This is a genomic window from Stenotrophomonas sp. 116085_Sma (assembly GCF_056479585.1).
The window spans coordinates 1,855,572-2,075,051 of sequence record NZ_CM151057.1; the positions used below are offsets into that span (position 1 = coordinate 1,855,572).

At 63.7% G+C, this 219,480-nt stretch carries 221 protein-coding genes, 8 tRNA genes and 2 pseudogenes (2 of these 231 running past the window's edge); 140 read left to right on the top strand and 91 right to left on the bottom strand.

What is annotated here, in order from left to right; all coding sequences use genetic code 11:
• Window positions 1-403, top strand: partial view of an abortive infection family protein gene (locus ACZK0Z_RS08630; protein WP_006375711.1) — the final stretch only. Its footprint begins 410 nt before the window's first position; the window shows 403 of its 813 coding nt (coding positions 411-813); the start codon falls outside the window, past its left edge; its stop codon occupies window positions 401-403.
• A gap of 15 nt (window positions 404-418) precedes the next feature.
• On the opposite strand, the gene ACZK0Z_RS08635 is transcribed toward ACZK0Z_RS08630, so the two are convergent.
• From ACZK0Z_RS08635 to ACZK0Z_RS08645, 3 genes are read right to left on the bottom strand one after another with little or no spacing between them, the layout of a single operon-like run.
• The gene (locus ACZK0Z_RS08635) at window positions 419-1,681 is read right to left on the bottom strand and encodes a Y-family DNA polymerase (protein WP_049400618.1); all 1,263 of its coding nucleotides are present in this window, start codon (window positions 1,679-1,681) and stop codon (window positions 419-421) included.
• Between the two features lie 39 nt (window positions 1,682-1,720).
• The gene (locus ACZK0Z_RS08640) at window positions 1,721-2,122 is read right to left on the bottom strand and encodes a hypothetical protein (protein WP_006375707.1); all 402 of its coding nucleotides are present in this window, start codon (window positions 2,120-2,122) and stop codon (window positions 1,721-1,723) included.
• 1 nt (window position 2,123) lies between these two features.
• Window positions 2,124-2,585 carry a LexA family protein gene (locus ACZK0Z_RS08645; RefSeq protein WP_006375705.1) on the bottom strand — a complete coding sequence of 154 codons (462 nt, stop codon included), beginning with the start codon at window positions 2,583-2,585 and terminating at the stop codon, window positions 2,124-2,126.
• Window positions 2,586-2,814: 229 nt separating this feature from the next.
• Here ACZK0Z_RS08645 and ACZK0Z_RS08650 point away from each other — a divergent pair, with 229 nt between their 5' ends.
• The 4 genes from ACZK0Z_RS08650 to ACZK0Z_RS08665 all read left to right on the top strand — a co-directional run bounded on the left by ACZK0Z_RS08650 (window position 2,815) and on the right by ACZK0Z_RS08665 (window position 7,485).
• Window positions 2,815-3,534 (top strand): hypothetical protein, encoded by a 720-nt coding sequence (locus tag ACZK0Z_RS08650; protein ID WP_049400617.1) that lies wholly within the window; start codon window positions 2,815-2,817, stop codon window positions 3,532-3,534.
• Window positions 3,535-3,536: 2 nt separating this feature from the next.
• Window positions 3,537-3,914 (top strand): hypothetical protein, encoded by a 378-nt coding sequence (locus ACZK0Z_RS08655; protein ID WP_032971159.1) that lies wholly within the window; start codon window positions 3,537-3,539, stop codon window positions 3,912-3,914.
• Window positions 3,915-3,917: 3 nt separating this feature from the next.
• On the top strand, window positions 3,918-4,508 hold the full coding sequence (locus ACZK0Z_RS08660; protein ID WP_080103076.1) for a thermonuclease family protein: 591 nt from the start codon (window positions 3,918-3,920) through the stop codon (window positions 4,506-4,508).
• A 64-nt stretch (window positions 4,509-4,572) separates the two neighbouring features.
• Window positions 4,573-7,485, top strand: coding sequence for a UvrD-helicase domain-containing protein (locus ACZK0Z_RS08665; protein WP_049400616.1), 2,913 nt, complete (start codon window positions 4,573-4,575; stop codon window positions 7,483-7,485).
• 6 nt (window positions 7,486-7,491) lie between these two features.
• Here the strand turns inward: ACZK0Z_RS08665 and ACZK0Z_RS08670 are convergent, their stop codons facing one another.
• Together ACZK0Z_RS08670 and ACZK0Z_RS08675 are read right to left on the bottom strand one after the other, a co-directional pair.
• Entirely contained in the window at window positions 7,492-8,064 is a 573-nt protein-coding gene (locus ACZK0Z_RS08670; protein WP_006375657.1) for a hypothetical protein, read from the bottom strand.
• Between the two features lie 25 nt (window positions 8,065-8,089).
• Window positions 8,090-8,371: an ankyrin repeat domain-containing protein gene (locus ACZK0Z_RS08675; RefSeq protein WP_032971158.1), complete on the bottom strand. Its 282-nt coding sequence runs from the start codon at window positions 8,369-8,371 to the stop codon at window positions 8,090-8,092.
• 183 nt (window positions 8,372-8,554) lie between these two features.
• On the opposite strand from ACZK0Z_RS08675, the gene ACZK0Z_RS08680 reads away from it, so the two are divergent.
• The gene (locus ACZK0Z_RS08680; RefSeq protein ID WP_158229329.1) at window positions 8,555-9,253 is read left to right on the top strand and encodes an ankyrin repeat domain-containing protein; all 699 of its coding nucleotides are present in this window, start codon (window positions 8,555-8,557) and stop codon (window positions 9,251-9,253) included.
• A 10-nt stretch (window positions 9,254-9,263) separates the two neighbouring features.
• Window positions 9,264-9,878 carry a relaxase domain-containing protein gene (locus tag ACZK0Z_RS08685; RefSeq protein WP_006375655.1) on the top strand — a complete coding sequence of 205 codons (615 nt, stop codon included), beginning with the start codon at window positions 9,264-9,266 and terminating at the stop codon, window positions 9,876-9,878.
• A 276-nt stretch (window positions 9,879-10,154) separates the two neighbouring features.
• On the opposite strand, the gene ACZK0Z_RS08690 is transcribed toward ACZK0Z_RS08685, so the two are convergent.
• Window positions 10,155-10,529 (bottom strand): HNH endonuclease, encoded by a 375-nt coding sequence (locus ACZK0Z_RS08690; protein ID WP_076739360.1) that lies wholly within the window; start codon window positions 10,527-10,529, stop codon window positions 10,155-10,157.
• Window positions 10,530-10,751: 222 nt separating this feature from the next.
• Between ACZK0Z_RS08690 and ACZK0Z_RS08695 the strand changes: the two genes are divergently transcribed.
• From ACZK0Z_RS08695 to ACZK0Z_RS08720, 6 genes are all read left to right on the top strand, one after another.
• Window positions 10,752-11,270 (top strand): H-NS family nucleoid-associated regulatory protein, encoded by a 519-nt coding sequence (locus tag ACZK0Z_RS08695; protein ID WP_032971149.1) that lies wholly within the window; start codon window positions 10,752-10,754, stop codon window positions 11,268-11,270.
• A 2-nt stretch (window positions 11,271-11,272) separates the two neighbouring features.
• Window positions 11,273-11,650: a hypothetical protein gene (locus tag ACZK0Z_RS08700; RefSeq protein ID WP_006375651.1), complete on the top strand. Its 378-nt coding sequence runs from the start codon at window positions 11,273-11,275 to the stop codon at window positions 11,648-11,650.
• 1,185 nt (window positions 11,651-12,835) lie between these two features.
• Window positions 12,836-13,270 (top strand): BLUF domain-containing protein, encoded by a 435-nt coding sequence (locus tag ACZK0Z_RS08705; RefSeq protein ID WP_006375649.1) that lies wholly within the window; start codon window positions 12,836-12,838, stop codon window positions 13,268-13,270.
• Window positions 13,271-13,363: 93 nt separating this feature from the next.
• Window positions 13,364-13,639 carry a hypothetical protein gene (locus ACZK0Z_RS08710; protein WP_032971143.1) on the top strand — a complete coding sequence of 92 codons (276 nt, stop codon included), beginning with the start codon at window positions 13,364-13,366 and terminating at the stop codon, window positions 13,637-13,639.
• 61 nt (window positions 13,640-13,700) lie between these two features.
• Window positions 13,701-14,174 carry a BLUF domain-containing protein gene (locus tag ACZK0Z_RS08715; RefSeq protein ID WP_006375647.1) on the top strand — a complete coding sequence of 158 codons (474 nt, stop codon included), beginning with the start codon at window positions 13,701-13,703 and terminating at the stop codon, window positions 14,172-14,174.
• Between the two features lie 183 nt (window positions 14,175-14,357).
• On the top strand, window positions 14,358-14,741 hold the full coding sequence (locus ACZK0Z_RS08720; protein WP_032971140.1) for a response regulator: 384 nt from the start codon (window positions 14,358-14,360) through the stop codon (window positions 14,739-14,741).
• A gap of 96 nt (window positions 14,742-14,837) precedes the next feature.
• Here the strand turns inward: ACZK0Z_RS08720 and ACZK0Z_RS08725 are convergent, their stop codons facing one another.
• Window positions 14,838-15,047: a hypothetical protein gene (locus ACZK0Z_RS08725; protein WP_139338727.1), complete on the bottom strand. Its 210-nt coding sequence runs from the start codon at window positions 15,045-15,047 to the stop codon at window positions 14,838-14,840.
• 147 nt (window positions 15,048-15,194) lie between these two features.
• Between ACZK0Z_RS08725 and ACZK0Z_RS08730 the strand changes: the two are divergent.
• Window positions 15,195-17,424 (top strand): annotated as a pseudogene (locus tag ACZK0Z_RS08730) (methyl-accepting chemotaxis protein).
• Window positions 17,425-17,636: 212 nt separating this feature from the next.
• On the opposite strand, the gene ACZK0Z_RS08735 reads toward ACZK0Z_RS08730, so the two are convergent.
• The 4 genes from ACZK0Z_RS08735 to ACZK0Z_RS08750 form a co-directional block, all read right to left on the bottom strand.
• A complete protein-coding gene (locus ACZK0Z_RS08735; protein WP_125892001.1) occupies window positions 17,637-17,915 on the bottom strand; it encodes a hypothetical protein in 279 nt (92 codons plus the stop codon).
• A 39-nt stretch (window positions 17,916-17,954) separates the two neighbouring features.
• Window positions 17,955-18,188 (bottom strand): hypothetical protein, encoded by a 234-nt coding sequence (locus ACZK0Z_RS08740; RefSeq protein ID WP_032971135.1) that lies wholly within the window; start codon window positions 18,186-18,188, stop codon window positions 17,955-17,957.
• A 117-nt stretch (window positions 18,189-18,305) separates the two neighbouring features.
• Window positions 18,306-18,782: a chemotaxis protein CheW gene (locus ACZK0Z_RS08745; RefSeq protein ID WP_046272126.1), complete on the bottom strand. Its 477-nt coding sequence runs from the start codon at window positions 18,780-18,782 to the stop codon at window positions 18,306-18,308.
• Window positions 18,783-19,351: 569 nt separating this feature from the next.
• Window positions 19,352-19,876 carry an EAL domain-containing protein gene (locus ACZK0Z_RS08750; RefSeq protein WP_032971133.1) on the bottom strand — a complete coding sequence of 175 codons (525 nt, stop codon included), beginning with the start codon at window positions 19,874-19,876 and terminating at the stop codon, window positions 19,352-19,354.
• A 119-nt stretch (window positions 19,877-19,995) separates the two neighbouring features.
• Between ACZK0Z_RS08750 and ACZK0Z_RS08755 the strand changes: the two genes are divergently transcribed.
• A complete protein-coding gene (locus ACZK0Z_RS08755; protein WP_139338728.1) occupies window positions 19,996-20,931 on the top strand; it encodes a sensor histidine kinase in 936 nt (311 codons plus the stop codon).
• A gap of 15 nt (window positions 20,932-20,946) precedes the next feature.
• Complete coding sequence (locus ACZK0Z_RS08760) at window positions 20,947-21,375, top strand: response regulator (RefSeq protein WP_065427813.1); 429 nt, start codon at window positions 20,947-20,949, stop codon at window positions 21,373-21,375.
• On the opposite strand, the gene ACZK0Z_RS08765 is transcribed toward ACZK0Z_RS08760, so the two are convergent.
• Window positions 21,339-21,860 carry a response regulator gene (locus ACZK0Z_RS08765; RefSeq protein WP_050559897.1) on the bottom strand — a complete coding sequence of 174 codons (522 nt, stop codon included), beginning with the start codon at window positions 21,858-21,860 and terminating at the stop codon, window positions 21,339-21,341. The two genes, ACZK0Z_RS08760 and ACZK0Z_RS08765, sit on opposite strands and share 37 nt — an antisense overlap.
• Before the next feature lie 1,049 nt (window positions 21,861-22,909).
• On the opposite strand from ACZK0Z_RS08765, the gene ACZK0Z_RS08770 reads away from it, so the two are divergent.
• The 3 genes from ACZK0Z_RS08770 to ACZK0Z_RS08780 all read left to right on the top strand — a co-directional run bounded on the left by ACZK0Z_RS08770 (window position 22,910) and on the right by ACZK0Z_RS08780 (window position 24,577).
• Window positions 22,910-23,143 (top strand): hypothetical protein, encoded by a 234-nt coding sequence (locus ACZK0Z_RS08770; protein WP_106468504.1) that lies wholly within the window; start codon window positions 22,910-22,912, stop codon window positions 23,141-23,143.
• Window positions 23,144-23,191: 48 nt separating this feature from the next.
• A complete protein-coding gene (locus tag ACZK0Z_RS08775; RefSeq protein WP_032971128.1) occupies window positions 23,192-23,806 on the top strand; it encodes a hypothetical protein in 615 nt (204 codons plus the stop codon).
• Window positions 23,807-24,370: 564 nt separating this feature from the next.
• Window positions 24,371-24,577 carry a hypothetical protein gene (locus ACZK0Z_RS08780; protein WP_153643642.1) on the top strand — a complete coding sequence of 69 codons (207 nt, stop codon included), beginning with the start codon at window positions 24,371-24,373 and terminating at the stop codon, window positions 24,575-24,577.
• Window positions 24,578-25,055: 478 nt separating this feature from the next.
• Here ACZK0Z_RS08780 and ACZK0Z_RS08785 read toward each other — a convergent pair whose 3' ends face one another.
• Window positions 25,056-26,501, bottom strand: a complete 1,446-nt coding sequence (locus tag ACZK0Z_RS08785) for an EAL domain-containing protein (protein WP_478449658.1) — start codon at window positions 26,499-26,501, stop codon at window positions 25,056-25,058.
• 241 nt (window positions 26,502-26,742) lie between these two features.
• On the opposite strand from ACZK0Z_RS08785, the gene ACZK0Z_RS08790 reads away from it, so the two are divergent.
• From ACZK0Z_RS08790 to ACZK0Z_RS08805, 4 genes are all read left to right on the top strand, one after another.
• Window positions 26,743-26,910: a hypothetical protein gene (locus tag ACZK0Z_RS08790; RefSeq protein ID WP_153643641.1), complete on the top strand. Its 168-nt coding sequence runs from the start codon at window positions 26,743-26,745 to the stop codon at window positions 26,908-26,910.
• Window positions 26,911-27,132: 222 nt separating this feature from the next.
• Window positions 27,133-27,501, top strand: a complete 369-nt coding sequence (locus ACZK0Z_RS08795) for a hypothetical protein (RefSeq protein WP_046272124.1) — start codon at window positions 27,133-27,135, stop codon at window positions 27,499-27,501.
• The gene (locus ACZK0Z_RS08800; protein WP_046272123.1) at window positions 27,491-27,670 is read left to right on the top strand and encodes a hypothetical protein; all 180 of its coding nucleotides are present in this window, start codon (window positions 27,491-27,493) and stop codon (window positions 27,668-27,670) included. The genes ACZK0Z_RS08795 and ACZK0Z_RS08800 overlap by 11 nt, the downstream gene beginning before the upstream one ends.
• Window positions 27,667-27,864: a hypothetical protein gene (locus ACZK0Z_RS08805; protein WP_046272122.1), complete on the top strand. Its 198-nt coding sequence runs from the start codon at window positions 27,667-27,669 to the stop codon at window positions 27,862-27,864. The genes ACZK0Z_RS08800 and ACZK0Z_RS08805 overlap by 4 nt, the downstream gene beginning before the upstream one ends.
• Window positions 27,865-28,026: 162 nt before the next feature.
• On the opposite strand, the gene ACZK0Z_RS08810 is transcribed toward ACZK0Z_RS08805, so the two are convergent.
• Window positions 28,027-28,524 (bottom strand): hypothetical protein, encoded by a 498-nt coding sequence (locus ACZK0Z_RS08810; RefSeq protein WP_141098879.1) that lies wholly within the window; start codon window positions 28,522-28,524, stop codon window positions 28,027-28,029.
• A 264-nt stretch (window positions 28,525-28,788) separates the two neighbouring features.
• On the opposite strand from ACZK0Z_RS08810, the gene ACZK0Z_RS08815 reads away from it, so the two are divergent.
• A complete protein-coding gene (locus ACZK0Z_RS08815; RefSeq protein ID WP_046272120.1) occupies window positions 28,789-29,286 on the top strand; it encodes a hypothetical protein in 498 nt (165 codons plus the stop codon).
• A 46-nt stretch (window positions 29,287-29,332) separates the two neighbouring features.
• On the opposite strand, the gene ACZK0Z_RS08820 is transcribed toward ACZK0Z_RS08815, so the two are convergent.
• Window positions 29,333-29,782 (bottom strand): helix-turn-helix domain-containing protein, encoded by a 450-nt coding sequence (locus ACZK0Z_RS08820; RefSeq protein WP_306803804.1) that lies wholly within the window; start codon window positions 29,780-29,782, stop codon window positions 29,333-29,335.
• Between the two features lie 17 nt (window positions 29,783-29,799).
• On the opposite strand from ACZK0Z_RS08820, the gene ACZK0Z_RS08825 reads away from it, so the two are divergent.
• From ACZK0Z_RS08825 to ACZK0Z_RS08895, 15 genes are all read left to right on the top strand, one after another.
• Window positions 29,800-30,660, top strand: coding sequence for a hypothetical protein (locus ACZK0Z_RS08825; protein ID WP_046272118.1), 861 nt, complete (start codon window positions 29,800-29,802; stop codon window positions 30,658-30,660).
• On the top strand, window positions 30,657-31,019 hold the full coding sequence (locus ACZK0Z_RS08830; RefSeq protein WP_046272117.1) for a hypothetical protein: 363 nt from the start codon (window positions 30,657-30,659) through the stop codon (window positions 31,017-31,019). Before ACZK0Z_RS08825 ends, ACZK0Z_RS08830 begins: the two co-directional genes overlap by 4 nt.
• A 59-nt stretch (window positions 31,020-31,078) precedes the next feature.
• The gene (locus tag ACZK0Z_RS08835) at window positions 31,079-31,561 is read left to right on the top strand and encodes a hypothetical protein (protein WP_049400428.1); all 483 of its coding nucleotides are present in this window, start codon (window positions 31,079-31,081) and stop codon (window positions 31,559-31,561) included.
• Between the two features lie 293 nt (window positions 31,562-31,854).
• Window positions 31,855-32,259 carry a hypothetical protein gene (locus ACZK0Z_RS08840; RefSeq protein WP_088475618.1) on the top strand — a complete coding sequence of 135 codons (405 nt, stop codon included), beginning with the start codon at window positions 31,855-31,857 and terminating at the stop codon, window positions 32,257-32,259.
• A 37-nt stretch (window positions 32,260-32,296) separates the two neighbouring features.
• On the top strand, window positions 32,297-32,572 hold the full coding sequence (locus tag ACZK0Z_RS08845) for a hypothetical protein (RefSeq protein WP_141098915.1): 276 nt from the start codon (window positions 32,297-32,299) through the stop codon (window positions 32,570-32,572).
• Window positions 32,569-33,066: a hypothetical protein gene (locus tag ACZK0Z_RS08850; protein WP_049400425.1), complete on the top strand. Its 498-nt coding sequence runs from the start codon at window positions 32,569-32,571 to the stop codon at window positions 33,064-33,066. Before ACZK0Z_RS08845 ends, ACZK0Z_RS08850 begins: the two co-directional genes overlap by 4 nt.
• Before the next feature lie 38 nt (window positions 33,067-33,104).
• The gene (locus ACZK0Z_RS08855) at window positions 33,105-33,326 is read left to right on the top strand and encodes a hypothetical protein (RefSeq protein WP_024956690.1); all 222 of its coding nucleotides are present in this window, start codon (window positions 33,105-33,107) and stop codon (window positions 33,324-33,326) included.
• A gap of 13 nt (window positions 33,327-33,339) precedes the next feature.
• A complete protein-coding gene (locus ACZK0Z_RS08860) occupies window positions 33,340-33,699 on the top strand; it encodes a hypothetical protein (protein WP_152906877.1) in 360 nt (119 codons plus the stop codon).
• On the top strand, window positions 33,692-34,180 hold the full coding sequence (locus ACZK0Z_RS08865; RefSeq protein WP_049400423.1) for a hypothetical protein: 489 nt from the start codon (window positions 33,692-33,694) through the stop codon (window positions 34,178-34,180). The genes ACZK0Z_RS08860 and ACZK0Z_RS08865 overlap by 8 nt, the downstream gene beginning before the upstream one ends.
• A 359-nt stretch (window positions 34,181-34,539) precedes the next feature.
• Window positions 34,540-34,794, top strand: coding sequence for a hypothetical protein (locus tag ACZK0Z_RS08870; RefSeq protein ID WP_049400422.1), 255 nt, complete (start codon window positions 34,540-34,542; stop codon window positions 34,792-34,794).
• Window positions 34,763-35,293 (top strand): hypothetical protein, encoded by a 531-nt coding sequence (locus ACZK0Z_RS08875; RefSeq protein WP_224481865.1) that lies wholly within the window; start codon window positions 34,763-34,765, stop codon window positions 35,291-35,293. The genes ACZK0Z_RS08870 and ACZK0Z_RS08875 overlap by 32 nt, the downstream gene beginning before the upstream one ends.
• The gene (locus tag ACZK0Z_RS08880; protein ID WP_049400420.1) at window positions 35,290-35,853 is read left to right on the top strand and encodes a GNAT family N-acetyltransferase; all 564 of its coding nucleotides are present in this window, start codon (window positions 35,290-35,292) and stop codon (window positions 35,851-35,853) included. The genes ACZK0Z_RS08875 and ACZK0Z_RS08880 overlap by 4 nt, the downstream gene beginning before the upstream one ends.
• A gap of 243 nt (window positions 35,854-36,096) precedes the next feature.
• Window positions 36,097-36,537: a DUF6573 family protein gene (locus ACZK0Z_RS08885; RefSeq protein ID WP_049400419.1), complete on the top strand. Its 441-nt coding sequence runs from the start codon at window positions 36,097-36,099 to the stop codon at window positions 36,535-36,537.
• Between the two features lie 88 nt (window positions 36,538-36,625).
• Window positions 36,626-37,543 (top strand): hypothetical protein, encoded by a 918-nt coding sequence (locus ACZK0Z_RS08890; RefSeq protein WP_049400418.1) that lies wholly within the window; start codon window positions 36,626-36,628, stop codon window positions 37,541-37,543.
• Window positions 37,540-38,301 carry an AbiU2 domain-containing protein gene (locus ACZK0Z_RS08895; RefSeq protein ID WP_006375415.1) on the top strand — a complete coding sequence of 254 codons (762 nt, stop codon included), beginning with the start codon at window positions 37,540-37,542 and terminating at the stop codon, window positions 38,299-38,301. Before ACZK0Z_RS08890 ends, ACZK0Z_RS08895 begins: the two co-directional genes overlap by 4 nt.
• Window positions 38,302-38,462: 161 nt before the next feature.
• Here ACZK0Z_RS08895 and ACZK0Z_RS08900 read toward each other — a convergent pair whose 3' ends face one another.
• Window positions 38,463-40,250, bottom strand: a complete 1,788-nt coding sequence (locus tag ACZK0Z_RS08900) for a type II secretion system protein (RefSeq protein ID WP_080355149.1) — start codon at window positions 40,248-40,250, stop codon at window positions 38,463-38,465.
• Between the two features lie 165 nt (window positions 40,251-40,415).
• Between ACZK0Z_RS08900 and ACZK0Z_RS08905 the strand changes: the two genes are divergently transcribed.
• The 5 genes from ACZK0Z_RS08905 to ACZK0Z_RS08925 all read left to right on the top strand — a co-directional run bounded on the left by ACZK0Z_RS08905 (window position 40,416) and on the right by ACZK0Z_RS08925 (window position 43,469).
• A complete protein-coding gene (locus ACZK0Z_RS08905; protein ID WP_006375368.1) occupies window positions 40,416-40,589 on the top strand; it encodes a hypothetical protein in 174 nt (57 codons plus the stop codon).
• Window positions 40,580-41,044: a hypothetical protein gene (locus ACZK0Z_RS08910; RefSeq protein WP_006375367.1), complete on the top strand. Its 465-nt coding sequence runs from the start codon at window positions 40,580-40,582 to the stop codon at window positions 41,042-41,044. Before ACZK0Z_RS08905 ends, ACZK0Z_RS08910 begins: the two co-directional genes overlap by 10 nt.
• Before the next feature lie 114 nt (window positions 41,045-41,158).
• The gene (locus ACZK0Z_RS08915) at window positions 41,159-41,755 is read left to right on the top strand and encodes a ParA family protein (protein ID WP_006375366.1); all 597 of its coding nucleotides are present in this window, start codon (window positions 41,159-41,161) and stop codon (window positions 41,753-41,755) included.
• Between the two features lie 35 nt (window positions 41,756-41,790).
• Window positions 41,791-42,360, top strand: coding sequence for a hypothetical protein (locus tag ACZK0Z_RS08920; protein WP_224481864.1), 570 nt, complete (start codon window positions 41,791-41,793; stop codon window positions 42,358-42,360).
• Window positions 42,361-42,362: 2 nt separating this feature from the next.
• Window positions 42,363-43,469: a hypothetical protein gene (locus tag ACZK0Z_RS08925; protein ID WP_224481863.1), complete on the top strand. Its 1,107-nt coding sequence runs from the start codon at window positions 42,363-42,365 to the stop codon at window positions 43,467-43,469.
• A gap of 40 nt (window positions 43,470-43,509) precedes the next feature.
• Here the strand turns inward: ACZK0Z_RS08925 and ACZK0Z_RS08930 are convergent, their stop codons facing one another.
• The 3 genes from ACZK0Z_RS08930 to ACZK0Z_RS08940 all read right to left on the bottom strand — a co-directional run bounded on the left by ACZK0Z_RS08930 (window position 43,510) and on the right by ACZK0Z_RS08940 (window position 45,768).
• A complete protein-coding gene (locus tag ACZK0Z_RS08930) occupies window positions 43,510-43,656 on the bottom strand; it encodes a hypothetical protein (protein WP_154354769.1) in 147 nt (48 codons plus the stop codon).
• 118 nt (window positions 43,657-43,774) lie between these two features.
• Entirely contained in the window at window positions 43,775-44,671 is an 897-nt protein-coding gene (locus ACZK0Z_RS08935; RefSeq protein ID WP_032971086.1) for an HNH endonuclease, read from the bottom strand.
• A 5-nt stretch (window positions 44,672-44,676) separates the two neighbouring features.
• Window positions 44,677-45,768, bottom strand: a complete 1,092-nt coding sequence (locus tag ACZK0Z_RS08940) for an HNH endonuclease family protein (RefSeq protein ID WP_006375359.1) — start codon at window positions 45,766-45,768, stop codon at window positions 44,677-44,679.
• A 765-nt stretch (window positions 45,769-46,533) separates the two neighbouring features.
• On the opposite strand from ACZK0Z_RS08940, the gene ACZK0Z_RS08945 reads away from it, so the two are divergent.
• The 11 genes from ACZK0Z_RS08945 to mobF all read left to right on the top strand — a co-directional run bounded on the left by ACZK0Z_RS08945 (window position 46,534) and on the right by mobF (window position 58,942).
• Window positions 46,534-46,935, top strand: a complete 402-nt coding sequence (locus tag ACZK0Z_RS08945) for a hypothetical protein (protein ID WP_006375357.1) — start codon at window positions 46,534-46,536, stop codon at window positions 46,933-46,935.
• 28 nt (window positions 46,936-46,963) lie between these two features.
• Complete coding sequence (locus ACZK0Z_RS08950; RefSeq protein WP_006375355.1) at window positions 46,964-47,599, top strand: hypothetical protein; 636 nt, start codon at window positions 46,964-46,966, stop codon at window positions 47,597-47,599.
• 59 nt (window positions 47,600-47,658) lie between these two features.
• Entirely contained in the window at window positions 47,659-48,723 is a 1,065-nt protein-coding gene (locus tag ACZK0Z_RS08955) for a hypothetical protein (protein ID WP_224481862.1), read from the top strand.
• 65 nt (window positions 48,724-48,788) lie between these two features.
• The gene (locus tag ACZK0Z_RS08960; protein ID WP_006375352.1) at window positions 48,789-49,121 is read left to right on the top strand and encodes a hypothetical protein; all 333 of its coding nucleotides are present in this window, start codon (window positions 48,789-48,791) and stop codon (window positions 49,119-49,121) included.
• A gap of 23 nt (window positions 49,122-49,144) precedes the next feature.
• Window positions 49,145-52,123 (top strand): TraM recognition domain-containing protein, encoded by a 2,979-nt coding sequence (locus ACZK0Z_RS08965; protein ID WP_006375350.1) that lies wholly within the window; start codon window positions 49,145-49,147, stop codon window positions 52,121-52,123.
• Between the two features lie 86 nt (window positions 52,124-52,209).
• Window positions 52,210-52,734, top strand: a complete 525-nt coding sequence (locus ACZK0Z_RS08970; protein ID WP_006375347.1) for a hypothetical protein — start codon at window positions 52,210-52,212, stop codon at window positions 52,732-52,734.
• Between the two features lie 137 nt (window positions 52,735-52,871).
• Complete coding sequence (locus tag ACZK0Z_RS08975) at window positions 52,872-53,075, top strand: hypothetical protein (RefSeq protein WP_032971083.1); 204 nt, start codon at window positions 52,872-52,874, stop codon at window positions 53,073-53,075.
• A gap of 151 nt (window positions 53,076-53,226) precedes the next feature.
• Window positions 53,227-53,313, top strand: a tRNA-Tyr gene (locus ACZK0Z_RS08980).
• Between the two features lie 50 nt (window positions 53,314-53,363).
• Window positions 53,364-54,185: an ankyrin repeat domain-containing protein gene (locus tag ACZK0Z_RS08985; RefSeq protein WP_224481860.1), complete on the top strand. Its 822-nt coding sequence runs from the start codon at window positions 53,364-53,366 to the stop codon at window positions 54,183-54,185.
• A complete protein-coding gene (locus ACZK0Z_RS08990) occupies window positions 54,163-56,049 on the top strand; it encodes a helicase HerA-like domain-containing protein (RefSeq protein WP_006375344.1) in 1,887 nt (628 codons plus the stop codon). Before ACZK0Z_RS08985 ends, ACZK0Z_RS08990 begins: the two co-directional genes overlap by 23 nt.
• Before the next feature lie 64 nt (window positions 56,050-56,113).
• Entirely contained in the window at window positions 56,114-58,942 is a 2,829-nt protein-coding gene (gene mobF / locus ACZK0Z_RS08995; protein WP_006375342.1) for a MobF family relaxase, read from the top strand.
• Between the two features lie 4 nt (window positions 58,943-58,946).
• On the opposite strand, the gene ACZK0Z_RS09000 is transcribed toward mobF, so the two are convergent.
• The 3 genes from ACZK0Z_RS09000 to ACZK0Z_RS09010 form a co-directional block, all read right to left on the bottom strand.
• Window positions 58,947-59,537 carry a hypothetical protein gene (locus ACZK0Z_RS09000; RefSeq protein ID WP_032971082.1) on the bottom strand — a complete coding sequence of 197 codons (591 nt, stop codon included), beginning with the start codon at window positions 59,535-59,537 and terminating at the stop codon, window positions 58,947-58,949.
• A 78-nt stretch (window positions 59,538-59,615) separates the two neighbouring features.
• A complete protein-coding gene (locus tag ACZK0Z_RS09005) occupies window positions 59,616-60,071 on the bottom strand; it encodes a GIY-YIG nuclease family protein (protein WP_006375340.1) in 456 nt (151 codons plus the stop codon).
• 176 nt (window positions 60,072-60,247) lie between these two features.
• Window positions 60,248-62,008 carry an adhesin gene (locus tag ACZK0Z_RS09010; RefSeq protein WP_106468503.1) on the bottom strand — a complete coding sequence of 587 codons (1,761 nt, stop codon included), beginning with the start codon at window positions 62,006-62,008 and terminating at the stop codon, window positions 60,248-60,250.
• A gap of 256 nt (window positions 62,009-62,264) precedes the next feature.
• Between ACZK0Z_RS09010 and ACZK0Z_RS09015 the strand changes: the two genes are divergently transcribed.
• From ACZK0Z_RS09015 to ACZK0Z_RS09030, 4 genes are read left to right on the top strand one after another with little or no spacing between them, the layout of a single operon-like run.
• A complete protein-coding gene (locus ACZK0Z_RS09015; protein ID WP_006375262.1) occupies window positions 62,265-63,059 on the top strand; it encodes a M15 family metallopeptidase in 795 nt (264 codons plus the stop codon).
• A complete protein-coding gene (locus tag ACZK0Z_RS09020) occupies window positions 63,056-63,337 on the top strand; it encodes a hypothetical protein (protein WP_459004523.1) in 282 nt (93 codons plus the stop codon). Before ACZK0Z_RS09015 ends, ACZK0Z_RS09020 begins: the two co-directional genes overlap by 4 nt.
• A gap of 54 nt (window positions 63,338-63,391) precedes the next feature.
• Window positions 63,392-64,894 carry a site-specific integrase gene (locus ACZK0Z_RS09025; protein WP_235643259.1) on the top strand — a complete coding sequence of 501 codons (1,503 nt, stop codon included), beginning with the start codon at window positions 63,392-63,394 and terminating at the stop codon, window positions 64,892-64,894.
• A gap of 38 nt (window positions 64,895-64,932) precedes the next feature.
• Complete coding sequence (locus tag ACZK0Z_RS09030; protein WP_087786581.1) at window positions 64,933-65,397, top strand: hypothetical protein; 465 nt, start codon at window positions 64,933-64,935, stop codon at window positions 65,395-65,397.
• Between the two features lie 454 nt (window positions 65,398-65,851).
• Here ACZK0Z_RS09030 and ACZK0Z_RS09035 read toward each other — a convergent pair whose 3' ends face one another.
• From ACZK0Z_RS09035 to ACZK0Z_RS09045, 3 genes are all read right to left on the bottom strand, one after another.
• Complete coding sequence (locus tag ACZK0Z_RS09035; protein WP_235643257.1) at window positions 65,852-66,190, bottom strand: hypothetical protein; 339 nt, start codon at window positions 66,188-66,190, stop codon at window positions 65,852-65,854.
• A complete protein-coding gene (locus tag ACZK0Z_RS09040; RefSeq protein ID WP_049404480.1) occupies window positions 66,187-66,498 on the bottom strand; it encodes a hypothetical protein in 312 nt (103 codons plus the stop codon). The genes ACZK0Z_RS09035 and ACZK0Z_RS09040 overlap by 4 nt, the downstream gene beginning before the upstream one ends.
• A gap of 68 nt (window positions 66,499-66,566) precedes the next feature.
• On the bottom strand, window positions 66,567-67,343 hold the full coding sequence (locus ACZK0Z_RS09045; RefSeq protein ID WP_049404478.1) for a hypothetical protein: 777 nt from the start codon (window positions 67,341-67,343) through the stop codon (window positions 66,567-66,569).
• Window positions 67,344-67,454: 111 nt separating this feature from the next.
• Here ACZK0Z_RS09045 and ACZK0Z_RS09050 point away from each other — a divergent pair, with 111 nt between their 5' ends.
• Window positions 67,455-67,805 (top strand): helix-turn-helix domain-containing protein, encoded by a 351-nt coding sequence (locus ACZK0Z_RS09050; protein ID WP_065428242.1) that lies wholly within the window; start codon window positions 67,455-67,457, stop codon window positions 67,803-67,805.
• A gap of 50 nt (window positions 67,806-67,855) precedes the next feature.
• Here the strand turns inward: ACZK0Z_RS09050 and ACZK0Z_RS09055 are convergent, their stop codons facing one another.
• Together ACZK0Z_RS09055 and ACZK0Z_RS09060 are read right to left on the bottom strand one after the other, a co-directional pair.
• Complete coding sequence (locus tag ACZK0Z_RS09055) at window positions 67,856-69,196, bottom strand: ATP-dependent nuclease (protein ID WP_478449560.1); 1,341 nt, start codon at window positions 69,194-69,196, stop codon at window positions 67,856-67,858.
• Window positions 69,193-70,149 carry a reverse transcriptase domain-containing protein gene (locus ACZK0Z_RS09060; RefSeq protein WP_049404474.1) on the bottom strand — a complete coding sequence of 319 codons (957 nt, stop codon included), beginning with the start codon at window positions 70,147-70,149 and terminating at the stop codon, window positions 69,193-69,195. Before ACZK0Z_RS09060 ends, ACZK0Z_RS09055 begins: the two co-directional genes overlap by 4 nt.
• 447 nt (window positions 70,150-70,596) lie before the next feature.
• On the opposite strand from ACZK0Z_RS09060, the gene ACZK0Z_RS09065 reads away from it, so the two are divergent.
• Window positions 70,597-71,250 (top strand): mobilome CxxCx(11)CxxC protein, encoded by a 654-nt coding sequence (locus tag ACZK0Z_RS09065; protein ID WP_080354474.1) that lies wholly within the window; start codon window positions 70,597-70,599, stop codon window positions 71,248-71,250.
• 416 nt (window positions 71,251-71,666) lie between these two features.
• Here the strand turns inward: ACZK0Z_RS09065 and ACZK0Z_RS09070 are convergent, their stop codons facing one another.
• Entirely contained in the window at window positions 71,667-73,067 is a 1,401-nt protein-coding gene (locus tag ACZK0Z_RS09070; RefSeq protein ID WP_049404471.1) for a site-specific integrase, read from the bottom strand.
• Window positions 73,068-73,421: 354 nt separating this feature from the next.
• Here ACZK0Z_RS09070 and ACZK0Z_RS09075 point away from each other — a divergent pair, with 354 nt between their 5' ends.
• From ACZK0Z_RS09075 to ACZK0Z_RS09085, 3 genes are all read left to right on the top strand, one after another.
• Window positions 73,422-75,707: an AAA family ATPase gene (locus tag ACZK0Z_RS09075; protein WP_152905346.1), complete on the top strand. Its 2,286-nt coding sequence runs from the start codon at window positions 73,422-73,424 to the stop codon at window positions 75,705-75,707.
• A gap of 158 nt (window positions 75,708-75,865) precedes the next feature.
• The gene (locus ACZK0Z_RS09080) at window positions 75,866-76,990 is read left to right on the top strand and encodes a restriction endonuclease (RefSeq protein ID WP_049404467.1); all 1,125 of its coding nucleotides are present in this window, start codon (window positions 75,866-75,868) and stop codon (window positions 76,988-76,990) included.
• A gap of 63 nt (window positions 76,991-77,053) precedes the next feature.
• Window positions 77,054-77,236, top strand: coding sequence for a hypothetical protein (locus ACZK0Z_RS09085; protein WP_049404465.1), 183 nt, complete (start codon window positions 77,054-77,056; stop codon window positions 77,234-77,236).
• Between the two features lie 90 nt (window positions 77,237-77,326).
• Here the strand turns inward: ACZK0Z_RS09085 and ACZK0Z_RS09090 are convergent, their stop codons facing one another.
• Window positions 77,327-77,581 (bottom strand): hypothetical protein, encoded by a 255-nt coding sequence (locus ACZK0Z_RS09090; protein ID WP_049404464.1) that lies wholly within the window; start codon window positions 77,579-77,581, stop codon window positions 77,327-77,329.
• 261 nt (window positions 77,582-77,842) lie between these two features.
• Between ACZK0Z_RS09090 and mobQ the strand changes: the two genes are divergently transcribed.
• Window positions 77,843-79,429 (top strand): MobQ family relaxase, encoded by a 1,587-nt coding sequence (gene mobQ / locus ACZK0Z_RS09095; RefSeq protein WP_049404462.1) that lies wholly within the window; start codon window positions 77,843-77,845, stop codon window positions 79,427-79,429.
• A 707-nt stretch (window positions 79,430-80,136) separates the two neighbouring features.
• On the opposite strand, the gene ACZK0Z_RS09100 is transcribed toward mobQ, so the two are convergent.
• Together ACZK0Z_RS09100 and ACZK0Z_RS09105 are read right to left on the bottom strand one after the other, a co-directional pair.
• Window positions 80,137-80,394: a helix-turn-helix transcriptional regulator gene (locus ACZK0Z_RS09100; protein WP_238378684.1), complete on the bottom strand. Its 258-nt coding sequence runs from the start codon at window positions 80,392-80,394 to the stop codon at window positions 80,137-80,139.
• Between the two features lie 422 nt (window positions 80,395-80,816).
• Window positions 80,817-81,587 carry an abortive infection family protein gene (locus ACZK0Z_RS09105; protein WP_197632146.1) on the bottom strand — a complete coding sequence of 257 codons (771 nt, stop codon included), beginning with the start codon at window positions 81,585-81,587 and terminating at the stop codon, window positions 80,817-80,819.
• 87 nt (window positions 81,588-81,674) lie between these two features.
• Between ACZK0Z_RS09105 and ACZK0Z_RS09110 the strand changes: the two genes are divergently transcribed.
• Window positions 81,675-87,332 carry a DUF3320 domain-containing protein gene (locus ACZK0Z_RS09110; RefSeq protein ID WP_336339837.1) on the top strand — a complete coding sequence of 1,886 codons (5,658 nt, stop codon included), beginning with the start codon at window positions 81,675-81,677 and terminating at the stop codon, window positions 87,330-87,332.
• A 136-nt stretch (window positions 87,333-87,468) separates the two neighbouring features.
• Here ACZK0Z_RS09110 and ACZK0Z_RS09115 read toward each other — a convergent pair.
• Window positions 87,469-87,843 (bottom strand): annotated as a pseudogene (locus ACZK0Z_RS09115) (integrase); the annotation flags it as partial.
• Between the two features lie 424 nt (window positions 87,844-88,267).
• Window positions 88,268-91,021, bottom strand: coding sequence for a UvrD-helicase domain-containing protein (locus ACZK0Z_RS09120; RefSeq protein WP_197632153.1), 2,754 nt, complete (start codon window positions 91,019-91,021; stop codon window positions 88,268-88,270).
• 299 nt (window positions 91,022-91,320) lie between these two features.
• On the opposite strand from ACZK0Z_RS09120, the gene ACZK0Z_RS09125 reads away from it, so the two are divergent.
• Window positions 91,321-91,713 (top strand): ankyrin repeat domain-containing protein, encoded by a 393-nt coding sequence (locus tag ACZK0Z_RS09125; protein ID WP_197632145.1) that lies wholly within the window; start codon window positions 91,321-91,323, stop codon window positions 91,711-91,713.
• An 88-nt stretch (window positions 91,714-91,801) separates the two neighbouring features.
• Here ACZK0Z_RS09125 and ACZK0Z_RS09130 read toward each other — a convergent pair whose 3' ends face one another.
• Entirely contained in the window at window positions 91,802-92,122 is a 321-nt protein-coding gene (locus ACZK0Z_RS09130; RefSeq protein WP_197632144.1) for a hypothetical protein, read from the bottom strand.
• A gap of 146 nt (window positions 92,123-92,268) precedes the next feature.
• Window positions 92,269-93,258, bottom strand: coding sequence for an acrylyl-CoA reductase (NADPH) (gene acuI, locus ACZK0Z_RS09135; RefSeq protein WP_197632143.1), 990 nt, complete (start codon window positions 93,256-93,258; stop codon window positions 92,269-92,271).
• Window positions 93,259-93,360: 102 nt separating this feature from the next.
• Here acuI and ACZK0Z_RS09140 point away from each other — a divergent pair, with 102 nt between their 5' ends.
• From ACZK0Z_RS09140 to ACZK0Z_RS09150, 3 genes are all read left to right on the top strand, one after another.
• Window positions 93,361-93,708 (top strand): winged helix-turn-helix transcriptional regulator, encoded by a 348-nt coding sequence (locus ACZK0Z_RS09140; protein ID WP_049429707.1) that lies wholly within the window; start codon window positions 93,361-93,363, stop codon window positions 93,706-93,708.
• 198 nt (window positions 93,709-93,906) lie between these two features.
• Window positions 93,907-94,770, top strand: a complete 864-nt coding sequence (locus ACZK0Z_RS09145; RefSeq protein WP_197632142.1) for a Smlt3025 familytype IV secretion system inhibitor — start codon at window positions 93,907-93,909, stop codon at window positions 94,768-94,770.
• Window positions 94,771-94,825: 55 nt separating this feature from the next.
• Window positions 94,826-96,124 carry a Smlt3024 family type IV secretion system effector gene (locus tag ACZK0Z_RS09150; RefSeq protein WP_197632152.1) on the top strand — a complete coding sequence of 433 codons (1,299 nt, stop codon included), beginning with the start codon at window positions 94,826-94,828 and terminating at the stop codon, window positions 96,122-96,124.
• A gap of 69 nt (window positions 96,125-96,193) precedes the next feature.
• Here ACZK0Z_RS09150 and ACZK0Z_RS09155 read toward each other — a convergent pair whose 3' ends face one another.
• The 3 genes from ACZK0Z_RS09155 to ACZK0Z_RS09165 form a co-directional block, all read right to left on the bottom strand.
• The gene (locus tag ACZK0Z_RS09155; protein ID WP_080355030.1) at window positions 96,194-96,391 is read right to left on the bottom strand and encodes a hypothetical protein; all 198 of its coding nucleotides are present in this window, start codon (window positions 96,389-96,391) and stop codon (window positions 96,194-96,196) included.
• A gap of 162 nt (window positions 96,392-96,553) precedes the next feature.
• A complete protein-coding gene (locus ACZK0Z_RS09160; protein WP_049429696.1) occupies window positions 96,554-98,695 on the bottom strand; it encodes a TonB-dependent siderophore receptor in 2,142 nt (713 codons plus the stop codon).
• A 74-nt stretch (window positions 98,696-98,769) separates the two neighbouring features.
• Window positions 98,770-99,414 carry a TetR/AcrR family transcriptional regulator gene (locus ACZK0Z_RS09165; protein WP_049429695.1) on the bottom strand — a complete coding sequence of 215 codons (645 nt, stop codon included), beginning with the start codon at window positions 99,412-99,414 and terminating at the stop codon, window positions 98,770-98,772.
• Between the two features lie 82 nt (window positions 99,415-99,496).
• On the opposite strand from ACZK0Z_RS09165, the gene ACZK0Z_RS09170 reads away from it, so the two are divergent.
• Window positions 99,497-101,020, top strand: coding sequence for an FAD-dependent monooxygenase (locus tag ACZK0Z_RS09170; protein WP_197632141.1), 1,524 nt, complete (start codon window positions 99,497-99,499; stop codon window positions 101,018-101,020).
• A gap of 8 nt (window positions 101,021-101,028) precedes the next feature.
• Here the strand turns inward: ACZK0Z_RS09170 and ACZK0Z_RS09175 are convergent, their stop codons facing one another.
• The 7 genes from ACZK0Z_RS09175 to ACZK0Z_RS09205 all read right to left on the bottom strand — a co-directional run bounded on the left by ACZK0Z_RS09175 (window position 101,029) and on the right by ACZK0Z_RS09205 (window position 106,571).
• A complete protein-coding gene (locus tag ACZK0Z_RS09175) occupies window positions 101,029-102,732 on the bottom strand; it encodes an ATP-binding protein (protein WP_197632140.1) in 1,704 nt (567 codons plus the stop codon).
• A 182-nt stretch (window positions 102,733-102,914) separates the two neighbouring features.
• Window positions 102,915-103,163: a hypothetical protein gene (locus tag ACZK0Z_RS09180; RefSeq protein WP_197632139.1), complete on the bottom strand. Its 249-nt coding sequence runs from the start codon at window positions 103,161-103,163 to the stop codon at window positions 102,915-102,917.
• 97 nt (window positions 103,164-103,260) lie between these two features.
• On the bottom strand, window positions 103,261-103,506 hold the full coding sequence (locus tag ACZK0Z_RS09185; protein WP_049429692.1) for a hypothetical protein: 246 nt from the start codon (window positions 103,504-103,506) through the stop codon (window positions 103,261-103,263).
• A 123-nt stretch (window positions 103,507-103,629) separates the two neighbouring features.
• Window positions 103,630-103,899: a hypothetical protein gene (locus tag ACZK0Z_RS09190; protein WP_005410135.1), complete on the bottom strand. Its 270-nt coding sequence runs from the start codon at window positions 103,897-103,899 to the stop codon at window positions 103,630-103,632.
• Between the two features lie 86 nt (window positions 103,900-103,985).
• Window positions 103,986-104,630: a hypothetical protein gene (locus tag ACZK0Z_RS09195; protein ID WP_197632138.1), complete on the bottom strand. Its 645-nt coding sequence runs from the start codon at window positions 104,628-104,630 to the stop codon at window positions 103,986-103,988.
• A 133-nt stretch (window positions 104,631-104,763) separates the two neighbouring features.
• The gene (locus ACZK0Z_RS09200; protein WP_197632137.1) at window positions 104,764-105,240 is read right to left on the bottom strand and encodes a hypothetical protein; all 477 of its coding nucleotides are present in this window, start codon (window positions 105,238-105,240) and stop codon (window positions 104,764-104,766) included.
• Window positions 105,241-105,332: 92 nt separating this feature from the next.
• Complete coding sequence (locus tag ACZK0Z_RS09205; RefSeq protein ID WP_197632136.1) at window positions 105,333-106,571, bottom strand: oxidoreductase; 1,239 nt, start codon at window positions 106,569-106,571, stop codon at window positions 105,333-105,335.
• An 89-nt stretch (window positions 106,572-106,660) separates the two neighbouring features.
• On the opposite strand from ACZK0Z_RS09205, the gene ACZK0Z_RS09210 reads away from it, so the two are divergent.
• Window positions 106,661-107,140, top strand: coding sequence for a MerR family transcriptional regulator (locus tag ACZK0Z_RS09210; protein ID WP_049429687.1), 480 nt, complete (start codon window positions 106,661-106,663; stop codon window positions 107,138-107,140).
• 16 nt (window positions 107,141-107,156) lie between these two features.
• Here ACZK0Z_RS09210 and ACZK0Z_RS09215 read toward each other — a convergent pair whose 3' ends face one another.
• The gene (locus tag ACZK0Z_RS09215) at window positions 107,157-108,365 is read right to left on the bottom strand and encodes an MFS transporter (RefSeq protein WP_197632135.1); all 1,209 of its coding nucleotides are present in this window, start codon (window positions 108,363-108,365) and stop codon (window positions 107,157-107,159) included.
• Window positions 108,366-108,603: 238 nt separating this feature from the next.
• Between ACZK0Z_RS09215 and ACZK0Z_RS09220 the strand changes: the two genes are divergently transcribed.
• From ACZK0Z_RS09220 to ACZK0Z_RS09315, 20 genes are all read left to right on the top strand, one after another.
• The gene (locus ACZK0Z_RS09220; protein ID WP_005410128.1) at window positions 108,604-108,861 is read left to right on the top strand and encodes a hypothetical protein; all 258 of its coding nucleotides are present in this window, start codon (window positions 108,604-108,606) and stop codon (window positions 108,859-108,861) included.
• 36 nt (window positions 108,862-108,897) lie between these two features.
• Window positions 108,898-110,577 (top strand): type IV secretory system conjugative DNA transfer family protein, encoded by a 1,680-nt coding sequence (locus tag ACZK0Z_RS09225; protein WP_197632134.1) that lies wholly within the window; start codon window positions 108,898-108,900, stop codon window positions 110,575-110,577.
• A 430-nt stretch (window positions 110,578-111,007) separates the two neighbouring features.
• Complete coding sequence (locus tag ACZK0Z_RS09230; RefSeq protein WP_099550992.1) at window positions 111,008-111,454, top strand: hypothetical protein; 447 nt, start codon at window positions 111,008-111,010, stop codon at window positions 111,452-111,454.
• A gap of 89 nt (window positions 111,455-111,543) precedes the next feature.
• The gene (locus ACZK0Z_RS09235) at window positions 111,544-112,590 is read left to right on the top strand and encodes a VirB8 family type IV secretion system protein (protein ID WP_049429684.1); all 1,047 of its coding nucleotides are present in this window, start codon (window positions 111,544-111,546) and stop codon (window positions 112,588-112,590) included.
• Window positions 112,587-113,366, top strand: coding sequence for a TrbG/VirB9 family P-type conjugative transfer protein (locus ACZK0Z_RS09240; RefSeq protein ID WP_033833167.1), 780 nt, complete (start codon window positions 112,587-112,589; stop codon window positions 113,364-113,366). Before ACZK0Z_RS09235 ends, ACZK0Z_RS09240 begins: the two co-directional genes overlap by 4 nt.
• Window positions 113,363-114,616 (top strand): TrbI/VirB10 family protein, encoded by a 1,254-nt coding sequence (locus ACZK0Z_RS09245; protein WP_197632133.1) that lies wholly within the window; start codon window positions 113,363-113,365, stop codon window positions 114,614-114,616. The genes ACZK0Z_RS09240 and ACZK0Z_RS09245 overlap by 4 nt, the downstream gene beginning before the upstream one ends.
• Before the next feature lie 14 nt (window positions 114,617-114,630).
• Window positions 114,631-115,674, top strand: coding sequence for a P-type DNA transfer ATPase VirB11 (gene virB11 / locus ACZK0Z_RS09250; RefSeq protein WP_033833165.1), 1,044 nt, complete (start codon window positions 114,631-114,633; stop codon window positions 115,672-115,674).
• Window positions 115,675-115,677: 3 nt separating this feature from the next.
• Complete coding sequence (locus ACZK0Z_RS09255; RefSeq protein ID WP_197632132.1) at window positions 115,678-116,643, top strand: lytic transglycosylase domain-containing protein; 966 nt, start codon at window positions 115,678-115,680, stop codon at window positions 116,641-116,643.
• Between the two features lie 73 nt (window positions 116,644-116,716).
• Window positions 116,717-117,139 carry a TrbC/VirB2 family protein gene (locus tag ACZK0Z_RS09260; RefSeq protein WP_111113698.1) on the top strand — a complete coding sequence of 141 codons (423 nt, stop codon included), beginning with the start codon at window positions 116,717-116,719 and terminating at the stop codon, window positions 117,137-117,139.
• Window positions 117,132-117,440, top strand: coding sequence for a VirB3 family type IV secretion system protein (locus tag ACZK0Z_RS09265; RefSeq protein ID WP_099550998.1), 309 nt, complete (start codon window positions 117,132-117,134; stop codon window positions 117,438-117,440). The genes ACZK0Z_RS09260 and ACZK0Z_RS09265 overlap by 8 nt, the downstream gene beginning before the upstream one ends.
• An 84-nt stretch (window positions 117,441-117,524) precedes the next feature.
• A complete protein-coding gene (locus tag ACZK0Z_RS09270; protein WP_197619812.1) occupies window positions 117,525-119,972 on the top strand; it encodes a VirB4 family type IV secretion/conjugal transfer ATPase in 2,448 nt (815 codons plus the stop codon).
• A gap of 24 nt (window positions 119,973-119,996) precedes the next feature.
• Window positions 119,997-120,824, top strand: a complete 828-nt coding sequence (locus tag ACZK0Z_RS09275) for a hypothetical protein (protein ID WP_049429680.1) — start codon at window positions 119,997-119,999, stop codon at window positions 120,822-120,824.
• 74 nt (window positions 120,825-120,898) lie between these two features.
• Window positions 120,899-122,056 carry a TrbL/VirB6 family protein gene (locus tag ACZK0Z_RS09280; protein WP_049429679.1) on the top strand — a complete coding sequence of 386 codons (1,158 nt, stop codon included), beginning with the start codon at window positions 120,899-120,901 and terminating at the stop codon, window positions 122,054-122,056.
• 14 nt (window positions 122,057-122,070) lie between these two features.
• Complete coding sequence (locus tag ACZK0Z_RS09285; RefSeq protein WP_336339839.1) at window positions 122,071-122,589, top strand: DUF4189 domain-containing protein; 519 nt, start codon at window positions 122,071-122,073, stop codon at window positions 122,587-122,589.
• 110 nt (window positions 122,590-122,699) lie between these two features.
• A complete protein-coding gene (locus ACZK0Z_RS09290) occupies window positions 122,700-123,245 on the top strand; it encodes a DUF4189 domain-containing protein (RefSeq protein ID WP_080355029.1) in 546 nt (181 codons plus the stop codon).
• A 32-nt stretch (window positions 123,246-123,277) separates the two neighbouring features.
• Entirely contained in the window at window positions 123,278-123,820 is a 543-nt protein-coding gene (locus ACZK0Z_RS09295) for a DUF4189 domain-containing protein (RefSeq protein ID WP_080355028.1), read from the top strand.
• A 177-nt stretch (window positions 123,821-123,997) separates the two neighbouring features.
• Window positions 123,998-124,522, top strand: a complete 525-nt coding sequence (locus ACZK0Z_RS09300) for a DUF4189 domain-containing protein (RefSeq protein ID WP_049429678.1) — start codon at window positions 123,998-124,000, stop codon at window positions 124,520-124,522.
• A gap of 317 nt (window positions 124,523-124,839) precedes the next feature.
• Entirely contained in the window at window positions 124,840-125,376 is a 537-nt protein-coding gene (locus tag ACZK0Z_RS09305; protein WP_197632131.1) for a hypothetical protein, read from the top strand.
• Between the two features lie 57 nt (window positions 125,377-125,433).
• Window positions 125,434-126,438 (top strand): XVIPCD domain-containing protein, encoded by a 1,005-nt coding sequence (locus ACZK0Z_RS09310; protein WP_049459748.1) that lies wholly within the window; start codon window positions 125,434-125,436, stop codon window positions 126,436-126,438.
• 97 nt (window positions 126,439-126,535) lie between these two features.
• Window positions 126,536-127,804, top strand: coding sequence for a hypothetical protein (locus ACZK0Z_RS09315; protein WP_404830723.1), 1,269 nt, complete (start codon window positions 126,536-126,538; stop codon window positions 127,802-127,804).
• Between the two features lie 54 nt (window positions 127,805-127,858).
• Here the strand turns inward: ACZK0Z_RS09315 and ACZK0Z_RS09320 are convergent, their stop codons facing one another.
• From ACZK0Z_RS09320 to ACZK0Z_RS09330, 3 genes are read right to left on the bottom strand one after another with little or no spacing between them, the layout of a single operon-like run.
• The gene (locus ACZK0Z_RS09320) at window positions 127,859-129,187 is read right to left on the bottom strand and encodes an XVIPCD domain-containing protein (protein ID WP_049429675.1); all 1,329 of its coding nucleotides are present in this window, start codon (window positions 129,185-129,187) and stop codon (window positions 127,859-127,861) included.
• Window positions 129,184-129,837 (bottom strand): hypothetical protein, encoded by a 654-nt coding sequence (locus ACZK0Z_RS09325; RefSeq protein WP_049429674.1) that lies wholly within the window; start codon window positions 129,835-129,837, stop codon window positions 129,184-129,186. Before ACZK0Z_RS09325 ends, ACZK0Z_RS09320 begins: the two co-directional genes overlap by 4 nt.
• Before the next feature lie 40 nt (window positions 129,838-129,877).
• Window positions 129,878-130,549 carry a hypothetical protein gene (locus ACZK0Z_RS09330; protein ID WP_336339841.1) on the bottom strand — a complete coding sequence of 224 codons (672 nt, stop codon included), beginning with the start codon at window positions 130,547-130,549 and terminating at the stop codon, window positions 129,878-129,880.
• 303 nt (window positions 130,550-130,852) lie between these two features.
• Here ACZK0Z_RS09330 and ACZK0Z_RS09335 point away from each other — a divergent pair, with 303 nt between their 5' ends.
• On the top strand, window positions 130,853-131,314 hold the full coding sequence (locus ACZK0Z_RS09335; RefSeq protein ID WP_197632148.1) for a GNAT family N-acetyltransferase: 462 nt from the start codon (window positions 130,853-130,855) through the stop codon (window positions 131,312-131,314).
• 21 nt (window positions 131,315-131,335) lie between these two features.
• Here the strand turns inward: ACZK0Z_RS09335 and ACZK0Z_RS09340 are convergent, their stop codons facing one another.
• From ACZK0Z_RS09340 to ACZK0Z_RS09350, 3 genes are all read right to left on the bottom strand, one after another.
• On the bottom strand, window positions 131,336-131,542 hold the full coding sequence (locus ACZK0Z_RS09340) for a hypothetical protein (RefSeq protein WP_106549104.1): 207 nt from the start codon (window positions 131,540-131,542) through the stop codon (window positions 131,336-131,338).
• 58 nt (window positions 131,543-131,600) lie between these two features.
• Window positions 131,601-132,038 carry an acetyltransferase gene (locus ACZK0Z_RS09345; protein WP_197632129.1) on the bottom strand — a complete coding sequence of 146 codons (438 nt, stop codon included), beginning with the start codon at window positions 132,036-132,038 and terminating at the stop codon, window positions 131,601-131,603.
• 68 nt (window positions 132,039-132,106) lie between these two features.
• A complete protein-coding gene (locus ACZK0Z_RS09350; protein ID WP_197632128.1) occupies window positions 132,107-132,874 on the bottom strand; it encodes an NAD(P)H-dependent oxidoreductase in 768 nt (255 codons plus the stop codon).
• A 78-nt stretch (window positions 132,875-132,952) separates the two neighbouring features.
• Here ACZK0Z_RS09350 and ACZK0Z_RS09355 point away from each other — a divergent pair, with 78 nt between their 5' ends.
• From ACZK0Z_RS09355 to ACZK0Z_RS09375, 5 genes are all read left to right on the top strand, one after another.
• Window positions 132,953-133,312, top strand: coding sequence for a winged helix-turn-helix transcriptional regulator (locus ACZK0Z_RS09355; RefSeq protein WP_049429669.1), 360 nt, complete (start codon window positions 132,953-132,955; stop codon window positions 133,310-133,312).
• A 76-nt stretch (window positions 133,313-133,388) separates the two neighbouring features.
• Window positions 133,389-133,913: a tRNA adenosine(34) deaminase TadA gene (tadA, locus tag ACZK0Z_RS09360; protein WP_197632127.1), complete on the top strand. Its 525-nt coding sequence runs from the start codon at window positions 133,389-133,391 to the stop codon at window positions 133,911-133,913.
• A 75-nt stretch (window positions 133,914-133,988) separates the two neighbouring features.
• The gene (orn, locus tag ACZK0Z_RS09365; protein ID WP_197632126.1) at window positions 133,989-134,561 is read left to right on the top strand and encodes an oligoribonuclease; all 573 of its coding nucleotides are present in this window, start codon (window positions 133,989-133,991) and stop codon (window positions 134,559-134,561) included.
• A 106-nt stretch (window positions 134,562-134,667) separates the two neighbouring features.
• Window positions 134,668-135,540: an EcsC family protein gene (locus tag ACZK0Z_RS09370; protein ID WP_014647556.1), complete on the top strand. Its 873-nt coding sequence runs from the start codon at window positions 134,668-134,670 to the stop codon at window positions 135,538-135,540.
• 171 nt (window positions 135,541-135,711) lie between these two features.
• Window positions 135,712-136,827 carry an alkene reductase gene (locus tag ACZK0Z_RS09375; RefSeq protein WP_459018109.1) on the top strand — a complete coding sequence of 372 codons (1,116 nt, stop codon included), beginning with the start codon at window positions 135,712-135,714 and terminating at the stop codon, window positions 136,825-136,827.
• Window positions 136,828-136,916: 89 nt separating this feature from the next.
• On the opposite strand, the gene ACZK0Z_RS09380 is transcribed toward ACZK0Z_RS09375, so the two are convergent.
• Together ACZK0Z_RS09380 and ppsA are read right to left on the bottom strand one after the other, a co-directional pair.
• A complete protein-coding gene (locus ACZK0Z_RS09380; RefSeq protein WP_049429667.1) occupies window positions 136,917-137,813 on the bottom strand; it encodes a mechanosensitive ion channel family protein in 897 nt (298 codons plus the stop codon).
• A 137-nt stretch (window positions 137,814-137,950) separates the two neighbouring features.
• Window positions 137,951-140,329 (bottom strand): phosphoenolpyruvate synthase, encoded by a 2,379-nt coding sequence (ppsA, locus tag ACZK0Z_RS09385; protein WP_049429666.1) that lies wholly within the window; start codon window positions 140,327-140,329, stop codon window positions 137,951-137,953.
• 144 nt (window positions 140,330-140,473) lie between these two features.
• On the opposite strand from ppsA, the gene ppsR reads away from it, so the two are divergent.
• The 5 genes from ppsR (at window position 140,474) to ACZK0Z_RS09410 (ending at window position 144,775) form a co-directional block, all read left to right on the top strand.
• On the top strand, window positions 140,474-141,295 hold the full coding sequence (gene ppsR / locus ACZK0Z_RS09390) for a posphoenolpyruvate synthetase regulatory kinase/phosphorylase PpsR (protein ID WP_006452040.1): 822 nt from the start codon (window positions 140,474-140,476) through the stop codon (window positions 141,293-141,295).
• Window positions 141,296-141,474: 179 nt separating this feature from the next.
• Window positions 141,475-141,984, top strand: a complete 510-nt coding sequence (locus tag ACZK0Z_RS09395) for a DUF1249 domain-containing protein (protein WP_049429665.1) — start codon at window positions 141,475-141,477, stop codon at window positions 141,982-141,984.
• A 42-nt stretch (window positions 141,985-142,026) separates the two neighbouring features.
• Window positions 142,027-142,515 carry an NUDIX domain-containing protein gene (locus tag ACZK0Z_RS09400; protein WP_197632124.1) on the top strand — a complete coding sequence of 163 codons (489 nt, stop codon included), beginning with the start codon at window positions 142,027-142,029 and terminating at the stop codon, window positions 142,513-142,515.
• Between the two features lie 144 nt (window positions 142,516-142,659).
• Entirely contained in the window at window positions 142,660-143,277 is a 618-nt protein-coding gene (locus ACZK0Z_RS09405) for a DUF2239 family protein (RefSeq protein WP_197632123.1), read from the top strand.
• A gap of 133 nt (window positions 143,278-143,410) precedes the next feature.
• Complete coding sequence (locus ACZK0Z_RS09410; protein ID WP_197632122.1) at window positions 143,411-144,775, top strand: MATE family efflux transporter; 1,365 nt, start codon at window positions 143,411-143,413, stop codon at window positions 144,773-144,775.
• 82 nt (window positions 144,776-144,857) lie between these two features.
• On the opposite strand, the gene ACZK0Z_RS09415 is transcribed toward ACZK0Z_RS09410, so the two are convergent.
• Entirely contained in the window at window positions 144,858-145,502 is a 645-nt protein-coding gene (locus ACZK0Z_RS09415; RefSeq protein ID WP_049429662.1) for a class I SAM-dependent methyltransferase, read from the bottom strand.
• A 350-nt stretch (window positions 145,503-145,852) separates the two neighbouring features.
• Here ACZK0Z_RS09415 and ACZK0Z_RS09420 point away from each other — a divergent pair, with 350 nt between their 5' ends.
• From ACZK0Z_RS09420 to ACZK0Z_RS09465, 10 genes are all read left to right on the top strand, one after another.
• Window positions 145,853-146,467, top strand: a complete 615-nt coding sequence (locus ACZK0Z_RS09420; RefSeq protein WP_049429661.1) for a CDP-alcohol phosphatidyltransferase family protein — start codon at window positions 145,853-145,855, stop codon at window positions 146,465-146,467.
• A gap of 22 nt (window positions 146,468-146,489) precedes the next feature.
• The gene (gene phaE / locus ACZK0Z_RS09425) at window positions 146,490-147,569 is read left to right on the top strand and encodes a class III poly(R)-hydroxyalkanoic acid synthase subunit PhaE (RefSeq protein ID WP_197632121.1); all 1,080 of its coding nucleotides are present in this window, start codon (window positions 146,490-146,492) and stop codon (window positions 147,567-147,569) included.
• A complete protein-coding gene (gene phaC, locus ACZK0Z_RS09430; protein ID WP_197632120.1) occupies window positions 147,566-148,633 on the top strand; it encodes a class III poly(R)-hydroxyalkanoic acid synthase subunit PhaC in 1,068 nt (355 codons plus the stop codon). Before phaE ends, phaC begins: the two co-directional genes overlap by 4 nt.
• Window positions 148,634-148,666: 33 nt before the next feature.
• Window positions 148,667-149,035 (top strand): YfeK family protein, encoded by a 369-nt coding sequence (locus ACZK0Z_RS09435; protein ID WP_197619825.1) that lies wholly within the window; start codon window positions 148,667-148,669, stop codon window positions 149,033-149,035.
• 67 nt (window positions 149,036-149,102) lie between these two features.
• The gene (locus ACZK0Z_RS09440; RefSeq protein WP_014037612.1) at window positions 149,103-149,306 is read left to right on the top strand and encodes a PspC domain-containing protein; all 204 of its coding nucleotides are present in this window, start codon (window positions 149,103-149,105) and stop codon (window positions 149,304-149,306) included.
• On the top strand, window positions 149,303-149,755 hold the full coding sequence (locus ACZK0Z_RS09445; RefSeq protein WP_197632119.1) for a hypothetical protein: 453 nt from the start codon (window positions 149,303-149,305) through the stop codon (window positions 149,753-149,755). Before ACZK0Z_RS09440 ends, ACZK0Z_RS09445 begins: the two co-directional genes overlap by 4 nt.
• A gap of 719 nt (window positions 149,756-150,474) precedes the next feature.
• On the top strand, window positions 150,475-150,690 hold the full coding sequence (locus tag ACZK0Z_RS09450; RefSeq protein WP_005410085.1) for a hypothetical protein: 216 nt from the start codon (window positions 150,475-150,477) through the stop codon (window positions 150,688-150,690).
• A gap of 207 nt (window positions 150,691-150,897) precedes the next feature.
• Window positions 150,898-153,285, top strand: coding sequence for a Tex family protein (locus ACZK0Z_RS09455; RefSeq protein WP_049427237.1), 2,388 nt, complete (start codon window positions 150,898-150,900; stop codon window positions 153,283-153,285).
• 208 nt (window positions 153,286-153,493) lie between these two features.
• Window positions 153,494-155,683 (top strand): PAS domain S-box protein, encoded by a 2,190-nt coding sequence (locus tag ACZK0Z_RS09460; RefSeq protein ID WP_049427236.1) that lies wholly within the window; start codon window positions 153,494-153,496, stop codon window positions 155,681-155,683.
• Between the two features lie 62 nt (window positions 155,684-155,745).
• The gene (locus ACZK0Z_RS09465; protein ID WP_080354966.1) at window positions 155,746-156,048 is read left to right on the top strand and encodes a hypothetical protein; all 303 of its coding nucleotides are present in this window, start codon (window positions 155,746-155,748) and stop codon (window positions 156,046-156,048) included.
• Here ACZK0Z_RS09465 and ACZK0Z_RS09470 read toward each other — a convergent pair.
• Window positions 155,990-156,280, bottom strand: coding sequence for a putative quinol monooxygenase (locus ACZK0Z_RS09470; RefSeq protein WP_005410081.1), 291 nt, complete (start codon window positions 156,278-156,280; stop codon window positions 155,990-155,992). The two genes, ACZK0Z_RS09465 and ACZK0Z_RS09470, sit on opposite strands and share 59 nt — an antisense overlap.
• 61 nt (window positions 156,281-156,341) lie before the next feature.
• Window positions 156,342-157,442 carry a DUF5694 domain-containing protein gene (locus ACZK0Z_RS09475; RefSeq protein WP_197632118.1) on the bottom strand — a complete coding sequence of 367 codons (1,101 nt, stop codon included), beginning with the start codon at window positions 157,440-157,442 and terminating at the stop codon, window positions 156,342-156,344.
• Window positions 157,443-157,595: 153 nt separating this feature from the next.
• Between ACZK0Z_RS09475 and ACZK0Z_RS09480 the strand changes: the two genes are divergently transcribed.
• Window positions 157,596-158,141, top strand: a complete 546-nt coding sequence (locus ACZK0Z_RS09480) for a GNAT family N-acetyltransferase (protein WP_458998542.1) — start codon at window positions 157,596-157,598, stop codon at window positions 158,139-158,141.
• A 255-nt stretch (window positions 158,142-158,396) separates the two neighbouring features.
• On the top strand, window positions 158,397-160,223 hold the full coding sequence (locus ACZK0Z_RS09485; protein WP_197632116.1) for a methyl-accepting chemotaxis protein: 1,827 nt from the start codon (window positions 158,397-158,399) through the stop codon (window positions 160,221-160,223).
• Here the strand turns inward: ACZK0Z_RS09485 and ACZK0Z_RS09490 are convergent.
• Together ACZK0Z_RS09490 and ACZK0Z_RS09495 are read right to left on the bottom strand one after the other, a co-directional pair.
• On the bottom strand, window positions 160,220-161,659 hold the full coding sequence (locus ACZK0Z_RS09490; protein ID WP_197632115.1) for a GGDEF domain-containing protein: 1,440 nt from the start codon (window positions 161,657-161,659) through the stop codon (window positions 160,220-160,222). The two genes, ACZK0Z_RS09485 and ACZK0Z_RS09490, sit on opposite strands and share 4 nt — an antisense overlap.
• 201 nt (window positions 161,660-161,860) lie before the next feature.
• Window positions 161,861-161,946 (bottom strand) — tRNA-Leu (locus ACZK0Z_RS09495).
• Between the two features lie 132 nt (window positions 161,947-162,078).
• Here ACZK0Z_RS09495 and ACZK0Z_RS09500 point away from each other — a divergent pair.
• On the top strand, window positions 162,079-162,459 hold the full coding sequence (locus tag ACZK0Z_RS09500; RefSeq protein ID WP_049427448.1) for a response regulator: 381 nt from the start codon (window positions 162,079-162,081) through the stop codon (window positions 162,457-162,459).
• A gap of 10 nt (window positions 162,460-162,469) precedes the next feature.
• Here the strand turns inward: ACZK0Z_RS09500 and ACZK0Z_RS09505 are convergent, their stop codons facing one another.
• The gene (locus tag ACZK0Z_RS09505) at window positions 162,470-163,426 is read right to left on the bottom strand and encodes an SOS response-associated peptidase family protein (protein WP_049427450.1); all 957 of its coding nucleotides are present in this window, start codon (window positions 163,424-163,426) and stop codon (window positions 162,470-162,472) included.
• 77 nt (window positions 163,427-163,503) lie between these two features.
• On the opposite strand from ACZK0Z_RS09505, the gene ACZK0Z_RS09510 reads away from it, so the two are divergent.
• Window positions 163,504-163,920, top strand: coding sequence for a GNAT family N-acetyltransferase (locus ACZK0Z_RS09510; protein ID WP_049427453.1), 417 nt, complete (start codon window positions 163,504-163,506; stop codon window positions 163,918-163,920).
• Window positions 163,921-164,060: 140 nt separating this feature from the next.
• Here the strand turns inward: ACZK0Z_RS09510 and ACZK0Z_RS09515 are convergent.
• The 7 genes from ACZK0Z_RS09515 to ACZK0Z_RS09545 form a co-directional block, all read right to left on the bottom strand.
• A tRNA-Glu gene (locus ACZK0Z_RS09515) sits at window positions 164,061-164,136 on the bottom strand.
• A gap of 47 nt (window positions 164,137-164,183) precedes the next feature.
• Window positions 164,184-164,259 (bottom strand) — tRNA-Ala (locus ACZK0Z_RS09520).
• A 45-nt stretch (window positions 164,260-164,304) separates the two neighbouring features.
• Window positions 164,305-164,380, bottom strand: a tRNA-Glu gene (locus ACZK0Z_RS09525).
• Between the two features lie 49 nt (window positions 164,381-164,429).
• Window positions 164,430-164,505: transfer RNA gene (locus ACZK0Z_RS09530), tRNA-Ala, on the bottom strand.
• A gap of 184 nt (window positions 164,506-164,689) precedes the next feature.
• Window positions 164,690-164,765 (bottom strand) — tRNA-Glu (locus ACZK0Z_RS09535).
• A 54-nt stretch (window positions 164,766-164,819) separates the two neighbouring features.
• A tRNA-Ala gene (locus ACZK0Z_RS09540) sits at window positions 164,820-164,895 on the bottom strand.
• 103 nt (window positions 164,896-164,998) lie between these two features.
• The gene (locus ACZK0Z_RS09545) at window positions 164,999-165,397 is read right to left on the bottom strand and encodes a heavy metal-responsive transcriptional regulator (RefSeq protein ID WP_099553175.1); all 399 of its coding nucleotides are present in this window, start codon (window positions 165,395-165,397) and stop codon (window positions 164,999-165,001) included.
• Between the two features lie 187 nt (window positions 165,398-165,584).
• Here ACZK0Z_RS09545 and ACZK0Z_RS09550 point away from each other — a divergent pair, with 187 nt between their 5' ends.
• The 7 genes from ACZK0Z_RS09550 to ACZK0Z_RS09580 all read left to right on the top strand — a co-directional run bounded on the left by ACZK0Z_RS09550 (window position 165,585) and on the right by ACZK0Z_RS09580 (window position 175,026).
• Window positions 165,585-166,652: a GlxA family transcriptional regulator gene (locus ACZK0Z_RS09550; protein WP_100443815.1), complete on the top strand. Its 1,068-nt coding sequence runs from the start codon at window positions 165,585-165,587 to the stop codon at window positions 166,650-166,652.
• A gap of 81 nt (window positions 166,653-166,733) precedes the next feature.
• A complete protein-coding gene (locus tag ACZK0Z_RS09555) occupies window positions 166,734-167,537 on the top strand; it encodes a TlpA disulfide reductase family protein (RefSeq protein ID WP_197632114.1) in 804 nt (267 codons plus the stop codon).
• A 30-nt stretch (window positions 167,538-167,567) separates the two neighbouring features.
• The gene (gene dsbG, locus ACZK0Z_RS09560) at window positions 167,568-168,410 is read left to right on the top strand and encodes a thiol:disulfide interchange protein DsbG (protein WP_049430550.1); all 843 of its coding nucleotides are present in this window, start codon (window positions 167,568-167,570) and stop codon (window positions 168,408-168,410) included.
• Window positions 168,411-168,923: 513 nt separating this feature from the next.
• Window positions 168,924-170,357, top strand: a complete 1,434-nt coding sequence (locus ACZK0Z_RS09565) for a DcaP family trimeric outer membrane transporter (RefSeq protein ID WP_049430548.1) — start codon at window positions 168,924-168,926, stop codon at window positions 170,355-170,357.
• 76 nt (window positions 170,358-170,433) lie between these two features.
• On the top strand, window positions 170,434-171,786 hold the full coding sequence (gene adiC, locus ACZK0Z_RS09570; protein WP_049430545.1) for an arginine/agmatine antiporter: 1,353 nt from the start codon (window positions 170,434-170,436) through the stop codon (window positions 171,784-171,786).
• Between the two features lie 20 nt (window positions 171,787-171,806).
• The gene (locus tag ACZK0Z_RS09575) at window positions 171,807-174,095 is read left to right on the top strand and encodes an Orn/Lys/Arg family decarboxylase (RefSeq protein WP_197632113.1); all 2,289 of its coding nucleotides are present in this window, start codon (window positions 171,807-171,809) and stop codon (window positions 174,093-174,095) included.
• 28 nt (window positions 174,096-174,123) lie between these two features.
• Window positions 174,124-175,026, top strand: a complete 903-nt coding sequence (locus ACZK0Z_RS09580; protein ID WP_049430542.1) for a cation diffusion facilitator family transporter — start codon at window positions 174,124-174,126, stop codon at window positions 175,024-175,026.
• Window positions 175,027-175,286: 260 nt separating this feature from the next.
• Here ACZK0Z_RS09580 and ACZK0Z_RS09585 read toward each other — a convergent pair whose 3' ends face one another.
• The 10 genes from ACZK0Z_RS09585 to ACZK0Z_RS09630 form a co-directional block, all read right to left on the bottom strand.
• On the bottom strand, window positions 175,287-176,000 hold the full coding sequence (locus ACZK0Z_RS09585) for an energy transducer TonB family protein (RefSeq protein ID WP_100443816.1): 714 nt from the start codon (window positions 175,998-176,000) through the stop codon (window positions 175,287-175,289).
• Window positions 175,993-176,793: a ChaN family lipoprotein gene (locus ACZK0Z_RS09590; protein WP_049429231.1), complete on the bottom strand. Its 801-nt coding sequence runs from the start codon at window positions 176,791-176,793 to the stop codon at window positions 175,993-175,995. Before ACZK0Z_RS09590 ends, ACZK0Z_RS09585 begins: the two co-directional genes overlap by 8 nt.
• Window positions 176,780-179,251 carry a TonB-dependent receptor gene (locus ACZK0Z_RS09595; RefSeq protein ID WP_459004743.1) on the bottom strand — a complete coding sequence of 824 codons (2,472 nt, stop codon included), beginning with the start codon at window positions 179,249-179,251 and terminating at the stop codon, window positions 176,780-176,782. Before ACZK0Z_RS09595 ends, ACZK0Z_RS09590 begins: the two co-directional genes overlap by 14 nt.
• Window positions 179,252-179,315: 64 nt before the next feature.
• Entirely contained in the window at window positions 179,316-180,242 is a 927-nt protein-coding gene (locus ACZK0Z_RS09600; RefSeq protein ID WP_197632111.1) for a FecR family protein, read from the bottom strand.
• On the bottom strand, window positions 180,239-180,748 hold the full coding sequence (locus ACZK0Z_RS09605; RefSeq protein ID WP_049427146.1) for an RNA polymerase sigma factor: 510 nt from the start codon (window positions 180,746-180,748) through the stop codon (window positions 180,239-180,241). Before ACZK0Z_RS09605 ends, ACZK0Z_RS09600 begins: the two co-directional genes overlap by 4 nt.
• A gap of 118 nt (window positions 180,749-180,866) precedes the next feature.
• On the bottom strand, window positions 180,867-181,406 hold the full coding sequence (locus tag ACZK0Z_RS09610; RefSeq protein ID WP_197632110.1) for a hypothetical protein: 540 nt from the start codon (window positions 181,404-181,406) through the stop codon (window positions 180,867-180,869).
• 81 nt (window positions 181,407-181,487) lie between these two features.
• Complete coding sequence (locus ACZK0Z_RS09615; protein WP_197632109.1) at window positions 181,488-181,994, bottom strand: hypothetical protein; 507 nt, start codon at window positions 181,992-181,994, stop codon at window positions 181,488-181,490.
• Window positions 181,995-182,063: 69 nt separating this feature from the next.
• Window positions 182,064-182,288: a hypothetical protein gene (locus ACZK0Z_RS09620; RefSeq protein ID WP_197632202.1), complete on the bottom strand. Its 225-nt coding sequence runs from the start codon at window positions 182,286-182,288 to the stop codon at window positions 182,064-182,066.
• Entirely contained in the window at window positions 182,285-182,986 is a 702-nt protein-coding gene (locus ACZK0Z_RS09625) for a glutamine amidotransferase (RefSeq protein ID WP_197632203.1), read from the bottom strand. Before ACZK0Z_RS09625 ends, ACZK0Z_RS09620 begins: the two co-directional genes overlap by 4 nt.
• Entirely contained in the window at window positions 182,983-183,756 is a 774-nt protein-coding gene (locus ACZK0Z_RS09630) for a YggS family pyridoxal phosphate-dependent enzyme (RefSeq protein WP_049427141.1), read from the bottom strand. The genes ACZK0Z_RS09625 and ACZK0Z_RS09630 overlap by 4 nt, the downstream gene beginning before the upstream one ends.
• Window positions 183,757-183,832: 76 nt before the next feature.
• On the opposite strand from ACZK0Z_RS09630, the gene ptsJ reads away from it, so the two are divergent.
• Complete coding sequence (gene ptsJ / locus ACZK0Z_RS09635) at window positions 183,833-185,119, top strand: MocR-like B6 salvage transcription factor PtsJ (protein ID WP_049427140.1); 1,287 nt, start codon at window positions 183,833-183,835, stop codon at window positions 185,117-185,119.
• A 102-nt stretch (window positions 185,120-185,221) separates the two neighbouring features.
• On the opposite strand, the gene ACZK0Z_RS09640 is transcribed toward ptsJ, so the two are convergent.
• From ACZK0Z_RS09640 to ACZK0Z_RS09670, 7 genes are all read right to left on the bottom strand, one after another.
• On the bottom strand, window positions 185,222-185,728 hold the full coding sequence (locus ACZK0Z_RS09640) for a hypothetical protein (RefSeq protein ID WP_197632204.1): 507 nt from the start codon (window positions 185,726-185,728) through the stop codon (window positions 185,222-185,224).
• Window positions 185,729-185,809: 81 nt separating this feature from the next.
• A complete protein-coding gene (locus ACZK0Z_RS09645) occupies window positions 185,810-188,920 on the bottom strand; it encodes an error-prone DNA polymerase (protein ID WP_197632205.1) in 3,111 nt (1,036 codons plus the stop codon).
• Window positions 188,921-188,926: 6 nt separating this feature from the next.
• Window positions 188,927-190,336 carry a Y-family DNA polymerase gene (locus ACZK0Z_RS09650; RefSeq protein WP_049429046.1) on the bottom strand — a complete coding sequence of 470 codons (1,410 nt, stop codon included), beginning with the start codon at window positions 190,334-190,336 and terminating at the stop codon, window positions 188,927-188,929.
• Between the two features lie 9 nt (window positions 190,337-190,345).
• The gene (gene imuA, locus ACZK0Z_RS09655; RefSeq protein WP_049429045.1) at window positions 190,346-190,960 is read right to left on the bottom strand and encodes a translesion DNA synthesis-associated protein ImuA; all 615 of its coding nucleotides are present in this window, start codon (window positions 190,958-190,960) and stop codon (window positions 190,346-190,348) included.
• 220 nt (window positions 190,961-191,180) lie between these two features.
• On the bottom strand, window positions 191,181-192,188 hold the full coding sequence (locus tag ACZK0Z_RS09660; RefSeq protein ID WP_049429044.1) for a cyclase family protein: 1,008 nt from the start codon (window positions 192,186-192,188) through the stop codon (window positions 191,181-191,183).
• A 35-nt stretch (window positions 192,189-192,223) separates the two neighbouring features.
• Window positions 192,224-192,874, bottom strand: a complete 651-nt coding sequence (locus ACZK0Z_RS09665) for a DsbA family oxidoreductase (RefSeq protein WP_197632206.1) — start codon at window positions 192,872-192,874, stop codon at window positions 192,224-192,226.
• Window positions 192,875-192,966: 92 nt separating this feature from the next.
• A complete protein-coding gene (locus tag ACZK0Z_RS09670) occupies window positions 192,967-193,917 on the bottom strand; it encodes a LysR family transcriptional regulator (protein ID WP_197632207.1) in 951 nt (316 codons plus the stop codon).
• Window positions 193,918-194,058: 141 nt separating this feature from the next.
• On the opposite strand from ACZK0Z_RS09670, the gene ACZK0Z_RS09675 reads away from it, so the two are divergent.
• On the top strand, window positions 194,059-194,937 hold the full coding sequence (locus tag ACZK0Z_RS09675; RefSeq protein WP_238378689.1) for a sterol desaturase family protein: 879 nt from the start codon (window positions 194,059-194,061) through the stop codon (window positions 194,935-194,937).
• A 9-nt stretch (window positions 194,938-194,946) separates the two neighbouring features.
• On the opposite strand, the gene ACZK0Z_RS09680 is transcribed toward ACZK0Z_RS09675, so the two are convergent.
• Together ACZK0Z_RS09680 and ACZK0Z_RS09685 are read right to left on the bottom strand one after the other, a co-directional pair.
• Entirely contained in the window at window positions 194,947-195,651 is a 705-nt protein-coding gene (locus ACZK0Z_RS09680; RefSeq protein ID WP_100443820.1) for an AraC family transcriptional regulator, read from the bottom strand.
• Between the two features lie 195 nt (window positions 195,652-195,846).
• The gene (locus ACZK0Z_RS09685) at window positions 195,847-196,281 is read right to left on the bottom strand and encodes a VOC family protein (RefSeq protein WP_049429041.1); all 435 of its coding nucleotides are present in this window, start codon (window positions 196,279-196,281) and stop codon (window positions 195,847-195,849) included.
• A 337-nt stretch (window positions 196,282-196,618) separates the two neighbouring features.
• On the opposite strand from ACZK0Z_RS09685, the gene ACZK0Z_RS09690 reads away from it, so the two are divergent.
• Window positions 196,619-199,414, top strand: a complete 2,796-nt coding sequence (locus tag ACZK0Z_RS09690) for a beta-glucosidase family protein (RefSeq protein WP_197632208.1) — start codon at window positions 196,619-196,621, stop codon at window positions 199,412-199,414.
• 180 nt (window positions 199,415-199,594) lie between these two features.
• On the opposite strand, the gene ACZK0Z_RS09695 is transcribed toward ACZK0Z_RS09690, so the two are convergent.
• Window positions 199,595-200,500, bottom strand: coding sequence for a LysR family transcriptional regulator (locus ACZK0Z_RS09695; RefSeq protein ID WP_197632209.1), 906 nt, complete (start codon window positions 200,498-200,500; stop codon window positions 199,595-199,597).
• A 105-nt stretch (window positions 200,501-200,605) separates the two neighbouring features.
• Here ACZK0Z_RS09695 and ACZK0Z_RS09700 point away from each other — a divergent pair, with 105 nt between their 5' ends.
• The 3 genes from ACZK0Z_RS09700 (at window position 200,606) to ACZK0Z_RS09710 (ending at window position 204,483) form a co-directional block, all read left to right on the top strand.
• The gene (locus ACZK0Z_RS09700; protein WP_197632210.1) at window positions 200,606-201,964 is read left to right on the top strand and encodes an MFS transporter; all 1,359 of its coding nucleotides are present in this window, start codon (window positions 200,606-200,608) and stop codon (window positions 201,962-201,964) included.
• Window positions 201,964-202,350 (top strand): DUF4440 domain-containing protein, encoded by a 387-nt coding sequence (locus ACZK0Z_RS09705; protein WP_197632211.1) that lies wholly within the window; start codon window positions 201,964-201,966, stop codon window positions 202,348-202,350. The genes ACZK0Z_RS09700 and ACZK0Z_RS09705 overlap by 1 nt, the downstream gene beginning before the upstream one ends.
• Window positions 202,351-202,572: 222 nt before the next feature.
• Entirely contained in the window at window positions 202,573-204,483 is a 1,911-nt protein-coding gene (locus ACZK0Z_RS09710; protein ID WP_197632212.1) for a CocE/NonD family hydrolase, read from the top strand.
• Window positions 204,484-204,555: 72 nt separating this feature from the next.
• Here the strand turns inward: ACZK0Z_RS09710 and ACZK0Z_RS09715 are convergent, their stop codons facing one another.
• Both ACZK0Z_RS09715 and ACZK0Z_RS09720 read right to left on the bottom strand, forming a co-directional pair.
• Window positions 204,556-205,020: an SMI1/KNR4 family protein gene (locus ACZK0Z_RS09715; RefSeq protein ID WP_197632213.1), complete on the bottom strand. Its 465-nt coding sequence runs from the start codon at window positions 205,018-205,020 to the stop codon at window positions 204,556-204,558.
• Window positions 205,021-205,240: 220 nt separating this feature from the next.
• Window positions 205,241-206,194, bottom strand: coding sequence for a helix-turn-helix transcriptional regulator (locus tag ACZK0Z_RS09720; RefSeq protein ID WP_109813691.1), 954 nt, complete (start codon window positions 206,192-206,194; stop codon window positions 205,241-205,243).
• Between the two features lie 440 nt (window positions 206,195-206,634).
• On the opposite strand from ACZK0Z_RS09720, the gene ACZK0Z_RS09725 reads away from it, so the two are divergent.
• The 7 genes from ACZK0Z_RS09725 (at window position 206,635) to ACZK0Z_RS09755 (ending at window position 214,517) form a co-directional block, all read left to right on the top strand.
• Window positions 206,635-207,393: an SDR family NAD(P)-dependent oxidoreductase gene (locus ACZK0Z_RS09725; RefSeq protein ID WP_197632214.1), complete on the top strand. Its 759-nt coding sequence runs from the start codon at window positions 206,635-206,637 to the stop codon at window positions 207,391-207,393.
• A gap of 126 nt (window positions 207,394-207,519) precedes the next feature.
• Window positions 207,520-207,972, top strand: coding sequence for an MgtC/SapB family protein (locus ACZK0Z_RS09730; protein ID WP_049429034.1), 453 nt, complete (start codon window positions 207,520-207,522; stop codon window positions 207,970-207,972).
• Window positions 207,973-208,204: 232 nt separating this feature from the next.
• Window positions 208,205-209,863, top strand: a complete 1,659-nt coding sequence (lldP, locus tag ACZK0Z_RS09735) for an L-lactate permease (RefSeq protein WP_049429033.1) — start codon at window positions 208,205-208,207, stop codon at window positions 209,861-209,863.
• A gap of 53 nt (window positions 209,864-209,916) precedes the next feature.
• The gene (lldR, locus tag ACZK0Z_RS09740; protein ID WP_111111910.1) at window positions 209,917-210,681 is read left to right on the top strand and encodes a transcriptional regulator LldR; all 765 of its coding nucleotides are present in this window, start codon (window positions 209,917-209,919) and stop codon (window positions 210,679-210,681) included.
• 4 nt (window positions 210,682-210,685) lie between these two features.
• Entirely contained in the window at window positions 210,686-211,825 is a 1,140-nt protein-coding gene (gene lldD / locus ACZK0Z_RS09745) for an FMN-dependent L-lactate dehydrogenase LldD (protein ID WP_010485059.1), read from the top strand.
• Window positions 211,822-213,522 carry a D-lactate dehydrogenase gene (dld, locus tag ACZK0Z_RS09750; RefSeq protein WP_049429031.1) on the top strand — a complete coding sequence of 567 codons (1,701 nt, stop codon included), beginning with the start codon at window positions 211,822-211,824 and terminating at the stop codon, window positions 213,520-213,522. The genes lldD and dld overlap by 4 nt, the downstream gene beginning before the upstream one ends.
• 110 nt (window positions 213,523-213,632) lie before the next feature.
• The gene (locus ACZK0Z_RS09755; protein ID WP_197632215.1) at window positions 213,633-214,517 is read left to right on the top strand and encodes a hypothetical protein; all 885 of its coding nucleotides are present in this window, start codon (window positions 213,633-213,635) and stop codon (window positions 214,515-214,517) included.
• Between the two features lie 128 nt (window positions 214,518-214,645).
• Here the strand turns inward: ACZK0Z_RS09755 and ACZK0Z_RS09760 are convergent, their stop codons facing one another.
• Window positions 214,646-214,942, bottom strand: coding sequence for a hypothetical protein (locus tag ACZK0Z_RS09760; protein WP_197632216.1), 297 nt, complete (start codon window positions 214,940-214,942; stop codon window positions 214,646-214,648).
• 170 nt (window positions 214,943-215,112) lie between these two features.
• Here ACZK0Z_RS09760 and ACZK0Z_RS09765 point away from each other — a divergent pair, with 170 nt between their 5' ends.
• A complete protein-coding gene (locus tag ACZK0Z_RS09765) occupies window positions 215,113-215,769 on the top strand; it encodes a decarboxylase (RefSeq protein WP_414489310.1) in 657 nt (218 codons plus the stop codon).
• A 68-nt stretch (window positions 215,770-215,837) separates the two neighbouring features.
• Window positions 215,838-216,617, top strand: a complete 780-nt coding sequence (locus ACZK0Z_RS09770; RefSeq protein WP_049429028.1) for a CDP-diacylglycerol diphosphatase — start codon at window positions 215,838-215,840, stop codon at window positions 216,615-216,617.
• Here ACZK0Z_RS09770 and ACZK0Z_RS09775 read toward each other — a convergent pair.
• On the bottom strand, window positions 216,614-217,213 hold the full coding sequence (locus ACZK0Z_RS09775; RefSeq protein WP_049429027.1) for a GNAT family N-acetyltransferase: 600 nt from the start codon (window positions 217,211-217,213) through the stop codon (window positions 216,614-216,616). The genes ACZK0Z_RS09770 and ACZK0Z_RS09775 overlap by 4 nt on opposite strands.
• Before the next feature lie 217 nt (window positions 217,214-217,430).
• Between ACZK0Z_RS09775 and ACZK0Z_RS09780 the strand changes: the two genes are divergently transcribed.
• A protein-coding gene (locus tag ACZK0Z_RS09780; protein WP_197632219.1) for a TonB-dependent receptor plug domain-containing protein crosses the window boundary here: on the top strand, window positions 217,431-219,480 show its 5' portion. The gene runs 677 nt beyond the window's last position; the window shows 2,050 of its 2,727 coding nt (coding positions 1-2,050); it begins with the start codon at window positions 217,431-217,433; its stop codon lies off the right edge, out of view.

A 219,480-nucleotide genomic window follows, 5' to 3' on the forward strand; every position in this document is an offset into this window, starting at 1 on the left:
GCGTAACGAGCCAGAGCAAGGCTTGGATCGGCTACATACGTTCCTGGTCAAGTTCCTTCGCAAGCTTTGCGAGGAGCACGGCATCCCCAGGGACCGGTCGGTGCCATTGGGTGGCCTTATGGGCGCCTACGTGAAGCGCGTCAAGGAAGAAGGTCTTCTGACTTCCCAGATGGCAGAGCACATCCTGAAAGGCGCGACCACGATCTTCGGTCAATACGACTACGTGCGGAACAACCACACGATGGCCCATGACAATCCGGTGCTGGCATACGACGAGGCACTTCTGATCGCCAGCAACGTCGCCAGCACGGTGCGCTTCATCAAGGCCTGCGAGGAGAAGTGGAAGCTCGCACGGCAGCAAGAAGAAGCGGCTGCTGCCGAGGACTTGGAGATCCCGTTTTAGTCGTCTGGCGAGTTGCTACCGCACCCGCACAAGTTGATCCCAGCGAGTGGTGTAAGCCGGCGACAAGTTTTTCTGGTTCATCGCCCACACGGGCTTGGCCAGCGCTGGCCCCTTCGATCGCCAAGCCGAGGACGCCATGCCCATGGTGCCCCGGCCGAACTTCGCGTTGGCCTGGTCCATGACCTTCATGAGCGCTTGCGAGCGGGGGTCGATGCCGGCGAACAGGTCGCCCTGATGGACGTCGCCGTGCGTGAGGTCGAGCAATCCCACGCCGGCTTTCTTGTAGCGGTAGCCGTCCTTCCACATGGCGTTGGCTAACCCTTGCGCCACCAACAGCACTTCGCGGGTGTCACTCGTCGGCCCGATGAAGTTGAAGGCCTTGCTGGGGTGATACTGCGCCGCGCCGGGCTTGAAGGGGTTGGTGTTGAGCCACACCCACACCCCACTCGCCTGGAGCGAGCGCGACCGCAGCTTTTCACACGCCCGCTGGGCGAACGTGGACACGGCTTGCTGGAGGTCATCCAGCGAAGTGACCTCTTGGCCGAAAGAGCGCGACACAACGATCTGCTGCCGCTCCGGTTCCACTTCCTCCAGGTCGCTGCACACCACCCCCTGCAGCTCCCGCTGGGTTCGGGCCAGCGTGACCCCGTAACGGGCCCGCAGGGTGTCGGGATCGGCGCGGGCCAGGTCGGCCGCGGTGAGGATGCCTTCGGCGCCCAGCTTGGCCGTGAGCTTGCGCCCCACGCCCCACACGTCTTCCACCGGATAAGTTTCCAGCTCGGGCGAACCGGGGAGGGCGGTGACCACCCCGTGCGACGTCTTCTTGGCCAGCTTGTTGGCGAGCTTTGCCAACGTCTTCGTAGGACCGATGCCCACGCAACACGGAATGCCCACCCATTGGAGGATCTGGGCACGCGCTTGCCGGGCCATCGCCTCACGTTGTTCCGCCGGCACACCGTCGAACGTCACGAACGATTCGTCAATGGAGTAGACCTCCACGCGCGGGAACCACTCCCGCAGCACCGACACCACGCGACCTGACAGATCACCGTAGAGACCGAAGTTGGCCGAGAAGATTCGCAGCTGCCGCCGGATGTGGGGCGGCACCTCGTGGATGGGCTGGCCCATCTTCACGCCCAGATCCTTGCACTCTTGGCTGCGGGCGATCGCGCAGCCGTCGTTGTTAGACAAGATGCACACCGGCTGGCCGCGCAACGACGGGTTGAAAACCCGCTCGCAAGACGCGTAGAAGTTGTTCCCGTCCACCAAGCCGAACACGTCAACGTTCCCTCTGATCCATGGAGTGCCAATGGCGCATCACGCCTCTTGGACGATCGACACCCCAGCCAGTGCGTCGCCGTCGTTTTCGCGGCGCCGCACCTGGGAGAGCACCCCCTCGAACCGTTCCAGTTCGCCCTCATCGGTGGCGGCCCGCCGGTAGGTGTCCCCGTCGTCGAGCACGTCCACGACAACCGCCACGCCGGTGCCGTCCTCGGCCAGGGTCACCTGACTTTCGTAGATGCAGGTGCCGGTCCAGGAGCGCCAGCAGCGCAGCGTTTCCCCGTCCAGCCACACCGCCCACCGGTCGTCCATGTCGCGCGGCCAGAGGCCCTCGCGCAGGCGCGCCAGATCGTCGGCGGTGAAGGCATGGCCACACCGGATCGGCCAGCGGGGCCCTTCCATCGGTTTGAGCTGGCTCCAGCGGCTTGCATCGTCCATGTCAGCGCCTCCATTGCTTGCGGAAAGACCAGGTCACCACGCCCCACACGTCGAGCTCCACGTCCTCCGGGACGACGATGGGGGCGTTGGCAGGATTGCCCGAATGGAGCTCGTAGCGCCCGGCGCGCAGCCGCAATTGCTTGACCGTGAAGCCGCCTTCCCAACACACCATGACGATGTCCCCATGGCGGGCGGTCAGGGAGCGATCCACCACCAGGGTGTCGCCCGGGAAGATCCCGAACTCGACCATAGACGTGCCCGTGTCCGCTTCAACGTAGAACGTGGCCACCGGGTTTCGAACGACCCGCTGGTTGATGTCCAGCACGTCCTGCGAGCCGTAGAAGTCTTCAGCAGGCGAGGGGAAGCCACACGTGGCCCGCACCGGCAGCAGGAGCAGCGGCAGGGGAGTCGCGTGGAGGTTGGCGGGGCCCAGGTAACCGGGCGGAAGCGTGGTGTCGAGCATGGCGGAAGTCTCTACAAGTCAGAATCACCCGGTGAGACGCACCGGGGAGACAGGCTAGCTCCGCCTCCAGACCCTCGTCATTTAGTATTTCGCTGAACGGGCCCAACCCCTTGTCACTGCGAGGGTGGGGCAAGGCGTGAAACCGATGTGGCGCCGGTCGCGGGCGGTTCCACGCGCAGGACTGGACCGCCTCGGGTATGCTCCTTCGGCGGGGTAAATCGGGGAATCTATGGCAAGGCGTAAGGGCCGCGGGAGGCGGCACTACAGCAGCTACGGCAACTATGTCGTCTCCCAGCGCAGGGAGCTGACCACGGCGTTCGGTGGCATCGACCGGGATGTGGAGCGCCTGTTCCTGGCGCTGGATCCTTATTCGCTCGAATTGTTGTTCCAGGCATACGCCAGCCACTACGGCGGGTCGGCCGGTGCTTACGCCCGAAAGACCTACCCGAACTGGCAATCGGGAGCGGTCCGAATGAGCGGCGAGGTGGCCGAGCGGTTGCTCAACCTGCTTCCACCGCGGCTGCCGTATTCGGTGCGCTACGATCTGGTCAAGAAGCTTCGGAATGCGAACTTCCGGCCCATGACCCGTCATGTTCGCACCACCCAGGAGCGGTGGAGGGAGGATTTGCGACCCGCGATCGAAGAGGTGGTCGCGCACGGGGAAACCGCCAGCCTTTCCGATCGCTTGAAAGGCCGGGTTTCATGGTTGGCCAACGGGGACGTTGCCGCAGCCGAGGCGTTGATGTCCGAGGCCATTCGCGAAGAATCGTTGAGCCGGCTGGCCTATCTGAAAGTGGAGTTTCAGCGGCTGGACGCGATCATCGCCCAGCTCGGCGAATACCAGACGGCGGTGACCCACGCCATCGAATTGCCCCAGGGAAGCATCCAGGTGCACATCGCCATTCCGAAAGTGTCGATGTGGAAGAAGTTCACGAATTGGTTGGGATGACAATGAGCAACGATTTGACGAAAAAGCAGAGCGGCACGGGATTGAGCACCGAGAGTGGGCGATTCCGCCAGGACTTGATCAACCAGCTGACACCCGAGCAGCGCAAGGAGCTGGCCTTAAAGGCCGGGCAGGAGCAGTTGGATCTGGATAAGTCTGATGCCGATGCGGTGCGCCGATTCAACGCGTCGTCCGTGGAAATGCAACGAGATGTCCAAACTGCCAAGGATTTGAATGCTATCGGCTCGGATTTCACGATGGAAAATTCTTACAAGACCGCCAGCGGTGAAACGCGGATCAAGGTGACGAAGAACAACAACACCGTCTGGATCGTGGGATTGGTCGTCATTGCAGTCGTCTTTTTCGTGCTCTTCTCGCGCTGAACCATGACCCGCAAGGTCGTTGTTCACTCCAATGCCAAACGGTTCGTCCAAGTGATTGCCGTGGCGATTCTTGCTGCGGCCACCCTTACCGGCCTAAAGAAAGCATCGCAGTGGTGGCGGGCGCCTCCGGAGGTCGCGGAAATATCGGATACAGCGCCTCCCGCTTCTCTGCCGGCAGCAGCCAATATCCTGGTGGGCCGCAGCTCGGTTATTGACGCTGACACGTTGGAAATTCATGGCACGCGGATCCGCTTGGAAGGCGTTGATGCTCCCGAGGCCAACCAACGGTGTGGGTCGGAATCGCAAGATTGGGCCTGTGGCCAAGAAGCGGCCATGGCCCTTAGCGATTGGATTGCAGGTCGTCCAGTGACCTGTCATCCAAAGGGCGCGGATCGATACCAACGGGTCTTGGCCCGTTGTTTCGTCGGTAATGACGACTTGCAGGCATGGTTGGTGAGCAACGGGTGGGCGTTGGCCTACAGGCAATATTCCGCGGATTACGTGGCGGCCGAGCAACATGCAGAGGCCACGCGGGCAGGAATGTGGCGAGATGACTTTGTTCCGCCTTGGGAGTGGCGGAAGCAGCGCCGCTGAGTGCCCGCTTCATGGGTGAATTCAGCTAGTAAGGGTAAGCATGCCGACATGGAAGCCATCGCGATTGCGAAGTGCCCTGTTCAAGGGGGACGACTGGTTGTTCTCGTCGGATGGAGAAACATTTACCCTCTCTGCCCGCGGGCACGTCCCTTTCAAGGGGTCACTTGTTCTCTTACAGGCGTTCGCCTACCGCCGGAAGAATGCATTTCCCGCCACGGGGGAGTGTAAGTTCGTCATTTCAGGGGAGCGAAGAGATCAACTGCTCGGCGGCTTAAAGCCGGACCAAGCGGAGGAGCTAAAACGCTTTCTCGACCAGCATGTTCCAGAGAGCATCGCCGCGCACGCCCTAAGGGGACAGAAGGCACTCAACGAATGGCAGCGCGGACTTAATCGGCGCCTGGAGACGGATGGCTTTATTGAGCCGGCCACCGTAGAGAAGGTTAGGGACAGCATTCCTTCCCCCATCATTGCTGGACTCCCGACATGGGGGGCGCTGTTCAACCACCCCCAGTTGAGTCCAGCGAGGGAGCGATTCAACTCAAGCTTTCCCTTGCTGGGAATCACGCCATCGTCCTACGTGGACCAAACGGTAGAGCGGCACAATCGCCAAGTCTTCGATAGGGCGCTCCAGCGCTGGTCAAGCGCGTTGAGAAATCAGTTGGAGAGCCGAGGCTGGATCGGCCGTCGAACGGCGGCAGCGATGTTGAAGGGGAGCATGGTTCCCCAGTGGCCGGCTCGCGCATGGCGAGATGTTGCCCCGCCCGAATATCAGCCGTCCGCGGAAGCATGGCTTGAAGCCTCAGTAGCGGCGCACAACGCCGCTTTTGAGGCGCACCAGATGGAGGCCAAACGCTCGTTCTTCGAGCGGGTGGAGTCCAACCCCCTGACCGAGGAGCAGGCCAAGGCAGTGGTCTGCATGGACGACGAGCTGCTGGTCGTGGCCGCCGCGGGCTCGGGCAAGTCCTCCACCATCGTGGCCAAGGCTGGCTACGCGCTGGAACAGGGATTGTGCGCGCCGGAAGACATCCTGCTGTTGGCGTTCAACGCCGACGCGGCAGAGGAGTTGCGTCAGCGCATCGCCAAGCGGTTGGGCCACCTCGATGGGGCTGATCGCATCGCTGCCAAGACCTTCCATGCGTTCGGACTGGAAGTCATCGGCGCGGCGACGGGGAAAATGCCCACCCCGGCGCCTTGGTTGAGCAATGGCAAGGACGAGGCTTTCATCGGCCACTTGGTCGATGAACTTTGTGCCGAGAATCCGACGTTCGCGGCGCAGTGGGATCTCTTCCGATTGCTCTACTTCAAGGACGTGGGGCGGTGGGACGCGCGAGAAGAGCCGGAGGACTACGACCCGGAGAGCCAGCGAAAGCGTGGCTTTCGCACGCTGCGCGGGGAGATCGTCAAGAGCAAATCGGAGCGCCTGATCGCGGACTGGTTGTTCCTCCACGGCGTGAACTACCGCTACGAAGAACCGTATCCCCACGACACCCGCACGGCCACCAAGCGGCAATACCGCCCCGACTTCTACTACCCCGACATCGACGTCTTCCACGAACACTTCGCGCTCAACGCCAAGGGCGAGGCGCCTCCAGCCTTCAAGGATTACCTGGAGGGCGTGCATTGGAAGCGGCAACTCCACCGCGACCAGGGCACCCGGCTGTTCGAAACCACCGCCCATGGTCTGCGCACCGGGGCCGCCCTGGCCGCGCTCAAGGACCTGTTCAAGTCCAGGGGCATCGACCTGGTGTTCGATCCTGACCGCGTCCCTCCGGACAATGACCCGGTGTCGCCACAAGCCATCGCGAAAGTCATGCGCGTGTTCCAGCAGCACATGAAGGGCTCGCGGCAGACGGTCGAGCAGGCCCGTGAACGCATCGGCACATTGCCGGGCGCCTTCGTGCCGCGCATGGAGTTGTTCCTCGACCTCTACGAGGCCGTTGCCCTGCGCTGGGAAGACCGTTTGGCCGCGGAGGGGCTGGTGGACTTCGACGACATGCTCAACCAGTCCGCCGACCACATCGTTGCTGGCCGTTTTCCCTGCGGCGTCAAAATGGTCTTGGCCGACGAGTTCCAGGACACTTCCCGCGCACGAATGAGGCTGCTCCAGGCGATCGTTGACGCCAGCGGTGCGCAGTTCACGGCAGTAGGCGATGACTGGCAGAGCATCTATCGGTTCGCCGGCGCCGACTTGGCGATCATGTCGGGGTTCCAGATGTCCCACCCCCATGCCGCCATCCGACACCTTTCCCAGACGTTTCGGTGCCCGCAGTCGTTGTGCGATCTCACGTCGGAGTTCGTGTCCAGGAACCCGATGCAGTTGGTCAAGAAGGTCTTCACCAGAAACCCATTGAAGGGCCCCCGGGTGAGCGTGGTTGCGCTGCCAACTGTGGAAGACATCCCCGGACGTTTGAAGTCCAACATCCAGTCTCTCTACGACAAACTGCCGGAGCCTACCGACGGGAAGCCGCTGCGCTCCATGCTCGTTCTGGGGCGCTACAGAAACGACAAACCCAAGGAGCTGGAAGCGTGGCGTCAGCGGTTCGGGGACAAGATCGACCTCCGGTTCCTAACCATCCACCGGGCCAAGGGGCTGGAAGCCGATTTCGTGGCATTGCTCAACGTGGTGCAAGACACCCTGGGCTTCCCCAGCCAGGTCCAGGACGATCCCATTCTCCAACTGGCCATGCCCGAGCCGGAGATGTTCGAGTTCGGCGAAGAGCGACGACTGTTCTACGTGGCCCTCACCCGTGCGAAGCGTTCGGTAGTGGTTTACACCACCCAGCACCAACCTTCCCAGTTCCTGGTGGAGCTCCAGGCAGATCACGGCGTGGAAATCGTAAGGACGGAAGGGGAGCCTGCGGAAGCCTGCCCGGTGTGTGGTCAGGGCGTGCTGGTGGAGCGCGTCAATCGTGCGACCAAGGAGGTGTTCCACTCCTGTAGCAGGTTCCCACGTTGCCCACCGACCAAGGAAGACTGAAGTGGGTCAGGGCGCTTGAACGGGTCGGAGCAACTGGCGGTCGAGAAGATCCAACAGAGCATCCGCAACATCTGCGGCGGCCACCGCCCAATCGTTGTCTTCTCCGAAATACGTCTCCTCCAGCGGGTCTTCCTTGCCGCCATGGAAAAGGTTGTTTCTAACGCGTCGCATCGCAACGACCAAGGCTTCGGCGTCGTTATGGGGCAGGTTGACGGGCTGGTAGGTCGCCCGTGGTCGGCCCGTCTGGTCAAACTCAATGCGCTCCCTTTTCGGCCGATTGCGTGGTGGAGCAAGCAGCTTTCTCTGAGTGGGAAGGGGAACGAGTGCGACGAATGCTTGCCCCAAGCGCGCCACCGCTCGATCCACCTTGTTCCAGTCCACGTCTACCACGGGAACGGGGGCAGGTGCTGGCAAGGCGCTGAGACGCACATCGATCTCGAATGAGCCGATCTTGAACACCTTCCAGATGGGCGGTTTTGGGGTCTTGGTCTGAAAGAATTCGCTAGTCTGCTTAAGCTGGAACTCAAGCATTCCGAAGGCTTTCAATAGCCGATAGGCTTTGTCGGGTGATACGGGCATGGACTCATCTTAGTCCAGCTTCCTGCTACCACGCAGCCTCCCGCGGCCGCGCTTGCACGTGACGATACGCGACCAAGGTCTTGGCGCCCATGTTCCGGGCCTGGGCCAACTTCGTGCTCACCAACCGATCAGCTCCGCTGTCCAGCAACGCCCGAACCGTTGGTGCGTCAGCGGTCAGCAGGGCGACGTGGAACGGCGAGTAGCCACGGGCGTCGTGCGCGTTGGGTTGGGCCCCGCGCCCGATCGCCAGGTCCACCTGGGCGGGGTTGCGCTGTCGAATTGCAGCGAGTAAGTCGGTGTTGGCCATGCGTCCTCCTGACCCACTGATTTTCCGCTGTAGCGGAAACGCGCAAGGGGAGGGTGACAGTTTGGCAAACTGTCGTGCAACCCCAGCATTTTTTCGCTTTAGTCAGTAAAGCCCTCTGGACAGAATGTCCCTTTCTGCTTGCATGGATCTGAAGGGATACAAATGTATTCCATGGGGGCTGACATGAATTTCGTGGCAAGTATCAAAAAGGGTGTGCGGGGATGGTTAAAGAATTTGCGTGACCCACCAAATCTATTTCAAGAGCCGATCTGGAAGGTTCGCGTGGAGTTCCTTGTATTGACGCTGCTGTCTCCAATCCTGATCCCCCGCTATGTCATTGAGAAACGCATGGGTAAATGGAGGAGACATCGCCGGATGCCACCCATCTTTCAGCTATTCGAGCGCGAAGGAGGGTTCCAGCTGAGGGAGCTTGAGCAGTTGATTGCAGATGGCGCTGATGTGAACGCTCGGGAGCGAAAAGATGGAAAAACGCCACTTATTTTTGCTGTTATGCAGGACAGTCCATGGGAAGAAAATGGGCGAAGGTGGCTCGAGGTTTGTCGCGTGCTGCTCGAAGCTGGCGCAGATCCGGACGCGGATTACGACTGTGGCGAGATAAGGCGGTCACCAATCTATTTCGCCTATCTGGCGGGCAACGTGGAGCTGCTCGACCTGTTGTTGCAGGCAGGGGCCAATCCGCGTTCGAAGGCTTGGTTGCAGTTTGTCAATGCAGAGCCACGTCCCGATGCGTGGCTCGAACAGCAACGTCCGCAAATACGCGATCGCCTATGGAGATGGGAAACGGAACAAGAGGCCCTGCGTTTGGATGCGACTCTCCCTGGCGCAACGAAAGCCGTTCCGAATAGTAGGGCACGGTTATGAGGGTGATCCCATGAACCTGCAACTCACCTGCCTCTGCCGGGAGGACGTGTTCGCCGATGGGTTCGCCTTCGCAGAACTGCTGGAGGCGCCCTTGGCCGCGTTGCGCTGGGGTGGTGCGTGGTTGACCCAGTTGAAGCCCGGTGGGCCAGTGACCGAGGAGGCCATGCGGCGCTTCGCTATGGGCCAGGATTTCGATGGGCAGCCGCGGTTGTGGGAAGGCGAGGGCCACCACGCCCGGGCGGCGGGCTACCGCGTTTCGTTGCGCCTGCCAAAAGGGTTCGCCGCGCTGCTGGATACCGACGGCGAGGAGAGGGCACGGCTACAGGCTGCCCACCGCCATGCGGTTGACCAGGCGCTGTCGTCCCTGCCGTTCCAGCGTGATCACCGGGTGCTCTTCGTTGCATCCGATCGGTTGGAGGATGACTGGACGCACCACTGGTTGTTCGCCATCGCATGCGCACCGAACGGAAAGTGGGAACGGCTTGCGCTGAGCTTGCGGTTGGCGGCCAGCGAGGACGCTTATACCCACGCCATGGGGGCCTTCATGGAAGCGTTGCTGGAGACCAAACGATTGGAGCGCTTCTTCCGCCCAGCCCCCGTGGGCCGACTGAGGCAGAGGCTGTGACGCTGACGTCCAAGCCTCCCTTGACGGCCGTGCTGCCGAAAGTGTCCCTTTCTTCAACCTTGCGCCAGGCATTGGCCGCACGCGCTAGAGCAGCCGGGGTGAGCGAGAGCGAAGCCGTGCGCCAATGGCTCACCGCCTACCTTGCGCGCCCCCCGCTGCTGCGCTCTCCCGTTGCCGGCCGCAGGGACGACCGCTTGCCGCCTATCCGGGCTTCCCGAGACCTGGCCGACCGCGCCCGCCACGAGGCGCAGCGGCAGCATGTGAGCGTGGCGGAACTCATCCGTCGGGTGGTTGCGTTCCACACGTTCTGAGGCGCAACTTGGCCACGCTCGGCGGGTGCCACTTCCCCTTCGCCAGGCGATTCTGCACGAAGGCGCGGTAAGCCTCGGGGGAGGGCGGCGATTTGCGTTTGTGCCGGCGTGTGTTGCAGAGCCAGCAGGCGGCAGCAATGTTGCCGGCCACGTCCTTTCCGCCCTCTTGCTGGGCCACCAGGTGCTCGGCGGTGCAGCGAAGCGGCGTGGCCGTTTTGGCGCGCAGGCCGAACGGCTTTAGTTCATCGGGAGAGGCGTTCCACATCGGCACGCTGCAATAGCAGCACCGGCCCTTCTGGGCGAGGAAAGCCTCGGTTCTCAACCGTTGGAGGTTGGGCATGCTTAGATCTCAAAAGACAGGAAAAACCATCCCGTCGTCGCTTGTGCGATCGAATCGGGACCTGTTGCCTTGAGCTAAGCAGGCAATACGCCGGGGGCATTTCCCCTCGCGGCAAGGGAGTTATCGCGCCCCAGGCTGGTGGGTGTCAAGATGGGGCCCATTCGGGTGGCCATGCCCGGAGCGATGGGCTATAACCGTTGGATTCCCGACCGGAGTGCTCCTTTGGCCCTGACTACCCTGAAATCCCTTAACGCCGAAATCAAACAGCTCGAAGCCCAGAAGAAGCTGGTGGAGAAGCGCGACGGCGAGGTGCCCAAAGCCCTGGCGGTCCTGCAGAAGTATGCGAAGGTCCTCAGTCCGGCCCAGCGGCGGCAGGTGGCCAAGCTCATCGGGGAAACGATCGACGCCAAGCCGGCGCGTGCCGCCAAGGCTGCCCCGGGACCCCGAAAGGGCCGCAAGCTTGGCAAGGTGGCGCCGAAGTATCGCCTCCCAACCGGTGAGACGTGGGCCGGTCGGGGTTTGGCCCCCAAGGTCTTCACCGCGTGGGCCAAGTCCACCGAGGGCAAGGCGTGGGCTCAGGCCAACCCCGGAGCGAAGTTCCCGTCGGCTGATGGGACGGTGAAGAAAGCTCCCGCCAGGGTGGCCAAGAAGACGGGCAAGCCGGTGAAGAAGGCCGCCCAGAAGGCCGTCAAGAAACTTGCGAAGAATGCCGTCGCCAAGAAGGCCAGCAAGAAGGCCTGATCATGCGCGGCCTGTTCCCCAAGAAGAAGAGCCGGCTCTCGCCCCAAGGCAAAGCCATTGCGGCCGCCCACGTGCTGCTGGACAGTGCCGAGGGCCGATTGGACGAGAAGGCCGCCGGCAGGCGCTTGCGCGAGGAAGTGGGCCTTCAATGGTCCTACCTGACCTGCATCCAATGCCTGTCAGGGCAAGAAGCCTTGGCGGCCATTGAATCGCTGCCCAAAGGGTGGCAGGACAACGGGCGCACCCAGGTGCACCTGTTGGGGGCTGCCGTCATGGCGGCGCACACGGGAGCCAACCTGCGTTCGGACGGCAGCTCGCTATGCGCCAGCTACTTGCGATCGCCACACGACTTTCACGCCACTGTCACGCGGTTGTGGTGATCTCACCCCAAGCGAACAGGAGATTGCTGAGCGCCAATGGCCCGGGCGCCTTGACTTGCTGCCAACCCGCGGGCCTGTAGGATCCCATCATGGAGCTACTTTTGCCTCTTGCTATGGTTATCTTGGCCTGCGCAACTGGTCTGGCGCTGCTCCAACTTGTAATCGCGCTCTTCAAGGCGCTGTCCTGCCGGGAATGGTTGCGCCGCAGGAGAGCGAAATGATACGTTCGTTTCGCCACGCCTGCCAGAGGACTCGCGCTTGGCACAGCCCCACAGCGACATCGATTTGGGCCGGAGTCCGCTATTCGTTGACGGGCGACACCGGCTATTTCAGGTCGCACGTGGATGGCGTTTGTCTCGCGTGCACCGGGGGGGGGATGAATCGGCGGAGCAATGAGCGCTTCGGCTGAGCCTGGCGGGCCGCCAAAGGATTTAAGCCCTACACAGCCCGCTCGGTTTGTTTCGCTTACAGATCGGCCGTTTGTGGTGCGGTGAGCCCATCTACCCGGACGGCCGAAATGAAGGGCGGCGCGCAGGCGTTGCCCTCACCTCTGCCGCTGTCGGATACTGATCCTGTCCATCGTTCGTAGCTCGCAATTCGCGCCGCCCACGGAGCCACAAGAGGGGCGAATCGATCAATCAGGCCAACAACGAGCAGCCCGATGATACGTAGCAAGCTTGCTCACAGACGCGTTCTCGCCGAGGGCGGACCGATTCTGGTGTGGTTGACCTCGTTTAAAGATCATTACGTATTTACCGCCAGTGGCATCGGATTGTCTGGAAAATACGGTGTGGCGCTACGGCAGGACACGAAAGCAAGTCGGAGAGCCCTCGAAGCGCGCTTTGCGGGGTCGAAGTTTCACGAAGTGTTCGTGAGCGATGTGCCAGCTTCGGTGATCAGTGTCAACCGGTCTCTGACGTCGGCTGGGCCGCGAGACGGGATATTCTTCCTCTGCAACACAGAGGTCGTCCAAGCCGCGGTTCTCGCGCACCTCGGGGCCGTGATCCCTAGCGAGGTCATCGCTCTTGCAGCCAACTTGAGTCGGGGACGGGGCTAGCCATGGTGCACTCTTAAAGGTTCAGGAATAGCGCAACTGAAAACTGAAATTCAAGCTGGCCTGCGTTTTGTACACAGCTGATCCACGTTGGCCGGCTTGCACTGGTGCCGAGTGAAAGGTAGCCCGTAATGTCTAAGTGTGCGGTGGTGTTCGTAAGCGCGGCTGTGGAAGAGATCGGTGAGGAGCGCTTGCCCGAAGTCATGCGTGCAGGCCGAGAGTTCAATGCCAAGTGCGGCTCGCGTGCAGTTGTATGCTTCGACGGCAGCAGGTTTTTAACATATTTGGAAGGCACAGCGAGTGCGGTGGCTGCGAGCTCCGTTTACACCCAGTCCTTCACCCTGCATACCGAAATCGTTGAGCTGGCGCGGGGATCCATCCAGCAGTTGCGGTTCCCTGCGCATGCATTGCTCTTCCTGCGGATTTCAGAAGCCGAGCTCAAAGCACTGATGAGGTCGAACTGGGTGAATTTCTCCCAACGCTTCGGAGGGAAATTCATCCCAGAAACGGGGATGGAGCGGCTTGCCGCATTGGTCGGCAATCGTCTCGATGACGTTCCGCAGTGATGGGTAACGGATTTCCTCTGTAGGCCGCCCGATTCACGTTGCACAGTGGAAGCAGGGGAGTCATGAATTTGAGGCATTCGACAGGGGCATGCCATGCGGTTGGAATTTACTCACAGCCACATCTACCCAGGGGCCACCGCGTCCCTGACAGGCGAGCAGGCTGAACTGGGCGAGAGAGCCACCTGCTTGGTCGAGCTCAGTGACGGCGTGGTCCTCTCGACCAGCTGTCTGATTCAAGGGGGGGAGATCATGCTATTCATGCCGGACTACCTGACCGCCCGTGGGGCAAAGATTCCGGCGAAGGACTGGGTGCTGCGGAAGGATCTGGAAACAGGCGCCTGGAAGGCAAAATCAAAGGTTGCCGTGTAGCACTTGTTGCTCTTCCCGACCCGTCAGGTTGTTGGGTCTGAAGCAATCTTAGGAGCGTGTCATGCCAAACCGTGCGGTGGTTTTTGTGAGTGAGGCCAGCCCCTACCTTAGCCTTGGGCGGCTGGTTGAGTTGATAGCCGACGCGGAGCGGTTCAACAGACAGGCCGGCGTGACCGGGGTGACCTTGTACGACGGGGCCCGGTTCCTGTCCTACCTGGAGGGTCCACCGGATGGCCTTCGCGTTGCCTACGCCAGGGCATCCGAAGCGCGCAGCCACCTGAACTTCATCGAGTTGGCACGCGGGCGTGTCTCGCAACGTCGGCTGCCGCGGTGGCCTATGCGGCTGTTTTTGGCCAAGGAGGGCCAGCTGCAGAGCATCGCGATGGCAGACTGGGCCAGCTTCTCTCAGCGGGGCGATGCGGACGCAATGAATGCAACGGCGATGGATCTCCTTGTGCGCTTCACGGGAGGGCCGTCTGCCTCAGTCTACGTGGGGCCCCTCTCGAAACCACTCAGCGAAGGGGAGGCGAAATGAACATCGTGGCGACTGGTCTGTCACCCGGCGGAAGGATGCTGGGAGCTCCTCTCGCGCTCCCGATGAAGCGTTGGCAAAGCTGAGCAGATTCCGTCTGCCGAAAGCAGAAGTCGTCCCAACTAGCTTGAACCAGCTGCTGACCGTGTGGAAAATTTGACCCGACCTTGTGGAACGGCAATCCACATGAACGTTCTCTTCGTGGACATTGAAACCTCCATCTGTGAGGTGGTTGGAGTCGAACTAAGAGAGCTCGGCTATGACGTCGAATGCTTGGAATTCAGCTCAGGAGCCTTGCGCGCAGCGCAAGCGGGGCACGTCGACGTCGTCATTCTGGATGTGCCCGCCAGCCCTGACGCCCGGCGCAGTGCATACAAGTTGGCAGACGAACTTCGGCGCGATGGCATCGCTGTCTTCTTTACCTCCACGCTTCATCCGAACGATGTGATCAGCCGGCACCGGGATCGGGGTGTTTTGTCCAAGCCCTACGGCGTCAAACAGATCGCTTCCTGGATCGAGGCGCTTGGCAAAGATTGCAGAGGCGAACCGGCAGGCGCGCACGTGCGCTAGCTGACTGGCAACATGCATCCGCCCTTTGGAGTGCATTGGACCGCAAGCCTTCCTCTTTACAGTGGATACGCTGGAAGCGAACGTCGCTGCTGCCCATCAATGCGCGCTACTTGCATCATCAGAAGCACTGTCGTTCAGCACCGTCACTTTCAAGACGGCGACCAGATCGTTGTCCTGCAGACAGCGTTCAAGAACTGGCTCCTGAATACGTCGTTCGCCATTGGATTTCCCGACTCCAGCAATCGGCCGCTTTCTGATCGAGCGGAGCAGGCCAAGCGCGCTGTTGGCCACGGCGAGCGAGATCAAAGGCCACAGTTACCAGGAGGCCTTCGTCAGGTCTCCTTTCGCCGCGCTTATCTCCATTCATAGCGCGTTGAGTGCTTCAAGCCACGGCGACGCCGTGTTCTTCCTGTGCGCCGAAGAAGCCACGTCGGAAGCATCTCCAAAAAACTGATGCTGGCATTCGCCATAACGACCAGCATGACCTTGGCGTTGGGCATCTTCACTATTGTCCGCGCGTCACATTCGAAGCAGGAGTTGTCCAGGATTGAGTCCGTCTGGGCGCCTGGCAGCTATGCCATCGGAGAGATGCGTGCGCAGTTCGGCGATCTCCGCATCTACGAAACCTCCCAGGTCAGCGAAGCCACTTCCGCTGAGGCCGTCAAGCAATACGAACAGCGGATCGTGGCGGGCAAGGCCAAGATCAACGAGCTGGTGAAGCAATACCTGCGGTCCTTCGCCGATGGCGAAGATGCCGCGTTGTTCAAGCCGGTCAGCGCTGCGTTGAGCGATTACTTTGTCATCCACGATCAGCTTCACGCTGCGCTCCTCGCTGGCGATGCCGAGGCCGCGCAGACGATCTCGGTGACAGAATCCAGGGCAAAGCGCGTGGCGCTGTTCGACGCCATGGAGAAAGTCAGCGAATACAACCTTCGCGGCATGAAGGCTGAACTCGCAACCAACGCAGCAAGCCTCAACAACCTGATGTCGATCACAGGCTTGGTCTTGGCGGTGCTGTACTTGGTCGCAAGCGTGCTGGGGTGGGCGATCAGCCGTTCGGTCACCCGGCCCATTGGTGAGGCGTTGCCCGCTATCCGCAGCGTGGCCAATGGCGACCTCAACGTGCGAACCGACTACCAGAGCCGCGATGAGGCGCGCCAGATGCTGCTCTCCCTCCGTCAAATGGTTGCCACCTTGGAGCGTTTTTCGAACGACACCAAGGTCATGGTCAAGCTTCACGAGGCCGAAGACATCTCGCACCGGATTCCGGAGGACCTGCCCGGTGTCTACGGCGAGCTGGCCAAGGGCATGAACACAATGGTGTTCGAGCACCTTGAGGCCATCCTGGATGCCATCCAAGTGCTCAACGAGTATGCGGCCGGTGACCTGCGGCGTGACGCGCGACGCCTGCCCGGCTCCCGGGCGTGCTCCACGAATCGATGGACGCTGCCAAAGCAAGTCTGCTGGCGATCAACACGGAGATCAAGCGGTTGGCAGTGTCGGCTGCCGACGGCGACTTCTCCGCCCGCGGTAACACGTCTGCGTTCCAGCACGACTTTGAATTGATGGTTTCGGACCTCAACCGTCTGATGGAGACAGCTGACCACAGCCTCAGCGCCGTCTCCACCTTGCTTCAGGCCATTGCCTCTGGCGACTTGACCCACCGCATGGAAGGCGACTTCCGCGGCGTCTTTGCGACGATGAGCGAAGACGCTAACGCGACCGTGGCTCAGCTGACCGATATCGTCTCCCGCATCCAGCAGGCATCCACGGCAATCAATACCGCGTCGACGGAAATTGCCGCGGGCAATGGCGACTTGTCGCGACGCACCGAACAACAAGCGGCCAACTTGGAAGAGACGGCGGCGTCCATGGAGGAGCTTACCTCCACCGTGCGCCAAAACGCCGAGCATGCACGCCAGGCCAGCGAGTTGGCCAGAGTGGGGCCTCGCGCGTGGCCGGGCAGGGCGGTGGAGTGGTCGGGAAAGTAGTGGAGACGATGGGGGGTATCGAAGCCTCGTCGCGCCGCATCGGGGACATCATCTCCGTGATCGATGGCATTGCTTTCCAGACCAACATCCTCGCACTCAATGCGGCCGTGGAGGCGGCTCGAGCCGGGGACCAGGGTCGAGGGTTCGCCGTGGTGGCCTCCGAGGTGCGCACGTTGGCACAGTGCTCTGCCTCTGCAGCCAAGGAGATCAAGGGGCTAATCGAGGACTCTGTGGCCAAGGTCGCTCAAGGATCGGCGCTGGTTGACCAGGCTGGCCAGACGATGTCTGAGATTGTCAGCTCGGTTGAGCGCGTGTCCAACGTCATTGGTGAGATATCTGCCGCCTCTCAGGAGCAGGCGTCGGGCATCGAGCAAGTGAACCAGGCTGTTTCTCAGATGGACGAAACGACCCAGCAGAACGCCGCGTTGGTGGAAGAAGCGACCGCCGCTGCCCGATCCATGGAAGACCAGTCGGTACAGCTGGCAACCGCCGTCGCGGTCTTCAAGGTGAATGAACGCGCGCAGGGAAAGACGCCAGCCACGGCCAGTGCAAGCTTGACCAAGCCAGGTGCTGTGGACGGCTCCCGCCTTTCTCAAACCGCCTACGCGGGCAAGCCAACCCCGCCGAAGGCATTGCCAGCTCGTCCCGCACGGCAGGTATCTGCGGACGCAGCGCACTGGCAGGAGTTCTAACCGCCCTTCCAAGGCCAGTGCGAACGCATGGTCGCTCGCAGGGCATGGTTGACCGAAGTTGCCGCTGAAGTCACCGTGGGTGAGGCCGCCTGGATGGCGGCCTCAGACCCGCAAGCGCGCCGAAAGCTCGGCGCCTTGCGCCGTGAGGCGGCGAGGCGGCAATGGCATTGGCCGAGGTTACGGCCGCCCGATGGCCGCTCCGCTTTGGCAGTTCAGCGGCTCGGAGACGGGGGAATGCCAGCCAATGGTTCCCTCAGGATGCCCAGCCATGGCTCGACGATCTCCTCGAACGCGAAGACATGGTCCCGGTGCTGGTCCATCCCTTGGAGGTAGTGCCGAATGCTGCGCTCAAACTCGTCTGCGACGTTGGCGTTGCCGGCGTTCGTGCGAAGCAGGAGCACTGTGGCCGCTTCCAGCGCCGCAACACGTATATGCATGCGATTCATTGCTTCTTGAAGACGCAAAAATGCGTCCCTGACCTCGTCGTTCACCAAGCCCTCCGCGAGCAGGCACATCAACACAGAAGAGGATCAGTGGCTGCTGCTTGAGCCCGGGATCGTCAGGCGAGCACGGTTGGCGGCGATCAAAAGGGCATTGCCAGTTCGCTCCGCTTGCGTCGGAGTCATCGTCGAGCCGCACATGGTCGAGTCACCGGCCGCGTTGCGAACTTGGTAAAGCCCGAGTGCAACCACTGCTGTTTCGGCGTCAATGCCGACTTCAAACCTGTCCAGTGGGAACCACGTTGCTCCGTCGAATTTCTCCATCGAGCGCCTCATGCACGGAATCGCGGTGTCAGCCAGAGATTACCGCAAAGCGTGGAACTTGGAACGCGCGCGAATCGGTTGCAACTGAAAGCGGCAGCACCGTGCAGCATTGGGCAATCAACCTGAATCGATCTCCAGCCGTTGCTGAATGGATAGGGCACGACCAGGGTCAATGACGGCGACGCGTTTGCCGTTTCCCAGCTGCACGCCCTGCGGGCAGAGCTCAGCGAATCGGTCGCTGTGAGCGGCAGGCTCGGCACGCCAGGCAGACAGGCTCTCGATGACCAAGACTTCGTCCACTGCAAGGGCGAACAGCTGAACCGCGGATTGAACCAACAGCATTGCTGGACAACCCGTCCCGACTGCATCGCCTCCGGTGATCAAGCCCAGATCAACCACAGGGACGTCTTGCCCTCTGATCGAGACTACAAACTGGCGGTCCCGGGTTCGGGTCAGCGTCTCTGGTCCGCGTATTTCCACGGCCGACTCGACATCCACACCGAACAAATCGCAGCCCACACGCACAATCACCAGCTCCAGCAATGGCTCTGATGAGGCCTGCAGAAATGGATCATAAGGCAGGGGAACGGTCATGGTTTCTGTGGGCAAAGACCAAAGGGCGATCGCATCATGCCCTTAATGTGTCCACCGTGGCAATTCATGCCCTAAGAAATCCGAGGCGTTCAGATTGGCAGGCCAAGGGCCTCACTCTGACAAGACCTGCCCGTCGTCCGAAGACGATGGGTTAGCGGTGGCTGTAGCGTTCGTGCCGGCCATTCGCTTCATGAACTCTTCCAACCTCATCCGGCTCACCGCTTGGTGGTTCTGGCAGTGTGGGCACACCATCACACCGGCGCCTTCCAAGTCCGTCAGGCCCTCGCCCGGTGCTAGCAGCGAGGTGAGACCACAGCTGCTACAAGTGGCCTCAACAGCATGCAGACGCGCCAGAGCGCCGTCGGAGGTCAGTTCTCCATTGACAAAGCGAAGCAAAATAAAAGCCGGTATTAGCCACGGGTAGGGTCCTGAAATAGGCCAGAGGCAGTCAGCGGCCTCAGCGATCTCGCAGACTTCCTGAAAGCGATACGCACGCTGCAGGATCCTTCCGCGTGCTTCCATCCGGGACGGTTCGTCGGCTGGAAGACCGAGTATCAAACTCCCTCGGGTCAGGGCGCAAGGAGCTCGGCCAACTCAATGGCGCTGATGGGTCTGGAAAGCGCGAAACCTTGAATTTCGTCACACCCAAGGCCTTGGAGCTTGGCGACCTGACCGTTCGTCTCGGCTCCTTCAGCGACGGTCGAGTAGCCCAGATCATGGGCCAGACCGACGATCGCTTGGACCTTGAGCAATGCGCGTTGGTCTTCGGAAATATCGTCTATCAGCGACTTGTCGAGCTTGAGCGTGTGAATGGGCAACTCGGTCAGGTACCCGAAATTGCTGTAGCCGCTGCCGAAGTCATCCACCCCGAGCCGAATGCCTGACGAGGCCATCCGCTTGAGTTGCTCGCCCGGCAGCGAGTTGACCCGCAGCCATTCTCCCTCGGTGATCTCGACCTCCACGTCCTGGCAATCCAACCCCTGCGCGTGGATTTTGGCCACGAGTTCATCGGCCATTCCTTGCCGCGCGACATTCCGAGCGGAGAGGTTGATGGAAAGGCTCAACGCAAGGCCAGCACGCTTCCATTGCGCCAATTGTGCCAATCCTAGGCGCAAGCGAGCGGCCCCTGGGGGCATTTGTGGCCGCGGCCACCCAGTCGCGTTACTCAATCTCCCCCGATTGGCAGCAGGAGCAGATTTATCGCCAAGGGGACATGGCCGAGCTCAAGGCCACTGGGGGCAACTGGCGTCAACAGCTGATCCACCCCGAGGACAGGCCCGCGGTGGAATTGGCCATTGCTCATGCCGCGGAGTTGGCGTCGCCGTTGGAGGTAGAACACCGCGCCTTGTTGCCAGACGGCTCCGTCCGCTGGATACAGTTGCGGGCAGTCCCGTTGATGGACAGCGAAGGCAACGTGAGCGAGTGGTTCGGTGCAGCCTCCGGCATCACCGATCGCCGCGTGGCTCAAGAGCGTTTGCAGCAGTTGACCGCAACGCTTGAAGAGCGGGTGCAGGCCGGCACTGACGAACTGATGGCGATGGAGGAACGGCTGAGACAGGGCCAGAAGATGGAGTCCCCCGGCCAACTGGCCAGCGGCATTGCCCACGACTTCAACAACATGCTCACCGGGGTCTCCATGGGCTTGGAGCTGTTGGAGATGCGCGTTGGCCAAGGCCGTTTGGAGGACCTGGGTCGCTACGTGGAGATGGCTCGAACGGGGGCCGACCGAGCTGCAGCGTTAACCCAACGACTGTTGGCGTTCTTTCGCCGGCAGACGTTGGCACCGTCGGCCATCCACGTGTCGGCCATGGTGAACAGGACGCTCCACATCCTGGCCCGCTCCATCGGGCCCTCCATTGAGATCGAGACGCGGTCGGATCAAGTGGAGGACGTCGTGCGGGTGGATGCTCCGCAGCTGGAAAACGCCCTTCTCAACCTTTGCATCAACGAGCGCGATGCGACGCCGGATGGAGGGCGCATCTCGATTGAGGCCGAGCTCTCACACGTCGATGGCGGACTGGCGGAGCGTTTGGTGCTGACGCCTGGACCCTATGTTCGCTTGTCGGTCCGAGACACGGGAACCGGCATGGACGCGAGCGTTGTTGAAAAGGTGTTCGAGCCCTTCTTCACGACCAAGCCGATCGGGTAGGGCACGGGGTGGGGCTTGCCGATCTACGTATTCACGCGCCAATCCGGCGGTCAGGTGGCGGTTGACTCCATCCCTGGGGTGGGAACCACGATGCACCTTTATTTGCCGCAAAGCACGGCTGATACCGATGACCGAATCCAGGAAACGCCCGCGCTTCCCCCAGCCACGTCGCCTGGTCGCTCGGTCCTTCTGGTAGAAGACGAGACCGCCATGCGCACGCTGGTGAAAGAGGTGCTGAGCAGTTTGGGCCACCGCGTGAAGGCGGCTGCAAACGGCAGCGACGCCCTCACTGTGCATGCCAGCGAAAAGCACTTTGATTTGCTGATTACGGACGTGGGCCTGACGGGCTCGCTCAATGGGCGGCAGGTGGCGGACGCGGGCCGGCAGCGCCGTCCGACACGCCGGTGTTATTCATCACCGGCTATGCAGCAAGCGTCGCGGTAGGAGCCGGCCAGCTTGAGTCTGGCATGGAGATACTCACCAAGCCGTTCGCCGCGGGGGAGTTGGAAAGAAGAGTGACCGAGTTGTTGCTGGAAGCCGTCAAAGCGTCGAACGAACCGTTCCCAGCAACTCCAGCAGCGTGAAAGCTCCTTGAGCAGCATAACGTCGTTTTCGAGGAAGTGTGGGTCTGCGCCGGGAACGCCCCCGTGACCGGTGACCAGCAGGACCGTCACGGAAGGGTGGCGTGCCATGGCGTGCTTGGCGAGATCGTGCCCGTTCATCCCCGGCAGGCCCACGTCGGAGATGAGGAGATCGAAGGCGGGTTGCTGCGCCAAGCGCTCCACAGCCGCTTCAGCGTCTCCGACCGCAGTGATGTCATAGCCGCTGTCTTTGAGAACGTCCTGCATCGATTCGCGGATGGCGACGTCGTGCTCTACAAGAAGGATGCGAGGGTACGAGAGGCAGTCATAGCAAACCTGGTTGATCAAAAATTCGAGGAATCATGCAGGACTGGGAGTAAAGCGCTGGTGCATCCCTGTGATGACGGCAATCACGGGAAGGCGAGGGCGCCGTCGCGCCTTGACGCGGTTTTGCCGCGAGGGCTGGATACTCAATCCCCACCCCTCCCGCCTGGACACTCCCACTATGGCCCGATCCGCCCCCGATTTGCCGGCAGCGTCGCCCCACGCCCTTCGCGTCGAAATCATGCCGCTGGAGTGCGGTGATACCGCGGTGATCGTCGAATTTGAATCCGAACCGCCCGCGTCGTGGCGAGCTCTTCTGACGAAGAAGTTGGCAGACGTGGAGGGGCTTGAGCTGGTATCCGCCCAGTTTGAGGGGCGGGTTCTCTACGTGCTGGGTGCGGAGGGGGGTAGGGGAGGAAGCGTCCACAGGGTGAGTCAATTGTTGCGGTCTCTTCCCGGACGTCCTGGGGGCTCAAACCTGCTGGATGAGCCTGTGAGCCGGGGCGTCCCGGGGCCGGAGCAGGCTCTAGCGACGCACGCCTGAGCGCGTTGTTCAAAAGACGAGTTAAACGCCCGGCCGGAAGATAGGCCGAGCTCGGTTCGATCGCGCTAGCATCGCAGATTGATCACGCAAGGCAGCTATGTACGTTGAGGTATACCACCGGGTGGGATTTTGGGCCGGGATCACCGGGGCGGAAGGTTGGCGCTGGCGGCTGGTGGCGCCACGCGGGCATGTTTTGATGGCTCCCCGGGAGACGTTCGCCAGTCGGCAGGCGTGCTTGGCGGCCTTGGCTCTGCTGCAGATCGGGCCCATTTCAGCGGTGGAGTCGGCCGGAGATGCCCCGAACGCGGTGGGCGCGGCCCCCTCACTATGTCCCGCCCTTTCAACGCCATGACGGCCACCCCAGGTTGGGCAGGTCACGGTCACATCGCCGGCATCCAATGAGGACTGGGTCTGATCCATCGGGGGGCATTTCGCTTGAGTGTGACTCCCCGCGTCGCAGGAAGGCGATCAGTTGAGGCCAGCGGCGTTCGCGTGCACACTGCTTTTGAACAGTCAGGGTTCGAGGGCCATGGGTACTTCCAAGCCGGGCAAAGATTTAGAACGGGTCACCTTGTCGGTGGGAGAGCACGTTTACACCTCCGAGATCTGGCGGCTCAGTGAAAGCCGTTGGGTTCTTCTCGCTGTCGAGGTCCACGGCGTGGGAGGGCGCTCGGATTTGAGCATCAAAGCGTCGTCGTGCCTCCATGCGTTGGACGCGGGAGAGCGGATTGCGTCTGAGATTCTCAACAACCCCTATGGCTGAATTGGCGTTGGAAGGTTCAATCGACGGAATGGATCCCAAGGACGGCAGATGAGCATTTTGAACGTGTTGCTGAGTGCCGATCACTTGGCTGTGACCGTCGATACCCTTGCGCAAGATGCTCAAACCGGGGCGCACTCAGAGGGCGCCAAGTTGCTTCTGCTGCCTCAGCACAACGCCGTCTTGGCCACGCGTGGGTCGGCCCAGTTCTTCCTAAGAATCTACGAGCTCTGTCTCCAAGCCAGTTTTCGAGCAGACTTCACGATAGAGCGGCTGTCCGGCGAGCTTGGCGGCGTGATTGATCGCCTCTGGCCAAACTACGTGAGCGCGGCGGCAGCCGCTGGCATACCCATCAGCGCTATGCACACCGAGTTGGTTTTGGGCGGCTGGTCGGCGCACGCCCAGCGCATGGTTGCCACCGCTTATGCAAAGTCCGAAGATGGCCGTCCCGCCGTGGTCCAAGCGCTGGTGGGAGGCTTGGCGTCGCCAGGAGAGCCCTTGCGGAATCAGCCAGCAGGCATGGGACGGGCGGAGTTGATGGCAGCAGGACGCTTGCAAGCCGCTTACCTCAACGGCGACAGCGAGCGGCCATTAGCGGGCGGTCGTCTGTTGGCAGCAATTCTCTCAAAGGGCCAAGCAACCGTTCTCGATCTGGGAGGTCTCTAGGGGGCAGGGCAAAGCGTCGATTTGCTCGGCCACGGACCTCAGTCCATGACGCAAGCCAAGCAGAAAGTCCGCATTGGAGCGTTGGCTGGGGAGGCACATGGATGTCGACGATCATGGGCATCAGGTGGGCCCATGCAAGGCGCACCGCGGTGGGATTGGCAGAACTGGCCACCAAAGCCCTGACCGCATACTCCAAGGCATTGGTTTCGCCCTCAGCGTTGGGCAGGCGCCTCTCGCACTCGCTCAGGCGGAGCTCCAACTTGACCAACGCCTCCGTCTCAGCCTTGTGCATACCCCTCCTCCATTGGCTGGCCACCGAATCGCGGTCTGGCAGCAGGGTGGCCCCAAGCTCAAGCGTTGGAAACCGGTGAGCGTTCCGCTTGACTGCACCGTCAATCGGCCCTTTCGGGCCAGCACACAGCGGTCCACTCTTCAATCAAGACTCGCCATGCGCGGGTGGTTAGGTTGGGGGCAAAGCTTTTCCAACCTCGCGCGTGCCACCGCCTAGCGGTTGTCACAGAGCGGGCAAGTGAGCACGGCGGCGCCGTCCAAGTCCAGCAGGCCATGCCCTGGAACCAATCGCAGTTGGCGGCCGCATTCCAGACAAGCGCAACTGATCCGCGTGACCTGCAAGAGCGAGCCGTCGGCCCGCCGCACACCCTCAACCTGATCGATGAAGAAACGTCCAATGTTGGGCATGAAGATGAACAAAAAGCTGAACAGAGCGGAATGCATATGATGCACCGCGACAACCCCACCGGAACCAGATGAGACAATTGGATTCTGAAGAATTCATCTACGGGGTCGTCCGCGCAGTCCGCACGCCAGATACCGCTGTCCGATCCCTCTATTGCCGTCGCAGGAGCATGATAAAGAGGCGGGCTGCACGGCGACAGCCTTAGGCACAGGGAAGTAACCGAGCGGCGCTGTTGGAAAGCGCTGAGCCAGTTCGTTAACCAGCAAAAGGCCAGACCGGCGGCCAGTCGGTTGCGGACCACTGCTGAGGGTGTGTGTCGCGCGTTGCCCTAAAGAGGCCGCCTGCTAGGGGGGCCGATCACGACGATGCCCTGAACTGCCGGGGCGTCACCTAGGGGAGGGGGAGTCACCCCGTTGGGTTCGGCGGCGCCAACTGGGGTCAGCGCCATAGCGGAGATTTTCACGATTGTCGCGTCCATCGGACGCACGGACATCTTGCTAGGGCGAACGTCAAGCGCCAGTGAACGCGCTCGGGTCGACCCGTGCGCGAGGGCTACCCAACTTGGATGGCGGCAAGCGCGTCTTTGGTTGAGAGAGGGCAGCCATAGTGCCACCCTTGGCCAATAGCCTCTGGAGCAATCCGGTAGAGCAGCAAATCTTGCGCCTCTGATTCGACGCCTTCTGCGATGACATCCAGCCCAAGCTCACGTGCGATGCGATACATCCCTGGCAAAACGGGCCGCAGGGGGGAGTCCTCGTTGATAGCGGCCACGAACATGCGATCGATCTTGATTCCTCGAAACGGCGATTGGGCGAGGCGGGAGAAGTTGGCGCTGCCGGTCCCGAAGTCGTCGATCAAGAACCGGTATCCCAGAACTGAGAGGGCCTGCATGTTGCTCTTTGCGGCAGCGGACACGAGTTCTTCCCGCTCGGTGATCTCGATGCGAATTTGCTCTGGCAACACGCCAAAATCGTTGGTGACGCTGCCGATGTAGCGAACGACGCACTCTTGGGCCATGTCCACGGGCTCGGCATTGATGCTTACGTAGAGGTTCCTATGCTCCCTCAGCGCGGGGGCGAGATCATTCATGGCACGGGCCAGCACGTATCGAAAAAGATCAGGACTCAGGCCGAATCGGTGGGCGATGGGCACGAAGATGGCCGGCGGGATTTCATCGTCTCCCGGCGGGCGCCAGCGGCTGAGCGCTTCAAATCCCACGAGCTCCCGCGTGCCAATTCGACGCAGTGGCTGGTAGGCCAGTTCGATCTCGCTGCGCTTCAGTGCAAGCACCAACCGTTGCTGGATGGTTTGCCGAGCCGTGATTTGGTGTTTGATCAGCAAGAACGCGAGCAAAAGCCCTACCGAGGCACCCGCTGACAGGATGGTGGTGAGCAACGCCGAGGGCAGTTCGGACACCACGTGCGTAGGGCTGGTAACGAACGCGCAAACGTCGGCCACCCGGCTGCAATGTTGAGCTTGGACGAGAGACGGGGTGCCGACGCGGCTGGTCGGGGACAAGGTGCGGAATGTAAACGATCGGTCCTTCGTTTCGATGCTGATGGAGCTGCTGCGCGCAGGGTCCAAGCTCTCGAAGGCAGACGGGGAGGACACGGTGAATGTGTCGCCTTGGGCGATCAGATTGGACCCGGTGTAGGGGGAGCCAACGAGATCCGATGCGTGCCAAAGCCGGACAGCGCCGCTGGAGAAGCGTGGGGCGGGGAGGGTGTAGGGGCGCGAGCGCCCCCAGAGAGCGCTGCAGACAAGGCGTCCGTCTCGGATGCGACCGATGTCGTTCATGTAGCTGGAGCGGAACGCGATCTCTTTCAGTGAGTCAATGTCGGTGGCGGAGCAAGGCGGCTGTCCAATGCGAGAGGCTTGTTCGGCCGCGACGCGCCTTGCAAGGGATAAAGCCTCCGAGCGCGTCACCGCGGCTTCCGCCACTGCCTCCGCCCCTTCCTTGTCACGCACGTAGAGGATGGCTTGGGCGACCGCGAGCATCGCCAAGACGCACGCCGCCGTGGCTCCTATTACGGTCAAGACGTAGCGAAGCCGATTTTCTCGAACGCTCAAAGCAACCCCCGATCTGAAACGCGCCATCGCTTCGCTTGGCTTCTCGCCTCATTTACCTTGTTACAGGTTTATCGGCAAGCTTTCCATGAACTTCAGCCCCAGCTCCACTGGCTTGCAAGCCTTGATCGAACAACCATGCATCTGCGTCTGAACTGTACAGCAGCAGGCCGTGAGCCCGGCGATCGCCAGCATGGCCACCCAGGACCTGCTGGTGGCAGCGCAGCTCCAGGCTCGATACCTCAACGCCAGCATGGGGCGGACCGTCGCCGGCGGACGGTTGCTATTGGGCTTTTTGAAGCCTGGCCAGGCGGTGGTCAAAGACTTGGGCCCGATTTAGCCCTGCCAATTTGGTCACTCGGACCGTTCAACGCAATGCCCCAGTCGAGCGCCGGCTGACGGGCAAGTGCAGCCGCGCCTGCAGCGTGATTGGGCTTTTCTCCCAATTTTTAGCTTTAGTCAAAATAACCCCCTTGTGGGTTTCGCGTGCCGGTGTATCCCAAACGTATGGCGTTCGCGATGCGTGCGTCTGACACCGACCAACGAAACGAAAGGGGGGAAGATGTTCATTGGATTCAGACTGACGACGCGGCTTGTCGTCAACGCCGTGGTTGTCCTGGTGCTGGCGCGATTGCTGTTTATGGGCATGGACGGCTTGGACCGGTTTTCCGACACGTGGAACCGCACCTTTGGGGCGAGCATGCCCAACGCCAGCGGGTTGCGCGGCGCCGTCAACGGCGCACGCCAGGTTGTCCCGTCTGGGTTGGACGAGTATGCGCGCCAGGCCGAACGGGACGCGGCCCAAAGCACCTCGCTGATGGACGTGTTTGCCAGCGTGTTCGGACGCGTGAAAAACGAGGAGGTCATGTTGCCCTCCACCATCAATTCCGCTGGAGGGGAGGGCTCGATCTATGACCGCTATGACCATTGATTTTGAGTGGCTGTCCATCCTCTCCGGGTGGTCCTTGCTCAACGACAGCGCGGCGCTGCTGCGCACCCCCGGCCAACGCTGGGCGGGCTTGGAGGGATTGCTCATCGGCTACGGCCTCATCGCTGGACAGTGGTTCGTCCTGGCCACCATGGCAGGGGCGCTGGCATGACCACCGTGGGCGCGGTGTTGGCCGCCGTCCTGGCTGCAGCGTTCCTGGCCACCGTGTTGGGCCTGGCTGGCATCTTCTGGGTCAATGCACGGCACGCCAGCGGGGCGCTTCGTGTGCGTTACCGCTTGCGTGCCCAAATCCTGGCTGGGCTAGTGCTGGCGTGGGTGCTCACCCTGGCGAGGCTGTCCACGTGAGCCGGCCACCTTACGTGCAGATGGCCGTTCGCGTGCCACAGGAGCTGAAAGACCTGTTGGAGCAGGTGGCTGACCGGGAGGGAATGCACGTCAGCGAACTCGTTCGCGTGCTGCTGTCACAATCGTTGACGGACAACAGGTGGAGAGCGCAGGCCATACGCCTTAAAGAGCCGAAACCCCCTCATTCCGGATTTCCTTGAGCTTCGACGTGACGGTCTGGGCAATAGCCTTCAGTTCGATCACAAGAGCAGTTCCGTTTGCCTGTGCCAAGTGATCGGCTAGGTATCGTCGTTCCTCACCCACGAAGACCATGTATTCCTGAAAAGGTGGCCAGCACATGACCACGGCGTCTGTGGTGGCACTGCCTTCGCTGAAAAGCGCACGCATTTCTTCGTTCGAAACGATGGAGTTGGCCTGATCAAAGCTCAGTCCCATGTCCACCAGCTGTTTTGCCAAACGCATGAGGCAGAGGTCTGTGAATCCAAAGCGCTTCCAAGAGGCGCGAACCGCACTCTGGTCTGGGGCAGGCGAATCCTTCGAAACCAATGGGGGCATCAGTCCACTTTTACCCAGCAGTCCTCGCTTTAGGTAGCTCCGAAGTCCCTCATATCCAATGCCTATGATTGCCGCTGCGCGCGACGTGGTGACTGTTGTCTGCATGGCCTCATCTCGGAAAATGGTCTTAACGGGACCGATTTTGAGGTTTGTAAAAATCGGTGTCAATAGGACCGATTATTGCGCTGTTGGCCGTTGACACCCAAGGACGTCGCAGAATTCGCCGCTTCAGCGCCGCCATGAGAGCTAGCTGCGGCGTGGAGACGTGGCTTCCGCTTTAAGCAGCGGCCCTAACGCGATGGGATGCTCAAGCTACCCGTGCCTCCGGCCGATTGGTATAACGATCCACCACCCAAGGAAAGGACGGTCATGAGCGAAGAAGCAAGCACAACACCGCTTGAGGAAATGAGCTGGGAGGAAAAGCTTGAGGAACTTTTTCGAAACGGGGTGCAGTTGTCGCGGCTTGGGCTGAACCTTAGGTCGGACGACGTTCAGCGCTATGGGCACGTGTGGGTGGAGGCAACCGAGATTGCACTTCTTTCCGATAACTTCATTCGCGCCATGGTGACTGCACTGGAGGGCAGACGAGATGCTCCAGAGCTCGCTAGGGCGCTTTATGCAGAGGTAGACGCTGTTATCGCGTTGCAGCGCCATGCTCTCAGAGCTGTTGGCTCCTCTCCGCCTAGCGAGACTAACCGCAGGAAAGAATGGATTCGCCGGTGGATTGGGCCAGGGAAGCGAGCGGGCGACGCCACGCACTCAATTTCTGGAAGCTTCCGTGAGGCTTTGGGTGACCTGTTGCCAGATTGGGCAAAGGGCACTCTGAAGGTCGGCGAGGAACTCTGGGAAATCTACGGTAAGAAGTAAAGGGCAGTCGTCCAACAGCCCTGATCGACCCCTGGCGGGGACAGGACTACGACTTGGTTTCCCGTTCCGAAAGCTCTAAAGATTCCGCGTAGGTTCTCACCCGCGCCAGCAATTCACGCTGGCGTTCGGGTGGGAGCCGGGAGACCACCAAGATCACTTCCGCCAGCACGTCGGACGCGGCGTGGAAATAGGCCACTGGCAGTCCCAGTTCTTCGGCCAAGCGTTCCATGGTTGCTTCGTCGGGCATGCGCTCCCCTCTCTCATAGCGAGAAATGCGCGGTGCCGCAGAGTTCTGGTCTTCCAATCCCAAAACCGCCCCGAGATCCGCCTGGCTCAGCCCTCGGGCCAGGCGAGCCTCACGGAGGCGGCGGCCGTAGGTAGTGGACACAGGAAGCGGGGCTGGCATCGGTCGAAGCTGAACGCATGGATCGGCCCGCCAGTGTGATGCTTCCAAGCATCGCTTGCATTTGCCAAAATGGCAAATAGGAACGTGCATCCGACAGGGGTAGGAGCATGAAGAAGATGCTGTGCGTAGCGGGGGCTGTTGCAATCTTTTGGTGCACCGCTGAGCAGGCCCGGGCCGAATCGGATCTGCTTCGCCAGATCGGCCGAGCCATCCAAGGCACGCCCAAGGTGGTCAGTGATAGGGCAAGGAGCCCTTACGTCGAGCCGACCGGGACCTACTGGGACCTGGATCAGGACGTCTTGGAAGGGGCTCAGCACCTGCGGGCCGGGGTGACGGCTGTGGGTGGTGGCGGCGTGGACACTTGCGACATGCAGCTGCTCGCCATGGCCCATTCGTCCTATCGCATCGACGCCGACAAGCGCCAATGGTGCCTGAGGCAATGGTGGCTGATGGACACGAAGGCCCAGGGCGCCAACGGCATCTCAGGCGATGATCCGGCTGCCATCGAGCGCCGTTATGGCCCGGCTTTCGACGCGCGCCTGCAGCGCTTCAAGGCCATCCGACGGTTTGCCGTTCGTCCCACGTTCCAAGCCCTGGGCGATGTCGCCTATCGGGCCGACCGTGGCGTGCTGGAAGGATTCATCCCGATGTCTCAGGTGTCCGCGGCGGGACAAAGCGTCACCGGCAAGGGCTTTGTGCCGTGGGTTCACCGCACCTCCACGGGGGTGTCCAGCCCACCCAACGCCGGCCGCTTCCACCTGCTCATCCGAGTGGGCGCCCAAGAGGCCGCCAACTTGGCGCGACAAGGTCGCAGCTACCGAGACGATCTGGTGGTGTTCTCCGTCAACCGGGTCTGGGTGGAGGGCACGGTGCCGAAGATGGACGTGACGATAGAGAGGGTTCGGCTCGGATACCGCGACGAAACCATCGACGTTGATTTAACCCATACGCAAGGAGCACCGGCATGAAAGCAACCCACGTTTCCCTCGCCCTGATCACCGCAGGCTTGGCCGCCTGCAGCAGCAAGGCGGATTTGCCCACCATCGAACAAGTCGCCCACGCTTACGAGGCGCATGCCAACGCCAACCTTTCCAGCGAAATGGGCCAACGAATCGAGGTTTGGGGTTGGAAAGACCTCACCGCGGATTGCACCTCCAGTGGTCCCCAGCGGGCCACGTGCGTGACCGGTGGAACGCTGGACGTGGTCGGGTTCCAGGGCGGGCAGCAGTTGAAGCCCGATCCCGTTCCCGTGCCGTCGGCTTACGACTTCATCTTTGAGAAGCAACCCACAGGCTGGGTGCCGGTCGGAGCCCAGAAGAAGGGCTGACCTTGCCAAGGCGCGGAATCGCGCTATGCATTGAGGGAACACCACTTCAAGGAGGTCCCATGTCTTACAACGCTCACCACACCCCCGGCGGTCACATGCAGTGGGGCTTGCTGGCACCGGGCACCGTCATCCTCGGTGGTGCAGGCCTGCTGTTTCTTGCCGGAGCCCAAGAGATCGGCGAGAACATGGGCTACGGCTGGGAGGCCGGCCTGGCGGCCGCTGGTGGGGCAGCCGTGCTGCTCTTGCTGCTCCTGCTCTACGTGTTGAACTGGCGCGCGGCCCGCGTGCGCGCGGCAAGGGCCTGCGGGCTCCCGGTTTCGCCGCGCAAAGGTGGCTTTGGAAAGGGCGCCCTGGTGGGCTTGCTCTTCGTCGTTGCCCTGCAGCTGGTCAGCGTTGCCGTGGGCCTGCTCTACCCGGGCCTGGAAGAGGGCGAGCGAAACTTCTTCACCTCCGTGCCCCCGATGGCTCTGACGGCGCTCATGCCCGTGGCGCTGATCGTGGGTGGCATCGCAGGCAAGCTCTGGCGCTCCACCAGCCTGTAAGATCAGTCCATGTCCTTTGGGGCCCCCGCGAGGGGGCCTTTTTTTTTTCAAAGAACAAAGCCCAGAGCCACCGCCGGTCGCTTCGCGCCGGCTTCTGTAAAAGCGGTGGTGGGAAAAGAGCAGATGACGCCTTCGGCGCGAGAAGTGATGTTAGGAATAACTGCGGCCTTAGCTCCGCAGTTTTTGCTTTTAGTCAAGATTTTGTCCACCGAAACCGTGGACAAATTTTTATGGTGATCTACCTTGGATACATGGGAAGGCAATCGTGCCAACCGACAAACAAGGATCTCGCCATGAACCACGCGATGCTCATCACAAACGACACCATCACCATCAAGGAAGCTCACGAAGCTGCGCATGCCGCTGCCAGCACTTTGTTTGACCAGTTGTCTGGGTATACCTTTTCGACCGGCGCGGCGGGCTATCTCTATCCCGCGTTCCAGCCTTCCGTTGAAGACGCGCTGCTGGCTTTCCTGCTGAACCGCAATTCGGCAGAGCTGGGATGCGAAGACGACGAGCTGTTGGCTGACCAAACCGTCTCCGTCAACGTGGAGCGCCAAGAGGACGGGCAGCTCCTTTATGAGGTGGTGTTCGACATGGAAGGGTCGGATTACGGCACCAATTGCAAGGTCAAGGACCTGGCGACGCTGGACGAATGGTTCGATGAAGAATGGATCGGCGTGGAGTGCGCGGAGTAAGGCGTGCTGACAAAAACTGATCGCGTAAGAACAATTCATGTCCTTTGAGGCCCCGCGAGGGGCCTTTTTTGTGCAAAAAACCAACCGCCGGTCGCTTCGCGCAGGTTTCTGGAAAGCGGCGATGGAAGAAGCGCGGATGACGCCTTCGGCGCGAGAAGTGATGTTAGGAATAACTGCGGCCTTAGTTCCGCAGTTTTTGCTTTTAGTCAAAGTTTTGTCCACTCAAGCAGTGGACAAAATCATGGGGCGATCTACCTTGAGTTTGTGGATAGGCAATCGCGCCTTCCGGGAACCATCAAGGAAATCGACATGAAAATTCATCACCTCGTCAGCGACGGCAACCAAGCGGTCGCCATCACGCAATCGGCTTCGAGTGGCGGTGGCTACGCGCACCCGGTGAAGCTCTCCGCCATTCGCTTCAACGTGAAAGACGCCGAAGCGGTGCTCCAAGAACTCAACAAGTCTGGCCATCGTCATGAGAAGACGTTCGAAGTGATCGAGCGTTGGGACGCCGATGCTCGCAACCAAGGACCAAAGTCGAAGTTCGGTCGAACCCTTGCCGCCCTTGTGGATGAAGCGGGGGATCACCTGGAGGGGCAGGTGATCTACGAAGCCAAAGGCATGGAAGAGGGCACCGTGCGTGCGATCAACGCCGCAGCGAAGCAAGCCAGGCTTTCGCAGGTCCTTCCTGCTGCAGGCGGCCCGAGCATGGTCATCGGTGGGCAGGTCTGGAACCCACGGCAAGAGGCGCACAGCGAAGCTCCGGCGGCTGTCCTGGAAGCTCCTCGTCAGCGCGTGCGTCTGTAACCGCCGATCACCCACCAGCAAAAATCAGGAGATTCGACATGAACGTTCAAATTGCGGAAGCCATGAACAAAGCCAAAGACGACGCGGACCGCTACGGAATCCTTGCAGGGTTCGCCTCCTGCAACCGGGCCCTGCTTGAGAAGGGGGCCGCGCAAGAACTGGTGGACGCCCTGTATTTCGCCGGCGCTGCGATCAACCGTTGGCGTGCCATCGCGGTGGTCCGAGAGGCGGCCGCCAAGCCGTTGGACGCGGCGTCCTAAGCCGGAGCGCGACGTGCTTCAACCTGTCCCTTCCCCAAAACTTGTCACCCTTCCGTCCTCCCGGGGCTACTCCCGTGATTTGGAGCGCTTGCAGGCGGCCGCCGCGCGCGCGCAGGTCACCCGAAACGAAGCCGTGCGCCAAGTGCTCGCCATGTATGCCGCCCACCCTTACGCACTGAGCAAGCGTCGGCTGGGTGGGGAGAGGGACGTGCGCCTGGCCTACCTTCCGCTGCAGCGCAGCGTCTTGGAGGCGGTGGAGCAGGGCGCGGTGAACGCGGGGATTTCCACCGCAGAAGCGGTGCGCCAGATCATCCGAGACTACGTCCAAGGAGATCTCCTCGGGAACCAGGTTCGGGGCAGCCGCCATGGCTGACCACCGCCCACCACTGCCAGGAACTCCGAGCGCCGAGCTGATTCACGCGTGCGTCGAAGGAAGCCTTTTCGGCGTTCTACAGGCGCTGCGGCAGGGCGCCAACCCCAACGCGTGGCGCCTCAACGAAGGTCCTGCGCTCCATTCCGCACTTCCCTGGCCCCGCATCGTCGAAGCCCTCCTGCAAGCTGGTGCGCACCCTCAAGAGAGGAACCACTGGTGCGAGCGCCCGCTCGAAAAGCTGGCGGCGGACTACCAGTTGAGCGACGACGCCGACGAGCGCAATCGTCTTGAGCAGACGGCTTTGCTGCTGCTGCGGCTGGGTGGCAACCCTCACCGGGGCAGCCCATTTTGGAACACGCCATCGCTGAAGACGGCGATGCCGCACGTGGTGGCCACGGTGGAAGCCGAACAACGCGCGGTCCACCTGGAGCAGGCATGGGCAGCCCGGGGAAGTGTCAGTGCAAAGCGGGCAAGGCTGTAGAGCCAACGGCGCAACGCCGCCACCGGCCGCTGCGCGCCGGACTCTGTAGAAGCGTCGGTGGAAAAGAGCAGGTGACGCCTTCGGCGAGAGAAGTGATGTTAGGAATAACTGCGGCCTTAGCTCCGCAGTTTTCACTTTTAGTCAAGATTTTGTCCACTGCAACCGTGGACAAATTTCCAGGGCGATCTACCTTGGGATCAGGAAGAACGCACCGCTCTTTCAACCGACTGGAACCGCCGACATGACCCTTTCCCTTCTCGCCATTGCCGCCCCCATCGCCCTTCCATTCAGCGTTTGGTTGGCCCAGCGCCTTGAACGCTGTATCGACCGCGCCCTCTGGGCGCACTGAGAGAAATGCCATGACCACGCGTGCCTCCCGCCATCGCTACTACGCTTACGAGCGACAGGATGGTTCTGTGTGTTTCCTGCCAAAACTGTTGCACGAGGGGATTCAGCGCTACCCACGAACGATTGCGCACTACCATCTGGTGCAGTGGTTGGGGGTGTCCAAGTTGCTCAGTAGAGACGAATACAAGCAGATGGCGTGGCTGGGTTCGCAGCGTGGCACGCTCCGCAACACCCATGATTCAACGCAAGCTCGTCTCACCGGTTGATACACGGGCCGGGCAAAATGGCTCCATGACCCATGAAGCCCCTGCATCCATCCTCCACGCCCCGGCCTACGGCCTGCTGCTCGCTCAGACCGAGTGCCATTTCTGCCATGCCCCCACTCCCACCGCCGCGGTCTGGGTGCCCTCGTTCGAGGAGCACGACGACGAAGGGTTGGTGGATCAGGGGGAGGGTGCTTTGTTGCGCTACATCGAGCGCTTGAACGAGGAGGCCGCTGCGTTCGTTGCCGGCCACGCCCCTTGGCTTCGCTTCGACGCCACCCGGACGTCCGGGCAAACCTACTTGGCCCACCATTGCACCACCTGCGGGGCCCTTCAAGGGGACCACTTCGTGTTTTCGCCGGATGGCCCGTATTGGCCCCAGGACGACGTCCAACTGGCGTCTCTTCGCTTCATCCGCGGTTTGGGCCCGCTCACCGCTGAAGCGTCCGCGGCGCAGAGTGGTTGGATGAACAACGTTCCCCAGGTTTGCTCATACGTATGACCATTTCCATTCGTTCCGCTGTTGCAGAAGATGCCGCATGGATAGCTGCTCTGCTTCGCGACGGAGCACGGCAAGGGCATTTCCGGGAAACCCTCAGCGCCCAAGCGGTTCCCTTGGTGGAAGGGCTGCTTCATGTCGGCTTCTTGACGATGATGAAGCTGCGACACAATCGACCGGAGGTTTGCAGGGTGGACGGCGACGTGAGGGTTGCGACCTGGGAGGGTCAGCCGGCGGCGTTTCTGATCTGCATGCATGATCGCGAAGGCTACGAGCTCCATCTCGCCGGCACGCGACCAGAATTCACCCGGCGTGGTTGCTTCAAGGCATTGGTGCGCCACGCGTTGGCCAGTTCATCGGGGGAAGGCAGGGTCTTCGCACGGTGCTACGCGACGTCCAGCGTCGCCATTGAGGCATTGAAGGCCCATGGCTTCGTGCGCACCAGTGGCGGCGATCCGATCGAGTTGGACTGGGACAGGGCGTTTCCATTGCCAGAGAACGCGGAAGCGGTTCCCCGGTCCTGGTGGCAGCGCCTCCTTGGAGGATTCAGGCGGGCCGATTGAGGGCCAGTCGGTGTGCCGATCGCGGCACGCCATTCAAGCCCCTTGCGCTCCGCGCGGCCCCATCTCCCGGCTCCTCCGGTCAAGGGCCATTCCAGGGCCCGTGTCCTCGCTGCGCTGCGGGCCGCGCCAGCCCTTCCATTTCCTCCCTTGACCGCGCCGAGCGGTGGGGCGGTGGGTTTCCCATTCCAGGACATCCCGACCGGATGCCCTGGGCGGGCCATCACTTACCAAGCGAGGAACAACATGTTCGAGCCTTCCGACCTCATCCATTCTTACACCCGCGCCCAGGCAATCGAGGACGGCGTCCTGGTGGACGTGTCCGATGTGGCCAAAGAAGCCGGCTTCAAGCTTCCCGTGACCATCACCCGCGCTGCGTGGTCTCGCTACGTGGAAGTGCCCATAGGGTTGGAACTGCGCGGCCAGTCGGTGGACGGCCGGCTCTGGGACGTGCTTTTCATGCTCCACGTGGCCATCAAGCGGCAGCAGGGCAACGGTTCGGAGATCCACTACCAGCTCCACGTGGCTCTGCCCGACGCCGGCGACTGGTTGTCGAACGAAGCCCACCCGGCGACCGGGTCGGGCCTGACGCGGTCGACCCATCGCCAGATCACCTTGAAAGCGCTGTGCGGGCCCGGGGACGCCTTGGAACCGGTGGTCAGCATCATGCTGCCCAACGAGGATTGAGAAGGGAGGGGGCAGGACACCGGCCCTCATCGTTTTCCCGTGCTGGTCCCGCAGCTACCATGGCGGGACGACAAGGGAGGAGTAGGGGATGGAAAAGTTCGATTGGTCGAAGGTGGAGTTTGCACGCACACCCTGGCGGAGCCGGGTTATCCCGGACGCGCTGCCCATCCTCATCCGGTGGGCGCAGGAGGGCGAAGCTCATTCCTACAGCGACCTGGCCCAAGAGCTGCACGACACCTTCGGACACGAGATCAAACCCCGCAAAGACCTCTACGGCACCGTCGCCGGGGGAGTGGCCCAGGCCCTGCAGTGGCTCAGCGAGCAGTGGAAGGAACCCATCCCGCCCCTCCACGCAATCGTCGTCAACAAGAACACGAAACACCCTGGCGAGGGGGCGATCACCATCTCGCCAGCTTACTTCGCGGGGAAGAAGCTGGACACCGAGGAAGAGCGCCGTGCGCACTTGCGAGAGGCGATGGAAGACGTTTTCACCTATCCCAATTGGGACCGGGTCGCCCGCGCTCTGGGAGCCACCATGCTGACCCCGTCCGCCGGGGCGGTTGAAGAGGTGGCAGCGGATGCGCCTCTTCCCCTTCCTAAAGTCCAGGAGGGGGGGCGGCCAGAGAGCGACGAGCACAAAGCGTTGAAGGCGTGGATGGCCAGCCATCCCGAAGAGTTCGAGGACTTTGGGTGCTTCCCCATGGGGAGCAACGAGAAGTTGTTGAGCTCGGGTGACCGACTGGACGCGCATTTCGATAACGGAAGACATCGCCTGGCGGTGGAAGTTAAAACCAGCAAGTGCTCGGAGGACGAACTCCAGCGAGGCGTCTATCAAGCGGTGAAATACCGCGCCGTTCTCCGGGCCGAGCAGAAGGCCATCCGCCACGTGCCCAACGGGGAGGCGGTGCTGGTGTCCACGCGCGCTCCGAACGCGGAAACCCGTGCGCTCATCAAGCGGCTGCAGGTGCGGTTCCAGCAGGTGCCGCTGGAGGCGGAGCAAGAATGAAGCCTGAGGAACTGGAACAACGTATTCGCCAAATCGATGGATTCGTTCGGGTGCTCACGCAGGAGTGCCACATCCTCGACGAGCGCCGGCACATTCTGTCCCCACTCATTCAAGACCCCGAGATTCAGGCAGGGCTGAAAGCCAAGCTGGACAAGACGCCGGGGGCCAATGCCTGGAACCACTTGGCGCCGCTTCTTGGACAAGACCTGGTGCGCGATCAGTCACGGCTTTTTCTGGATAACGATTCGCGGTCCGGTAGCCTGACCAACCTCTGGCGAAAGCTTCAAGCAGATCCCGCGATCAGGGAGCACTACCGGGAGCGCTACGGTCGCATCTTCGATCACTTCCACGACGAACCGATCAGTGACCTGCCGCCCGAAAGCTCGGCTGTTTTCCAGGAGAAGTTCAGACAGAACGATCGGGACGAGAACTACTCGCGCTTCGATAGTGGCTGGGAAAGGGTCTCCAATGAAATGGTGATCCTTTCGGCTGATCCCGTGGCAGCGAAAATCAAGACCCTCCGGGACAAGCACCATGCCCACCTGGAAATGCGCAAGCTGGACGAGGAGCCTGGCGCGTTTGACATCAACACGCTTGGGTTGACCTTCAATGAGGTCTTGGCTTTTGGCGATCGCTGTCAGGCCATCGTGGCAGAGCTGGGGCTGCTCTTGACCGGAACCCGTTGGGATCCGCAGCAATACGCGTCGGTTCACGAAGCCCAGGGCAAGGCGATGTGGAAAACCTTGGCTGGGCTTTGACTTCGAAGCACAACAGCGAAGAGCCCAGAAGCCGCCGCAGGTGGCCAAGCCACCTGCCTTCTGGAAAGCACGCTTGGTGCGAGGGCATCGCCTCCGGTCGGTTTTGGAAATCCGAAGCTTTGCCACTTCCAACGTGAGGGATGCCCCCGCCTTCTTTGCCGTCAAGGGCACTTGAATTCAAAGCCCACCCAGTCGCTCGCTCCCAGGTCTTGCCAGTAGAACCGCGCGCCTGGACCCACGACGCTGCACGAGCAAGCCGCCGGCCAAACCGCGGTGCCTGGGTGGTTGACGAAGCCGTAACCTGGCATCGGAGTCAAGTTGGCGCGCAGCGCGTAGACACAGGCTTCCAAAGCCGGTGTTGGGCGGGTCACGCCAGGTGGCTCTGGCGTAAACGTGGGGGTGTCGTTCGTTTCGTATTGCCAAGTGCATGCCAACGAGGTGGCTTGAAGCTCGGCCAGGGTCCGGGGAGCGTTGCAGAAGATCGCCCAGCCGTAGTGCCCTCCGTCTCCCCACGAATGCCAAGATCGCCCGGTGTATTCGGGAAACGTCGGAGGTGGTGCGTTGGGGGTGCATGTATTGGCCTCGTTGCGACGAAACCCAGTCTCCGCCCAATTTGTCCAAGTGGTGAACGTCGGGCTGGGCAGCGACCACGTGGTGGCTGGGCAGTTGTATGACCCGGTCCTCGTCCGCCGCTGCTCGGCCTGCCACGTGTGCGATCCACTCTGGCCTGCCGGGCAAGCGGCACTCGCGGCGACCCACTGGGTTTCGGCTTGTGGGAAAGGCGCTGGGCAAGCCGCGCAGGTGGTGTTGGTCTGGGTCCACGCGTTCCACGAACCGGTGCCCGTGCACGCGAAGGTCCGCTGCTGCCCAATCGCGCCAAACTGACCTGCAGGGCATCCCACGTTGCGCGTCTCGGGAGCAGGGCACGGCGCGCAGGCGCTGCTGGTCGTGGTCCAACTGCCGGCCGTCGTGGACCCAGCCCACGCCTCGTAAACGCTCGGGTCGGGTCCGCAGTGGTGACGGCGGTTCTGGAACACCTGGCCGACCTGGCCCGATGGGCAATTGATCGTTCGGTTCTCGCTCCACTCCTGGCAAGACGGCACCGTGCTTGTCGGTGGCGGTGTGGCCGGGGGTGAACTCGGTGGGGCCGGAGGCGTCACGCTCACCGGGGGGGCGGGCGGCGTGACCGGTGGGGGTGTCGTGGGAGGAACGCTTGGTGGCGGGGCGGTTGGGGGCGACACCCCCGTGGAAGGTGGCACCGGACCTACGGGCCCCACCGGGGATCCCACGGGCGGAGAAGCGGGTGGGGTGACCGGGGGCGTTGCAGCTGGCAACACCAGCGGTGATCCGGTCCATTCGCCCCCCAACAACCCGCTGTGGTAGACGAAGACCACGCGCGATTTGTCCGCACACGTGCGGCTCAGCAATCCGACGTCGAGCTGGCCGCCGGTGTTTCGAATCACCGACACGTCCGACACCTGCGCGTCCCACACCCCGCCCGCGTTGGCCGCGACCAGGGCCACGCACGCTTGACGATCAAGGCCGGCGTAGCTGACGGAGAACGAATCCCCGAAGCGTTCGACGGTGTAGGGCTGGACGTTCACCGCGCCGCCCCACGCGTTGGTCAAGACGCTTTCCCCGGCGCCGAGTTGGGATTCAGGGGCCAAGCCATCGACCACCACGGCCGTGGTGCTCACCCCGCGAAACGTCCCCACCATCCCAAAACTGCTCTCGATGCGTCGGGACAGCTCGCGCAGGTTGCGCGTTTCGCTGGCCAGCTTGGCCTTTGCATCGACCTGCCCGAAGAACAGGAACATCGCGCCTGTGGCGGCGGTCACAACGCCCAGCGCCAGCAAGGTCTCGGTGAGGGTGAAGCCCAGCGCGCTGCGCACGCCCTTGGAAAGGCGGGTGAGGGTGGGCGAACAGCGGGGGCGGATCGTGTGCGTCATGCATTCAGCATGCGATGCACCTTGGATTCCGCAAGCCCCTGTTTCTAGTCAAAAAAAGTTGGATTTTCCATCTTGACATTGCTCGGTGGTCTGGTTGCATGGAGTTAGGGGAGTGGGGCGACCTACTCACGAAGACCGATTTAAATAACCCAAGAGACCGCCGCCATGATTGAAAGCCCCACCCGCTCGGCCCGCCCCATTGCTGGCCTTCCCTTCGCGCACATCCCACCCACGGCTCCCGCGTTCCTGCCCGAAGGCAAGCTTCGCCGGCAAGCCCGGCTGGCCCGCCAACAACGCCACTTCGAGCGCCAACTGCGGAAGGAGCTGAAATGGAAATGACCGTCCACCGGCTTGCAGAACGACTGTTACAGGCCATTGAGCACTGCAACCCTTGGGCGCTGAGAGAAGCCATCGCTGCTGTCCGCGAGGCGCGCCTGGAGGCTTGGAGGGGCCTAACGGCTTTCCCGTCCTTGGACCACCCGGTGGGGCCCAACGGAATAACCGCTTTCCACGTCGCTTGCATGGCGTGGCACGTAAACCAGGACCACCCACACAAACGGCAGTGCTACGACAAGATGGCCGGAATCCTGGCCGAAGCCGGGGCGGACGTGTTCGCGGAGTTTGGTCCGGCAAAGCAACGCTGGACGATCATTGAAGCACTGCATGGCGCAGCACCACCGTCTGTCAAAGCATGGATGGCCTCCCAGCCGTTCGATTTGCATTGCTCGCCTTCAAGCGTCGCCCACACGCTGCGGTGGGACTGCCGTCGTCCAGTCGCCTCGCGGGAAGAATAGAAAAGAATCCAAGGCCTGAACGGCCCGAAAGGGTTGCAAAAACATGCACTTGCGCAACGGTGGCGTCGGGGTAGATTCGGTAGGAACCCCTATCTACTCACGAAAGGATGCCGTATGCGCCTGTGCAACTTCTCACTCAAGGGTGGCGTCGGCCGCACGACGCTGGCCCTGAATCTTGCCGGGTGCTATGCCCGTGACCCCAACCTGCGTGTGTTGGTCAACGACCGGGACAGGCAGAGTTCATGCCTGGCATTCTCCGGGCTGTCGGACGAAACACCTTTTACCGTATCCCGCTCACGCTCCCCCGGCTTCGATATCGAGATCATGGACATGCGTAACGACATGCCTGATAACGAAGCACTCCCGGATGCCGATCTTTACCTGGTGCCCACGTTGCTCGATGTGGCGAGTTTTGTCATTTTCCTGCGAACCGTGGATGTGCTGGAGAAAAAGGGGAAGCGTTATCTGCCGATCGCCAATAGGGCCAACGAGAAGCGGGCAGCCCATCGCCGCCGCCTGGAGCACCCCAAGATGTCGGGAGCGATCCTGGTGCGCGATCGAGCGTTGTTTGCGGACTGCTACGAGGAGGGAAAGACCGTGTTCGACGCCAACGGTCGCTGGGCCCGGGTGGCCCAGGAGGAGATCCACGCCCTGGCTGTCCGGGTGCACGACATCCTTGTCGCTGGTGCAGGCCGGAGGGCTGCGGCATGATGGAGCTTCCCTTGGTTTCCCTCCCAGACCTACCCATGGCCACTCGCAAAGCTCCTGCCAAGAAGGCTGCCACGAAGAAGGCCGTCAAGCGCACCTTGGATGACGTCAAGGACGTGACCCATGCCAAACCCCGCCGGGCCAGCAAAGCGGACACTTCGACTGTCGCCCGCATCCCGGAGCACCTGTTGCTGGGGCCGGGCGACTACCCGCAGCGCAAGTCCTACTTTGACTACGACGACAGCCAGAAGGCAGGAAGCGTGGGAGGCAAGCGGGTTCACATGGTCATGCCCCGATCGGTCACGCTGCACGACTACCGCCGTCGGGAGGATGGGCTGCGCCACCACCGGGCCATGGTGACTATCCCGCCAAAGCTCCGCGAGAACATCGCCAAGCTGTTCGGCTTTGACGATTCGGAGGACGCCGGTAGTGAAGTCGCGTTGACCACCGCCATGGTGGCGCTGGCAGACTACGCGGCCGCGTCGCTCATCCAGGACAACACGCTGCTAATCGTGAGCTCGCCGGTGGACGAGCACGCGGAGGTCCGCAAGGCCGCCAGGGTGGCGGTGCGGAATCTGGGGATGAGCAAGAACGGTAAGATCTACTGAGCGTGGCACTTGCCCCTCTGAATGCTGATCAAGAGGACGCGATCTGGGCCAAAACCTGGCGTATCCCAGGCATGACGGCACAGCCGCTGACGGGTTGGCTGCTTCACTCGATGGGAATCTGGGCAGACAAGCGCACGCTTTCTGATCGGGTGCTCAAGATTTTTAAGGTCTCCGCCAAGACGTGGGAGATCGGGATTCCACGCAGGCCTAAGAAGCGGCAGCAGGTCTGCGATGGTCTGGTTGCTTACGTCCAGCAAAGCCACACTGAACTGATGCCGGAGTGTGCGGAGCGCCAAGCCCGTGCAATGGAGCGAGCCGCACGCGCGCTGGCCGAATATCCAACGCTTCCTCCATGCAGTTTTTTCCACCAGACAGTTGGCATCGCGGGTGGAGACCGCTTGGAAGCACTAGCAGTTGCCTTAGATGAGGTTTCCGCAGATGTTGTGCACGGGCGGCTATCCAGGGATGGCCTTTCCGTGGCGGTGGTCAAAGCGGCAGCAGAGGTAATTGGGCTACCCGCGGGAGCTATGCAGCCGGACAGCCGGCTCGATCCAGGCTTGGACGGGTTGCTCCTGCTATTGGCTCAGATGGATCACGACCTCACCACTCCCCTGATGGCTAACGCGGGTGAGATCAACAGCTTGGTGGCACTTTTGATTGATTCGCCCGGAAGTGGGGCGAGGAAGCGGGTTCAGCACCGACTTTTGGACATCTACTTCGCCTTGGCGCTTGCCGCACGCGGGCGTGACCTGCCAGAGAGTTTGCCGAAGGTCAGGGAGATCGAGGACGCGCTCATGGGCGGCCCGCCTGAATCCGGAGGCCAGTCCTGGGTGGTGCGTTGGCGCAATGGAACCAAAGCGCTTCGAGAAGAGGATGTGCTATCGGTGATCGCGCACGTCGGACACGTTTCGGGGAAAGACGTGTCATGGACGATGCGCCGTCTCTATGCTGCAGCCCAAGCGTGGGGGAGGGTGGAAGAGCAGGGTGTGGAGGCGGTAATGCTGGCCGGTGAGCGCTACAACCAATGGTGGAATGCTCTGTGCAACCAGGGGCGGGTCAAAACCCCATGGGTCCAACCCTACTGGTCCCAGTTCTCGCAGAGCAAATGATGAAGCGGCTCCCCTCACTTCGAGGCGAAGCCGCCATGGCTCACTTGCCGTTCCGCTTCGCAACCACTGAGGCTGCTTTGGCCTTGAACGCCCGTTGCTGAGGAGAGGGGCTGGGTTGCCGATCCACCGCGCTTTGGATGCGTCGCTGGGCCGTCTGCGTCATTGGCTTCTTCTTGCTGTTGCTCATTGTGTTCTCCTTTCAGGAGGTTGGGTGAGCGGTCAGCGTAGGAGGGAGAGCGGGGGGAGTGGGTTAGGAATCTTGGAAGTTTGACGAATCCGTGGGGAATACGGGGGCCAAGCACCGGCTATCCCGGTAGGGCGGTGCTGTTTAACTCGGACGACCCGTGCCCCACCAGCCTCTTTCTTAAAGCTTCCTTGGACATCTTCGGTGGGGCGGTTAACGTAAGATCCTTCCCGTCCAACGAACGGTAGTAGGGATCATCCACCCCAGCAGTGACGTAAACGACCAGGTCCGGCCCGATGGTCAACAGGCCCGCATCGAACAACGCGTGGATGTCCTTCCGTAGCAGTAGCCCGTTGCTCAAGGCGTTGGTAGATGCCCCGTTGTAGGGGACGATGTGGGCCGCGTCGATGACGCTTGCCAGGGCGGTGCCGGTGACCATGCACACCGCTCCGTAGTGATCGACCAGGCGTTTGCGAAACTCGGCTTGGCCCTCTCGGATCACACGGAGGACCTGCTCCATTCGCTTTCCCTCTGCTGCGACAGCGTCAGGAGCGGGGGGCAATGGCTTTTCCACCCTTAATCGCCCGCTTTCCTCAAGCACGCCTTGGAGGGCTTGGATCACGTCGTGACTGAAAAGCTCGGATGCCGGGCGCAGCTGAAGGTCAATCCCGGACCGGTGCCGGATGTGCGCCAACAGAAGTGCGGCGTCCTCCACATACTTGAGCTTCTTTTCGCGCATGTTCCAGAGTTGGTTCAGCTCGGTAAGGCTGTATACCTTCAGCGCGGACCTAATATCCCGGCTGCTCATCCGAAGGTGGCTCAGCCCCTTTTGCAGGTGTTGACGAACCAGGTATTCCTCCAGCTCCGGCGGGTTTCCATCTTCGTCAGCGCGGATGGTGAACAGGCTGCTGAAGGGCTTGTTGAATTGCTCCTTCCACTTCTTCTTTCGCCGCTGAGGCTTCGACGGGGTCCGGTTAGCCTTACTGTCGCTTCCCTTGTCCTGATCCTTTTCATCCATGTCGGTCAATTGATTGTCTGAGCTTGCCTCAATGGTAAGGGATCCCTGGTGTCCGGGCGCCCTTTCGACTGGCGCTTGCGGGCTTTCAACCACGCCGCCGCCAGATCGTCCACGTCTGCCTGCAGCGCGGCCCGCTCTCCAGGCAGCCATGCCCTCAACGTCCCTTTGGCCACGCCCGCGTCTCGCTTCGCCAAACGCCGCCTTGCTTCCAACCACTGGGCTTTCGTTTCCCCCTCACGTGTGGCTTGACGCTGGGTCCGCATGCGAACCGCATTGGGCTTGTCGCTGTAAGCCGGGACGTGGTCTTTGCCCATGCTGGGCCACAGTGTTTCGTGCGCGCCCTGTCGCCGCAGGCGGATCTGGCGCAGGCTTGGATACCGGGCCATCCACCGGTTCTCAAAGGTGCGGTCGGGAGGGGGAGCAGTCCCCAAAGGCAGGGGAATGACCAACGCGTGGAGGGCAATCAGTTGCCACACCGCCAATTGAAAAACATCCGCGGTCAACCGGAAGGCCACCACCTCGGGGTGTTCCAGCCATTCGCCCTGGTGCACGTTGCGCAAGAGCGCGGCCAAGTCGTTTCGCGTCAGATGGGCACGCTGGGCCAGTGGCCACCCCAACATCCAGCTGTCCGAATGCCGCTCCACGTGGACGAGGAACCGGGGGTGCATCCAGCGCTCTTGGAGCTGGGCAAGGACGGTGGCTGGCTTGGCAAAGCGCCCCACCTCGACCAGGTGGTTGTTGGAGCGCTGCAGGACAAACAGCCGGTCGGCCAGCAAGGCGTCCAAGGTGTCTGGTGGCAGCCGCTGGCTCAACTCGGGCCAGGCCAACAGGTCACGGCTGCCCCGCTCGGTGATGCAGCGCTTGCAAGCCATGCGCAGGTTCTCGGTGTCCGTTGGGCCGCCCTGGCTCAACGGAACGAGCGGTGAAAGCCCCCAGGCGTGGCGACGATCCAAGTCCAGGGGGGCGGTGCAGAAAGCGCACACAGGGCGTTCGGAACGGCGGGCCACGTCCAGCGCCCAACGGGGAGTGGCAGGCGCACGGACGGCATGGAAGGCCAGCACGCGACGGGCAAACGCGTCCAGGTCAGCGGTGGTCATGGGAGCACTCCTGAAACGAAAGCAGGTGGATCATTGATGGGCCAATGGCGGTGAATGAAGGCCATGGCGCGCACCCTTGTTTGACTAAAACGAAATGGGGCGAGGGCTCCGCGCTTTCCTTCCAGGGGTTCTTTGGCTGCCCACTTGCGATTCGGAAAACACGGTGTCGGTGTATCCAAGGGCATTGCACACGTTTGACTAAAACCAACGTGGCTTGGGTGTCGTGGGGTGGTGCGGCGGGTGGGCGAGGGCAACCTGTCCTGGGGATTCGAGGCAATGCGAAATAGTGGGCTGAGAAACTCCGCACGGATTCCCGGGGTGGGGCATCGGTGGGCGTGAGGGGTGGAAGAGCGGGAGCGTTGCGTGGGCATGGTGTGGGCGATGGTCCTGTGGGGCGAGGGGCGTAGACCACCAATAGCGCACCTGGGGCAACACGCAAGGGGCCGCCGAAAAGCAACTGCAAGAGCCCAACGTGTGTGGAAGCAATGTCGGCAGTGGCAGAGAAGCAGGAGCCCGGACGGTTCCCCAGAGTCGTCATACACATGACGCACTGAAGTGGGAGTGCGTTTTTCGCCCAAGAATCGCTGTAACGCCTGCCGAAACCTCAATGCAATCAAGGCCTGGCCATGTCACCACCGAATGGAGACAGTGTCAGTGCTTGTTAGCTCGTTTGGCCCATGTTTTTCAGGCTCCTGACGTGGGGCCTTGCCAACTCCGAGATTCGCGGTATCGGTGGAGTAATCCCGAAACGGAGTTACTCGACCAATGGCGTTCGTTCGTCAAAACGTAAACCTCGACCGTGGGCAGCTGAAACTTGCTCAGCGGCTTGCCCGTGAATCGGGCAGTGGGTTCAGCGCTTACGTGCGAGAGGCGCTGGAGCGACACAACACCGCCACGTCCGTGGTGAGCGTGCTGGAGAACGCCAACGCTCAGCTGGAGCGCCTCATTGACGATCTGCGGGAAGAGAACGCGCTGTTCCGGAGTGCGCTCCAAGAAGACCTGCGGCGGTTGCGAGACGAAACGAAGGCGGAGCAGGACAGCGCCATTCAGCGCTACGAAAAAGCGCTTCGCAAGGTCGTGACGGCGGCCCTCTCGCAACCCTCTCCAAAAGGTTCTGGTGCGGCCAAGGTGCCCGCAACCGGACCCATGACTGCTCCACGCACCTAATTTTCCCCCACAGCAGGAGATCCATCCCATGAAACGTTTTTCCGTTCCTCTCACTCTCTGCCTGGCGGCGTTCTTGCCGCTTCAGGTTTCCGCCCAAGCCGCCCCTGATGCGGTCCATGCCGCGGAGGACGATGGCAAGCCCAATGCCGACAAGAAGCGTCTGTTCAAAGCCGGTGGCATCGGCTGCGTGGCCGGCGGAGCCATCGCCTTGCTCACGGGCAAGAAAGACAAGGCCCTGGGCGCTTGCGCCGCCGGTGCTGCAGTGGGGGCTTCGGCGTCCTACGTGAAGCAGCAGCGGGAGCACGCCGAGCAGGCCGCCGACGCCGCCCGTGCGGCTGGCATGAAGGCCGAAGTGGTCACCAAGACCGAAACCGTGGATGGCAAGCAGGAAGCCGTCCTGGATTCGTTGCGCTTGAACTACAACCCCACCGACATGAAGCGGTTGGACAGCGAAACTCGGGCCTTCCTCGACAAGTTCGCGGGTCTGTTGAACAAGTCCAGCAACGGGTTGACGGTGGTGTTCAAAGGCGCCGACAAGGCCGCCTGCCAGGTGCCCATCGTTGAGCTGGCCAAGCGTGGCGCGCTGTCCAAGGTCACGGTGGACGACCGCTGCGGCAGCGGTGAGCCCGTGATCGTCGTTACCCCGGTGCCTGACGTCCGGTGATCTCAGTGCCCGGGTGTCGATCGATGCTCGGGCTTCCTTCCCCCTTCCGAGGAGCCCACATGACCCCAGAAGAAAAGAACCAAAGAATCCTTCAGCGCAAGCGCAAGGAACTGCTTGAGCGTGCCAAGGCAACCCCAACCGCTTCGCCCACGCAGGAAGAGCGGCTGGTTTCCGATGGCGTGAAAGAAAACCTGAAAGCTGCCGGTCACTGGGCCGGGGTGATCAGCAAGCGCACTGCCGAGTTGACCCAGAAGGGCTTTGTTGCCGCTGCAGAGAAGGCGAAGCAAGCCAAGGCGCAACTGGACGCAAAGCGCACCCGAGAAGCCCAGGAACATCGTGGTGTCGAAGAGAAGCCTCAAGACGCTCCGCTCACCGTGGAGCAGGAAATGTTGGTCAGGCAACTGACGTCCGATGCAGCTGCACCGGTTCTCGTAGGAGCGGGTGATAAGGGAATGTGCACCGTTTGGGAACTGGTTGATGAATTTGGAGAGCCTGGCGCACAGGTTGCAGATGGATTGGGTGGCCCATCGGTGGACGCCAAGGCGTTGAGCAATGAAGATACGGCAGCCTTGGTCAATCTGTCTCAGCAGGACGCAGTGGAAGTCCTGTCCGTTCCCGCGGTGCTTGAAGGGTCCAACCGGCCCCCGGAGGCCGCGTCACCAGAGCAGCCAGTAACTCCAATCCAACCCAGCCCCCGCTCTCGTTTGCCTTGGGTCTTGGCCGGTGTGGTGGCGGTGGTATTGGCCGCGGGGGCGATCTACTTCTTGCTTGGGAAGAACAACCAGGTGCCTCCGAGCACACCGCCTCCCTTGATGCCGGTTGCCACTCCAGCCGTTCCCGAGCAGCTGCCCAAGGTGGTGGAGGACCCCGTGGTCCCGCCCGTTCCAGCAGTGCTTCCAGAGCAGGCCGAGCCAGAACCTGCGATCGAGAAGCCAGAGCCGGTCGACGCTCCCCCGGTAACGACGACAGCGCTGATTGCGTCCCAGCCCAAGCCTTCGCCGAAACGTGCGACCGCCCCATTGCCGAGGACGGCCCCCGCACCCGCCGCCGAGCCAAGGAATGACTGGCAGCAAAAAGCCAACGCAGACCTGGACGCTTGGGCGAAGAAGTCGGGGATCGACTGATCCCCCTTGCGCATCCGCGGATTCGATCTAGAAAGAAGTGACCTACTCACGAATAAGGGGGCGACATGTTCAAGTGGCTGTTCACGCAATACCGGGAACCCGGAAAACTTCACTTCGGCTCAAAGTGGCTGAACCTGCACGGGCGCTTGTTCCTCGGCAGCCCTGAATCGTTTGGCATGGGCCACCTGAGCGAAGGCGTCCGCCGCACTTTCTACTACTTGCGCGCCGATCGCAGGCCTCCGGTCAGAGACGACGCCGCGTATGAGGCGTGGACCAAGGATCGGCTCTACGCGAGCAAGGTTGAGCAGGTCGCAGAGCGCTGGGTGGCCAAGGCGGGCTTCCTGGCGTGCGCGCCGCTTTGCTTGGTGCTTGCCGTCTTGGCGCATTGGCTTCGTTGATTTGACAGGGGAGGGAAACAGAGATGGAAGCAATCAGTTTGTTCAACGTGCTTGACTGGACGAGTGGCTTGGGCCGCAAGTTCCGACGGAAGAGCGGCGAGCCTTCGGGCGTGAAAGAAGAAATCATCGTCCAGTCCCACGAGGAGTATGAAAACCTCGTGGGTCGCTTTGACGTGACCGATCGCGTTCGCAGCCGAGAGCTCGATGTGCCGGAGGCTGATCGGGATTTCGCGAAGGAATGCGGCGCGGTCTGGGACGAGAACGCCCAGGTGTTCAAGGTGCCCGAAGGACGCAGCGAGGACGAGTTCCAGGAGTGGTGGCCGAAGGTTCCGGAGGATTTGCGTGACACCCAATCGCGGATCATCACGACGAAGCGTGGGCGGCGTGCCGAGGGCTTCTTGCAGGGCAACGACATGGGGCAGGGCGGCGACAGCCTGGCCACTCCCTTGATGTATCTGGCCTTCCCCGTGATCGGCGTTCTGGCAACCTTCCTGGTGAGCCTCATCGGTTGGGCCGGCTGGGCCGCTCTGCTGCTGACCATTCCATACTTCATCGCCCTCAAGCAAGGCGAGGGCATGAAGGAGGCCCTGAAAGCCCTGGTGCTGCTGCAATGGGTTCCGATGGCGCTTCAGTTCATGGTCGGCGACAGCAAGGGCGGCACCGAGGTGGCAATGCAAGCCGGCGGCATGGCTGTGTATGCCCAGATGGCCAAGACCTACCTGTGGTGGGCCTTTGGCTTGGTCGGCGTCCTGTTTGTGGTTTGCTTTGTGGCGGCGGCCTCGCACCCGCACCGGGGCGTCATTGGCGGGACAGCCGCGCGCTTCATTCAAGCGATGCAGTGGGTGGGCCTCATCTTTGCCGCCTTGGTTGTCGCCAAGGTCCTGCCGTTTGGCTTGGGCGAGGCGGCACCTTACGTGTTGGCCTGCATGTATGCGATGCAATACGCCGAAGGCAACTTTGTCCAAAACGCCGCCCGGCTCTACCTGCAGAACAACGACAACAACCTGGCCACCCAAGGGGCGTTGATCAACTCACACGTCAAGGCACGTGAACAGCAAGCCGAGGCGGCCCTGCGGGACAAGACCCCGCTGATCACCATCGGGCGCGCCACGGGGCATCTGTCCGACAAAGGTTATGGCTACTCGCCCGACTTGGGCACCGTGATGATGTTCTCATGGCGCGATTGCCAGCAGGGCCTGCTCGTGTTCGGGGCCATCGGTTCGGGCAAATCCTATGCCGCGTTGCGACCCATCGCTCGTCGGTTCCGTAAAGCCGCCTTGGCAATGGCGTGTGTGGCGTCGGAACAAGGCGATGTAAGGGAGCGTTTGACGCGGCAGAAGCTGGCCGGCGGTGCTCTCATTGCCGACGGTAAAGACGGAGCAATCATCGCGGATCTGGAAGGATTGTTCGACATCGTCGTCAAGCCAGGAATGCGCGTGGGGCCCTATGAAGGGTTGGCGCCGGATCAGATCGTGCGGGCATTGCGCGGCGCATCCGGTGGGCGCGTGGACGAGAAATCCAAGCTTTGGACGGATGGTGGCGATGCGTTTCTCTACCACACGGGCATCATCCTTCGTGCGCTCGTGGATCACGAGATGGCTTACAGGTCCTGGTGCTCGGCCAAGCTGGAAGGGTTGGAGCGTGCACAGATGAACGCGGAGCTTGAGCTGGTCAAACAGCGAAAGCTGGGCGAGGACGTGGCCGAGACTGAGGCGTTGATCGAGCGGATCGCCGAGCAGATCGCCATCCATCGAATCCCGGTGAGCGACGACAGGCAATGGCATTACACGCCATTCCACCACATCAAGTTGTTGTCCATTGTGGAACGCGTGATTCCCGCCAGCCCCGCGCCTCGTGCCAATGCAAAGCTGATGGAGGTGGTGAAATACTTGGGCCTGGAAGAGGCGGACACGAGCCATGAAGAAGAGGGGCGGCTGGCCTATGCGGCTTACCTGCAGCAGCACCGCCTTCGTCAGGACAACGCTCCCGAAACCATCCATCCAGACCTCTTCCGTCCCATGTCTCAGCTGCAGAGCTCGCTGGAATGGGCGTTCCAGGAGATTCCCGCGATGCATCCGGAACAGAGACAATCGTTCACGCTCAACTCACGAGGGCTGCTGGAGAAGCTCTTGCGGGGCGAAAAGCTGCGGGACAGCAAGACGGACATGCCTTGGCATTCGATTGAGACGGGCGAGGTGGACGTGTCCGACGCACTCTATGGAGCCATGGTAGGCCTCTTCTTGCCCCCCACCCAATTCGGTGAAGCGGGTGAAATGATGATGCGCCTGCTCAAACAGCGGGTCATGAACGGAATCAAGGCGCGTGGTGCATTCGGCGACAAGTGGCGCGAAGCGTTGCCTGGGCAAACCGAGGTGATGTTGATGATGGACGAGGCCCACCTGTTGTTGACGGCCGATGACATCAACCTGTTCTCCGTTTCGCGCTCGCTGGGGTTGATGCCCGTGCTTGCAACGCAAGGGTTTGAAAGCTTGGTCAACGCCTTTGGATCAGTCAACGAGGCGGAGCTGATGGCCAACACGATGCAATCGGTGATCGCGCTGAAGTGCTCGCACAACACCCACGAATACCTGGAAAAGCGGTTCGGACAGGCAACGTTGACCACGTTCAAACAGCGCACCCGGGGCATCGACTACCAAGGCGGCATGAACAATTGGCGCCACTCCGTGCTCAACGACCCGGATCATGCCTACGCGTCCGCCTACGACAAGATGCGAATGGAAGGGGCCGGGCGGTTGACGGCTTCGCGCATCGACGCCGTGACGGGTCGCCGCTGGCGGATTGGATCGGAGGACACGCTGGGCCAAGACGAGATCGCGCGCGACATCGACATGCCCACCGGGGGCAAGCGCGAGGTGCAGCCGCTCTTCCTGCAGGAAGAATACTCCGCTCTTCTTGAGCCCCGCGGTCACGCCATCGTGGCGCTGAGCCGTGCCGGCATCAAGCGCTTCGACCTGGCGGAGCTGCTGCCCGACGCGGATTGATGCGGATAGGCGAGGGGGTTTGCCCCCTTGCCAAACCTGCGGATTGATCAACGATGAGCCTATTCACCCCAGCGGAGGAAACAAACATGAGCAACACCCTCTCCCAACCCATCGAAGAAATGACCGAGCTGCGAGCACTCCAGGCGCAGCGCAACGAGCGGCTTCTGGTCGATCGCCCACCGCCCCAGAAGGACAGCGCGGCCCGGGCCGACTTCGAGCAGAACGTGGCCCAAGACCAAGACGCCATCGAGCAACGCCGACAGCGCGTTCTGGATTGGGCAGAGAAGGCCTCGCCCGATCAGATCGCCGCGCTCCAGGCAAAGATCCAGGAGGCCGACAAAGCCGTTCGTGATGCAAAGCCGGACGACAAGCACGAGCAGGTGGTTCATGCGACCGTTGCGCAGTGGCGGCAGCAACGCGGGGCCCAGCGGGAGGAGACCCCTCCCATGTTGACCCGTGAGCAGCGGATGGAGAACGGACCTGGGCGCCTGGGATACGCCGATTACGCCCGCAGTTCGTTGAAGGAGGCGGCTTTCATGAAGGACTACGCTGCCAATTACGATTGGGAGAAGCACCAGAAGCAGGCCCAACCGAACGTCTTCCGACAGTAATTTTTCATCGATGTTCAAATCTGCCCGGTTCTGCGCAGAATCGGGCATTTTTGCGTCTTGACGTCCAGTTTGATGGTGCTTTACTGGTTTTGTAAAGAGTAGGTAGACCTACTCATAAAGCCAAAAGGAGAGCCACCATGTCCACGTTGTTCAATGCCCTCAAAGACTTCGCTTTCGAAAACGCGGTTCCACTGCTGACCAGCTTGTTCCTGCTGACCGCGGCCTTCGCAGCGGCTGTTCTCGTCTACCCCCCGGCCGTTCCGGTTCTGCTCAAAGTGGTGGCCATGGCGGTGGCGGGCTTTGTGACCATCGGGGTAGTGGTCCAGACTTCCTTCCGGTGAGCAGCCGGCGCTGGCTCAAGCTGCGTGCAAGGTGCAGGAAGCGTTGGCGCCGGTTTGACTGGGATGGGTTTGATTTCTGGTTCTACCCCGCGCTGATTTTCTACATGTTGGGTTGGATCGTCTTTGGCCCACCCGACAGCGTTTAGCGTTCGGGTCAGTAGTCCGGTAACGAAGCCGGGGCAGTCTGTAAAACTGCTGGTTCACTCCCCTGCAGGTTCAAGTCCTGCCTGACCCACCATTTCTGCGTGTTGGCTTGACGGCCAGCGATTCAACGCTACAACCATGGGGATGGACACCCAAGAATCCCTGTTGCGCCTCTTGCGTCCCCTGGGCCTCCAGCGAGCGGAGGCCTTGACGGGCGCGCTCGCGCGCGAAGCCGATGCGTCCAAAGGCCTTCACGATTCGCAAGTGTTGGCGCGTGCCCACGCCCTGAGCGTTGCCCCTGTCGAGGGTCGGTTGGGCGATCTGGTCTGGCAGGTCCGCCAGCGGAAGCACGATGATGTGCCCCAAGTGGACCTGCGCTGGGGCTTGCATAGGCTTGGGTTCGACGCGCCCACGCGGGCGTCCACCCAGAACCTGGTGCGTGCTTACGAGAGGCGCTTGGCAGACCGTGACGAGCCGATGGTTTACAGCACCTTGGCAGAGAGGGTGGCTGGGTTGTCCATGGCAGAGCACGTCTCGCTCTTCCAAGGCATGGCGATGGCGGTGGAGGAAGCGCGGGCACGGCAGTCCGATGCAAACCGGTTGCGGGAGAACGCACCATGGCAGGGCTGGCTCGTGGGGGCGTCCCGGGCGGGCCACGAAGCAGCACTGCTGGCCTGCATCGGCATGGGCGCGGACGCCCGGCTGCCCGATGCCAGCGGCAACACGCCACTGCATCATGCGGCCCGGTTTGGTCGCGCCTTGCTGGTCACCCCGCTGGTCCAAGCCGGCGCTGATGTGGCGGCCCTCAACGGCCACGGGTGGGCACCGCTCCACCTTGCCGCCCTTCACAAGCACGCCCGGGCCTGCCTCCACTTGATGGCCCACGGCGCCAATCCTGAGCAGCCAGGGTGGCGAGGGCGGACCCCAACGCGCATGCACCGACATGAGCAAACCCAAGCCCTTTGACGCGCTGGGTGACGTGCCCGGCAGCGTTGCGCCTTCCCAGCCGGTCCGATACTGGCACCGCGCCGTTCTTGCCGGTGCATTCGTTTTTGGCTTGGCCTACGTGGGGAGCATGGGCGTTGCCTGGCTCTTGCCGAATCCCGATGGCTCGCTCATCCGCTTCGCCGATGCTTTGAAAGGTGGTCTGGTGACCGCTTTTCACTTCCTGACCGCTGGCATCTCGGCACGTGCTCCGGCACGGGAGTTCATCGAACTGGTGTCCTACCACCACCCAGTGGCGACATGGTCCCGGATCGGGGTGTCGCTTCTGCTGGCGGCGGGCCTCGGTCTGCGGGTGTTCCTCAAGGCGACCGAGCCGGTGAGCAACACCTGGCACCTGTCCGGACCGCGGTTGCTGGAAGGAAAAGAGGCCGTGGACGAAGCCCGGCACCGCTTGATGACACCCAAGGAAGCCGAGGCGGATCCCTTCGCCCTGTCCCTCCACCCCGATCTGTTGCTGTCTAAAAAGCATTGGGCGCGCCACGTCCTGATCACCGGCTCGGTGGGTTCGGGCAAGAGCGTCATCCTCAAGCACATCCTGGAACAACTGACGCGAAAGAGGGACGCAAAGCTGTTCCTTTACGACATCAAGGGTGATTTCACGTCGATTTTCAAAAGGCCCATCATCGTGTCGCCCTTCGATGCGCGCTCCCACGTGTGGGACGTCGCCGCCGACGTGCGGACCCCGACCCAAGCGGCGGCGTTCGCTGCCTCGATCATCCCGGAGGGCGACGGCAACGCAAAGTTCTGGAGCATGGCCGCCCAGGACTTGTTAATTGGGTGCGTGCGCGAGCTCCAAAACACCCGGCCTGGCCAGTGGGGGTGGCGCGATCTGGCGGCCGTGGTGCGCCGTCCGGCCGCGGAGATGGCCGCAGGCATGCGCCCGCATTACCCCCGCGGCGCCGCACTGGTGCGTGACCCGGAAAGCCAGACCACGTCCAGCGTGCTGTCTTCCTTGGGGGGCTTCACCCGCCTTATCGACGATCTGGCCATCGCATGGCCCAAGGTTGGCAAGCGCCGTTTCTCGATGACCGAGTGGATACGGGACGACTACAACGGGCGCAAGCAGGTCATCGTTCAATCCGGACCGGACCCAACCCTGACGAAGGCCTACATCGCCGCCATGATCAACGTGGCCGTGCCGGATCTCATTGGGCCAGGCTTGCCGGACAACGAGGGCGGGCGTGGGCTCTACTTCGTGTTCGACGAGCTGACCAGCGCCGGGCGCTTGAACATCGATCCCTTGCTGGCGTTGGGACGCAGCAAAGGAGTGGTGGCCATCATGGCGGTCCAGGATCACTCCCAGATTGAGTTGGTCTATGGGGACAAGACCGCCCAGGCCTTCTCGTCGCTGGTGGGGACCCACGTGGTGTGCCAAGTGCAAATGGGGGCGACCCGGGACAAGCTGGCCAGCCAGCTCGGCAAGCGAAAAATCGCCTGGCGTGGGCACGAGGACAAAGCCCAAGTCCACGAAGAAAGCCGCGCGTTGGTTTCCAGCGGTGAGCTCACCGATCGGCTGGGTTTCCGAAAAGGCAAGCGCTACGGTCCCGAGACGTGGGGCATCGAGGCGATCGTGCAGATGGGTGGGGACGTGCTGTTGCTGACATGGCCCGGGAAGAGCCACCCAACGGTTCGCGAGGGGCAGGTGGCCGCTGCGTGGACCACCAAGCCAGCTGGCCCGGTGGTCGAGGGTGAAGGGCCATCACCGGCCGCGTCCCCTGCAAGCGCTGGCGCGTCCGCCTTCCCAACCACCGCCGAAGGCATCGATGCGGTGCAGCGGGTATTGACCATGACACCGGAGGAAATCGACGCGCTTTTCCAGCGGTGAGCGGCCTTGCCAACTCTCCGTTTTCTGGGACCTTGGAACAGTCAACGTTCTTTAGGGGAGCCCCATGATCAATCGCACGCCCATCAATGCCAAGGGCCAAAACTCGCACAGTGGCAACATGTTCGACTACATGCTGGCCACCGAGCGCCTGACCATCGACAGCGCCGTGGCCTATTACGCCGGCAGCGGTCCCGATCCGCGGCAGACGCTCAACTGGGGCGGCAAGCTCGCCGCCGAACTCGGCCTGGAAGGGCAGCCGGTCACCCGTGAGGTGATGGAAAAGCTTGGCAAGGGCTTTTCTCCCACCGGAAGGCCGTTGTGCAAAAACGCGGGCAAGGAGCCCCAATTGGTTATCAAAACGGATCGCTGGGGAAACGTGCGGTTGGACGACGACGGCAAGCCGATGGAGAAGTGGGAGGGGGGCCATCGGGTGGGGTTCGATCTGACCATTTCCGCCCCCGGGGACGTGAGCGTGGCGTTCGCGCTGGCGGATGATCGCGAGAAGCTGGCCATCCTGGAGGCCCACCGCCAGGCCTGCGCCGTCGCGATGCGCTACATCGAGAGCAAGGTAGAGACCCGGCGCGGAGAAGCGGGCGTAGACGTTATAGGCACGGCGGGATTGGTTTGGGCAGCCGCCGACCACGTCAGCAACCGGAACGTGGAATCCGACCTGCACACCCATCATCTTGTGTTCGGGGTTTCGAGGGGCGAGGACGGTCGGTGGGGCACCTACGACGCAATTGAGATCTATCGTCACACCCGCGCTGCGGATCACCTCTACAAGGCCGAGCTCTACAACGCAATGAAAGCGTTGGGCTATGGGATCCAGCGGGAACGGGAGGTGGACGTGATGGGGCACGAGACGGGCCAGATTCTCACCACGATTGCCGGAATCGACCGGGAGCTGGTGCTTAAGATGAAGACCCGCCGCCAGGAAATCCTGGACTACGTCAAAGAACACCCCAACGCCAGCCACGACGAGGCCTGCAAGGCCACCCGCAAGAAGAAGGAAGAACCGCCCTTCGAGCAGGTGGTCAAGGACTGGCAGCAAACCTTGTCCAACATCGCTAAAGAGCACCCGGAGCTGGTTCCCACCACCCAGTCGCTCAAGCAGACGAAAGGCCAGCACCTGGACCCGCATACGTTTGACGAGGTTTTGAAGCGCATGCACGAGAACGAGGCGATGTTCTGCGAGCATAACCTGGTCCGGGAGTTGGGGATGGAGTTCGCCGGGCAAAAGAACTCGGAAGAGGTTCTCCAAATGGTGAAAGAGTTCACCGAGCAGGACGATCTGGTGCGCGTGAAACCCGAATACCTCCACAAAGAGGACCGTGGCGCTAGGCTGGCACGAAGGCACAGTGAGGACCGTTTTTCCGCCACCTGGATGGTCGAATTGGAGGCCGAGATCATCCGCCGCTCGAAGGAGCGAGAGAGCGAGACGGACCTGAAGCTTTTCCGCTCCACCGTGGATCGGGAGATCGCCGCTTACGAAAAGCGAAAGGGGTTCACCCTCACAGAGGAGCAGAAAGCCGCCATCGGTCACCTCACTTACGGCACGGCCGGTGTGGGGGTCATGTCGGGGTTGGCCGGCACCGGCAAGACCACCGTGGCCGAGGTCTACAAGCAGTGCTTCGAAGCCGAAGGAAAGCAGTTGATGGGCTTGGCCGTGTCGGGTAAAGCCGCGGCCAAGCTGGAAGAAGAGTCCGGGATGCCCTGCATGTCTGTTGCAAAGTTCTTTTCCCAGATCCGGCAGGGCAAGGTTGCTCTGACGAAGAAGGACGTGGTGGTGCTCGATGAAGCCGGCATGGTGGCCACCGATGACACCTTGAAACTCATGACCTACTGCCAGGGGGTGGGCGCCAAGCTTGTCATGCAGGGAGACAGTGACCAGCTTCAGCCCATCGCTGCGGGCAACGGCTTTGAGCTCGCGAAGATGGCCTTGGGGGACAAGAAACTGACCGAAATCCGCCGGCAGAAGAACGCTGATGACCTGACCACCGCCAACAGCTTCTACGAGCGGGACGCCGAGGGAAAGGTCAAGAACATGCGACGCGGGCACCGCAGCCGCCAAGGCACATTCCATATGGGCGAAGAAATCCTGAACAACCTCAAGCAACGCGACTGCATCGACGACTTCGGCACGGACAAGCAGGCCATCAAAGCGTTGGTGGACGATTACTTGAAAGACAAGACGCCCATGGACGAGAAGCTGGTCTTGGCCCACACGCGCTCTGAAGTCAAGGCGCTCACCACAGGAATCCGAAAGGGGCTCCAGGAACAAGGCGTGCTGGACAAGGAGGAATTCACCTTCCGCTCGATCGTGAAAGGGCAGTGGGAGGACCTGACGCTCTCACGCCGCGACCGTGTGATGTTCACGGCGACCAACAACGACTTGGGCGTCATCAACGGCACCGAGGGCACGGTGGAGAGCATTCGGAAGGACAAATCCGGTGGCTACGACCTGGTGGTGCGCATCGACTCTTCGAACCCGAAAGAGGACGGGCGCATCCTGAAGTTCAACACCAGCGAGCACAACGCCTTGGCCCACCGGTATGCCATGACCGTTCACAAGGCGCAGGGGCAGGGGAAATCCGAGGTTTACCACCTGGCCACGAACATGGGCATGCTCGACCAGCAGTCTGCCTTGGTGGCGTTCACCCGCCTCACCAAAGGCAGCTACCGCATGTATACGACGGACAACGTGATGGATCGCTTGGCCGAACGGCTGGGAACCGAACGGCACAAAGAAATGGCGCTGAGCGTCGGACTGTCCAAGAGGCAGGCCGTCCCGGTGCATAACCTGGTCCAGGACGTGGAAGAGTTGTTGGCAGGATTGAAATCGCAAACCCAGGTGCCGGTAGAAAAGCATCGGGGCGCAGTGCACAACCATTGAATGGTTAGTCCATTGCCAGTCGGTCTTCGATTTCCCCGTCATCAGTCTCTGTGAAGAAAGCGAAATTGACCGCATAGAGTTCAATGATGGATTTCATGATGGTAGAAATCCTTGAGTCCGCCATGGATGTTGATTTCGCTTTGAAGATGAGGTGGTAGATGGCGGCCCATGTCGCTGCGCTGTCGTGAAACTTGATACGATTTCGCGGGCCAAGAAGCGAGCGGAATCTGCCCTCGGTAACCAATGCCTCAGCGGATTCTTCATGAACTACTTCGCATGAGGACATGAATAGGCGGCAGTTCTTTGGGATGCCAGACAGAAGTTCAGCCAGTCGCTGATAGGTGACTCCTTCTTGATTGGTCGTGTCGATGCCGTTCTTGTCCCCATGAGCAGAGATGTGCAGGTATCTGTATCCTGAGGCCCTGAAATCTCGAACTGCTGCCTTGAACTCCTTTCGAGTGCGGACATACGAATACTTGGTCTCCTTCCCGTGGAGACGAAGAATCTGAGCTAAGAAGACACCCTCAAACCGGCCATTGCCCTCATCATTCGGATAAAGGGATTCGATGATGTAAACGTTGGGGGTGGTCTTCATTTTTTTAGGTGCTTTGTTTGAAAGCCCATTCTGAGGCAAGAGTCGTTCAACTTGTCAACGGGGGAATGGCGTCTACGTTTACCCAGTGATGCAGCGGGCCAGCAATAAGACACTGGTCCCCGCCACTACCCACGGCCACCACCCCACGCATTCGGAAGGGGCTTTCACCGGTGTTCCCAGCTGCCACCGCCGCTGATGGGCCAGCCATCGCACGTGGGGCGTTGCCCGACGGTGGGGGTTGACCACAATCCCTGGCGGCTTAGCGTAGATGCGCCACCCCTCCCGGGAGGCCTTCACCCGCCACGCCTGCTCATACGCTTCGGCTTCCGCCCTGGTGGCGGTCACCACCTCCAGCGCATGGAACCGGAAGGGACGGTGCCAGCCGCCTTTGGGGGAGCGGTGCTGCTTCTCCCGCTGCTGCGGGTTCGAGCTTTGGCCGATGTAGCAGCCCCCGTCGTCGAACAGCAGGGCGTAAAGGGTGCGGGGCAGTGCGTGATACTTCTCGCTGCGTCCGAGGTTGTGGCGGTGGGGCATGGTCTCTCCGTGAGTAAAACGACCCACTCACGAATAGATCAGAATCTTGAGTTGGCAAGCCTGCTGCGAAGGGTTCGAGACGCCTATAGGCATTCATGTAAGCACTTGGCAACGAACAAGGGCCCCGAAGGGCCCTTGCCGAGACACGATCACCTCCTTTTCGCTGCTGACATTCGTTACCAGCCGATGGCCCAGGCTGCGCCCATGGCCGTGTCCTGCCCGCTGCGGGAAACCCCGATCGAGAAGGCCGATGGGGATCCGCGTGGGGTGGTCACGTCGCGGGTGTAGCCGATGGAAATGGCGGCTTGGCCGCTGCAGCCACCTACGCCTACGGCCAAGCGGTTGCGGTTCTCCCCATGGATGGCCGACGTCGAGGTGGCCATCTGGGCGTTGGCTTGGGCCATGGCGCAGATACCGCTCACCCGCTTGTCGAGCTGGCGGAAACGGCGGTCCGTCAGGTTCCAGCGGTCGTCTTGCTGCCGCTGGTAATCCCACAATTGGCCACCGTTGATCGCGTCCGTGGACCCTGCGGCGATCGCCCCCGCTGCCACCCCGGTTACCCGCTGGTTGCCGGCGTTGATCCCGGATCTGGTGACCGATGGACCGCCCTGGACAGTGAAGCCGTCGCTGTTGTGGATGGCCTTGGCCACCTGGGCCGAGCCCTTTTCGGACAGTCCAACGTTGTCTTTCAAGCCAACGGTTTGGGTGCCGTCCCCGTTGTCAGTGACCTCGATGTTGGCCCCGGCCACCGTGGTGCTGCTTCCTCCGTCCTTACCGTCCTTGCCTGCTGGGCCTTGCGGACCGGTGGGGCCCTGTGGACCGGGGGTGCCACCACCGCCGCCAGGGTTTTGTTCCAGCTGGTGAACGCGCCCATCGAGATCGTAGATGGCACCGGCCACGGTGGTGTAGTTGTTACCGCTGCTCAGCTGGTAGTTCGGCGCCACGATCAAGCCGTTCACCATGGAGGCGCCAGCGCCCAAGGTTTCCACGGCGGTCCGCAGTTGGCTGACGGCCACGGCGTCGTCGTCCGCTTTGCCCAAGGCAACTTGGGTCAAGCGGCGGTTGCCAAAGGCTGCAGTGTCTTCTTCATCGCACGTGGTGTTGGCGCCCACGGCCACGCATCCCCATGCGTTGGCCACGGCACGGGGCCCCAATGCCACACTTTCTGTGGCGTTGGCCGTGGCAGACGCGCCGAAGGCGGCAGAGTAGGGCGCAAACGCCTGTGCCCATGGACCCACGGCGGTGCCGGCCTCGCCGGCAACGCCAGCGCTGTAACCGTAGGCGCCGGCAAAGTCGGCGGTTGCGTTGGCACCGGGCCCCACGGCGGATGCACCTTCGCCCTCGGTCTGGGATGCGGCGCCCAACGCGAGGTTGCGATCGCCTTGAGCATTCGCCCCGGCCCCGAAAGCCGCCGCGCCGTTTCCATCGGCTCTTGCGGTTGAGCCTACAGCGGTCCCGCCATCCCCGAGCGCGCGGGCACTAGAGCCGATGGCCACACCGGTGATCCCGCTGGCCAGGCTGTGCCCGCCAATGGCCACCGCGGAATCGCCGGTGGCTTGGGCTTGGGGTCCGACGGCGACGGCGTAAACCGCAAATGCCTGTGCGCGAGAGCCAATGGCGAGCGCATTTGAGCCCTGCGCTTCGCTCGAGAACCCCAGAGCGGTTGTATGGCATCCGCGAGCGGTGGCGCGATTGCCCACCGCAGTGGCCCCCAGGCACTCACCCGGAACGCCATTTTCATCCACCATTATCCCGCCGTCGGCGAGGGCGTCCGCCCCGATGGTCGTGGCCCCAACGGTCAACGATTGGGCGCGGTCGCCTACCGCAGTGGTCTCGGGTTTGGTGGCAACGGCACCGTTGCCCACTTGAACCTGGGCTTGCGCCGTGCCAGCAACAAGGCCTGCCAGCAAAGCGCAGTGGATGAGGGAGCGTTTCATGGGGTGGCCTCCTGGGTCTGAAATGAGTGAGCGTGTGCACTCACGAATAGATCAGATCCTGGAATGCGCAAGCCCCCCCCCAACGAAACTTCCCGGCGCAACGGCAGGAGGGGCCGGTGCGCCAGGAAGCGGTGGGGCCGACTTTTCCCCACCCCTGTTCTTCTACGACAGGGAAAAAATTCCGCAAGCCCCCTTGCGCGTTTTCGATTCTCCGCTTGCATGGGTGTATCGCTCATGTGAGTAAGGAGGCCTACTCATGTTTCAACGCTTGTTGCTCGCGCTCGCACTGGCCAGCGCACCCGTCTTGGTCCACGCGCACGCGCCAGCCACCGATTCCGTTGAGGTCCACGGGAAGAAGCCTGGGTTTTTCAAACGCCTGTTCCACCGCCACAAAGACGCCCCGCAGTGGGACGGTGTCCAGCCCGAGCTTCGCTCAGCGCTGGAACGCATCGCCTTGCAGATGAAGGACGAGGGCTACGACCTGCGGCTGATGGAGGGCTACCGTTCTAAACAGCGCCAGGCCGAGCTGCTCGCCAGCCAAAAGGGCGTGACCCAGGTGGGGCCAGGCAGCAGCTGCCACAACCACGGTTGGGCCGCGGACATGGTCATCTACAAGCGCGGGCGCCCTTCTTGGGACCTGAAGGACGAGCAGGTGCGGCAGGGCTACCAACGCTTCGGTGAGCTCGCCCAGCAGGCGGGATTGAGGTGGGGCGGGGCTTGGAAGAGCTTCAAGGACATGCCCCACGTCGAGATGCGCAGCGAGTGCCTGGTAGCCATTCGTGGCGGATCTGCCCCCCGCCGATCGCTGCAAACAGTGATTGCCAAGGCCGAGTCAGTGTCTGACGCACCGAAAGCACCCCGTTGGGCCTGGAGCGTCGATTCCGAGCTGGCGCCGGACTGGGCGTGCGAATCCGTGCTTTGCAGTGTGTCGTGGGCGACGGTGAGCCGGCCATGGAGCTATGGCGTAAGGCCGCCGTTGAAAGGACTCCGTCCAGAACCGTTTGCTGAGGCGTCCTGTCCCATGGCCCCAATTGCCCTGAGGCACACATGAGGAAGCGGTCCACCGGATTGCTTCCCTTTTCGGCGGAGAGTGGGGGCGAACGGGTCATCTGCCCTGATCGCGCCGGTTTGGAGAAGATCGAGATTGGCGATCCCAAGGGCGGCAAAAACGGCTGGATCCGTTGCACCGCAAGGGGTATGCTCATCGTGGGCACATTCAAGGGCACCTCCCAGATTCGTGAAACCCAAGCCGTCCAAGGGGTGAGGGCACTTCTCAAGGAAGTCCCACTCTCTCCGCCAATCGATCTTAAGCCATTGATTTTTAATTGAAATCGATGGTTTTTGCGGATTGGAAAGCAGGAAGCATGCAGAGGAAACACTCGCATGCGCATCCCCCATCATTTGAGCCGGTCTTCCACCGGCCGCTGGTCGTTCGTCCAGCGTGTCCCTGTCGATCTTCAAGCCGTGCTCGATTGCCGGCTCATCAAGCGGACTCTTAAGACCAAAGACCTCGCCCAGGCACACGTGCGTGCAGTCGTGCTTGGGGCGGGCTATGCTCGGCTCTTCGCACAGTTGAAGGATCAACGCGTGGCCAAGCTCAGCAAATCGGACGCTGACCTGCTTATTGCTCGACTGACGAGCGCCGAGAACCTTCAGGAACTGACGCTCAACCGAACCCGCCAACCGGATGGGACGGTGACCGAACAGTGGGAGATCGACAGCCCGAAGGACCTGAAGCTCTATCGGCAGCTGATGGAGCTGGAAGCAAGGGGTGGGGCAACCGCCCAGCCGCGTCTCCCAGTGGCCGCCTTCAACTCATTCGGAGCATCGCACCAGGCCAGCCCTGTGCGGCAAGCCTCAGTGCCTGCACTTGAAACGATGACGTTGGGCAGGGCTCGGGACGCGTTCCTGGCGACCCTCAAGGGCTCAACGCTGCCCAAGACCTACACCATCAAGAAGACCGCGATCGAGGCGCTGGTGGCATTCCTGGGTCCAAAGGCCAAGGTCCATGCCATCACCCGGTCCGATCTCGCTCGCTGGTATCAGGACATGCGCGAGAAGGGCGCTTCCACGCCAACGCTCACGAACAAGCAGAGCTATATCGGTGGCAAAGGTGGCTTTTTCGAATGGGCCATGGCCTCGGGGCACTATCCCCGTGGTGACAACCCGGCCAGCGGCCATGTCAGCTACTCCCAACGTGAGAAGCGTGCCCGAAAGAAACTGGGCTTCAAGGCCTACGATAGGGCGCAGATCCATGCCCTGTTCGCGCCAGAAGCCTTGGCCAAGCTGTCAGAGTCGGCCCGCTGGGCCTCGCTCCTTGGTCTTTACACAGGTGCCAGGGCCTCGGAAGTTGGCCAGCTTCTGATCAAAGACGTGTTCGAAGAGGACGGCATCCCGTGCCTCCGCGTATCGGACGAAGGCGAGCATCAGAAAGTTAAAACGGAAGTGAGCCTTCGGACGGTGCCCCTCCATCCTGAGCTGCTCAAGATGGGCTTCCTGAAATGGGTGGACGATAAGCGGAAGGCTGGTGAAAGCAGGCTCTTCCCAGCCGCGAAGGCCACCGCCGTGAACGGGCAGGGCAACTGGATCACCAAGGCCTTCAGTCGGCATCTGGCCGAGGTGGGGAAAGGTTGGGAGCCAGCAAAGCGCGGGTTTCACTCGCTCAGGAAGACGTTTATCCAGGAGCTGCAGGGAGCTGGTGTAGTTTCTGAGCTGAGGGCGCAAATCGTAGGGCATGAGCTCGATGACGAGCACCACTCAACTTACAGTCGAGAGTTTACGGCAAAGGAGAAGCTCAGGGGTATGGGGCCCGGTTCCCGCGGTTTGGACACAGTTGGGTATGGGCTTTTTCACCAATCCGGATCCACAAGTGGCCGCTCGTCATAGTCTGAGCGTTTAGTCAAAATCTTAAATTTGGAGTCATGATGTCGAATACGTCAAAGCTCGATGCGTTTGTGTTTTCCCTTGTGGTAAAGGCTGGTTCCGCTCGCTCCTTGGCGGTGGCTATTCCTATACACGGTGAGACGGAAGTGCTTGAGGGGCCCAAAGCAACTGCGCGCGCTGTTGCGCGGCGCTTTAGTGTGATCACAGACCTGCCGCGCGTCCGGAGACAGGTGGAAATAAATAAAGAAACATTCTTTGAGATCGCGGAATCGAGGTTTTTTAGCCTCAGCGCGGATGTTGAGGTTGTTGAGATCCTTGCCTTTGTTGGCGGATCGCTGGCTCCTATTCCGGTCAACTTTCTTGTTCGTAGAAAGCAAGGAGGTCTTGCCCTCTACACGCGCACGAATCTCACGGAAGCGGTTGGAGATGCACTCGCAGAGCAAGAGTTAGCTACCTGGGCGATGACGCCCCGCCAGATTCCGAAGGCGCCGGGCGTAAAGCCGTAACGTTGCCAGTGCGCCTATTATGATACTCCGCAATGAGCACAGGCACCTTTCCTATTAACTGGTCCTGCCACAGGGTGGCATTGTCCGGTGAATATTCAGAGGCCTTGCTCTGCCAATGGCTGATGCACATATCAGTTGCCCTGTCCGCTTCTACCTTGGCTTCTTCTGCGGGAAGTCGCGCGAGGCAGTTTAAGAAGGCTTGATTCCAGAACAATTCAATGTTCATTTTTCGGCTCGTGGCTTGTAGGTCCTCCTTTTATGCGTATTTGTTTTAATGTCAAGTTGCAAGGTCTGCTCCGCGTGCCCAGTCCAGAAATCTTAGATAGCGATTGGGATAGGGTTCGCCAATGGACCGGATCCGAGCTAAATGATTAAGCCGCCCTCGGGCGGCTTTGACTAGGGGCGATCGTGTGGCGGCTCTCTGGCAAAGTCGGAGAGCTCCAACTTGCAAGAACTACTGAATCAGTTGTGCGTAAAGCACGAAAAGGAACATCGGCAGCCCGCTTAGGACAGCGAAGGCTCCAGCAGCGCCCATCAGGGTCAGGACGGTCATGACCCACCACTGCCACCACGCAAAGCCCTTGTCCCGCGCCTGGGCCACGCGGGCCTCGGCCGGGTAGAGGCGTCCTACCTTCCGTGTGCGTCGTTGGGCCACCACTGGCCCAACGACGAACCCAAAAGGTCCCAGGAAGAGCAAGCTCAAGGAATACCACCAGAAAAACCGGTCTCGTGGCGTCATCAGCTTGCGCCGAGCAGGGGGCGACTGGTCAATAAGAGGGGGAGGGACGCTCATTTGGCGTAGGCCTTCCAGCTCCCTGACTCCTTCGCATACCTAAGGTTCTTGCTGACCGGAATGGGCACCTGGCGGCCACCGATATCGATGGAAACTCTCCCCTTGGTGTCGCAGCGGTAGCCCTCCATGTCTTGGGCCTCGACGCATCCGGTCAGTTCGAAGTCGCGGATGTCGCCAACCCGTCCGGCCCCGCTTTCCTCCAACAGAGTGGCAAAGGCCCGCTCTGCATCATTATTGGAGGGCGGTCCGCCGCAGGCCGAGAGGGTCAGTGCAACGGCCAAGCCGGCCAGGGGAGACCTTGCGTTCATGGTTCAATCCTTGAGGGTGATGATGGGGCGGCGGTAGGCCGCCCCAGACGGGTGGAGAAAGAGACGGCTTAGCGGTCTCGGTTGCCTTCCGGCTTGAAGCCAGCGAGCCACATCCTCGAATCTTTGAAGGGCGTCAGGATCCCGGAAGCCCCAGGGTGCAGGTCGGCGGTCCGAATGAACCCAGAGACCCAGGCCACGCGAAGCGCCACGTCGACGGCCTTGTCAGACACACCTGGTCGGCTCACGTTGAGGACGAACGGCTGGCTGGGCGGGTTGGGGCCGGTAGACCGACTGGCCCCAGTATTGGCCTTGTTGGAGGGCACCCGAACGCCAGTCAAGGTATCCCTGCCTTTCCACAGGGCGGCGGTGTTGAGCTCGGCCATGTCGCCCAAGTCGTCGACCTCGGTCAATGCCGCGTTGGCGCAGGTGCGGAACACTTCCGTGGTCGACGCGGAGGGGCTGGTCCACACACGCGCTTCAATCGTCCAGCAGGGCAGAGACGCCCCCCATTCCTGGAACGTCAGCGACACCCGGGGCCAGTCGAGCCGTCCCTGCTGGGCCAACTGGTGGTTGTCACCCATGAAGAGCCCTTGAATCTTTCCGGCCCCGCTGACCGGGGTGTAGATGGCACCGGAGCTGGCAGACTGAGCTCCGCTGGCCCCAGTGGGCTTCACCCCAATCATCTGGCCGCCAGCATCTTTCAGGCTCTTCCCCAGTTGCCGGAAGAAGCCCGGCCTGTTGGGTGCTTCTTCATGCTCCGTATGGGTCTGCGCACCAACTCCGTATGCCGTCAGCAAGAGCGCGGTGGCCAGTCCAGCGGCAGCCCACGTCCGATTCTTCTTCATGAAAACCCCTGCAAAGCCGCCCGTCTGGCGACGTTTGCAAATATGGCAAATGCAGGGCAAGATTGGAAGCGGCAGACTAGCGGGTCAATTCAGCATCCGTTGGTTTTCTTCATGCCCGCAGCGCTTCCTCCCGCATCCACCTTCGGCCGTCGCTTGCGAGAGGCTAGGTTGAGAAAGGGTCTCACGCAGGCCGCGCTGGGAGCGGTGTTGGGCCTGGAGGAGGAGAACACTGCCGCTCCTAGGATTTCGCGATACGAGCGAGGGGACCGGATGCCAGACAACGAGAGCATGGCAAAGCTAGCAGAGGCGTTGGAGCTGCCTGTGGCTTACTTCCACGCGGTGAGTGAGCCGATGGCTGAGGCCATCTTGTTGATGTCACAGTTGCCGGAAGGGGCGCAGGAGGAGCTGCTGCGGCAGATGCGCGACTTCGCCCGAAACAGCTTGCGGGGGCGTGAGGGGTAGTGCGGGGGTAGCACCTTGAAGTGTGTCGCCCTTATGGGACTCGAATAGCATCAGACATGCGGCGGTGGCAGCAGGTCAGTCAAGACTCGAGCAATAGATTGAAAATCTGCCTCTTGTCTTGCGATTAGGTAATCGAAAATCTGCTCTTGTGTGGCAATCTTCTTGTCTTTCAAATAGTTCTCAAAATCTTTGTCACCTGTAAAGTTATCTCGCTCGGTGACGAAGGGAAACGCTGCATCTTCTTGCCTAGCTGCCCAGAGTGCTTTCTCGACGCTCTTCAGGGGGATCATATGGATACGGTCGTTCTGAGCGTATTTCTCTTTGCATTGATCGCCGTCGAGGATCGCGATTACCCTTTCCGGCGCAGCTAAGAAACGATCTGTATCGTTGCTCTCGATGAAGCCTGCGACCTGAGATGCTCCTCCGATGTATATTACCTTGTAGCTGAGTAGGGTGGTTGGGCAATACTTCTTGACTAGATGGTGGATCAGGGCTATGAGCTTCTTGTCTTCCGTTGCGATATATCGGTCATATCCAATAAAGCCGAACAGCTTCAGCATCGCTTGGCTGAAAGAGGTGGGCGTGATCGAGACGCCACCATTTTGCTCCTCCATATAAAATAGCTCTTCAATCTCTAGCTGCTGCATAAGCGCAAGGGAGTGAGTTGTAAAGATTATCTTGCGGTCGTATTTTTCGCAGAACCCGCGTAGCCAGCCTGGAAGATTCGCTTGGGCTGCTGCGTCTAGCGAAAGGTCAATCTCGTCAATCACCAGCAGCTTTGAGGGACCCTTGATCGTCCGGAAGAGATTGATTAGGAAGTGCTCCCCAGAGCTTAGATAATCCTCTCGGACATATGTGCCGTCTTCCCTGACGAGAGCGTAGTAGCTTTTCCCCCTGAGTCGAACCTCGACCATTGCTGAGTAACGCTGAGTCTCGTAGACGGCGTTCAAAAACGAGATAAGCTCATCTGGGAGGTCATAAGTTCCAAGCGCAATAGCGGTCCGAATGTCTTGGTCTGCCTCGCTGGCGCTTCTGAAGTAGTTGAACCGAGCCCCGTATGGCATCGGAAGTTCGGCAGCAATTAGCTCGCGTAGCTCCTTGGGGATCTTCTCACGACAGTCGAGAGAGCGAACAACGTCGTTGTAGGCAAAAGTTACCTGTTCGCCGTCCAAATCATAGACAATGCGGCTCCCCTTCGAGAACGCGTAAGGCGTTGCTGTTCTCACGAACGTGTCTGAGTTCGAGAGGTTCCGAAGCGCCCTAACCAAGGTCGTCTTTCCTGCCCCGTTTCGGCCGACCAGGCACATCAGTCCGCTCGTGGAAAGATCCGCGTCTAAGTGAAGATGAGCGACGTGCTGGATAGCGTCCAGCGTCACCTGTAGGCGGCTCATTGCGCAGACCTGTGCAGAAGGCTGTCAATGACGGTGGTGCCGAACTTGCTTCTCAGCTTTTCGAGATAAGCCGGGTCCGCAGAATGAGCGTAGCTGACGAGGCCGCTAAGGCGCTCCAACCCCTCCTCCATCCCTTGATTGGGGGTCTCTTCAAATATCTTGAGCAACTTAGCCCTGTCTCGCAGGTAGAAGTGAATCCAAGACTCTATTCGATTCCTAACTTCACGATCGACAGACACATCTCCACTCGGAAGAATGACCAGCCCTAAGTGCTTGACCTTCCGGCCGACAGTTGTCAGCTTGCTCTTGGCGGGATTGAGGCGGAAATCGTCGCCGATCTCAGCAGAAAGGCAGTCCTCTATGACAGTGTCAGCGTTTGAGAGCTTGGCTCGATCGTCTGCCGACAGCATTATGTCGTCTGCATAGCGGGTGTAAATCCATCCCCGCGTCTTGCTGATCTGTGCCAAGCTCTGGTCGAAAGACAGGAGGCAGGCGTTGCTTAGAATGGGGGAGGTGGAGAAGCCAATGGGCAGCTTCCCTTCGACAGTTAAGAGATTGAGGATGTGCTCCAGGTGATCCTGTAAATCAGTCACTGGAGTCTGGTTTTCCGCCAACACCTTGCGAATCAGCGCGGTGGTGATGCTGTCGAAAAAGCGTTCCAGATCTGTTTGGAAAAATGCCCGGCTCTTCGCGTGCGGTTCGACCGCTTGGATGATGGTCGCGCCTCTGCGGTAAGCAAAAGAAACCGACGTATCGAGTGGTAGGTGCTCCAGGACGACCCGACTCAGAAAGACATGGAAGTCCTTGAGCGTGCTGGAAGGCTTGTAGATTGTGCGGTGCTTCCAAGGAACTGGAGTGTAGTTGTCTTGGGGATGAAGGGTCAAAAACTCTTCAAACCGATATTTGCCGTGAAACATGGCGTCGAACAGCTTAGATAGCGGCTGCGGGATCACTGGTTTCGGCCTATCGCTTCTTGGGATGAAGCGAAGCGTAGCCGATTACGTTCGGGCTGCACATACGAAATGCCCGGTCGGGCGTGAGCCTTCGACCGGGCATGCGTAAATTGATGAAACGCCCTAGGGACCAGACGGTTGACCGGAGCTACTCCTAGTCGCTGGTATGCGAGAAACTTAGCATAGATTTCGAGTTGGCGCAAGTGGGTGTGACCATGTCCCATCACGTCGTCCTGACGTAGATAGTCCGGCATTGTATCCTCTACCGATAACAATGCATGCGACATATCGGTAACGGCTATATGACTAAACGCTACCCTCCGAGGTTTCATCAAAATTTTTCTAAAGAACATGACTTAGGTGCCGATATGTAGCTACACCTGTGCGTTATGCGCGTAGGGAATAATGGTTGGGTAGAGCACGCTGGGCTGCTGAGGGATTCAGACGATGTCGAGGACGTTGAGAGCTTTTGTCGCGATGATTGCAGTTAGGTCTATGGCTAGATCAATCCTGAAGCTTCCCATCCTTCAATCGGACGACAGGGAGAGTAGAGAAAAAAAGCTTCTACAGATTAGAATGGACGCGCTGACTGCAGCGTTTATCTACTCAAGAAACCTCTACTGGATTGCTATATCCTCGAGCTCGCTCGTGCTGGGGTCGATCCTGACCCCGATATTCATACTTCTTGCGCTGAGTATTCCGGCGGGGCAGGCGCACAGAGAGTTTTTTGAGGTCGCTTCTCAGCTATCCTCCGCTATACTTTTGTTGTGGTCGGTTGCCGCTTTAATACTGAAGGTCGAAGTTAAAAAGGAAGCTTTCATTGCTGGAAGAGCTGCCAATAACTTTATTGCTAGTGAGGTGCTTAAGCTCTTGGCTGATCCGCAGCAAGATCTGGGTTGGTTCATTACCTATGTTTCGCGTCAGGATACTGTTGATCAAGACAATCTTGGCGGTCTCAGTGAACGGTTGCGAAAGAAGGCTTACAGGCAGAGCTTAAAGCAACTATTTCCGGGTGACGCGTCAGTTGTGTGTGGTGTGTGCGGGCTATCCCCATATAAGTTCAAGAGGGGCGATTGCCAGCTTTGCGGAAATAAAACTTAGACAAGGAATTTTATGTCAACTGTTGCTGAAGTGTTCGATGAGTGGTTCTCTCGCCTGTCCAGTCGTAATCAGGACAAGCTTATTGCGCATATTCTAGAGAAAGAAGGCATTGGCCCGGTGATGGAGGGTCTGTTTTCAGGGGCTATCGGCAAGGTGGAAGGGGGAGTTCAATCTGGTCCCGTTGGGGCGACATCTTCGAGGAATAGGTGCCGGACATGTGGGAAGCCCCTGTGAGGGGGCGCTGCGTCTGAGTAGAATTTTCGCAATATGCCTAGCCTTAGTGGTCTACCGCTAAGGCTAGCTTGGTGCATGAAGAAACAACATTGTGCGTCTTCGGGCAACGTCGGACTTGCTAGAATCTGTATCTGTGTGCTCACCGAAAGCTTGAGGAATGACTGAAGCTCCCTGCCTGTTCCTCAAGGATAGAACGTTTTCCGATTTGCGAGGCACTTGGCAAATTGCCCGCGCTGGTAACGGGGCAGCTCTACTTTGGGCTGATACAACTGCAAGGCGCTGATTTGCTTGCCTCGGGTCACCTGCGGCTTCTTGTGAAGGTAGTGGGTGCGGAGAACCTGGACCCGGTCCCGCTTGTCAGTCGCGTGGCCCGTGACCAAGGCAATCTCTCGCTCCGGCACGTCCTGGACATCGAGTTCGGTTGCCAGCGTGTGGCGGAAGGCATGGAATCCGACCCCTCTTGGAAAGCCTAGGCTCTTCAGATAGCGGCCGAAGTCCACGACGAACTGTTGGCTGTAACGGGCATTTGTCTCCCCCGTGGCGCGGTTCACGCCAGCAGAGAGCAGAGGGAACAAGCGGGGGTGCCCGGTCACTTTCATGTCCTCCACGAACTCCAAAAAGCCTGCCTCCAATAGAGGCTTGGCGATGGGAATGACGCGCATGCAGCCTGCACCCTTCATGCTCTGTCGGCTTCGCCGCTGCCGCTTTGGATCTGCGGCCAGGTCTGGGTCGAGTGTCTTTTGGAAGGCGATACACCAAACGCCGCGCTCCTCGATGATGTCGGTCAGCTTCAGCTGACAGACTTCATTGACCCTGGCACCGGTATACAAGCCGAGCATCGGTGCCCACCAGTGCTGCGGCTTTTTCGCCCAAGGGATGAAGGTTGCGGGGTCGAAGATGGCCTGCAGGTCTGCGTCCTCGAACAAACGAATGGCCTTTTCGGGATCAATGGTGTGATCCTGCTTGGGCTTGCGGAAGGCCTTCATGGGCGAAGAGACAATGGCTTGTCCGTTCACCAGGTGATTGAAGAAGGCGACCAGGAAACGCCTGTGACGCTCTTTGGTGGCGGCGGCCAGCGGCGGCACGTCTTGCTCTTTGCCCAGGGCGATGGCTTCTTCGAAGGTAAGGTCCTTCAGCAGTGGGTCTGACACCAAGTTCCTCGGAGCCCAGCGCAGCAGCTTCCAGAGATCTTGGATGTGGTGATAGTCCACTCGAGCTGCTGAAATGTTGCCGCAGGTGCGAAGCAATAGCTTGAGCGTGCGCTCGGTGGCGAGCACGGTTTTGGGATCCAGTTCCCGGCGGCGCATGTCCTCCAAATGGTCCTCGATCTCCTTGGCTAGGGGGCGAGCCGGGGTTCCCATAGGCAACGGCTCGGGATACCGAGTGCCGCGCCTCATTGCTTGGTTCCGGCCGGTCTCATCCAAGGCCGCCAAGATGCATTCCTGGAGATTGATGGCCGCCTCGCGGCCGTGGATGACAGCCCGGTCGATACGAAAGCGGCCGATGTGGATGCCTTCCAGATGCAGAGTGCCAAATGGCGAGGCGATGTAATCAGTGAGTGATGCGGAGGGTAGGGTGGTCACGGTTCACTTCCATCAGTAGATGGAAGTAGGGATAAAACAGGCGGCCATTTCGTCAACCCGGTTGATACAAAAATCTGCCTGCCGGGCAACGTCCCTAGGCGTTGAGTTGCTGGCGGGGTGGGCCCTTAGAAAGCGCTAGATCCGTTATCCTTGAAAAACCCTTTAAAACAAGGTGTTTCAGCGGATTGTTTGGCGATTTATCGCAGTCAATTCTGTACTGTTTGCAGGATATTGGCTAACAAATCGCTTAGAATCACGTCGGCGCTAGATGAATGCCAGTTAAACGGGGCCTCTCTATTGTTAGTGTCTTCTCCATCTTTTGTTAGCTAGCAGCCCTTAGTAGGGTGGCTGCCCGTGCTGGACAACGGTCATACTCTCCGCAACAGCTTCGGGGGGAGTGTAATGATTAGCGAGATATCGATTCTTAACCACAAGAGCTTTCACCCAACTCAGTCGACACGCATCTTTTTAGAGACTGAGAACCGAAAGCCAGTGTTCTTCTATGGCCAGAACGGGGCCGGAAAGACTGCAATCGGTGAGGTCATACGCGGACTTGCTGTCGGTGACCCGAAGTTCACCGGCTGTAAAGTCACAACGGTGGGGGAGGGGCGGTTCAGATTTCATGTCTACAACCACGAGTTTGTCCAGTCCGTGATTGGCGAAGCGGATGGCATGCCAGGGATTTTTACCATTGGCGAGACGGATGTAGCAACCCAAAAGGAAATAGAGCGGCAGGAGCAGATAAGCAGGGATGCAGACGAAGCGACTGAAGCAGCGCGCGTCGCCATCGAGGCGATTGATGGCCGCCTTGACAAGGCGCTGATTGCTGCCCAGGAAGAGGTATGGAAGGCCTTTAAGGCCTACGACACCGGCGAGTTTGCGGGCTACCTGAAAGGCTATGGGCGCGGAAAACCCAAGTTCTTCGAGGATCTGCGGAAGCTGGAGGTTTCGCCCGACGAGGATCTGGATGACATAGGTGAGCTGATCAGGCGGCTGGCTGATGTTTCCGGTGACGAGCAACCTAAGGCGAAGCACTCACTCTCTACAGGTAGTTTCTCATTGATAGAGGCCCGTGAGCTTTGGCAGGAAGTAGTGGAGGTCTCCAGTGACAGCAGCCTGTCAGCACTAATTGAAGCGCTCAAAAACGCAGACTGGGTGGATAAAGGGCGGTCCTTTGTCCAGGACGATCAATGTCCGTTCTGCCAACAAGGCCTGCCTCATGGGTTCATGGATGAGCTTCTAAGTCTGTTTGAAGGGACCAGACAGGAAAAGATTGAATCCATTGCCTCCTACGTGACCAGCTACGCCACTGACATATCTAATCTAGAGAGCCAAATCGCGTCCGCTTTGGCCGAGCCCTTGGCTAAAGAGACCGATCTGAAGGTTGCGTCCGAAGCTGTGATTGCCAAGCTCAAGGCGAATCTGGCAACAATGCGATTGAAGCAAGAGCGTCCTGGAGAATCCTTCGAGGTTGTCAGCGTTGACATGGGTTTGATGACAGCAGCGCTGGATGCCCTCAACACGCGCATAGGTGACTTCAATCGACGGATCGCGAACAAGGAGGAGGAGCGCAAAGCAGTCGGGGAGGTTTTCTGGAAAATCCTGTATCGCGATCGAGCAAATGCATACACCTCTTACGATGCAGCGGTGGCACCGCTCAATGAGCAAAGGGGCGAGTGGGTCATCAAGCAGAAGGCCGCCTCCAGCTCCAAAGGCGATGCCGCTGCCGCTTTGGTGGGGCTAAAGAAGAACCAAGAGGGAGTAGACGCGTCCGTTGCCGCTATCAACACACGGCTCAAAGGGCTCGGTATTGATACCTTCACCATTGACCGGAAGGCAGGAGAGGGCAGCCTCTACTGTTTGAAGCGTCCCGGTCTTGGTGAAAGCACGACTCAGTCTCTCAGCGAGGGTGAGAAGACGCTCATTTCCTTCTTCTATTTTATGGAGCTTTTGAAGGGGGCGGCCGAGCAGGGGCAGTCCATTGACTTGGCGCGGACCATTGTGGTCATCGATGACCCCATATCGAGCCTTTCGCACAACTACGTCTACGACATCGCGTCAGTCATCGTGCAGGAATTGATCAAGCCGCCCGGTGGGCAGAAGGTTCGTCAAGTTCTTGCTTTAACTCACAACCTCTTCTTCCTGCACGAGCTCGTTCTACAGCTAGGCTATCGTGAGTGGGCCACTGTGCCAAAGAAGTGTCAATTGCTGCGAGTCGTAAAGAATGATTGCAGCCAAGTCATGCCGATGAGCGGTCAAGAGTTCGCCAATGACTACGACGCACTTTGGCAAACAATTCGCGATGTGCGAGACGGCCGAGTCCCTGTGCAAGTCATGCCGAACACCATGCGCTGCGTTGTGGAGACATTCTTCGCATTCACCGGCCGTAGGAAAGAAATGAGCGCAGTGCTGGGCGAAATGTCGAAGGCGGATGCGACATTCAAGCCCTTGGAGCGATATTTACATCGAGGTAGCCACCGAGATGACGTCAATATCGCTCATGTGGACTGGGGCCAGTTCGATCTAAACTACTATTTCACGAAGTTGGAGATGCTATTTGACAGAGCCGGGCACCAAGACCATTACAAAATGAAGATGGGCTTGTTAGAGAATGAAGCGCTTGGAGTTGACGGAGATTGACGTGTTTTCGGCATGCGGCTGGGCGGCTGGGCGTGCCAGCGGATGCAGCCGGCACCGGGACTACTCGCTGCTTGATTCGGTTCCGAGCAATGTAATCTCTAGGGAGGCCCCTCGTGGGAAAAAGTCCTGTCAGGCCTGACGCTAAACTAGAGAAGCTGGTGGCTCAGGTTAAGGCGATCACCGAAGCGTGGGGCAACAAGCATGACTTGCTTCACGACTCGGGTCACAAGGATCCGCTGAAGCACTACGACTCCGAACCAGGTGACGGTGAGCCATTGTTGACCTTTTGGTCAGAGGGAGAGGCCCGCCGAGTCCTTTACGAAGGGATGGCAGAAGCCGACGAGCTTTCGGATGAGCTTGAGAAGGTCGGCGTATACATGGAGTTTGATGACTCGGTAACTGCCAACTACTACCTGATTGACCAGGAGTCAGAACTTCAGCGTCAGTTTGATGCGTGGGCTCAATGGAGGTGGACATGTCGACTGATTGAGGCCGACGTGGCGGACGTGTCAGGCGACGTCTACTCCTACTTTGCTCAGAGGCCGGAAGACTTTTACCGCCTACCTCACCGAAAGTTTGAGGAACTCATCAGCAGCATTTTTGCTGCGCGTGGCTGGAAGACGAAGGTGGGGCCGGGTAGCGGCGACGGAGGCGTAGACGTTCGTGTATGGCAAGAGTCTCCCTTGGGGGATAGCCTTACCCTGATCCAAGCCAAGCGCTATGGTGCGCATAAGCCGATCGGACTTGAAGCCGTCGCAGCGCTTGAAGCGCACTCGAAGCGGGAGGGGGCCAATGGTCTGTTCGTCACGACATCCCGTTACCTGCCTGGCACTCGCGACTGGGCAGGCCGAGAGGGCTTCCTCCAGCTGGCGGATACGACGGATCTACAGGAATGGTGTCAGGAGGCGACACATCTGGCAGTGAAGCAACGCGCCCACGCCATGGCAATGGAATCTTTCCTTCCACTGCTGAAGCGAATCAGGGATGGAGCGGAACTCAATCGGGTCGTATGTTGCAGTCCACGTGGCGGTTTCTGCATTGTGCTGCGGGAGACAACCACCGGGGCGTTGCTCGTTCACATCCCTTCCGAGGTGGTCGCTGGCGACGCGTATCGCGGTTCAAAGGTGCCCCTGCTGGACGGCACCGTCATTAATGAAATGCCAGGCGGCCCCGTCTTCAGGGCGCTTAGAAAGGAGAGTGGCGGCAGGCTCCATTACTGGGGTAAGCGTAACTACTATGCTCCTTGGGACGGCCTGCCCGTGGGATATGATCACTGGGATTAGCCCCAGCGTCTGGATCAAAGACGCTTTGGGTTCGACCGAGCGTTTAGATATGAGGGGGAGCGAGTGACCATATTCAAGGTGTTTGACATTCGTTGGGACGCAGACGACGAGGTTGCCTCGCTTCCGTCCGAGGTGGAGATCACGTGCTCGGGCCCCGAAGCAATAGCGGAGGCCCTTTCGCGTGAATATGACTGGCTGGTCATCGATTTCAAGGCCGTGCCGATCGTGCCAGGGTCGCCGGAGTAGCACGCGCATCAAGTGCCGCCCGGAGCTCAGTGTGCCTGCCTCGGCTTGAGGGCAAGGGGCTCTTAAGGCTGCATCGCGGAGAAGCTTCAGTCAGTGCGTGACGTGATGCTGTCTCTCCATGAAGTCTTGAAGGGCTTGGGTAAGATTTTCGTCGCTCAGCATGTGCGCTCCTGTGGCAAAAACGATGTCGGCGATTTCGCCTCGACGGCGAATTTCTGCGCGTTTCTTTTCGTTCTTCATCTTGGCGGTCTGGCGATGATTAGCCAGAAGGTCTCGCGCTTGTAGCTGGGCCAGGCGTTCGGTGGCCCTTTGGATTCTCTGGTGGTAGTGGGTGTGCTCTGTCATTGCTTTTCTCCTCTGGGTGCTTACGAGTCAACCAGAGAAATCGCGTGCGTCAAGTTCAGCGAACTAGAAAATTTTCGGCCTTATCGAAACTGAAGAGATCTGAAAAACAAGGCTCAGAAGAAAAGAGCAAGAGCGCACCTAGGCGTCACCACGTGACGCGTGCGCAAGGGGCGACGCCCCTTGAACCCCAAGCGCTTTCAGCGCTTGCGAAAATCAAAAGCCAGGGCATAAACAAAGCAACATCCACTGCTTTGGAGCCGCATGGCGATCTATCACGCGAACGTAAAGACCTTCAGCCGGGCCAAGGGACACTCGTCCATCGCGGCGGCCGCCTACCGCGCTGGGCTTCTTCTTGAAGATGAGCGCACAGGGCTCCGTCACGACTATCGCCGGCGAGACGGAGTGGTCGAGACGCGTTGCATCGTGCCCGACGATGCTCCGGATTGGGCGTTGATTCCTGCGGCGCTCTGGACGGAGGCCGAGGCGGCAGAGCGTCGCAAGGATTCCACCATCGCAAGGGAGTTTGAGTTTGCACTGCCGCACGAGCTCTCCGACGAGCAGCGCTCTTCCCTCGCCACAGAGGTGACCAGGGCTTTGGTCGACCGCTACGGCTTTGCCGCCCAAGCCAGCATCCACAGCCCTGGCAGCAAAGAAGGACTCAACTGGCATGTCCATGTGCTGGCGACTACACGTAGGATCGGGCCGGAAGGCTTTATGGACAAAACTCGCGAATTGGATGGCGGGCCTTCCGGCCGGGCGGAGGTGGAGTGGGTCAGAGAGCTGGTGGCCGCCAAGACCAACGCACACCTGGAAGCCGCGCACCTTGACGTTAGGATCGATCATCGCAGCTTGGAGGTTCAGGCGAAGGAAGCGCTGGCCCGGGGTGACCTGGTTGCTGCCGCAGTACTCTCACGGACTCCCACGCGGCACTTGGGGAAGGACGCTTCTGCAATCGAGAGCCGCGGCGGGCGTTCCGAGCTCGGAGATCGTAACCGGTCCATTGAGGAGGACAACCAAGAAGCCTTCGACGACCTCCTTAGCCATTTTGGACAAGAGGGGCGGGTCATGGCAACGCCGCACGGCCATGGCGAGGAGCAGGCCAGACGCGAGATGAGGCGCTCAGCATCGGGCAAGACGCTGTCTTTCTCCGATGGCGAAATCGTGATGTCAGCGGGAATGGCCAACGCCATCGACCGGCGCCGGCCCAGTAGTGCAGACGACGTCGTGGCGGTGTCGGTCGAAGCGCTCGGGAGCGAAGTGGTCCAGCAAGGCACGCTGCTTCAGGATGATTTGGCTGCGAATGGCTTGCAGGTCACTATCAGGGCGGTCAGGGCGCTGGCGTTTGGGGAGATTGTGCCGCAGGACTGCAAGGAGCACCGTGCGGCGCTCAGTCGATTGCTGCTGTGCCTAAAGCGCTTTGCGGCAGCGTTGGTCCGCTTTCCCAAACGTCTCCAAGCGGTTCGCCGCGCGATCCGGCTACGCCACATGGCCGAGCAGTCCTGGAATGACTTCGTGTCCAACTGCCCAGAGCCCGGTGTGTCCTGGCACGGCGGTGATTGGACGCAGCGACGTGGTCGGCGGTTGGCTGCCTTGGAGCAGCGAACGAGGGAGTTGGCCTACGCTCAGGCTGCGGCTGGGCCAGAACAACAAGCGTCACTTGCCAACGAGCTGGCCCTGCGCGGAGGTGAGCTGGAGGTGTCCAGCAAGGTGTTCTTGGAGAGGTGCACGATTCGCTTGGCGGTGACTCACAATGCGCCACAGGGCAGGCCGCAGGTAGCGCCAGCGCCGGCACTAGCCGCAAGCCCTCCGACACCGAGCCCGGCGCGACGCGGTCCCAGGCTCCACTAGACGCGACGAGCCCCGCATTGCGGGGCTCCTTGCATTCCGGGGATCGATCTTTAGTGAACGGTGGGTCCAGTCTTTCGTGTAGGTGGGGCAGGGGTGCAACGCGCCGCTCGGTTTCGCCGCCACTCTTCGGTGGAGACGAATGACCGGTCCACCAGCGCTTCCCGGGTGGTTGCCGGGGAGGCCGGCGCAGGCGGTGTGTAGGCGCAGTTCGGCAGGCGATCTCCTTCCCATTGGCGAATCAACTCCGCTGAAACTTCAAGCGCCTGTCGCACGTCCGCGACCTGGTTGGATCGCTCATAAGACTTGGTCCTGCACATCAGGCCTATCAGGAGCTGGCTGGCGATTTGGAACTGGGGGTTGGACAACACAGACGATTTCCTCAAAGCGTAATTGGTCTTTGTATGAAAGCGCGTCGGAATCGAAAGGCAAGGCATCGATGTGAGGTCCTATTCACAAAAGTGAGCTTTAGTCAAAGTCTTTTTGGGTTCGCTTCGGGCTCCATCCTCGCTATGGGAGGATGGATGAAGCCCCGGACAAGGCGCTATGATCGAGGAAACAATGAAAGGAAACCTGCCAAGCAGGCTTTCTGCAACGGTTTGAAGGGGTTGGGTCGAAGGTGATCCGATCCCACTCTCTCCGCCACTGATTTCAAAAGGCCCCTGGACACAGGGGCTTTTCTGTTTCTACGGCCTTCGCTACCCGCCCGCTTACCCATTCACCTGCAAAGATCGATTCTGCACGATCTGCTGCCGAACCCGGCCTTGCGCCTCGGATTGTATCCAGAGTGCGCGGCGTCCGATGCGGATAGAGCGCGGGAAGCGGCCGGCCTTGATCTCTCCGCAGATAAAGGTGGTGTCCATACCGGTCATCTGGCTCACGTGATCAAGCGATAGCAGCTCTTCCAGTCTTTCAGCCGCGCCCATGATGGCCTCCCCAAGCTGGAACTGCAGAACGATGTCGATCATCGGCCAAGGCAATGATAACGCTCAGGCGATCTCAGATCTCAGATCTCAGCACCAAGGTTACCCAGCATGACGAGACGATCACGTCGCAGGCAGGGCTGATCATTGCTTTGCGCAGCGATGTGACCGATGTGGCTGGAAGGACTGCGGCCAACACCACCGCATTGCAGCAGCTGACGACGCGCGTCCCGTCGCCTACTTCCAGGCTGTCAGCGAACCCATGGCAGAGTCCACCCTGGTGATGGCACGATTGCCCAAGGAAGCACAGGAGGAGCTGGTGCACCGAATGCGCGAGTTCGCTAGAAGGGGGGCGAGAGCTCAGCAAGGTGAGTGTGTCAATCAGTGATAACTGGCGCAGTCTAAGTGGATCTTTCGTCCCAGCCTCTCAACATCAGGCCGCTGACGGTAGACTGTCGGCTGCAGTCCTACGTATTGCGATCAGTCACGATTTTGCTATCTAGGTATTGAATGATGCTGCGGGTTAGATTGATGGCAAGCAGCGCCTCATCGCGTTCGACAAGCTGATCGTTGGCGTGAGCTAGGCTCCCTCTGTTACGGAGCGTATTAAGCGAATCTAGGATATTTCCGATGGAAAAGACAATCTTGCGCATTGCGTCGTCTTGGACGCCCATATCGCGCAGCGCAGGATGGCTTTCTCGCATCAGTTTAAAAACTTGAGTGACTCCAGGATCTGCTGGCAGCGAAGCCAGGTTCAGCCCTGCCGATTGGCATACCGTTTTCAAATAACCATGGAGGGCCGTGTGAACGCGATCCAAGGCACTCACTGGACCCTGCACCTCCAGCAGCGATGCAGCATCGGCCAAGGCTTGACGCACCAGCTCGCTAGCTAACCTGGGTGACGTCGGCTCTACGGCGGCTACTTGGTTGCATCGCTTTGCCATGGCAAGCAGCTTCGAACGTGCATCTAGGGTCCGCTGGACCTCTGACCCCACCGGAAATCGGCGGGCAACGCCTCGCACTATCGCCGCCTGAGTCTGCGGATCGGCGGAAGAGAGCACCGCCAAGAAGCGTTGCCGCGTGGTGCCCGGATAGTCTTCCGGATCGATCGTTAGGTCGCAATAGGCGGCATAGAACTCACGGTGGGATGAATAGGTGAAATCGCCCAGGTAACCGCCTGACACGCCAATGTAGTGGCTGATGATCCAATGTATTTCAGTCGGGCGTAGGCCTTCCATGGATACCTTTGGTCGCCGGCTGGAAGGCCGGCCCAGATGGAGGCACTATAGCCTTGGCGCCCAGTTCCGGGCCATAGGGGGGGAGACATGGATAAGTCGTTTGAGGAAGGGACGGTCGACGCCCCGGAGAGCGGATCTGTGCTCCGGGAGCGAGGCTCGCTGATTGACAAGGTCAATCGGGCCCGCCTCGAGCTGCTGGACCTATCGACCCGCAACCGGTTGCTTAGCGTCCCTAGGTCCGGCCACGCTAAGACGGTGGAAGTGGTCAATGAGCTCGCGAAGGCGATGTATCAGACGCTCGTCATCGATGGAAAGCGCTTCACTTTCGCTGCAGGTAGGGCCGACCCAAAGACAGCCGCAGACGATGCCGTAGGCGAGGAAGGCGATCAGTCCGACTCAGCCGGCGCCGTCCAGGTAAAGGGTGTTGATGCGGAAGCTGACCTCACGCTTGTCGAGGATGAGCTGGACGACCTCGAACTTCTGGCGCAGCCGAACTTAGAGCTGGACGAGCAGGGGCGCCGCGTTAGCCACTGGGACGCCCAGTTGATGACGCGCTTGACACCGACCGGCTTGCAGAAGCGACTCTTAGATCTTTACGTTGATGCCCGCACGCTTCAAGAAGAGCAGGGCATCAACGTGCTCTACCTCGGTATTGGCTATCTAAAATGGCGTGCGCCGACCACCCCTAAGATCGACCGATATGCTCCACTCGTGCTGGTGCCCGTCGCGTTGGAGCGCAGCAACGCAGGCGAGAAATTCCACCTCAGATGGCAGGGTGATGAGATCGTCGCCAACCTGTCGCTCCAGCTCTTCCTGCAACGTCAGTTTGAGATTAAGCTGCCAGAAATCGATGAGTTCGAAAGCCTCGACATCGATGACTACCTGTCCAAGGTTGCGTCCCTGATTGAGGGTAAGCCTGACTGGGCAGTCGTGCCGGACGATGCGGTATTGGGCCTATTCTCGTTTGCGAAGTTCATGATGTATCGGGATCTAGACCCTGCGAGCTGGGAGCAGTCTGGTGGCTTAGGAGCGCTCCCTGCACTTCGGGGCGTAGTTTCGGATGGATTTCCCGGCGCTGCTATTTCGACAAGCGAAGAGGACATTGACGCCACTGTAAGCCCGGAACATATGCGCCATGTCGTCGACAGCGACAGCTCCCAGTCCCTCGTTGTCCATGACGTACTCAAGGGGCGGAGCATCGTCGTTCAAGGGCCGCCGGGAACCGGCAAGTCTCAAACCATCGCGAATGTTATCGCGGGGGCAATTGCCGATAAGAAGCGCGTGTTGTTCGTGGCGGAGAAATTGGCGGCTCTAGAAGTTGTGAAGAGGCGCTTGGACCAAGTTCGACTCGGCGCCGCCTGTCTTGAACTTCACAGCAACAAGGCGAACAAGCGAGCCCTGCTGGAAGAACTTCGGCTCACATGGAACTTGAGCCCGCTGGCCAATGAGGACAGCGGGCCGATCGTTCGTCAGCTCACTGAGCGACGCGATTTGCTTAACGCCCATGCCTCGCGCCTGCACCAAGAAATGCTTCCGTCGAGACTGACGCCCTACGAAGTGTTCGGCAACCTTGTTCGGCTGCGTCGGGAGGGATATGTCACGGCCCGCATCCGGCTTGATTCGCCGCTCGAGTGGGCGTGGGACAGGGTAGAGGAAAACCAGAAGCTGCTTCAGGACCTGTGCGACCGAGTCCTTGCAATGGGTATCCCCGACCAGCACGCCTGGGCCGGTGTCGGGAATGACGCGCTGCTGCCGAACGATCGGGACCGGTTGATTGGGGAGATCGCTGAACTCGCCACTACTCTGGAGGAATGGAGGCAACGCACTGTCGAACTGACCAGCGCTCTCGACCTTACGTTCTCGGACAGCCTAGATGCGCCACAAGCCGCAATTGACCGAACCAAGGTTCTGCTGACGGCACCGGCACTCGGACCCGGTGCACTCGCCGACGCGTCTTGGGAGACTCCTTCGGGCCTCGAGAGCCTGGTCGAAGACGTTCGGCGTGCGCAGGAGCTGCGCCGAACTTGTAACGAATTTGCGGCCGATTCGGCAGTTGAACGCGTATGGGAGCAAACGAGGCAAGAGTTGTCGAGTGTTCCTGGTGACTTCGTCCTCGTCAGGGAACTGTCTGTGATGCGCGATGCGCACCAGAAGCTGTCAGGCATGGGGTCTGACCTAGAACGTCTAGCCCAGTTGGTAGGGGAGCAGCGGCCGCTAACATTCGAGGTAATGGCTCATGTCTGTGCGCTTGCGGAGCGCGCCAGCTCAGCGCCACAGATTGATCGCGATGCTTTGGTTGCTCGTATTTGGGAGCGAGGCGTTGATTCGGTCCAGAACTTGGTCGAATGGGTGCAACAGGTCCAGGCAGCCCGCCGTGAACTAAGTGAGGTGTTCCGCGACTCTGCATGGTCTTCCAACTTTGAGGGCGCTCGGCTGCAAATCGCCAGTCGTACCGGGAGCTTCTTGCGCTTTTTAAGCGGCGAGTGGCGTGCCGCAAATCGGCTGGTCCGCGCGCAGCTGCGAAATCCAAAGCTTCCAGCTGATCATTTGTTGCCAGCACTGGACAAACTCCTTGACGCCCAGGCAGCGCTCCGCCGGCTCGACGAGGGAAATGCTCAGGGTGAGGAAGCGTTCGGCGCCAACTGGGAGCGTGATCGTTCTGATGCCGCTTTCTTAAGAGGCGTTGTAGCTTGGATGCGTGGCATGCGCCCGCTTGGGCTGGGTGCGCGCGAGCAAGTCGCCGCCATTGGTGATAAGGGCTTAGCGGCTGAGTTGGCGGCTCGCCTTGGCCCGGGACTGGCCGAAGTCCAAGCCCTTTTGTCTCCCATACATGAATCATTGCTCACTAGCGGGCAGATGCTGTGGAGCGCAGTAGAGTCCTCGCTTCCAAGGGTCCCGCTGCATCGATTGTTAGACGACACGGCCCCGTTCGAACAGGCAATTTCGGCGTGCGATTCGCTGAATAACGCTAAGGCGATGACCGTGTCACTGGCCCTCGAACGCATCGACGCTCTGACCAGCACTCAGGCGGCACTTGCCGCACTGGCTCAAGTCGACCGGCAAGGCGAAGCCGCGTTCGGTGACCTGTGGCGAGGCTTCGCTTCGGATGCTGCTGCGCTCCAAGATGCTTGTCTCTGGATGACTACCAACGCTGACTTGAGGATGCTGGCCTCGCGCACCGTCGACGCCCAGCAGATGCTTGAGCAGGCGACAAATCAGCTTGAGGAAGCTGAAAGGCTGGACATCGAGCTTTCTGAGCTATTCACTATTTTACGATTTGCAGGCAACGACGAGGTCGCATCGAATACCGCTGACGTCTCCGTGAATGCCGCGATAGGCCAGCTCAAAGCGTGGGAAGCAGATCCGGAAGGGCTCCCGCAATGGGTTGCTTACATAGCTCAAGCAAATGTGGCCAAACGACGTGGACTGAAGAACTTCGTCGATGCGCTGGCGACCGGTGTCTTAACTCCTGATGAGGCTCGGGGCACGTTCGATCTAGCCTATTATGAGGCGGTTCTGTCAGCAATGGTGGCGCGGGCCCCTGAACTGGCGACGTTCGACGGTAAGAAGCAGACCGAGCTTGTCGAGTCGTTCTGCGAGCTAGATCGAAGCCGCATTGACTTGGCTCGGAGGCAGGTTTCCCGCTCGCATCGCGAGCGAATCCCGTCGAAGAACGGGGCGGCGGGCCCTGTGGCGGTGATTCTCGGCGAGATGGCGAAGAAGAGAAGCCACCTCCCTATTCGCCAACTGATGGTGTCGGCGGCGCCTGCCATCCAAGCACTCAAGCCGGTTTTCATGATGAGCCCGCTGTCGGTGGCGCAGTTTTTACCCCCAGGTGCGGTGGAATTTGATCTTTTGGTCATCGACGAGGCTAGTCAGGTCCAGCCAATCGACGCCTTGGGTGCCATTGCCCGCGCCAAGCAACTGGTCATCGTAGGCGACGAGCGTCAATTGCCGCCCACGCGGTTCTTCTCAAGAGCTCTGGGCGATTCGTCCACACATGTGGATGAGTCCGCAGCGCCGGCGGATGTTGAGAGTATCTTGGGACTTTGCCTCGCGCGGGGGCTACCGGACAGAATGCTCCAGTGGCACTACCGAAGCCGCCACCAGTCTCTAATTGCGGTGTCCAATAGTCAGTTCTACGAGAACAAGCTAGTGATCGTGCCAAGCCCATACACGAGTGAGGCGGGCGTGGGTCTGCGGTTCCACCACCTGCCCGACGCCGTCTATGATCGTGGTGGCACTAGCACCAACGCGCGTGAGGCGAAGGCTGTTGCCATGGCGGTCATTGCTCACGCACAAACGACACCGCATCTTACCTTGGGGGCTGCCGCTTTCTCGACCCAGCAACGGCGGGCAATCTTTGACGAAGTGGAGCTGCTGCGTCGCCAACATCCTGAGACCGAAGGTTTCTTCACGGCACACGCCCACGAGCCGTTCTTCGTCAAAAGCTTGGAGAACATCCAGGGCGACGAACGCGATGTCATCTTCATCTCTATCGGCTATGGCCAAGATTCGCGCGGCGGCGTGAGCATGAACTTCGGACCGGTCAGCAGCGAAGGCGGTGAACGACGTCTCAACGTGCTCATCAGTCGCGCCAAACAACGATGTGAGGTCTTTTCGTCCATCACTGACGAAGACATCGATCTCAGTCGAGGCAAGGGCAAGGGCACTGCTGCACTCAAACTGTTCTTGCACTATGCCCGCACAGGGCGCCTCCATATCGCCGACGAGGCTGTCGAACAGCGCAAAAGGACGTTTGAGCAGGAGGTTGCAAAAGCGCTCATCGCTCGTGGCTACGACCTTCACATGCATGTGGGGGTGGCCGGCTTCTTCGTCGACATTGCCATCGCCGATCCGGAGAGGCCAGGGCGCTACATCATTGGTATCGAATGCGACGGAGACTCCTACCGAAGGTCCAACGGTGCGCGTGATCGAGACCGTCTACGTGACCAGGCGCTCCGTGATAAGGGCTGGCAAGTCCACAGGGTATGGAGTGCGGAATGGTTCCTCAGGCCTGCCGCGGAACTTGATGCCCTGGTGCGCGTCATCGAGCGTTCAAAACTGGAGCCGGACCCCTTTGAGGCAGAGACGGTCTCTCGATCACGCGCCGTTCCAGTCAACATCGAGAGCGTGGAACACGACGACTTCGTCGAAGTGGGTCTGGTTAGCTCTGACGAGCTGCCCAGCACCGAGCCTTATGTGGAAGCCAACTTCGCGGTGCCCAGTCAGCAACAGGAGCTGCATGCAGTTCCTGCAATGCGGATGGCAGGTTTTGTGCGCGACTTGGTTCACGTCGAGGGCCCGATCCATCGGTCAGAGGCCGTTGTTCGAATTCGTTCTCTATGGGGCTTGCAACGAGCCGGAGGGCGCATCCAGAGTGCGGTGGATGAGGGCATCCGGCGGGCGGTTGAAGACGGTCTGGTGTTGCAGGATGGGGAGTTCCTCCTGTGGCCCGGTCGCGCTGTTCGAGTGAGGGACAGAAGCTGCGTTCATTCTCTGAGCTTGCGTCGACCTGAGTTGCTTCCACCCATGGAGATGGATGTCGCGATCTTGGAACTGGTGCGCGAGAACTTAGGGGCATCATTGGATGAAGTAGCGCTTCACGTGTCGCGCCGGCTGGGCTTCCGAACGACGAGCGCGCAGCTGCGTGCTGCTCTAGTGGGTAGGGCCGAAACACTTTTGGCGCGCGGTGTCTTGGTCCTGCGGAATGGATTGTTGGCGGAGCGACCTATTCAACAGTGAGCGTGCTGGAGCTGCTGTAAAGAGAGGGGGAAGTAGGCAATGCTGGTCTTAGTCACCCGCCACTGACGGCGGAGCCCAGCGGTGGGAAAAAGGGAGGGCAAAGAGGTCAAGGAAAAAACTTGCTGGAGTCGGTCAATCATTTGGCGAACTGCCCCTCCTGGTATCGCGGCAATTCCACCTTGGGCCGATACAGCTCCATGGCGCTGATCTGCTTGCTCCGGGTCACGTACGGTTTCTTGTGGAGGTAGTGCTTGCGCAGCACCTGGACCCGATCCCGGGGAGCAGTGCTGTGGCCGGTGACCAGCGCAATCTCCCTCTCCGGAGCATCGTTGACATCCAATTCGGTAGCGAGGGTATGGCGGAAGGTATGGAAGCCGATTCCCTTGGCAAAGCCTAAGCCTTTCAGGTAGCGGCCGAAGTCCACCACGAATTGCTGGCCGTAGCGAGCGTTGGTCTCTCCCGTCTTGCGGTTCACGCCGGCAGAGAGGAGGGGGAGCACCCGCGCATGCCCAAGGAGGGCGACCAACGGAGTCATGGCATGAAGATTGGATTCAAGCTTTCTGTTGCTGTTGCGGCCTGTGCGTTGACCTTTGGAATCAGTAGCGCCACGGCGAAAGCCCCTGGCCCTTGTTCCGTCTGCGAGGTCCAATACATTGCATGCGAGGCGTCAGGTACAGACTTGAGTATCTGTATCCGGAACTATATGCAATGCTTGCGTCTGAACGGCTGCATTATCCCGTAATAAGACGCGGCGAGGACGTGTGGGGACCTTGCGATACCCTGCAGCCTCGCCACCATCCAGACAAAAGCCTCGGTCCTGCCGGGGCTTTTTCGTTTCCGGAAACGCCATGCCGCGCATCATGCCGGGGGCGAAACCGAGACGGCGCCTGTGTGCCCTGATGCAGGTAGGCGCATGTGGATGGAGCGGGGTGTATTCATCCCCGGCGCCCACCCTTCGGCTTGTTATGGCACAGCGGATAGCTGGAGCACGATCTGAAAGCCCCGTGCGGCCCATTGCGGTCCACGAACACGCCCACCTTGCACACCGGGCAACGTTCTTCGTGGATGGCCACGCCAGACAGGCTCGTCACTTCCACCGCGCCGTCCCGCATCAGCTCATCGAGGAACGGCGAACGTTTCCCCAGCAGAGTGAACATCGCAACCGACCGCCGCGCTCGCGTCAGCGCCACATAGAACAACCGCCGTTCTTCGCTCAGTGGATAGGTGTCGCCATCCGGCATCGCCAGCGAAAGCACCGGGTCGTCCGACCGCAGGCTGGGGAAGCCTCGGTGGATCATCCCTGGCAGAATCACATAATCCGCCTCGCGCCCCTTCGATCGATGTGCGGTCAGAAACTCGACGTCCATCGTGCTGCCGAAGGCTGTCTTCCAATCCGGTGGCACCGCGCTGCGATCGGCGCGGTAGCGCCCCAGGATGAAGACCGTCACGCGTCCATTGCGGCCTTGTGGCACCGCCCCAGACAGCAACTGCTGATGCAGCCTGGCGAGGTACTGGCGAACACCATCCTGCATTTCCTCGCGTCGGGTCATCTGGAACGCCTGCAGCACTGGCCCCATTGCCGGTGCGGCAGAACGAACCGACTTGGCAATCTGCGCTGGATTCCGGCTGATGAAGCGGCTGGACGCATCGCAGAGCGCCTGCGGGCAGCGGAATGTCTGCTCCAGTTTCAGCACTTGGCCTTGCCCCATCCATTCGCGGAATCCGGTCATCACTGAAACGTCGGCGCCGGCGAAGCGATTGATCGACTGCCAGTCATCGCCCACCGCAAACAGGTAGCGCCCCGGTTTACTGACCAAGGCGCGGCATAGGCGAGCGCGGGCGCGCGAGGCATCCTGGAATTCGTCCGCCATCACCAGTTCGTAGGGCGATTCATAGCGGCCGTGTTCCAGCAGTCCGGCCGCCATGTTGAGCATGTCTTCGAAATCGATGCCGTGCTCGTCAGCCAGTGCGTTGCCCCAAGCCTGGAAAACAGGGCTGGCGATTTCCAGGAAGCGCCGATGCCGTTCCTTGAACTGGTCTTCGGGCATCTGTCGCAGGCGCTCGGCCATATCGTCCAGCGTCAGGCAGTTGCTCTTGGCATGGGCAATGAAGGTGCGCATCAAGCCGATCAGGTCCGCGTCCGGCATGGGCTTTGCGCCCTGCTCGGGCAGCTCGCGGTCGGGGTTGGGGTCGAGTTCGACACCGGACCCGCCAAGCCTCTCCGCAAGATCCTGCAGGGCATGTCCACTGCGCAGGCCAAACGAAGTGGTCTCGACAAGGGCGGTGCCGCGTGCCGCATGCTGCTGGCGCTTCCAGTGCATGCCATCGGCGTAGTGGGCGAAGTGCGCCGGCGGCTGGCCATCGGCATCCAGCGCAAAGTGCTCGTGATACAGCCCGGCATCCGGGTAGTAGAAGTCGGGGCGATACTGGCGATGGGTGTCGGTGGCCGTATCGAATTCGTAGCGCCGCTCGTAGTCGTACGTCACGCCGTTGTAGAAGAGCCAGTCGGCGATGACGCACTCTTCCAGGCTCTTCACCCGCTCACCCTGCAGGGCGCGGATGTAGGGCGTGCCATCGCGGTCGTAGCCGTCGGCCTCCATTTCCGCACCGAATGGCGGCAGGTCGCGCCCGAACACCAGGCGGAACATGTCCCATTGGGTGCGGAAGTGGATCGAGCGGTCCTTCAGGTCGTCCACCAGTTCGGCCAGCTTGTTGAAGCCCAATGTGGCGTCAGTGGCCCATTCCGGGATATCGGGCTTGCGCCCCGTGGCTTTGGCGATGATGGCCAGGCCCAGGGCGTGGAAGGTCCGCGACTCAACCACGGTGTCGCCCATGCCGAGCCGATCGAAAGATCGCTGCGCGCGCTCCTCCAGCTCCTTGGCAGCGTCCTTGTTGAAGGCGAGCATCACGATGCGTTCGGGTTCGACAAAGCCGCGGTCAATGGCGTAAGCGGCCTTGGCGACCATGGTGGAGGTCTTGCCGGAACCGGCCGCGGCCACGACCTGGACCCGGTTGTCGAAGCAGATGACGGCGCGGGACTGTTCCTCGGTCAGCGGCTTGCTCTCGACCCGGTCCAGGAAGTCCTTGGCCAACACCAGCTCACGCCGGGTCATGGCCTCGTTGGCTTCGGCCCAGGCAGCGGACCAATCCAGGTTCCAGTCGCGCAGGGCGTCCAGCGCCGCACGATGACTGTCCGCCTGCAGGTCCCCATGCACGTTTTCATCGAGGAACAGCCGCTCCAGCTCCGGCGGCTGCAGGGGCAGGGCGGAGCGCTTCGCCAGCAGCGTCTGCTGCTGCTCGTGGGTGATCCAGCGGCGGCCGGCATTGCCCCGGTCGATGAGGTCATCTGCTGCGCCCAGCCACGACTGGATCTGCTGCAGAACGCTGTCAAACAAGGCCTTGCGCCCACGCGTGGTTCGCGCAAAGAGCACGTCCTGCAGGGCCGCCGCAAGTCGGGATGCCTGTCCGTTGGGGAGCCCGTCTACGCTCAGCCCAGCAGCCTTGCCGGTCTGCAGCTCGACCCGTGACCAGAAGATCCCTGGATGGATCTGCACCCGCTTATCATCATCCACGCGCAGCCGGTACTGCTGGCCGGAGACACTGAGTTCAACATACCCGCCATCAAGCCGCAGCGACCAATGGGGCGAACGGGTCACGCGTCGGCCCCAGCCCGAGGGGCACCATTCCATAGACATCCAGATATTGCCTTGCAAGCGTCAATAGGGCTTATTGAGCCCTTAAGCCCACATGATAAGGGGCTTGGAAGCCGCCTGTGGTCGTCAGCTCGCGGATTGACCTCGGTACGGGCTTCGCATGCGCAGGAAGTGGCCCGTGGAGTGGCGCGGTGTCGCGTTTTTTCGCGTGCGTCCCGGATGTGCGCTCCGTACGTGCCACTATGCACCTGTGCAATGGTGTGCCACGATCCGGCGGCTCACTGCATGTTGAGTGGAAGCGGTGCTTGGAGAAGGGCTTGGGAGGGAATGCCCCGATGAATGCAGTGGATCCGGAATTGAAGAGGTTGCTGGCAAGGTTCGATGAGTGCCACACCTTCGAAGGCTGCGAGTTGACCAGTCCGGAAAGCCATGGGATCGACGACGATACGCCGCTGCATATAGCGGCGTTCAATAACGAAGTGGATCTACTCAAAGAGTTGATGCCGTTCGTCACCAATATCGACGTACTCGGGGATATTGGATTGACCCCGATGGCGAACGCGGTGATTAGTGAAAGCCTCGAGGCCGTTGTCTACCTTCTCTCCTGTGGTGCGGACCCCATGATCCTGGATGAAGTGGGCGATTCGGTGCTGGAGATCATGAAGAGGAGACCCGTCTTCAATCAGTTGGTTGAGCAGATCGAGAGCGAGCTGCCGGGGGCGGTTTGAGGCGGGCGAGGTGTGGGTGCTGGAGCGCGCTCGTGGCTCCGCAACCTGGGGCAGGCCGAGAAGATCACGGTGCTAGGATCGCGTGCCATCACTCGTGGGCGCGATCCTGCTTCGTTGGCGGTACTTCGACTACATCACCACGCCGGATCAGCTCATCCAGATCCACCGCCGAAGCGGCCAGGGCATCCTGTGCATCGAAATCCCACTTGTCCTTGTACTCGCGTGCCAGCAGGTCGCAGACCGCCTTGGCACGCGGATAGGCATCGTCCTTGCCCTCGCTCTGCTTCAGCGCATCGCGATGGATCTGGCACAGCATGAGCTGGTGCGCATCTTCGGCGCGCTCGCGCTCCCAAGTGATGTCGGGCAGGCCCGAAAGCGCAGCGGCAAGCGCGAATGCGGTCATTGGCATGTCAGGTGTCCAGGCGGCGATGGGAACCCGAGCGTATGCGAGCGGCGTTGGCTTGAGGCCACCGCCGCCCGCGTCGTTTCACTGCGTGTTCACCATTCGCCGCAGCATGGAAACTGCATCAAATGCAGTTGATCCAGACGATCTGCTCACGCATTCACATCCACCACAATCCGCCCACGCACCTTGCCCGGGATGATCTGGTCGTAGACGTCCAGCACCTCGGCAAGCCCGATCAGCTGCACGGTGCTTTCCAGCTTCTGCGGGTCCAGGTCGGTGGCAAGCCGGTCCCATGCACGCTGGCGCACGGCCTGCGGCGCATTCACCGAATCCACGCCAGCAAGCGTCACGTTGCGGAGAATGAAGGGCAATACCGAGCCATGCAGCTCATCACTCTGCGCCAGCCCGCAGGCGGCCACTGCGCCTCGGTATTTCGTCTCGGCAATGGCGTTGACGAGGGTGGGGCCACCCGCCACATCGACCACGCCGGCCCAGCGCTCGGCACTCACGGGCCGCTCGCGCGGTTCTGAAAGCTGCGCGCGGTCGATGATCTCGGCGGCGCCCAGGCTGTGCAGATACCCGGCGTGTTCAGGTCGCCCGGTGGCAGCCACTACGCGATAGCCAAGCTTGGACAGGATCGCCACCGCAATCGAGCCGACGCCGCCGTTGGCGCCGGTGACCAGCACATCGCCCTTCCCGGGCGTCACGCCTGCATCTTCCAGTGCCAGCACGCACAGCATGGCGGTATAGCCTGCTGTGCCGATGGCCATGGCGTCGCGGGTGCTCAGGTTGGCGGGAATCCTGTTGAGCCATTCGCCGCGAACACGGGCACGCTGGGCGAGGCCGCCGTGGTGGCCCATGCTGAGATCCCAGCCGTTCAACACCACGCGGTCACCGGGTTGGAAACCGGCATTGCCCGATTCCAGTACAACGCCAGCCAGATCGATGCCAGGGATCAACGGGAACGTCCGGATCACCGGGCGCGTGCCGGTGAGGGCCAGCGCGTCCTTGTAGTTCAGCGTGGAGTACTCGACCTGCACCAGCACGTCGTCATCCATCAGGTTGGCTTCATCGAAATCGACCAGCTCCGTGGATACGCCGTCGTTGGTTCTGCGCGTCAGCAGTGCCTTGAAACTCATGGTGCGGTCTCACGTTCAGTGGATGAGCCCATGCTAGGCTCGCACCGTTATCGCAACAAGAACGATGATTTTCCGTAGGTACTATGGTTTTCCGGAGTATGCATGCGTAGCAGGCGTTGGGACGGCAAGAGCGGTTGCGCGGTGGAAGTCACGCTGTCGGTGATGGGCGGCGTGTGGAAGCCGATCATTCTGTTTCACCTGATGACAGGCAAGCGACGCTTCATGGAGTTGACGCGGCGTGTGCCCAACGCCACCCAGTCCATGCTGACCAGCCAGCTGCGGGAACTGGAGGCTGACGGCGTGGTGATCCGCCACGTGTACCCGGAAGTACCGCCGAAGGTGGAATACGAGCTTTCCGAATTCGGGCGCACGCTGGTGCCGGTACTGCTTGCCATGCGCGAGTGGGGTGAAACCTATCGCGGCCATAAAGGCACGAACAGCGACGGCTGAGGCGTGAAGCGGCGAGCCGAGCGTCGCCGCCATGGCGCTTGAACCCCTGCAGCATTCCGGAGGCCGCGGCAATAGCCGAAGTACTGCAGGCAGCGCATGTGGAGCGCTGCCTCGCTCCGTGAAGGGCGGTGATGCGGTTCCTGTTCCGTTGACGCCCGGTTCCCTATAGTGGCCCCGGAACCCTGCAATGGAATGCCCATGCACGTGATGTCCCCCAGCCGTTGCCTGACGCTTGCACTTGCCGTCGCAGTGAGTGCCAGCGCGTGTGCGCGGCCGCCGTCCACCGAACACGAAAGGAATCCCGCCATGTCCGGCGCAACCCAGACCGGCCGCACGATCAACGGTCACACCTATACCGATGCCCCCGTGGACGTGAAGCTCGGGCCGAACACTTTCCGCATTCCGGCCAACTACCTGGACAGCCAGATCGCACCGTGGCCGGGCGAGGGGGTGACGCTTGTCATCGAGTGGCCGGACATGACGCCGACGCCGCCGGGTGCCCGCGCCAATCCGCGCACGAATGATTTCCGGAAGGAGATTCCCATTCGGATCAACTACGTTGATCGCGTTCCCGTCGAAACACTGCTCTCAAGGCTGTCGTCAAATGAAGCCATCACGGAGGAGGGTTCTGTGGAAAGGGAGGATCCCAGGGACCGTCTCGACCAACGCGTCGCACAGCCGGAGACCTTGGGCCTGACGCCCTATGCAATCGATGAAGCGAAGATGGTGGTGTACGCGAAGAAGCATGAGGCGCGGTACGGAAAGCCGCCTGTCCGCAATCCCGCCTACGAGAGAGACTGGTACATCGCACGCCAGGGCGACGGCCGGATCAGCTCGTTCATCAAATGTGACGGCGAGGAATTCCGACGCGACGGCGTGCGGCTGGAGGGGCGCGAGGTGATCAGTGAGCCTGGGGAAGTAGCAGCCGGCTGCGTTCATTACTTCGTGGACATCGACAACAAGCTGTCCGTCAGCCTGGACTACAAGAGAGCGTTTCTGAAGGACTGGAAGCGCATGGAAGAGGCCGTCAGGGACGTCATTGCGCGCACCCGGTCCAAGTGATCGGTGATTCAAGGAAGAGAAGAGGCAGGGTACGAGTGGATTGACCGAACGCGATCTGAGCGTCCTTGGAAACTATGCCAGAGACGGCAACCGCGAGCTTTACTGGAACTACCTGTCGCAACTGCCGGGAGCCGATGGGTACGGGACACTGGCACTGGGTGTTGTACGCAATGACAGCCTGCCGGGACGCGTCGCGAACACCTATGCACAGAACTATGCGAAGACCCAGCAGGAAGAGGGATCCCGGTTTTCAAATGCACAGTTGACCGAGCGGCAATGGGAGTCCTTTGGGCAGACCCTGCTCGAAAGAGATCTTGAGTTGCGGCAGCAGTGGATGAACGAGCGCCGCCCAGACCTGGCACTGAATCTCCCCGGCAAGGATGTGATGCTGGCCCACGACCGTGCATTTGAACGGCATGAACTCGATCCCAACTGCTGGACGCCGCGCGTGTTGCTGCAGGCGGCTGAACAGAAGAGCGGCCACGAGAAGCTGGAACAGATCTGGACCAACATGCTCAACAACGACTATGCCGGGGGGCCCCGCGTAGGCAACACCAGCGTCGATGCCATCAGCCAGATGGGATGGACGAAGGGTGGCCAGTACCTGACCCGGTTGAGCGTGCTGGAAGCCACCCAGATACTGGAAGGGCGCTCGGCGGTCGATCCGAACGTCATCGGTGGCAACAGCTACTACGCGATGTACTTCGAGGCGGACAGGAAATGGGCCAGCGTCAGTTCCGGCGGCGGCCACGTGTCGATGCGCGAGATCACCGACCCCACCCGCATCGCCGAACTCAACGACGCTCGCGACGTCCGCCTGGAGCGACAGGAGAAACGTACCCGGTTCCACCCGGATGACCCCTATCGGACCATAACCCGCAGCCCGCTTACCGCAGCAGTGGACGACATGCCTGATCCCTCGTTGGCACCGACTCGCCTGGCCGACATCCGTCCAGGCCACCGTGAGTACGCACTGATGCAGCAGGTACGCGAAGGCGTGGCCGCGATCGATGCCAGCGCCGGGCGTACCCATGATGAGGACAGCGAGCGTCTTGTGGCGAGCGTGATGGCGTTGGCCCGCCGCAACCAGCTTGAACGTGCCGACCATGTGCTGCTGAGCGCCCAGACCGCCGACAGCCCCGCAGGGCGGAACGTCTTCGTGGTGCAGGGCGGGATGAACGATCCCGCGCACCTGCGCGTCTCGATGCCCACTGACGTGGCGGTGCAGACTCCGGTTGCGCAGTCGCTGCAGCAGATCGAGGCCGCCAGCCTGGACCACCAACCGGCGGCTGTGCAGCGCCAGCAGGACATTGACGTGCAGGCTCGCGAGAGCCCTGGGATGCGGATGGGGTGAAATCGCAGCGCCGGGCCGCCAATGCCAGCCCCCGGATGGGGGCCGGCACGCATCACGGCAACGCGTGACTTACGGGATGGTGCAGCCACTGTTTCTCAGGCAACGTGCAAACGCCGGGTAGCAGACGTTCTCACCATTGCCCGCCGCCAGACAAGCATCGTAGGCGGTGTAGCACGGGGTACAGCGGGACTGCGCGGAGGCACTGCCGATTCCCAGGGTCAGTGCAGCAGCCGCAATAGCAACAGACAGCTTGAATCCAATCTTCATGCTTCACTCCGTTGATAGCCCTCCTTGGGCAACGGCAACGCTACAGGCGGAGGTGATCGTGCACAAGTGACTGGAAGTGCCGATGGTTTCGGACACGCGTGAACCAGTGCCAGGCAACGATCTGCTTGCCGACAGTGGATTCAGCGCTACAAATGCTTCCGGTCAGAAGCTGTAGGCCGCCTGCACATACACCCGTCGTGGCTCGCCGGGGAAATGCCCGTTGCGTTCGATGAAGCCACTGGCCGCATATACCTTGTCGAACAGGTTCTTCACATTGGCCTGGAACTGCCATTGCTTCCACGTCGTCTTCCAGCTCATGTCGAACACCGTGTAGGCCTTCACCGCCTGCCCATCCAGGCTGACACGCTCGCCCACATGGTCTGCTCCGAAGCCGATGGCGGAGTTGATTGCCGGCAGGTCGTAGCGGGTCCACAGGCCCAGCTTGTTGCGGGGCGCATTCGCGAAGCGGTCGCCGGAGGCGTTGGTGATGCCGTTCGGGCCGGCGTCCTTCACCCGCGCATCGTTGTAGCCGTAGGTCAGGTTCAGCACCCAGCGCTCGGTGAGGTCGGCCAGCAGGTCCAGCTCCATGCCGGTACTGCGCACCAGGCCCAGCGCGGCCAGCTGGTTCACGCCACCGATCACTTCGCCGGTGGCCTGCACGATGTTGCTGCGGTCGATCCGGTAGGCCGCCATGTTCAACGTCACGCGGTCGGCCAGCAGGGACTTCATGCCCACTTCCCACTGCTTGCTGCGCTCGGCATTGAACGGTCCGCCGGCCGCCGGATTCTGGTTGGCGGCACTCTGCGGCACGAAACCACTGGCGACGTTGGCGTAGAAATTCATGCCTTCGCGCACGGTGAACGTGCTGCCCAGCCGCCAGCTGATGTCGTTGCCATCCACGCTGCTGCCGGCGATGCGATCCTCATCCTTGAAACCGTCCCAGCGCAGCCCGGCCAGCACATGCCAGCGCGGGCCCAGTGCCAGCTCATCCTGCAGGTAACCGCCATAGCGTTTGCTGCGGGTGGACGTGCTGCGCCAGGGCAGGGCGCCCAGGGTGTAGTCATGCCAGGTGCTGGCGCCGTACACCGGATTGAACAGGTCGATGCCGCGCACCGGCCCTGCGCCGCGCGCAAGGTCAGCGCTGTTGGCGGTCTGTGCAGTGAAATCCGCATCCAGCTGGTACACATCGGCGCCGAACAGCACCTTGTGCTCCACCGCGCCGGTGGTTACCCGCCAGACTGCATTGCCGTTGGCAGTGAACGCCTCGTTGTCACGGATCTGGTTGCGCAGCTGTCGGGTCATCCATTCGGCCACACCATCGCGGTCGCGATCGATCAGGCCCATCGGCTCGTGGTACATCTGGTGTTCGTTGTTGCTGAACCAGCGGGCGGCGAAGTCCACGTCCAGGGTATCGAGCGGCGCGAAGCGATACTGTGCCAGCGCCACCTTGGCGCGCATGTCGAGAAAGTCGCTGGCTTCGTTGTGGTTCCACCGGCGGTCGGTCAGGAACGTGCCCGCATCGTTGACCGGTACGCCGCGCAGGCGGTTGCCGCCAAGATTCTGGGTGATGTCGGTGAACTGCAGCACCAGTTCGCCGGTCCGGCCCACGTCGAAGGCCAGCGAGGCATCGCCGATCACACTCTCGCTGTCGGTGTTCCAGCGCACGCCCTTTTCATTGTCGGCATAGAGCCCGGCGCGATAGCGCACGCTGCCGGTGGCATTCAACGGCCCGGTACCCTCGATCGATCCGGCACGGAAGTCGTTGTCGCCCAGCTGGATCTCGATGCGGCGCTCGGCAGCGGCTTTGGGCTTGCGGGTCACATAGTTGATGACGCCACCGGCATCTCCGCCGCCATACAGCGCTCCCGCCGGGCCCTTCAGCACCTCCACGCGCTCGATATTGAACAGCTGCGGCACCGAGAAGCCTGCATAGGGATCGCCGCGCAGGCCGTCATACAGCACGTTCTCCTGGCGGAAGCCGCGCAGGGTCACCCCGGCATAGCTGAAATAGCTGATGCCGCTGATGCTGCGATAGAGATCGGTCACCTGGCGCGCGGCCTGGTCGTCGATCAGTTCACGCGGGATGACCTGGACCGACTGAGGGACCAGTTCCAGCGGCGTATCCGTGCGGGTGCCGACTGCGGCATCGTCCACCCGATAGAGCGTCTGTGCACGTCCGCGGACTTCGACCTTGTCCAGGTCCCTGGGTGAGGTCGTCGAGGTGTCGGCAGCCTGGGCGAGGGATGCCAGGGGCAGGGCCAGTGCCAGGCACAGGGTGCGTTTCTGGGTCGTGGGGAGGGGCATGGGCGGAGGTTCGCGTGGATGCAAATGAGAAAGAGTAGCATTTGCAACACTTCGTGACCTATCCCCCGAATGCGTTATGGACGCGCGCCGGGATCGGTATAGGGGGTGCCAGCCAGGGCCACCAGTACTCCGGTGCCACCGCGCACGATCAGCTGCAGCATGGCCTGGCGTGGATCCTCGCCCTGCAGCTGGCTCGCCAGTCCTTTCTCATAGGCCGCCACCACCGAGGCCAGCAGCATGGCGGCGCCCAGGCGCGCTTCGGCGTCGCTCTCCGCTCGCCCGATCGCCTCGGCCATCCATTTCGCCAGATCGTCCGTCAGCTGCGCCTGCAGGCGCCGGGCATGTGCGGTCAGTACCGGGCTGTCAGCGACGGTTGCCCAGAATGCAGCGGCGCCAGCATTGATGCGCAGCAGCGGATGGGCCGCCTCCAGCAACTCGCGCACGAGTGACTGGAAGGCCGCCAGCGGGGTCATGCCGGTGCGCGCCGCCATGCCCTCGCGCAGCAGCGCACGTGCTTCCTCGTCGCGGTCGAAGACAAGGTCTTCCTTGCTGGCGAAGTAATTGAAGACCGTCTTGCGTGATACCCCCGCAGCCTCGGCGATCTCGGACATGGACACGGCCTCGAAGCCGCGCGCGATGATCAGCCCGGTGGCGACGTCGGAAATCGCTTGTCGGGTCTCGGCTTTGCGCTGATCGCGGCGGCCTGGGAGCGGGGTCATGGGCGGTTCACTTGTGAAAACGTACACCGAGTGTAACATTTGACTTGCCGGAGCGCCGGCCCGGCGCTCACGAGGAATCCCCATGCTGTACGACGTCGTCATTGCCGGTGCTGGCCCGGTTGGCTTGTTCCTGTCCTGCGAACTGGCCAATGCCGGGTGTTCGGTGCTTGTGCTGGAACAGGCCGGGTCCGCCGACTCGCCGTTGAAGCGCCTGCCATTCGGGCTGCGCGGCCTGAACACCCCCACGCTGGAGGCACTGGATCGGCGCGGCCTGTTGGACGCAGTCGCCGCGGCGCAGGTGCTCAAGCCCGACAAGGGCGCGCCGCCGCCCGGCACCGCCCATTGGTTGGCACAGCCGCGCGCGCTGGGTGGTCACTTTGCGGGTATTCCGTTCGCGCTGGACAGCGTGGACACCGGGCGCTGGAACTGGCGCCTGCCGACGCCGGTCGGCACCCAGATGGCGATTGAGCTGCAGGCGCTGGAAAGGGTCCTCGCCGAACGTGCGAGCGCGCTGGGCGTCTGCATCGAACGCGGGCGCGCGGTAGAGGCCGTGCAGGCTGGCGAGGCGGAGGTGGTCATTGAGACTGCTGACGGAGTCGTACGCGGTCGTTGGCTGGTCGGCTGCGACGGTGGCCGCAGCACCGTGCGGAAGCAGTGCGGCTTCAGCTTCGTCGGCACCGATCCGGAATTCACCGGCCATTCGCTGCTGGTTGAGCTGGAAGATCCTTCGGTGCTGACGCCGGGCCGGCAGAACACCGCGCAGGGCATGTGCAATTTCAATCCGCCGGGCGTGCTGGCGCTGGCCGATTTCGACGGAGGGGCTGGCCATCGCGCGCCCCTCGATCTGGACGCTGCGCAGGCTTTGCTGCGGCGCGTGTCCGGTTGCGATGCAACGATCACGGCCCTGCATCTGCACAGCACCTGGACCGATGGCGCGCGCCAGGCCAGCGCCTATCGCAAGGGGCGTGTCCTGTTGGCGGGCGACGCTGCGCATGTGCATTCGCCACTGGGCGGACAGGGCCTGAACCTGGGCATCGGCGATGCGATGAACCTCGGCTGGAAGCTGGCCGCCGTGGCGCGGGGCAAGGCCGATGAGGCGCTGCTGGACAGCTATCAGGCTGAGCGCCATCCAGCGGGCGCCAAAGTACTGGACTGGTCACGCGCACAGGTTGCGCTGATGCGTCCCGGGGCCGGTTCGCGCGCGCTGGCAGCGATCATGGCCGACCTGGCTGGCACCCGCGATGGGGCCACGTATCTGGCCGAGCGGATCTGGGGTGTTTCGCAGCGGCTGGATCTTGCTGGAGAGCACCCGCTTGTCGGCAGGAGCGCGCCTGACTTCCGGTTGGCCGATGGCCGCCGCTTGGGCGAATTGCTGAGAACGGGGCAGGGGGCGCTGCTTGTCTTCGACCGGGCATCTTCGTTATCGCAGTTTGCCCAACGCTGGCTGCCTCCCATCGCCTGCGCCGCAAATACTGGAGATGCGGCATCGGGCCTGGGAGCAGTGCTGGTGCGCCCGGATGGCATCGTCGCCTGGGCCTGCGGCGCAGGGGCGGATATGTCCGGCATCGATTCAGTGCTTGCTTCCTGGCCCGGTTCGACGCGGTGATCTGCCGGCTAAAGCGCAGTCACCATCGCCTGTGAGCGGCAACTGGCCTCGGTCATCACCGAGGCCAGCTGCTTCAGGGAGTAGGGCTTGCGCAGCAGCGTGAAACCGTGGCCTGGATCGCGGGCCAGCAGTTCGCTGTAGCCACTGGTGAGGATGATCGGAAGATCGGGCAGGCGGCTGCGGATGGTGCGGGCGAGATCCAGCCCATTGGTCCCGGGCATGACCACGTCGCTGAACACCACGTGGAAACGCGCAGCGTCGCGCTCGAGCTCCGCCAGTGCCTCGTCGGCATTGCGCGCGAGCACGACGTTGTACTCAAGCTCGCGCAGTGCCCCGACTGCAAACTCGGCCACATCCACGTTGTCTTCCACCACCAGTACGCACAATCCGTGGCCATGCAGCAGCCCCTCTTGCGCGGTCGGCAGCTCGATGGTGGCGTTTTCCTGCGCCAGCGGCAGATACAACGTGAAGCGCGTACCGACACCTGCCTGGCTCTGTACGTCCACTTCGCCCTCGGACTGTTTGACGAAGCCGAACACCTGGCTGAGGCCAAGCCCTGTGCCTGCGCCCACTCCCTTGGTGGTGAAAAATGGCTCAAAGATCCGATCCACCACGGATGGATCGATACCGGCGCCGGTGTCGCTGACGCTGATCGCAGCAAAGTCGCCTTTCATCGGCGCCGCGAACCGGACGGAAGGCACCGATGTCAGCTGTTCCACATCGATCGTCACCTTGCCGTGGCCGTCAATGGCGTCGCGCGCGTTCACCGCGATGTTGATCAGTGCGGTGTCGAGCTGGGTCCGGTCCAGCAGCACCGGCAATGGGGTGTCGGGCAGGTTCACCGACACGGAGATGCGTGCACCCAGCACTGTGGTGATGATGTCCGAAAGCGCGCGTACGCTCTCGCAGAGGTCGAACACCTGCGGCGACAGGCTCTGTCTACGCGAGAACGCCAGAAGCTGGGCGGTCAGGCGAGTGGCGCGGTCGGCGGCGGTTTCGATGGCCTGTACGTAGCGCAGGCGCGCATCTCCGGCTGGCCAGGTATGCAGCAGCATGTCCACGGAACCGGTGATGACCTGCAGCAGATTGTTGAAGTCGTGGGCAACGCCGCCGGTCAGCTGGCCGATGGCCTCCAGCTTCTGCGACTGCCGCAGCTGTTCGCGGGCGCGTACCAGTTCAAGATGGGCCTCGCGTGCCTGCTCGGTGATGGCCGCTACCTGGCGGGTGTGCCGGTCGCGTTCGATCACCCGTTCGGTCTGCTCGCTGACGACGCAGATGATGCCGGCCACGCCTCCGCAACCGGCACGCAGCGGCGAGTAGGAGAACGTCCAGAATGTCTCGCGCAACGTGCCATCACGGTCCATCATCAACGGCATGTTCTTGAAACTGCGGCTTGTGCCGCCGAAGGCATCGTTGACAGCATCGACGACGTCGGCCCAGACGTCCGCCCAGACGTCTTCCAATCGGCTGCCCATGGCGCCGTGCAGCTTGCTGCCCAGCATGGGCAGGTAGGCATCGTTGAAGAAGAACGCCTTGTTGTCGCGGCCCCATGCGATCCACAGCGGCTCCGGAGAATCCAGGATCATCGCCAGCAGAGCGCGAAGTTCGGGAGGAGCGTTGATCGCGTCGGTGGAACGGGCCCAGTCGCTGTCCTGCAGCAGTCGGTAGGCGAGTTGATCGGGTGCCGAGACAGGAAGGGGGAAGGGATGCATGGCCGTGCGCGAAGAAAGGTGCCGCAGCTTAGCCGAGGTGATGTCATTGCGCCCTGCACAGCTCCTTTGCCCTGGCTGTCATCGGCCCTGCCCAGCGGACGAGGTGGCTCACGGGGCGCCCTCTGACTGCATCATCATCCCTGCGCCAACAGCCTGCGTCGTGGCACCGTCGTACTGCAGCCTCAGACACCCAGAAGCGAATTCACCTGCCAATCGGCAACCCGCGCATGGCTCACCGCCTGATGACTGCCGCATCCGTCGCAGCGGAACAAGGCGCCGCCCGGCAGCTGGACCAGATTGTCTTCGCCGGCCGAGCGGGTTTCGGAGCAATGCCGGCAGATGACGGTGAGCGCCGTAATGCGCTCCACCCCGCCAGACAGGTCGAACACAGCTTCAAAGGCATGGATGACAGGGTGACCAGTGGCCGGCATCGGGAAAGTCGTCGTGATGGGGAGGCCTTATCCTGCCCCCCCGATCGTGACGGGCTGGTCATCCGCATGCATTGGAGCGATCAAGATGCCCGGCGGCTCAGAGATCCTTCTTCTTGCCGCTCAGGTCGATCGGCCTGTCACTGCCCTTGCGCTCGCTCGACCACACTTCCATGCTCTTGTTGCAGCGGCTCTCGCGGGCAGCCACTTCGGGCGGCAGGTCCTTCAGATGCGGCGACTCCTGGCAGGCCTGGTGCATGTTGCTGTCGTCATACGTGGCGCAGGCGCTGAACGTGACCAGGGCAATGGCGGTGAGGGAGACGCGAAGCAGGGGCTGCAGGTTCATGGGGGTCTCAGGTAGCGCCGGGCTGGCCATGCGATTCAAATCCGCGACCCCGGGCACGAGCAATCCGTCCAACCGCACTTGTTATTCTGTAACAGATGCGCGATAGTCCGGCGCCTGCTGCTGTCAGGCGACGCAGATCATCAGGATCATGCTCAGCGCCAGCATCAGCACGAATACGCGCCGGCTCAGCGCAAGGCAGGCCAGGCAGGCGGCCAGTGCCCAGGCAGCCAGCAGCGCGCAGGCCAGCAGCCACAGCCCGATCACGATCAAGGATCCGGTCGCCAGCGCCGACAACGCGATGGCCTTGTACAGAGCCACGCCCAACACGCTGCCCAGCACGCCCGCCTGCAGGGCGATGGCATCGTGATGTGCGGGGGCGGGCGCGTGAAGCATTGTGACTGGATGGTTCCAAGCGTGAGCGGCGCGCGTACTGTGCCCGAATACACATCCACGCCATGTGTACTTCGCCGACGACGCGATCAGTGACGGCGGCGCGACAGCAATAGCCCAATGCCCACCACGGGCACGATCCCAAGCAGCGGTGCTTTGTACAACGGCCAGCCATGCAGTACGCCCGTGATCACCAGTGCCGCCGTCGCCAGCAACAGGCCCGCACCCCAGACGCGTGCGGGCCAGGCACCGAAGAAGTGGCGACGTTGCGGAGCCGCGGCAGCGTTTGCGGGCCGATCTGCGAGCGCCTCTGCCAGTGCGTCCCGGAAGGTTGGGAAATCATGCATCGATGCCCGTGTGCGCTGCAGCAGCACGCTCGGTCCATCGACCAGGATCAGATCGACATGATCGTCCAGGTTGTAGGACCGGATCTGCTTGAACGGGAGAGGAGGACGGTGCTGGAATACCAGACGATCCTGTTCCAGTACCACCCGGTCCCGTTGTGGGGAATAGACTACGAAGCCGAGGATCAGCGGCGACAGCGTGAGAATCGCTGCCGCGCCCAGTGCCGGAAACGGCCCAAGTTCGGGCGCGACGGCGACCAGGAGTATTGCCAGTGGTCCGGCTCCGGCGGCAACGATGGCGTACTGGTGATAGCGCCTGAAGATGCGTACTTCGCTGCCGATTTTCCGCGGCCGGGCGGGGAGACGGGAGCGGGCGGTGGGCAACTTCATGGACTGTGTTCGATCACGGCTTTCCGGCAAGAAAGCGTGGCGTCGCGTTGCAATGAAGTCCATACAACTATTCCGAATCCGCCCTCGCTGGACCTCTATGTGCGTCTTCGCGCGCCTTCTCCCACGCATCTGTTCAGTCGAACTCGCCCTCCGCCGATTCCAGTCGCTGCCGGTACGCCGCCCGGTGCTGGTACAGGCGCTGGCACTCGGCGGACCGGTGGATCCGGCTGGCCGGTTCGTTGGCCACCGAGTCGCACATCCGCGCGATGTGGTTGTTGGCCGCAAGCTCGGTGACGAAGAACACGGCAGTGACGCCGGTGCCGAGCAGCACGACATAGAGCAGGCGGCTGAGCCAGCGCGTGCGCTTGCGCTCGAAGTGCTGCTGGAGGGTCAGGTCGAAGCGGATGATGCTGAGCACGATCCAGATGATTGCGGCGAGGAAGCAGATCGTGGGCAGCAGGCCGCGCCAGATGCCTGCTTCGTACACCGACTCGCTGTAATGGACCGCTGCGCCGGCACCGGCGATGGCGATCGCCAGTGCCCAGTTGCGGCCCAGCGAGAGCAGATCATCGAGCAGCTTTTCGCGGTTCTTGGTCGGTCCTGCTGCCACGGTGGTTCCTTCTGCCTGCTGCGACCGGCGACGGACTGCCGCAGGTCATGCAGATGGTGGAGCATCGCTGCAGTGATGAGAAGCCCGCCCGCTCAGCATCCACCTGCGCGTGCACGGATCCAGCGCCGGTAGCGGCGAGCCCGGCATTTGCCGGCGGCCTGCGCCAGCAACAGCGCCCACGCCGGCGAGACGCCGGGCGCAGTGGGGCGGCGCTGGCTGAGCCGACCCAGTTGGTATTTCACTGCCGCCATGTGCGCGCTGGCCGCCAGCGGCTTGCTGCGCCAGTTGATGTTGCGCAACGCCGGCACCGGGTCGCGGCCCTGCTGCCACTGCTGCGGCAGATCCGGCTCGATCGCCAGCGCGGTGGCGATGCCGACCATGGCCACGCCGCTGGCCAGCACCTGCTCTGCCACTTCGCGGCGGCGGATGCCGCCGGTGACCATCAGCGGCATCGTTGCCACCGTGGCGATCTCGCGCGCGAATTCGAGGAAGTACGCTTCCCGGGCCATGCTGCGTTCGTCGCGTGCGGCGCCGGTCATGGCCGGTGCTTCATAGCTGCCGCCGGACAGTTCGACCAGATCCACGCCGAGGGGCGCCAGCATCTCCACCACGGCGCGCGCGTCCTCGGGCGAGAAACCGCCGCGCTGGAAGTCGGCGGAGTTGAGCTTCACCGCCACTGCGAACGTAGGCGCCACGCTGGCGCGTACGCCCTGCACGATCTCCAGCAGCAGGCGCGCACGGTTGTCCAGGCTGCCGCCCCAGCGATCCTCGCGACGGTTCGACAGCGGCGACAGGAACTGGCTGAGCAGGTACCCGTGCGCGGCATGGATCTCCACGCCGCTGAAACCGGCGCGTTCGGCCAGCTCGGCACTACGGATGAAGCGGGCGATCACTTCTTCAATGTCGGCTTCGCTCATTGCCTTTGGCGGCGCGAACTGCTTGGACAGCGCGCCCATGTCCAGTGGCACCGCCGAAGGTGCCAGCGCCGGCTGGCCGAGCGCGGCCGGCATCTGCCGACCGGGATGGTTGATCTGCATCCACATCTGCGCACCCCGCGAGCGTGCTGTCTCCGTCCAGGCGCTGAAGCGGTCGAGATGGCGATCATCTTCCAGCACCACGCCGCCGGGGCCGGTCATGGCGCGGCCATCAACCATCACGTTGCCGGTGATGATCAGTCCGGCGGCGCCGTCGGCCCAGCGCTGGTACAACTGCAGCAGCGCTTCGGAGGGGGCGTGGTCGGCGTCGGCCATGTTCTCCTCCATCGCCGCCTTGGCGATGCGGTTGCGGATGACGGCACCGGAGGGTAGTGCCACGGGCGAGAACAGCGACATCGGACAGCTCCAGGACAGGGGAATGGCGCTACGCTAACCTTCAAGTTTGATTGAAGGTCAATGGGTTCCGATGTCGAGGATTCAGGCGGATGAAGATCGGTGAGCTGGCCCGGCGCACGGGCCTGGCGGCGTCACGCATCCGCTTCTATGAGGAGGCAGGGTTGCTGGTCGTCCAGCGGCAGGCCAACGGCTACCGCGACTATCAGGAGCAGGCGGTGCTGCTGCTGGAACTGATTACCGGTGCGCAGCGCGCCGGCTTCAGCCTGGAGGAGATACGCGCCCTGCTGCCGCCAGACATGGGCCAGTGGCAGCACGACGCATTGATCTCGATGCTGCAGCAGAAGGTGGCCGACATCGAGGCGCTGCAGTTGCGGCTGGTACAGAGCCGGACGCACCTGTTGGCCCTGATTGAGGACATCCAGGCGCGGCCGGACGGGATTGACTGCGCGGCCAACTCGCGGCGGGTATTGGACCGTGTGAAACGTGGCGAGCTGGCGCGACCGACGCTTGCAGCCGGCGACGTGGCAATGCTGCGGCCGGGACGCCGCCGCCGCATGGGCAGCGGCTGACGACCCGGCGCCGTGTTCAGTGGCTGCCGGCGGTGGCCTTGCGCTTCCTGTCCAGCATCACCGCCACGCACCACAGCAGCAGGCCGCCGATGGCGGTGGCGGCACCGACATAGCCGGTGCTGGCCGGGCTGAAGCCGGCACTGATCGCCATGCCGCCCAGCCACGGGCCGAGCGCATTGGCGGTATTGAAGGCGGCATGGTTGGAGGCGGCGGCCAGGGTCTGCGCTTCGCCGGCCACGTCCATCAGGCGCGTCTGCAGTACCGCCGCCAGTGCGCCCATGGTGCCGACGGTGATGATCATCGGGCCGATCGTCCACACCGACTGCGCGGCGAGCGGGTACAGCAGCAGCATCACGATGGACCACAGCAGCACCACGGCGGCGGCCTTGAATTGGAACTTGTCGACCAGCCATCCACCGGCGATGTTGCCGATGATCGCGCCGATGCCGAACACGCCCACCGCCAGTGGCATCCAGGATTCGGCGACGCCGGTGACCTGCACCAGGGTCGGTGCCAGGTAGGTGAACACGCAGAACATGCCGGCGAAACCGACCGCGCCGATGGCCAGCGCCAGCCACACCTGCGTGGTATTGAAGGCGCGCAGTTCGCGCATCGGCGAGGTGCGAACTTCATCCGGATCCGGCAGCAGGAAGCGCGCGATCATCGCCACGGTGGCGACGGCCAGCACGCTGACCAGGGCGAAGGCGGTGCGCCAGCTCAGCTGCTGGCCCAGCCAGGTGGTCAGCGGATTGCCGACCAGGATCGCGATCGACAGGCCCAGCAACACGCGCGACATCGCCTGGCCACGCTGGCCGGCGGGGCTGATCGCCGCCGCCACCAGCATCGCCACGCCGAAGTAGGCACCGTGCGGCAGGCCGGCGACGAAACGCGCAATGAGCATCGTGCCGTAGTTCGGTGCCAGCGCACTGGCGAGGTTGCCGATGGCATAGAAGCCCATCAGCGCCAGCAGCAGCTTGCGGCGCGGGAAGCTGGCGCCGACGAAGGCGAGGATCGGCGCACCGACGACCACGCCGATGGCATAGGCGCTGATCAGGTGGCCGACCTGGGTTTCGGAAATCGACAGGCCACGGCTGATCTCCAGCATCAGGCCCATGCTGGCGAATTCGCTGGTGCCGATGGCAAAGCCGCCCAGTGACAGTGCGAGGATGATCAGGGTGCGCTGACGGGGCGTCAGCCGCGCAGCCAGGGAAGAGTTGGGGCTCATGCGGAGGGCGCGAAGGGGCAGGGGAGCCGGACATTGTACTGCTGCACCGCAACAGGGGCAGCCATGCCAGGGGGCAAATCAGCGTTTGATCGATGGGATTGTGGCCAGCCGAGGGTGGCCCCGGGGCTGCAGGAGGTGTGGCGCACTGTGGCTGGCGTCCTGCATGTGATGACGACATGCGGAGCGGCATGATGGTGCACGCAGGGGATCGTGGAGCGCTTGAACAAGGAGGAAATCGATGCAGGAATTCAGGCATGTGCTGGAGACGCGTGGTCGCTATCAGCTGGTAGCGGTGTCCTACGAGCCGGTGTACGCTCCGGGCGATGTGGTCGGCCATGCGGTCGTCGCCGACGATGGGGATCGTCTGACCGACCTGGTATCACTGGCCGAAGCGCGCCAACTGCTGTTGCAGCGGGTGCGTGAAGAGGGCGAAGAGCCCGGGCTGGAGAACGAAAACAACCTGCGGAAGAAGGCGTCGCGCTGGCGCCGCCGCTAGGCCGTCGCGCCCTCGTGCGCATCATGGAGGATCCGGGTGTTGCCCAGTAAGAAGTATTCGATCATCGCCATCATCACGCTGGCGACCCTGCTGCTTGGTTTCGTGTTTTCCGGCTACCTGACTCTGCTGTTCCTGGGGCTGGACACCAAGCTTTTCACCTGGAACACGTACTACCAGTACTACCACGCCATCGGCCAGCCGCAGGTCGCGCCGTTCGTGGGCAAGATCAAATGGGCCGGCTACGTGGGCTTCGGCCTTCCCCTGCTGGTGCTGCTGGTCACCGGCCTGGTGCTGCTGCTGAAGAAGGACAAGCGTTCGCTGCACGGTGATGCACGCTTTGCCACCGGCGCCGACCTGGCCAAGCATGGCATGTTCAAGAAGACCGGGCAGAGCATCGTGGTCGGCAGCCACAGCGGCAAGCTGGTGCGGCTGGACGGCCAGCAGTTCGTGATCCTGGCCGCGCCGACCCGCTCGGGCAAGGGCGTGGGCGTGGTCATCCCGAACCTGCTCGAGTATGCCGAATCACTGGTGGTGCTGGACATCAAGCAGGAGAACTTCGACCTGACCAGTGGCTGGCGCGCCAGCCAGGGCCAGGAGATCTACCTGTTCAATCCCTTCGCCGAGGACCGGCGCACGCATCGCTGGAACCCGCTCAGCTACGTCTCCGATGACCCGGCGTTCCGGGTGTCGGACCTGATGAGCATCGCCGCAATGCTGTATCCGGACGGCGCCGAGGACCAGAAGTTCTGGGTCAGCCAGGCGCGCAACGCGTTCATGGCCTTCACCCTGTATCTGTTCGAGAACTGGGACGACGAGCGCAGCAGCGGCTTCCCGGGCGGCTCGGGTACGCCGACGCTGGGTTCTGTCTACCGGTTGTCATCCGGCGACGGCACCGACCTGAAGAAGTACCTCAAGGCCTTGTCGGAGCGTTCGTTCCTCAGCGCCAACGCGCGCTCGGCGTTCGCCAACATGCTGTCCCAGGCTGACGAGACCTTCGCCTCGATCCTGGGCACCTTCAAGGAACCGCTCAACCCCTGGATCAACCCGGTGCTGGACAAGGCCACCAGCAGCAACGACTTCCTGCTGACCGACGTCCGCAAGAAGAAGATGACCATCTACATCGGCATCCAGCCGAACAAGCTGGCCGAGAGCCGCCTGATCATCAACCTGTTCTTCAGCCAGCTGATCAACCTCAACACCAAGGAACTGCCCAAGTCCAACCCGGATCTGAAGTACCAGTGCCTGCTGCTGATGGACGAATTCACCTCGATCGGCAAGGTCGAGATCATCGCCTCGGCGGTGTCCTACATGGCCGGTTACAACATCCGCCTGCTGCCGATCATCCAGAGCATGTCCCAGCTCGATGCCACCTACGGCCGGGAAGTCTCGCGAACGATCATCACCAACCACGCGCTGCAGATCCTGTACGCGCCGCGCGAGCAGCAGGACGCCAACGACTATTCGGACATGCTGGGCTACACCACCATCCGCAAGAAGAACGTCACCCACGCCCGCGAGAAGACCCACAGCTTCACCGAGGAGCGGCGGGCACTGATGCTGCCGCAGGAGCTGAAGGCGATGGGGCCGGACAAGGAAGTGTTCCTCTATGAGGGCATACCGCATCCGGTGAAATGCGACAAGATCCGCTACTACAAGGACCGCTACTTCACCTCGCGGCTGCTGCCGAAGGTCGATGTTCCGATGCTGAAAGTCTGATTTCACAAACATAAAAACGTGAAGTGAATTCACATTCACTGACGTGAAATGGTGCGCTCCGTCAAAAAAACAACACGCTTCGGTGGAATTTCAGGTTTTCCTGACATGGAATTGACGCGCAGTTGTGTAACCCTGTGTGCGGCGTCCAGAGATGTGTGCTGGGTGTCAAAGTTTTGAAGCAGGGTGGCCAGGAGTTTGTGCCATGGAAACAAGGATGGTTTCGACGTTGGTATGGGTGTGCAGGTGCGTGACGGGGAAGCTCCGTCGTTCGGCCTGCAACCTGGTTGGCAGCCTTCGGGCTGCAGGGGAGCCGGAGTGGGTGTGCTGCATGTCAGTGCGTCCCTCCGATTCCGGCGTGCGCCATGCAGCGCCGGACGGCCAGGGAACCAACGTTCGAAACTGCTTTTTCGTACGTCAAAGTGAAGCCCGTATGAATCAGGCGTTTATCGCGAAAATGTCCATCGCCGCAGTTGCGGCGCTGATGGTGGCAGGGTGTGCCACCAAGCCCGCCCCCGATTTCGGAGGCCGCTGGAAGCCGGTCAACCGCTTCGCCGCGGCCACAACCGAGATTCCGCTGTATTCCAGTTACGTCTACCAGGCCTCGCCGATGGATGGCACGCTCAAAGCCATGCTCGAGCGTTGGGCCAAGGATTCCGGACGCACGCTGGACTATCGCCTCAGCTCGGATTTCACCCTGTACGGCGCGGTCTCGAACATCGACACCACCAATGCGCAGCAGGCCGTGATCGACCTCACCGCAGCGTATGCGGCGCAGGGTATCTCCGTCTCCATCGTAGGCAACCAGATCGTTGTGCAGAGCGCTGGCTCGACGCCCACCGCGTCGGCGCAGGGCGCTGATTCCAACAGCGGCACCTGAGTCCACCTCGAAACCATCGAACGTGCCGCTCCCCGCGCCTGTCGCAGGGGCTCCACGCCCATTGATGTTTCAGCAGTACGGAAGAATCCATGTTCCGCAAGAAGGATCCCGGCAATAGTCCCAAGGTCGAGCAGTCGGTCGCCAAGGCGGTCAGCTACGAGATCACCGTGGCCGACATGGCGCGTCGTAGTGAGCGCCGTGCCTGGTGGGTCGCCACCGGCTCATTGCTGATGTCGCTGGCACTGGCTGGCGGCTACTACTACATGCTGCCGCTGAAGGAGAAGGTGCCCTTCCTGGTGATGGCCGATGCCTACACGGGTACCGCTACGGTGGCGCGCCTGAGGGGTACGTTCCAGGGCGAGACGATCACCACCAATGAGGCGGTCAACCGCAGCAATGTCGCCCAGTACGTGCTGGCGCGCGAGTCGTACGACTCCGCGGTGATGGGGTTGCGCGACTGGGAGCTGGTGTTCGTCATGTCCAGTGATGCCGTCGCCGCAAGCATGAAGCAGCGCTATGCCAGCAACAATCCGCAGAATCCGTTCGTGATGTACGGCCGGGGCAAGGCGATCAGGGTCAAGATCCTCAGCATTACCCCGCTGGGCGTGCAGGCGAACGGCAGCTTCCGTGGCGCGTCCGTGCGCATCCAGCGCAGCCTGCTGGACAAGCGCAGCGGTGCATCGACCTATCTGGACAACCAGCTGGTCACCATGCGCTTCCAGTACAACCAGAATCTGGCGCTCTCCGAACAGGACCGCGTGCTCAATCCATTGGCGTTCCAGGTCACGGAGTACCGTGTCGACAACGACTATGCGCGCGGCGTGCCCGTGCCGGATGACGGTGCCATGCAGCAACAGGCCCAGGATGCTGCGCAACAGGCACAGCTCGCTGCACAGCAGGCGCAGGGCATGTACGTTCCGAACAATCCGGCCGCTGCCACCATGATCGATCCCGCCACCGGTCAGCCTGTCGCAGTGCCGGCCAGTGGGCAGATGCAGCCGATGCAGGGTGCGCCCATGCAGGGGCAGCCGGTCCAGGGGCAGCCGATGCCGGGGCAGGGCGCGCCGGGACAGCCGGCAATGATGCCGGCACCGAACCATTCCACCGGAAATGCTGATGGAGCAAGCAACCGATGAGTAGTCGAAAAATCAGGGGAAGCGCGTGGGCGCTGCTGTCGTTGCTGTCGCTGGTGTTTTCCAGCGCGGCGATGGCGCAGGCAGTTGACCACTACGAGTATGAGAAGGACCGCATCTACCCGGTTCGCACCGGCCTGGGCCTCACCACCCAGATCGAGCTGAGCCCGAACGAGAAGATCCTCGACTACAGCACCGGCTTCAGCAGCGGCTGGGAACTCACCCGTCGCGAGAACGTGTTCTATCTCAAGCCGAAGAACGTCGACGTCGACACCAACATGATGGTGCGTACCGAGACCCATTCGTACATTTTCGAGCTGAAAGTCGTTGCCACCGACTGGCGCCAGCTTGAGCAGGCCCGTCGCGCCGGCGTGCAGTACAAGATCGCCTTCGTCTATCCGAATGACACTGTGTTCGGGCCTGCCCAGGCAGCGGTCGAGGAAGAGGCGCAGCCGCTGCTGAGCACCGAGCTGGCCAAGGACCGCCAATACAACTTCAACTACTCCTATTCGACCAGCAAGGCGAAGAAGATGGGGTGGCTGATCCCGGTCAACGCCTACGACGATGGCCGTTTCACCTATCTGAAACTGCCCAACTCGCCCGAATACAAGACCGGCATCTTCCCGGCCGTGTTCGGTCGCGAGAAGGAGTACGGCGAGGATTTCGTGGTCAACACCACGGTTGAGGGCAATACGCTGATCGTGCACGGGACCTACCCGTACCTGGTCATCCGCCACGGCGACTTCGTCGTCGGCCTGCGAAGGAATGTGAAGAAATGAGCCAGCAGAACACTCCCGGCAACGATCCAAATCCGTCTCCGTACGGGCAGGGCCCTGCGGCTCAGGAGCCACCGACGAACCCGTATTATGGGCATGCGCAGGCCGAGGCAACCCCGGACCTGGATGCCAGTGCCCCGCAGCTTCGCTCTGCGGAAGAGCAGCGCTTGAACCGCAAGGCGCTGTTGTTCCTCGGCGGCATCCTGGTGTTGTTGCTGGCCATGGGCTTCCTGCTGCTGCGCAAGGGCAAGGAAGACGCTGAAGAAGTCAAGGCGCCGCCGCAGGTTGCACGTTCGAGCACCCCCGACCTGCCGATCATTGCACCCTCCGCGATTCGCGAGGCCGCCCGGGAAGCCGCCGAACCCATTCCGATGCTGCCGCCACCGCCGCAGGAAACGATGGGCCCGACGTTCATTCCTCGTGCCGAACCCGAGCGCGAGGTCGAGCGTGGCCCGAGTCTGCTGGATCGCCGCATTGCCGGTAGTGGTGGCGCAGGCGTGGGCACGGGCGATGCTGGCGGCCAGGCCGCAGCAGGGGACAACGACGATCCCTACATGCAGGCCACGTTGGCTGCGCTGCAGGCGCAGAACGGCAATGCTCCGCCGGCCAAGGTGCGCCGCGGGCCTGACGTGGAGGATGTGTCCAATGCTTCCTACATCCGGAGCCCCGACGCGCTGCTGGTGCGTGGCACCTATCTGCGTTGTGTACTCGAGACACGCATCATCACCGATCTTGCAGGTTATACGTCGTGCCTGTTGACCGAGCCGGTCTACTCGATCAACGGCCGCAGCCTGCTGCTGCCCAAGGGGTCCAAGATCTATGGTGCGTACGGTGGCGGTCCCAAGGGCAAGCGCGTGGAAGTGATCTGGGATCGCATCACCACGCCCAATGGCATCGACGTGGCCATGTCCAGCCCGGGCGTGGATCAGCTGGGTGGTGCTGGTCATCCTGGCCAGTACAGCGCGCACTGGGGTAGTCGCATTGCGTCGGCGTTGATGATCAGCCTGATCGCCGACGCCTTCAAGTACGCCGCAGCCGAGCATGGTCCAGAGTCGACGACGGTTTCCAGCAATGGTTTCGCCGTTCGTTCGCCCTATGAAAGCGCCACTGCGCGCACGATGGAGCGTCTCGCCAACGAAGCCCTCACCAGTTCGAATCGCCCGCCGACTGTCACCATCAACCAGGGCACCATCGTGAACGTCTACGTCGCAAAGGACGTTGACTTCACCAACGTGCTCAACCCGCGCCGGTAACCCGAAGAACAACCATGGACGCCGAAGTGTCACCCCTCGCCCTCGTTTCCAGCGATTTCCTGCGCTATCAGTACGAAGTGCTGGGCATCGCCGAGTACATGACATCCCCGGAAGTGACGGAAATCTGCATCAACCGTCCCGGTGAGCTGTACCTGGAAACCCGGGCCGGGTGGCAGCGGGTGGAGGTGCCGGGCCTGACCTTCGAGCGGGCCCGGCAGTTCTGCACGGCAGTGGTGAACGAGAGCAACACCGGCCAGCGCATCACCGATGCCGATCCGGTGGTGTCGCTCACGTTCCCCACCGGCCAGCGTGCGCAGTTCGTGATTCCACCTGCCTGTGATGCCGGCAAGGTTTCGATCACGATCCGCCTGCCGTCCAAGCACACCAAGTCGCTCACCCAGTACCACGAGGATGGTTTCTTCAACCAGATCCTGGAACAGGATGGCAGTCTGAGCGAGCAGGACCGCGAGCTGCTGGAACTGCGCCAGCAGCGCGAGTACGCAGAGTTCTTCCGTCGTGCGGTGATGTACCGCAAGAACATCGTGGTCTCCGGTGCGACCGGTAGCGGCAAGACCACCTTCATGAAAGCGCTGGTCAATCATATCCCGGACAACGAGCGCCTGGTCACGATCGAGGACGCACGCGAGCTGTTTCTGACCCAACCCAATGTGGTGCACCTGCTGTACTCCAAGGGCGGGCAGAGCACCAGCAATGTCAGCGCAAAGAGTTGCATGGAAGCCTGCCTGCGCATGAAGCCAGAACGCATCATCCTGGCCGAGCTGCGCGGTGACGAGGCGTTCTACTTCATCCGCAACTGCGCATCGGGCCACCCGGGCTCGATCACCAGTTGCCATGCCGGCAGCCCGGAGCAGACCTGGGATCAGCTGGCGCTGATGGTGAAGGCCTCGGCCGAGGGTTCGGGCCTGGAGTTCAACGTGATCAAGCGACTGTTGATGATGACCATCGACATCGTCGTGCATATCAAGGCGCATGCCGGCTCGCGCTACATCACCGGCATCGACTTCAATCCTGGGCGTGCCCAGGGGCAGGAGGGCTGACCAATGCTGCCAGGACTGGAAATGATGGCGTGCCCGGAAATGGCCGTCTCGATGGACGTGATGCAGCACGTCATCAACGTGGAATCGTCGCGCAACCCCTATGCCATCGGCGTGGTCGGCGGCGCCCTGGTGCGCCAGCCCAAGGCCCTCGACGAGGCGCTGGCCACCGTTCGCATGCTGGAGGAGAAGGGCTACAACTTCTCCATTGGCCTGGCCCAGGTCAACCGTTACAACCTGGGCAAGTACGGGCTGGATTCCTACGAGAAGGCCTTCCAGCAGTGCCCGAACCTGCAGGCTGGTTCGCGCATCCTCGCCGATTGCTACAAGCGCTCCGGTGGTGACTGGGGCAAGTCGTTCAGCTGCTACTACTCGGGCAACTTCGAGACCGGCTTCCGTCACGGGTACGTGCAGAAGATCTACGACTCGATCCGCCGCGGTCAGCAGGTCGCAAGCAACGGCGTCGCGCCGATTGACGTGGTCAGCCGCGGCGAGCGTCGGGTGGTCAGGGTCGAACATCATCCGCAGACGGCCTCGCCGGCCCAGGCACGCATCGTCGCCCAGGCCAGTGCGCCGGTGTACGTGCCGTCCAATGACCCGGCCCGGGCCTACACCGTTTACCCATCCACCGGTGCGATGGCCCGCGGCAGCCTGCTGAACATCGCCGACCAGGCGGTATCGCGCGTGGTGCTGGGTTCGGTCGATCGAATGATGCAGCCACAGGCGCAGGGCGGAAACGATATGCCGCAGCAGGCTCCGCAGCCGTATCAGCAGCCTGGTGCGGCGCAGGGTGGGGCAGCCATGCCGCAACAGCTTCCCGGGACGGCTGCTGGCGCGAATGCGCCGGTGATGCTGCGCCCCTGGAACGAGCGCAACGCGCCGGCAGCGGATGCCCAGAATTTCTACAACGCACCGGCACCACGTGCCCCGGTGCAGCAGATTCCCGCAGGGGATGCGGCCTTCGTGTTCTGACGAAGTCGTGGTGCGACCGGTCCCCCGGCTGGTCGATTCAGTTGTGTTAGTCCATCAACAAGGAAATCAATCCATGAAGCGATTCAATCTCGACCTCGTCCAGGCCCAGCGCACGCTGAAGACCATGCTGATGGCGGTCGCATTCGCAGGTGCTGTGTTCGCTCCCCAGGCCCTGGCCGGCACCGACTTCGGTGGTACCGATGGCAAGGTCTGCGGCTTCTTCTCCAACATCAACGGCCTGCTGAACATGGCCTCGATCGCCGTGGTCACGATCGCCGTGATCTTCGCCGGTTACCAGATCGCGTTTGCCCACAAGCGTATCGGTGACGTGGCCCCGATCCTGATCGGCGGTGTGCTGATCGGCGCGGCGGGCCAGATCGCGCGCATGCTGCTCGGCAAGGAAGCTGGCAACTGCGACAACGTCGGCGGTGGCGGCGACGGCGCTGGCATGGCGTTTGAAATGATCAAGCACGCCGTCCAGTACTACAGTGCATAAGAACGTCCTGTTCCGGGGCTGCACGCGCCCAGCGATGTTCCTGGGCGTTCCCTACCTGCCATTTTTCATGGTGGCGGGTGGGTTGTTGCTGCTGAGCATGTACACGAATTTCTGGTTTCTGCTGTCCATCCCGGTGGCGATCTTCATCATGCGGCAGATGGCCAAGCGTGACGAGATGATCTTCCGCCTGCTGGGGCTGCGGCTGATGTTCAAGCTCAAGACGCGCAACGTGCAGGAGCACGATGGCATGTGGGTGTTCAACCCGAATCACTACCGCAGCAAGCCGGCCCCCAGGGATTGAGGGCTGGATCCGGCCACGCGGGCGATGAGCGCCCGCCTGGCCAACTCCGAATCTTTGCCGGCAGTACCTTTTGGAAGCAGTCGTATGTTCAACCCAGATACCTCCATCAGCGAATTCATCCCCTTGTCGTCGCACGTGGCTCCGAATGTGGTGAAGACCACGGGCGGCGACTACCTGTTGACGTGGCACCTGGAAGGGCTGCCGTTCGTGGGGCGCGAAGAATGGGAGCTTGAGCATCGGCACAACACGTTCAACCGGTTGCTGCAGACGCTGCGCGCGCCGGATTTCGTCAACGTCGCCTTCTGGGTGCATGACATCCGGCGCCGTCGCACCCTGAAGGGAAAGAGCCACTACAAGCAGCGCTTCAACCAGGATGTGTCCGACCAGTACATGGGCATGCTGTCCTCGCAGCGCATCATGCAGAACGAGCTGTACCTGACGATGATCTATCGTCCGGTGGTGGCGGGTAAACGCTTCGTGGAGAAGTCTGCGAACGTGGACAAGCTGCGCGCCGAGCAGGAGCAGGCTGTCGAGAAGCTGATGGAGCTGGCCGGCAACGTCGAGGCGGTGATCCGCGACTACGCGCCGTACCGGCTCGGCATGTACGAAGCCAAGAACGGCGTGGTGTTTTCCGAAACGCTGGAGCTGTTCGGCTACCTGATCAACCGCATCGATGAGCCGGTGCCGGTACTGTCGGCGCCAGTGAAAGACTATCTTCCGGTCAGCCGGCACATGTTCTCGGCCAAGACCGGCGATTTCGTGATCAATACGCCCAATGGCGTCAATCATTTCGGCGCGATCCTGAATATCAAGGAGTATGCCGAGGGAACCTATCCGGGAATCCTCAATGGTCTGAAGTACCTGGACTACGAGTACGTCATCACCCATTCGTTCAGCCCGATGGGGCGCCAGGATGCCTTGAAGGTGCTGGACCGGACCAAGGGCATGATGATCTCCTCGGGCGACAAGGCGGTCAGCCAGATCGTTGAACTCGACCAGGCGATGGATCATCTGTCGTCAGGCAACTTCGTGCTGGGCGAGTACCACTTCATCATGGCGGTCTACGGCGACAGCCAGGCCAAGCTGTCGCAGAACGTGGCCTCGACCCGTGCCGAGCTGTCCAACGCCGGATTCGTGTCGACCAAGGAAGATCTGGCGGTCACCTCGTCGTTCTATTCGCAGCTGCCGGCCAACTGGCGCTTCCGCACGCGGCTGGCCAACGTCAGCTCGCTGAACTTCCTCGGCCTGTCGCCGCTTCACAATTTCGCCACCGGCAAGCAGCACAACAACCCGTGGGGTGACTGCGTGACCACGCTGCAGACCACCAACGGCCAGCCGTACTACTTCAATTTCCACGCGACCCATCCATCCGAGAATTCGCTGGGTGAGAAGGCGATCGCCAATACCATGGTGATCGGCAAGTCCGGTACCGGTAAGACCGCGCTGATCAACTTCCTGCTCAGCCAGGTGCAGAAGTACGAACCGTCGCCGACCATCTTCTTCTTCGACAAGGACCGCGGCGCCGAGATCTTCGTGCGCGCCTGTGGTGGCAACTACCTGGCCCTGGAGAATGGTGCGCCGACCGGCTTCAATCCGTTCCAGTGCGAGAACAACGAATCCAACGTGCAGTTCCTGGCTGACCTGATCAAGGTTCTGGCCGGCAAGCGCGAGTACAGCGCCCGCGAGGAAGAGGACATCTACCGCGCGGTGGAGAGCATGCTCGATACGCCGATGCACCTGCGCAGCATGACCAATTTCCAGAAGAGCCTGCCCAACATGGGCGATGACGGTCTCTACGCGCGCATGCGTCGTTGGACCTCGGGCAATTCGCTGGGTTGGGTCTTCGACAATCCGATCGATACGGTGGATCTGAGCAAGGCCAACATCATCGGCTTCGACTACACCGACATCATCGACAACCCCGAAGTGCGCGTGCCGGTCATCAATTACCTGCTGCACCGCCTGGAGTCGCTGATCGACGGTCGTCCGCTGATCTATGTGATGGACGAATTCTGGAAGATCCTGGACGGCGAGGGTGGCCTGAAGGAGTTCGCGAAGAACAAGCAGAAGACCATCCGTAAGCAGAACGGCCTGGGAATCTTCGCCACGCAGAGCCCGGAAGATGCGCTGAAGAGTGACATCTCCGCTGCCCTGATCGAGCAGACCGCCACGCTCATCCTGCTGCCGAACCCGAACGCCAGCAAGAGCGACTACATGGATGGCCTGAAGTTGACCGAGGCGGAGTTCAAGGTGGTCACGGCACTGGACGAGCGCTCGCGCTGCTTCCTGGTCAAGCAGGGCCATGCTTCCAGTGTCTGCCAGCTCAACCTGCGTGGCATGGACGACATCCTGTCGGTGATCTCGGCCTCGACCGACAACATCGACATCATGCATCGGGTGCTGCAGACGGCTGCAGTCCGCAATCGGATCACTGTGGACGAACTCACGCCGGAACAGTGGCTGGAGGACTTCTACAAGAACCGAAAGGGCTCTGGTAAAGCCAAGGCCTCTGCCGAAACCGATGCGGCTTGAAAGCCCTGGATCAGACAGCGCCGAATGAAATCCATTCCCCTGGAGAAGAACATGAGCATGACATCCCGAAATCACAAGCGCCACCGCGGTCTGCGTCAGAAGCGCCTGGCAGCCATCCTGCTGGGGAGCATGGTCATGTTCTCCACCACGTCGGTTTCGGCCGGTGGTTACCCTGTCTTCGACCTCAGTAATCTCATGCAGGCACTGAAGGACTTTGCCCAAGGGAAGGCGCAAATGAAGGCTGACGGGCTGGAGTACGCGGCTCAGGTAACTCGGTGGAGAAGGACGTTCCAGGAGTACCAAAATGCGCTTGTCCAGATCCAGGGCATGATCAACAACTTCGGCTTGCCGCCAGGCGCCACATTGGAGCGGGTTCCAGACGACTATATGGTCGCCGACCTCTGCCGTACGTCGGCGGGCTTCAGCGCTGGCAGCCTGCTGAAGAAGTTTGTGCTGGATACCTCCGGTGATCTCTACGCGCAGCAGCAGCAGCTGTGCGTCAACATCCAGATGATGGAAAACCGGAAGCGCAACGAGACGGTGGATTTCATCGAGAAGACCATTCCCAGCATCAACGCGTCGTTGTCTGAGATCATGGGCTGGAGAGGCGGCGCCGATGGCAACCTTGCGGGAACTCTTTCGGCCGTGAACAGCGACTCCCTGCGTACGGCAAACGATATTTCCAAGCTGCAGCAGGAGTGGGAGGCGCGCATGCGGTCCTACGACGCCTATCAGGAGTCAATGAAGGCCAATCAGCGCGTGCTGGCGCGCGTGGCATTGAAGGGCAAGCCGGGCGTCATCTCGCAGCTGGTCAAGACGGCTGCATTGGAAGGCGCTTTGCACATCGACTGACGTCGCTTGGGGCAGGTGCATAGGCACCGGCTCCATGAGGTTGTCCGGTAGGGATACATCAAGGGATTGCGGAAATGATCAGGTCGATTGCCAATTTTGATTTCAATGGCGGATTCCAGGATTTGATGGGGCACGTTGCACGTGTCCAGTCGATCGGGGATTTCGTGTTTTTCAAGTTCATCTTCGACTTCCTGCGAAAGAAGATAAACAAGTTCGGCATCGACATGATGGGGGAAATGATGCAGTGGGTCGGCGGCATCGCCCTCACGCTCATGACCCTGTGGGTGCTGGTGCAGGGCTTCCGCATCGTGACCGGCCGCAGCCGGGACTCAATGATGGTATTGGTGACCAATATGGCGCGTGCGGCGTTGATCGTCAGCGCGGCCACCACGATGGGCGCTTTCGGCACCAACCTGCAGAGCTTCCTCACCCACGACGTCAAGGCAGAAATCACGAAGGTCGTGACAGGCTCGAACGAGTCACCCGAAGCTCAGATCGACAAGAGCCTGGCATGGATGCAGGTGGCGCTTTCCAGTATCGACGCCATCCAGATCATGAATGACGGGGAGCTGCTGGAGGACAAGAAGCGGGCACTGTTCTTCATCGGCATGGGCACCGCAGGTCCAGCCATCACCGCTGGTGCGATGCTGATGCTGTATGAAATCGCCATGGCGCTGTTCATCGGCTTTGGCCCTCTGTTCATCCTCTGCCTGTTGTTCGACCAGACCAAGCAGTTGTTCCAGCGTTGGCTGTTCTACGGCATCGGCACGATGTTCTCCATGGCCGTACTTGCAGCGATGGTCTCCATTGCACTGGATATGGTGGTACGTGTAGCGGCCACTTTCTGGACCACAGCGCTGGTGCAGGAGTTCATCCTCAAGGAAAGCATGTCCGACGGCATGACCAGCCAGGCAATGCAGCAGGGAGGCATGGGCCTGATCCTCACCGCGTTGATCCTGACTACACCCCCAATGGCAGCGATGTTCTTCCAGGGTACCCTGGGCACCTTCATGGCATATTCGCAGATAGGTGGTGGCGCCAGTGCCTCGCCGAGTGCTGATGGTCGTCCGCCGGGCATGTCGGCTCCGCCGCCGGCGGCTCCAGAGGCCGCGTCGGGCCACAATGCAGCAAATCCTCAGAACAGTCTGGGCCGAGTGTTTGACGGCACGGGCGGGGCGGGAGGAACCACACCTGGTCAACGTGGCGCGGCGAACGCCAATCAAGGAAATTAGAGGCTGGACTGACGATGAGCGCCAACGGTTTTCTGAAATATCTTTGCTTGTCTTTCGTGTTTATGGGTTCTGCATACATCAATTCTGCGTCAGCAGAAGGTCGCTGCCCTCCGGGCCAGTATCCGATCGGCGATCAGGGAGTGGGCGGCTGTGCTCCCATCCCTGGTGCAGGCCGGAGCGCGCCTGATGAGAATCCCGGGCACTGGGTTAAGACGTGGGGAGCCGTTGCGGGATCCATGAATGGCGATGCGGGTGCATCGACTGGCCATCAGGCCAAGGCCTCGGCCGAGCAACAGGCGATCGAGCGCTGCGGTCACTGGGGAGCAACTGATTGCAAGGTTCTGTACACCTATTACAACCAGTGCTATGCGTCCATCAGAACCGGCCGGCCGGACAATGGAACGATGTTCAACGCGGGTGCTACCAAGGAACAGGCGCTGGAAAGGGCGACGCAGGATTGTCGGAATTCGGGAAGCCAGGAGTGCACGTTCGTCCACTCGGACTGCACCAAGCCCTTCTTTCAGGAGGGCTGATATGGCAAATCATATTGCCTCCCGTTCTTTGGATGTCGCTTGAAGCACTGCGGAAGGCTTCAAGGAAGATGACGGGTGCGGAGCATCAGACCACCGAGTGATCAACAGTGATGTCCAAAAAGTCTTGGCAATGGCCGGATTCAAGCATCTGGGTAACATTTCTTGGGTTTTTGACGCTGGCGTTTGCCGTGCTCGTCGTTACTGAAAATGCCAATGCCGAAGGCCGTTGCCCTGGGGGCCAGTACCCGATTGGTGGCCAAGGCGTTGGAGGCTGCGCACCCATACCCGGCGCGGCTCAGAGCGCCCCGCAGGAGAATCCCGGGTACTGGGTCAAGACATGGGGTGCAGTCGCCAGCTCGCCTGGAGGAGATGCAGGTTCTGCCACTGGGCATCAGGCCAAGGCTTCGGCAGAGCGCCAAGCCGTCGAGCGATGCCGGCAGGGCGGAGCTACCGACTGCACAGTCGTTTTTACCTACTACAACCAGTGCTATGCGGTTGTCCGGGCTGCACGACCGGACAATGGCATGAGATTCAACACCGGGGCGACGAAAGAACAGGCGCAGGAGCGGGCAACCAAGGACTGCAAGGATTTGGGAAGTCAGGCTTGCTCCGTTTTCCATTCTGACTGTACCAAGCCGTTCTTCCAGCAAGACTGATCGGTTGTGACATCACACGGAGATTCAAGGCAATGGCCGACTTCAAATCTCTGCGTGGTGATTCAGCTTTCGTGATTTCTGCTCTGCTGTTCGCTGCATTACTTGTTGCCAGCAACGCCAGTGCCGAGGGCCGATGCCCTTCCGGCCAGTACCCCATCGGCGATCAAGGGGTTGGTGGGTGTGCCCCGATTCCTGGGGCAGGGGCGACTGCCCGCGACCCCGGGCCCGCGAGTCAGTGGCATAAGACGTGGGGGGCGATTGCGTCGTCCGACGCGACCGCAGATGCGGGTGTTGCAACGGGCCGGCCGAGCAAGGAGAACGCGGAGCAGTTTGCTCTGGCAGACTGCGGTAGGCGCGGTGCTTCCGATTGCCGAGTCATCTACACGTATAGAAACCAGTGCGTTGCATGGTTGGTTCCCAATAGCCAGGGCGGGGCTTCCCGCGCCGGTCTTGCCAGCGCCAAGGACTCCGCCGAAGCGCGGAAGTTTGCCCAGCAGTCGTGCGTCAACACCGATGGAAAGGCGTGTCAGGTTGCATACGAGGACTGTACGAAGCCGGTCTATGAGTCATTCTGACCCGTTGATCGGATTGTCGGACTGGCAGCCAGTGCAACTCGAGATGGCGGCGAAAAGCTTCATGTGTTTGGGTGCAGCTCCGTTTGTTCTCTTGGCTCCAGCATCGGCTGTGGGCAACGATCATCTGCTCAGGCCGTCCCACCTCCCACAATGGGCAGCAAAGGAATGAGTCTCCCCATGAAACGGATCCACCTCGCTTTTCTTCCGTGTCTGCTGACTGCAGGCCTGCTGCCGTTCACTGCGCTTGCCGAAGGCAACTGCCCGCAGGGCATGTATCCCATCGGTGGCCAGGGTGTACAGGGCTGTGCGCCCATTCCGGTGAGCAGCTCAGGATCCCCGTACAACAATCGCCCCAACTGGGCGCAGACCGTGCGCGGCGTGGCGATGGATGCCCGCGGCGACACCTTCATCAGCAACTCGATGCGCTCGCGGGGCAAGGCAAAGCGTGCATCCATGAAGGAGTGCAAGGAGTTCGGGAAAGGCGAATGTAGGTTGGCGACCCTGTTCCAGGCGCAATGCGTGGCGGTCGCCCACGCGGGTCTGGGCACGGAAACCACCAGCGTCGCCACCGCCATGTCCGAACAGGGAGCGGTCGTTGTCGCGATGCAGCAATGCAGCGCGAAGGCGGCATGGAAGCAGCTGCCGCAGGGTCAATGCGGGATCGCCAGAACGGCCTGTACGGCGGATCTGTTCATCAGGTAAGGCGCCATTCACGCTAAGCCCCGTTTTCTGTGATCAATTCCGCTTTTCGATTTCCTCGCACTTCGACGCGGCAGAACACCTCGCGGTAAGCTCCCCGCGCGTCATGAAAATGACGCTCCAGTGCCGCCGAATGCAGGAGTTCTTCCGTCCAATGAGGACGCTGTCAGCCCCTGCATCGGGTGACGCTCGCCATCATCGCGGTCTTGCCGTACGCAAGGCTATGATCCCTGTCCGCGCAGGCGCGGATAAGCCGGAACGCGTTCCGGCTGGGCAGGGAGGCGGGCATCGGCATGACCACATTGAAGGAGTGGGAGGGGATGGAAGACAGGGTTGGCGCACACATGGACGATGCCCTGGCATTCGTTCCGTCCGGTGCGAACCTGCTGGAAGCTGTCAGGGGCGAGCTCAACGGCGATGGCATCGAGTATCAGCTGCTGGTCATCGACCAGCCGACACCGGAAGGGCTGGTGCCCGGCCAGCACGGACCGAACCGGGTGCTGCTGTTGCTGCGCGGTGACGGGTGCGGGCGCTGGCAGCTGGCCGCGCGCAACGACAAGCTGGTGCCGTGCTCCACCCGCGGCGGCATTGCAGGCGATCCGTTCGCCTACGTGACGATCGAGGATGGTGCCTTCAGCGTGATCACCAACGGCGGTAGCCGCGAGCGCTGGAGCAGCACCTACCGGTTCCGCTATGCGCCTGCGGACAAGGCCTGCTGGGTTGACGGGGTGAGACGCAAGGTCGTGGATATCGAGACCGAAGCGACCAACATCCGGGATTACTCGGCGGCGGAGCTGGGCAGGGTGAGGTTCGAGGACTTCGACCCATCCAGTGTTGCCGAGGTGTCGCTTCCATGAGCCAAGCTCCAACCGGCGGAAGGGAATCCGCGCTGATGAAGATTCAGGAGTTGCACTGTGTCGACCGATAGAGAGTCGCAGCTGTTGCGACAGGCGACCAAAGCCGGCATCGACTCCCCGCTTGAACTGGCCAATTTCATGGCCCAGGCAGGGCACGAGTCGCGCGGCTTGAGCCGGCTCAACGAGAGCTTCAACTTCACCCGGGGAATCTCGCAGATCCCGGTGGAGGCTGCGTGGCGCAATGGCAACGCCGCGTTGGAGAGCGCCCGCCAGGAAGCGCTGCGTGGTCGCCCGGAAAACCTGGCTGAGTTGATGTACGGCGGGCGCATGGGCAACGACGCGCCTGGTGACGCGCTGAAGTACCACGGCCGCGGCTATCTGCCATTGGTCGGCAAGGAGAATTACGAGCGTGCCGGCAAGGCGCTGGATCTGGACCTGGTGAATCACCCGGAGCTGGCAGCGCAGCCCGAGCACGCAGGTCGTATTGCCGTATGGCAGTGGCAGACACGGGTGCCGGAGGGGGCGCGCCATGATGTGCGCGAAGCAACTTATGCGCTCAACGGCGCGCTCAATGGCATCGAGGCGCGCCGGCAACGATTTGAGGTCTGGCAGCAGAAGTTGACGCCGGACGTGATGGCGCGACTGGATCGCGGCGAAGTCGGTGCGCCGGCGCAGACCGTTGCACGCGACATGTCGCATGCCGGTGAGCCCGGCAACGCATTGTTCGAGGATGCGCGCCGGCACCTGCAGCAGATGGGGCCACAAAGTGGACTGCGCAGTGCACAGGAGCTCGACAATACCGCTGGCGCATTGGCGCTGGGGGCGAAGAAGGCCGGCCTGTCGCGTATTGATCATCTGCTGGCGGGCAACGACGGCCGTACGCTGTTTGCAGTGCAGGGCGCGCTGGGTGATCCGGCCATGCTGCGTGCGTCTGTTGACCGGGAGCAGGCCTCCCAGCAGCCACTGGCGCAGAGCAGCCAGCAGTTGGCGGCCAGCGTTGCGCAGCAGGATCCGACGGCCGCGCTCGCCCGCGAGCAGGAGCAGCGTTCCCGATCCCTGTAGCACTTGATGCCGGCGGGCAGGGTGCCCGCTGGCGCTTTACGTACGACGCGTGGCGCCCTGTGGCGCCGACATGGAAACCCACCCGTAAGGACACCACATGCGAATCGTTCCCTTGAATGCCCTGCAGGCCGCTGCCCGCTGCAATGCATCCGCGCGCCGCCTGCCGCCGCTCTGGCTGCTGTCACTTGGACTTGCCGCAGCGTCGGCGCAGGCTCAGGAGGCATCGGTACCCGTCGCTGAGGCGCCCCTCGCTGCCGAGGCGCCCGTCGCCCCGCCTGCAGGGGCGACGCCCGTTGCAGCGCCTGTGGCGGCCGAAGCCGTTGTCGCGGCGCCGGCTCCCGAAGTACCAGCTGCCGTGACACCTCCTGCGGCACCCGGGGTGGACGCGCAGCCGGCGCCGGCTGCGGACCCGGCGCCCGCGCCCGTTGTGCCGGCAGTGGCGGCGCCTGTGGCTGTACCGCCTGCCACCGTCGAGCCAGCCGTCCCGGCGGTAGCACCCGCACCGACCGCATTGGCCATCGTGCCGTTGCCGCCCGAGCAGGCGACCGAGCGCGCACTTGGCGCCCGCTGTCCCGTGGACCTGGCCGGGCGACTGGCGGCCCAGGGCGAGCTGCTGATCGGCGCCTGCCAGGGTACGATGCCGGCGCATCTGGCCGCGCTGCTGGTCGCGCTGCCCGAGCAGGACATCCACCTGCCGCGCAGCTGGCGCGAGCGTGAGGTGCAGCAGAAGGCCTGGTTCAAGGCGGTGCCGGGCTACGGCCAGCGCCCGGACTTCATCGTGCGGATGGGTGACATCTGGGTGCGTTCACTGGAAGGGCGTGACGCCGACAGCACGTTCTATCTGGTGTCAGCGCCGTTCACCTGCAGCGACCGGGTCGCCAACCGCGACGAGTACGGCGCGGAGCCGGTACGCCTGCCAGCGGGGGATTGCCGCGAGGCCTATGTGGCCCAGCGTGTGTACCAGGCGCGTGGCGATACCGCACTGCGGGATGTTACCGCCGAGGCGATGCCGGCCATGCCGCCGTTGACGGAAGCCGATCGCGCACGCCAGTTGGCGCGCGAAGGCCGGATCACGCTGGATCACAGCAAGCTGCAGTACGGCCCGGCCATGCGTTGGTTCGTGCAGTACCCGGAGACCGCCCAGAAGGGGAGCCCGCGTGCGTTCAGTGACTGGAACCGTGAGCACCTGGCATTCGTTGTCTGGACCGGGGACCGATTCGAGTTGCGCGAAAAGGTTCCGCGCAGCCAGTGGCCCTGCGACCCGGTGGCGCCGGGGGATCGCGCTTGTGGCGGCTTCCCGGATTCCGGCCCGGATCTGTTTGTGACGGCCGGTACCTCCGCGCCGATGGCTGCCTCCGGTCCCTGAGCCGGAGTGCCGACGTGCAGCGGGAGCCGGGCTGACCGGCTCCCGCGCAGTCCATCAGGCCTGCATGCTGCGGGTCTGGTTCCGCTGCTGTTCCAGCTGCTGGTCGCGCTCCAGCGCAACGCGCTGGTCGGCGGCCTGCTGGTCGATGCGCTGGCTGCTCTGCTCCAGCGGCGTGTTCATCGCCATGGTCGTGTCCACCGACACGCGCAGGTGTGCCGGGTCGCCGCCCTGGCCCTGCACCGCGAAGCTTCGCGAGGCATCGGCATTCATGACCACCTCGTCGATGCGCTTGCCGCCTGCCGCGTGCATTTCGGCGGCGAGGCTGCCCGCCAGCTGAGTACTCATCACGTCCGGCACGCGCCCGACCCGCACGTCATGAGCATGCACGCCGCGGATCGCGTCGTTGAACAACGGGTTGCCCAGGTGGTTGGCATCGTCCATGCGCAGCATGCTGGTGTGATGGCCGTTCTTCTCCGCTTCGCGGCGTGCCGGTTCACCGGGCTGCAGCGGGCCGCGGATGTGGTCGTACAGATCGATGGCGCCGCCCGGGATGCCGCGTGCCGCGCGGGTGACACCGCGACGCAGTGACTCGACGTCATCGCGGTACTCCTCGATCATCTTGGCGTTGTCTTTCGCCAGCTTCTGCGTTTCCGGATGCTTCAGCACCGAGCCTTCGTCGAGGAAGTTGCCCAGTTTGTGCGCACCGAACGAGCTGCCTGCTGCAATCAGCGGGCTGTCCGGGATCAGGGCGCGCATCGGATGGTTGCTGAAACCGTTTGCGGCGAGTGTCTTGATTTCATCCGGCTTCGCATAGATGCGGACCTGGCCGAAATGCGGCGACGCGGCGCTGACCGGATCGGAGGCCATGACGTGGTTGATCATGGTGTTGCCGCCTTCCGGAATGCGATAGCTGAGGCTGACCGCGCCGTAGGCATTGAAGGTCTCGCCCTTGACGTTGAAATGGTGCGAGGTGATCTGGGCGAGGGCGCCGCCGAGGGAGTGGCCGGTGACGGTGACTTCGGGTGGACGCTGCCCGAGATCCTGCCCCTCCTTCTTGGCGTAAGCGAGGGCGCGTTGAGTCAGCGCGATGGCGTCCGGAGCCTGCACGTTGGTGCGGGCAACGACCATGCCACCATCGGTCAGAATCGCATCGCGTGCGATTTGTTCGGTGCCGCGATGTGCGACGACAATTTCATTGGTGTCGACTCGCTGGTAGATCGTTCCCTGATAACCGTTCAGTCGATTATCAACGTGCTCGAGAATCTTGTACTTGTGCCCGTTGATCGGGACGATCTCTTCTTGACCAGGTGCACGACGACCGACCGCATAATCCTTGTATGCATCTTCGGACAGCGCTGCATAATCTTGGCTGTTGAGGCTCATTGGCGGACCTCGCTGGCTTCAAGCGAAGCGGAGAACAGCGCATTCCTCAGTTCCGGGCGGAACTTGGTGGGATCTTCCTGGCCGCTTGCGCCGTAATCAGGAATCTCATTCACGCGCGGATAGTCTGCGCGAGGATAGTGGCGAGTCTCGGTCTCGCCTTTGACAAAGGGTGCTGCCTCAATGAACGACAGGAAGCGGGTTTCACCCTCGGCGCCGGTGGCTTTCAGCATCGCGCCGGCGCCGCTGAATTCCCACTTGCAGACGCCACGACCGTAGTAGTCCTCATCCAGCATCCGGTCGAGGTACACGGTGCCGCGATACTCGCCCTCAGCGACCTTGCGCAGCTCCACCGGTTCCTGGCTGGTAATGCGGGCGGCAGTGCCGGTGGCGGGTTCGATGTGGCCGCACTGGTCTTCGTTGGTGACGTCGTACTGCGCCACGCCTTCGACCACCGCGAAATCGCCGGGGGCATCCTTCAGGCGCAGTACCAGTTCATAGGCCTTGCGCGGGCTGGGGTTGAGCTTGGCGAGGCCGCGCCCACCCTGGGCGACATCGGCTTCGGCAGCGGCACGTTCCTGGTTCATGGCGGTCTCCGGGTTGCAGGCGGTCAATAGAAGCAGAGCAAGGCACGGAATCATCTTGTGGCGCAATGTCGGCCTCCTTGGGGGAAGGGATGGTTGAACTGGCAGCTCATGGCGCGAGTTTCTGCACAGTGGTGGTGGTTGAGAACAGCGCGCCGCGCAGCTCTTCTTTGTATGCTGAAGGATCTTCCTTGCCACTTGCAGGATAGTTGGCGGCAAGTTCGGCGCGAGGATAGGCGACCTTTGGGTAGTAGAGAGTCAACGGCGATCCAGCGTTCATGCGTTCCTTCTTGAAATACGTCAGGAATCGCGTATCCGCCTCGCCGGTCGTAGCGCGCAACATCGCGCCAACGCCCGTCAGTGCCCAGTGGCACGTGCCGCGCCCGTAGTACTCCTCGTCCTGCATACGGTCCAGGTAGAAAGTGCCGCGGTATTCGTTCTCACCGACCTTGCGTAGCTCGACGGGTTCCTGGCTGGTGATGCGCCCTGCAGTACCTGTCGCAGGCAGGATCCGACCACAATCTGCGTAGTTGCTGACGTCGTACTGGGCCACGCCCTCAACGATCGCGAACGGGCCCGGCGCGTCCTTCAGTGTCAGCACCAGCTCATAAGCCTGCTTCGGTGCGGGATTGAGCTTGGCCAGACCGCGTCCGCCCGCGGCGACATCGCGCTCCGCGTCTGAGTAAGGCGAGCACGCCGCCAGTGCCAGCAGCAGGGTCGCCGGCAGCCAGCATCGTGCGCTGCGCGATGGCGTTGCCGTGCTCAAAGCGTGTTCCTGCATCGTGCATCCATGTCCATATATCCTTCCCTGGTGACAGGTTTCCCGATTATGGGGTGCCCGGGAAACCCGGCGCCACCCGCGAGCGGGCATGGGTGCCAGAAATTTGACGCATTCAGGATTGGGCGGTGGCGTGGAAGCGCTTGCGGCACAGTCGATTTGCCGGCATCGGAACGACTGCGCACCGCATTCGACATTCTGCCGCCGTTCTGTGACATCGATCATTAATTCACGCGATCATCACCAAGCGAAGTCTTCCACCATGAACTACACGATCCGCCCGAATCCACTGCCGACCACGCCGTCATCCATGCGCTCACCGAAGCTGCCTTCCGCCAAGCCCCGCACAGCAGCCACACAGAGCAGTTCATCGTCGATGCGCTGCGTTCGCGTGGTGAACTGAGCATTTCGCTGGTTGCCGAAGCCCAAGGCCAGGTGGTCGGACACATTGCGCTGTCGCCGGTCACCATCAGCGATGGAAGCACAGGCTGGTTCGGCCTTGGCCCGATCTCGGTGCTGCCCGCGTGGCAGGGGCAGGGCATTGGCGCGGCGCTGATGCGCGCGGCACTCGACGCGCTGCGTGGACTGGGCGCACAGGGTTGCGTGCTGCTGGGCGAGCCGGCGTATTACGGCCGCTTCGGCTTCCGTGCCGAGCCAGGCCTGGTGCTGCCGGGTGTGCCTGCGGAGTACTTCCAGGCGCTCTGCCTGCAGCCTCCGCTGGCGCAGGGCGAGGTGCAGTACTCGCCGGCCTTCGAGGCGACGGCCTGATCCAGGGCGAGCGCGTGCCCGTCAGGGCGCGCGCCAGACGGTCGGTTCGGGTTGTGGCTTTGGAATGCGATAACCGCCGATGTGTTCAAGCAGTTCATTGGTGCGACGTTGTTCCGCCAGTACCTCACGCAGCAGGCTGCGCACAGCGAAGATGGCAAATGGCACCAGGATCCAGACCAGGCTGATGCCCAGCGCAAACAGGGTCAACAGGGCTTTTGCACCATCCATGCACGGCGTTCCTTGGTCGAAAGCAGCCACGCTAGCACGTGACCGCTGCCGACGGATGTCAGCCGTTATGCCGAAGATGGATCAGCGGATACGGGCGCCCCTGCGAATCGAGCGGTGAGCGACCGGTTTCGACGAAGCCCATGCGCAGATAGAAGCCCACGGCCTGCGCGTTCTGTGCGTTGACGTCGGTGCTCAGCTGTGGGCAGAGGGCCAACGCGTGCTGCAGCAGTTGGCGACCAACCCCAGTGCCACGCACGTCCGGATCGATGAACAGCGCTTCCATGTGGGTGCCGTCGATCAGCATGAATCCGAGGGGGCGATCCTGTGCGTCGACAGCAACGGTCATCGGCGCCTGCGGCAGGAAACCGGCCACTTCGGCATCGATGGCCTGGCGGTCTTCGGCACTGAGGAAGTCGTGGGTGGCGTCGACGGCGCGACGCCAGAGGTCGACGAGGGCGGCGCCTTCGTCGGCGCGCGAGGGGCGCAGGGTGGTCATGGGTTCACCAAGGTGCTTCGGAAGAGTGCGAAGTATGGGGCTTTCCGGTAACGCCTGCAGGCGAAGATTCATCCCGCGTCGCGGTGGCGGATGAAGGGGCTGTGCGCAGCTGCTTCGGCGCGCAGCACCACCCCATCCTCGAAATCATCGCTGTCGTTGAAGGGCACGGTCGGCCATCGTTGCCAGCGTGCCAGCCGCTCGCGGTAGTCGCTGGTGGCCGCCGCCAGTGCTTTGTCGTGCGCCTGCACGCGATCCGCTGGCAGCCCGGAACGCACGCCATGCACCACGAACGGTTCCATCACCTCGAAGCCGACGTAGCGCAGGCTGTACATCAACGGCCACAGCAGCAACCGGGTGTCGCCCTCGCGGCCGTCCACCGCGCATGCCCGCGCCGACGAGCCGGTGGTGACGCTCAGCAACGCGCGCTTGCCCTGCATCACGCCGTGCTCGTGGCGCTGCCGGCTGTTGTACATCGGCCCGTAGACGAGCACGCGGTCCAGCCAGCCCTTCAGCATGGCCGGAGCCGCGAACCACCACAGCGGAAACTGCAGGATCAGCAGGTCGGTGGCCCGCAGCAGCTGCAGATGGCGCTGTACCTCGACGGGCAGCTGGCCCTGCTCGGCGCTGTGCCGCTGCTCGCGTTGGGCGTCGAAGTGGTCGGGATGCAGGCGATGCGGATGGTGGTCAGCCGCTTCCAGCGGATCGAAGCGATCCGCATACAGGTCGATCACGTCCACCTGCAGGTTCTCATGCCGCAGCTGCTCGGCGGCCTGCGCGGCCAGATGTGCATTGAACGAGCGGGGCTCGGGGTGGGCAAGCAGGATCAGGGCGCGCATGGGGCGAGGGGCTCATGGAGTGTGCGACCATCCTCGCGATGCCGGCCTGCCCCGGCAATTACGCACCTTGAGGTAACCATGGCCTGTCCCGGAGACGTGTATGCCGCCGACTGCTCCGCACGCGATGCGCTTGCGCTGATTTCAGGCAAGTGGGTGATGCTGCTGCTGCCGGCATTGGCGCAGGGCCCGCTTCGTAACGGCGTGTTGCTGCGGAAGATCGAAGGTATCTCGCAGAAGGTGTTGACCCAGACCCTGCGACAGCTGGAGCGCAATGGCCTGGTCGAGCGTTGCGAACGGGGCAGCAGGCCGCTGCATGTGGAGTACCGGTTGACCGAGGTTGCGCGCGGCCTGGTCGACACGCTGGCTGCCCTGGACCGCTGGGCCGAGCACAACTTTCCTGTGCTGGACGCCGCCCGTGAGCGCTTCGACGCGCGTTAGCGGCGCCTGCACGACCCCGGGGCGTACAATGCGGCCCCGGCGGCCATCCTGGCCCAGTTGAAAAGCGAGAACCGCCATGACCGATGTCCTGGGTGTACCGGTGCACGACGCCGATGAACACTGGATGCGCCATGCACTGGCCTTGGCCGAGCGCGCACAGCGTGACTTTGACGAGATCCCGGTTGGCGCGGTGCTGGTAAGCGCCGATGGCCAGCTGCTGGGCGAGGGCTGGAACCTCAATATTGCCTCGCACGATCCCAGCGCGCATGCCGAGATCGTGGCCATGCGGGCAGGAGGGAAGCTGCTGGCCAACCATCGCCTGCTGGGCAGCACCCTGTACGTGACCCTGGAGCCGTGCGCGATGTGCGCGATGGCGGTCGTGCATGCACGGGTATCGCGCCTGGTCTACGGCGCCAGTGATCCAAAGACCGGTGCGTGCGGCAGTGTGTTCGACCTGCTCGGTGATTCCCGCCACAACCACCGGGTCGAGATCCACGGCGGGGTGCTGGCCAAGGAAGCCAGCACGCGCCTGACCAATTACTTCCGTGCCAAGCGCGGCAAGCCGCCGCTGCTGCTGGAAGACCATGTCGGCGAGGGCTGAGGGGCGAACGGGTATGATGGGCGCCTCTTTCCTTCACCGGTAGGCCGCGCGCCTGCCCAGCAACGAGGCGACACAATGGCGGACACCGGCGCGGCCAACGAACGACTTATCTGGATCGACCTGGAAATGACCGGGTTGGACACCGACAACGATTCGATCATCGAGATCGCCACCGTGGTCACCGACGCCCAGCTCAACGTGCTGGCCGAAGGTCCGGAATTCGCCATCCATCATCCGCTGGAAACGCTGGAGGCGATGGACGAGTGGAACCGCAACCAGCATCGCCGTTCGGGCCTGTGGCAGCGCGTGGTGGACAGCACCACCACCCTTGGCCAGGCCGAGGCGCAGACGGTGAACTTCCTGGCACAGTGGATTCCGGCAGGCCTGTCGCCGATGTGCGGCAACTCGATCTGCCAGGACCGCCGCTTCCTGCACCGCCAGATGCCGCGCCTGGAGAAGTACTTCCACTACCGCAACCTGGACGTGTCCACGGTGAAGGAACTGGCCAAGCGCTGGGCGCCGAGCGTGGCCGTCGGCGTCGGCAAGAACAGCAACCACACCGCCCTCAGCGACGTGCACGACTCCATCGCCGAGCTGCGCCACTACCGCCAGTTCATGGGGGCGCTGTCGGGCTTGCCGGTTGCCTGATGCTGTCACTCGTTGGGGTCGGATCCCTTTCCGGCGGAAAGGACTCTGATCCCTCTGTCGTGCCCCGCGACGAACCGTTCAACTCCCTGGCGCTAAGATCGGCGCCATGAACGAGCCGATCCTGCTCCCCCGCGACATCGCCCACGACGCCCGCGACTGGTCCGACCTGCAGCGGGCGGTGGCCCTGCTGGAAGCGCCGACCCTGACCGCGCGCATGGCCAACCTGGTCGGCACGCCGCTGGAGTTCGCGGTGAAGGCGCTGCCCAGCTCGGTCTCCAATCGCATCCATGGCGCCGTGCAGGCGGCACTGTCCAAGTCCGCGCAGGCCGCGCTGTGGAGCATGGACAACACCCCGGGCAAAGGCGCCTCCACCCGTTGGCACAAGCTGGCGGCCGCCACCTCCGGCGCGGTTGGCGGGGCGTTCGGCTTCGCGGCCTTGTTCATCGAGCTGCCGGTGTCAACCACCATCATGATGCGCGCGGTGGCCGACGTGGCCCGCAGCGAGGGCTTCGACCTGTCCGAGTTCAGCACCCGCCAAGCCTGCCTGGAGGTATTCGCGCTGGGTGGCAACTCGCCGCGTGATGACGCCAGCGAGACCGGTTACTACCTGGCCCGCGGCTTCACCACCGACGTGATGCGGCATCTGTCGGCCGAACTGGCCGGGCGTGTGGTGACCGGCCGTGACCTGACCCTGGGCGTGGCGCCGAAGGAAGCCGGCAAGCTGCTGGCGAAGATGGTGGAGAAGGTGGCGGCGCGTTTCGGCGTAGTGGTCACCGAGAAATTCGCCGCGCAGGCGGTGCCGATTGTCGGTGCCGCTGCCGGGGCAACGCTCAATACCATGTTCACCGACTACTACCAGGACATGGCGCGTGGCCACTTCATCGTGCGCCGGCTGGAGCTGAAGTACGGGGAAGATGTGGTGCGCACCTGCTATGACCGGGTGGCACATGGTGGCGTGTTGATCGAGCCGACGCTGTAACCGGCTTTGGGGTCGCTTTTGGGGTCAGAGCCCTTTGCGTTGCCAAGGGATCCGACCCCTGAGCAGGCCATCCTTGCCTGCCGGGCACAACTGTTTTGCCACGACACGCCTGTTGCCTTTCGCAGGCGGTCCCCATTCTTGCTGGCACTCCCCCTGCAAGAGATGTCCGCCATGTTGTTCACCTCCCACCGTCTGGGCCCGCTGACCCTGCCCAACCGCATCGTGATGCCGCCGATGACCCGCTCGCGTGCGGCTGCCGGCAACGTTGCCACCGCCGAGATGGCGACCTATTACGCGCAGCGTGCCGGTGCCGGCCTGATCGTCAGCGAAGGCACCCAGATCAGCCCGCAGGGCCAGGGCTATGCCTGGACGCCGGGCATCCACAGCCCCGAACAGGTAAAGGGCTGGCGGCAGGTGACCGATGCGGTGCACGCCGCCGGTGGCCGCATCTACGCGCAGCTGTGGCACGTCGGCCGCGTCTCGCATGTGGCCCTGCAGCCCGATGGCGCGGCGCCGGTGTCGTCCTCGGCATTGCTGGCCGAAGGCGTGAAAGTGTTCGTCGACCCGACAGGGGCAGGTCCCGAAGCCGGCGTCGGCGAGATGATCCAGCATTCGATGCCGCGTGCGCTGCGCGCCGACGAGATTCCGGGCATCGTCGCCGATTACGCGCAGGCCGCCCGCAATGCGCTGGAGGCGGGCTTCGACGGCGTCGAACTGCATGGCGCCAATGGCTACCTGATCAACCAGTTCATCGACTCGCAGGCCAACCAGCGCACCGACGGCTACGGCGGTTCGCTGCAGAATCGGCTGCGCTTCCTGCGCGAGGTGGGGCAGGCGGTAGTCGCAGTGGCCGGCGGTGATCGCGTTGGCGTGCGCCTGGCGCCGCTGACCACGCTGCAGGGCGCGGTGGACGATACGCCGCAAGCGACATATCTCGCTGCCGCGCACCTGCTCGGTGAGATGGGGGTGGGCTACCTGCACATTGCCGAGGCTGATTGGGACGATGCACCGCCGATGCCGGTGGCCCTCAAGCAGGCGCTGCGCATGGTCTACCCGGGCACGCTGATCTACGCAGGCAAGTACACCGCCGATCGCGCCGGGCAGGCGCTGGCCGAAGGCTGGGCCGACCTGATCGGTTTCGGCCGGCCGTTCATTGCCAACCCGGACTTGCCGGAGCGTCTGCGTCTGGGGGCGGAATTGAACCCGCCGGATCGGGCGACGTTCTTTGGCGGTGGTGCGGTGGGCTTCATCGACTACCCGGCGTTGGAGGAACGCGCCGTCGCCTGATCGGGGAGGTTGCCGGCCAGTGGTCGGCACTACCGGCGCATGGAAATGGGGTGGGTGCCGACCCTTGGTCGGCACTCTCCCGGGTTGGATCAGGGCTTGTCGCGTACCAGCGCGTCGGCCTCGACTACGCCGCCATCCTTGCCATGCAGGTACAGGTGCATGTCCTGCTGCGGATACGGAATGTTGATACCGGCCTTGTCATAGCCCAGCTTCAGCTGTTCCAGCAGCGTCACCTTGGTGCCGAACCAGTCGGCCGACTTCACGTAGCAGCGGATGCCCAGGTTGATCGCATGCGCTCCGAGTTCGTACACCACCACGTCCGGTGCCGGCGTCTGCAGCACGCGCGGGTCGGCCTTCATCAGTGCCAGTGCGGTGTCGCGTGCCAGCTGGATGTTGTCTTCGTAGCCGATGCCGATCACCAGTTCGACGCGGCGGGTCGGTTCGGCGGTGAGGTTGATGATCGGTGCGGCGGTGATCAGCGTGTTCGGGATGGTCGTGTGCTGGTTGTCGGCACCGGTAAGGACGGTCTGGAAGATGCGCACTTCGCGCACCGTGCCGGTCTGCCCGGCCACGGTCACTACGTCGCCGACACGGAACGGGCGCAGCGTCACCAGCATCACGCCCGAGGCGATGTTGGACAGCGAATCCTTCAATGCCAGACCGACGGCCAGGCCAGCGGTGCCGAGCACGGCCAGCAGCGGGGTGATCTTCACGCCGAGCGTGTCGATGGCCAGCAGCGCCACGATCACCAGTGAGGTGGCATAGACCACGTTGCGCAGGAAGGTGCCCAGCATCGGGTCCACGCCCATGCGCGCTGTGGCGCGCGGCATCGCGTTGGACAGGCGACGCGCCACCCACAGGCCGACCAGCAGCACCACGATGGCGGCGAGCAACGGCACGCCATAGGTTTCCAGCAGGCGTTCCCAGTCGAGCGAGTGGAACCAGGGCGTTGCGGCGGGGGCGGCGGGTGCTGCTGCGGCGATCATGCGGACATCCTTTGCTGCGAAGGGCAGGGCGTGCGTGCACGCCAGAAACACGAAGCCCCGCAGAGGCGGGGCTTGCGTGCAGCAGCAGTATGGGCTGACGCCGATGAACACGACGTCAGCCTGCGGCCATCAGTGCATCAGCCGTTGGCCTTCAGCTTGGCCAGGCGCAGCCAGGTGTCGACCACGGTGTCCGGGTTCAGCGACACCGATTCGATGCCTTCCTGCATCAGCCATTCGGCCAGATCCGGGTGATCGGACGGGCCCTGGCCGCAGATGCCGACGTACTTGCCCTTGGCGCGCGCAGCCTTGATGGCCATCGACAGCAGCTTCTTGACCGCCGGGTTACGTTCGTCGAACAGGTGCGCCACGATCGACGAATCGCGGTCCAGGCCCAGGGTCAGCTGGGTCAGATCGTTGGAGCCGATCGAGAAGCCATCGAAGATCTCCAGGAATTCATCGGCGAGCAGTGCGTTGGACGGCACTTCGCACATCATGATGATCTTCAGGCCGTTCTCGCCCTGCTTCAGGCCGTTCTGTTCCAGCACCTCGATGACCTTGCGGCCTTCTTCCAGGGTGCGCACGAACGGAATCATGACCCACAGGTTGTCCAGGCCCATTTCGTTGCGCACGCGCAGCACGGCCTTGCACTCCAGCGCGAAGGCGGCCGAGAAGCTCGGGTCGACGTAACGGCTGGCGCCGCGGAAGCCGATCATCGGGTTTTCTTCGTGCGGCTCGTAGTTGCTGCCGCCGATCAGGTTGGCGTACTCGTTGGACTTGAAGTCCGACAGGCGCACGATCACGGCGTTCGGTGCAACCGAGGCGGTGAGGGTGGCGATGCCTTCGGCCAGGCGGTCCACGTAGAAGCTGACCGGATCACCGTAACCGGCGATCTTCTCGTCGATCTTCTTCTTGGTCGCGGCGTCCTGGCGGTCGTATTCCAGCAGCGCATTCGGATGGATGCCGATATGGCTGGCGATGATCATTTCCAGGCGGGCCAGGCCGATGCCGGCGTTCGGCAGCTGGCCGAAGTCGAAGGCACGTTCCGGGTTGGCCACGTTCATCATGATCTTCAGCGGTGCCGGCGGCATGTTGCCCAGATCGGTGGTGGTGCGCTCGAAGCCGAGCTTGCCTTCGTAGATGAAGCCGGTATCGCCTTCAGCGCAGCTGACCGTGACCAGCTGGCCATCTTCGATGACCTTGGTGGCGTTGCCTGAACCAACCACCGCCGGCACGCCCAGCTCGCGCGCGATGATCGCGGCGTGGCAGGTACGGCCACCGCGGTTGGTGACGATGGCTGAAGCGCGCTTCATCACCGGTTCCCAGTCCGGGTCGGTCATGTCGGCGATCAGCACGTCGCCCGGCTGCACGCGGTTCATGTCGTCCAGCGTCTTCACCACGCGGGCCACGCCCGAACCGATCTTGGCGCCCACGGCACGGCCTTCGGCCAGCACGTTGCCGCCCTTTTCGGTCAGCGCGAAGCGCTCGATCTGGGTGGCGTGGCTGCGCGACTTCACCGTTTCCGGGCGTGCCTGCACGATGAACAGCTTGCCGCTGACACCGTCCTTGGCCCACTCGATGTCCATCGGGCGGCCGTAGTGCTTTTCGATGACCAGCGCCTGCTTGGACAGTTCCTGCACGTCTTCGTCGCTGATGGAGAAGGTGTTGCGCAGTTCGACCGGGGTGTCCTCGATCTTCACGCGCTCGCCGGGGACATCCGAATACACCATGCGGATCGCCTTGCTGCCGAGCGAGCGGCGCAGGATCGCCGGCTTGCCGGCCTGCAGGGTGGGCTTGTAGACGTAGTACTCGTCCGGATTGACCGCGCCCTGCACGACCATTTCGCCCAGGCCGAACGAGGAGGTGACGAACACCACGTCGCGGAAGCCGGACTCGGTGTCCAGGGTGAACAGCACGCCGGAGGAACCGACGCCCGAACGCACCATCAGCTGCACGCCGGCGGACAGGAACACGTCCTCGTGCTTGAAGCCGTGGTGCACGCGGTAAGCGATGGCGCGGTCGTTGTACAGCGAGGCGAACACTTCCTTGACCTTGTGCACGACGTCGTCGGCACCGGTGACGTTGAGGAAGGTTTCCTGCTGGCCGGCGAAGGAGGCATCGGGCAGATCCTCGGCGGTGGCCGACGAACGCACGGCAACGGCTACGTCGCCACCGCCGTTGTCGGCGCTCAGCTTGGCGTAGGCGGTGCGGATGTCCTGGTCCAGCTGCGGCTGCAGCGGGGCATCGATCACCCAGGTGCGGATTTCCTTGCCGGCCGCGGTCAGCGCGTTGACGTCCTCGACGTCCAGCGTGGCCAGCTTGTCGAAGATGCGCTTGGACAGATCGTTGTGCGCGATGAAGTCCTTGAAGGCTTCAGCGGTGGTGGCATAACCGCCCGGCACCGAAACGCCCAGACCGGCCAGGTTGCCGATCATCTCGCCCAGCGACGAATTCTTGCCGCCTACGCGGGCCAGATCGGCCAGACGCAGTTCGTGCAACCACAGGATGTTCTCGTTCAAGCGCGATGCTCCGTTTGGCCATCGCCCGAGGCGGGCTGAGTGGCCGCGTCCGTAGGAAGAAGCCGATATGATGCCGGGCAGAGCACCGTCGGCACAAGCTTGTGCTGGCGGCCTTTTTAAGCTTCGTAGGGGGTAAAAGCGCGCATGTCGACCATCCGTCCGGTGTTCTACGTTTCCGATGGAACCGGTATCACCGCTGAAACCATTGGGCATAGCCTGTTGACCCAGTTCTCCGGGTTCAGCTTCATTACCGACCGGATGTCGTTTGTCGACGACCCCGAAAAAGCGCGTGAAGCCTGTGCCCGGATCCAGGCGGCGGGGGAGCGGTACCAGGTCCGGCCGATCGTGGTGAACTCCTGCGTGGACCAGAGCCTGAGCCTGATCCTGGCCGACAGCGGGGCACTGATGCTGGATGTGTTTGCGCCGTTCATCGAGCCACTGGAGCGTGAACTGGCCAGTCCGCGCCTGGCCCGGGTCGGCCAGGCCCACGGCATGGTCGATTTCGACACCTATCACCGCCGCATCAATGCGATGAACTTCGCGCTGACCCACGACGACGGCATTGCGGTGAACTATGACGACGCCGACGTGATCCTGGTGGCGGTGTCGCGCGCCGGCAAGACGCCCACCTGCATCTACCTGGCCCTGCATTACGGGGTGCGCGCGGCCAACTACCCGCTGACCGACGAGGACCTGGAAAGCGACCGCCTGCCGCCGCGCCTGCGCAACTACCGGCGCAAGCTGTTCGGCCTGACCATCGACCCGGACCGCCTGCAGCAGATCCGCCAGGAGCGCCGCCCGAACTCGCGCTACGCCAACCTGGACACCTGCAAGCGCGAGGTGGCCGCGGCCGAGGTGATGTTCCAGATGGAGCGGATCCCGACCCTGAGCACTACCCATACCTCGATCGAGGAGATCTCCAGCAAGGTGCTGGCCACGCTGGGGCTGCAGCGCGAGCTGTATTGAGGCGCGCGCCCAGTGGATGCTGGGCCCTGTCGAGCCGAGCCCACGCTCGGCTGCCTTTCGGCCAGAACCAGGTGGCCCAGCCGAGCATGGGCTCGACGCTACAGCGGTGACAGCGACCGGCGGGTTGGCTGTGCCTCGAACCGCCCCCACGTTGAAGCACCAACGTGTAGGATCGACCCATGGCCCGAGCCTTGCCCCGTACCGAACGCATTCCCCGCCTGAGCCGGTTGAGCTGGCTCATGGGCCTGTACGCGGAAAACTACCGCCATCTGGTGCGCCTGTTCGAACCGGCCGGACTGGCGGCGGGCAGCTACATTTCCTCGATCGGCGACGGCCTGGACGTGCGCCTGGACGTGATCGAGTGCCACCGCTACACGGTGGAGCTGCGCTTGACCTACGATCTGGCCGACCCGGTCACCGGCGAACCGGATCCGTCGGCCTATGTGCGCCTGTACCGTGACGCGCGCCAGGCCGAGACCACCCATTGCTACGTCGGCCGCCGCTGGCAGGACACCATGGGCCTTTACCCGCCGCCAGCGGAGCTGATCAGCCACCGCATGCGGATGAACACCTTCCTTGGCAAGTGGCTGGAATACCTGGCCGAGCGCGGCCACGGCGTGGCCACCCTGCGCCGTGATCCCGATGGCGCGGATACGCCTGCCGAACGCCGCCTGTCGCTGGTGCGCTGATCGGCCATAATCCACGGCTGACCTGCCGCTGGATGCTGCCTCATGCCGTATACCCCGATCGTCGCCACCCTGGGCTACGTGCTGTCGCCTGATCGTCGCCAGGTGCTGATGATCCATCGCAATACCCGCCCCGGTGACCAGCACCTGGGCAAGTACAACGGCCTGGGCGGCAAGATCGAGGCGGACGAGGACGTGGCCGCCAGCATGCGCCGCGAGATCCAGGAAGAGGCCGGCATCGACTGCACTGGCATGCGCCTGCGCGGCACCCTCAGCTGGCCGGGCTTCGGCAAGCACGGCGAGGACTGGCTGGGCTTCGTGTTCGTCATCGATACCTTCGAAGGTACCCCGCACGGCGGCAACCACGAAGGCACGCTGGAATGGGTCGACCTGGAAAAGCTGGACACGCTGCCGATGTGGGAGGGCGACCGCAACTTCCTGCCGCTGGTGTTCGACGCCGACCCGCGCCCGTTCCACGGAGTGATGCCGTACAAGGACGGGCGCATGGTCAGCTGGTCCTACAGCCGCCTGTGAACCAGGGAATCGGGTCGGTGCCAACCATTCCGGTGGGTGCCAACCTTGGTGGGCACGCTCTCCCGGTATTATTAATACCCGGGTGATATTGACGGGCGCAAATTACCCGGGCAATATTTGTGCATCACCCCTGTTGCCATTGCCATGCCCACGTCCCGACTGCCCCCCTTCAGCTGCTTCGACGGCCATCGCCTGGTCGTTTCCGGTACCCCGGAAGTGGCCGCGCTGGCCCTCAAGCAGCTGCGCGCCGGCAACGCGGCCGGACCATTGCTGGTGTTCGACAACGCCACCGGCCGCACCCGTGATTTCGATACGCGCGGTAGTGACGCAGAGCTGCTGGCGCGAGTGGCCGATGCGCTCCCGTCGGCCGTGGAAGCGGATGCCGAAACCGCTCTCGCAGGCGAACCTGCCGCCCCACGTGGTCGTGGACGCCCGAAGCTGGGCGTGGTCGCACGCGAAGTGACGCTGCTACCGCGCCATTGGGCGTGGTTGGCCGAACAACCAGGTGGCGCCTCCGTGGTCCTGCGCAGGCTGGTGGAAGCGGCCAGCCGTGCGGGTGCCGACAAGGACCGGCAGCGCCGCGATGCCGAGCGTGCCTATCACTTCCTGCAGGCCATTGCCGGTGATCTTCCCGGCTTCGAGGAGGCCATCCGCCTCCTGTTCGCGCATGACCGCGTGGGCCTGGAAGCGACGTTGCACCGCTGGCCCGGGGACGTGCGCGATCACGCCCTGCAGCTGGCCTTCGATACCCCACCTGTTTAAGTACTGACGACCGACCCGGGGCGCCGTGGTTGAACGGCGGCGCCGCTTGATCGCGGGCGATTGCCCGCTTCCCTCGTGCTTGCTTTGCTGGCGGAAACGCCGGGCAGGGCAGCGCCTTGCCCAGAGAAACCCCATGAGCCCTTCTGCACACGCGACACCTCCGATTGCGCCGCCGCTGTCGCGCACCTACCTGGCCCTGCTGCTGCCCATGCTGTTGACCAATGCACTGCAGCTGGCCGCCGGCACGCTGGACAACGTCTACCTCGGCCATCTGCTCGGAACGCAGGCGGTGGCTGCGGCCGCTGCGTTCTTCCCGGTGTTCTTCCTGCTGATGGCCCTGGTGATGGGTCTGGCAACAGGCGCAATGGTGCTGATCGGCCAGGCTTGGGGCGCCGGCCAACTGCAGCGGGCACGCGCGGTGGCCGGCAGCGCGGTGGCGCTTGCCCTGCTGTTGTCACTGCTGGTGATGGGCGTGGGCGGCGTGTTCGCGCCGCAGATGCTGGCGGCACTGGGGACGCCGGCGCCGGTCCTCGGCGAGGCCATCGTCTATGCGCGGGTGCTGCTGCTGAGTGCGCCGGCGTTCTTCCTGTTGTGGCTGGCGACGGCCGTGAGCCGCGCGGTGGGTGACGCAAAGACGCCGCTGCACGCGCTGTTGCTGGCGACCGCGCTCGGCCTGCTGTGCACGCCACTGCTGATCCTCGGCTGGGGCGGCCTGCCGCAGCTGGGCGCGGCCAGTGCCGCGGTGTCGGCCGCATCTGCCTCGCTGCTGGCGCTGGTCTGGTTGCTGTGGCGCTGGCATCGCCTGGGGCATCCGCTGGCGCCAGGGCGTGAACTGCTGTGGGCCATCCGTTTCGATGGCGCGATCATTCGTTCGATGCTGCGCATCGGCGTGCCGTCCTCGCTGCAGATGCTCAGCCTGGCCATTGCCGAGATCGTGTTGCTCGGCTGGATCAACAGCTATGGCTATACCGCCACGGCGGCCTATGGTGCGGTCAACCAGTTGATGAGCTGGGTGCAGTTGCCGGCCATGTCGCTGGGCATCACCGCCACCATCCTCGCCGCGCATGCGATGGGGGCAGGGCGTGCGGCACGATTGCCCGCCATTGCCCGCACCGGCGTGATGCTGGGCCTGGCGATGCTGACGGTCGTGGTGCTGCTGGTGATGGCGCTGGCGCCGTGGCTGACCGGCCTGATCCTGGCGGCACCGGAGGTGCGTGAACTGGCCACGCTGCAGCTGCGCACGGTCGCGTGGGGCGTGCTGGCGATGGGCGTCACCACGGTGCTGGTCGGCGTGATGCGCGGCAGCGGGACTGTGCTGATGCCGGCGTTGCTGGGCGTGACAGCGGTGCTGCTGCTGGAGCTGCCGTTGGCGATGTGGCTGCAGGCGCGGCACGGGCTGGCCGGCCTGTGGTGGGCGTGGCCGCTGGGACTGGTGGCGATGCTGCTGTTGCAGGCGCTCTGTTTCGCGCGATGGCGGCGACGGACGCAAGGTGGGTAGTGCCGGCCGCTCGATCGGATCGCACCCGGCGATAATCAGCGCCGATTCGGGTCGGGTAGCGCCGGACCATGCCCGGCGGCAATCAGCGCCGATGCGCCAGCAGCAGGTGGAAATGCTTCTCCCGCGTCTGCCCGTCATTGCCGGCGGCGGTTTCGCGATGGCTGCGCCAGGCCGAGACGTTGAATCCCGATACGCGCAGGGCCAGCTCCACTGCGTCCAGCTCATGCAGCTGGAAATCGGCGGCGAACGGCAGGCTGCGCATGAAGGCCGAATCGCCGAACGCCAGGCATAGCCGGCCTCCCCGGCGCAGTACGCGCGCCAGTTCGTCCAGCACCGGGGCCAGGTTGGGCCAGAAGTACAGGGTGTTGACCGCCAGTGCGGCATCCACGGATGCCTCGTCCACCGGCAGCGCATGGGCATCGCCCAGCCGCATCGCCGCCCGGTCGCCCAGGCCGGCACTGGCCAGCCGCTGGTTGCCGGCCTCGACCATGGCGGCGGACAGTTCAACGCCCAGATATTGGCTGCCCGGCGCCTGCATCAGCTGTGGCGCGAAGGCCGCATTGCCGGGGCCGATCTCCAGGATGTGCTCGCCGGCCGCCACCGACAGCAGCCCGATCGCGGCCAGGTTCAGGGCGCTGTTGCTGCGGTTCATCGAGTCGGCCACCGCCAGCGCGGCGTCGCCATGTGGCTGCCGCAGCTGCGCGGCCAAGGTGGAAGCATCCAGCATCGTCGTCGTCCATCGAAGAGATTCGGACGTGGCGGCGGCGGGTCCGCCGGTGACGATAGCGCTGACCTTGCGGCTTGGGAAGTAGGGAAACCCCGCTGCGGGGTGATGAGGAAATGTCCAGCGTCGCAGTCGGTGAGATCTGGTTGTCCACAGGGGGTGTGGATTACGCGTGGGCAACTTTGTGGATAAGCCGCGACAGGCGCCACCCCCCTAGGCTGTCAAGATGGGTGGCGAAAAATTCACCGCTGGTGAGGGTGGGTGAGGGCATGGTGAAGAATGGGCCTGGCAGGCGCTGTCACCCATGGCGGTGCTCGCGGTAACCTGTGGGCCTTGATGCTCCGTGAGACTCCATGAAACGTCACTTCTCGATGCTGCGCGAATTCCAGCTGGCCGACTGGTTCACCCTGGCCAATGCTTTCTGCGGCACCGGTGCGGTGTTCGCCGCGATGCGTTTCCTGCAGGACGGCGAGCGCGGCTACCTGCTGTTCGGCATGGCGCTGATCCCGCTGGCCTTCATCTTCGACGCCCTCGATGGGCGCATCGCGCGCTGGCGCAAATCCAGCTCCACCCTGGGCCGCGAGCTGGACTCGCTGTCCGACGTGATCTCATTCGGCGTGGCCCCGGCGGCGCTGGCCTATGCATGCGGCATGCAGGGCGGCTGGGACTGGCTGGTGCTGAGCTACTTCGTCTGCTGCGGCGTCAGCCGCCTGGCGCGCTACAACGTCACCGCCGAGGCGCTGGCCGGCGACGAGGGCAAGGTCAAGTATTTCGAGGGCACGCCGATCCCGACCAGCCTGGTGCTGGTGATCGTGCTGGCCATAGCTGCCGGTACCGATGCCATCGGCCAGGACCTCTGGTTCGGCCAGTGGCAGATCGGCCCTTGGCAGCTGCACCCGATGGTGCTGCTGTTCGCCCTGTCCGGGTCGCTGATGATCAGCAAGACCCTGCGCATTCCCAAGCCATGAGCCAGCCCTGCGGAGGCCTGCGATGACCAGCTCGGCCCACGACGCCGGCAGCAGCGATTTCGAAGCCCTGGCCCGGCAGTACTTCGGTGCCTGGGGCGATGCCCTGCGCCATGCGACCACGCCCGGTGCACCGGCCGGTGATGACCCCGGCAGCTGGCAACGGCTGTTCGACTGGTGGGGCCAGCTGCTGCCCGAACAGGGGCAGGGTGCGCCGGAAGATGCCGTGCGCCGTTTCCGCGAACAGGCGGGTAGCTGGTACGGCACGATGCAGGAAGTGGCGGCACGTTTTGCTGGCCGCGACGCCAGCAGCGCCGATGTGGCCCAGGCCTGGCGCGAGGCGGTGCAGGGGCAGGGCGACGGCATGCTGCAGTGGATGCTGCAGGGCGCTCGGGGCAGCACCCACGCCGGCGCCGCCGTACCCGAGTTCGCCGCGTGGCTGCAGCAGTTCCAGCTGCAGGCCGGCCCGTGGCTGCAGAGCCCGGCATTCGGTCCCGGCCGCGAACACCAGGCGCGCTGGCAGGCCCTGCTGCGTGCGCAGGAGGAATACCAGCAGCATTCGCGTGCCTACGTCGAGCAGATCAAGCAGGCGCTGGACGAGGCCTTCGCGTTGTTCGAGCAGCGCCTGGCCCAGCACGAGCAGCCCGGCAGCCAGCTGACCAGTGCCCGCGCGATGTTCGACCTGTGGATTGAAGTGGCCGAGGAGGCCTACGCCAAGGTCGCCATGTCCGAGCCGTTCCAGCAGGTGTATGCCTCGCTGGGCAACGCACAGATGCGACTGCGCGCCGGCCTGCAGCGCGAGGTGGAACAGATGAGTGAGCGTATCGGCTTGCCGACCCGCAGCGAGATGGACGCTGCGCATCGCCGCATTGCCGAACTGGAGCGCAGCCTGCGCCGCCTGCAGGCGCAGGTGGCGGTGCTGGCGGGCACTGCCGCGGTGGATCCGGTGTCGCAGCCGGCACCGGCAAAGGTGAAGCCCGTGGCACGCAAAGCTGCGAAGAAGGTCGCACCGGCGAAGAAGCCGGCCGCGAAGAAGGCGCCGGCGAAGAAAGCATCGGCGAAGAAGGCTGCCGCACGCACCACCGCACGGGCGCGTGACCGATGAAAGGACCGCTGGGCTTCAATGCCGATGACCTGATGCAGGAGACCCTGGCCATGCAGCGCAAGCTGATGGAAGGGCTGAAGCTGCTGCCGCAGGTGGAAGACGTGGACTATGGCGTGACCGCCCGCGAGGAAGTCTGGCGCGACGGCAAGGTGGTGCTGTACCGCTTCGTCGGCGAGCAGGCACCCACCCGCCGCACGCCGCTGCTGATTGTCTATGCGCTGGTCAACAGGCCGTACATGGTGGACCTGCAGGCCGACCGCTCGCTGGTACAGAAGCTGCTGGCGCTGGGCCAGGACGTCTATGTGCTGGACTGGGGCTACCCGGACCGCTCCGAGCGCTTCCAGACCCTGGAGGACTACCTGCTGCGCTACATCGATGGCGCGGTGGATGCGCTGCGCGCGCGCAGCGGTGGGCCGGTGGACCTGCTCGGCATCTGCCAGGGCGGCGTGTTCGCGCTGTGCTATGCGGCACTGCGCGGGCAGAAGCTGGGCAAGCTGATCACCATGGTCACCCCGGTCGATTTCCAGACCGCCGACAACATGCTCTCGCACTGGGCACGGCAGGTGGATGTGGATCTGCTGGTCGACACGCTGGGCAACATCCCGGCCGATCTGATGAATGCCAGCTACCTGATGCTCAAGCCGTTCCGGCTGAACGTGCAGAAGTACGTCGGTCTGCTCGACATCCTGGATGACAAGGCCGCGCTGGAGGATTTCCTGCGCATGGAGAAATGGATCTTCGATTCGCCGGATCTGGCGGGCGAGGCGTTCCGTGACTTCATCAAGCAGTTCTACCAGGGCAACGGGCTGGTGAACGGCACGGTGCGGATCGGCGAGGAAGCGGTGGATCTGTCGCAGGTGACCCTGCCGGTGCTGAACATCTATGCCGAGCAGGATCATCTGGTGCCGCCGGATGCATCGCGCGCGATGCGTGGGCGCCTGGGCACCGACGACTACACCGAGTCCAGTTTCCGTGGCGGGCATATCGGCATTTACGTGTCCGGCCGCGCGCAGCGCGAAGTGCCGGCGACGATTGATGACTGGTTGAAGGCGCGTGACCTGTAGAGTCGAGCCATGCTCGACTGACCTGGGGGGATGATGACGTACCGGATTCTTTTGATTTTTGCGGCACTGCTGGCAGTGCCGCTTGCCCACGCCGCACCCAGTGCGGATGCACAGCGCGAGATCGCCCAGCTGATCTCCAGCCTTGATGGCTCGCAATGCAGGTTCCAGCGCAACGGCAGCTGGTATGACGGCAGTGACGCGCGTGCGCACCTGCAGCGCAAGTACGACTATCTGCTGAAAAAAAACCAGATCGACAGTGCCGAGCAGTTCATCGAGCGAGCCGCCAGCCAGAGCAGCATGAGCGGCAAGCCGTACCGTATCCAGTGCCCGGGACAGCCTGAACAGAGCGCAGCTGCCTGGTTCGGCGCACGCCTGCAGGCGCTGCGCCATCGCACGCCGTAGATATGGGGGCGGTGTAGAGTCGAGCCATGCTCGACTGGCTCTGCCCGCAAGCTGAGGAGACACCGCCATGAACACCACGCCCAAGACGCTGTCGCGTTCATTGAACGACCGCATGATTGCCGGCGTGATGGGCGGCATCGCCCACCGCTTCGGCTGGAACCCCACGCTGGTGCGGATCGTGTTCGTGCTGGTCTCGATCGGTTCGGCGGCCTTCCCCGGCATCCTGGTCTACCTGATCCTGTGGCTGCTGATGCCGAACGAGGCCGATTGAAGACTGCCCCGGAGCCCTGGCCGATCTGGCTGCGCGCGCTGCAGGTGCTGGGCGCGGTGTGGACGTCACCCAATTCCGTGATCGGCGTGATCGGCGGCCTGGCCGGCATGCTCGGCGGCGCGACATTGCGCTGGAGCGGCCGTGACTGTGCGCTGGTGTTCGACCGCTGGCCATGGGGGCCGGGTGGGGCGATCACGCTGGGCAATGTGATCCTGCACACCGGCCATGACCTGGGCATTTCGTGCCGGACCTATGCACATCAGGCGGGGTGGGGCGTGGAGCCGCTGATCCGGCTGGACGACCACGAACGCGCGCACGTCTACCAGTACATGGTGCTGGGGCCGCTGTACCTGCCGGTGTACCTGCTGTGTGGCGGGGTGAGTGCGCGGAATCCATTCGAGCGCGCGGCCGATTATTTCGCCCGGTACGGGCGTGGCTGGTGGCCGTAGTTTCCAGCCAACGGCGCAGCCCCTCGTGACGTGGTCGCGGAATGCGTTTCATGCGATTGGGCCGGGCAGGATGGGTTCGCGGGACACGCCGTAAACCCATCCATGGGGGCTCGATGGCGCCATCCATGGCGCCAACGGTCCCGCGAACCCACCCCGCCCGGCCCCTGACAGTTTCCGTGCGCGTCCAGCCACGGAGAAGAAAAAGAACAGCAGAAGCGGGTCGCGCGCTGCGCTTGCTCGTGTAGAGCCGAGCCTGCGCTCGGCTCCACAAAAAGCGGCCAGCCCGGCTGCTTTTGCTTTTGATCTTCTTTTTTCTTCTCCGTGGGTGGCGGCAGGCACCAGGAGCGTGTCAGCGGCCGGGAGGGTGGGTAGGGCGGGGTGTCCGCGGCATGGATGCCGCGGCCAAGCCCCCAGGGACGGGTTCACGGCGTCCCCGGCCTACCCACCTTCCCGGCCAGCCCCCAGGAAACCGGCTTTCCGCGACCAACCAAACCACCCACGAGGGGCTGCGCCGTTGGTGGAATCCCCGCGATTCGTTAGCCGGAGGTTAAAGATCCGTAAGCATTCTGCTGCGATCCCGCCGTCATCTCCATGCAACCGATCGTCATTAGACTTCGTGACGTTCCAGTCAGGTTCGACGCGGTAAGCTCTCCCTCGATGAGCTCGCAGCATCGCTCATCGAGTGCAGTACGCAGTAGCAATTTGGAGGAAGACATCACATGGCAATCGTTCTTTATGTCGGTGGTAGCAAGGATGGCGAGAAGGGCGTGGTGCCCTACGGCTTCAGCAAATCCCGCGCCGACACCGCGCTGGGGCCGGAGTTCTACACGGAGCGGTTCATGGAACTGCAGGGTGTCGGCAAGGTCCGCCTGATGGCCCTGGAAGGCATGCGTGACGAGATCGTCATGCAGCGCGCCGCCCGCCACTACCGCTGACCTCCGCAACACGCGGCAGGGCGCGCCCACCATCGCGCGCCCGCGCCGGCATCCCAGCCCCGGGCCAGTCCGAGCCCGCTCTCCGCCAGGATGCCGGCGTCCAATCCGGCCTCGCCGCTGAACCTTGCCCCCTGTCAATGCCTTGTCCGGCTGCGTCGTCGATTGCCAGAATGGGGTCTTCCCGTAACGCGGCACAGACCTGAAGCAATGCACGACGCCAAGAACGCCCAGAGCGCGCTCGCCCAGCAGATCGCCCAGACCATCGCCGACGAGATCGGTGCCCAGTCCGCCCAGGTACGTGCCGCCGTCGGCCTGCTCGACGAAGGCGCCAGCGTTCCGTTCATCGCGCGATACCGCAAGGAAGTGACCGGGGGCCTGGATGACACCCAGCTGCGCAACCTGGAAGTGCGCCTGACCTACCTGCGCGAGCTGGAAGACCGTCGCGCTGCGGTGCTGGCCAGCATCGGCGAGCAGGGCAAGCTGAGCGACGAGCTGCGCAACGACATCCTGGCGGCCGATACCAAGAGCCGGCTGGAAGACCTCTACCTGCCGTACAAGCCCAAGCGCCGCACCCGGGCTCAGATCGCCCGCGAGGCGGGGCTGGAACCGCTGGCCGATGGCCTGCTGGCCGACCCGACGCAGGACCCGCAGGTCTTCGCTGCCGGATTCGTCGACGCCGGCAAGGGCGTGTCCGACACCAAGGCCGCGCTGGAAGGCGCGCGCGCGATCCTGATGGAGCGCTGGGGCGAAGACGCCGCGCTGGTCGGCGAGCTGCGCACCTGGTTGGGCGACACCGGCGTGATCCGTGCCCGTGTGGCCGAGGGCAAGGAAACCGAGGGTGCCAAGTACCGGGATTATTTCGAGCACGCCGAATCGCTGGCGAAGATCCCCTCGCACCGGCTGCTGGCGCTGTTCCGTGCGCGCCGCGAGGAGATCCTGTTCCTGGAGCTGGACCCGGGCAGCGATGCCGAGGCGGGTCACCTGTACGCCGAAGGACGCGTGGCGTGCAAGGCCGGCATCTCCGACCAGGGCCGTGCCGCCGACCGCTGGCTGCTGGATGCGTGCCGCCTGACCTGGCGCGCCAAGCTGCACACCCATCTGCTGCTGGACCTGTTCAACCAGGCCCGCGAGAAGGCTGAGGCTGAGGCCATTGCGGTGTTCGGCGACAACCTGAAGGACCTGCTGCTGGCGGCACCCGCCGGCCCGAAGACCGTGCTCGGGCTGGACCCGGGCATCCGCACCGGCTGCAAGATCGCCGTGGTCGATGCCACCGGCAAGCTGGTCGCCACCGACACCATCTACCCGCACGAGCCGCGTCGCCAGTGGGAGCAGTCGCTGCAGACGATCAAGCAGCTGTGCGCCAAGCACAACGTGGAACTGATCGCGATCGGCAACGGCACCGCCAGCCGCGAAACCGACAAGCTGGCTGGTGAAGCGATCAAGGCCGCTGCCAACCCGAAGCTGCAGAAGGTAGTGGTCAGCGAGGCCGGCGCGTCGGTGTACTCGGCCTCCGAGTTCGCGGCCAAGGAGTTCCCGGAGCTGGACGTGTCGCTGCGTGGTGCGGTATCGATCGCACGTCGCCTGCAGGATCCGCTGGCCGAGCTGGTCAAGATCGAGCCCAAGGCGATCGGCGTGGGCCAGTACCAGCATGATGTGGACCAGTACCGCCTGGCGCGGGCGCTGGACGCACGCGTGGAGGACTGCGTGAACGCAGTCGGGGTGTACGTGAACACCGCCTCGGCCGCGCTTCTGTCTCGTGTGTCCGGCCTGTCGGCCACGGTTGCCGAGAACATCGTGCGGCATCGTGACGACAACGGCCCGTTCAAGCGCCGCAAGGACCTGCTGAAGGTCGCGCGCCTGGGCGAGAAGACCTTCGAACAGTGCGCCGGCTTCCTGCGCATCGCTGACGGTGACCAGCCGCTGGATGCCTCGGCGGTGCACCCGGAAGCCTATCCGGTGGTCGAGCGCATCGTCGCCAGCACCGCGCGCCCGATCAAGGCGCTGATCGGCGATGCTAGCTTCCTGCGCGGACTGAAGGCCGAGCAGTTCACCGATGACACCTTCGGTGTGCCGACCGTGCGCGACATCCTGAAGGAACTGGAGAAGCCGGGCCGCGACCCGCGTCCGGAGTTCAAGGCCGCGCGCTTCGCCGAAGGCGTGGAGGACATCAAGGACCTGCGCGAAGGCATGGTGCTGGAAGGCGTGGTGAGCAACGTGGCGGCATTCGGTGCCTTCGTCGATATCGGCGTGCACCAGGACGGCCTGATCCACATTTCGGCGCTGTCCGATACGTTCGTGAAGGACCCGCGCGACGTGGTCAAGGCTGGCGACATCGTCAAGGTGAAGGTGCTGGAAGTGGATGTGCCGCGCAAGCGCATCGCGCTGACCCGGCGCCTGGACGACACCCCGGGGCAGGCCACCAGCCGCCCTGGCCAGCGCGAGGAGCGCGGGCAGGGCCAGGGGCCGCGCCGTGACGCAGGCGGGCAGAACCGCGGGCCGAACCGGGGCCAGGGCAACAGCGGGCGGCCCGCGCAGTCGGCGCCGCCGGCCAACAACGCCTTGGCCGAGGCCTTCGCCCGGGCCAAGCGCAGCTGAGGTCCGTGCCCCCCGTCACGGTTGATCCGCGACGGGGGACTTGTCGGTTTTCCCCGTGATTGCGCACACTTGCGCTGGAGGGGAGGCGTTCGGCCCCCCCGCTGTCGCTGGGGAGGGCCATGACGCCAGCACGACCCGCCGTCTTCGTTGCACGCTGCAGCGCATTGCTGCGGCCAACGCCTGCCTGCGCGGGCCGGGGGCAGCGTTGATGGCGGGCCAGGGCACCAACGGCAACGGGTTGCTGGAGCGTCGCCTGCAGGAGCTGGCCGAAGAGCGTCGGCGGCTGGCGATGATCATCGATGGCACCGCTGCGGGCACCTGGGAATGGAACGTGCAGACCGGCGAGATGCGGGTCAACGCGCGCTGGGCCGAGATTGTCGGTTACCGCCTGGAAGAGCTGGAGCCGATCTGCCAGAAGACCTTCCTGAAGCTTGTCCATCCCGATGACATAGCGCTGTCCGACGCGGCACTGGACGAGCATTTCGAGGGACGCACCGACAACTACGCGTGCCTGCTGCGGATGCGCCACAAGAACGGCCAGTGGATATGGATCCAGGACCGTGGCCGCGTCTTCGAATGGGACGGGCAGGGCCGGCCGCTGTGGATGGCCGGCGCGCATGCCGACGTGACCGAACTGCAGCAGGCCCGCCATGATGCGGCCGAGACCCGTCAACGCCTGCAGGCTGTGGTCGATGCCTCCGATGAGGTGGCGGTGATCGCCACCGATACCGATGGCACCATCACCCTGTTCAATACCGGCGCGCAACGCCTGCTGGGCTACAGCGCGGCCGAGGTGGTTGGCCAGCGCCGGCTGGATGCCTTCCACGATCCGCAGGAATTGAACGCCTGGCTGCGACCGCTGGCCGATGCCGCTGGCCATCTGCCAGGCGTGTTCGAGGCACTCAGTGCGCGTGCCGATGGCCAGACCTATTCGCGGCAATGGACGCTGCTGCGCAAGGACGGCCAGCCACGCCAGGTACGCCTGTCGATCAGCCGCATGGACGGTGCCGATGGTGCACGCATCGGCTATGTCGGCATGGCCATCGACATCACCGAGATACTGCAGGCGCGAGCCGAGGCACGCTTGTCCGCGGAGAAGTTCGCTGGTGCGTTCACCTCGGCTGCGCTGGGCATGGCGCTGGTGTCGCTGGAAGGGCGATGGCTGGACGTCAACGATGCGCTGTGCCGGATCCTCGGCTATCCGCGGGAAGAGCTGCTGCAGGTGGATTTCCAGCGCCTGACCCATCCCGATGACCTGCAGACCGACCTGTCGCTGGTGCAGGACCTGCTGGCTGGGCGGCGCAGCCACTATCACCTGGAGAAACGCTATCTTGATCGCGACGGCAAGGTGATCTGGGCCCGGTTGTCGGTATCGCTGGTGCGCAACGAGCATGGCGAGCCGTTGCATTTCGTGTCGCAGATCCAGGACATCACCGCCCAGCGCAGCAGCGAGCAGCGGCTGTTCGAAAGCGAACAGCGCAGCCGCATCACCCTGGATGCCGTGGCCGACCTGGTGCTGAGCGTCAGCCTCGATGGCCGTATCGACTACGCCAACGCCGCCGCGGTACGCACGCTGGCCGGCGATGGCGCGTTGTCGCTGGCCGGGCACAAGGTGCAGGATGTGCTGGCGTTGACCACCGAGTATGCGCCGGGTTCGGTGCTGGACGTGTCGGTACTGCTGGATCCGGAAAGCAACGCGGTGGACCTGCATGCCGACCTGCTGCTGCGCCTGGGTACCGCCACGGTGCCGGTGGACCTCACCCGCGCCTGGTTGCGCGATGACGAGGGCCACGTTCGCGGCGCGGTCTGGGTGCTTCGCGACGATACCCAGCAGCGTGCCCGCCAGCGCGAGGCACGTCATCTGGCAGAGATCGACCCGCTGACCGAACTGAGCAACCGCCGTGGCTTCGAGGTGCACCTGCAGCAGGCGATCACCCGCGTTGAACGTACCGGCCAGGCTGCGTCGCTGATGTACATCGATCTGGACAGGTTCAAGCCGATCAACGATACCTGGGGCCATCTGGCTGGTGATGCGGTGCTCTGGGCGGTGGCCAGCGTTCTGCGTCACGGGGTGCGCGATTCGGATGTGGTGGCGCGGCTGGGCGGCGACGAGTTCGCGGTGATCCTGTCCGGCTGCACGCCGCGTCGTGCCGCCCGCATTGGCGGTGAGCTGCTGCACACTCTGGCGTCGCTGTCGATTCCGTGGGACCAGAACCGGTTGCGGGTAGGGGCCAGCATCGGCATCGCGCCGCTGGCCGGCGGGATGAGCGTGGACCAGGCGGTGGCCGCGGCCGATGCCCAGTGTTACCGGGCCAAGGCGATGGGCCGCAACAACGTGCAGGTGCAGGGCGAGGCCAGCGAGCTGCCGGGCGACGATACCGACGCGGCCGAGGGTTGATCTCATCCAGTGAGAAGGCGGGCGCGAATACTCCGCCCACTTCCTCTCGCACAGGTGATCCCATGAATGTCTGGAACCCGATGACGGTGCGCACCTTCGCCCCGGCCATGGTCGGTTGGTGCCTGACCCTGGCCGCCTGGCTGCGGCTGGAGGAGGTGCGTGAAGATCGTCTGGCCCAGGCAATGTTGCCGGTGCTGCAGGGAAGCGTGCTGGCGCTGCTGGCCCTGACCCTGGCGTGCACGATGGTGGCCAGCCTGGTGCTGTGGCGGCACAGTCGGCGGGATCACGGTTGCGTTGATGCCGGCACTACAGAGGCGCAGCATCCATCAGCAGGAACCGGCATGGCGCGCGCTGGAAGGCATTGATCTGCGGCACCAACCGCTGGAAATGCTCGCTGGCGCAGTGGATGTCCAGGGCGGCGCGGTCCGGCCATTGCTCGATGAAGACGAAATGCCCGGGATCCTTCTGGTCCACGAACAGTTCATAGCCAAGGCAGAGCGGCTCGCGCTGCGTGCACGCGACCAGTTCCCGGTACAGCGGAAGCACGGTGTCCACGGCGTCGGGATGGATGAAGTCTTCGGCGATGACCTTGAGCATGCGGGCACCTGTGGATGTGGCCCTGCAGGATAGTGCCGGCAGGTGGCCGGCACCCATCCTGTCAACGCAATACTGCGTCCGCACTGACCAGCTGCACATCGTGCATCTGGTTGAGGTAGGCCTCGTAGTAGCCCTTGTGCGAGGCACCGACAATGGTGAGCATGCGGGTGCCCGGGTGTTGGCCGAGCACGTCGCGCATGTTGGCGACCATGCGCAGGTTGCGGGTTTCCCAGTAGCCGAGGTAATTGCGCCCGAAGGCCTCGGGTGACGGCTCGACCAGGGCCGCGCCGAAGTCGCTGTGGTAGACGGTCATCGCCGTTTCCGGTGCGTTGTAGTTGCGATAGAGCGCGAGCATTCCATCGGGTTTGGCCAGATTGGCGTGCAGCGGTTCGTCGGCGGCGAACCGCGCCGTGGATGCCGGGTTGTCCCAGGCCGCCTGCAGGGCCGCGCCATAGGCCCTCTCCTTGTCCTTTGCAGTGGGCGCGTCGGCAGTGTGGTCATCGACCGACCACAGCCGTTCCAGGCCCAGGCGTGCAGCGAGGACGCCGGCGATCATGCCGGCCTCGTCGCGCCTGGCAATGCGCTTGTCAAGGAACTGCACCAGCTCCGGCGTCAGGCTGTCGGCGGCGCGACGTTCGTCGATGGGCAGGCGCAGCCATTGCACCACCGCCGAACCGTTCTCGCCTGCGGCCAGGAACACGGCCGCAAGGCGGCGGCGCTGGGCCGGCGTCGGGGCTTTCGGCCATTGCGCGAGCAGGCGCTCCATCTCGGCATTGGCGCTGGGAACGTCCAGGCCAGTCGCGGCCTGGGCCGGTGCCGGGTCGATGCAGTAGGTCTCGACACTTTCAGCGTAGCGGGTGGGGTTGCGGCGCATGAAGTCGCACTGCAGGCCGGACAGGTTCTCCACGGCGATGGCATTGGGCTGCCATGCCTGCAGGCGCTCGAGCAGAGGCTCCAGCAACGGCTGCAGAATGTCCGGTGTGAAGGCCTTCGGCAGGCCGGACAGATGCGGGCTGCCCAGCACCAGCACCTCGTTGGGGCGGCCTGCGGGCGGCCCCTTCAGCTGGTCGGGATGAAAGGCCGGCCGATAGGTGGCATCGGCGGCAAGCGCGCCGGTGCTGCACAGGCCGAGGATGAGGACGCTGGCCAAGCGAACGAACATACGATCTCCTTGTAAACGAACGTCCTGCGGATCGCTGCATGCTCGCCATTTTCGCCCGGCAGGGAACCTCCCGTTGGTCATGCAAACCTTTTTGCCCTGAGTTGCATCGATCTGCCGAGCGATGCTGTACTCCTTGCCCGGGCAATGCAGAACATGACATCCGATCACTGGAGCATCGACAGTCCGCGGCTGTGCCTCCGGCCATTTGCGTCCGGTGACGCTGACGAGGCATTTGCGGGCATTACCCCCGGGCTGACCCGCTACATGGCCTTCGAGCCACCTCCGTCAAAGGAGGCATTTGCCGCCGTCTGGCAGGCGTGGCTGCCTGCCATTGCCGGTGGGACCGACATCACGTTCGTGATCCGCAGGCGCGTGGATGGCGTGTTCCTGGGACTGGCCGGCCTGCATCGCACCGTTGATGCAGAGCCCGAACTGGGTATCTGGATCGCCGAAGCAATGCATGGCCATGGCTACGGGCGGGAAGCAGTGGCGGCGGTGTGGTCTTCGGCGTCGCAGCGGCTGTCATGCGCGGCGTTCCGCTATCCGGTGGCCGAGCAGAACCGGTCCAGCCGTTCGCTTGCCGAGTCCCTCGGTGGACAGCCTGTAGCACGTGAGCAGGGCGTGAAGTACACGACGATCATCTATCGCCTTGCTGCTGCAATGCACGAAGTTGCGACGGACGTCGCGGAATCCCGCTAAAGCGGCCGACCGCATCGCCGATATCCCCTCTGGATCCCGCTCCAGTCGCCCGCTGCAGGACCCCAGGCTGCCCCCGATGGGCGGCCCGCGCTGTGTGTTCCGCCGCTCCCAGATGCCGATCGCACCCGCACCAGACGTTCTTGCCAGCCGCTCGAGAGGTGCCTGCCGGTACCTGTAGTCCTTAGCAACTGAAGTTGCCGCCGGGCATCCTGCCCGTCGGGTCGCAACCCTTTGTCGGACACCGAGGATCAGACAATGCTCATTCCAGGCTTCACGGCGGGCGCGCAGGCGCCGGCCGAGCTGCATACCCGTTGGTCGCCGTGGCGCGCGCTGCTGGGCGCCCTCGCCCCGCAGCATCGCGCCAGCAACGAGCCGGCAGCGACCGACCGTGCCGAACTCGAGGCGCAGGTCGCGGCGCTGCATCGCGTGCAGGCGGTCATCGAGTTCGCGCTCGATGGCACTATCCTGCAGGCCAATGACAACTTCCTGCATGCAGTGGGCTACCGGCTGGAGGACATCCAGGGCAAGCATCATTCCATGTTCGTCGATCCCGAGCAGGCGCGCAGCGCCGAGTACCGTGACTTCTGGGCGCGGTTGGGGCGCGGCGAATATGACGCAGGGCAATATCGACGCTTCGGCAAAGGCCAGCGCGAGATCTGGATCCAGGCCTCCTACAACCCGGTGCTGGACCGCCAGGGGCGGCCGTACAAAGTGGTCAAGTTCGCCACCGACATTACTGCACAGAAGCTGCAGGCGGCCGATTCGGCCGGGCAGTTGGCGGCGATCGGTAAATCGCAGGCAGTGATCGAATTCAGCATGGACGGGCGCATTCTCTCGGCGAACGAGAACTTCCTCGAGGTCACCGGCTACGGTCTCGATGAGGTGCGTGGACAGCACCACTCGCTGTTCGTCGAACCAGGCCATCGCAGCAGTGACGAATATCGCCGGTTCTGGGAGAAGCTCGGGCGCGGCGAATACGATGCCGGGCAATACCGGCGGCTGGGCAAGGGCGGCCGCGAGGTCTGGATCCAGGCCTCCTACAACCCCATCCTCGACCTCAACGGCAAGCCGTTCAAGGTCGTCAAGTACGCCACCGACATCACCGCACAGGTGCATGAAAACCAGGCCATGCAGCGCGCCGTGGCGCAGACCCGCGAGGTGGTGGCCGCTGCGAAGCAGGGTGATCTGACCCGGCGCGTGGCGATGGCCGACAAGCAGGGGCCCATCGCCGACCTGTGCGACGGCGTCAATTCGCTGGTCGAGGCGATGGCTGCGATCATCGGCCAGATCAAGTTCGCCGCCGATACCATCGCGGTGGGGGCGACCGAGATCGCGCAGGGCAACAGCGACCTGTCGCAGCGCACCGAGCAGCAGGCGGCCTCGCTGGAGGAAACCGCGGTGTCGATGAAGGGGTTGGCCGAGACCGTGCAGCGCACCGCCACCAACGCGCGCCAGGCCAGCCAGCTGGCCGGCGGTGCCGCCGATGTCGCCGCGCGCGGCGGAAGCGTGGTGCATGAAGTGGTCGAGACGATGGCGGTGATCAACGCCTCCTCGCGGCGCATCGTCGATATCATCGGAGTGATCGATGGCATCGCTTTCCAGACCAATATCCTGGCGTTGAACGCAGCGGTGGAAGCCGCACGCGCAGGCGAACATGGACGAGGATTTGCCGTGGTCGCCACCGAGATCCGCGAGCTGTCCCAGCGCTCGGCCAGTGCCGCCAAGGAGATCAAGCATCTGATCGATGAGTCGGTGGCCAACGTCGGGGCTGGCACCGCCCAGGTGGAAAGCGCGGGCCGCACCATGGACGAGATCGTGACCAACGTCCGCCGGGTCAGCGATCTGATGACCGAGATCAGCACGGCCTCGCAGCAGCAGAGCGACGACATCCAGCAGATGAACCATGCGGTCGACCTGATCGACCAGGGCACGCAGCAGAACGCTGCCCTGGTGGAGGAGGCGTCGGCGGCGGCGCGCAGCATGGAGGAGCAATCGGCACAGCTGCTGCAGACCGTGGCCGGTTTCCGCGTGCAGGATGGTGCAGGGCATCTGCATGGCGGGGCAACCCTGCGGGTCGTCTAGGCAGGCGGGCCGACAGGTTCGTCGGAGGACTGCATGGCCGAGGAAAGGTGCACACGGTTGCGCCCGGCATGCTTGGCCCGGTACAGGGCCTGGTCGGCACGGCCGACCAGGTCTGCCGGCGCGTACTCATCGCTGGCGGGCTGCCAGGCCACGCCCACGCTGATGGTCACATGGCCCTCGGCAGCGGGCAGTGCGGCGCTTTCGACCGCAGCACGCAGGCGTTCTCCCAGATGCAGCGCGTGCATCGCCTCGGGCGATGGCAGGGCTGCGATGAACTCCTCGCCGCCATAGCGGGCCAGCAGGTCGTCACCGCGCTGCAGGCAGCCGTCGAGGATGCTGGCGACGGCACGCAGGCGCCGATCACCTTCCGGGTGCCCGTAGGTGTCGTTCAGCTGTTTGAAGTGGTCGATGTCGATCATCAGTACCGCCAGGCCCTGGCCCTGGCGCCGCGCGCGGCGGTGGGCCCCATCCAGCGACTCATCGAAGCTGCGCCGGTTGCCCAGCCCTGTCAGTGGATCGCGCCGTGCCAGCGTTTCCAGTTCGTCGCGCTGGCGCTGGATCTCGATCTGGCTCAGCACGCTGCGCAGGGCGTAGCCCAGCATCGCACCGATGAAACCTACCGCGGCCAGGCTCGGCTGCAGGCGCGCGACCAGCAGCGCGACCATCATCAGCAGCAAGGGCAGCATCAGTGGTACGCCGGCATCGACGATGCGTCGCAGGCTGCGGGATATCTCCACTGCCGGATAGCGGCGGTGGCTGCCGGCCAGGACGGCCAGCAGCACGAACAGCCCGCTGATCAGCAGGTCGCCCCAGCTGCCGTCAGGTGTCTGCGGCTGGCAGGTGTTGATGTAGAGCGCCAGCAGGAAGTAGCCCAGCGCGTAGATCGCAAGTGTGCGGAAGAAATCGCGGCGGTCGGGATTGTCCTCGGCCAGGAAGCGGATCAGCGCGAAGCAGAACACCAGGCTGTTCTGCACGCTGCTCATCGTGTTCAGGCACTGCGTCCATAGCGCGGTGTTGAGAGGCGCCATGGCCCGCGTATGCAGGTAGTACAGCAGCCAAAGCAGGGCAATGATCGCAAGGTCCACCGCACGGATGAAGCGATTTCCGCCGCCCGGGCTTGCAGCTACGTAGGTCAGGGGGATCCGGTAGAACACGTACAGGATCAGTGTGGAGACGGTCATCTGCGCAGGGGCGAGGCCGGCCACATTGCGGTACAGCAGGGCCAGCAGGGCGAGTGAGAACAGGCCGACGGCCGCGCCGAGCAGCCGCCACTTGCAGGCCGCCTGGCTGACACGTGCGCGCCGCACGCAGGCCAGTGCGGCCAGCAGGGGGGCGGTGATCAGCAACAGGTAGGAGCCGACAGGGTCCTGCGGGCCGACCAAGGCGATGACGAGTGCGTGCGCGACCAGAAAAAACAGTGCAGCACGCAGCGTCATGCATTCCCCCGCCCCCGGATCCGGCGGGATCACGATAGGCAGATGTACGTGAGGCTGGCAAGAAAAGTGTGCACTGCGTCTAGAAGCAATGCTGCCAGCGGTCGCAGTTATGCGTCAGCGCAGTGACACCGGGGCGGCCAAATGGGCATACGTCGCCTGGAAAAGCAAAAGGCCAGGTCATGGACCTGGCCTTTGATGCTGTGGTGCCGGTGAAAGGACTCGAACCTTCATGGGGTCACCCCCGGCTGATTTTGAGTCAGCTGCGTATACCATTCCGCCACACCGGCAGGCAGCGTGTGAGTGTAACCGAGGAGGGCAGGGCTTTCATAGGGGCAAGGCAGATCGAGGCGTTTCCTGTCGGCATCGGCTCTGTGATGGCTATACTGCGCCGGCTTGAATGCCTCCAGGAGCCATAGCCGATGACAGTGTTGCAGGACCTGAGGGTGCTGGTGGTCGAGAACGACGAGATGAGTGCGGCCCTGCTGCAGATGCAGCTGGTGCATGCCGGCGCGACCGTGGTCGGGTTGGCGGCGAGCGTGGCTGAAGCATTGCGCATGCTGGAAGACTCGGCCCCGGATGTGGCCCTGCTGGACTATCGCCTGGCCCGCAACGAGACCAGCGAGCCAGTGGCGGCAGCATTGTCGGCGCGTGGCGTACCGTTCGTGCTCGCCACCGGAATGCTGGCTGAGCAGCTGCCCGAGTCGATGCTGGCCGGAATACTGCTGGTCAAGCCGTATCTGTCGGCGGATCTGACCCGGGCGCTGACCCGTGCGGTGGGCCGTTCCAGCGCAACGGCGTGAGAATGGCGCTTCAGCCGGCCTCCTCGTACACGTAGCGGATGTCCTCGCGGTCGTCGAGGATGCGGTACTGCCCGGCCAGGTTGTCCGGATCGGGATTGAGCCACGCATCGAGATGCTCCCTGCGGATCGGTATCACGCCGCGATCGTGACCGGCCGCGGCGACGTCGCGTGGCGGGGTATCGGTGATCGTGGCGAACGAGAGCAGGCGTCCTTCCGGTCCCTCCCATTCCGCCCAAAGGCAGGCCAGAAGCAGGTCGCGGGGCGGGTCGGGGCGGAACTCCAGCACCACATCCTGTTCCTTTTCCGCGGCGCCAAGCGCGCGCCCTGTGATGGCGTGGCGTGGCACGTGCTCATAGAACGCCCGCACCACCACCACGCCGTGGCGAAGGCCGAACGCACCGCGCCAGTAGCCTTCCAGGCTGTCACGTCGTGCGTTGTAGGTGCCGGGGTAGAGCGCGTCGTTGCGTGCAGGTTTGTCAGGCAGCCGGCACTGGTAGCGCATCGGCTTGATCACGCGCTGGCCGTTCTCTGTGACCATCACCGGCGCGTAGGTACCGGGGAAAATGCGGTTGTCGCGCGGCAGTAGTTGTACCCGGTGCAGGTCTTCGAGCCGGGCCTGGGCGCGCTCAATGCGGTTGCCGGCCACGCGCAGGTCGTTGCGTGCCTTCTGGGTGGGGCGGGTGGCCAGCGTTGCGTGAGCGATATCGCGGCGCTCGCGTTGGCGGGCCAGCTCCGCCTCCAGGTCCTGGCGCTCCTGCGCATGCCATTGCTGGATCTTCGCTACGATGTCACGGCCCTGCTGGGTGCGCGCGCCGGCAAAACCGTCGTCCATGGCCTTGGGGGTTTTCGGTCGCTTCTTGCCGGGGTCGTGCGCGTACAGTTCGGCGAACTCCTCCAGCGACAGGATGGCACCGAACTCGCGGACCAGCGTGGCGTAGTCGGCACGGATCAGGGCGGAATAGCACATGGGAACTCTGCAGGCCTGGGTCGCAGTCGCTGCGACGTGGATGCGGCAGGATAGCCCGACCTACAGGGAGATACCGCATGAATGATTCCGTCAGCTGCCAGTTCCGTGAGGCAGTCCCCACGGTTGAAGACTACTGCCGGCTGCGTGTGCTGGCCGGCCTCAGTGCCAAGAGCCAGGAGGCGGCGACGCGCGCACTGCCCAACACCCTGTATGGCGTGTGTGCCTACCAGGGCAATGAGCTGGTAGCGATGGGCCGCATCGTGGGTGATGGCGGTTGCCACCTGCAGGTCTGCGATATCGCCGTGCTGCCACGGCTGCAGGGACAGGGGCTGGGCAAGGAGGTGATGCGCCGCCTGGATGGCTGGATGCAGGCGAACCTGCCGCCGTCGGCGTACGTCAGCCTGCTCGCCGATGGTGAAGCGCATCGGTTGTACGCTCAGTTTGGTTTCGCGCCGACAGCGCCGGCGTCGATCGGGATGTATCGCCGGTTCTGAGGAGTGATGGCGGTGAGGCCATCCACGCACGGCGTGGATCTACTGCAGCGCCCGGGTAGATCCACGCCATGCGTGGATGGCGCCTTCCCATAAATCGCAGGCAAAGAAAAACCCCGGCCTAAACCGGGGTTTTCAAGAATTGGCGTCCCCACGGGGATTCGAACCCCGGTCGCCACCGTGAAAGGGTGATGTCCTAGGCCTCTAGACGATGGGGACGCACGAAAACTTCAAGTTGTAGATGCTTCGACGGCCTAATGTCGAAGTGGTGGAGCCAAGCGGGATCGAACCGCTGACCTCCTGCATGCCATGCAGGCGCTCTCCCAGCTGAGCTATGGCCCCATTAAACTCCGGATGATCTGCCGGGAGCAGAGTCCGTTTTGAAACTGGCGTCCCCACGGGGATTCGAACCCCGGTCGCCACCGTGAAAGGGTGATGTCCTAGGCCTCTAGACGATGGGGACGCACGAAAAACTTCAAGTTGTAGAACTTTCGACGGCCTAATGTCGAAAGTGGTGGAGCCAAGCGGGATCGAACCGCTGACCTCCTGCATGCCATGCAGGCGCTCTCCCAGCTGAGCTATGGCCCCGTGTTACCGAGCCGCCTATCATACCTGCGTGTTCACGTTTGTGGAAGCTTTTTTTGAACTTTTTTCGTTCCGGTTTAACCGTAGCCACGGGGGCAGGGGAACCGCAACGCCACAACCTGAATGCCGGTAGGCGGTGAACAAAAAAGACCCGGTTATCGGCCGGGTCCTCGTTGTTCGTGATGAGTGGCGTCCCCACGGGGATTCGAACCCCGGTCGCCACCGTGAAAGGGTGATGTCCTAGGCCTCTAGACGATGGGGACGCAATTCTCATCAATGTTCTGTAGCGACCTTTCGACGGCCTAATGCCGAAAGATTGGTGGAGCCAAGCGGGATCGAACCGCTGACCTCCTGCATGCCATGCAGGCGCTCTCCCAGCTGAGCTATGGCCCCACGTCGCTGAGGAGCGAAATAATAGCCTTGCCCCAGGGGGTTGGCAAGCATTTGTTGCACTTTTCTTCACGTGCGTTGCAATGTCGATCTGCCCCAGGGATGTCTATGCGTTGTCGTCGGTCAGCGCCGCCAGGATCGGGCATTGGTCGAGCGTGCCGTGACCGGGGCATGCATCGACCAGCTGCGAAAGCGCGGTATGCATGCGCTGCAGTTCGGCCATCCGTTGTGCAATGTCCTGCAGGCGGGCCTGGGCGGTGTCGCGCACGCTTCCCATGTCCTGCCGGTGGTGATCGCTGAGCGCCAGCAGTTCGCCGATTTCCTCGAGGCTGAAGCCCAGCGCTTTGGCGCGGCGGATGAAGCGCAACCGGCGCAGGTCCGGCTCGCCGAAGATGCGGTAGCCGCCAGCCGAGCGCGCCGCTGTCGGCAGCAGCTGCTGCCGCTCGTAATAGCGGACCGTATCGATCGGCACGCCCGCCTGGCGGGCCAGTTGTCCAATGTTCATGGCAGTTTTCCAGCGGATCCTGCCGATCATTGTGAAGCCTGGAGTCTGGTCTAGAGTCAAGGCTTGAGCCCGGCGCGCGCATTCAGCCCACTTTGCAACTTTCTTCATAGCCCCGCAGATGGGCCTGTTCCTACCCTTCGCCTGAACCGGCCGTTCGATGGCCTGCAACGAACCGAGGAGGTGGTCTGTGGAGGGAGTCAGGAACGAAGCATTCGTCGAGGTTGCGGTGGTCGAATACCCGGGAGGGGACCCCTCCGCCGCCTCGGTGCTGGCCGAAATGGCCCACGTCGCAAACCGCCTGGCCCAGCAGCAGCGCCGACCGTTCAAGCGTGTGCTTGTCACCCGCTGGATCGTGCCCGCCAGCCAGACCGGTGTACATCGCATCGCGGGTGCTGAAATGCTTGACGCCGCCATTCCTGCGGTAATCGCGGTTCCCGGCCAGATCAGCCCTGGAGCCTGCCTGCGCGCCGAGGAGGTCCTGCTGGACTGGTTGCGGGCCCACTATGACGGTGGCAGCCTGCTGGCTGCCGCCAGCGATGGGGTCGGCGTGCTGGCCCGTGCGGGACTGCTGGCTGGAAGAACGGTCAGCGGCCCCGATCTGGGGCGACATCCAGGGTTGCAGGCGCAGGCGGTGAGCTGGGTCCCCAGTGAGCGGGCGCTGGTCGACGACGGTGATCTGCTGACGGTCGGCGGATCGCAGGCCTGGCGGTTCCTCGGCCTGCGTCTGCTGTACCGGCTGCACGGGCAAGGCGTGGCGAGCGCGGTCGCGCAACAGCTCGGGATCGTCGTGCCCGCGGGGATCCAGCAGGATCTTGAGCGGTTCAGTGCCAACTTCGCCCACGGTGACCGCGACGTACTGAAGGCCCAGCGCTGGCTGCATACCACTGCGGCACGAGGAGCCACGCTGGCCGCAATCTGCGAAGTTTCCGGATTGGAACCGCGAACCTTGCAGCGGCGCTTCCTCCGGGCGACCGGTCTGCGGCCGATCGAGTACTGCCAACGGCTGCGCATTGCCAAGGCGCAGACCCTGCTGCAGCAGGGCGCAGGCATCGAAGAGGTGGCCTGGGGTGTGGGCTACGCTGATCAGAGCGCGTTCCGGCGTCTGTTCCTCCGCATCGTGGGCATGACACCGGCCAACTATCGTCGCCACGTCAACTGCAAGCGGCGGGAGCGGCCGTTGATGCCGTCGGTGGCCGGAAGCCTGCGTGGCCTGCAGACGCCCCCCGGCATGCAGTTGGGGCGGAGTGCGGCCTGATGACAGGCGGCGGGCGAGCGCTTGCAACCTGGGCGCGACGCTTTGACCATGCAGGCAAGTGCAACTTGAACAGGTGGGCTGATGTCGAGTGTTGGACCGGTACCGATGCCGGTGGTGTTGATCCTCATGTGCACGTTGCTGGCCATGATCGTTGCCCGTCTTTGGCCGCGCAGGGCAGCAGGAATGCCGCTGCCGTCGGCAGCAAGCATGGTGCTGGACATGCTGCTGATCGGCCTGCTGTGTGGTCGTATCAGTTTTGTGGTGCTGAATTTTGCGCTCTATCGATCGGAACCCTGGAGTATTCTGCAGGTCACCGATGGTGGCTATCACCTGACGGTGGTGCTGGTGGCCGGGCTGGCGTGGGGATCATGGCGTCTGCGGCCGTGGCGTCAGTTGCGTGCACCGGTACTGACAAGCGCACTGGTGGGTGTGCTGCTCTGGGCCGCTGGTGGTCAGCTGCTGTCGGCCTGGCAGGAGCGGCAGATGCCATTGCCGACGCTGCAGTTCGCGGACCTGCAGGGCGGAACGGTTGATCTGCAGCAGTTCCGGGGCAGGCCGGTGGTGCTGAACCTGTGGGCCACATGGTGCGGCCCCTGCCGACGGGAGATGCCGGTGCTCGCAGCGGCACAGCAGGCACATGGCAACGTGCAGTTCGTATTCCTCAATCAGGGCGAAACCCTGGATGAAGTCCAGGTCTTTCTTGCCGGTGAGCGACTGATGCTGGGCAATGTGCTGCTGGATGATGAAGCGGCTGCTTCAACAGTGCTGGGTGTGCAGGCTTATCCTTCGACATTCTTCTTCGATGCCGATGGGCGCCTGCGTGAATTGCACCTGGGCGAGCTGACCGCGGCCGGTCTTGAACACAAACTGCGCCGGCTGCGGTAGCCTGCGCGGGCATCTCACTACGGAGTTCCCATGTTGTCGACTTCCCTGCGCACCGCCCCGGCGGTGCTGTTGCTGCCGGTCATGCTGGCATTGGCCGCCTGCAGCCAGGCACAGACGCCGCCGGGCAAGGCCGCCGCGGCACCGGCGACGAGTGCCCCTGCCTCTGCCGCCAAAGGCGACCGTCCTGCAGTGCTGAAGGGCATCGAAAAGCACGGCTTCGAGGTCGTTGCCGAGTTCGATGCGCCGGGTGGCCTGCGTGGTTTTGCGGGTGTGGTGGGTGGTCAACAGCCTGCAGCGGCCTATGTCACTGCCGATGGCAAGCACGTGCTGGTGGGCAGCCTGTTCGATGCCGAAGGCAATGATGTGGCTGCCGAAGCGGTCGAAAAGCTGGTCGCCACACCGATGTCGGCCAAGATGTGGACCAAGCTCGAAGCCAGCGCATGGGTGCGTGACGGCAAGGCCGACGCGCCGCGCGTGATCTATACCTTCAGCGATGCCAACTGCCCCTACTGCCACAAATTCTGGGAAGCAGCGCGGCCGTGGGTCGATGCCGGCAAGGTGCAGCTGCGTCACATCATGGTGGGTGTGATCCGCGAGGACAGCCCGGCCAAGGCCGCCGCCATCCTCGCCGCGCGTGATCCGAGCGCGGCGCTGCTGGAGAACGAACACCAGTTCGACCGTGGCGGCATCAAGGCGCTGCCGAACATCAGCCGCGAGATCGCAGGCAAGCTTGATGCCAACCAGGTCCTGATGCTGGAGATGGGCTTCCAGGGCACGCCAGGCATCCTGTTCCAGGATTCACAGGGCCAGGTGCAGCGCCGCGCCGGACTGCCGCAGGGCGACGACCTGACGACGGTGCTCGGCCCGCGTTGATCCGTGCCGACATGTTGATGTAGCCCACAGGCCCGCATGGCGACATGCGGGCCTGTTGCGTTCTGTGCCCCAGGCGGACACAGCCGCTTGCGCATGACCTGTTCGAGCTCACGTCTGAATCGTGACTGAGATCAAGCATCGCGCCTTGATTCCAATCAAGGCCAAAAACGACAGGTGGATTAGCCTTTGACGCATGGAATACAGCGTCAACGCGCCATGGATGCCGCGCCAAGGCTGCCCTGATGCGGGCAGTGCGGCACAGCCATTCACGACACTCTCACTCCCTGCTTGTTACCCAGACCGCTGCGGTCGCCACCTCTCTGGCAGCGCGGCCTTGATGGAAGCGACATGGGTGCAGGCAGGGCAGTGTCATCGTCCTGTTGCCTGCCGCGCGCAGGCTGGCCGATGTCGTCGACGCAGTACCCGCATTTCCAGCAACGGCAACGCGAAGCCGGGGCGGCGCATGCGTGCGCTCCGGAACCGTGATGCGAGTGTTCGTCCGGGGAGGATGCAATGCGTTTGGCAGTACTGAGTCTGGCGTGTCTGGGGGCACTGGCGATCACGCCGGCGTACGCCCAACAGGGTGATGCGGGGGATGCGCAGGCATTGCGGCGTGAGATCGCCGCAATGCGCCAGGCGCTGGAAGGCATGCAGCAACGGCTGGACCGGCTGGAGCAGCGCGATGCTGTGCCTGCGCAGGCAACAGCCTTGCCTGAAACGGGGCCGATTGCCTCCGCTGCCCCTTCCGATGTGATCCATCGCACCCAAGTGCCGGGTGTGGCGCAACCGGTACTGCCGCAGCGCGATTCGGTCGCTGATCCGTCCACCGCGGCATCGCGACCGGACAGCGCCGCTGGTCCGACCGATCCAGACCTGAAGGGGTTCTTTGCGATCCCGGGCACCGATACCGTGATCCGCATCGGTGGCTACGCCAAGCTGGATGCCATCGCCGATTCGCGCGCGGCTGGCGACGAGGACCAGTTCATTCCCTCGTCGATGCCGGTGGGCGGCAGCCACCGCGATGTCTCCAACTTCAACATCCACGCCAAGCAGACCCGCTTCAGCTTCGAGGCGCGGCGCCCGACCACGCACGGCAACCTGCGCTTCTACCTGGAGAACGACTTCTTCGGCAGCAGCGACGGCTACGAGTTCCGCCTGCGTCATGCCTATGGCCAGCTCGGCAATACCTATGCCGGTTATGGCTATTCCAGCTTCATGGACCCGGACAGCCTGCCCGACACGCTGGATTTCGCCGGGCCCGGCGGCGCGGGCTATCTGCTGGTGGCCGGCATCCACCACAGCTTCGCGATGGGCAAGGGCAACACCCTGACCGTGGCGGCTGAAGACCCGAAGACCGAACTGGCCGGTGCCAGTGATGAGCGGGCTGCGGTGAACCGTCTGCCGGACGTAACCGTGACCGCACGCATGGAGCGTGACTGGGGCCACCTGCAGCTGGGCGCGGTGGCGCGCAACCTGGCCTATGACGGCGAAGGCGAGCGCGACCGGCGCATGGCAGGCGGCCTGCAGCTGAGCGGCTCGGCATCGGTGGGCGAGCGCGACCTGCTGCTGTTCGGTGCACTCGGTGGCCGCGGTCTCAGCCGCTACACCGCCGACCTGACCGGCTCCGGGCTGGACGCGGTGGTCGGTGCCGATGGCCGTCTCGACGCGCTGGACCTGCACGGCGGCTTCGTTGGCTACACCCATTACTGGTCCGGGCTGTGGCGATCGAACCTGATCTTCGGCCAGCTGACCCTGGAGCGTAACCCCGCATTGGCCGCCGACGCATTCCGGCAGAGCCGCTACGGCGTGTTCAACCTGATCTGGAGCCCGGCGCCCTCGTGGACCATGGGCATGGAGCTGCTGTACGGGCGCCTGGAACAGCAGGGCGGCGCGCGCGGCGACACCGTCCGGGTGCAGGGCAGCCTGCAATACAACTTCATCAAGTAAGCGCCAGCGGCGTTACGCCAGCGCAACCGTCCCCACGCCCGGCCGCACCGGGCTCATGCCAGTACAGGAGATTGTCATGGCAGAAGCAAAGAAAATCGGGGTGGTCGGAGCCACCTTCCTCGTCGCCGGCAACATGATGGGCTCAGGCGTGTTCCTGCTGCCCTCCAGCCTGGCCAAGATCGGTACCGCCTCGATCTGGGGCTGGCTGATCACCACCGCGGGCGCGCTGCTGCTGGCCTTCGTGTTCGCCAAGCTGGGCAAGCTGGCACCGAAGGCGGGCGGTCCGTACGCATACGCGCGTGACTGGTTCGGCCCGTACATGGGCTTCCAGACCAACACCATCTACTGGTTCGCCAACTGGATCGGCAACGTCGCCATCCCGATCGCGGCGGTCGGCTACTTCAGCTACTTTTTCCCGATCCTGTCCGAGCCGCTGGTGCGCTGCATCGCGGTGCTGATCCTGGTGTGGGCGCTGAGCTTCGCCAATGTGATCGGCCCGGCCTTCGTCAGCCGCGTGCAGACGGTCACCACCAGCTTTGCGCTGGTCCCGATCCTGGGCATCGCCATCTTCGGCTGGTTCTTCTTCGATGCCGATATCTTCAAGGGCGCCTACAACGTGTCCGGCGAGTCGAACTTCGGCGCGATCTCCAGCGCTGCGGCACTGACCCTGTGGGCGTTCATCGGCGTTGAATCGGCGTCGGTGACTGCGGGCGTGGTCGAGAACCCGGAAAAGAACGTGGCCCGTGCCACGCTGGCCGGCGTGTTCCTGGCCGCGATCGCCTACATCGCCAGTTCCTCGGTGATCATGGGCATGGTGCCCAATGGCGAGCTGCAGACCTCCGATGCCCCGTTTGCGCTGGCTGCGGCCAAGGCGGTGGGCGGTTGGGGCGGTGCGCTGGTCAGCCTGTGTGCCTTCATCGGTGCGGCAGGCTCGCTCGGCGGCTGGATCCTGCTGACCGCACAGAGCGCCAAGGCCGCCTCCGATGACGGCCTGTTCCCGAGCATTTTCAGCAAGACCAACAAGGACGACGTGCCGGTCAAGGGCGTGCTGATCGTGGCCGTGCTGATGACCCTGGCGGTGCTGGTCACCTCCACTTCGGAAACCGCGTCTGCCCAGTTCGACGTGATCACCTCGGCGGCGGTGGTGCTGACCCTGCTGCCCTACATCTACTCGTGCGTGGCCTGCTACTTCGTGGTCGAACGCTCGCACACGATCATCCATACCGGCGCGTTCTGGACGCTGACCAGCCTGACCGTCGTGTACTGCCTGTGGGCGATCTACGGCTCGTCGGGAACCATCGTGCAGTACGCGTTCCTGTTCGTGCTGTTCATCACCGTGTTCTATCCCTTCTTCAGCGAGGAGCGCCGCCAGCAGCGGCAGCGCGCCCGCGAGGCTTCGGCGATCAGTGCCGGCGCCCAGCGTTCCTGAGTTAGACAAGGAGAATCAACGTGTACTTCAAGTCCCTGGACTATCCGGTCATTGTCATCGACAACGACTACGAGTCGCCGCGCATCGGCGGCATCCTGATCCGTGCCCTGGTTGAAGAGCTGCGCAGCAATGACCAGCGGGTGCTGTGTGGCCTGAACCTGGACGATGCCCGTGCCGGTGCCCGAACCTACGTGGCGGCGTCGGCGGTGCTGATCTCGATCGACGGCAGCGAGGAAGTGGATGGCGAGTTCCAGCGCCTGACTGCGTTCCTGCGCGAGCAGAGCGCGCGCCGCGCCAACCTGCCGGTGTTCCTGTACGGCGAGCGCCGCACCATCGAGAAGGTGCCGAGCAAGCTGCTCAAGTACATCCACGGCTTCATTTTCCTGTTCGAAGACACCAAGAGCTTCATCTCGCGGCAGGTGATGCGCGCGGCCGAAGACTACATGAAGAACCTGCTGCCGCCGTTCTTCAAGGCGCTGATCCACCATGCGGCCGAGTCGAACTATTCCTGGCACACGCCGGGCCATGCCGGCGGCGTGGCGTTCACCAAGTCGCCGGTCGGTCGTGCATTCCACCAGTTCTACGGTGAGAACACCCTGCGCAGCGACCTGTCGATCTCGGTGCCGGAGCTGGGCTCGCTGCTCGACCACACCGGCCCGATCAAGGACGCCGAGAACGAAGCGGCACGCAACTTCGGTGCCGACCATACCTTCTTCGTGACCAACGGCACCTCCACCGCCAACAAGATCGTCTGGCACGGCACGGTGGCCCGCGGCGACGTGGTGTTCGTCGACCGCAACTGCCACAAGTCGCTGCTGCACGCGCTGATCATGACCGGCGCGGTGCCGGTGTACTTCACCCCCAGCCGCAACGCGCACGGCATCATCGGCCCGATCAGCCTGGACCAGTTCACGCCGGAATCGCTGCAGCAGCGCATCGCCGCCAACCCGCTGGCCAGCAAGGCCTACCAGGCTGGCTCCAAGCCGCGCATCGCGGTGGTCACCAACTCGACCTATGACGGCCTGTGCTACAACGCCGAGAAGATCGCCGACGAGATCGGCAGCGCGGTCGACTTCCTGCACTTCGATGAAGCCTGGTACGCCTATGCCGCGTTCCATCCGTTCTACGAGAACCACTACGGCATGGCGAAGGGCAAGCCGCGCGAGCAGGATGCGATCATCTTCACCACGCATTCCACGCACAAGCTGCTGGCCGCGTTCTCGCAGGCGTCGATGATCCACGTGCGCAATTCGGCGCAGCGCGACCTGGATGCCGAGCGCTTCAACGAGTCGTTCATGATGCACACCTCGACCAGCCCGCATTACGGGGTGATCGCGGCCTGTGATGTGGCGTCGAAGATGATGGAAGGCGACGCCGGCCGTTCGCTGGTGCAGGAAATGCATGACGAGGCGATCGCGTTCCGTCGCGCGATGCTGCACGTGCGTGACGACCTTGGCCGCGATGACTGGTGGTTCAGCGTGTGGCAGCCCACCAAGGTCGAACGCAGCCTGGACAAGGGCGATACGCCGGCACCGCTGGTGGCCAAGCGCGAGGAGTGGTACCTGCAGCCGGATGCGCACTGGCATGGTTTCGAGAACCTGGTCGACGACTATGTGCTGATCGACCCGATCAAGGTGACCCTGCTGACCCCGGGCCTGGCGATGGACGGCAGCATGGGTAAGCTGGGCATTCCGGCGGCGGTGCTGAGCAAGTTCCTGTGGGGCCGCGGCATCACTGTGGAGAAGACCAACCTGTACTCGGTGCTGTTCCTGTTCTCGATGGGTATCACCAAGGGCAAGTGGAGCACGCTGGTCACCGAACTGATGGCATTCAAGGAACTGTACGACCGCAACGCGCAGCTCAGCCAGGCACTGCCGTCGCTGGCGGCCGACTATCCGAACGCCTACGCTGGTTGGGGCCTGCGTGACCTGTGCGATGCGCTGCATGCGTTCAACCAGGAGTTCTCGGTGGCCAAGGTGATGCGCGAGATGTACGTGGACCTGCCGACGCCGGTGATGACCCCGGCCGATGCCTACAACCACCTCGTCAAGGGCGAGATCGAGCGGGTCGACATCGAGCAGCTCAGTGGCCGCGTCGCGGCGACCATGCTGGTTCCGTACCCGCCGGGCATTCCCACCATCATGCCGGGCGAGCGTTTCGGCGACAGTGACGAACCGATCATCCAGTCGCTGCGCATCGCCCGCGAGCAGAACGCGCGCTTCCCGGGCTTCGAGTCGGATGTGCACGGGCTGATCATCGAGCAGGACGGCGACGTGACATCGTACAAGGTGGAGGTGCTGAAGGCCTGACCGGCGACGGTCGGCCCTTTGGCGAACGATGGATACCGCGCGCGAGCAACGCATCCTGAAGTTCTCGATCGGGGTCACCATCGCGGTCAGCGCGGTCGGCTTCAGCGGTGGCCTGCTGGTGGGATCGCAGGCCATCCTGTTCGACGGCGTGTACAGCCTGGTCGACGTTGCCCTGACCCTGGTGTCATTGTCGGTGCTGCGACTGGTGGCGCGGGAACAGAGCCCGCGCTTCCAGTACGGCTACTGGCACCTGGAGCCGATGGTCGAGGCACTCGGTGGGGTGATCCTGTCGTTGGCCTGCGTCTATGCGCTGGCCAACGCGGTGATCGGTTTGACCACGGGCGGGCACGAAGTGAAGTTCGGGCCTGCGCTGTGGTGGGCAGCATTGCTGAGTGCCAGCAACCTGGCGATGGCCGCGTTCGTCGCGCAGCGTGCGCGGCGCCTGCGCTCGGCGTTGTTGTGGCTGGACGTGCGTGGCTGGCTGTTGGGTGGGCTGATGAGCCTGGCGGTGGTGCTGGCCTTCGTACTGGCACTGGCGTTGCACGGCGGCGAGTGGCACCACTGGGTGCCTTACCTTGATTCGATCGTGCTGGCATTGATCAGCCTGGCGGTGCTGCCGGTGCCGGCGCGCAGCGCCTGGAAAGCCATGCGCGAGGTGCTGCAGGTGGCCCCGGACGATCTGGACCGGCGCGTGCAGCAGGTGATGCAGGCGTTCGTGGCCGAGCACGGCTATGCCGGATTCACCAGCCATGTGGCGAAGATGGGGCGCATGCGGTTCATCGAGATCCATGTGCTGGCTGACCCGACGACGCCGTTGGGTTCGGTGGGCGCGGTCGATGCGATGCGCGACGAGATCGCGGTACGCCTGGATGCCCGTGGCGGCACGTTCTGGCTGACCATCGATTTCACCGCCGACCCGGCGTGGACGTAGCCCCGCTTCTTTGGCACCGGGGCCTCGCCCGGCCAGGTTCCGTTCCCCTGTAGAGCCGAGCCCATGCTCGGCTGCCGTTCGCATGGAGCAGCCGAGCATGGGCTCGGCTCTACAACTGCCGTTCGCATGGAGCAGCCGAGCATCGGCCCGGCGATACAGCACGCTGCGATCGTTGCGCATGGCGGACTGCTCTGTTGCGCGGGGTGTATTTGACCTCAACCCGGGTTGAGGTCGCAGACTGCCTCGCAGCTCCACAGCGCCTAGCGCAGGTAGTACTCCACCGGTACCACCAGTTCCTGAGGTGCCTTCAGTTCATCGGGAATTGGGGGGAGTGGCTGGGCGCGACGGAAGGTCTGCAGGGCTGCGTCATCGAGCATCGGCTGGCCACTGGACTGCTCCAGCCGCAGGGCCAGCAGGCGACCTTCGCGGTCGATGCTGGCCCTGACCCAGGCAGTGCCCTGCTGCCGGCGCGAGCGCGCGGCGGCGGGGTAATAGCGGTAACGTTCCAGCCGCGCCATCAGGCGGGCTTCCCACTGGTCGCTGGCGGCGCCGGCCTGGAAGTCTGCCGGTGGCGCGTCCGGAGCGGGCGGCGCGGCCGTGATCGATGCCGGTGCGGGACTTGCATCGGTCGCGGCCGCAGGCGGGGCGACCGGCACTGGCTGGCGGCCCGTGCCACCCGTTTCGCTGGCGGCCTGCTCTCCGTCGCGCGCCGCCGTAGACTTGGGCGGCGGCGGTGACTTCGTGGGCTGCGAGGCGCGGGCCTGCTGCGCCTGGCTGGGGGTTTCGGCCTGGCGCTCCTCTACCGGCTGTGGCGGCGTGGCCGGTGCCAGCAGGCGCAGGCTGATGCGCACGTCCTGCTCCGGCGGCGGCAGCATCGGCGGCATCGCGACCCAGTGCACCAACAGCAGCAGTGGCAGCAGATGCAGGACGACGGTGATCGCGATCGCCTGCCAGTGTTGGCCGCGCTCACTCATCGTCCAGCACCCACAGCAGATCGGCATCAGCTGCATCGACGGTTTCACCCGGTGAAGCCAATGCGATCACCAACGCAGGCGTATCCGGTGACAGGTAGCCCGGTACCCCGGTACCGCGCAGTACATGCCAGCGACCTGCTACCAGCAGCGCCGGTGCGGGCGCGTCGAGCAGCACCTGCGCCATGCGCGTGTCGCGGGCCTGTTGTACGGCCAGCATCCCTTCCAGCATCGGTGCCGCGTCTGCGTGCTGGGCCAGCACCACCGCCGACAGGCGCTGGCGGGCAGCGGCCACTGGGAATCGCACGCCCTCGGTCGAGGCCAGCAGCGCGTTGACCTCGGCACGCGACAGGTTGCCACCGAACAACGGCGTGCCTGCATCGGCAGCCTCCCGTACCAGCCCGCCATACGCGGCCCACGGCCAGCGCGCATCCCAGTCCAGCAGATCCTGCAGGCGTGCACCCTCGGCATGGGTGCCCCTGGCCAGCCAGCGCTGCACCCGTTGCAGGCGCGGCTGGCGCTCGCTGGCAATCATCTCCATCACCAGCGCGCCTTGCGGGCGCACCTGTTGCAGGGCATGCAGCAGCCAGCGCTGGGCCGCATGGTCTCCGGCGAGGTCATGGCGTTCACCCAGCAGCAGCCGCTGCGCATTGGCCGCACGCTGCACGAATGCGGCCTCGTCCAGATGCTGGCCGCTGGCCAGGTCGGTCACCGTGCCGGGCATCGACTGGGCGCCAGCCACGCCCGCCAGCGCCAGCAGGCACAGCGGCAACCAGCGACGGCTAGAACGCCACATTGATGCCCATCGAGACGGTGCGGCCACGGCCGTTGCCGCGGTCCAGGATCGGGCTGAAGATGCTGTCGATCGAGGCATTGTTGTCATAGGACTTGTTCTGCAGGTTTTCGATGTTCAGCCACAGCGTGGTATTGGCCTGTGGCTTGAATCTGGCGTAGAAGTCGAGCAGCACACCGGTGCCGCCGGTCTTGCGGGTCTGGAAGAAGTCGTAGCCTTCCTCGGTGGGCCCGGAGTATTCGGCGCGCAGGCCGGCCTGCACGCGCTGCTGCCACCAGCGGCCGCCCACGTCCAGCGTCCAGTAGCGGTCGGGCAGGGCGGTGATGTCTTCCAGGTTGACGAACTCGATGGCCGGTGCGCTGGTGCGCGAGCGGGTCCAGCTGAGCGTGGCGTGGTAGTGCTCACTGGCGTAGTGCGCTTCCAGCTCGATGCCGCGCATGCGTACAACGCCCGGGTGGTTCATCCAGCGCGTGGTGGTGGTGAAGTCGTCTGCATCCAGCACATCGGTCCAGGCATTGAGCTGCGGATCGCTGTCGATCGGCACCACGAACGGCTCCAGTTCCGGCGGATGCACGATCAGCAGGTACTGCGGCTTGATGTAGTCGCGGATGCGGTTGTCGAAACGGGTGATGCGCAGCTGCGCCAGGTCACCGTCGACCAGCAGCGAATCGGTGCTGAGGTTGGCACCGAACTGCAGGTTGCGTGAGCGCTCGCGGCGCAGGAACGGATTGGCACCTACGCCGTCGGCATCACTCATGCCCTCCAACGGGATCTTCTCGAAGAACATCTCCTGCACACGCGGCGGCCGCGAGGTGCGCGAGACTTCAGCGAACAGCTGCAGCCAGTCGGTGGCCTGCAGTGAGAGTGCCAGGCTGGGGCTGAGCGCGCGCTCGCTGCGGCGCACGTCGATGTCGCCGCCATGGATCTCCGTGCATTGGCCCGGCACGTCGGAACACACCGGGATATGGCCGCGGATGCCGTATCGATCCTGGCGCAGGCCAGCGGTCAGCGCGTAGATGTCGTATTGCAGTTCCAGGGTGCTGAACACACTGTCGAGCTTGCTGCGGCCCTGTGGGTTGGCACCGCGCAGGATAGGGGTGTCGGCCACGTAGATGTCCGACTGATGCTTGATGCCGGTGTTCCACCGCGCCTGCAGGGCGCCGATATCAAAGCGGCTGGTGTTGTCGACGGTCCAGCTGCTCAGGCTGCTGTGGGTGCGGCGGCCGATGTAGCTCGAATCCTCCACCGGCGGGTAGAACAGCCGGGTCTTGTTGCTGGCGAAGGTGGCACGCAGGTCGATCCATGGCGTATAGGGCGTGTAGTGGTAGCTGGCGCGCTGGTTGCGCGCGGAAATCTGCCACGGGTAATTGTGGTAGAAGTCGTTTTCGTAGCGCATGTGGCTCAGGTCCAGCCGATGCTGGTCGCTGGGCTGCAGGCGGGCTTTCAGCAGCCAGCTGCTGGGCTGCTGGCTGCCCGGGTCGGCAGCGTTCTTCTGCCCACGGGCGGTGGCGTATTCGCTGCTGCGGCTGCTGCTGGCAGCGGCCAGCAGGCCGAACTGGCGATCACCGCCGTCCTCGCTGTGGCGCCAGGCGCCGGCGAAGGTGCGGCCGCTGCCATAGCCGTTGTTGCCATGCCGGTAGCCCGCGCGCAGGCCCCAGTCGCGACCCTCGCCGAGCAGATCGTCGATATCGAGCGTGCGGAAGTTGGCACTGCCGGCCAGCGTACCAGCGCCGTCACCGCCAGCGACCGCACCGCGCTGCACGTCCACACCGGCCAGCAGGAACGGATCGACGTAGGCGAAGGGGCCACCCGAGCCATGGCCGGCATTGTTGCGGAAGGTCTGGGTGACACCGTCGATCATGGTGTTGACCCGGCCGGCACCGGTCATGCCGCGGATGTTGACCTGCAGGCCCGGTTGGCTGCGCGAATGGAAGCTGTGGGTACCGGGCATCGAGCGCAGCAGGCTGTTGCCGTCCTGGCGTTCGGCCATCGCCAAGCGCTCGCTACCGACAGTGGGTGCGAAGCCATCGTGGGTGGCCGGCACGTACTGGCTGGCTCCGCTGCCCGGTGCATTGCCGTGCGCGGTGTCGCCCTGCACACGCAGCGGGCCGGTGCGGCGGCTGCCGTCGCGGCGTTCGGCCGGCGCCGGCTCCAGGGTGGCGCGGCGTGCATGGATGAAGCGCGGACGCAGGCCGCTGCCGGCCAGCAGGTGCGACAGGGCCTGCGCATCGTCGAAGTCGCCGCGCAGCGCGGGCGCGGCATGACCGGCGGGAAGCGCCGCGCCGACGACCAGATCGATACCGGTCAGCCGGCTGTAGGCATCCAGTGCGGCAGGCAGTGGCTGGGCGGGCAGGTCATAGCTGCGCGTGGCGGCCTGTGCATGGGCACTGGTCGGCAGCAGTGGGACGGTGCCGGCGCAGGCCAGCGACAGGGCAAGGACAAGGGGGCGGGGGCACAGCATCGGGGGCTCCAGGGGTTGACGCAGAGCGTCGTCATCCTGGGTAGACGCGGAACGAGGGCCGATGTCAGGGTGCATCGCGTTGTTCCCGTCGCGGCGGCAGCCACACCTGCATTCCTGCGCCGATCCGCAGCACGCGCACATGCAGCTGCGCGGCCAGCTGGTCGCGGTTGCCGGCCGCATCATCAGCACTGCCGAGCAGAGTGACCGGCTGCTGGCGCAGGCGGGCGCCGACAATCCAGGTGCGCCCGCCATGCCAGCGATCCAGGCCCTGGGTGACCTCGGCGAGCGGAGCGGACACCCAATGCAGCCGTCGCTCGCGCCAGGCCATCGCACCTGCATCGGCGGCATGCGGCAGGGCCGCCGTCTTTCCGTCGAAGCGCAGCTGCTGCCCTTCGGTGGCCTGCAGGTTGCCGCTGCCGCCGTCCACGCGCACGCGATGCTCGGTGACCGTGACCACGCTGTCGTCACGCTGCACGGCCAGATCAAACGCGGTGCCCAGCGCGGTGACGGTACCGTGCGGTGTGTGTACCTGAAACGGTCGCGCAGCGTCGACGCTGACTTGGAACCAGGCCTGGCCGCGCTCCAGCTGCAGCTGGCGGCGCTGTGCGTCGATGCGGACATGCACTTCGCTGCCCGGCGACAGCAGTACATGCGAACCATCCGCCAGGGTTTCGTCACGGATCTCGCCGGACGCGGTGCGCAATACCTGCGCAGCAGGCGGTGAGGCATGGCGGCTGTACAGGCCGAGCGCACACAGCAGCAGCACCGCAAGGCCGGCTTCACCCAGGCGGCGGCGCTGCCGTCGTTGTTGTTGCCGCTGCAGGCTGGGCATCGTCGCACCGGCCTGCCACAGCTGCTGCAGGTGCAGGTACTGCGCGGCATGGCTTGGATCGGCCCGGCACCATTGCTCGAACGCGTTCTCGTCGCGGTCGCCGTCGTGCCCATCCAGCCACCAGCGGGCAGCTTCGCGCGCAATGGCCTCCTGGCTCATGCGCCGGGTACCTGCTGCAGGGCGACCAGGGCGCGCAGCAGATGGCCATGCGCGGTCTGCCGGCTGATGCCGAGCTGGCGGCCAATCTCGGCCAACGCCATCTGTTCCACGCGGGCCAGCAGGAACACCTGCCGCGCGCGCGGCGGCAACGCGGCGATGATGGCATCGAGATGGCGCAGCTGTTCGGCATCAAGCAGGCGCTGTTCCGGCAGGGGCGCAGGATCGGCGATGGCATGCAGCTGGGCATCCTCCAGCGCCTCTTCGCGACGACGCTGGCGTTGCCGATAGTGGTCGACGATCAGGTTGTGGGCAACGCGATACAGGTATGCACGGCCATTGCTCAGCAGACCGCTGGCGGCGACTTTGACGACACGCAGCCAGGTTTCCTGGACGACGTCATCGGCGTCGCTGCGTTGCGGGAGTTTACGGCGGACATGGGCGTGCAGCGGCCGGTAATGGGCCGCGCACAGATGCGCGACATCCGTCGGTTCGACAGGCGTGGACACGGGGCGGGCGACAACTGGGAAAGGGAACAGCCCGCGGCGGCAAGGGCAGCGGCTGCACCTTACAGCAAAAGAGAATCATTTTCATCTGTGACGCGAGGCCGCTGCGCTGGGTGGCCGATCAGCCCGCGCGGCTGGCGCTGCGCATCTCCAGCAGCAGGCGGTAGGCGGGAAAGGTGCGCAGCGCTGGATGCCGTTGCCTGTGGTAGGCATTCCAATAGCTTGCGGCACGCTGCATGCACCGTTCGAAGAAGGCGGCGTTCTCGCGGACCAGGGGGGCGTAAGCGGCCAGGCCGATCCTCCGGGCATGCTGGTCGATCGTCAGCGCGATCTCTTCGACGTACTCGTTGAGCAGCGCCAGGTGGAACGCCAGGACCCATGGCGCCGATGCCTGCCCCAATGCCTCAACGGCCCGTTGTCGCAGGAAGCCATCGGGATGCCGGGTGGCCAGGCACAGGCACAGCAGGCGCTGATCGCCCGGCAAGGAAGATGCCAGGCGTTCCAGTCGCGCGCCGTAGGCGTAGAGGCGATAGGGGAAGCGCAGTGCTTCCCCATCGATCAGCAGCTGGCAGTCGTTGCTGCTGGGCTGCGCCTGGATGCGATCGAGCCGTTGCTGAAGATCGCAGGCGATGCCGTGCAGGTGAGCAGGTACATCGAACATGGTGGGAGTATCGCCTGCACGAGGGAATACGTCAGCCTATGGCGGGTGCTGCGGCACACCGCTGCCGGCCAGCGGCCGGCACTACCGGGGCAGGTAGTCGCAGTGGATCTGCAGTGCTTCGGTCGGGTTGTGGTGCAGCTGGAAGCCGCACTGCTGCAGGCTGTGCTTCACCCGAGCGATCGCCTCGGCATGGCGGGCGACGCGGCGCGCCTGCCAGCCGGTTGGCGTGAAAACGCCTAGTGTCAGCAGCCGTAGACGCTGGCCGCGCAGCACCATGGAAACATCGACGTGACGGCCATCGATGTCGTGACCGTTGGCACCGAAGATGGCATCGACTTCATCGCGGCGCCGCGGGTAGCAGGTGCGGAACACCACGATGCCGAGCCGCCGTACCGCGCGGCGGAACCCGCCGAGGCGACTGTGGCGGGATTCGAAGCCGCGTGTGAGCAGCAGGCGCAGTTCAGCAGGCAGGCGTGCCTGCGCGTCGAGCAATCGTTGCAGCACCTCTGCTTCGATCTGGATATGGGTGGAGGGCCAGCGCGGGGCGACAAGCAGCCCGTGGTGGTTGCCGCGTTGCAGGGTCAGCATGGTGGAAGATTGGCATGCCGGAATGCCGTCGGGTAGTGCCGGCCAGCGGCCGGCACTACCATCGTCGGGTCAAATGTCGCGGTACTGGATCTGCGCGGCCAGCACACGCAGTCCGTCGGCATTGCTGGAGAGGATGCGCTCTTCGCCGCTCCCCTTCTGCCGCTTCAACTGGAAGCCCTGGTGGGCAGGCAGCTGCGCGGCGATGCTGTTCATGCGCTGCAGGGCATCGGGCCCGCTGCAATCAAAGTGGCCCCAGTAGGCGCCGTCGCGGTGGATCTGCAACCGGTAGTTCATCGCGGTATCTCCGGCAGGTCCTGCAGCCAGTGGTCGAACATCGCAGTGGCGGCTGCGGCCAGTGGTGCGCCATAGCGGCGTGCCTGCGCGCGCAGGTCGTTGGGGTCGATGCCGGCCTGGGCCAGCTCCAGCGTGTGGCCGATCAGCCAGCGCTCGAACTGGCGGGCATCCAGTTCCGGATGGCATTGCAGGGCCAACGCGTGCTGGCCGATGGCAAAGGCCTGGTGGCGGCAGGCTGGCGTGCTGGCCAGGCGACGTGCATCGGCTGGAAGCTCGAACGCTTCGCCGTGCCAGTGCAGTACCGGAATGCCCTGCAGTGCCTGCAGCGGCGAGCGCTGGCCCTCATCGGTGAGCAGCAGCGGCGCGAAACCGATCTCCTTGCCGCCACTGGGGGCAACGCTGGCACCCAGCGCACGCGCCATCAGCTGCGCGCCGAGGCAGATGCCCAGCGTGGGCCGCTGCTGCTGCAACCGCGCCTTCAACAGCGCGATGCTGTCGTTGAGGAACGGGTAAAGATCAACATCGTTGACGCTGATCGGCCCCCCCAGCACCACCAGCAGGTCAGCCGCTTCGGCCGGATCGAGTGCATCTACACCAGCCTGCAGCACCTGCAGTTGCCAGCCCTGCGCCGACAGCAGTGGCTGCAGGGTGCCGAGGTCTTCAAAGGCAACGTGTTGCAGGACAACCGCGTTCTTCATGCCGGGGCTCCGTTGTTCGGCCAGTAGAAGCTGTCCGGAGTGGCGCGGGCGCCGAAGATGGCCTGGCCGACGCGGACTACGGTGGCGCCTTCCTCGATGGCCACTTCGAAGTCCCCGGACATGCCCATCGACAGCTGCGACAGGTCGATGCCGGGTGGGGCGGTATGCTGCAGCTGGTCGCGCAGTTCACGCAGGCGCACGAAGCACGCGCGCACACGTTCGACTTCGGGAGCGAAGATGGCCAGGGTCATCAGGCCGCGCACGCGTAGCCTGTCGAAGACTGGCAGCTGCTGCACGAAGGTCTCGACGGCGTCGGGTTCCAGGCCGTACTTGCTGGGTTCCGCAGACGTGTTGACCTGGACGAATACATCCAGTGTGCGATTTTCCAGCTGCAGGCGCTGCTGCAGCGCCTCGGCTACGCGCAGGCTGTCCAGCGCCTGGAACTCGCTGGCAAAGCGCGCCACGTAGCGTGCCTTGTTGGTCTGCAGATGGCCGATCACCGACCAGTGCACGCCCAGGTCGGCCATTGTCTCGGCCTTGCGCTGTGCCTCCTGCACCTTGTTCTCGCCCAGTTCGTGGCAGCCGGCGGCCACCGCCATGCGGATGCGGGCGTCATCGACGGTCTTGCTGACTGGCAGCAGGCGCACGCTGGCCGGATCCCGGCCTACGCGGGCACAGGCATCGGCGATGCGTTGTCGCACCGTGACCAGGTTGGCGGCGATCTGTTCAACAGACTGGGCGACGGGCCAGTCGGCGGCGGCAAGGGGCATGCGGGCACCTCCAATGCAGGGCGGCCAGGGTGGGATACACTGGCACAGGACAAGAATTATTTTGGCATAGGACAAAATGAAAATCACCGGGCATAGCGCCGAGTCGATCTTCGACAGCATCCGCGATGGCATCGGCAAGGGCCGTCTGCCAGCCGGCAGCGTGCTGCCGCCGGTGCGCGATCTGGCCGACCAGCTGGGGGTCAATCGCAACACCGTGGCCGCCGCCTACAAGCGATTGGATGCGGCGGGCCTGGCCAGCACCGCGGGCCGGCGCGGCACGGTGGTGCGTGGCCTGCCGCCGACGCTGGCCCGCGAGGGCAGTGTGCCCGGGCTGGCCCTGCATGACCTGGCCGGTGGCAATCCGGACCCGCGCCTGTTGCCCAGTCTGCGCCTGGCGCCGGCCGCGCCACGGCTGTATGGCGTGGGCACGGTCGATCCGCGACTGCAAGCGTTGGCGCGGGCCTCGCTGGATGTGGACTGCCCCGAGGGCTATGCGCTGGAACTGACCCATGGCGCGGTCGATGGCATCGAACGCCTGCTGGCGGCGTGGCTGCTGCCGGGCGATCGCATCGCGGTGGAAGATCCATGCTTCCTCGGCAGCCTCAATGTGCTCAATGCTGTGGGCCACGCGCCGTTGCCGGTGGCGGTGGATGAACACGGCATGCAGGTCGAATCGCTGCGGCAGGCACTGGAGAGCGGCGCACGTGCGGTGCTGTTGACCCCACGGGCGCACAATCCGACCGGTGCCAGCCTGGATGCGAAGCGGGCACGCGCATTGCGCCAGCTGCTGGCCGCCTATCCGCAGGTGGCGGTGTTGATCGACGATCACTACGCACTGCTCTCGCAGCAGGCCTATCACTCGGTGCTGCCGCTGGATGGCCGGCGCTGGGCGCTGCTGCGCTCGCTGTCCAAGCCGCTGGGCCCGGACCTGCGGCTGGCCTGGCTGGCCTGCGATGAAGAGACTGCGATGCGGCTGCGGTTGCGGTTGGCGTCCGGTATTGGCTGGGTCAGTCACCTGCTGCAGGATGCGGCGACGTCGGTACTGGCGTCGGCGTCGCAACGGGCGAAGATCGTCTCGGCGGGGAAGTGTTACCAGCAGCGGTTGCAGTCGCTGCAGGAACTGCTGCGGGCGCGTGGCGTGCCGACGCCACAGCCGATGGAAGGATTGAACCTGTGGCTGCCGCTGCAGGCTGACAGCCATCCGCAGGTGCTGGCGCTGGCTTCGCGCGGATGGCATGTGCGCGCGGGCGAAGTGTTCGCGGTGGCAGCACCGGGGCATGGCCTGCGCCTCACCTGCGCGGCGCTGGGGGCGGCGCAGCTGCGGCAGCTGGCCGATGATCTGGCGGCGGTGTGTGGGGTGTAGCGTCGAGCCATGCCCGACGTTGCTTCGCCTTTGTAGAGCCGAGCCATGCTCGGCTGCTGTTGATAGAAGCAGTCGAGCATGGCTCGACTCTACACAAGCAGGTCAGGGCGCGGCGTTCGCGCCCGGGCGCACGTAGTAGGACTGGCCACTGTCATCGACAAACATCAGCTCCGGCTTGCCCTGCCAGGACGTGAGCATGGCGCCGGTGTTGTTCTGGTGCTTGACCATCAGGCTGGCGCCACGGTCCGGGTTGGCGACGACCTTGAAGACTTCGGTGGTGCCGGTGGCATCGTCCAGAGTGAGCAGGGCTTCGCCGCCGCGGTCGCTGGTGCCATAACCGCCGCGCTCGGAACCGTCGGGCCCAAGCAGGATCAGGCCGGACAGCGCGGTGGCACGCGGGCCTTGGGTGCGGCCCTTGCTGAGGGGGTCCGGCACCGGCGCACCAAGGATCACCCGCGGCTGGCCGCCTGCGTCGTGGATGACGAGGCCGCGCGCTTCGATGATCCGCTCTGGCGATTGGCTGCGATGCAGGCTCCAGGCGGTCCAGCCGGAAACGAGCAGGGCAAGGGTCGAGACCACCAGGGTGGTCAGCAGCAGCGCACGGGGCATCGGGTCGTCCTTCCTTGGATGTGCCGACGATAGCGGATGCCAGCGGGCAAAGGCCAGTTCGTTGTGTGACGATGTGTATCGTCAGTGGAAATCGCGGCTGTGGCTGCGCAGTCCCTGCAGCAGCTCATCCAGGCAATGCATGCGCTGCACGATGACATGCTGCACGCCATCAACGCGTTCCAGGCGGCCATCGATCTGCATCAGCTGGGTGTCGACCAGCACCCGGTGCTGGCGGTCGGCCAGGTGGCGCCAGACCACCGCATTGACCATGCCGGTCTCGTCCTCGAGGGTCAGGAAGGTAACGCCACTGGCGGTCTGCGGGCGCTGGCGCATGCGTACCAGGCCGGCGATGCGCACGCGGCGGCCATGGCCGTGCCCCGCCAGTTGTGCGGCATCCAGGCAGCCACGGCTGCGCAGCTGCGTGCGCAGGAACGAGATCGGATGGCGGCCGAGGGTGGTGCCGGTGCTGCGGTAATCGGCCTGCATGTCGTCCCATGCGCTGGGCAGGGGCAACGGCACGCGGGCCTCGACGGTGGCACGCGCCTGGTCGAACAACGGCAATCGGTTCTCCACGCCGGAGATATCCCAGCGTGCGCGATGGCGATGGCCGCTGAGCCCACGCAGCGCACCGGCATCGGCCAGCAGGCCCTGGTGGCGGCGGTCCAGGGCGGTGCGCTGGCACAGGTCGCCGACGTCCTCGAACGGCCGCCGCGCGCGCTCGCGCATGATGGCCTGCACGGCCGCTTCGTTGCAGCCGTCGATCAGGCGCAGGCCGAGCCGGATCGACGCCGCGCCCTTGCTGAAATCCAGGGTGCAGTCCCAGTCGCTGTGGCGCACGTCCACCGGCAGCACGCGGATGCCATGGCGGCGTGCGTCCTGCAGCAGTTGATCGGGGCTGTAGAACCCCAACGGCTGGCTGTTGATCAGGCTGGCGGTGAACGCGGCCGGGTGGTGGCACTTCAGCCAACAGCTGGCATAGGTGAGCAGGGCGAAGCTGGCGGCGTGGCTTTCCGGGAAACCGTAATCGCCGAAGCCCTTGATCTGCTCGAACAGGTGCTCGCCATACTCGCGGCTGAAGCCGTTCTTCAGCATGCCGGACAGCAGCTTCTCGCGATGCGGTTCCAGCCCGCCACGGCGTTTCCAGGCCGCCATCGAGCGGCGCAGCGCATCGGCCTGGCCTGGTGTGTAATCGGCAGCCACCACCGCCAGCTGCATTACCTGTTCCTGGAACAGCGGCACGCCCAACGTGCGTGCGAACACGCGTTCCAGCCGTGATGGATAGAGCGGATTATCCGGATCGTTCAGCGCATCCGGGCCTTGCTCGCGCAGGATCCTTCGCCGCTCCAGATAGGGGTGCACCATGTCACCCTGGATCGGGCCGGGACGCACGATCGCCACTTCGATCACCAGGTCATAGAACTCGCGTGGCTGCAGGCGTGGCAACATGGCCATCTGCGCGCGCGACTCGATCTGGAATACGCCGATGGTGTCGGCGGCGCAGATCATGTCGTAGGTCGGACCGTCTTCATCGGGGATCGCATCCATGCGTCCTTCGTGCAGGCCGTGCTGCTTGAGCATCGCCAGGCACTTGCGGATGGCGGTGAGCATGCCCAGTGCCAGGCAGTCGACCTTCATCAGGCCGGTGGCATCCAGGTCGTCCTTGTCCCACTGGATGACGGTGCGATCGGCCATCGCCGCGTTCTCTACCGGTACCAGCGTCGACAGCGGATGTTCGGAGATCACGAAACCACCCGGGTGCTGCGACAGGTGGCGCGGGAAGTCGATCAGTTCGGCAGTCAGTGCCAGCAGTCGCCGCATCAGCGGTGTGTCCGGATCGAAGCCGCGCTCGCGCAGGGTCTCCGGCAGCGGTACATGACCGCCCCAATGGTCCATCGCCGCACCCAGTTCGTTGACCTGGTCCATCGGCAGGCCGAGTGCGCGGGCCACGTCGCGGATCGCGCTGCGGCCACGGTAACTGATCGCCACTGCGGTCAGCGCAGCACGTTCGCGGCCATAGCGCTTGAACACGTACTGCAGCACCTCTTCGCGGCGCTCGTGCTCGAAGTCGATGTCGATATCCGGCGGCTCGTCGCGCTCGGCGGAGATGAAGCGTTCGAACAGCAGGTTGCTGCGCGCAGGATCGATCTCGGTCACGCCCAGCACGAAGCACACCGCCGAGTTGGCCGCCGAGCCACGCCCTTGGCAGAGGATGTCCTGGCTGCGGGCGAAGCGCACGATGTCATGCACGGTAAGGAAGTAGGAGGCGTAGTTTTTCTCCCGGATCAACGCCAGCTCATGTTCGATCTGCTTGCGCTGTGCGTCCTTGATGCCTTCTGGCCAACGCCAGGGAATCTTTTCTTCGACCAGCTCGCGCAGCCAGCTGTCCGGGTCATGCCCCTCCGGCACCAGTTCGCGCGGGTAGGTGTACTGCAGCTGCTCGAGGGTGAAGTGACAGCGTTCTGCGATGCGCAGGGTCTCGGCCAGCAGTTCGGGCGGGTACAACTGGGCCAGTGCGCTGCGCGGGCGCAGGTGGCGCTCGCCGTTGGGAAACAGGCGCCAGCCGGCTTCGGCCACGCTGCAGCGATGGCGGATCGCGGTCAGCGTGTCCTGCAGGGCGCGGCGGCGTCGCACGTGCATGTGCACATCGCCACTGGCGACCAGCGGCAGGTGATGGCGTTCGCCGAAGGCCTGCAGCTGCTGCAGGCGGCGTGCGTCGTCGTGTTCGTGGTGCAGTTCCACCGCCAGCCACAGTCGATCATTGAAGCCGGCGCGCAGCAGTTCCAGATCGGTGGCGGCCGGTTGCCGGTCCAGCCACAGGCACAGCAGGCCGTCGGGCAGGCCGAGCAGGTCCTCGCGCAGGCAACGGTACTCGCCCTTGGCCGCGCGCCGCCGGCAGGTAGTGATCAACTGGCACAGCCCGGCATAGGCGGCCTGGTCGGTGCACAGCAGGGCCAGCTTGGGTCCGTCCTCGACCTGGAATTCGGCACCGACGATCAGCGCCACGCCATGCGCCTTCGCCGCCTGCCAGGCACGCACGATGCCGGCCAGCGAGCATTCGTCGGTGATCGCCAACGCGCGGTAGCCCTGGCCGGCGGCGCGCGCGAACAGCTCTTCGGCGATCGAAGCACCACGCTGGAAACTGAAGGCTGACAGGCAGTGCAGTTCGGCGTAGCCGGGCAGTTCGCTGTGCATGGCGGCTCAGCCGAACCAGCCGTGCAGCATCCACGGCGCATGCGGGTCATTGCGTGTGCGGAACGCCCAGCCGCGCTGGCCGTGTGCGGTTTCCACCACGTAGTAGTCGCGGCGCGCGTCGGCCTGGTCCCACCAGCCCGATTCGATCCGCTCCGGCCCGGCGATGATGCGCAGGCGCGGATCACGCAGTGGTTGCGGGGTGTCCAGCAGCCAGCCTGGGCGCAGTGGCCAGTAAGCGGGCGGTTTGGTCGGGGGCTGGATACCACTGGCGCGTTCAGGGCGATGGTCGGCCTGTACCGCCAGCGGCTGCACGGCGTCATCGCCCAGCCGTGCGCGCAGGCGCTCACGCAGCTGGCTCCAGGGCATCGCCTGCGCCGGCCGGGTATCGAACAGGTCGCGTGCGGCGGGCACGAACGGCGGCAGCTGCTCGGCCTGCAGGCGCAGTGCGCGGCTGCCAGCGGGCAGGGCGAAGGCCTCCATGCGATTGCGCGCGATCTCGAACAGCAGTGTGGGATCGCGTTCGGGTGCCAGCAGGCCGATGGTCAGCACGCTGGCCGGCAGCAGGTCATGCTCGAAATGCAGGTCGAAGCGTTGCACGCCGCCATCGCGCGAGCACAGGAAGGCGGCCAGGTCCAGCAGCAGGCGACGCAGCGGGAACAACAGGGCCTGGCTGGATTCGATCTCGTATTCGAATTCGATGCGCGCATCGAACCGGTCCGGTGGCTGGTAGTAGCGCAGTGGCGCGGTGGGCAGCCCACGCAATGCATCCAGCTGCTGCAGTACCTCGGGGGCGAAGCGCCGGGCCAGGCTGTCGCGCGGCAGTTCGAGCACCGCACCCAGCGTGCGCAGCCCGGAGCGGCCCAGTACGGTCACCGCTTCGCTGGGCAGGCCGCAGCGCGGCAACGGCAGTTGTGCCAGCGCCGCCGGCAGCTGCTGCGCATCGATGCCGAGGCCATCGTGGACGTTGGCCAGCACGCGCGCGGCATGTGGGGTAGGTGCGGCCACCAGACGGTGACGGAAGCCAAGTTCGTGCAGTTCGTTGCGAAGCCGCTGCTGGATCGTCAGCCAGTCGCCGAACAGGGCGCGGCTGGCGCCGATCTCCAGCACCAGCGCATGCGGGAAATCGAGGCTGACCTGCGAGCTGTAAGCGTAGGCCCAGCTGGCCAGCAGCTGTCGGGTGTGCTGTTCGGCGTTGGGGTCGTAATCGTGCAGATGCAGGTCCTGCACCAGTACCTGCGCGGCCGACAGAAGCATGCCCGGGCGCAGCCCCGCTGCGCGGGCGGCCGGGCTGACCGCACGCAGCACGCGACGCTGTGCCGGCCCCTGCAGCAGCACCAGTGGCCGCTGCGGGTCCGGCTGCAGGCGCAGCACGCTGTCCAGCGCCAGCTGCGGCAACAACAGGCAGGCCCAGTGCATGGCGCGACCTCAGTGGACGATGGCCAGCGGCAACGGCTGCGCCGGCGGCAGGCCGCCTCGGCACTTCAGCACCCGCACCTGGCCGTGGTCGAGCTGCAGGCGCAGGCTGGCCGGAGAGGGGTTGCGCGCCGCCTGCGCCTCGCGGAACACGAAGCCCAGGCACTGGCCGCTGTCGGCGGCCACCTGCAGGCGGCGCAGGGCGCGGTCGTCGGCCTGGTGTGGCCAGCACAGCACCGCCGCGCAGGCGGCAGAGCGCAGGCACTGCTCGGCGGCCCAGAGCGCCTGTTTGGGTGCGGCGTGGATGATCTGCAGCTGGGCCAGGTCCAGCCCGGCTGCCGCCCAGGCCGGGGCATGAGGCCGATAGGGCGGGGCGACCAGCACGATCGGGCGGTCGCGCTGGCTCAGCTTCGCCAGTGCGGGCCAGACCAGGGCCAGCTCGCCCACCCCGGGCGCGCCCTGCAGTACCTCGCACAGCCCGCTGGCCGGCCAGCCGCCGCCGGGCAGGCGCGCGTCCAGTGCCGGGTGGCCGCTGGCCAGGTGGTCGCTGGCCGGCCCCTGGCGGGCCGGGCCGCGCCACAGCTGGCGGCCGTCAAGCAGCCGGTCGAGGGCGACGACGGCACCCATCAGCCGGCCCTCCAGGGGAGGCGCCGGGCGGGCTGGAAACGGCAGGAACGGGCGGAAACGGCGGGCATGGCGCGAGTATCGACGGGCCGGTATCAGGGGCTGAGACCAGACATGCTACTCGCCTTGTGAGTAAAATTACTAATGAAATCGGAGGGCCCGGTTTCAGGTTGCTGAAGGGTAAAAAGGAGTGCCGACCAAGGTCGGCACCCACAGTTCCCGGTTACGGGCGCACTGGCAATGCCACCGGTCGCAGCGGTGCGGCATCGCCGCCGCGGATCTTCAGCGGGCCGCCGATGAAGGCGAACTCGTAGACCTTGTCGCGGGCCAGTTCGTCCAGCGCCACCAGCTCGATGATCGGCGCGCCCTGCTGGGCCAGCAGGTAGGTGTGCAGCGGCACGTAGTCGTCGGACACCTCCGAGGGGAAGGTCTCGAAGCTGAGGTTGTCGGCACCGACGATCATCGCGCCGCTGTCCTCGACCAGGAAGCGCGCCGCGTCCAGGCCCATGCCCGGCGGGTTGGCCATGTACGCCTTGGGCTGTTCGAACAGGCGCATGCGGCCGGTGCGGATCAGCACCACGTCGCCCTGCTGCAGTTTCACCTTCTGGCGTGCCAGCGCATCCTTCAGGTCCTGGCGGGTGACGCGGTAGCTGTCCGGCAGCATGTCCACGCCCTTGGCGGCGGCCACGTCGATCAGCACGCCCCGCGCGATCAGCGGCGGGAATTTCTCGATGCCGGTGACATTCCAGCCACGGTCGCCAAGATGCTTGTCGGCCTCGAAGCCGTTCCAGATCTTCCCGTGGATGCCGAAATGGTTCAGCGCATCGATGTGGGTACCGGTGTGGCTGTACATCGAGAACGCGGTGCCGGTGTAGCTGCGGGTGAGGTTCATGGTCTCGCCCACGCCCATCGGGTCGTCCATCACCGTGCCGCGCGGGGTGTGGGTCATCCAGAACTGGTAGTGCGGGTCGCCGGCATCCTGCCAGCTGGGCATGCCGACGTAGTACTCGGTGGCCAGGTCATAGGCCTTGCCGCCGCTGACCCGCGACAGGATCGCCGCGCGCGAGGCCTCGGTGATCAGGTTGAGGCGGCCGATCTCGTCCTTCGGCCCCCAGGGGCTGGTGCCGACCTGCTGGCCGGAGGGAACGCGTTCGTGCGCGGACACGGTGGTGGACGCGGCGGCGCCGGCCAGCAGCAGGGCCAGCGCGGTGGCCAGGATGCGTGGGGTCATGGGAAGTCTCCTTGCAGGGTGGGGGAGGGTGCGGCTCAGGCCGCGACCAGGGGCGCCAGGGCCTGGCGCAGGTGTGGCAGCGGCAGGGTCTGCAGGCGCAGGCCGTTGCCGCCGATCACGGTGGGTATGGAACGGATGCCAAGGGCAGCGGCTTCGGCACGATCGTCCTGCACGCGCTGGCGCACTGCGTCGCTATGCATGTGGTCAGCGAACGCGCCACGTGGGTGGCCCAGCGATTCGGCGATATCCAGCAGTACTTCGGCATCACCGATGTTGCGGTGCTGGTGCAGGTGCGCCCACTGCACGGCATCGAACATCGCGCCATGGGCGTTGTTGCCGCCCATCAATCCGGCGGCCTGGCAGGCCAGTGCGCCGAGCCAGCCGGAGGGATATTCGAAATCCTGTGCGCGCATGCCTTCGATATCGATGCGCGCGGTGTCTTCATGCGCGGCGCAGTCGGTCCAATGGCGCAGGATGATCGCCTTGGCGCGCTCCATCGAGCCGAACACCTCCACCATCTGCGCGCGCGAGTCCTGCAGCACGAAGCTGCGGTGGCGCACCTGGATGCCGAGTTCGGCCGAGACCTGCTGCAGGCGCGGGGCCAACACGAAGCACCAGCCGCAGACCACGTCGTGGAAGAAATCGACCACCGGCACGGCGGTGGTGGGGGACGGAACGGAAGACATCTGCCTGCCATCGGTGAGAGGGGAGGCGGCAGAGTAGGCAGCGTGGCGTGGCTGAAACAGCGCGCCGCGGGCAGCTCAGTTTTCGCTGGCGGTTACGAATCCAGGCCGGCGCAGCCGGGCAGCTCGGCGTGCAGGAAATCGATGAAGGCACGCACCTTGGGCTGCAGGTGGCGCGAGGTGGGATAGACCGCATGCACGAAGCGCGGCGGATAGCGGTGGTCGGGCAGCACCTGCTGCAGTTCGCCACGGGCCAGCGCCGGTGCCGCCAGGAACGAGGGCAGCGCGCCGATGCCCATGCCGGCCACCAGCAGGTCGCGCAGCAGCAGGCTGTTGTTGACGGTCACGCGCGCCGGCAGGGTGATCGTCACCTGGCCATCCGGGCCGAGCAGCGGCCAGCTGCCGGGTGAGTCGGACAGGCTGTAGGCCAGCACGCTGTGGACCTGCAGATCGTCTACTACCTGTGGTGCAGGGTGCTGCTGCAGGTAGGACGGCGCCGCGCACAGCACCTGCTGCAGCGAAGCCAGGCGGCGTGCCACCAGCCGTGAATCATCCAGCTCGGCACGCAGCCGCAGCGATACATCGAAACCTTCGCCAACCGCATCGAGCAGGCGGTCTTCCATCACCAGGTCCAGCGACAGCTGCGGATGCTGCTGCAGGAAGCGTGGCAGCAGCGGCGACAGCGTGCTCAGCGCGAACGATTGCGGTGCATTGACGCGCAGGCGCCCGGCCACCTTACCGCGCTGTTCGGCGATGCCGCGTTCCAGCGCGTCCAGCTCGTCGAGCAGGCGGCAGCATTCGCGGTAATAGGCATGGCCGGTCTCGGTCAGGCTCATGCGCCGCGTGGTCCGTTGCAGCAGCACCACGCCCAGGTGGGTTTCCAGCGTGCGCAGCTGTTTGCTCAGTCCGGCAGGCGACATGCCCAGGTCTTCGGCAGCGCGGGCCAGCCCGCCGCGTTCGACGATGCGGCGGAAGGCGCGCATCAGGTTGAAGGAGTCCATGCCGGTCCCGGGCGCGATGAGGGTGCCATTGTAGATCCACGCCATGCGTGGATGCAGGAAACGCGGTGCCGGCCAAGCCCGGCATCCACCCTCGGCACGCGCTTGCGCCGTTTGTTCAAGCCAGTAACCCGCATCCCACGCCAGCATGCAGGCCCCTCACTTTCCGGGTTGCCCATGAAGCACTGGATGCTCCGCCTGTATGCCCCGTTGTTCCTGCTGGGTTTCATTGCCGCTGCCGTCGTCTGGGTCGGCCACTGCCACGGTGACCCGCTGTGGTTGCTGGCCTTGCTGGCGGTCGCCATCGCGGTCTCGTTCGCCGCCGAGCGTGCCTGGCCGTACGACCCCGCGTTCAACCACGACCACGGCGACAGCCTGCGTGACACCCTGCATGCGCTGGTCAACGAAGGCCTGAACCTGCTGTCGATCGCCGCGGTGCCGTTGCTTGCGGCGATCATTCCGTGGCAGTTGTGGCCGGTGCAGTGGCCATTCGCGCTGCAGGTGCTGCTGACCATCGTCTGCGCTGATCTCGGCATCACCTTGGTGCACTACGCCAGCCATCGCATTGGCTGGTTGTGGCGGCTGCATGCGGTGCATCACAGCGTCACCCGCATGTATGGCTTCAACGGCCTGATGAAACACCCGCTGCACCAGGCGGCCGAAGCGGTGGGCGGCGTGCTGCCGCTGCTGCTGGTGGGCCTGCCGATGCCGGTGGCTGCGGTGCTGGCGTTCGCCATTGCCATCCAGCTGCTGCTGCAGCACTCCAACGTGGACATGCGCCCCGGCGTGCTGGGCCGGGTGATGGCCTGGGCGCCGCTGCACCGCTTCCACCACATGCGTTACGGCACCGCGGGCGACGTCAACTTCGGCCTGTTCCTGACCGCCTGGGATCACCTGCTGGGGACCGCCTTCGATGCGCCGGGCTATCGGCTGCGTCAGCACGACCTCGGCATCGGCAGCCAGCCGGACTATCCGCGCGATTACCCCGGGCAGCTGCTGGCGCCGTTCCGAGAACTGCCACATGGCGAGGTGCCGGAGCTGCCCGAAGGCCTGCGCAGGCGCGAATGATCGAACGTGTCAGGCCGCGTGAAGCTGCAGGCCCTGCAGCTGTGCGGCACCGATGCCGAACATGCGGCGCAGGCTGCGCGAGAGATGGGCCAGGTCGGCGAAGCCGGCGGCATGTGCACTGTCGGTCAGGCTGTGCCCCTGCAGGTGGTGCGCGAGCGCGGCACGCAAGCGTTGCCACAGCACCCAGCCGCGCAGGGTCACCGCCAGGTCAGACTGGAAACGCCGGTGCAGCTGGCTGGTCGACAGATGCGCCGCCTCGGCGATGTCGGCGGCCGGCACCGGGCCGGGCAGGTGCTGGGTGATACGGGCCAGCGCTGCCTGCACCCGCCGGTCCAATGGCTGCGCGCGGCTCAATCGCGGCAGCCAGTCCTGCAGTTCCATCGCAGTGTCGGGCAGCGCGTGCAGGTGCTGCTGGATCTGTTCGAGGTCGGCATGCGCCGGCTCAAGGAACACCGTGCAGCCCGCCTCCGGCGCCGACAGGATCGCGTGCGGCTGGAACGAAGGCAGCCACAGCCGCTGGCCCTGCTGGCGCACACCGTCGATTTCGACCCGCCAGGGAACATCCTCGCTCAACAGCAGCTGGTGGGCGTAGTGCGCATGTACATCGCTGTCACCGGCATGGCCCTGCAGCACGGCCACGTGAGCATCCAGCAGCAACGTGCCATTCCAGGGCAGGGCAGGGGAGGACATGGAGGGATTGTAGATCCACGCCATGCGTGGATGAATCTCCATCGAAATCGAATATTCCGAGAGTTGGACGAAGAGCAGCCGAGCATGGGCTCGGCTCTACAGCAGGCCGTGCGGGGAATTGTCGAAGGCGGGCCCATCCCGCCTACCCACAGGAGCCCGGCTGTTGCTTTGGCTTTGGCTGTCGCCTCTGCGGGTGCCGGGCGCCGCCCGGCCGAACCCTCACCGCCCCTGCGGATCCGGCCGGTGATGCACGTACTCGACCACCGTGCCATCGGGATGCACCGCGTTGAACGCCGCCCCGGTGGGTACCACCTGCAACGGGAAGATGATCTCGGCGCCAGCCGCGACCAGTTTGTCGTGATAGGGCCGGACGTCATCGACCAGCAGTGTCCCCGTGGTCGAAGTGAACGGTGCCAGCGCCGCCTCGCTGCCTTCGATCAGCAGGAACGCACCGACCATCGCCAGGCGCAGCCCGGCCTCCGGAAACGGGAACCCCGCATCGGCCACCACGCCCTGCAACTGCTCGTAGAAGGCCACGCTGCGCTCCAGCTCCCCCGGGGCCACGAACACCCGGATCAACACGCGCGGCGCGCGCTGGCTGGAGGTGTCACAGCGGTCGCGCCAGAGATGGTCGAAGTCGCGATGGACGGTCATGGGCTCGGTTCGTGGCCAGGGACCCTCATTATCGGCAGCCTCGCGCGGCGCGCTGATGACCGCCGGTGATGGCCTGATAACCGCTGGCCGGGTTGCCCCTGTGACTTAGGTCCTGTTGACAGGTGTGAACGCCCTCGCACAATCTTCACAGGATTGGGCCGCCCTGCGCGGCCTGGGCAGGCAGGTTGTCACGCCGGGAGGAGGGTCCCGCGCGCAGACCGGCCCGTCCATAGGCCTGCGGGACGTTGCCTGGCAACCCCTGCGCGGCATGAACGCTGCACCCTTCGGCGGCACTTTCCCTGGACCGATTGCCTTGGCAACGGAATTACGCCTGCCGATGAAAACGTTTACAAAGCCGCTTGCACTGTCCCTGGCCCTGTCTGCCGCACTGGCCGCCCCGGCCTGGGCCGACCCCGCCGCGTTCACTGTGCTGACCCTGGAACAGGCCCCGACGGACGAGGCGATGCCGGCCCTGGCCGCCCAGCTGAAGACCCTGCAGGTGGACGCGGTGAGCGTGCGCCAGGTGCAGCGCGGCATCGGCCAGGTCGATCCTCTGCAGGTGCTGGCCGATGGCCTGGGCTACGAGTACCGCTTCATTGCTGCCGGCAAGGACGATGGCCAGACCCAGCGCGGCCAGGCCGTGCTGACCCGACTGCCGATCGCCGCTGAATCCGGCCCCGACCAGCCGGGCCTGAACTACCTGCGCCTGGACGACGGCCGCCACACCGTGGCGGTCTATACCGATGCCGGTGCAGGTGCGGCGCAGCTGCCGGCGCTGGTCACCCGTTCGCGGCTGGGTGCACCGGCGGTGCTGCTCGGCGCGGTGGCCGGTGAATCGGCCAAGGCCGCAGGCTTCGATCCGGCGCGTGTGGCGCTGGAAGCCGATGCCAGCTATTTCAGCGATGGCTTCCAGGCCGCCAGCAGTGCGCCGTTCAAGGTGGAAGGCAGTACCCTGCGCGCCACCCTGCTGACCCTGGCCTACGCCGCCGACACGCATGGCGACAGGCCGTGGATGGACACCACCCTCAACGCCGATGCGCGCGCTGCGCTGCTGCTGAAGGCGATGACCGAGGACGAGAAGTTCCAGATGCTGCACAGCTACTTCGGGCTGGGCAAGGACGGTGGTCCGTTGCCGGAGGGCGCGGTCGGTTCGGCCGGCTTCGTGCCGGCAGTGCCGCGCCTGGGCATTCCGTCGCAGCAATCGGCCGATGCCGGCGTCGGTGTGACCAATCCCGGTGGTATCCGTCCGGGTGACTTTGCCACCGCCATGCCGTCCGGCCCGTCCACCGCCTCCAGCTGGAACCGCGAAGTGGCCTTCGCCGGTGGCGCCACGATGGGCCGCGAGGCATGGCAGCAGCGCTTCAACATCCTGCTGTCAGGCAGCGTCAACCTGCAGCGCGACCCGCGCAACGGGCGCAATTTCGAATACGCCGGTGAAGACCCGCTGCTGGCCGGCTCGATGGTTGGCGCGCTGATCCAGGGCGTGCAGAGCCAGCACGTGATCTCCTCGATGAAGCACTTCGCGCTGAACGACATGGAGACCCGTCGCAACTTCCACGACGTGCGCATCGGCGAACAGGCCATGCACGAGTCGGACCTGCTGGCCTTCGAGATCGCGCTGGAGGCTGGCCGCCCGGGCGTGGCGATGTGCTCGTACAACAAGATCAACGGCACCTACGGCTGCGAGAACGGTTACCTGATGAACCAGGTGCTGAAGCAGGAATGGAAGTTCCCCGGTTTCGTGATGTCCGACTGGGGCGGCGTGCACAGTGGTTCGAAGGCCGCGCTGGCCGGCCTGGACCAGCAGTCGGCCGGTGAAGTGTTCGATGCGGCCGTGTTCTTCGATGAGCCGCTGCGCCTGGCCGTGCACGGAGGCGTGGTGCCGCAGGCGCGCCTGAACGACATGGTGGCGCGCATCCTGCGCACGATGTTCCTGCATGGCAACTTCGACAATCCGCCGCAGCACCAGAAGGTCGATGCCGAGGCCGGTTTCGCCGTCGCCCAGCGTACAGTGGAAGAAGGCAGCGTGCTGCTGCGCAATGAGGGCAACCTGCTGCCGCTGGCCGACAGCGTGAAGCGCATCGTCATCATCGGCGGCCATGCCGACAAGGGCGTGATCGGTGGCGGTGGTTCGTCGATGGTGGGCGTGACCGCCAAGGGCACCAATGCGGTGCCGGGCGTGCTGCCGACCACCTGGCCGGGCCCGGTGATCTTCCACCCGTCCTCGCCGCTGGAATCGCTGCGTGCGGCGCGCCCGGACGCGACCATCGAGTACGTGGACGGCAGCAATGCCGCCGCTGCGGCCAAGGCAGCCGCGCAGGCCGACGTGGCCATCGTGTTCGCCACCCAGTGGGCCGCCGAATCGGTGGACCTGCCGGACATGCAGCTGCCGGACAACCAGGATGCCCTGATCTCGGCAGTGGCCAAGGCCAACCCGAAGACCGTGCTGGTGCTGGAAACCAACGGCCCGGTGCGCACGCCTTGGCTGGCGCAGGTGCCGGCGATGCTGCAGGCCTGGTACCCGGGCATCCGCGGTGGCGAAGGCATTGCCGCGCTGCTGACCGGCCAGGTCAACCCGTCCGGCCGCCTGCCGGTGACCTGGGTGGTGGACGAGTCGCAGCTGCCGCGCCCGCATATCGACGGCCTCGGTTTCAAGCCGGCCAAGCCGTTCGGTGATGTGTTCGATTTCGATATCGAAGGCGCCAACGTCGGCTACAAGTGGATGGCGGCCAAGGGCCTGACGCCGACCTTCGCGTTCGGTCACGGCCTGTCCTACACCTCGTTCGCCTATGAGAACCTGAAAGTCAGCGTGGAAGGTTCGCGCCTGGTCGCCAGCGTCGACATCCGCAACACCGGCAAGCGCGCCGGTGCCGACGTGGCCCAGCTGTACCTGAAGCTGCCGGCTGGCAGCACCACGCCGATCCGCCTGATCGGCTACGACAAGGTGAACCTGCAGCCGGGCGAACAGCGCCGCATCCGCATCGAAGCCGAGCCGAAGACGCTGGCGCACTACGATGCGCAGGCCCGCCAGTGGAAGATCGACGGCGGCACCTACCAGGTGCAGCTGTCGCGCAATGCTGCCGAACCGCTGCAGAGCGTGGACGTGCAGCTGGTGGAGCAGGTGCTGCGCTGATGCTTGAAGACACGGCCCCGGAAGGGGCCGTGTCGGTTTGCAGATTGCCGCTGCGCTCGCCGGGCACGGCCCGGCGCTACCGGATATCTACTGTAGAGCCGAGCCCATGCTCGGCTGTTGTAGAGCGGAGCCGAGCGTGGGCTCGGCTCTACAGAAGGCCGCGCCCGGCGGACGCCGTCATCACCCGGGCGTGCCGGTGAACCACCCGCGCAGGAAATCAATCAGCTGCCGCACCTTCGGTGAGGGCTGCGTGCTGTGCGGATAGACCGCGCACACGCTCTGCTGCGGGAAGCGATGATGGCGCAGCACTTGCCGCAGCCGGTCCTGGGCCAGGTCGCCCTCGATCAGCCAGCGCGGCAGCACGGTGACGCCTGCACCGGCCACGGCGAAAGCGCGCAGGCTGCTGGCCCCATCCACGCGTACCACCGCGTTCCCCGGGTTGGTGGCAAACAGCGCGTCGCTGCCGTCAGGCGCGATCACCGGCACATCGGCCAGGCGCGGATAGCCGAGGCGGGGCAGGGTGCCCAGCTGGGCCGGGTCATCGGCCGCATCGGCAGAGGGCAGGCGCGCCAGCAACGAAGGTGCGGCCACCGCGCATAGCGGGTGTCGTTCCAGTTCGCTGGCATGCAGCCCCGAGTCTGGCAGGCGGCCGAGGCGGATCGCCAGGTCGAAACGCTCGGGAATCAGGTCGGCCGGTGCTGGTGACGTGGACAGATGCAGCTGCAGCGATGGATGCCGCGCACGGAATGCCTCCAACGCCGGGATCAGTCGCAGCTGCGCGTACTCCGGCGTGGTGGTCAGGCGCAGCGTGCCCTGCAGCTGATGCTGGTCGCGGCGTGCGGCATCGATGGCCACCTGGGCCGCATCCAGCGCCTGCACGCAGTGCTGCAGGAACTGTTCGCCGGCCTCGGTCAGGGCCAGGTGGCGGGTACTGCGCAGCAGCAGGGTCACGCCCAGTTCCTGCTCCAGCCGCTTCAGGTTGAAGCTGACCACCGCGCGGCTCAGGCCCAGGCGGTCGGCGGCGGCGGTCAGGCTGCCGGCCTCGACCACGGCGCGGAAGATGTCGAAGCGATCGAGGCTGACCATGGGGGCTCATTGTCAAAAAATATTTGACAGTGTTGCAGCTGTCGTCGTGTTTTTCCAACAAGGCCAGGTCGGCATGCTGGCCGCTTCCCCGCTGGAGCGCCGCCGATGCCGTCCCCCCGCCTGCGCCATGAGGCGATCTTCCTGCTGGTGTTCGCCCTGGACCTGGTCAACATGTTCATCGCCACGGTGGCCTATCCCGCACTGGCAGCGGACCTGCAGGCCGACATCGGCAGCCTGGCCTGGGTCGGTACCGCCTACATGCTGGGCCTGAGCGTGGTGATTCCGCTGGCGCCGTGGCTGGCCGCACGCTGTGGCGAACGGCGGCTGCTGCTGGTGGCGCTGGCGGTGTTCGCCGCCGCCGCCATGCTGGCCGGTGCTGCGCCAGGCATTGGCTGGCTGCTGGGCTGGCGCTTGCTGCAGGGGCTGGCGGGTGGCCTGCTGATTCCGGTGGCGCAGGCAGCCGCCTATCGACAGTGCACGCCTGACCAGCGTGGCGCGCTGACCCGACGCATCCTGCTGGTTGCGCTGCTGGTACCGGCATTGGCGCCAGCGCTGGGCGGGTTGCTGGTGCAGTGTCTGTCCTGGCGCGGCGTGCTTTGGGCAAGCCTGCCGTTGGCGGCGGTGGCGATCGGTCTGGTGCTGGCCTGGATGCCGGCCGATGGTGAGCGCAGTGCGCCGCGCCTGCAGGCCTATGCGCTCTCCACGGCGATGCTGGCGCTGGGCGCGCTGCTTCTGGCGCTGACCTGGCTGGGCGAACCCGGGCATCGGGCCGTCGGTGCCGTACTGCTGCTGATCGCATTGCTGCTGGCGGCGTTCCACCTGCGGCATGCACGGCAGCAGGCGCATCCGTTGCTGCGCTGGTCGCTGCTGTCCCATCGCGGGCTGCGGCTGGCAATGCTGGTGTATCTGGCAGTGCCCGGCGTGTTCATCGGCAGTCAGCTGGTCAGCACGCTGCAGCTGCACCAGGCCGGTTACAGCGCCGCACGTATTGGTGCATTGATGCTGCCGTGGGCGCTGGCCTCGGCCGTGGCGATTACTGCCAGCAAACGCATGCTGGCCCGTTTCGGCCCGGCCACGGTACTGCGCGTGGGCATGCTGCTTCAGGCCAGCGGCCTGCTGTTGATGGCGCTGCTGCCACAGCCGGCCTTTTCCTTGGCTGCGTTGTTGTTCGCACTGATGGGCGCCGGTGGCAGCCTGTGCAGCAGCACCGCGCAGACGTTGGCGTTCAATGGTGTCGAGGGCGAGGCGCTGGGCGACGCCAGCGCGCTATGGAACCTCAACCGCCAGCTCAGCTTCTGCCTGGGTACCGCCGCCATCGCGCTGCTGCTGGCGCTGGCCATGCAGTGGCTGCCGGCACGCGCCACCCGCGTGGCGCTGGGCCTGGCCGCCGCAATGACGCTGTTGCCGATGGCGCTGTTGCGCCGCTCGCACTCTGTTTCCCTTTCGCAACCCGAGAATGCCTGATGGATAGCACCGCAGAACATGAAGTCCACCACCTGCACGACAAGCTGCAGGCCTGGTTCCGTGCCGACGTCGGCGCCGATGTGCTGGAGGATCTGATGGCGCACTTCTGTGTGGACTTCAGCATGGCCGGCATCGCAGGGCGGCGGCTGGATCGCGATGCCGTGCAGGCGCTGTTCGTGGGAGGCCATGGCGCGCGCGCAGGGTTGCAGATCAGCATCGAGGCCGTGCAGGCCGTGGACGCGCCGTCACCGATGGCGGTGCTGCGTTATCGCGAAGGCCATTCGATCGATGGCGGCACGCCTGCTTGGCGGGAGTCGCTGGCGGTGCTGCGGCAGGAAGCCGGGCGCTGGCGCTGGCTGGCGCTGCATGAAGTGACGGTGGCCTGATGTTGTAGAGCCGAGCCCACGCTCGGCTGCTCTTCGGGGAGGTTGCAGTGGCCCCAGCCGAGCGTGGGCTCGGCTCTACAATGGCCAGAGCGGTGCGTGCCCGTCGGGCAGCACATGTGCCATCAGTCCTGCCTGCTCCCGCCGCAGAATGCAAAGCCTGCACACACTTCACGGCACAGGGCAGGAGTAGGCTGGGGTCTTTCCCGCCGGAAGGGGTTGTCCATGCGTGTGCGTGCCGTCGCTGTAGCCATTGCCCTTTGCCTGTCCAGCACCGTGCTGGCCGCCGATACCCCGCCGATGACCCCGGACATCAGCGGCAAGCCCTTCGTTGCCCCTGATGTCGGTCGTGACTACGACAAGCGCGTGGTGATGGTGCCGATGCGTGATGGCACCAAGCTGTATACGGTGATCGTGGTGCCCAAGGGCGCCCGCAATGCCCCGATCCTGCTGACCCGCACCCCCTACGATGCCGCTGGCCGCGCCAGCCGCAGTGATTCGCCGCGCATGCGCGACCTGCTGCCGCAGGGCGACGAGGTGTTCGTTGATGGCGGCTATATCCGCGTGTTCCAGGACATCCGCGGCAAGTACGGCTCCGAAGGCGATTACGTGATGACCCGGCCCTTGCGCGGGCCACTGAACAACACCAAGGTCGACCATTCCACCGACGCCTGGGACACCATCGACTGGCTGGTGAAGAACGTGCCGGAGAGCAACGGCAAGGTCGGCATGCTGGGCTCGTCCTATGAAGGTTTCACCGTGGTGATGGCGCTGACCGACCCGCACCCGGCGCTGAAGGTGGCCGCGCCGCAGAGCCCGATGGTCGATGGCTGGATGGGTGACGACTGGCTCAACTACGGTGCGTTCCGCCAGGTCAACTTCAACTATTTCGCAATGCAGACCGAGAAGCGCGGCAAGGGTACGCCGCTGCCCAGCCTCGGTTACGACGACTACAGCACCTTCCTGCGCATCGGTTCGGCCGGCGACTACGCGCGCTTCACAGGCGTGGACCAGTTGACCTGGTGGAAGAAGCTGGTCGAGCACCCGGCCTATGACGGCTTCTGGCAGGGCCAGGCGCTGGATGCGGTGATGGCGAAGACCCCGCTGAAGGTGCCGACCATGTGGCTGCAGGGCCTGTGGGACCAGGAGGACATGTGGGGTGCCAACCATGCCTACCAGGCGATGGAAGGGCGCGACAGCGGCAACAACCGCAACTACCTGGTGATGGGCCCGTGGCGACACAGCCAGGTGAACTACAGCGCCAGCGAACTGGGCGCGCTGAAGTTCGACGGCGATACTGCGCTGCAGTTCCGCCGCGACGTGCTCAAGCCGTTCTTCGACCAGTACCTGGTGGATGGCGCGCCGAAGGCGGATACGCCGCCGGTGCTGATCTACAACACCGGCGAAAATCACTGGGATCGCCTGAAGGGCTGGCCGCGCAGCTGCGACAAGGGCTGTGCCGCGAGCAGCAAACCGCTGTACCTGCGCGCCGGCGGCAAGCTGGCGTTCCAGGCGCCGGCGGCGGGCGAGGGCGACTTCGAGGAGTACGTGTCCGACCCGGCCAAGCCGGTGCCGTTCGTGCCGCGCCCGGTCCGTTTCAGCGACCGCGACATGTGGACGACCTGGCTGGTCAAGGACCAGCGTTTCGTCGATGGCCGGCCTGACGTGCTGACCTTCATCACCGAACCGCTGACCGCGCCGTTGCGCATCGGCGGCGCGCCGGTGGTGCATCTTCAGGCCTCGACCAGTGGCACCGACAGCGACTGGGTGGTGAAGCTGATCGACGTGTATCCGGACCAGGAGGCCTCGACGCCGGAGATGGGTGGCTACGAGCTGCCGGTGTCGCTGGCGATCTTCCGCGGCCGCTACCGCGAGAGCTTCAGCGATCCGAAGCCGCTGGCGGCCAACCAGGTGCTGCCGTACCGCTTCGACCTGCCCAACGCCAACCACACCTTCCAGAAGGGGCACCGGGTGATGGTGCAGGTGCAGTCCAGCCTGTTCCCGCTGTATGACCGCAACCCGCAGACCTACGTGCCGAACATCTACCTGGCCAAGCCGGGCGATTACCAGAAGGCCACGCAGCGGGTATGGCACAGCGCGGCGCAGGCCAGCTACATCGATCTGCCGGTGTATTGAGGCGGAGAGGATGACGCCGGGCATAGCCCGGCAGCACGTGGTAGTGCCGGCCGTTGGCCGGCATTTCCATGTTCAAGGATAAAGGTTGTCGCTCGTCAGCAGCCCGCTGTCGAACTTACGAAAGAGCTCGACAATGGATTCGGCGATGGGCTTGCCCTGGCTGATGTCGAGATCGCCCAGATCGAATGAGACGATCTGTCCGTGACTGAGCGGGCAGAGAACCAGCGCGATGAGCGTCGATCCACCGTCCGTTCCAATGCCCATCAGGGAGTCGCCAAGATAAAGACGAATCTGGTAGCTGCGGTTGAGCTGAATGATGCTGGCGACGGACCATAGGTCGACATAAACATGAGGGAACACGCAGCGCCCACCGTTTGACCAACGCAGGAGCTGTATGAAGTCCTCTGGAATCGCTGCCTCGCTCCAATGTGCCTGTAAGCGGCGTAGATCGTCCGCATGCGCGCCTGTCTCGGGTAGCCATGGACTGTGGATGCATCGGATGAAGTAAGGCGTGCTTGGTTGATCTCGGTTGTCCACGAGAAGTCCCTGTAGTCAGCCTTACTGCGATGGCGCTGCCCATCTTTGGTGGCAATGGGCATATGCGACATGTGCAGAGATGTGTCGGGAACATGATCACTTCCAGCGCGTGTCGACCAAGGTCGACACCTACCAGAGCGGAGCCATGGCAGGTCGATTCAGGCGGCTGCGGTAGTGCCGGCCGGCGGTCGGCATCCGCGATGGCGTGAAGCAGAAGCTGCTATCCAACCTTTGAGGGCCCGGTGCGCCAGCGGCTGGGTACCAGGCCGAAACGCTTGCGGAATGCGGCGGCGAAGTTGCTGGGGTGGCGGTAACCACTGGCGGCGGCGGCCTGCTCGACCGTCCAGCCATCTTCGCGCAGGCCCTGCTCGGCATGACGCATGCGCTGTTCGTGCAGGTAGTCGAACACCGAGCTCCCGTACTGCTGGGCGAAGTGGCGGCGCAGCGAACTCGGGCTCATGCAGGCCAACTGTGCCAGTTCGACCAGGCTGTGGGCGTGGCTCGGATCATCGTGCAGGTAGGCACGTACACGCTCCAGGCGCTCGCGCTGGCCTGCGCGCAGCGTGCGCACAGGGTCGGTCTGCAGATCCTCGGCCTGCAGGCCGACGGCCAACAGCTGCAGGGCCACGCCTTCGCGCCACAGCGCGTCGATGCCGTCCTGCCAGGGACTGTCGAACAACTGGCCCAGCACCGGCAGCAGCGTGTGTGGAATCGCCCAGTGGCGGCATTCCAGGTGAGTGCTGAGCGCCGTGTGCAGCTGCGGCAGCTGGAACAGATCCGGATCGATCTCCGCCGGTACCATCACGCTGACGCCGCGCATGCGCGTTTCGCCGGGATGCGCGCCGGTCATTTCGACCTGTTCGCGGTGGTGCGCGGTCATCGCGGTGCCGGCGCGCAGGGTGAAGCCGCTGCGCCTGGGGATGCGTACATCCACCTGGCCCTGCAGCATCACGCGGATGGCCAGCCCGGGACTCTGTTGAGCCGTGGCGACGTACGGAAAACGATTATGGACATCGGACGCGATCAGACTCATGCCACCACGCAGGAACTGCTCGTTGACCTCGCCATGGCCAGCCCACTGGTCGTCGCGCAGGTGTTCCGGGTCGGCGCGGTAATCAAAACCGTGGCGGTGACCGAAGCGGCGGTAATCGGCAAAAGTGAAATATCGGGACATTGCTCGGCACATGCGCAGGAGGTGGACGCTGGCGGTGCCTTGCCGATGCGCACTGCAATGCAGACGCTGCTCCGATCGTTACCCGTCGCGATGCGGGCGGCAACGGGATACCGGAGGGCTGGGGAAACGCCAGATTGGGATGAGTGTGTGTCGAAGAAACTGGAAACGTTTCCCATTGTCGCCTTGATTCACCCGCATTTGATTTCAAGATGGTCAAAACGATTGGTAAATACGGCCAAATTGAAATATCCGGAAAACATACGGCAGCGTTTTGCATGCATATCCGTACGCAATTCCATACATCAACTTGAGTTGAGGTTTTATCAGTGGAACGATCGCATGCGGACGCAATGTCAGCCCGGTCGTCACGTGCAGGCGCGTAGCGTGGTCGGTTGGCGGCTGCATGCCGCACCGAGACCCCCCACTGATGGAGAACACAGATGATTGATTACCAGCTCACCGGCAAGACCGCGATCGTGACCGGCGGCGTATCCGGCATCGGCCTGGCGGTGGCGCAGACATTGGCGGCATCCGGCGCCCGCATTTCGGTCTGGGACCTCAAGCAGGACGCGGTGGACGCCACCGTGGCGGCGCTGCAGGCTGGCGGCACGCAGGCGATCGGCATTGCTCTGGACGTCACCGACGAGGCCGCGGTGGAGGCGGCGGTGACGCGCACGGTGAAGGAGCTGGGCGGCGTGCATATCGCGGTCAACAACGCCGGCATCAGCGGGCCGGCAGCCAGCAGTGGCGATTATCCGATTGATGGCTGGCAGCGCGTGATCGACGTCAATCTGACCAGCGTATTCCTGTGCCAGCGTGCACAGATCCAGGCGATGCGTGCGGCCGGCACGGGTGGCAGCATCATCAACATGGCCTCGATCCTGGGCCAGGTGGGGTATGCCGGGTCCACGGCCTATGTGGCGGCCAAGCACGGCGTTGTCGGGCTGACCCAGACCGCAGCCTGGGAGCATGCGGGCGACGGCATCCGTGTCAATGCGGTCGGCCCGGGCTTCATCAGCACGCCGCTGCTGGAGAAGATGGACCCGAAGGTGCGCACGACGCTGGAAGGGCGCCACGCCCTGAAACGCCTGGGCACGGCCGAGGAAGTGGCGGCACTGGTGGCCTGGCTGGCCAGCGACGATGCCTCGTTCGCGACCGGTACCTACTACGCCATCGATGGTGGCTACCTGGCGCAGTGAGCGAATGCGGTCAGTAGATCCACGCCATGCGTGGATGACAGCGTGGGGTGAAGAAGGCGTGCCATCGCCTTCACCCCCGTCCCACGATCGCCACGCGACGCTCCGGGAAACTCCCGGAGCCTGCCCATGGAACTCACCCAGGATGTCTCGATCCTGCTGCGCGTAGCCGCAGCGATGCTGTTCGGCGGCGTGCTCGGTGTCGAGCGCGAAATGGGCAAGCACGCCGCCGGCCTGCGCACGCACATGCTGATCGCCGGGGCCGCTGCGCTGATCGTCGGCCTCGGCGACTCGGTCGCCGAACATTTCCAGCAGGAGCGCTATCGCGACCTGTTGCAGGTCGACCCGGTCCGTCTGATCGAAGCGGTGGTGGCCTGTGTCGGCTTCGTTGCCGCCGGCACCATCCTGCGCGGCTCGCGCGAAGACCAGGTCAGCGGATTGACCACTGCCAGCTCGTTGATCATGGCGGCGGCCATCGGGATTGCGGTGGGGATCAGCAAGTACGTGATCGCCATTGGAGTGAGCGTGCTGTGTGTGCTCGTGCTGGCGGTGATGCGGCGGTTGGAGAAGAAGATCTCATAGGGGAGGGGGCGGACGAGGTTGCCAGCCAGCGGCCGGCACTACCACGGGTAGTCATAATGGTAAGACCAATATGTGATCTAGCCCTATGGTCTAATAGGCGCTTCGTCAGTGTGGCGGTTAAATCCGCTCTACGTGGCCTGATCAAGATCGATATTGGTAAGACCAATGATCGACAGGCACGGCGACCCACCGCCTGCGGTGGAGCACATCCCGCCCCCAGTCGAGAGCTTTCATGCAGCCCTGGCAACACCTGTACGACCCCGCCGGCAACCTGTGGTTGTCGAGTCTGATCGCGCTGCTGCCGATCGCGTTCTTCTTCGTTGCCCTGGCCGTGCTGCGCATGAAGGGCTGGCTGGCCGGCACCATCACCGTGGCCATCGCACTTGGCGTTGCGCTGCTGTTCTACCGCATGCCGCTGACCCAGGCGCTGGGTGCGGCTGGCTTCGGCTTCGTCTATGGGCTGTGGCCGATCGCCTGGATCATCATCGGCGCGGTGTTCCTGTACAAGGTCTCGGTCAAGACCGGGCAGTTCGACATCATCCGCGCCTCGATCCTGTCGGTCACCGAAGATCAGCGCCTGCAGATGCTGATGGTCGGCTTCGCCTTCGGTGCCTTCCTGGAAGGTGCGGCCGGTTTCGGCGCACCGGTGGCGATCACCGCGGCACTGCTGGTCGGGCTGGGCTTCAAGCCGCTGTATGCGGCTGGCCTGTGCCTGATCGTCAACACCGCGCCCGTGGCCTTTGGTGCCATGGGCATTCCGATCATCGTGGCAGGGCAGGTCACGGGGCTGGATGCGTTCGAGATTGGCCAGATGGCGGGCCGCCAGTTGCCCTTCCTTACCATCATCGTGCTGTTCTGGATCATGGCGATCATGGATGGCTGGCGCGGCATCAAGGAAACCTGGCCGGCGGTGCTGGTTGCGGGTGGCTCGTTCGCCATCGCCCAGTACCTGACCTCCAATTTCATCGGCCCGGAACTGCCGGACATCACCGCGTCGCTGGCGTCGCTGGTGTGCCTGACCCTGTTCCTGCGCCGCTGGAAGCCGGTGCGGATCTTCCGCTTCGACACTGAAACCAGCGCCGAAGCGGCCGCCCAGGCACTGGAAGCGCCGCGCTACAGCGTTGGCCAGATCGCCAAGGCGTGGTCGCCGTTCCTGATCCTCACTGCGATGGTCACCCTGTGGAGCATCAAGCCGTTCAAGTCGCTGTTCGCGGCGGGCGGCCCGCTGGAAGGCTGGGTGCTGAAGATTCCGGTGCCGGGGCTGGACCAGCTGGTGCAGAAGATGCCGCCGATCGTGGACGCGCCGCTCAGCTATGAGGCGGTCTATAAATTCGACTGGTTCTCGGCCACCGGGACCTCGATCATCCTCGCGGCGGTGATCGCGATCATCGCGCTGCGCATGCCGGCCCGTTCGGCGCTGCAGACCTTCGGCGAGACCGTGCGTGAGCTGCGCATGCCGATCTACTCGATCGGCATGGTGCTCGCGTTCGCCTTCATCGCCAACTATTCGGGCCTGTCGGCCACGCTCGCCCTCGCGCTGGCGCACACCGGCGATGCGTTCCCGTTCTTCTCGCCGTTCCTGGGCTGGCTGGGCGTGTTCCTGACCGGTTCGGACACCTCGTCCAATGCGTTGTTCTCGGCACTGCAGGCCACCACAGCGCAGCAGATCGGCGTGTCCGACGTGCTGCTGGTAGCGGCCAACACCACCGGCGGTGTCACCGGCAAGATGATCTCGCCGCAGTCGATTGCCATTGCCTGTGCGGCGGTCGGCCTGGCCGGCAAGGAATCGGACCTGTTCCGCTTCACGGTGAAGCACAGCCTGGTCTTCACCACGATGGTCGGCCTGATCACCCTGGCCCAGGCCTACTGGCTGACCTGGATGATTCCCTGAGCCATGCCACGCCGGCCATCCCTCTGCCGCGTGCTTCGGGCCACAATGGCGCCATGAGCACGCAACGTATTTCGGACAAGGTGGCCGCGCAGCTGCGCGGCCTGGTACAGGAACAGCGGCTGCAGCCGGGCGACCGGCTGCCGGCCGAACGCACCCTGGCGGTGCAGCTGGGGGTCTCGCGAACGGCGTTGCGCGAGGCCATCGCGCAGCTGGCCAGCCAGGGCCTGCTGAGCGCACGGGTCGGCGGTGGCACCTACGTGGCCGAGCCGGCGGCACGTGCGCGGCAGGCGCTGGACGAACCGCTGGCGCCGTACCTGCCGCTGTTCCAGGGCGACCCGGAATACCGCTTCGACGTGCTTGAGATCCGCCACGCACTGGAAGGCGCCACCGCCTGGCATGCTGCATTGCGCGCCACCGACGAGGACCGCGCGCGCATCGCGCAGGCGTTCCAGACCATGATGGATGCGCACGGCAAGGACGACCCCACCGGCGAGGCCGAGGCCGACGCGGCCTTCCACCTGTCCATCGCCGAGGCCTCGCACAACCTGGTGCTGCTGCAGGTGATGCGCGGCCTGTTCGAGCTGCTGCAGACCAACATCTCGCAGAGCCGCGAGAAGCTCTACACCTCGGCGAGGACCTTCTCGCCGCTGTCCGACCAGCACCGCGAGATGATGGATGCGGTGCTGGCCGGCGACCCGGAACGCGCGCGCGCCGCCGCGCATGCCCACCTCGAGTTCGTGCACACCACGCTGCGCACCCTCGATGACAACGAAGCCCGGCGTGCGCGGGCCTCGCGTCTACCTTCCCCACACGGTTGACCCAATGATCATCTCCGCCTCCACCGATTACCGTGCCGCAGCGCAACGCCGGCTGCCGCCGTTCCTGTTCCACTACATCGATGGCGGCGCGTATGCCGAGCACACGCTGAAGCGCAACGTTTCCGACCTGTCCGACATCGCGCTGCGCCAGCGCATCCTGCGCAACATGTCCGACCTGAGCCTGGAAACCGAGCTGTTCGGCGAAAAACTGGCGATGCCGGTGGCGCTGGCGCCGGTCGGCCTGACCGGCATGTACGCGCGGCGCGGTGAAGTGCAGGCGGCGCGCGCGGCCGACAGCCGGGGCATCCCGTTCACCCTGTCCACGGTGTCGGTCTGCCCGATCGAGGAAGTGGCCCCCGCCATCCAGCGGCCGATGTGGTTCCAACTGTATGTGTTGCGCGACCGAGGCTTCATGCGCAATGCGCTGGAGCGGGCGCAGGCCGCCGGCGTGACCACCCTGGTGTTCACCGTGGACATGCCGGTGCCGGGCGCGCGCTATCGTGACGCGCACTCCGGCATGAGTGGCCCGAACGCCTCGCTGCGCCGCATCGGCCAGGCCATCACCCACCCGCACTGGGCGTGGGACGTGGGCCTGTTCGGGCGCCCGCATGATCTGGGCAACATTTCCACCTACCGTGGCAACCCGACCGGGCTGGAGGACTACATCGGCTGGCTGGGCAGCAACTTCGATCCGTCCATTTCATGGAAGGACCTGGAATGGATCCGCGAGTTCTGGAAGGGCCCGATGGTGATCAAGGGCATCCTCGACCCGGACGACGCACGCGATGCGGTCAAGTTCGGTGCCGATGGCATCGTGGTCTCCAACCATGGTGGGCGTCAGCTCGACGGCGTGCTGTCCACCGCACGCGCACTGCCGGCCATTGCCGACGCGGTGCAGGGCGATCTGAAGATCCTCGCCGATTCGGGCATCCGTACCGGGTTGGACGTGGTGCGCATGCTGGCGCTGGGTGCCGACACCGTGCTGCTGGGCCGCGCGTTCGTCTATGCGCTTGCGGCACAGGGCGAGGCCGGCGTGGCCAACCTGCTGGACCTGATTGCCAAGGAAATGCGGGTGGCGATGACGCTGACCGGCGCGCGCCGCATCGCCGATATCGGCCGCGATTCACTGGTCAGCCTGCCGTGAGTGGCCACGACGCGGTGCTCGCGCAGTTGCGCGACGCGGTCGGCAGCCGCCATGTACTGACCGACGACAAGGCCACGCGCCGCTTCCGTCGCGGCTACCGCTTCGGCGATGGCCCGGTGCTGGCGGTGGTGCGCCCGGGCACGCTGCTGGAGCTGTGGCGCGTGCTGCAGGCGGCGGTGCAGGGTGGGGCGGCGATCATCCTGCAGGCGGCCAACACCGGCCTGACCGGCGGTTCGACCCCGGATGGCAACGACTACGGTCGCCCGATCGTGCTGGTCAGCACGCTGCGCCTGACCGGCATCCAGCTGTTGAACGAAGGGCGCCAGGTGCTGTGCCTGCCCGGCGCGACGCTGGACCGGCTGGAGCAGACACTGGCACCGCTCGGCCGTGAGCCGCATTCGGTGATCGGCTCGTCCTGCATCGGTGCGTCGGTACTCGGCGGCATCTGCAACAACTCCGGCGGCGCGCTGGTGCGCCGTGGCCCGGCCTATACCGAGCTGGCACTGTACGCGCAGGTCGACGCGCAGGGCCGGTTGCAGCTGGTCAATCATCTGGACATCGCGCTGGGTGATACGCCCGAGCAGATCCTGCAGCGCCTGCAGGCCGGCGACTACACGGCGACGGACGTGGGTGACGGCGACGGCCGTGCGGCCTCCGATCCGCGCTACGCGGAGGAGGTGCGCAGGGTCGACGCCGAGACCCCGGCGCGCTTCAATGCTGACCCCAGCCGTCATTACGAAGCGGCCGGTTCGGCCGGCAAACTGGCGGTGTTCGCGGTGCGCCTGGACACCTTCGAGAAGGAAGCTGCCGAGGTCTTCTACATCGGCAGCAACCGCACCGACAGCCTCACCGCGATCCGTCGCCAGCTGCTGACCGGCTTCGAGCGCCTGCCGATTGCCGGTGAGTACATCCACCGCGATGCCTATGACATCGGTGAACGCTACGGCAAGGACAGCTTCCTGCTGATCGACCGCCTCGGCACCGCGCGCGTGCCGGCCGCGTTCGCCCTGAAGAGCCGCGTCGATGGCTGGTTCGAGCGGTTGGGCCTGCGCGGCGTGACCGATCGGGTGATGCAGGTGCTGACGGGCCTGCTGCCTTCGCACCTGCCCAGGCGCATGGGTGAGTTCCGCCAGCGCTATGAGCATCACCTGCTGTTGAAGGTGTCCGCGCAGGACGCAGCGCAGACCGAAGCCTGGCTGCGCGATTTCTTCGCTGGCCACGAAGGCGGCTATTTCCACTGCACGGCGGAGGAGGGACGCAAGGCGTTCCTGCATCGCTTTGCCGTGGCCGGTGCCGCAGTGCGCTACCGTGAAGTGCATCGTGACCAGGTGCAGGACATCGTCGCGCTGGACATCGCGCTGCGACGTGACGACGCCGACTGGTTCGAACAGCTGCCGCCGGAGATCGACGGCCGCCTGCTGCACAAGTTGTACTACGGCCACTTCCTGTGCCACGTGTTCCACCAGGACTACATCGCCCGCAAGGGGGAAGACCCGATGGCGATCGAGCACGCAATGTGGGCATTGCTGGACCAGCGTGGTGCCGAGTACCCGGCCGAGCACAATGTCGGTCACCTGTACCCGGCCAAGCCGGCGCTGGCGGGCTTCTACAGGCAGCTTGATCCGAGCAATACGTTCAACCCGGGCATCGGCCAGACCTCGAAGGCCAAGGGGTGGGGGGGCTGCGACTGCGGATGATGTAGAGCCGAGCCGGCGCTCGGCTGGTATTTGTGGTGAGAAGCAGTCGAGCAGGCTCGACGCCGCCTGGTCAACGGTTACCATCGGAAGCCCATCCGCAGGAGCCGTCCATGCCCACCGCTGCCGCCCGCGCCTCCCTGTGCGCTGCATTGCTGGCGACCCCGTTGCTGGTGCTGGCCCAGAGCGCGATCCTGCCGCAGCAGCGCGACGCCGCAGGCAATGTGATGGAGCCACTGGGGCAGGTGCTGATCGCGAGTGAGGCCGGACCGTCGGGGCTTTATGACTGCACGCGGGACGGCAACTGGTGCGTGCGCGTGCAGCCCGCAGCCGAGGAGGGTGATCGGCCCACCCTGCTTGAAGTGCTTGAAAAAGTGCAGGGCCAAGGCAAGCCCCACAGCTATCACGTCAGCATTGACGTGCCGCAGGAAAGCGAGCTGAAGCTCTGGCCCTTGATCGTGCGCCTGGCCCCGGGCGTCGGCAGCGATGAGCCGGTGACCGATCCGCAGCAGCGCGCCCGCCAGAACGTGCTGGTGGGCGGCATCGTCACATTCAGCGCCATGTACTCCGGTGGCGGTGCCGATGCGTCCACGCTGCAGTTGGCACGCGTGCGTCACCTGCGGGACGATATCCAGGTGGACGATGATGTGCTGACCCTGCCATGGCGGGGTAACGCGATGATCCGCGCCTGTTTCAGCGAACAGGACAGCAAGCAGCGCGCAGGCGCCTGCCACGATGAATACAGCTTTTCGGCGAAGCTGGCGCTGGATCCAGCAGGGCAGGGCATGCCGGTGCTGCGCTACCAGACCGTGGCGACCCGGTTCCCGGCCGGTGTTTCGCGCTTCGAGGATTCGCTGGCCAAGGGGCCGCTGAAGAAGAAGGACCTGCGCACCGAGCAGGATCCGGCGTGCACCTATACGCGGCTGTTCCGTTTCCGCGAGGGCATGTTCCACCCGGACCAGGCACTTCCGGACTGCGCCGGTTATACCGAGCCCTGAGCCCTCAACCCTGGATTGTAGAGTCGAGTCATGCTCGACTCGCGTTTTCTGTAGAGCCGAGCCTACGCTCGGCTGTCACGGAAGCGCAGCCGAGCGTGGGCTCGGCTCTACAAAAACCGAGGCGGCGCTTACTCGCAGCGGGTAGCGGTAATGACGTTGTCCTTGTCCACGAACACGCGCAGGCGGTCCTGGCGGATGTCCTTGGTGGTGATGGTGCTGGGGCCGATCGGGTTGACCAGGCCGGCGCCGCTTTCGGCAGACAGGCGGCGGATGTTCGCTTCATTGGCCGGCTGGCCGATTGCCCAGCCCAGCTGGCTGGCATCGCAGTGGCCGCTGCCCTTCACCTGCGGGCCGGGTGTACTGACGCAGGCCGAAAGCAGCAGGGCCGAGGCGGGCAGCAACAGGAACAGACGGAAGGTGGACATGCGAGCGCTCCTGCGCAGGGGAGATGGCGGGAACGATAGCACCCAGCGTGCGAAAGGCGTCAGCATCACGGTCATTGCCGGCAGAGCGTGGCCATTGCATAGTGGGAGGGATGACTGGCAGCACGCCAGCGGGCGAGCCGGGCCATTCCGGTGCAGGTGCTGGACACGGTATGACGGCAGGCAGTTTCCGCGACAAGGGCAGGACGATGATGGCACTGGCGCTGTCCATGCTGAGCATGGCGTTTGCCGTCGCCGCTGCCGAACCGGAACCTGCGTCGGCCGAACCCCCGGTGTTCGGTGCCTGGCGCAACCTGCAGACCGAGGCCGGCTTCGTACCGGCCCAGCGCAACCTGGCCTTCGGCATGCTGCCGCAGGCGGCGAGCCGGGGTGATCGCTTTGCCATTCTCGATCGTGAAGGCAAGCGCACGGTGTGCTGCCTGCAGGTGGCCAGTCCCTCGCTGGGCGTGGCGGCGCTGCATGAGCAGTACCACCTGCCGCAGGCCTGGGTGACCGACCTGAGCAATGGCCGCAGCCCTGCACGCCCCTATGTTCCGCACGTCTACGCGATGCAGCGGGTGGACGAGCTGGCCGACTACAGCTTCGCCGATGTACCGGGCGCCTACAGCGACCTGGGTGGGCTGCTGATCCCCGAGGGAGCAGCACTGGACGCCGATGGCAGCGCGGCGCGCCTGGGCGACAGCCGCTATCCGCTGCATTTCCAGCGCCAACCGCACGCCGACGACGATGGTGCGCTGGACCGCTACACCCTGCAGGCAGGCGAGGGCGCCGCCCCGATCGTGGTTGAAGTGCCGTTCGGCACTTACTGATTGCAGCACTCCACTGGCTAGAATGCGGCGCGGCGCCGTCTGCCGTGCCTGTTCCGTGAGCCGTTGCCGTGTCCCTGCGCCCCTTCCTGCTGCCGTCCCTGCTGCTGTTGTCCGCCTGTGCCAGTGCCCCCCCACCGCCACCGGCCCATTCCGATGCGCTGTGGCGATTGATTGAACGTGATTGCCGTGGCGCCGAAGGCCCGCGGGGTGACTGTCTGCAGGTGGACGCTGCGGCGGATCGCCGCGATGTGCTGGTCAAGGACGCGCACGGTGACTACCAGTTCCTGCTGATGCCGCTGGACAAGGTCAGCGGCATCGAGAACCTCGCCCTGTACCAGCGCGGAGCGCCGAATTACTTTGCCGCAGCCTGGCAGGCCCGCAGCCATACCGAGCGGGCTCTGGGCCAACCACTGCCACGCAGCGTTGCCAGCCTGGCACTGAATTCCCCCCACGGCCGCTCGCAGCACCAGCTGCACATCCACGTCGACTGCCTGCGCGCCGATGTGCTGCAGGCCCTGGATGCACATGCCGGTGCCCTGGGCGCCCGGTGGGCGCCACTGCCGGTGCTGCTGCGCGGCCATCAGTACCAGGCCCGGCTGCTGCCGGGCACGGAGTTGACCGCCAATCCGCTCAACCTGCTCGCCTACGACCTGAGCGGCGTGGATGACGTCGGCCAATGGAGCCTGGTGGTGGCTGGCCGGGACAACGTGCAGGCTGGACCGGGCTTCATCCTGCTCGCCACCCGCGTCGACGCGGGTAGCGGCAACGAGGCCAGTGGCGAAGAGCTGCAGGATCACGCCTGTACAGTCCTGACCGGTGCTGGCGACGCGCTGGAGCGGGTGCGCTAACCCGCTGCAAGCTGGTGGCTGCGCCAGATCGGCGCAGTCAGCGCCAATAGCTGGCGGTCCTGCCAGCCCTCCGGACCCAGGTGCTGGTCGCGCAGCACGCCTTCCTGTTCAAAGCCACGGGCGCGAAGCGCGTGGGCAAACGGGGCGCCGCAGTCGGGCGGCAACATCACGAACAGGCGGTGCAGGCCGACATCCTCGAACAGGAACGGGCACAGGGCCCGCAGGGTCGCATCGGTGTGGGGATGCCAATGCTGCAGTGACAGCAGCTCGGCGCAGCGTGAATGCAGTGAATGCAGGCGGACGTGCAACTGGTCCAGCACGGTGCCGTGTTCGTCGTCGAAGACGCCCAGCATCAGCTGGTCGTTGTCCTGCTCAAGGCGCGAGCGGTGCATGTGCGCCAGGAAGCGGGCTTCTTCGTCGATGCCGGGTTGAAGATGCCGGCCGCGGCGGCGGCGGTCGTCGAACAGGCGCCAGCTCGGCAGGTCGGTGCGCTGGAACGGGCGAAGGGTGACCGGAGCCACCTGCAGCTGCAGCAGATGGCGGCGCGACACAGGGCGCAGGGCGGGGAGCACGGATGTGGGATACGGGGTCATCATCCCCGGAACGATGGCAATGCCTGGTTTGCGAGACCATTCAAAAGATTGCAAAAACGCGACGATCAGCGGGCGGAGCCTGATTCGGTTCAGGCATAAGTCCATCAGGGCTGGTCATTTCCGTTGAAACCACCCATTCAGGACACTTTCGTTACGGGATCGTTATGTGCCGCACAGGCCTCCGACCCCGTACCACCCGCCCAACTCCCCCAGGAAGCCCATGTCTGCCTCTCACAAGGCGCTGCGCCCGCGTCCGCTGGTGCTCGCGCTGTCGTCCCTGATGCTGCTCTCGTTGCCGGCCTTCGCGCAGGAAAGCGCACCCACGTCGTTGCAGGAAGTGAAGGTCACCGGCTCGCGCATTCCGCGCGCCAGCGTCGAGGGGCCATCCCCGGTGACGGTGATCAGCCGCGAGCAGATCGACGCGCAGGGCTACCGCAATGCGTTCGACGCGCTGAGCGCCCTGACCGAAAACACCGGCAACGTGCAGGGCGAGGACTTCGGCAACACCTTCACTCCGGCGGCCAACACCATCAATCTGCGGGGGCTGGGTCCGAACCGCACGCTGGTGCTGGTCAACGGCCGCCGCCAGGCCGACTACCCGCTGGCCTACGAGGGCTCGGTGAACGTGGTCAACCTGGCCAACATTCCCAGCGCCCTGATCGAGCGCATCGAGGTGCTCGCCGCGGGTGCGTCGGCGGTGTATGGCTCCGATGCCATCGCCGGCGTGGTCAACATCATCCTCAAGGACCGCTTTGAAGGCGTGGACGTGAATGTGCGCGCCGGCGGCACCCAGCAGGGCGGGGGTGACAACCAGCGCGCGCAGGTGGTCGGTGGCAGTTCCGGCGAGCGTTGGGATGCGCTGTTCGGCTTCGAGTTCGACGTGCGCAAGGCGATCCACGCGCGCCAGCGCGACTTCATGGATTCACTGGACGATGATCCGGCCGGCAAAGCGCCGCAGGCGACCGCGATCGCCTATCGCCGCAATGCTGCCACCGGCCGCAACATCGATCCTGGCGTGAGTGGCTGCGACGCGGCGTCGGACATCTATGGCGGCAGCGTGTTCCGCGCCTTCAACCCGCGTCAGGGCTGGTACTGCGGCAGCAACGAGGCCACCGCCAGCTACTGGACGGTGCAGACCGAGAAGCGCAACCTCAACGGCTACGGCCTGCTGACCTTCCACGTCAACGAGACCACCGACCTGTTCGCCGATCTGGCCGTGGGCAGCGCACGCATCACCAACAACACCCGTGCGCCCACCTGGACCTCGGCCCGCAACTACTTCTACAACCAGACCACCGGCAACCTGGAAAGCTGGTACCGCCGCTTTGCACCCGAGGAAATCGGTGGCCTGCCGCGCAATGCCAACCGTTTCCTGGAAAATTCCTGGTCGTTCAACGTCGGCGCGCGCGGCCAGATCGGTGACAGTGGCTGGGATTATGAAGCGGTCTACAGCCGCTCACGCTACGAAAACCGCACCCGTCGCCCGGTGCTGCTGGCCGGCATCAATGAATACCTGCTGGGCCCGAAGCTGGGCGTGCGCAATGGCGTGGAGGTCTATGCGCCGGACCCGGCGCGCCTGTTCCAGCCGCTGAGCCCGAACGAGTACCAGGACCTGTCCGGCTACCAGGAGAGCCGCAACGCGGCGTGGCTGCAGACCTTCAGCGCCAGCGTCAACGGCCGGTTGTTCGCACTGCCCGGTGGCGACGCCGCGCTGGCTGCGGTGGTCGAGGCCGGCAGCCAGGGTTACCGCAACCGCCCGGACCCGCACCTGGGCACCGGCGAGTTCTGGAACACCAGCGCCGGCATCGGTGCCGGGGGCGAGCGCGACCGCTATGCCGCCGGCGTGGAGCTGCAGCTGCCGTTGCTGCAGTCGCTGACCACCACCCTGGCCGGTCGCTATGATCAGTATCGTGCCGGCGGCGAGCACATCGGCAAGGCGACCTGGAGCTTCGGCGTCGAGTTCCGCCCGATCGAGAGCCTGTTGATCCGTGGTACGGCGGCGACCAGTTTCCGGGCGCCGGACATGAACTACGTATTCGCCACCGAAACCCGCGGCTACAACCCGGGCATGACCGATTACTGGCGCTGCCGCACCGCAGGCCAGTCGTACGACAACTGTGACTACAACGGCCTGTCGATCGACTACAGCAACCGTGCCAACCCGCAGCTGCAGCCGGAATCGGCCAAGTCGTATGGCTTCGGCGTGGTCTGGTCGCCGCTGGCTGGCCTGGATTTCAGCGCCGACTACTACGACATCCGCATCGACAACG

What these genes read in the sequence shown, in the direction of transcription:
- ACZK0Z_RS09170 (WP_197632141.1), top strand. Translation starts at nt 99,497, where the DNA reads ATGCTGTACGACGTCGTCATTGCCGGTGCTGGCCCGGTTGGCTTGTTC.
- ACZK0Z_RS09685 (WP_049429041.1), bottom strand. Translation starts at nt 196,281, where the DNA reads ATGACCGTCCATCGCGACTTCGACCATCTCTGGCGCGACCGCTGTGAC.
- ACZK0Z_RS09140 (WP_049429707.1), top strand. Translation starts at nt 93,361, where the DNA reads ATGCGTAGCAGGCGTTGGGACGGCAAGAGCGGTTGCGCGGTGGAAGTC.
- ACZK0Z_RS09420 (WP_049429661.1), top strand. Translation starts at nt 145,853, where the DNA reads ATGAAACGTCACTTCTCGATGCTGCGCGAATTCCAGCTGGCCGACTGG.
- ACZK0Z_RS08910 (WP_006375367.1), top strand. Translation starts at nt 40,580, where the DNA reads ATGGAAATGACCGTCCACCGGCTTGCAGAACGACTGTTACAGGCCATT.
- ACZK0Z_RS09185 (WP_049429692.1), bottom strand. Translation starts at nt 103,506, where the DNA reads ATGAACCTGCAGCCCCTGCTTCGCGTCTCCCTCACCGCCATTGCCCTG.
- ACZK0Z_RS09435 (WP_197619825.1), top strand. Translation starts at nt 148,667, where the DNA reads ATGACGTACCGGATTCTTTTGATTTTTGCGGCACTGCTGGCAGTGCCG.
- ACZK0Z_RS08675 (WP_032971158.1), bottom strand. Translation starts at nt 8,371, where the DNA reads ATGGCCAACACCGACTTACTCGCTGCAATTCGACAGCGCAACCCCGCC.
- ACZK0Z_RS08705 (WP_006375649.1), top strand. Translation starts at nt 12,836, where the DNA reads ATGTCTAAGTGTGCGGTGGTGTTCGTAAGCGCGGCTGTGGAAGAGATC.
- ACZK0Z_RS09000 (WP_032971082.1), bottom strand. Translation starts at nt 59,537, where the DNA reads ATGAAGACCACCCCCAACGTTTACATCATCGAATCCCTTTATCCGAAT.
- ACZK0Z_RS09630 (WP_049427141.1), bottom strand. Translation starts at nt 183,756, where the DNA reads ATGCCCCTTGCCGCCGCCGACTGGCCCGTCGCCCAGTCTGTTGAACAG.
- ACZK0Z_RS09180 (WP_197632139.1), bottom strand. Translation starts at nt 103,163, where the DNA reads ATGCCGGCCACTGGTCACCCTGTCATCCATGCCTTTGAAGCTGTGTTC.
- ACZK0Z_RS09405 (WP_197632123.1), top strand. Translation starts at nt 142,660, where the DNA reads ATGCCCACGTCCCGACTGCCCCCCTTCAGCTGCTTCGACGGCCATCGC.
- virB11 (WP_033833165.1), top strand. Translation starts at nt 114,631, where the DNA reads ATGGACGCCGAAGTGTCACCCCTCGCCCTCGTTTCCAGCGATTTCCTG.
- ACZK0Z_RS09040 (WP_049404480.1), bottom strand. Translation starts at nt 66,498, where the DNA reads ATGAACGCAAGGTCTCCCCTGGCCGGCTTGGCCGTTGCACTGACCCTC.
- ACZK0Z_RS09485 (WP_197632116.1), top strand. Translation starts at nt 158,397, where the DNA reads ATGCTCATTCCAGGCTTCACGGCGGGCGCGCAGGCGCCGGCCGAGCTG.
- ACZK0Z_RS09345 (WP_197632129.1), bottom strand. Translation starts at nt 132,038, where the DNA reads ATGACCACCCTGCGCCCCTCGCGCGCCGACGAAGGCGCCGCCCTCGTC.
- ACZK0Z_RS08850 (WP_049400425.1), top strand. Translation starts at nt 32,569, where the DNA reads ATGAAAATTCATCACCTCGTCAGCGACGGCAACCAAGCGGTCGCCATC.
- ACZK0Z_RS09645 (WP_197632205.1), bottom strand. Translation starts at nt 188,920, where the DNA reads ATGCACAGCGAACTGCCCGGCTACGCCGAACTGCACTGCCTGTCAGCC.
- ACZK0Z_RS09035 (WP_235643257.1), bottom strand. Translation starts at nt 66,190, where the DNA reads ATGAGCGTCCCTCCCCCTCTTATTGACCAGTCGCCCCCTGCTCGGCGC.
- ACZK0Z_RS09470 (WP_005410081.1), bottom strand. Translation starts at nt 156,280, where the DNA reads ATGCTCAAGGTCATCGCCGAAGACTTCATCCATCCCGACGCCGTGGAC.
- ACZK0Z_RS09700 (WP_197632210.1), top strand. Translation starts at nt 200,606, where the DNA reads ATGCCGTCCCCCCGCCTGCGCCATGAGGCGATCTTCCTGCTGGTGTTC.
- ACZK0Z_RS08900 (WP_080355149.1), bottom strand. Translation starts at nt 40,250, where the DNA reads ATGACGCACACGATCCGCCCCCGCTGTTCGCCCACCCTCACCCGCCTT.
- ACZK0Z_RS08885 (WP_049400419.1), top strand. Translation starts at nt 36,097, where the DNA reads ATGTTCGAGCCTTCCGACCTCATCCATTCTTACACCCGCGCCCAGGCA.
- ACZK0Z_RS09120 (WP_197632153.1), bottom strand. Translation starts at nt 91,021, where the DNA reads ATGGAATGGTGCCCCTCGGGCTGGGGCCGACGCGTGACCCGTTCGCCC.
- ACZK0Z_RS08830 (WP_046272117.1), top strand. Translation starts at nt 30,657, where the DNA reads ATGAAAGCAACCCACGTTTCCCTCGCCCTGATCACCGCAGGCTTGGCC.
- ACZK0Z_RS09450 (WP_005410085.1), top strand. Translation starts at nt 150,475, where the DNA reads ATGGCAATCGTTCTTTATGTCGGTGGTAGCAAGGATGGCGAGAAGGGC.
- ACZK0Z_RS09665 (WP_197632206.1), bottom strand. Translation starts at nt 192,874, where the DNA reads ATGTCTTCCGTTCCGTCCCCCACCACCGCCGTGCCGGTGGTCGATTTC.
- ACZK0Z_RS08915 (WP_006375366.1), top strand. Translation starts at nt 41,159, where the DNA reads ATGCGCCTGTGCAACTTCTCACTCAAGGGTGGCGTCGGCCGCACGACG.
- ACZK0Z_RS09285 (WP_336339839.1), top strand. Translation starts at nt 122,071, where the DNA reads ATGAGCGCCAACGGTTTTCTGAAATATCTTTGCTTGTCTTTCGTGTTT.
- ACZK0Z_RS08645 (WP_006375705.1), bottom strand. Translation starts at nt 2,585, where the DNA reads ATGCTCGACACCACGCTTCCGCCCGGTTACCTGGGCCCCGCCAACCTC.
- ACZK0Z_RS08780 (WP_153643642.1), top strand. Translation starts at nt 24,371, where the DNA reads ATGCCCTGGAACCAATCGCAGTTGGCGGCCGCATTCCAGACAAGCGCA.
- ACZK0Z_RS09275 (WP_049429680.1), top strand. Translation starts at nt 119,997, where the DNA reads ATGAAATCCATTCCCCTGGAGAAGAACATGAGCATGACATCCCGAAAT.
- ACZK0Z_RS09215 (WP_197632135.1), bottom strand. Translation starts at nt 108,365, where the DNA reads ATGAGCCCCAACTCTTCCCTGGCTGCGCGGCTGACGCCCCGTCAGCGC.
- ACZK0Z_RS08940 (WP_006375359.1), bottom strand. Translation starts at nt 45,768, where the DNA reads ATGACCACCGCTGACCTGGACGCGTTTGCCCGTCGCGTGCTGGCCTTC.
- ACZK0Z_RS08810 (WP_141098879.1), bottom strand. Translation starts at nt 28,524, where the DNA reads ATGCAGACAACAGTCACCACGTCGCGCGCAGCGGCAATCATAGGCATT.
- ACZK0Z_RS09375 (WP_459018109.1), top strand. Translation starts at nt 135,712, where the DNA reads ATGTTGTTCACCTCCCACCGTCTGGGCCCGCTGACCCTGCCCAACCGC.
- ppsR (WP_006452040.1), top strand. Translation starts at nt 140,474, where the DNA reads ATGTCGACCATCCGTCCGGTGTTCTACGTTTCCGATGGAACCGGTATC.
- ACZK0Z_RS09565 (WP_049430548.1), top strand. Translation starts at nt 168,924, where the DNA reads ATGCGTTTGGCAGTACTGAGTCTGGCGTGTCTGGGGGCACTGGCGATC.
- ACZK0Z_RS09305 (WP_197632131.1), top strand. Translation starts at nt 124,840, where the DNA reads ATGGAAGACAGGGTTGGCGCACACATGGACGATGCCCTGGCATTCGTT.
- ACZK0Z_RS09760 (WP_197632216.1), bottom strand. Translation starts at nt 214,942, where the DNA reads ATGTCCACCTTCCGTCTGTTCCTGTTGCTGCCCGCCTCGGCCCTGCTG.
- ACZK0Z_RS08680 (WP_158229329.1), top strand. Translation starts at nt 8,555, where the DNA reads ATGAATTTCGTGGCAAGTATCAAAAAGGGTGTGCGGGGATGGTTAAAG.
- ACZK0Z_RS09720 (WP_109813691.1), bottom strand. Translation starts at nt 206,194, where the DNA reads ATGTCCCGATATTTCACTTTTGCCGATTACCGCCGCTTCGGTCACCGC.
- ACZK0Z_RS08870 (WP_049400422.1), top strand. Translation starts at nt 34,540, where the DNA reads ATGACCACGCGTGCCTCCCGCCATCGCTACTACGCTTACGAGCGACAG.
- ACZK0Z_RS09730 (WP_049429034.1), top strand. Translation starts at nt 207,520, where the DNA reads ATGGAACTCACCCAGGATGTCTCGATCCTGCTGCGCGTAGCCGCAGCG.
- ACZK0Z_RS09755 (WP_197632215.1), top strand. Translation starts at nt 213,633, where the DNA reads ATGCCCACCGCTGCCGCCCGCGCCTCCCTGTGCGCTGCATTGCTGGCG.
- ACZK0Z_RS09650 (WP_049429046.1), bottom strand. Translation starts at nt 190,336, where the DNA reads ATGCACTGGGCCTGCCTGTTGTTGCCGCAGCTGGCGCTGGACAGCGTG.
- ACZK0Z_RS09625 (WP_197632203.1), bottom strand. Translation starts at nt 182,986, where the DNA reads ATGAAGAACGCGGTTGTCCTGCAACACGTTGCCTTTGAAGACCTCGGC.
- ACZK0Z_RS09300 (WP_049429678.1), top strand. Translation starts at nt 123,998, where the DNA reads ATGAAACGGATCCACCTCGCTTTTCTTCCGTGTCTGCTGACTGCAGGC.
- ACZK0Z_RS09020 (WP_459004523.1), top strand. Translation starts at nt 63,056, where the DNA reads ATGAGGAAGCGGTCCACCGGATTGCTTCCCTTTTCGGCGGAGAGTGGG.
- ACZK0Z_RS09675 (WP_238378689.1), top strand. Translation starts at nt 194,059, where the DNA reads ATGCTCCGCCTGTATGCCCCGTTGTTCCTGCTGGGTTTCATTGCCGCT.
- ACZK0Z_RS09440 (WP_014037612.1), top strand. Translation starts at nt 149,103, where the DNA reads ATGAACACCACGCCCAAGACGCTGTCGCGTTCATTGAACGACCGCATG.
- ACZK0Z_RS09055 (WP_478449560.1), bottom strand. Translation starts at nt 69,196, where the DNA reads ATGAGCCGCCTACAGGTGACGCTGGACGCTATCCAGCACGTCGCTCAT.
- ACZK0Z_RS09090 (WP_049404464.1), bottom strand. Translation starts at nt 77,581, where the DNA reads ATGACAGAGCACACCCACTACCACCAGAGAATCCAAAGGGCCACCGAA.
- ACZK0Z_RS09355 (WP_049429669.1), top strand. Translation starts at nt 132,953, where the DNA reads ATGGCCTGTCCCGGAGACGTGTATGCCGCCGACTGCTCCGCACGCGAT.
- ACZK0Z_RS08805 (WP_046272122.1), top strand. Translation starts at nt 27,667, where the DNA reads ATGACCACCGTGGGCGCGGTGTTGGCCGCCGTCCTGGCTGCAGCGTTC.
- ACZK0Z_RS09100 (WP_238378684.1), bottom strand. Translation starts at nt 80,394, where the DNA reads ATGATCGACATCGTTCTGCAGTTCCAGCTTGGGGAGGCCATCATGGGC.
- ACZK0Z_RS08965 (WP_006375350.1), top strand. Translation starts at nt 49,145, where the DNA reads ATGGAAGCAATCAGTTTGTTCAACGTGCTTGACTGGACGAGTGGCTTG.
- ACZK0Z_RS09240 (WP_033833167.1), top strand. Translation starts at nt 112,587, where the DNA reads ATGAGTAGTCGAAAAATCAGGGGAAGCGCGTGGGCGCTGCTGTCGTTG.
- ACZK0Z_RS09290 (WP_080355029.1), top strand. Translation starts at nt 122,700, where the DNA reads ATGTCCAAAAAGTCTTGGCAATGGCCGGATTCAAGCATCTGGGTAACA.
- ACZK0Z_RS09005 (WP_006375340.1), bottom strand. Translation starts at nt 60,071, where the DNA reads ATGCCCCACCGCCACAACCTCGGACGCAGCGAGAAGTATCACGCACTG.
- ACZK0Z_RS09220 (WP_005410128.1), top strand. Translation starts at nt 108,604, where the DNA reads ATGCAGGAATTCAGGCATGTGCTGGAGACGCGTGGTCGCTATCAGCTG.
- ACZK0Z_RS09145 (WP_197632142.1), top strand. Translation starts at nt 93,907, where the DNA reads ATGCACGTGATGTCCCCCAGCCGTTGCCTGACGCTTGCACTTGCCGTC.
- ACZK0Z_RS08930 (WP_154354769.1), bottom strand. Translation starts at nt 43,656, where the DNA reads ATGAGCAACAGCAAGAAGAAGCCAATGACGCAGACGGCCCAGCGACGC.
- ACZK0Z_RS09695 (WP_197632209.1), bottom strand. Translation starts at nt 200,500, where the DNA reads ATGGTCAGCCTCGATCGCTTCGACATCTTCCGCGCCGTGGTCGAGGCC.
- ACZK0Z_RS09490 (WP_197632115.1), bottom strand. Translation starts at nt 161,659, where the DNA reads ATGACGCTGCGTGCTGCACTGTTTTTTCTGGTCGCGCACGCACTCGTC.
- ACZK0Z_RS09010 (WP_106468503.1), bottom strand. Translation starts at nt 62,008, where the DNA reads ATGAAACGCTCCCTCATCCACTGCGCTTTGCTGGCAGGCCTTGTTGCT.
- ACZK0Z_RS08800 (WP_046272123.1), top strand. Translation starts at nt 27,491, where the DNA reads ATGACCATTGATTTTGAGTGGCTGTCCATCCTCTCCGGGTGGTCCTTG.
- ACZK0Z_RS08820 (WP_306803804.1), bottom strand. Translation starts at nt 29,782, where the DNA reads ATGCACGTTCCTATTTGCCATTTTGGCAAATGCAAGCGATGCTTGGAA.
- phaC (WP_197632120.1), top strand. Translation starts at nt 147,566, where the DNA reads ATGAAAGGACCGCTGGGCTTCAATGCCGATGACCTGATGCAGGAGACC.
- ACZK0Z_RS08715 (WP_006375647.1), top strand. Translation starts at nt 13,701, where the DNA reads ATGCCAAACCGTGCGGTGGTTTTTGTGAGTGAGGCCAGCCCCTACCTT.
- ACZK0Z_RS08920 (WP_224481864.1), top strand. Translation starts at nt 41,791, where the DNA reads ATGGCCACTCGCAAAGCTCCTGCCAAGAAGGCTGCCACGAAGAAGGCC.
- adiC (WP_049430545.1), top strand. Translation starts at nt 170,434, where the DNA reads ATGGCAGAAGCAAAGAAAATCGGGGTGGTCGGAGCCACCTTCCTCGTC.
- ACZK0Z_RS09460 (WP_049427236.1), top strand. Translation starts at nt 153,494, where the DNA reads ATGGCGGGCCAGGGCACCAACGGCAACGGGTTGCTGGAGCGTCGCCTG.
- ACZK0Z_RS08650 (WP_049400617.1), top strand. Translation starts at nt 2,815, where the DNA reads ATGGCAAGGCGTAAGGGCCGCGGGAGGCGGCACTACAGCAGCTACGGC.
- ACZK0Z_RS08655 (WP_032971159.1), top strand. Translation starts at nt 3,537, where the DNA reads ATGAGCAACGATTTGACGAAAAAGCAGAGCGGCACGGGATTGAGCACC.
- ACZK0Z_RS09110 (WP_336339837.1), top strand. Translation starts at nt 81,675, where the DNA reads ATGGATAAGTCGTTTGAGGAAGGGACGGTCGACGCCCCGGAGAGCGGA.
- ACZK0Z_RS08660 (WP_080103076.1), top strand. Translation starts at nt 3,918, where the DNA reads ATGACCCGCAAGGTCGTTGTTCACTCCAATGCCAAACGGTTCGTCCAA.
- ACZK0Z_RS09030 (WP_087786581.1), top strand. Translation starts at nt 64,933, where the DNA reads ATGTCGAATACGTCAAAGCTCGATGCGTTTGTGTTTTCCCTTGTGGTA.
- ACZK0Z_RS09555 (WP_197632114.1), top strand. Translation starts at nt 166,734, where the DNA reads ATGTCGAGTGTTGGACCGGTACCGATGCCGGTGGTGTTGATCCTCATG.
- ACZK0Z_RS08960 (WP_006375352.1), top strand. Translation starts at nt 48,789, where the DNA reads ATGTTCAAGTGGCTGTTCACGCAATACCGGGAACCCGGAAAACTTCAC.
- ACZK0Z_RS09765 (WP_414489310.1), top strand. Translation starts at nt 215,113, where the DNA reads ATGACGGCAGGCAGTTTCCGCGACAAGGGCAGGACGATGATGGCACTG.
- ACZK0Z_RS08990 (WP_006375344.1), top strand. Translation starts at nt 54,163, where the DNA reads ATGAGCAAACCCAAGCCCTTTGACGCGCTGGGTGACGTGCCCGGCAGC.
- ACZK0Z_RS08825 (WP_046272118.1), top strand. Translation starts at nt 29,800, where the DNA reads ATGAAGAAGATGCTGTGCGTAGCGGGGGCTGTTGCAATCTTTTGGTGC.
- tadA (WP_197632127.1), top strand. Translation starts at nt 133,389, where the DNA reads ATGACCGATGTCCTGGGTGTACCGGTGCACGACGCCGATGAACACTGG.
- ACZK0Z_RS09680 (WP_100443820.1), bottom strand. Translation starts at nt 195,651, where the DNA reads ATGGCGTGGATCTACAATCCCTCCATGTCCTCCCCTGCCCTGCCCTGG.
- ACZK0Z_RS09065 (WP_080354474.1), top strand. Translation starts at nt 70,597, where the DNA reads ATGTCGAGGACGTTGAGAGCTTTTGTCGCGATGATTGCAGTTAGGTCT.
- ACZK0Z_RS09295 (WP_080355028.1), top strand. Translation starts at nt 123,278, where the DNA reads ATGGCCGACTTCAAATCTCTGCGTGGTGATTCAGCTTTCGTGATTTCT.
- ACZK0Z_RS09165 (WP_049429695.1), bottom strand. Translation starts at nt 99,414, where the DNA reads ATGACCCCGCTCCCAGGCCGCCGCGATCAGCGCAAAGCCGAGACCCGA.
- ACZK0Z_RS09015 (WP_006375262.1), top strand. Translation starts at nt 62,265, where the DNA reads ATGTTTCAACGCTTGTTGCTCGCGCTCGCACTGGCCAGCGCACCCGTC.
- ACZK0Z_RS09775 (WP_049429027.1), bottom strand. Translation starts at nt 217,213, where the DNA reads ATGATGACCCCGTATCCCACATCCGTGCTCCCCGCCCTGCGCCCTGTG.
- ACZK0Z_RS09320 (WP_049429675.1), bottom strand. Translation starts at nt 129,187, where the DNA reads ATGAGCCTCAACAGCCAAGATTATGCAGCGCTGTCCGAAGATGCATAC.
- ACZK0Z_RS08795 (WP_046272124.1), top strand. Translation starts at nt 27,133, where the DNA reads ATGTTCATTGGATTCAGACTGACGACGCGGCTTGTCGTCAACGCCGTG.
- ACZK0Z_RS08970 (WP_006375347.1), top strand. Translation starts at nt 52,210, where the DNA reads ATGAGCAACACCCTCTCCCAACCCATCGAAGAAATGACCGAGCTGCGA.
- ACZK0Z_RS09510 (WP_049427453.1), top strand. Translation starts at nt 163,504, where the DNA reads ATGAATGATTCCGTCAGCTGCCAGTTCCGTGAGGCAGTCCCCACGGTT.
- ACZK0Z_RS08880 (WP_049400420.1), top strand. Translation starts at nt 35,290, where the DNA reads ATGACCATTTCCATTCGTTCCGCTGTTGCAGAAGATGCCGCATGGATA.
- ACZK0Z_RS09105 (WP_197632146.1), bottom strand. Translation starts at nt 81,587, where the DNA reads ATGGAAGGCCTACGCCCGACTGAAATACATTGGATCATCAGCCACTAC.
- ACZK0Z_RS09500 (WP_049427448.1), top strand. Translation starts at nt 162,079, where the DNA reads ATGACAGTGTTGCAGGACCTGAGGGTGCTGGTGGTCGAGAACGACGAG.
- ACZK0Z_RS09620 (WP_197632202.1), bottom strand. Translation starts at nt 182,288, where the DNA reads ATGAACTACCGGTTGCAGATCCACCGCGACGGCGCCTACTGGGGCCAC.
- ACZK0Z_RS08955 (WP_224481862.1), top strand. Translation starts at nt 47,659, where the DNA reads ATGACCCCAGAAGAAAAGAACCAAAGAATCCTTCAGCGCAAGCGCAAG.
- ACZK0Z_RS08840 (WP_088475618.1), top strand. Translation starts at nt 31,855, where the DNA reads ATGAACCACGCGATGCTCATCACAAACGACACCATCACCATCAAGGAA.
- ACZK0Z_RS09050 (WP_065428242.1), top strand. Translation starts at nt 67,455, where the DNA reads ATGCCCGCAGCGCTTCCTCCCGCATCCACCTTCGGCCGTCGCTTGCGA.
- ACZK0Z_RS09350 (WP_197632128.1), bottom strand. Translation starts at nt 132,874, where the DNA reads ATGCGCGCCCTGATCCTGCTTGCCCACCCCGAGCCCCGCTCGTTCAAT.
- ACZK0Z_RS08720 (WP_032971140.1), top strand. Translation starts at nt 14,358, where the DNA reads ATGAACGTTCTCTTCGTGGACATTGAAACCTCCATCTGTGAGGTGGTT.
- ACZK0Z_RS09660 (WP_049429044.1), bottom strand. Translation starts at nt 192,188, where the DNA reads ATGACCCCACGCATCCTGGCCACCGCGCTGGCCCTGCTGCTGGCCGGC.
- ACZK0Z_RS08890 (WP_049400418.1), top strand. Translation starts at nt 36,626, where the DNA reads ATGGAAAAGTTCGATTGGTCGAAGGTGGAGTTTGCACGCACACCCTGG.
- ACZK0Z_RS08875 (WP_224481865.1), top strand. Translation starts at nt 34,763, where the DNA reads ATGATTCAACGCAAGCTCGTCTCACCGGTTGATACACGGGCCGGGCAA.
- ACZK0Z_RS08685 (WP_006375655.1), top strand. Translation starts at nt 9,264, where the DNA reads ATGAACCTGCAACTCACCTGCCTCTGCCGGGAGGACGTGTTCGCCGAT.
- ACZK0Z_RS09590 (WP_049429231.1), bottom strand. Translation starts at nt 176,793, where the DNA reads ATGTGGCGTTCTAGCCGTCGCTGGTTGCCGCTGTGCCTGCTGGCGCTG.
- ACZK0Z_RS08815 (WP_046272120.1), top strand. Translation starts at nt 28,789, where the DNA reads ATGAGCGAAGAAGCAAGCACAACACCGCTTGAGGAAATGAGCTGGGAG.
- ACZK0Z_RS08950 (WP_006375355.1), top strand. Translation starts at nt 46,964, where the DNA reads ATGAAACGTTTTTCCGTTCCTCTCACTCTCTGCCTGGCGGCGTTCTTG.
- ACZK0Z_RS09670 (WP_197632207.1), bottom strand. Translation starts at nt 193,917, where the DNA reads ATGGCGTGGATCTACAATGGCACCCTCATCGCGCCCGGGACCGGCATG.
- ACZK0Z_RS09705 (WP_197632211.1), top strand. Translation starts at nt 201,964, where the DNA reads ATGGATAGCACCGCAGAACATGAAGTCCACCACCTGCACGACAAGCTG.
- ACZK0Z_RS08700 (WP_006375651.1), top strand. Translation starts at nt 11,273, where the DNA reads ATGCGCGGCCTGTTCCCCAAGAAGAAGAGCCGGCTCTCGCCCCAAGGC.
- ACZK0Z_RS09315 (WP_404830723.1), top strand. Translation starts at nt 126,536, where the DNA reads ATGCGAATCGTTCCCTTGAATGCCCTGCAGGCCGCTGCCCGCTGCAAT.
- ACZK0Z_RS09195 (WP_197632138.1), bottom strand. Translation starts at nt 104,630, where the DNA reads ATGAAGTTGCCCACCGCCCGCTCCCGTCTCCCCGCCCGGCCGCGGAAA.
- ACZK0Z_RS08835 (WP_049400428.1), top strand. Translation starts at nt 31,079, where the DNA reads ATGTCTTACAACGCTCACCACACCCCCGGCGGTCACATGCAGTGGGGC.
- ACZK0Z_RS08855 (WP_024956690.1), top strand. Translation starts at nt 33,105, where the DNA reads ATGAACGTTCAAATTGCGGAAGCCATGAACAAAGCCAAAGACGACGCG.
- ACZK0Z_RS09475 (WP_197632118.1), bottom strand. Translation starts at nt 157,442, where the DNA reads ATGTTCGTTCGCTTGGCCAGCGTCCTCATCCTCGGCCTGTGCAGCACC.
- ACZK0Z_RS09480 (WP_458998542.1), top strand. Translation starts at nt 157,596, where the DNA reads ATGACATCCGATCACTGGAGCATCGACAGTCCGCGGCTGTGCCTCCGG.
- ACZK0Z_RS08785 (WP_478449658.1), bottom strand. Translation starts at nt 26,501, where the DNA reads ATGCTCGCGGTCGCCCAAGCCATCCTCTACGTGCGTGACAAGGAAGGG.
- ACZK0Z_RS09270 (WP_197619812.1), top strand. Translation starts at nt 117,525, where the DNA reads ATGTTCAACCCAGATACCTCCATCAGCGAATTCATCCCCTTGTCGTCG.
- ACZK0Z_RS09235 (WP_049429684.1), top strand. Translation starts at nt 111,544, where the DNA reads ATGTTCCGCAAGAAGGATCCCGGCAATAGTCCCAAGGTCGAGCAGTCG.
- ACZK0Z_RS09465 (WP_080354966.1), top strand. Translation starts at nt 155,746, where the DNA reads ATGAATGTCTGGAACCCGATGACGGTGCGCACCTTCGCCCCGGCCATG.
- ACZK0Z_RS09255 (WP_197632132.1), top strand. Translation starts at nt 115,678, where the DNA reads ATGCTGCCAGGACTGGAAATGATGGCGTGCCCGGAAATGGCCGTCTCG.
- ACZK0Z_RS09610 (WP_197632110.1), bottom strand. Translation starts at nt 181,406, where the DNA reads ATGTTCGATGTACCTGCTCACCTGCACGGCATCGCCTGCGATCTTCAG.
- lldP (WP_049429033.1), top strand. Translation starts at nt 208,205, where the DNA reads ATGCAGCCCTGGCAACACCTGTACGACCCCGCCGGCAACCTGTGGTTG.
- ACZK0Z_RS09245 (WP_197632133.1), top strand. Translation starts at nt 113,363, where the DNA reads ATGAGCCAGCAGAACACTCCCGGCAACGATCCAAATCCGTCTCCGTAC.
- ACZK0Z_RS08865 (WP_049400423.1), top strand. Translation starts at nt 33,692, where the DNA reads ATGGCTGACCACCGCCCACCACTGCCAGGAACTCCGAGCGCCGAGCTG.
- ACZK0Z_RS08895 (WP_006375415.1), top strand. Translation starts at nt 37,540, where the DNA reads ATGAAGCCTGAGGAACTGGAACAACGTATTCGCCAAATCGATGGATTC.
- ACZK0Z_RS09710 (WP_197632212.1), top strand. Translation starts at nt 202,573, where the DNA reads ATGCGTGTGCGTGCCGTCGCTGTAGCCATTGCCCTTTGCCTGTCCAGC.
- orn (WP_197632126.1), top strand. Translation starts at nt 133,989, where the DNA reads ATGGCGGACACCGGCGCGGCCAACGAACGACTTATCTGGATCGACCTG.
- ACZK0Z_RS09190 (WP_005410135.1), bottom strand. Translation starts at nt 103,899, where the DNA reads ATGCTTCACGCGCCCGCCCCCGCACATCACGATGCCATCGCCCTGCAG.
- imuA (WP_049429045.1), bottom strand. Translation starts at nt 190,960, where the DNA reads ATGGGTGCCGTCGTCGCCCTCGACCGGCTGCTTGACGGCCGCCAGCTG.
- ACZK0Z_RS09690 (WP_197632208.1), top strand. Translation starts at nt 196,619, where the DNA reads ATGAAAACGTTTACAAAGCCGCTTGCACTGTCCCTGGCCCTGTCTGCC.
- mobQ (WP_049404462.1), top strand. Translation starts at nt 77,843, where the DNA reads ATGGCGATCTATCACGCGAACGTAAAGACCTTCAGCCGGGCCAAGGGA.
- ACZK0Z_RS08640 (WP_006375707.1), bottom strand. Translation starts at nt 2,122, where the DNA reads ATGGACGATGCAAGCCGCTGGAGCCAGCTCAAACCGATGGAAGGGCCC.
- ptsJ (WP_049427140.1), top strand. Translation starts at nt 183,833, where the DNA reads ATGAAAATCACCGGGCATAGCGCCGAGTCGATCTTCGACAGCATCCGC.
- ACZK0Z_RS09640 (WP_197632204.1), bottom strand. Translation starts at nt 185,728, where the DNA reads ATGCCCCGTGCGCTGCTGCTGACCACCCTGGTGGTCTCGACCCTTGCC.
- ACZK0Z_RS08670 (WP_006375657.1), bottom strand. Translation starts at nt 8,064, where the DNA reads ATGCCCGTATCACCCGACAAAGCCTATCGGCTATTGAAAGCCTTCGGA.
- ACZK0Z_RS09260 (WP_111113698.1), top strand. Translation starts at nt 116,717, where the DNA reads ATGAAGCGATTCAATCTCGACCTCGTCCAGGCCCAGCGCACGCTGAAG.
- ACZK0Z_RS08745 (WP_046272126.1), bottom strand. Translation starts at nt 18,782, where the DNA reads ATGACCGTTCCCCTGCCTTATGATCCATTTCTGCAGGCCTCATCAGAG.
- ACZK0Z_RS08975 (WP_032971083.1), top strand. Translation starts at nt 52,872, where the DNA reads ATGTCCACGTTGTTCAATGCCCTCAAAGACTTCGCTTTCGAAAACGCG.
- ACZK0Z_RS09230 (WP_099550992.1), top strand. Translation starts at nt 111,008, where the DNA reads ATGAATCAGGCGTTTATCGCGAAAATGTCCATCGCCGCAGTTGCGGCG.
- ACZK0Z_RS08690 (WP_076739360.1), bottom strand. Translation starts at nt 10,529, where the DNA reads ATGCCCAACCTCCAACGGTTGAGAACCGAGGCTTTCCTCGCCCAGAAG.
- ACZK0Z_RS09340 (WP_106549104.1), bottom strand. Translation starts at nt 131,542, where the DNA reads ATGGATGGTGCAAAAGCCCTGTTGACCCTGTTTGCGCTGGGCATCAGC.
- ACZK0Z_RS09155 (WP_080355030.1), bottom strand. Translation starts at nt 96,391, where the DNA reads ATGAAGATTGGATTCAAGCTGTCTGTTGCTATTGCGGCTGCTGCACTG.
- ACZK0Z_RS09410 (WP_197632122.1), top strand. Translation starts at nt 143,411, where the DNA reads ATGAGCCCTTCTGCACACGCGACACCTCCGATTGCGCCGCCGCTGTCG.
- ACZK0Z_RS09330 (WP_336339841.1), bottom strand. Translation starts at nt 130,549, where the DNA reads ATGCAGGAACACGCTTTGAGCACGGCAACGCCATCGCGCAGCGCACGA.
- ACZK0Z_RS09125 (WP_197632145.1), top strand. Translation starts at nt 91,321, where the DNA reads ATGAATGCAGTGGATCCGGAATTGAAGAGGTTGCTGGCAAGGTTCGAT.
- ACZK0Z_RS09615 (WP_197632109.1), bottom strand. Translation starts at nt 181,994, where the DNA reads ATGCTGACCCTGCAACGCGGCAACCACCACGGGCTGCTTGTCGCCCCG.
- ACZK0Z_RS09025 (WP_235643259.1), top strand. Translation starts at nt 63,392, where the DNA reads ATGCGCATCCCCCATCATTTGAGCCGGTCTTCCACCGGCCGCTGGTCG.
- ACZK0Z_RS09595 (WP_459004743.1), bottom strand. Translation starts at nt 179,251, where the DNA reads ATGCTGTGCCCCCGCCCCCTTGTCCTTGCCCTGTCGCTGGCCTGCGCC.
- ACZK0Z_RS08710 (WP_032971143.1), top strand. Translation starts at nt 13,364, where the DNA reads ATGCGGTTGGAATTTACTCACAGCCACATCTACCCAGGGGCCACCGCG.
- ACZK0Z_RS08755 (WP_139338728.1), top strand. Translation starts at nt 19,996, where the DNA reads ATGGCCGAGCTCAAGGCCACTGGGGGCAACTGGCGTCAACAGCTGATC.
- ACZK0Z_RS08905 (WP_006375368.1), top strand. Translation starts at nt 40,416, where the DNA reads ATGATTGAAAGCCCCACCCGCTCGGCCCGCCCCATTGCTGGCCTTCCC.
- ACZK0Z_RS09205 (WP_197632136.1), bottom strand. Translation starts at nt 106,571, where the DNA reads ATGTCGCTGTTCTCGCCCGTGGCACTACCCTCCGGTGCCGTCATCCGC.
- mobF (WP_006375342.1), top strand. Translation starts at nt 56,114, where the DNA reads ATGATCAATCGCACGCCCATCAATGCCAAGGGCCAAAACTCGCACAGT.
- lldD (WP_010485059.1), top strand. Translation starts at nt 210,686, where the DNA reads ATGATCATCTCCGCCTCCACCGATTACCGTGCCGCAGCGCAACGCCGG.
- ACZK0Z_RS08935 (WP_032971086.1), bottom strand. Translation starts at nt 44,671, where the DNA reads ATGGATGAAAAGGATCAGGACAAGGGAAGCGACAGTAAGGCTAACCGG.
- dsbG (WP_049430550.1), top strand. Translation starts at nt 167,568, where the DNA reads ATGTTGTCGACTTCCCTGCGCACCGCCCCGGCGGTGCTGTTGCTGCCG.
- ACZK0Z_RS09415 (WP_049429662.1), bottom strand. Translation starts at nt 145,502, where the DNA reads ATGCTGGATGCTTCCACCTTGGCCGCGCAGCTGCGGCAGCCACATGGC.
- ACZK0Z_RS08740 (WP_032971135.1), bottom strand. Translation starts at nt 18,188, where the DNA reads ATGGAGAAATTCGACGGAGCAACGTGGTTCCCACTGGACAGGTTTGAA.
- ACZK0Z_RS09280 (WP_049429679.1), top strand. Translation starts at nt 120,899, where the DNA reads ATGATCAGGTCGATTGCCAATTTTGATTTCAATGGCGGATTCCAGGAT.
- ACZK0Z_RS09045 (WP_049404478.1), bottom strand. Translation starts at nt 67,343, where the DNA reads ATGAAGAAGAATCGGACGTGGGCTGCCGCTGGACTGGCCACCGCGCTC.
- ACZK0Z_RS09725 (WP_197632214.1), top strand. Translation starts at nt 206,635, where the DNA reads ATGATTGATTACCAGCTCACCGGCAAGACCGCGATCGTGACCGGCGGC.
- ACZK0Z_RS09370 (WP_014647556.1), top strand. Translation starts at nt 134,668, where the DNA reads ATGAACGAGCCGATCCTGCTCCCCCGCGACATCGCCCACGACGCCCGC.
- ACZK0Z_RS09600 (WP_197632111.1), bottom strand. Translation starts at nt 180,242, where the DNA reads ATGAGCCAGGAGGCCATTGCGCGCGAAGCTGCCCGCTGGTGGCTGGAT.
- phaE (WP_197632121.1), top strand. Translation starts at nt 146,490, where the DNA reads ATGACCAGCTCGGCCCACGACGCCGGCAGCAGCGATTTCGAAGCCCTG.
- ACZK0Z_RS08945 (WP_006375357.1), top strand. Translation starts at nt 46,534, where the DNA reads ATGGCGTTCGTTCGTCAAAACGTAAACCTCGACCGTGGGCAGCTGAAA.
- ACZK0Z_RS09175 (WP_197632140.1), bottom strand. Translation starts at nt 102,732, where the DNA reads ATGCATCCCTTCCCCCTTCCTGTCTCGGCACCCGATCAACTCGCCTAC.
- acuI (WP_197632143.1), bottom strand. Translation starts at nt 93,258, where the DNA reads ATGAGTTTCAAGGCACTGCTGACGCGCAGAACCAACGACGGCGTATCC.
- ACZK0Z_RS08775 (WP_032971128.1), top strand. Translation starts at nt 23,192, where the DNA reads ATGAGCATTTTGAACGTGTTGCTGAGTGCCGATCACTTGGCTGTGACC.
- ACZK0Z_RS09210 (WP_049429687.1), top strand. Translation starts at nt 106,661, where the DNA reads ATGAAGATCGGTGAGCTGGCCCGGCGCACGGGCCTGGCGGCGTCACGC.
- ACZK0Z_RS09395 (WP_049429665.1), top strand. Translation starts at nt 141,475, where the DNA reads ATGGCCCGAGCCTTGCCCCGTACCGAACGCATTCCCCGCCTGAGCCGG.
- ACZK0Z_RS08985 (WP_224481860.1), top strand. Translation starts at nt 53,364, where the DNA reads ATGGACACCCAAGAATCCCTGTTGCGCCTCTTGCGTCCCCTGGGCCTC.
- ACZK0Z_RS09130 (WP_197632144.1), bottom strand. Translation starts at nt 92,122, where the DNA reads ATGCCAATGACCGCATTCGCGCTTGCCGCTGCGCTTTCGGGCCTGCCC.
- ACZK0Z_RS08770 (WP_106468504.1), top strand. Translation starts at nt 22,910, where the DNA reads ATGGGTACTTCCAAGCCGGGCAAAGATTTAGAACGGGTCACCTTGTCG.
- ACZK0Z_RS09400 (WP_197632124.1), top strand. Translation starts at nt 142,027, where the DNA reads ATGCCGTATACCCCGATCGTCGCCACCCTGGGCTACGTGCTGTCGCCT.
- ACZK0Z_RS09545 (WP_099553175.1), bottom strand. Translation starts at nt 165,397, where the DNA reads ATGAACATTGGACAACTGGCCCGCCAGGCGGGCGTGCCGATCGATACG.
- ACZK0Z_RS09580 (WP_049430542.1), top strand. Translation starts at nt 174,124, where the DNA reads ATGGATACCGCGCGCGAGCAACGCATCCTGAAGTTCTCGATCGGGGTC.
- ACZK0Z_RS09585 (WP_100443816.1), bottom strand. Translation starts at nt 176,000, where the DNA reads ATGAGTGAGCGCGGCCAACACTGGCAGGCGATCGCGATCACCGTCGTC.
- ACZK0Z_RS09505 (WP_049427450.1), bottom strand. Translation starts at nt 163,426, where the DNA reads ATGTGCTATTCCGCCCTGATCCGTGCCGACTACGCCACGCTGGTCCGC.
- ACZK0Z_RS09160 (WP_049429696.1), bottom strand. Translation starts at nt 98,695, where the DNA reads ATGCCCCTCCCCACGACCCAGAAACGCACCCTGTGCCTGGCACTGGCC.
- ACZK0Z_RS09380 (WP_049429667.1), bottom strand. Translation starts at nt 137,813, where the DNA reads ATGATCGCCGCAGCAGCACCCGCCGCCCCCGCCGCAACGCCCTGGTTC.
- ACZK0Z_RS08845 (WP_141098915.1), top strand. Translation starts at nt 32,297, where the DNA reads ATGTCCTTTGAGGCCCCGCGAGGGGCCTTTTTTGTGCAAAAAACCAAC.
- lldR (WP_111111910.1), top strand. Translation starts at nt 209,917, where the DNA reads ATGAGCACGCAACGTATTTCGGACAAGGTGGCCGCGCAGCTGCGCGGC.
- ACZK0Z_RS09455 (WP_049427237.1), top strand. Translation starts at nt 150,898, where the DNA reads ATGCACGACGCCAAGAACGCCCAGAGCGCGCTCGCCCAGCAGATCGCC.